The sequence below is a fragment of the Pseudoalteromonas carrageenovora IAM 12662 genome (genome assembly GCF_900239935.1).
Taxonomy (GTDB): Bacteria; Pseudomonadota; Gammaproteobacteria; order Enterobacterales; family Alteromonadaceae; genus Pseudoalteromonas; species Pseudoalteromonas carrageenovora.
In genome coordinates, this window is sequence record NZ_LT965928.1 from 1,798,925 (window position 1) to 2,029,610 (window position 230,686).

Annotated in this window: 197 protein-coding genes, 2 tRNA genes and 5 pseudogenes (2 of these 204 cut by a window edge); 77 read left to right on the plus strand and 127 right to left on the minus strand. The window is 38.4% G+C overall.

Annotated elements, in window-relative coordinates; all coding sequences use genetic code 11:
• Positions 1-26 carry the 3' end of a DUF305 domain-containing protein gene (locus ALFOR1_RS08175; RefSeq protein ID WP_024032683.1) on the plus strand. Its footprint begins 484 nt before the window's first position, so only the last 26 of its 510 coding nucleotides appear in the window; its start codon lies off the left edge, out of view; its stop codon occupies positions 24-26.
• Positions 27-59: 33 nt separating this feature from the next.
• Positions 60-791, plus strand: a complete 732-nt coding sequence (locus ALFOR1_RS08180; protein ID WP_024032682.1) for a MauE/DoxX family redox-associated membrane protein — start codon at positions 60-62, stop codon at positions 789-791.
• 315 nt (positions 792-1,106) lie between these two features.
• Here ALFOR1_RS08180 and ALFOR1_RS20655 read toward each other — a convergent pair whose 3' ends face one another.
• From ALFOR1_RS20655 to cadR, 3 genes are all read right to left on the minus strand, one after another.
• On the minus strand, positions 1,107-1,349 hold the full coding sequence (locus tag ALFOR1_RS20655) for a MerC family mercury resistance protein (RefSeq protein ID WP_327077832.1): 243 nt from the start codon (positions 1,347-1,349) through the stop codon (positions 1,107-1,109).
• 102 nt (positions 1,350-1,451) lie between these two features.
• Positions 1,452-1,820: a MerR family transcriptional regulator gene (locus ALFOR1_RS08185; protein WP_028834999.1), complete on the minus strand. Its 369-nt coding sequence runs from the start codon at positions 1,818-1,820 to the stop codon at positions 1,452-1,454.
• 51 nt (positions 1,821-1,871) lie between these two features.
• Positions 1,872-2,261 carry a Cd(II)/Pb(II)-responsive transcriptional regulator gene (gene cadR, locus ALFOR1_RS08190; protein ID WP_002962247.1) on the minus strand — a complete coding sequence of 130 codons (390 nt, stop codon included), beginning with the start codon at positions 2,259-2,261 and terminating at the stop codon, positions 1,872-1,874.
• 78 nt (positions 2,262-2,339) lie between these two features.
• On the opposite strand from cadR, the pseudogene ALFOR1_RS08195 reads away from it, so the two are divergent.
• Together ALFOR1_RS08195 and ALFOR1_RS08200 are read left to right on the plus strand one after the other, a co-directional pair.
• Positions 2,340-3,070, plus strand: a pseudogene (locus tag ALFOR1_RS08195) (transglutaminase-like domain-containing protein).
• Positions 3,057-3,944: a cation diffusion facilitator family transporter gene (locus tag ALFOR1_RS08200; RefSeq protein ID WP_002962252.1), complete on the plus strand. Its 888-nt coding sequence runs from the start codon at positions 3,057-3,059 to the stop codon at positions 3,942-3,944. Before ALFOR1_RS08195 ends, ALFOR1_RS08200 begins: the two are co-directional and overlap by 14 nt.
• Positions 3,945-4,028: 84 nt before the next feature.
• Here ALFOR1_RS08200 and ALFOR1_RS08205 read toward each other — a convergent pair whose 3' ends face one another.
• The 5 genes from ALFOR1_RS08205 to ALFOR1_RS08225 all read right to left on the minus strand — a co-directional run bounded on the left by ALFOR1_RS08205 (position 4,029) and on the right by ALFOR1_RS08225 (position 10,782).
• On the minus strand, positions 4,029-7,157 hold the full coding sequence (locus ALFOR1_RS08205; protein WP_002962253.1) for an efflux RND transporter permease subunit: 3,129 nt from the start codon (positions 7,155-7,157) through the stop codon (positions 4,029-4,031).
• Positions 7,158-7,167: 10 nt separating this feature from the next.
• Positions 7,168-8,064: an efflux RND transporter periplasmic adaptor subunit gene (locus tag ALFOR1_RS08210; protein WP_104642650.1), complete on the minus strand. Its 897-nt coding sequence runs from the start codon at positions 8,062-8,064 to the stop codon at positions 7,168-7,170.
• 70 nt (positions 8,065-8,134) lie between these two features.
• Positions 8,135-9,427 (minus strand): TolC family protein, encoded by a 1,293-nt coding sequence (locus ALFOR1_RS08215; RefSeq protein ID WP_002962255.1) that lies wholly within the window; start codon positions 9,425-9,427, stop codon positions 8,135-8,137.
• Positions 9,428-9,500: 73 nt separating this feature from the next.
• A complete protein-coding gene (locus tag ALFOR1_RS08220; RefSeq protein WP_232007049.1) occupies positions 9,501-9,797 on the minus strand; it encodes a hypothetical protein in 297 nt (98 codons plus the stop codon).
• Between the two features lie 85 nt (positions 9,798-9,882).
• Entirely contained in the window at positions 9,883-10,782 is a 900-nt protein-coding gene (locus tag ALFOR1_RS08225) for a cation transporter (protein ID WP_002962256.1), read from the minus strand.
• Between the two features lie 156 nt (positions 10,783-10,938).
• Between ALFOR1_RS08225 and ALFOR1_RS08230 the strand changes: the two genes are divergently transcribed.
• The 4 genes from ALFOR1_RS08230 to ALFOR1_RS08245 all read left to right on the plus strand — a co-directional run bounded on the left by ALFOR1_RS08230 (position 10,939) and on the right by ALFOR1_RS08245 (position 17,130).
• The gene (locus ALFOR1_RS08230; protein WP_227006932.1) at positions 10,939-11,298 is read left to right on the plus strand and encodes a hypothetical protein; all 360 of its coding nucleotides are present in this window, start codon (positions 10,939-10,941) and stop codon (positions 11,296-11,298) included.
• Positions 11,299-11,379: 81 nt separating this feature from the next.
• A complete protein-coding gene (locus ALFOR1_RS08235) occupies positions 11,380-12,597 on the plus strand; it encodes a TolC family protein (RefSeq protein WP_104642651.1) in 1,218 nt (405 codons plus the stop codon).
• A 64-nt stretch (positions 12,598-12,661) separates the two neighbouring features.
• Positions 12,662-13,918 (plus strand): efflux RND transporter periplasmic adaptor subunit, encoded by a 1,257-nt coding sequence (locus ALFOR1_RS08240; RefSeq protein WP_104642652.1) that lies wholly within the window; start codon positions 12,662-12,664, stop codon positions 13,916-13,918.
• An 11-nt stretch (positions 13,919-13,929) separates the two neighbouring features.
• The gene (locus ALFOR1_RS08245) at positions 13,930-17,130 is read left to right on the plus strand and encodes an efflux RND transporter permease subunit (protein WP_004588883.1); all 3,201 of its coding nucleotides are present in this window, start codon (positions 13,930-13,932) and stop codon (positions 17,128-17,130) included.
• A 355-nt stretch (positions 17,131-17,485) separates the two neighbouring features.
• On the opposite strand, the gene ALFOR1_RS08250 is transcribed toward ALFOR1_RS08245, so the two are convergent.
• Positions 17,486-18,874 carry a DEAD/DEAH box helicase gene (locus tag ALFOR1_RS08250; RefSeq protein WP_104642653.1) on the minus strand — a complete coding sequence of 463 codons (1,389 nt, stop codon included), beginning with the start codon at positions 18,872-18,874 and terminating at the stop codon, positions 17,486-17,488.
• The gene (locus ALFOR1_RS08255) at positions 18,868-19,452 is read right to left on the minus strand and encodes a hypothetical protein (RefSeq protein WP_104642654.1); all 585 of its coding nucleotides are present in this window, start codon (positions 19,450-19,452) and stop codon (positions 18,868-18,870) included. The genes ALFOR1_RS08250 and ALFOR1_RS08255 overlap by 7 nt, the downstream gene beginning before the upstream one ends.
• 156 nt (positions 19,453-19,608) lie before the next feature.
• Here ALFOR1_RS08255 and ALFOR1_RS08260 point away from each other — a divergent pair, with 156 nt between their 5' ends.
• The gene (locus ALFOR1_RS08260; protein WP_055254548.1) at positions 19,609-19,863 is read left to right on the plus strand and encodes a helix-turn-helix domain-containing protein; all 255 of its coding nucleotides are present in this window, start codon (positions 19,609-19,611) and stop codon (positions 19,861-19,863) included.
• A 75-nt stretch (positions 19,864-19,938) separates the two neighbouring features.
• On the opposite strand, the gene ALFOR1_RS08265 is transcribed toward ALFOR1_RS08260, so the two are convergent.
• Complete coding sequence (locus ALFOR1_RS08265) at positions 19,939-21,228, minus strand: pentapeptide repeat-containing protein (protein ID WP_104642655.1); 1,290 nt, start codon at positions 21,226-21,228, stop codon at positions 19,939-19,941.
• Between the two features lie 257 nt (positions 21,229-21,485).
• On the opposite strand from ALFOR1_RS08265, the gene ALFOR1_RS08270 reads away from it, so the two are divergent.
• The 6 genes and pseudogenes from ALFOR1_RS08270 (at position 21,486) to ALFOR1_RS08295 (ending at position 32,139) form a co-directional block, all read left to right on the plus strand.
• Positions 21,486-23,141, plus strand: a complete 1,656-nt coding sequence (locus tag ALFOR1_RS08270; RefSeq protein ID WP_104642656.1) for a type I restriction-modification system subunit M — start codon at positions 21,486-21,488, stop codon at positions 23,139-23,141.
• Positions 23,142-23,229: 88 nt separating this feature from the next.
• Positions 23,230-24,708, plus strand: coding sequence for a restriction endonuclease subunit S (locus ALFOR1_RS08275; protein WP_197709259.1), 1,479 nt, complete (start codon positions 23,230-23,232; stop codon positions 24,706-24,708).
• Positions 24,709-24,756: 48 nt separating this feature from the next.
• Positions 24,757-28,077: a type I restriction endonuclease subunit R gene (locus tag ALFOR1_RS08280; protein WP_104642657.1), complete on the plus strand. Its 3,321-nt coding sequence runs from the start codon at positions 24,757-24,759 to the stop codon at positions 28,075-28,077.
• A gap of 46 nt (positions 28,078-28,123) precedes the next feature.
• Positions 28,124-30,079: an AbiJ-related protein gene (locus ALFOR1_RS08285; protein ID WP_104642658.1), complete on the plus strand. Its 1,956-nt coding sequence runs from the start codon at positions 28,124-28,126 to the stop codon at positions 30,077-30,079.
• Positions 30,066-30,908, plus strand: coding sequence for a hypothetical protein (locus ALFOR1_RS08290; RefSeq protein ID WP_104642659.1), 843 nt, complete (start codon positions 30,066-30,068; stop codon positions 30,906-30,908). Before ALFOR1_RS08285 ends, ALFOR1_RS08290 begins: the two co-directional genes overlap by 14 nt.
• A 280-nt stretch (positions 30,909-31,188) precedes the next feature.
• A pseudogene (locus ALFOR1_RS08295) lies at positions 31,189-32,139 on the plus strand (IS3 family transposase).
• Between the two features lie 802 nt (positions 32,140-32,941).
• On the opposite strand, the pseudogene ALFOR1_RS08300 reads toward ALFOR1_RS08295, so the two are convergent.
• The 15 genes and pseudogenes from ALFOR1_RS08300 to ALFOR1_RS08370 all read right to left on the minus strand — a co-directional run.
• Positions 32,942-33,463: pseudogene (locus ALFOR1_RS08300) on the minus strand (DNA/RNA non-specific endonuclease); the annotation flags it as partial.
• A 206-nt stretch (positions 33,464-33,669) separates the two neighbouring features.
• Positions 33,670-33,978 carry a DNA/RNA non-specific endonuclease gene (locus tag ALFOR1_RS08305; protein ID WP_227006934.1) on the minus strand — a complete coding sequence of 103 codons (309 nt, stop codon included), beginning with the start codon at positions 33,976-33,978 and terminating at the stop codon, positions 33,670-33,672.
• A 460-nt stretch (positions 33,979-34,438) separates the two neighbouring features.
• Positions 34,439-35,263, minus strand: coding sequence for an alpha/beta fold hydrolase (locus ALFOR1_RS08310; RefSeq protein WP_104642660.1), 825 nt, complete (start codon positions 35,261-35,263; stop codon positions 34,439-34,441).
• A 257-nt stretch (positions 35,264-35,520) separates the two neighbouring features.
• Positions 35,521-38,376: a response regulator gene (locus ALFOR1_RS08315; RefSeq protein ID WP_165491316.1), complete on the minus strand. Its 2,856-nt coding sequence runs from the start codon at positions 38,374-38,376 to the stop codon at positions 35,521-35,523.
• Positions 38,373-39,533: a hypothetical protein gene (locus ALFOR1_RS08320; RefSeq protein WP_104642661.1), complete on the minus strand. Its 1,161-nt coding sequence runs from the start codon at positions 39,531-39,533 to the stop codon at positions 38,373-38,375. The genes ALFOR1_RS08315 and ALFOR1_RS08320 overlap by 4 nt, the downstream gene beginning before the upstream one ends.
• 9 nt (positions 39,534-39,542) lie before the next feature.
• Complete coding sequence (locus ALFOR1_RS08325) at positions 39,543-40,358, minus strand: type II secretion system F family protein (RefSeq protein WP_104642662.1); 816 nt, start codon at positions 40,356-40,358, stop codon at positions 39,543-39,545.
• Positions 40,355-41,230 (minus strand): type II secretion system F family protein, encoded by an 876-nt coding sequence (locus tag ALFOR1_RS08330; protein ID WP_104642663.1) that lies wholly within the window; start codon positions 41,228-41,230, stop codon positions 40,355-40,357. The genes ALFOR1_RS08325 and ALFOR1_RS08330 overlap by 4 nt, the downstream gene beginning before the upstream one ends.
• The gene (locus ALFOR1_RS08335) at positions 41,223-42,521 is read right to left on the minus strand and encodes a CpaF family protein (RefSeq protein ID WP_104642664.1); all 1,299 of its coding nucleotides are present in this window, start codon (positions 42,519-42,521) and stop codon (positions 41,223-41,225) included. The genes ALFOR1_RS08330 and ALFOR1_RS08335 overlap by 8 nt, the downstream gene beginning before the upstream one ends.
• A gap of 6 nt (positions 42,522-42,527) precedes the next feature.
• Positions 42,528-43,292, minus strand: a complete 765-nt coding sequence (locus ALFOR1_RS08340) for a hypothetical protein (RefSeq protein WP_104642665.1) — start codon at positions 43,290-43,292, stop codon at positions 42,528-42,530.
• 67 nt (positions 43,293-43,359) lie between these two features.
• Positions 43,360-43,749, minus strand: coding sequence for a hypothetical protein (locus ALFOR1_RS08345; RefSeq protein WP_227006935.1), 390 nt, complete (start codon positions 43,747-43,749; stop codon positions 43,360-43,362).
• A 607-nt stretch (positions 43,750-44,356) separates the two neighbouring features.
• Positions 44,357-45,034: a tetratricopeptide repeat protein gene (locus tag ALFOR1_RS08350; protein WP_104642666.1), complete on the minus strand. Its 678-nt coding sequence runs from the start codon at positions 45,032-45,034 to the stop codon at positions 44,357-44,359.
• On the minus strand, positions 45,031-46,950 hold the full coding sequence (locus tag ALFOR1_RS08355) for a pilus assembly protein N-terminal domain-containing protein (RefSeq protein WP_104642667.1): 1,920 nt from the start codon (positions 46,948-46,950) through the stop codon (positions 45,031-45,033). Before ALFOR1_RS08355 ends, ALFOR1_RS08350 begins: the two co-directional genes overlap by 4 nt.
• Positions 46,951-47,164: 214 nt before the next feature.
• A complete protein-coding gene (gene miaE, locus ALFOR1_RS08360; protein ID WP_058550049.1) occupies positions 47,165-47,737 on the minus strand; it encodes a tRNA-(ms[2]io[6]A)-hydroxylase in 573 nt (190 codons plus the stop codon).
• Positions 47,738-47,812: 75 nt separating this feature from the next.
• Entirely contained in the window at positions 47,813-48,442 is a 630-nt protein-coding gene (locus tag ALFOR1_RS08365; RefSeq protein ID WP_104642668.1) for a sulfotransferase, read from the minus strand.
• Positions 48,443-48,817: an MAPEG family protein gene (locus ALFOR1_RS08370; RefSeq protein WP_104642669.1), complete on the minus strand. Its 375-nt coding sequence runs from the start codon at positions 48,815-48,817 to the stop codon at positions 48,443-48,445.
• 160 nt (positions 48,818-48,977) lie between these two features.
• On the opposite strand from ALFOR1_RS08370, the gene ALFOR1_RS08375 reads away from it, so the two are divergent.
• Positions 48,978-50,330, plus strand: coding sequence for a DUF2254 domain-containing protein (locus ALFOR1_RS08375; RefSeq protein ID WP_104642670.1), 1,353 nt, complete (start codon positions 48,978-48,980; stop codon positions 50,328-50,330).
• Between the two features lie 27 nt (positions 50,331-50,357).
• On the opposite strand, the gene ALFOR1_RS08380 is transcribed toward ALFOR1_RS08375, so the two are convergent.
• The 3 genes from ALFOR1_RS08380 to ggt form a co-directional block, all read right to left on the minus strand.
• Positions 50,358-51,086, minus strand: coding sequence for an SIMPL domain-containing protein (locus ALFOR1_RS08380; protein ID WP_104642671.1), 729 nt, complete (start codon positions 51,084-51,086; stop codon positions 50,358-50,360).
• 153 nt (positions 51,087-51,239) lie between these two features.
• On the minus strand, positions 51,240-52,934 hold the full coding sequence (locus ALFOR1_RS08385; protein WP_058550054.1) for an NAD-dependent malic enzyme: 1,695 nt from the start codon (positions 52,932-52,934) through the stop codon (positions 51,240-51,242).
• A 141-nt stretch (positions 52,935-53,075) separates the two neighbouring features.
• Positions 53,076-54,851 (minus strand): gamma-glutamyltransferase, encoded by a 1,776-nt coding sequence (gene ggt / locus ALFOR1_RS08390; protein WP_104642672.1) that lies wholly within the window; start codon positions 54,849-54,851, stop codon positions 53,076-53,078.
• Between the two features lie 97 nt (positions 54,852-54,948).
• On the opposite strand from ggt, the gene rrtA reads away from it, so the two are divergent.
• Positions 54,949-55,533, plus strand: coding sequence for a rhombosortase (rrtA, locus tag ALFOR1_RS08395; RefSeq protein ID WP_104642673.1), 585 nt, complete (start codon positions 54,949-54,951; stop codon positions 55,531-55,533).
• Between the two features lie 78 nt (positions 55,534-55,611).
• Here the strand turns inward: rrtA and ALFOR1_RS08400 are convergent, their stop codons facing one another.
• The 5 genes from ALFOR1_RS08400 to ALFOR1_RS08420 all read right to left on the minus strand — a co-directional run bounded on the left by ALFOR1_RS08400 (position 55,612) and on the right by ALFOR1_RS08420 (position 62,889).
• Complete coding sequence (locus ALFOR1_RS08400) at positions 55,612-58,116, minus strand: S9 family peptidase (protein WP_104642674.1); 2,505 nt, start codon at positions 58,114-58,116, stop codon at positions 55,612-55,614.
• Between the two features lie 104 nt (positions 58,117-58,220).
• The gene (locus tag ALFOR1_RS08405) at positions 58,221-59,384 is read right to left on the minus strand and encodes an endonuclease/exonuclease/phosphatase family protein (protein ID WP_104642675.1); all 1,164 of its coding nucleotides are present in this window, start codon (positions 59,382-59,384) and stop codon (positions 58,221-58,223) included.
• Between the two features lie 121 nt (positions 59,385-59,505).
• Positions 59,506-60,654, minus strand: a complete 1,149-nt coding sequence (locus ALFOR1_RS08410) for a 5-(carboxyamino)imidazole ribonucleotide synthase (protein ID WP_104642676.1) — start codon at positions 60,652-60,654, stop codon at positions 59,506-59,508.
• 2 nt (positions 60,655-60,656) lie between these two features.
• Complete coding sequence (purE, locus tag ALFOR1_RS08415; protein WP_058550060.1) at positions 60,657-61,139, minus strand: 5-(carboxyamino)imidazole ribonucleotide mutase; 483 nt, start codon at positions 61,137-61,139, stop codon at positions 60,657-60,659.
• 160 nt (positions 61,140-61,299) lie between these two features.
• A complete protein-coding gene (locus ALFOR1_RS08420) occupies positions 61,300-62,889 on the minus strand; it encodes an ABC-F family ATPase (RefSeq protein WP_104643645.1) in 1,590 nt (529 codons plus the stop codon).
• A gap of 570 nt (positions 62,890-63,459) precedes the next feature.
• Here ALFOR1_RS08420 and ALFOR1_RS08425 point away from each other — a divergent pair.
• Complete coding sequence (locus ALFOR1_RS08425; protein ID WP_104642677.1) at positions 63,460-64,668, plus strand: porin; 1,209 nt, start codon at positions 63,460-63,462, stop codon at positions 64,666-64,668.
• A gap of 62 nt (positions 64,669-64,730) precedes the next feature.
• Here ALFOR1_RS08425 and ALFOR1_RS08430 read toward each other — a convergent pair whose 3' ends face one another.
• Positions 64,731-65,639 (minus strand): LysR family transcriptional regulator, encoded by a 909-nt coding sequence (locus tag ALFOR1_RS08430; protein WP_104642678.1) that lies wholly within the window; start codon positions 65,637-65,639, stop codon positions 64,731-64,733.
• A 107-nt stretch (positions 65,640-65,746) separates the two neighbouring features.
• Between ALFOR1_RS08430 and ALFOR1_RS08435 the strand changes: the two genes are divergently transcribed.
• Together ALFOR1_RS08435 and ALFOR1_RS08440 are read left to right on the plus strand one after the other, a co-directional pair.
• On the plus strand, positions 65,747-66,922 hold the full coding sequence (locus ALFOR1_RS08435) for an MFS transporter (RefSeq protein ID WP_104642679.1): 1,176 nt from the start codon (positions 65,747-65,749) through the stop codon (positions 66,920-66,922).
• A 23-nt stretch (positions 66,923-66,945) separates the two neighbouring features.
• The gene (locus tag ALFOR1_RS08440; protein ID WP_104642680.1) at positions 66,946-68,103 is read left to right on the plus strand and encodes an MFS transporter; all 1,158 of its coding nucleotides are present in this window, start codon (positions 66,946-66,948) and stop codon (positions 68,101-68,103) included.
• 429 nt (positions 68,104-68,532) lie between these two features.
• On the opposite strand, the gene ALFOR1_RS08445 is transcribed toward ALFOR1_RS08440, so the two are convergent.
• The 3 genes from ALFOR1_RS08445 to ALFOR1_RS08455 form a co-directional block, all read right to left on the minus strand.
• Positions 68,533-69,423 (minus strand): alpha/beta hydrolase, encoded by an 891-nt coding sequence (locus ALFOR1_RS08445; RefSeq protein ID WP_104643646.1) that lies wholly within the window; start codon positions 69,421-69,423, stop codon positions 68,533-68,535.
• A gap of 20 nt (positions 69,424-69,443) precedes the next feature.
• Entirely contained in the window at positions 69,444-70,055 is a 612-nt protein-coding gene (locus tag ALFOR1_RS08450) for a MarC family protein (RefSeq protein WP_104642681.1), read from the minus strand.
• 137 nt (positions 70,056-70,192) lie between these two features.
• Complete coding sequence (locus ALFOR1_RS08455) at positions 70,193-70,675, minus strand: GNAT family N-acetyltransferase (protein WP_058550067.1); 483 nt, start codon at positions 70,673-70,675, stop codon at positions 70,193-70,195.
• Positions 70,676-70,779: 104 nt separating this feature from the next.
• Between ALFOR1_RS08455 and ALFOR1_RS08460 the strand changes: the two genes are divergently transcribed.
• Entirely contained in the window at positions 70,780-70,980 is a 201-nt protein-coding gene (locus tag ALFOR1_RS08460; protein WP_002962626.1) for a hypothetical protein, read from the plus strand.
• Positions 70,981-71,034: 54 nt separating this feature from the next.
• On the opposite strand, the gene ALFOR1_RS08465 is transcribed toward ALFOR1_RS08460, so the two are convergent.
• Positions 71,035-71,229 (minus strand): CPXCG motif-containing cysteine-rich protein, encoded by a 195-nt coding sequence (locus ALFOR1_RS08465; RefSeq protein WP_058428886.1) that lies wholly within the window; start codon positions 71,227-71,229, stop codon positions 71,035-71,037.
• Between the two features lie 236 nt (positions 71,230-71,465).
• On the opposite strand from ALFOR1_RS08465, the gene msrA reads away from it, so the two are divergent.
• On the plus strand, positions 71,466-72,065 hold the full coding sequence (msrA, locus tag ALFOR1_RS08470; RefSeq protein ID WP_104642682.1) for a peptide-methionine (S)-S-oxide reductase MsrA: 600 nt from the start codon (positions 71,466-71,468) through the stop codon (positions 72,063-72,065).
• A gap of 48 nt (positions 72,066-72,113) precedes the next feature.
• Here msrA and ALFOR1_RS08475 read toward each other — a convergent pair whose 3' ends face one another.
• Entirely contained in the window at positions 72,114-72,518 is a 405-nt protein-coding gene (locus tag ALFOR1_RS08475; RefSeq protein ID WP_104642683.1) for a hypothetical protein, read from the minus strand.
• A gap of 106 nt (positions 72,519-72,624) precedes the next feature.
• Between ALFOR1_RS08475 and ALFOR1_RS08480 the strand changes: the two genes are divergently transcribed.
• Both ALFOR1_RS08480 and ALFOR1_RS08485 read left to right on the plus strand, forming a co-directional pair.
• Positions 72,625-73,539: a 2OG-Fe(II) oxygenase family protein gene (locus ALFOR1_RS08480; RefSeq protein ID WP_104642684.1), complete on the plus strand. Its 915-nt coding sequence runs from the start codon at positions 72,625-72,627 to the stop codon at positions 73,537-73,539.
• 133 nt (positions 73,540-73,672) lie between these two features.
• On the plus strand, positions 73,673-74,416 hold the full coding sequence (locus ALFOR1_RS08485) for a substrate-binding periplasmic protein (protein ID WP_104642685.1): 744 nt from the start codon (positions 73,673-73,675) through the stop codon (positions 74,414-74,416).
• A gap of 77 nt (positions 74,417-74,493) precedes the next feature.
• On the opposite strand, the gene ALFOR1_RS08490 is transcribed toward ALFOR1_RS08485, so the two are convergent.
• The 4 genes from ALFOR1_RS08490 to ALFOR1_RS08505 all read right to left on the minus strand — a co-directional run bounded on the left by ALFOR1_RS08490 (position 74,494) and on the right by ALFOR1_RS08505 (position 80,170).
• A complete protein-coding gene (locus ALFOR1_RS08490; RefSeq protein WP_104642686.1) occupies positions 74,494-76,605 on the minus strand; it encodes a TonB-dependent siderophore receptor in 2,112 nt (703 codons plus the stop codon).
• 84 nt (positions 76,606-76,689) lie between these two features.
• Positions 76,690-77,961 carry a DUF3526 domain-containing protein gene (locus ALFOR1_RS08495; RefSeq protein WP_104642687.1) on the minus strand — a complete coding sequence of 424 codons (1,272 nt, stop codon included), beginning with the start codon at positions 77,959-77,961 and terminating at the stop codon, positions 76,690-76,692.
• Positions 77,958-79,406: an ABC transporter permease gene (locus ALFOR1_RS08500; protein ID WP_104642688.1), complete on the minus strand. Its 1,449-nt coding sequence runs from the start codon at positions 79,404-79,406 to the stop codon at positions 77,958-77,960. Before ALFOR1_RS08500 ends, ALFOR1_RS08495 begins: the two co-directional genes overlap by 4 nt.
• The gene (locus ALFOR1_RS08505; protein WP_104643647.1) at positions 79,406-80,170 is read right to left on the minus strand and encodes an ABC transporter ATP-binding protein; all 765 of its coding nucleotides are present in this window, start codon (positions 80,168-80,170) and stop codon (positions 79,406-79,408) included. The genes ALFOR1_RS08500 and ALFOR1_RS08505 overlap by 1 nt, the downstream gene beginning before the upstream one ends.
• A gap of 421 nt (positions 80,171-80,591) precedes the next feature.
• Between ALFOR1_RS08505 and ALFOR1_RS08510 the strand changes: the two genes are divergently transcribed.
• The 5 genes from ALFOR1_RS08510 to ALFOR1_RS08530 all read left to right on the plus strand — a co-directional run bounded on the left by ALFOR1_RS08510 (position 80,592) and on the right by ALFOR1_RS08530 (position 85,666).
• A complete protein-coding gene (locus tag ALFOR1_RS08510) occupies positions 80,592-81,854 on the plus strand; it encodes a hypothetical protein (protein WP_104642689.1) in 1,263 nt (420 codons plus the stop codon).
• A 2-nt stretch (positions 81,855-81,856) separates the two neighbouring features.
• The gene (locus tag ALFOR1_RS08515) at positions 81,857-82,297 is read left to right on the plus strand and encodes a type 2 periplasmic-binding domain-containing protein (protein ID WP_058550077.1); all 441 of its coding nucleotides are present in this window, start codon (positions 81,857-81,859) and stop codon (positions 82,295-82,297) included.
• The gene (locus ALFOR1_RS08520; RefSeq protein WP_104642690.1) at positions 82,290-83,921 is read left to right on the plus strand and encodes a sensor domain-containing diguanylate cyclase; all 1,632 of its coding nucleotides are present in this window, start codon (positions 82,290-82,292) and stop codon (positions 83,919-83,921) included. Before ALFOR1_RS08515 ends, ALFOR1_RS08520 begins: the two co-directional genes overlap by 8 nt.
• 154 nt (positions 83,922-84,075) lie before the next feature.
• Positions 84,076-84,777 (plus strand): metal-dependent hydrolase, encoded by a 702-nt coding sequence (locus tag ALFOR1_RS08525; RefSeq protein WP_104642691.1) that lies wholly within the window; start codon positions 84,076-84,078, stop codon positions 84,775-84,777.
• Positions 84,778-85,063: 286 nt separating this feature from the next.
• Entirely contained in the window at positions 85,064-85,666 is a 603-nt protein-coding gene (locus ALFOR1_RS08530; protein WP_104642692.1) for a thiamine biosynthesis protein ThiC, read from the plus strand.
• 405 nt (positions 85,667-86,071) lie between these two features.
• Here the strand turns inward: ALFOR1_RS08530 and ALFOR1_RS08535 are convergent, their stop codons facing one another.
• From ALFOR1_RS08535 to ALFOR1_RS08560, 6 genes are all read right to left on the minus strand, one after another.
• Positions 86,072-87,763, minus strand: coding sequence for a DUF2326 domain-containing protein (locus tag ALFOR1_RS08535; RefSeq protein WP_104642693.1), 1,692 nt, complete (start codon positions 87,761-87,763; stop codon positions 86,072-86,074).
• Complete coding sequence (locus ALFOR1_RS08540; RefSeq protein ID WP_104642694.1) at positions 87,750-87,977, minus strand: ABC-three component system middle component 6; 228 nt, start codon at positions 87,975-87,977, stop codon at positions 87,750-87,752. The genes ALFOR1_RS08535 and ALFOR1_RS08540 overlap by 14 nt, the downstream gene beginning before the upstream one ends.
• Positions 87,967-88,545: an ABC-three component system protein gene (locus tag ALFOR1_RS08545; protein ID WP_104642695.1), complete on the minus strand. Its 579-nt coding sequence runs from the start codon at positions 88,543-88,545 to the stop codon at positions 87,967-87,969. Before ALFOR1_RS08545 ends, ALFOR1_RS08540 begins: the two co-directional genes overlap by 11 nt.
• A 9-nt stretch (positions 88,546-88,554) precedes the next feature.
• Positions 88,555-88,788: a hypothetical protein gene (locus ALFOR1_RS08550; RefSeq protein ID WP_104642696.1), complete on the minus strand. Its 234-nt coding sequence runs from the start codon at positions 88,786-88,788 to the stop codon at positions 88,555-88,557.
• A 131-nt stretch (positions 88,789-88,919) separates the two neighbouring features.
• Complete coding sequence (locus ALFOR1_RS08555) at positions 88,920-89,609, minus strand: hypothetical protein (protein ID WP_104642697.1); 690 nt, start codon at positions 89,607-89,609, stop codon at positions 88,920-88,922.
• A 272-nt stretch (positions 89,610-89,881) separates the two neighbouring features.
• Entirely contained in the window at positions 89,882-90,490 is a 609-nt protein-coding gene (locus ALFOR1_RS08560; RefSeq protein WP_104642698.1) for a cold shock domain-containing protein, read from the minus strand.
• 415 nt (positions 90,491-90,905) lie between these two features.
• On the opposite strand from ALFOR1_RS08560, the gene ALFOR1_RS08565 reads away from it, so the two are divergent.
• Positions 90,906-91,526 carry a trimeric intracellular cation channel family protein gene (locus ALFOR1_RS08565; RefSeq protein WP_058550084.1) on the plus strand — a complete coding sequence of 207 codons (621 nt, stop codon included), beginning with the start codon at positions 90,906-90,908 and terminating at the stop codon, positions 91,524-91,526.
• Between the two features lie 70 nt (positions 91,527-91,596).
• Here ALFOR1_RS08565 and ALFOR1_RS08570 read toward each other — a convergent pair whose 3' ends face one another.
• On the minus strand, positions 91,597-92,106 hold the full coding sequence (locus ALFOR1_RS08570; RefSeq protein WP_104642699.1) for a DUF421 domain-containing protein: 510 nt from the start codon (positions 92,104-92,106) through the stop codon (positions 91,597-91,599).
• Between the two features lie 41 nt (positions 92,107-92,147).
• Positions 92,148-92,600: a DUF302 domain-containing protein gene (locus ALFOR1_RS08575; protein WP_104642700.1), complete on the minus strand. Its 453-nt coding sequence runs from the start codon at positions 92,598-92,600 to the stop codon at positions 92,148-92,150.
• Between the two features lie 146 nt (positions 92,601-92,746).
• On the opposite strand from ALFOR1_RS08575, the gene ALFOR1_RS08580 reads away from it, so the two are divergent.
• Together ALFOR1_RS08580 and ALFOR1_RS08585 are read left to right on the plus strand one after the other, a co-directional pair.
• Positions 92,747-93,376 (plus strand): response regulator transcription factor, encoded by a 630-nt coding sequence (locus ALFOR1_RS08580; protein WP_104642701.1) that lies wholly within the window; start codon positions 92,747-92,749, stop codon positions 93,374-93,376.
• Positions 93,363-94,952, plus strand: a complete 1,590-nt coding sequence (locus tag ALFOR1_RS08585; protein ID WP_104642702.1) for an MASE1 domain-containing protein — start codon at positions 93,363-93,365, stop codon at positions 94,950-94,952. The genes ALFOR1_RS08580 and ALFOR1_RS08585 overlap by 14 nt, the downstream gene beginning before the upstream one ends.
• 1 nt (position 94,953) lies before the next feature.
• Here the strand turns inward: ALFOR1_RS08585 and ALFOR1_RS08590 are convergent, their stop codons facing one another.
• Positions 94,954-95,487 carry a hypothetical protein gene (locus ALFOR1_RS08590; protein WP_227006936.1) on the minus strand — a complete coding sequence of 178 codons (534 nt, stop codon included), beginning with the start codon at positions 95,485-95,487 and terminating at the stop codon, positions 94,954-94,956.
• A gap of 262 nt (positions 95,488-95,749) precedes the next feature.
• Between ALFOR1_RS08590 and gloA the strand changes: the two genes are divergently transcribed.
• Positions 95,750-96,277: a lactoylglutathione lyase gene (gene gloA / locus ALFOR1_RS08595; RefSeq protein ID WP_104642703.1), complete on the plus strand. Its 528-nt coding sequence runs from the start codon at positions 95,750-95,752 to the stop codon at positions 96,275-96,277.
• 62 nt (positions 96,278-96,339) lie between these two features.
• Here the strand turns inward: gloA and ALFOR1_RS08600 are convergent, their stop codons facing one another.
• The 7 genes from ALFOR1_RS08600 to bioB form a co-directional block, all read right to left on the minus strand.
• Positions 96,340-96,672 (minus strand): hypothetical protein, encoded by a 333-nt coding sequence (locus ALFOR1_RS08600; RefSeq protein WP_104642704.1) that lies wholly within the window; start codon positions 96,670-96,672, stop codon positions 96,340-96,342.
• A gap of 155 nt (positions 96,673-96,827) precedes the next feature.
• Complete coding sequence (gene htpX / locus ALFOR1_RS08605; RefSeq protein ID WP_104642705.1) at positions 96,828-97,691, minus strand: protease HtpX; 864 nt, start codon at positions 97,689-97,691, stop codon at positions 96,828-96,830.
• 270 nt (positions 97,692-97,961) lie between these two features.
• Positions 97,962-99,521, minus strand: coding sequence for an FAD-dependent oxidoreductase (locus ALFOR1_RS08610; protein ID WP_104642706.1), 1,560 nt, complete (start codon positions 99,519-99,521; stop codon positions 97,962-97,964).
• 151 nt (positions 99,522-99,672) lie between these two features.
• Complete coding sequence (bioD, locus tag ALFOR1_RS08615; protein WP_104642707.1) at positions 99,673-100,356, minus strand: dethiobiotin synthase; 684 nt, start codon at positions 100,354-100,356, stop codon at positions 99,673-99,675.
• Between the two features lie 28 nt (positions 100,357-100,384).
• The gene (locus ALFOR1_RS08620) at positions 100,385-101,293 is read right to left on the minus strand and encodes a methyltransferase domain-containing protein (protein ID WP_104642708.1); all 909 of its coding nucleotides are present in this window, start codon (positions 101,291-101,293) and stop codon (positions 100,385-100,387) included.
• Positions 101,290-102,447 carry an aminotransferase class I/II-fold pyridoxal phosphate-dependent enzyme gene (locus tag ALFOR1_RS08625; RefSeq protein ID WP_104642709.1) on the minus strand — a complete coding sequence of 386 codons (1,158 nt, stop codon included), beginning with the start codon at positions 102,445-102,447 and terminating at the stop codon, positions 101,290-101,292. The genes ALFOR1_RS08620 and ALFOR1_RS08625 overlap by 4 nt, the downstream gene beginning before the upstream one ends.
• 10 nt (positions 102,448-102,457) lie before the next feature.
• A complete protein-coding gene (gene bioB, locus ALFOR1_RS08630) occupies positions 102,458-103,498 on the minus strand; it encodes a biotin synthase BioB (RefSeq protein WP_058550095.1) in 1,041 nt (346 codons plus the stop codon).
• Positions 103,499-103,590: 92 nt separating this feature from the next.
• Between bioB and bioA the strand changes: the two genes are divergently transcribed.
• The 5 genes from bioA to ALFOR1_RS08655 all read left to right on the plus strand — a co-directional run bounded on the left by bioA (position 103,591) and on the right by ALFOR1_RS08655 (position 109,433).
• Positions 103,591-104,892 (plus strand): adenosylmethionine--8-amino-7-oxononanoate transaminase, encoded by a 1,302-nt coding sequence (gene bioA, locus ALFOR1_RS08635; protein WP_104642710.1) that lies wholly within the window; start codon positions 103,591-103,593, stop codon positions 104,890-104,892.
• 158 nt (positions 104,893-105,050) lie between these two features.
• Positions 105,051-105,863 carry a hypothetical protein gene (locus ALFOR1_RS08640; RefSeq protein WP_104642711.1) on the plus strand — a complete coding sequence of 271 codons (813 nt, stop codon included), beginning with the start codon at positions 105,051-105,053 and terminating at the stop codon, positions 105,861-105,863.
• Positions 105,864-106,904: an extracellular solute-binding protein gene (locus ALFOR1_RS08645; RefSeq protein ID WP_104642712.1), complete on the plus strand. Its 1,041-nt coding sequence runs from the start codon at positions 105,864-105,866 to the stop codon at positions 106,902-106,904.
• Positions 106,904-108,403 carry an ABC transporter permease gene (locus tag ALFOR1_RS08650; RefSeq protein ID WP_058550099.1) on the plus strand — a complete coding sequence of 500 codons (1,500 nt, stop codon included), beginning with the start codon at positions 106,904-106,906 and terminating at the stop codon, positions 108,401-108,403. The genes ALFOR1_RS08645 and ALFOR1_RS08650 overlap by 1 nt, the downstream gene beginning before the upstream one ends.
• A 13-nt stretch (positions 108,404-108,416) precedes the next feature.
• Positions 108,417-109,433, plus strand: a complete 1,017-nt coding sequence (locus ALFOR1_RS08655; protein WP_104642713.1) for an ABC transporter ATP-binding protein — start codon at positions 108,417-108,419, stop codon at positions 109,431-109,433.
• 63 nt (positions 109,434-109,496) lie between these two features.
• Here ALFOR1_RS08655 and ALFOR1_RS08660 read toward each other — a convergent pair whose 3' ends face one another.
• Entirely contained in the window at positions 109,497-109,931 is a 435-nt protein-coding gene (locus tag ALFOR1_RS08660; RefSeq protein ID WP_058550101.1) for an ATP-binding protein, read from the minus strand.
• Positions 109,932-110,224: 293 nt separating this feature from the next.
• Between ALFOR1_RS08660 and asnS the strand changes: the two genes are divergently transcribed.
• On the plus strand, positions 110,225-111,622 hold the full coding sequence (gene asnS, locus ALFOR1_RS08665) for an asparagine--tRNA ligase (protein ID WP_058550102.1): 1,398 nt from the start codon (positions 110,225-110,227) through the stop codon (positions 111,620-111,622).
• 145 nt (positions 111,623-111,767) lie between these two features.
• Here the strand turns inward: asnS and ALFOR1_RS08670 are convergent, their stop codons facing one another.
• Complete coding sequence (locus ALFOR1_RS08670) at positions 111,768-112,694, minus strand: electron transfer flavoprotein subunit alpha/FixB family protein (protein ID WP_104642714.1); 927 nt, start codon at positions 112,692-112,694, stop codon at positions 111,768-111,770.
• On the minus strand, positions 112,695-113,444 hold the full coding sequence (locus ALFOR1_RS08675; RefSeq protein ID WP_104642715.1) for an electron transfer flavoprotein subunit beta/FixA family protein: 750 nt from the start codon (positions 113,442-113,444) through the stop codon (positions 112,695-112,697). It abuts the gene before it with no gap.
• Between the two features lie 206 nt (positions 113,445-113,650).
• Between ALFOR1_RS08675 and ALFOR1_RS08680 the strand changes: the two genes are divergently transcribed.
• From ALFOR1_RS08680 to ALFOR1_RS08705, 6 genes are all read left to right on the plus strand, one after another.
• Positions 113,651-115,297 (plus strand): electron transfer flavoprotein-ubiquinone oxidoreductase, encoded by a 1,647-nt coding sequence (locus tag ALFOR1_RS08680; RefSeq protein ID WP_104642716.1) that lies wholly within the window; start codon positions 113,651-113,653, stop codon positions 115,295-115,297.
• 133 nt (positions 115,298-115,430) lie between these two features.
• Positions 115,431-115,895 carry an acyl-CoA thioesterase gene (locus ALFOR1_RS08685; protein ID WP_058550106.1) on the plus strand — a complete coding sequence of 155 codons (465 nt, stop codon included), beginning with the start codon at positions 115,431-115,433 and terminating at the stop codon, positions 115,893-115,895.
• Between the two features lie 262 nt (positions 115,896-116,157).
• Positions 116,158-116,727, plus strand: coding sequence for an outer membrane beta-barrel protein (locus tag ALFOR1_RS08690; RefSeq protein ID WP_058550107.1), 570 nt, complete (start codon positions 116,158-116,160; stop codon positions 116,725-116,727).
• Positions 116,728-117,142: 415 nt separating this feature from the next.
• The gene (gene tsaA / locus ALFOR1_RS08695; protein WP_058550108.1) at positions 117,143-117,847 is read left to right on the plus strand and encodes a tRNA (N6-threonylcarbamoyladenosine(37)-N6)-methyltransferase TrmO; all 705 of its coding nucleotides are present in this window, start codon (positions 117,143-117,145) and stop codon (positions 117,845-117,847) included.
• Positions 117,848-117,935: 88 nt separating this feature from the next.
• On the plus strand, positions 117,936-119,660 hold the full coding sequence (locus ALFOR1_RS08700; RefSeq protein ID WP_104642717.1) for a proline--tRNA ligase: 1,725 nt from the start codon (positions 117,936-117,938) through the stop codon (positions 119,658-119,660).
• A gap of 159 nt (positions 119,661-119,819) precedes the next feature.
• Positions 119,820-120,653 (plus strand): UDP-2,3-diacylglucosamine diphosphatase, encoded by an 834-nt coding sequence (locus ALFOR1_RS08705; RefSeq protein WP_058550110.1) that lies wholly within the window; start codon positions 119,820-119,822, stop codon positions 120,651-120,653.
• A 38-nt stretch (positions 120,654-120,691) separates the two neighbouring features.
• On the opposite strand, the gene ALFOR1_RS08710 is transcribed toward ALFOR1_RS08705, so the two are convergent.
• From ALFOR1_RS08710 to ALFOR1_RS08725, 4 genes are all read right to left on the minus strand, one after another.
• On the minus strand, positions 120,692-123,751 hold the full coding sequence (locus tag ALFOR1_RS08710) for an ATP-binding protein (protein WP_058550111.1): 3,060 nt from the start codon (positions 123,749-123,751) through the stop codon (positions 120,692-120,694).
• 268 nt (positions 123,752-124,019) lie between these two features.
• Positions 124,020-125,228 (minus strand): ABC transporter permease, encoded by a 1,209-nt coding sequence (locus ALFOR1_RS08715; RefSeq protein WP_104642718.1) that lies wholly within the window; start codon positions 125,226-125,228, stop codon positions 124,020-124,022.
• A complete protein-coding gene (locus tag ALFOR1_RS08720) occupies positions 125,221-126,009 on the minus strand; it encodes an ABC transporter ATP-binding protein (protein WP_058550113.1) in 789 nt (262 codons plus the stop codon). The genes ALFOR1_RS08715 and ALFOR1_RS08720 overlap by 8 nt, the downstream gene beginning before the upstream one ends.
• Positions 126,006-126,818 carry a DUF3025 domain-containing protein gene (locus ALFOR1_RS08725; protein ID WP_104642719.1) on the minus strand — a complete coding sequence of 271 codons (813 nt, stop codon included), beginning with the start codon at positions 126,816-126,818 and terminating at the stop codon, positions 126,006-126,008. Before ALFOR1_RS08725 ends, ALFOR1_RS08720 begins: the two co-directional genes overlap by 4 nt.
• 113 nt (positions 126,819-126,931) lie before the next feature.
• On the opposite strand from ALFOR1_RS08725, the gene ALFOR1_RS08730 reads away from it, so the two are divergent.
• Both ALFOR1_RS08730 and ALFOR1_RS08735 read left to right on the plus strand, forming a co-directional pair.
• On the plus strand, positions 126,932-128,557 hold the full coding sequence (locus ALFOR1_RS08730; protein WP_104642720.1) for a M28 family metallopeptidase: 1,626 nt from the start codon (positions 126,932-126,934) through the stop codon (positions 128,555-128,557).
• Positions 128,558-128,678: 121 nt separating this feature from the next.
• Positions 128,679-129,848: a putative manganese transporter gene (locus ALFOR1_RS08735; protein ID WP_104642721.1), complete on the plus strand. Its 1,170-nt coding sequence runs from the start codon at positions 128,679-128,681 to the stop codon at positions 129,846-129,848.
• A gap of 57 nt (positions 129,849-129,905) precedes the next feature.
• On the opposite strand, the gene ALFOR1_RS08740 is transcribed toward ALFOR1_RS08735, so the two are convergent.
• The 7 genes from ALFOR1_RS08740 to seqA all read right to left on the minus strand — a co-directional run bounded on the left by ALFOR1_RS08740 (position 129,906) and on the right by seqA (position 137,855).
• Positions 129,906-130,271 carry a DUF805 domain-containing protein gene (locus ALFOR1_RS08740; protein ID WP_104642722.1) on the minus strand — a complete coding sequence of 122 codons (366 nt, stop codon included), beginning with the start codon at positions 130,269-130,271 and terminating at the stop codon, positions 129,906-129,908.
• A gap of 150 nt (positions 130,272-130,421) precedes the next feature.
• Positions 130,422-132,008, minus strand: a complete 1,587-nt coding sequence (locus ALFOR1_RS08745; RefSeq protein ID WP_104642723.1) for a dihydrolipoyllysine-residue acetyltransferase — start codon at positions 132,006-132,008, stop codon at positions 130,422-130,424.
• A gap of 8 nt (positions 132,009-132,016) precedes the next feature.
• Positions 132,017-132,994: an alpha-ketoacid dehydrogenase subunit beta gene (locus ALFOR1_RS08750; protein WP_058550119.1), complete on the minus strand. Its 978-nt coding sequence runs from the start codon at positions 132,992-132,994 to the stop codon at positions 132,017-132,019.
• Positions 132,994-134,208 (minus strand): thiamine pyrophosphate-dependent dehydrogenase E1 component subunit alpha, encoded by a 1,215-nt coding sequence (locus tag ALFOR1_RS08755; RefSeq protein ID WP_058550120.1) that lies wholly within the window; start codon positions 134,206-134,208, stop codon positions 132,994-132,996. The genes ALFOR1_RS08750 and ALFOR1_RS08755 overlap by 1 nt, the downstream gene beginning before the upstream one ends.
• Before the next feature lie 264 nt (positions 134,209-134,472).
• Positions 134,473-135,525, minus strand: a complete 1,053-nt coding sequence (gene astE / locus ALFOR1_RS08760; protein ID WP_104642724.1) for a succinylglutamate desuccinylase — start codon at positions 135,523-135,525, stop codon at positions 134,473-134,475.
• A gap of 80 nt (positions 135,526-135,605) precedes the next feature.
• Entirely contained in the window at positions 135,606-137,243 is a 1,638-nt protein-coding gene (gene pgm / locus ALFOR1_RS08765; protein ID WP_104642725.1) for a phosphoglucomutase (alpha-D-glucose-1,6-bisphosphate-dependent), read from the minus strand.
• Between the two features lie 9 nt (positions 137,244-137,252).
• Positions 137,253-137,855, minus strand: coding sequence for a replication initiation negative regulator SeqA (gene seqA / locus ALFOR1_RS08770; RefSeq protein ID WP_104642726.1), 603 nt, complete (start codon positions 137,853-137,855; stop codon positions 137,253-137,255).
• 240 nt (positions 137,856-138,095) lie between these two features.
• On the opposite strand from seqA, the gene ALFOR1_RS08775 reads away from it, so the two are divergent.
• The 5 genes from ALFOR1_RS08775 to fur all read left to right on the plus strand — a co-directional run bounded on the left by ALFOR1_RS08775 (position 138,096) and on the right by fur (position 140,634).
• Positions 138,096-138,863 carry an alpha/beta fold hydrolase gene (locus tag ALFOR1_RS08775; RefSeq protein ID WP_104642727.1) on the plus strand — a complete coding sequence of 256 codons (768 nt, stop codon included), beginning with the start codon at positions 138,096-138,098 and terminating at the stop codon, positions 138,861-138,863.
• 95 nt (positions 138,864-138,958) lie between these two features.
• Positions 138,959-139,180 (plus strand): DUF2788 domain-containing protein, encoded by a 222-nt coding sequence (locus tag ALFOR1_RS08780; RefSeq protein WP_104642728.1) that lies wholly within the window; start codon positions 138,959-138,961, stop codon positions 139,178-139,180.
• 2 nt (positions 139,181-139,182) lie between these two features.
• Positions 139,183-139,461, plus strand: a complete 279-nt coding sequence (gene ybfE / locus ALFOR1_RS08785; protein WP_002962928.1) for a LexA regulated protein — start codon at positions 139,183-139,185, stop codon at positions 139,459-139,461.
• Between the two features lie 14 nt (positions 139,462-139,475).
• The gene (fldA, locus tag ALFOR1_RS08790; protein WP_058550125.1) at positions 139,476-140,003 is read left to right on the plus strand and encodes a flavodoxin FldA; all 528 of its coding nucleotides are present in this window, start codon (positions 139,476-139,478) and stop codon (positions 140,001-140,003) included.
• A gap of 187 nt (positions 140,004-140,190) precedes the next feature.
• A complete protein-coding gene (fur, locus tag ALFOR1_RS08795) occupies positions 140,191-140,634 on the plus strand; it encodes a ferric iron uptake transcriptional regulator (RefSeq protein ID WP_058550126.1) in 444 nt (147 codons plus the stop codon).
• A 258-nt stretch (positions 140,635-140,892) separates the two neighbouring features.
• On the opposite strand, the gene glnS is transcribed toward fur, so the two are convergent.
• A complete protein-coding gene (glnS, locus tag ALFOR1_RS08800; protein ID WP_058550127.1) occupies positions 140,893-142,551 on the minus strand; it encodes a glutamine--tRNA ligase in 1,659 nt (552 codons plus the stop codon).
• Positions 142,552-142,767: 216 nt separating this feature from the next.
• Between glnS and ALFOR1_RS08805 the strand changes: the two genes are divergently transcribed.
• Positions 142,768-143,838 carry a DUF3083 family protein gene (locus tag ALFOR1_RS08805; protein WP_104642729.1) on the plus strand — a complete coding sequence of 357 codons (1,071 nt, stop codon included), beginning with the start codon at positions 142,768-142,770 and terminating at the stop codon, positions 143,836-143,838.
• A 62-nt stretch (positions 143,839-143,900) separates the two neighbouring features.
• On the opposite strand, the gene sucD is transcribed toward ALFOR1_RS08805, so the two are convergent.
• The 8 genes from sucD to sdhC all read right to left on the minus strand — a co-directional run bounded on the left by sucD (position 143,901) and on the right by sdhC (position 153,760).
• A complete protein-coding gene (sucD, locus tag ALFOR1_RS08810; RefSeq protein ID WP_008127375.1) occupies positions 143,901-144,773 on the minus strand; it encodes a succinate--CoA ligase subunit alpha in 873 nt (290 codons plus the stop codon).
• Positions 144,773-145,939 carry an ADP-forming succinate--CoA ligase subunit beta gene (gene sucC, locus ALFOR1_RS08815; RefSeq protein WP_006794719.1) on the minus strand — a complete coding sequence of 389 codons (1,167 nt, stop codon included), beginning with the start codon at positions 145,937-145,939 and terminating at the stop codon, positions 144,773-144,775. Before sucC ends, sucD begins: the two co-directional genes overlap by 1 nt.
• A 176-nt stretch (positions 145,940-146,115) precedes the next feature.
• Positions 146,116-147,630, minus strand: a complete 1,515-nt coding sequence (gene odhB / locus ALFOR1_RS08820) for a 2-oxoglutarate dehydrogenase complex dihydrolipoyllysine-residue succinyltransferase (protein ID WP_104642730.1) — start codon at positions 147,628-147,630, stop codon at positions 146,116-146,118.
• Between the two features lie 3 nt (positions 147,631-147,633).
• Positions 147,634-150,453: a 2-oxoglutarate dehydrogenase E1 component gene (sucA, locus tag ALFOR1_RS08825; RefSeq protein ID WP_104642731.1), complete on the minus strand. Its 2,820-nt coding sequence runs from the start codon at positions 150,451-150,453 to the stop codon at positions 147,634-147,636.
• Between the two features lie 91 nt (positions 150,454-150,544).
• The gene (locus ALFOR1_RS08830) at positions 150,545-151,261 is read right to left on the minus strand and encodes a succinate dehydrogenase iron-sulfur subunit (RefSeq protein ID WP_058550131.1); all 717 of its coding nucleotides are present in this window, start codon (positions 151,259-151,261) and stop codon (positions 150,545-150,547) included.
• A 10-nt stretch (positions 151,262-151,271) separates the two neighbouring features.
• Complete coding sequence (gene sdhA, locus ALFOR1_RS08835; RefSeq protein WP_058550132.1) at positions 151,272-153,044, minus strand: succinate dehydrogenase flavoprotein subunit; 1,773 nt, start codon at positions 153,042-153,044, stop codon at positions 151,272-151,274.
• Positions 153,045-153,392 (minus strand): succinate dehydrogenase, hydrophobic membrane anchor protein, encoded by a 348-nt coding sequence (gene sdhD / locus ALFOR1_RS08840; protein WP_058550133.1) that lies wholly within the window; start codon positions 153,390-153,392, stop codon positions 153,045-153,047.
• A complete protein-coding gene (gene sdhC / locus ALFOR1_RS08845) occupies positions 153,383-153,760 on the minus strand; it encodes a succinate dehydrogenase, cytochrome b556 subunit (RefSeq protein WP_084554498.1) in 378 nt (125 codons plus the stop codon). Before sdhC ends, sdhD begins: the two co-directional genes overlap by 10 nt.
• A gap of 417 nt (positions 153,761-154,177) precedes the next feature.
• Here sdhC and ALFOR1_RS08850 point away from each other — a divergent pair, with 417 nt between their 5' ends.
• The 3 genes from ALFOR1_RS08850 to ALFOR1_RS08860 all read left to right on the plus strand — a co-directional run bounded on the left by ALFOR1_RS08850 (position 154,178) and on the right by ALFOR1_RS08860 (position 157,254).
• Positions 154,178-155,464 carry a citrate synthase gene (locus tag ALFOR1_RS08850; protein ID WP_104642732.1) on the plus strand — a complete coding sequence of 429 codons (1,287 nt, stop codon included), beginning with the start codon at positions 154,178-154,180 and terminating at the stop codon, positions 155,462-155,464.
• A 113-nt stretch (positions 155,465-155,577) separates the two neighbouring features.
• Positions 155,578-156,804, plus strand: a complete 1,227-nt coding sequence (locus ALFOR1_RS08855) for a SufS family cysteine desulfurase (RefSeq protein WP_104642733.1) — start codon at positions 155,578-155,580, stop codon at positions 156,802-156,804.
• Positions 156,805-156,837: 33 nt separating this feature from the next.
• A complete protein-coding gene (locus ALFOR1_RS08860; protein ID WP_104642734.1) occupies positions 156,838-157,254 on the plus strand; it encodes a SufE family protein in 417 nt (138 codons plus the stop codon).
• Positions 157,255-157,468: 214 nt separating this feature from the next.
• On the opposite strand, the gene tcdA is transcribed toward ALFOR1_RS08860, so the two are convergent.
• Genes tcdA through ALFOR1_RS08895 form a run of 7 tightly spaced genes read right to left on the minus strand, consistent with a single transcriptional unit; the run spans position 157,469 to position 164,930 of the window.
• Positions 157,469-158,266 (minus strand): tRNA cyclic N6-threonylcarbamoyladenosine(37) synthase TcdA, encoded by a 798-nt coding sequence (gene tcdA, locus ALFOR1_RS08865; protein ID WP_104642735.1) that lies wholly within the window; start codon positions 158,264-158,266, stop codon positions 157,469-157,471.
• Positions 158,267-158,947, minus strand: coding sequence for a TIGR01621 family pseudouridine synthase (locus tag ALFOR1_RS08870; protein ID WP_058550139.1), 681 nt, complete (start codon positions 158,945-158,947; stop codon positions 158,267-158,269).
• Positions 158,944-159,705, minus strand: a complete 762-nt coding sequence (gene kdsB / locus ALFOR1_RS08875) for a 3-deoxy-manno-octulosonate cytidylyltransferase (RefSeq protein WP_058550140.1) — start codon at positions 159,703-159,705, stop codon at positions 158,944-158,946. Before kdsB ends, ALFOR1_RS08870 begins: the two co-directional genes overlap by 4 nt.
• A complete protein-coding gene (locus tag ALFOR1_RS08880) occupies positions 159,693-159,890 on the minus strand; it encodes a Trm112 family protein (protein WP_058550141.1) in 198 nt (65 codons plus the stop codon). The genes kdsB and ALFOR1_RS08880 overlap by 13 nt, the downstream gene beginning before the upstream one ends.
• Complete coding sequence (gene lpxK, locus ALFOR1_RS08885) at positions 159,880-160,860, minus strand: tetraacyldisaccharide 4'-kinase (RefSeq protein WP_104642736.1); 981 nt, start codon at positions 160,858-160,860, stop codon at positions 159,880-159,882. Before lpxK ends, ALFOR1_RS08880 begins: the two co-directional genes overlap by 11 nt.
• The gene (gene msbA, locus ALFOR1_RS08890) at positions 160,857-162,602 is read right to left on the minus strand and encodes a lipid A export permease/ATP-binding protein MsbA (protein ID WP_104642737.1); all 1,746 of its coding nucleotides are present in this window, start codon (positions 162,600-162,602) and stop codon (positions 160,857-160,859) included. Before msbA ends, lpxK begins: the two co-directional genes overlap by 4 nt.
• 60 nt (positions 162,603-162,662) lie before the next feature.
• Complete coding sequence (locus ALFOR1_RS08895) at positions 162,663-164,930, minus strand: DNA internalization-related competence protein ComEC/Rec2 (protein WP_104642738.1); 2,268 nt, start codon at positions 164,928-164,930, stop codon at positions 162,663-162,665.
• Here ALFOR1_RS08895 and ALFOR1_RS08900 point away from each other — a divergent pair.
• The gene (locus ALFOR1_RS08900) at positions 164,910-165,419 is read left to right on the plus strand and encodes a DUF2062 domain-containing protein (RefSeq protein ID WP_058550145.1); all 510 of its coding nucleotides are present in this window, start codon (positions 164,910-164,912) and stop codon (positions 165,417-165,419) included. The genes ALFOR1_RS08895 and ALFOR1_RS08900 overlap by 21 nt on opposite strands.
• Positions 165,420-165,486: 67 nt before the next feature.
• Here the strand turns inward: ALFOR1_RS08900 and ALFOR1_RS08905 are convergent, their stop codons facing one another.
• The 21 genes from ALFOR1_RS08905 to ALFOR1_RS09005 form a co-directional block, all read right to left on the minus strand.
• Positions 165,487-167,241: a DUF3466 family protein gene (locus ALFOR1_RS08905; RefSeq protein WP_104642739.1), complete on the minus strand. Its 1,755-nt coding sequence runs from the start codon at positions 167,239-167,241 to the stop codon at positions 165,487-165,489.
• Positions 167,242-167,252: 11 nt separating this feature from the next.
• Complete coding sequence (gene uup, locus ALFOR1_RS08910; protein ID WP_058550147.1) at positions 167,253-169,169, minus strand: ATP-binding cassette ATPase Uup; 1,917 nt, start codon at positions 169,167-169,169, stop codon at positions 167,253-167,255.
• A 15-nt stretch (positions 169,170-169,184) separates the two neighbouring features.
• A complete protein-coding gene (locus ALFOR1_RS08915; RefSeq protein ID WP_058550148.1) occupies positions 169,185-169,424 on the minus strand; it encodes a glutaredoxin family protein in 240 nt (79 codons plus the stop codon).
• Complete coding sequence (gene rlmKL / locus ALFOR1_RS08920) at positions 169,417-171,534, minus strand: bifunctional 23S rRNA (guanine(2069)-N(7))-methyltransferase RlmK/23S rRNA (guanine(2445)-N(2))-methyltransferase RlmL (RefSeq protein ID WP_104642740.1); 2,118 nt, start codon at positions 171,532-171,534, stop codon at positions 169,417-169,419. The genes ALFOR1_RS08915 and rlmKL overlap by 8 nt, the downstream gene beginning before the upstream one ends.
• A 91-nt stretch (positions 171,535-171,625) precedes the next feature.
• Positions 171,626-172,156, minus strand: coding sequence for a cell division protein ZapC domain-containing protein (locus tag ALFOR1_RS08925; protein WP_058550150.1), 531 nt, complete (start codon positions 172,154-172,156; stop codon positions 171,626-171,628).
• A 127-nt stretch (positions 172,157-172,283) separates the two neighbouring features.
• Positions 172,284-173,294, minus strand: coding sequence for a quinone-dependent dihydroorotate dehydrogenase (gene pyrD / locus ALFOR1_RS08930; RefSeq protein ID WP_104642741.1), 1,011 nt, complete (start codon positions 173,292-173,294; stop codon positions 172,284-172,286).
• A 118-nt stretch (positions 173,295-173,412) separates the two neighbouring features.
• Positions 173,413-178,254, minus strand: coding sequence for an NAD-glutamate dehydrogenase (locus ALFOR1_RS08935; RefSeq protein WP_104642742.1), 4,842 nt, complete (start codon positions 178,252-178,254; stop codon positions 173,413-173,415).
• A gap of 209 nt (positions 178,255-178,463) precedes the next feature.
• On the minus strand, positions 178,464-180,785 hold the full coding sequence (locus ALFOR1_RS08940; RefSeq protein ID WP_104642743.1) for an efflux RND transporter permease subunit: 2,322 nt from the start codon (positions 180,783-180,785) through the stop codon (positions 178,464-178,466).
• Positions 180,785-181,780 (minus strand): WD40/YVTN/BNR-like repeat-containing protein, encoded by a 996-nt coding sequence (locus ALFOR1_RS08945; protein WP_058550154.1) that lies wholly within the window; start codon positions 181,778-181,780, stop codon positions 180,785-180,787. The genes ALFOR1_RS08940 and ALFOR1_RS08945 overlap by 1 nt, the downstream gene beginning before the upstream one ends.
• Before the next feature lie 132 nt (positions 181,781-181,912).
• Entirely contained in the window at positions 181,913-183,277 is a 1,365-nt protein-coding gene (locus ALFOR1_RS08950) for a DUF1329 domain-containing protein (RefSeq protein ID WP_104642744.1), read from the minus strand.
• Between the two features lie 13 nt (positions 183,278-183,290).
• Positions 183,291-185,390, minus strand: a complete 2,100-nt coding sequence (locus ALFOR1_RS08955) for a DUF1302 domain-containing protein (protein ID WP_104642745.1) — start codon at positions 185,388-185,390, stop codon at positions 183,291-183,293.
• Between the two features lie 250 nt (positions 185,391-185,640).
• Positions 185,641-185,862 carry a DUF2835 family protein gene (locus ALFOR1_RS08960; RefSeq protein ID WP_104642746.1) on the minus strand — a complete coding sequence of 74 codons (222 nt, stop codon included), beginning with the start codon at positions 185,860-185,862 and terminating at the stop codon, positions 185,641-185,643.
• Positions 185,863-188,457 carry an aminopeptidase N gene (gene pepN / locus ALFOR1_RS08965; RefSeq protein ID WP_104642747.1) on the minus strand — a complete coding sequence of 865 codons (2,595 nt, stop codon included), beginning with the start codon at positions 188,455-188,457 and terminating at the stop codon, positions 185,863-185,865.
• Between the two features lie 44 nt (positions 188,458-188,501).
• Positions 188,502-189,965, minus strand: coding sequence for a Na+/H+ antiporter NhaC (gene nhaC, locus ALFOR1_RS08970; RefSeq protein WP_171038409.1), 1,464 nt, complete (start codon positions 189,963-189,965; stop codon positions 188,502-188,504).
• Between the two features lie 179 nt (positions 189,966-190,144).
• Positions 190,145-192,169, minus strand: coding sequence for a carboxy terminal-processing peptidase (prc, locus tag ALFOR1_RS08975; protein WP_104642748.1), 2,025 nt, complete (start codon positions 192,167-192,169; stop codon positions 190,145-190,147).
• Between the two features lie 26 nt (positions 192,170-192,195).
• The gene (proQ, locus tag ALFOR1_RS08980) at positions 192,196-192,843 is read right to left on the minus strand and encodes an RNA chaperone ProQ (RefSeq protein WP_104642749.1); all 648 of its coding nucleotides are present in this window, start codon (positions 192,841-192,843) and stop codon (positions 192,196-192,198) included.
• 15 nt (positions 192,844-192,858) lie between these two features.
• Complete coding sequence (locus ALFOR1_RS08985; RefSeq protein WP_058550161.1) at positions 192,859-193,137, minus strand: hypothetical protein; 279 nt, start codon at positions 193,135-193,137, stop codon at positions 192,859-192,861.
• On the minus strand, positions 193,137-193,595 hold the full coding sequence (locus tag ALFOR1_RS08990) for a GAF domain-containing protein (RefSeq protein ID WP_058550162.1): 459 nt from the start codon (positions 193,593-193,595) through the stop codon (positions 193,137-193,139). Before ALFOR1_RS08990 ends, ALFOR1_RS08985 begins: the two co-directional genes overlap by 1 nt.
• Positions 193,596-193,723: 128 nt before the next feature.
• Complete coding sequence (locus ALFOR1_RS08995; RefSeq protein WP_058550163.1) at positions 193,724-194,104, minus strand: hypothetical protein; 381 nt, start codon at positions 194,102-194,104, stop codon at positions 193,724-193,726.
• 613 nt (positions 194,105-194,717) lie between these two features.
• Positions 194,718-194,808, minus strand: a tRNA-Ser gene (locus ALFOR1_RS09000).
• A gap of 87 nt (positions 194,809-194,895) precedes the next feature.
• Positions 194,896-194,986 (minus strand) — tRNA-Ser (locus tag ALFOR1_RS09005).
• Between the two features lie 251 nt (positions 194,987-195,237).
• Here ALFOR1_RS09005 and ALFOR1_RS09010 point away from each other — a divergent pair.
• Genes ALFOR1_RS09010 through ALFOR1_RS09040 form a run of 7 tightly spaced genes read left to right on the plus strand, consistent with a single transcriptional unit; the run spans position 195,238 to position 198,377 of the window.
• A complete protein-coding gene (locus ALFOR1_RS09010) occupies positions 195,238-195,903 on the plus strand; it encodes a Bax inhibitor-1/YccA family protein (RefSeq protein WP_104642750.1) in 666 nt (221 codons plus the stop codon).
• 55 nt (positions 195,904-195,958) lie between these two features.
• On the plus strand, positions 195,959-196,312 hold the full coding sequence (tusD, locus tag ALFOR1_RS09015; RefSeq protein ID WP_104642751.1) for a sulfurtransferase complex subunit TusD: 354 nt from the start codon (positions 195,959-195,961) through the stop codon (positions 196,310-196,312).
• A complete protein-coding gene (tusC, locus tag ALFOR1_RS09020; RefSeq protein WP_058550166.1) occupies positions 196,309-196,665 on the plus strand; it encodes a sulfurtransferase complex subunit TusC in 357 nt (118 codons plus the stop codon). The genes tusD and tusC overlap by 4 nt, the downstream gene beginning before the upstream one ends.
• On the plus strand, positions 196,662-196,928 hold the full coding sequence (locus tag ALFOR1_RS09025; protein WP_058550167.1) for a DsrH/TusB family sulfur metabolism protein: 267 nt from the start codon (positions 196,662-196,664) through the stop codon (positions 196,926-196,928). The genes tusC and ALFOR1_RS09025 overlap by 4 nt, the downstream gene beginning before the upstream one ends.
• Before the next feature lie 3 nt (positions 196,929-196,931).
• A complete protein-coding gene (locus ALFOR1_RS09030; RefSeq protein WP_058550168.1) occupies positions 196,932-197,261 on the plus strand; it encodes a TusE/DsrC/DsvC family sulfur relay protein in 330 nt (109 codons plus the stop codon).
• Positions 197,261-197,944: a pseudouridine synthase gene (locus ALFOR1_RS09035; RefSeq protein ID WP_104642752.1), complete on the plus strand. Its 684-nt coding sequence runs from the start codon at positions 197,261-197,263 to the stop codon at positions 197,942-197,944. The genes ALFOR1_RS09030 and ALFOR1_RS09035 overlap by 1 nt, the downstream gene beginning before the upstream one ends.
• Positions 197,937-198,377 carry an NUDIX domain-containing protein gene (locus ALFOR1_RS09040; RefSeq protein ID WP_058550170.1) on the plus strand — a complete coding sequence of 147 codons (441 nt, stop codon included), beginning with the start codon at positions 197,937-197,939 and terminating at the stop codon, positions 198,375-198,377. Before ALFOR1_RS09035 ends, ALFOR1_RS09040 begins: the two co-directional genes overlap by 8 nt.
• Here the strand turns inward: ALFOR1_RS09040 and ALFOR1_RS09045 are convergent.
• Positions 198,374-199,657 carry a sensor domain-containing diguanylate cyclase gene (locus tag ALFOR1_RS09045; protein ID WP_058550171.1) on the minus strand — a complete coding sequence of 428 codons (1,284 nt, stop codon included), beginning with the start codon at positions 199,655-199,657 and terminating at the stop codon, positions 198,374-198,376. The genes ALFOR1_RS09040 and ALFOR1_RS09045 overlap by 4 nt on opposite strands.
• 345 nt (positions 199,658-200,002) lie before the next feature.
• Between ALFOR1_RS09045 and mnmA the strand changes: the two genes are divergently transcribed.
• The 5 genes from mnmA (at position 200,003) to ALFOR1_RS09070 (ending at position 204,797) form a co-directional block, all read left to right on the plus strand.
• Positions 200,003-201,103, plus strand: coding sequence for a tRNA 2-thiouridine(34) synthase MnmA (mnmA, locus tag ALFOR1_RS09050; RefSeq protein WP_058550172.1), 1,101 nt, complete (start codon positions 200,003-200,005; stop codon positions 201,101-201,103).
• Complete coding sequence (gene hflD / locus ALFOR1_RS09055; protein WP_104642753.1) at positions 201,103-201,705, plus strand: high frequency lysogenization protein HflD; 603 nt, start codon at positions 201,103-201,105, stop codon at positions 201,703-201,705. Before mnmA ends, hflD begins: the two co-directional genes overlap by 1 nt.
• 31 nt (positions 201,706-201,736) lie before the next feature.
• Complete coding sequence (gene purB / locus ALFOR1_RS09060; RefSeq protein WP_104642754.1) at positions 201,737-203,107, plus strand: adenylosuccinate lyase; 1,371 nt, start codon at positions 201,737-201,739, stop codon at positions 203,105-203,107.
• 76 nt (positions 203,108-203,183) lie between these two features.
• On the plus strand, positions 203,184-204,329 hold the full coding sequence (locus tag ALFOR1_RS09065; protein WP_104642755.1) for a ribosomal protein uL16 3-hydroxylase: 1,146 nt from the start codon (positions 203,184-203,186) through the stop codon (positions 204,327-204,329).
• A 9-nt stretch (positions 204,330-204,338) separates the two neighbouring features.
• The gene (locus ALFOR1_RS09070; protein WP_104642756.1) at positions 204,339-204,797 is read left to right on the plus strand and encodes a GNAT family N-acetyltransferase; all 459 of its coding nucleotides are present in this window, start codon (positions 204,339-204,341) and stop codon (positions 204,795-204,797) included.
• 52 nt (positions 204,798-204,849) lie between these two features.
• Here ALFOR1_RS09070 and ALFOR1_RS09075 read toward each other — a convergent pair whose 3' ends face one another.
• Together ALFOR1_RS09075 and ALFOR1_RS09080 are read right to left on the minus strand one after the other, a co-directional pair.
• Positions 204,850-205,296, minus strand: a complete 447-nt coding sequence (locus ALFOR1_RS09075) for a DUF4826 family protein (protein WP_104642757.1) — start codon at positions 205,294-205,296, stop codon at positions 204,850-204,852.
• A 114-nt stretch (positions 205,297-205,410) separates the two neighbouring features.
• On the minus strand, positions 205,411-206,814 hold the full coding sequence (locus ALFOR1_RS09080; RefSeq protein ID WP_104642758.1) for a M28 family metallopeptidase: 1,404 nt from the start codon (positions 206,812-206,814) through the stop codon (positions 205,411-205,413).
• A 196-nt stretch (positions 206,815-207,010) separates the two neighbouring features.
• Between ALFOR1_RS09080 and ALFOR1_RS09085 the strand changes: the two genes are divergently transcribed.
• Positions 207,011-207,781 carry a class I SAM-dependent methyltransferase gene (locus ALFOR1_RS09085; protein WP_232007031.1) on the plus strand — a complete coding sequence of 257 codons (771 nt, stop codon included), beginning with the start codon at positions 207,011-207,013 and terminating at the stop codon, positions 207,779-207,781.
• A gap of 34 nt (positions 207,782-207,815) precedes the next feature.
• Here the strand turns inward: ALFOR1_RS09085 and ALFOR1_RS09090 are convergent, their stop codons facing one another.
• Positions 207,816-208,220: a GFA family protein gene (locus tag ALFOR1_RS09090; protein WP_058550180.1), complete on the minus strand. Its 405-nt coding sequence runs from the start codon at positions 208,218-208,220 to the stop codon at positions 207,816-207,818.
• 212 nt (positions 208,221-208,432) lie between these two features.
• On the opposite strand from ALFOR1_RS09090, the gene ALFOR1_RS09095 reads away from it, so the two are divergent.
• Positions 208,433-209,269 carry a hypothetical protein gene (locus tag ALFOR1_RS09095; protein ID WP_104642759.1) on the plus strand — a complete coding sequence of 279 codons (837 nt, stop codon included), beginning with the start codon at positions 208,433-208,435 and terminating at the stop codon, positions 209,267-209,269.
• Between the two features lie 86 nt (positions 209,270-209,355).
• On the plus strand, positions 209,356-211,203 hold the full coding sequence (locus tag ALFOR1_RS09100; RefSeq protein ID WP_104642760.1) for an ABC transporter ATP-binding protein: 1,848 nt from the start codon (positions 209,356-209,358) through the stop codon (positions 211,201-211,203).
• A gap of 106 nt (positions 211,204-211,309) precedes the next feature.
• On the opposite strand, the gene ALFOR1_RS09105 is transcribed toward ALFOR1_RS09100, so the two are convergent.
• The 3 genes from ALFOR1_RS09105 to ALFOR1_RS09115 form a co-directional block, all read right to left on the minus strand.
• Positions 211,310-211,729 carry an MAPEG family protein gene (locus ALFOR1_RS09105; RefSeq protein WP_104642761.1) on the minus strand — a complete coding sequence of 140 codons (420 nt, stop codon included), beginning with the start codon at positions 211,727-211,729 and terminating at the stop codon, positions 211,310-211,312.
• 174 nt (positions 211,730-211,903) lie between these two features.
• Entirely contained in the window at positions 211,904-214,198 is a 2,295-nt protein-coding gene (locus ALFOR1_RS09110; RefSeq protein ID WP_232007032.1) for a tetratricopeptide repeat-containing diguanylate cyclase, read from the minus strand.
• Between the two features lie 267 nt (positions 214,199-214,465).
• Entirely contained in the window at positions 214,466-215,545 is a 1,080-nt protein-coding gene (locus ALFOR1_RS09115) for an endonuclease/exonuclease/phosphatase family protein (protein WP_104643648.1), read from the minus strand.
• A 284-nt stretch (positions 215,546-215,829) separates the two neighbouring features.
• On the opposite strand from ALFOR1_RS09115, the gene ALFOR1_RS09120 reads away from it, so the two are divergent.
• The 4 genes from ALFOR1_RS09120 (at position 215,830) to ALFOR1_RS09135 (ending at position 221,607) form a co-directional block, all read left to right on the plus strand.
• Positions 215,830-218,121, plus strand: coding sequence for a peptidase U32 family protein (locus tag ALFOR1_RS09120; protein ID WP_104643649.1), 2,292 nt, complete (start codon positions 215,830-215,832; stop codon positions 218,119-218,121).
• 9 nt (positions 218,122-218,130) lie between these two features.
• Positions 218,131-218,790, plus strand: a complete 660-nt coding sequence (locus ALFOR1_RS09125; protein WP_104642763.1) for a glutathione S-transferase — start codon at positions 218,131-218,133, stop codon at positions 218,788-218,790.
• Between the two features lie 79 nt (positions 218,791-218,869).
• Positions 218,870-220,132, plus strand: coding sequence for a valine--pyruvate transaminase (locus ALFOR1_RS09130; protein ID WP_104642764.1), 1,263 nt, complete (start codon positions 218,870-218,872; stop codon positions 220,130-220,132).
• A gap of 272 nt (positions 220,133-220,404) precedes the next feature.
• On the plus strand, positions 220,405-221,607 hold the full coding sequence (locus ALFOR1_RS09135) for an Nramp family divalent metal transporter (RefSeq protein WP_104642765.1): 1,203 nt from the start codon (positions 220,405-220,407) through the stop codon (positions 221,605-221,607).
• A gap of 90 nt (positions 221,608-221,697) precedes the next feature.
• Here the strand turns inward: ALFOR1_RS09135 and ALFOR1_RS09140 are convergent, their stop codons facing one another.
• A complete protein-coding gene (locus tag ALFOR1_RS09140; protein WP_104642766.1) occupies positions 221,698-222,156 on the minus strand; it encodes a hypothetical protein in 459 nt (152 codons plus the stop codon).
• Between ALFOR1_RS09140 and ALFOR1_RS09145 the strand changes: the two genes are divergently transcribed.
• The gene (locus tag ALFOR1_RS09145) at positions 222,141-223,328 is read left to right on the plus strand and encodes a PQQ-dependent sugar dehydrogenase (RefSeq protein ID WP_104642767.1); all 1,188 of its coding nucleotides are present in this window, start codon (positions 222,141-222,143) and stop codon (positions 223,326-223,328) included. The two genes, ALFOR1_RS09140 and ALFOR1_RS09145, sit on opposite strands and share 16 nt — an antisense overlap.
• A gap of 334 nt (positions 223,329-223,662) precedes the next feature.
• On the opposite strand, the gene ALFOR1_RS09150 is transcribed toward ALFOR1_RS09145, so the two are convergent.
• The 8 genes and pseudogenes from ALFOR1_RS09150 to serS (ALFOR1_RS09185) form a co-directional block, all read right to left on the minus strand.
• The gene (locus tag ALFOR1_RS09150; RefSeq protein WP_104642768.1) at positions 223,663-224,346 is read right to left on the minus strand and encodes an SMI1/KNR4 family protein; all 684 of its coding nucleotides are present in this window, start codon (positions 224,344-224,346) and stop codon (positions 223,663-223,665) included.
• 107 nt (positions 224,347-224,453) lie between these two features.
• Positions 224,454-225,603: pseudogene (locus ALFOR1_RS09155) on the minus strand (IS3 family transposase).
• A gap of 51 nt (positions 225,604-225,654) precedes the next feature.
• Positions 225,655-226,473, minus strand: a complete 819-nt coding sequence (locus ALFOR1_RS09160; RefSeq protein ID WP_104642769.1) for an alpha/beta fold hydrolase — start codon at positions 226,471-226,473, stop codon at positions 225,655-225,657.
• Between the two features lie 121 nt (positions 226,474-226,594).
• On the minus strand, positions 226,595-227,119 hold the full coding sequence (locus tag ALFOR1_RS09165) for a GNAT family N-acetyltransferase (RefSeq protein ID WP_104642770.1): 525 nt from the start codon (positions 227,117-227,119) through the stop codon (positions 226,595-226,597).
• A gap of 299 nt (positions 227,120-227,418) precedes the next feature.
• Positions 227,419-228,201, minus strand: a pseudogene (gene serS / locus ALFOR1_RS09170) (serine--tRNA ligase); the annotation flags it as partial.
• Between the two features lie 186 nt (positions 228,202-228,387).
• Positions 228,388-228,759: a hypothetical protein gene (locus tag ALFOR1_RS09175; protein WP_058548754.1), complete on the minus strand. Its 372-nt coding sequence runs from the start codon at positions 228,757-228,759 to the stop codon at positions 228,388-228,390.
• On the minus strand, positions 228,747-229,556 hold the full coding sequence (locus ALFOR1_RS09180; RefSeq protein WP_104642771.1) for a hypothetical protein: 810 nt from the start codon (positions 229,554-229,556) through the stop codon (positions 228,747-228,749). The genes ALFOR1_RS09175 and ALFOR1_RS09180 overlap by 13 nt, the downstream gene beginning before the upstream one ends.
• A 204-nt stretch (positions 229,557-229,760) precedes the next feature.
• Positions 229,761-230,686: the 3' portion of a serine--tRNA ligase gene (serS, locus tag ALFOR1_RS09185; RefSeq protein ID WP_104642772.1), read on the minus strand. It continues 379 nt past the right edge of the window; the window shows 926 of its 1,305 coding nt (coding positions 380-1,305); its start codon lies beyond the right edge, outside the window; it ends in the stop codon at positions 229,761-229,763.

Sequence of the window (230,686 nt, forward strand, 5' to 3'; positions counted from 1 at the left end):
CCGTACCGGATTTTAATGCTAAGTAAAATTTTATACCAATACATAAAAGGGAGCTAAACATGAGTAAATCAGCCCAACTTTTTAGAATGGCCACAGATGAGCATATTTGTCCGTTTGGTTTAAAATCAAAAGACCTACTAGAGCGAGAGGGATATACAGTTGATGATCAGCTATTAACTTCTCGAGAGCAAACAGATGAATTTAAAAAACAACACAGTGTAGAAACTACACCTCAAACATTTATTGATAATAAACGTATAGGTGGCTATGACGACTTACTCGATTACTTTGATAAGCCAAAAGCTGGGCAAGAAGGTACAACTTACACGCCCGTGATTGCGATTTTTTCGGTTAGTTTTTTGCTTAGTGTGGCATTTAGTTTTGCAGCGAATAATAGCTTATTATCAATGCAAACCGCTGAACTGTTTGTAGCCCTAACAATGGCAGTGTTAGCAATACAAAAGCTTCAAGACTTATTTAGCTTTACTAATTCATTTATAACCTATGACTTAGTCGCTATGAAAGTAGTCAGGTACGCCTATGTTTACCCATTTTTAGAAGCATTTGTTGGCATTGGAATGATAGCCGGATTACCAGCCTATATTATTGCCCCTATTTCATTGTTCATAGGTGGGGTTGGTGCTGTTTCAGTGATAAAAGCAGTCTATATAGATAAACGAGAGTTAAAATGTGCGTGTGTAGGCGGTGACAGTAACGTACCACTAGGGTTTATCTCCCTAACAGAAAACCTGTTTATGATCGCTGCCGGTATTTGGATGTTTGTTAAGTAAACAACAGCTTTAATTTAAAAACATGATGATGTACTAGTGTGATTACCAAGGGATTATGTCGCTCTAATTACCGAGCGACTTTGTCGTAAATAGCATATCAGCTGTACTAGCTCATATCAGATCTCACAGTTTAAGTGAATAAGTTTAGACTTCATCAGGCAGACTGCTATGAGCGAAAAGCAGACATTGACCGTTAATCGTTTCAACGACGGCAATTAGCCATACGTTGCATGTTTGCTCCCTTACTGGTTTTACGATATCCAAAACCGACATAACGACCATTAAGCAAATACCAAAGTAAAATAGGTATGTGCTTCAATCATATAGCCAAAGAGGATAAAGCGTTAATAGCACTGCTACAGGCCCTAGAATGCTGAAGACAGCTCTGGTATGGTTTTTATTTTTGTGCCAGTTGTATAAGTTTACCAATAGTTCCAAAGATGCAAAAATAGGTAAAAGCGTATTTACAGCTATTCCTTCGAAGTGAGAGAAGAAGCCTAGTCCTAATGCCGATGCAAGTGACCTTAATGCAGGGAAGCAGGCCGTGCCGCTAGCCAAACGCCACTAGAGCCTACTCTGTCTAATATTTTATTTATCATTTGAAAGTCTATTGGTTGATATTACCATCATTCTAAACTCCGTATATAAGTACGGAGTCAATCATTTTAATGAATCAATTATGGGGCAATGTGTTGGATCTTCGTTTTGCATACAGGTATTTGTCATATCCACAATTACTTTCTCTAAACGTTGAAGGTCATTAATTTTGTCTCGAATGATTGCTAACTTTTGTCGGCTTAATAGCTCAACTTGAGTGCAGTTGCTGTCCATAGACATTAGCGATTTTATTTCTCTTAACGTAAAGCCGAGCGCTTTGGCTTTTGTGATAAACCTAAGTTGTCCTGCTATTGTTTCGTCATATTGTCTATAACCAGATATTGGTTTTTCAGGTTGTGTAATCAGCCCTTCTCGTTCATAAAAACGAATGGTTTCTACATTTAAATTTAATGATTGTGCTAATTTGCCAATGGTTTACATTATTGCCTTTGTGAATACTACTAATCTAAAGTTATATTTAGTTTAGCTATCCAATGATTTGATGATGCCGCACGCTTCAATTGTATTGTCTGAACCACAAGCACTTGCCATCTGTTGTAATTCAGCTTTAAGCGCCCTTAATTCTTTCATACGTTTATTCACTAGTGCAAGTTGCTGATCAATTAATGCATTAACGCTAGAGCAGCTTTCTTCTGGCTTATTTTTTAATTCGATAAGACGTTTAATATCATTGAGTGATATATCTAGGCTGCGACAATGCTTTACGAATTCCAATTGTTTAAGTGCTTTACTATCATACAGCCTGAAATTACCTTCTGAACGGTTTGGATTTAACAGTAATCCTTCTCTTTCATAATATCTAATCGTTTGTATTGAACAGCCCGATTTTTTTGACAATTCGCCTATTTTCATCAATTTCCCCCAGACATTTGACTCTATAGTTACTATAGGATCTATAGTATAGGTATGCAACGAAAGGGATATATAAAAATGACTGAGAAATATTTAAACAATACGAATATCGTTAATTTTGAACACAAAGATATCCAATCCCTGATCGATCAACGAGGGTGGAAAAATTTGGATAATTTCAACAAAATTGGTGCCGCTTATCAGTTTGTAAAAGATGAAATAATGTTTGGCTATAACAAGAGTGATGATATTTCAGCAAGCGATGTGCTAGCAGATGGTTATGGACAATGTAATACTAAGGGTAATCTGTTAATGGCACTATTGCGTGGACTAGGTATCCAGTGTCGTTTCCAAGGTTTTACCATTGATCAGCAACTATAAAAAGGTGCTATCCTAAGCTTGTATTTTGGTTAGCACCTAAATACATCATTCATAGTTGGGTAGAAGTTTACTTTGAAGGGCGTTGGATAAACTTAGAGGGCTTTATATTGGATGAGCAATACTTAAGCTCACTACAGCAGAAATTTAGCCAAGCAAAAGATGAGTTTTGTGGTTATGGTGTTGCAACAAAGTGCTTATCTTCACCCGGTACGGATTGGCGTGGAGAGGATACCTATATTCAAAAAGAAGGTATTCATGACGACTTTGGGCTTTATGATTCACCAGATAAGTTCTATCTCGAAAAAGGTACTAATCTATCAGGTGTAAAACGTTGGTTGTATCAACGAGTGATCCGACATTTGATTAATATGAATGTATCAAAAATAAGAAATAAAAAAGTACTGGAGGTACAAAATGCACAACCATAGTCACAGTCATCAGCATGGTAAAGACGACCGGATTGGTTGGGCATTTTTCCTTAATGTGATATTTACCATTATCGAATTTATAGGTGGTTGGCTCACAAACAGTACGGCGATAATGGCGGATGCCGTTCACGATCTTGGTGATAGTCTTTCAATAGGTTTTGCGTGGATTTTAAGTCGTTTTTCAGATAAAGAAGCATCAGACAAATTCAGCTATGGTTATCGCCGACTTACACTTTTTGGTGCATTGGTAAATAGTATTGTTTTGATTATCGGCTCTATTTGGGTTTTATTTGAAGCAATACCTAAGCTGTCCAATCCTGAAATGCCTGTAGTTGAGGGGATGTTAGGGCTAGCCATACTCGGTGTTGCCGTAAATGGTTATGCGGTATTCAAATTAAAAGCGGGTGAAACACTAAATGAAAAAGTGCTGACATGGCACCTACTTGAAGATGTACTCGGTTGGGTTGCCGTTCTTATAGTCTCTATTGTATTGTTGTTCGTTGAACTGCCGATATTAGATCCTCTATTATCAATAGGGTTTACGCTGTTTATCTTATTTAACGTTTTCAAAAATCTTAAATCAACATTGGTGCTTTTTCTTCAAGCTGCACCCGATAAAGAGACCCAAGAGCGTATTAAGCAGTCATTAATTGAATTTCCTGAAGTAAATGGTATACACCATATGCATTTTTGGTCACTGGATGGTGAAAGTCACGTTTTAACAGCGCACCTTGAGCTGAGTGACAACTTTGACGTTAAAGAATTAATTAAGCTTAAACAAGAGGTTGCAGCTAAATTATCTTCCTATCATTTATCGCATACGACGATAGAGTTTGAGTTTTTAAATGAAAATTGTAGGGATGAAGCAGAGTAAGTTTTATCAATAAAATTTTGGAGCATACAATATAAAAAGCAGCTTAATTAGGCATAACTTAGTAATTAAGCTGCTTTTTTGCTTTTAGATTTCGTCGGATTGCTGTTTGTTACTCTCAGCGCCATGCGCCCATTGATATAAAATAGGCAATACAAACAAAGTTAAAATGGTAGAAGATACAATACCGCCGATAACAACTGTTGCTAGTGGTCGTTGTACTTCTGCACCAATTCCAGTGTTTAACGCCATTGGAATAAAACCTAAACTTGCGACCAGTGCCGTCATTAAAATAGGTCTTAAACGAATGATGGCACCTTCAATGATCGCTACGTATAGGTCGCCTTTTTCATGCCAAAGATCTCGAATAAAAGCCAACATAACCAAGCCATTTAATACTGCGACACCTGACAATGCAATGAAGCCGACACCTGCCGAAATTGATAAGGGCATGTCTCTTAAATAAAGTGAAAATACGCCCCCTGTTAATGCTAAAGGCACGCCACTGAAAATGATTAATGCATCTTTTAATGAACCAAATGCTATAATCAAAATACCTAGGATAACAACCAATGTTATCGGTACAACTAGGCTTAATCGCTTACTTGCTGATTCTAGTTGTTCAAACGTTCCACCATAATCAAGCCAGTATCCTGCTGGAATTTCTCCTTCCTGATTAATTTTAGCTTTAACTTCTTTTACAAAACCGCCTAAATCTCTACCACGAACATTGACGGTAACCACAACTCTTCTTTTTCCGTTCTCTCGGCTAATCTGCGCGGGTAAAGACTCTGATTTAAGCTCTGCAACTTCTTCAATTGGCACATAGTTACCATTCTCAAGTGGAAGCGGCAGGTGCTTCAAGCTATCGATATCCGTTCTTATTTGCTCTGGTAGGCGAACAACTAACTCAAACCGTCTGTCACCTTCATAAATGATCCCCGCAGATTCACCGCCAATCGCAGTGGCAACCCAGTCTTGCAATTCGGTAACGTTCAATCCATACCTACCAAGCGCTTCTCGTTTAGGAATTACTGATAAAGATGGAACACCTGTGACCTGTTCTATTCGAGCATCAGCGGCACCATCCACGGTTTTCACAATATTTAGAATATCTTTTGCGGTAAGTAATAACCGATCCAAATCATCACCAAATATTTTGATGCCGACATCAGCTCTAACGCCAGAAATCAATTCATTGAAACGCATTTGAATAGGCTGAGTGAATTCATAGTTGTTGCCTGGAATGTTTTTCAGTACTTTTTCCATTTCTTCAACTAATTCACTTTTTGGTTTTGAAGGTTCGGCCCATTCTTTACGTGGTTTTAAAATAACAAAGATATCAGCAATACTCGGTGGCATTGGGTCGGTTGCTACTTCTGGTGTGCCAATGCGCGAGAATACTTTATCAACTTCAGGAAACGCTTTAATACGTTGCTCAAGTACTTCTTGCATTTCTACTGATTGCTCTAGGCCAGTCGATGGAATTCTTAATGCCTGTAGTGCAATATCACCTTCATTTAATTGAGGAACAAATTCTGTCCCAAGCGTAGTTGCTAACCAAAGGCTATACCCCATTAACAGCGTTGAGAATGAAACAATAATCCAACGAAATTTCATCGCCATTTTTAACAATGGTTCATAAATAGACTTGGTTGAACGAATAACTACACTTTCTTTTTCGCTGATTTTACCTTTCATAAACACAGCTACAGCAGCAGGAACCAGTGTAACTGAAAGGATCATTGCGGAAATTAACGCCATAACGACAGTTGCCGCCATAGGGTGGAACATTTTCCCTTCAACGCCAGTTAGCGTGAAAATGGGGATGTAAACAACAGTGATAATTGCCACACCAAACAAGCTTGGACGTATCACTTCTGAAGTGGCTTCAAAAACGGTATTTAGGCGTTCTCTTAAGTCTTGCCTATGACCGTTGTGTTGGGCCTGTGCTAACCTACGGACAGAGTTTTCAACGATGATTACAGCCCCGTCCACTATCAAGCCAAAGTCCAATGCGCCGAGACTCATTAAATTGGCAGATACTCCTGCTTGCACCATACCTGTGATTGTCATTAACATGGAAATAGGGATAACAGCAGCGGTAATGAGAGCTGCACGTAAATTTCCAAGTAGAATAAATAACACAACAATAACTAAAAGCGCACCTTCAACGAGGTTTTTGGTAACGGTTGCAATCGCTTTATCTACTAACGTTGTTCTGTCGTAAACAGGCTCTGCGGTAATGCCCTTTGGCAGAGATTTTTGTATTTCGCTGAGCTTATGTTCCACTTCTAAAGCAACGGTGCGAGAATTCTCACCAATCAGCATCATGGTTGTACCAAGCACTGTCTCAATGCCATTACGAGTAGCAGCCCCTGTTCTAAGTTCTTTGCCTATAGCAACATTGGCAACATCACTTATTTTTACAGGAATACCATCGTTCTTTTTGATGATGACATTGAGGATTTCATCCATTGTCGCAAGTTGCCCGATGGAGCGCACTAACACTTGTTGTCCGTTTTGCTCAATATAACCCGCGCCACGGTTATCATTATTTTTACGTAATGCATCAGAAACGTCTTCAAAGCTTACCTGATGAAAAAGTAATTTTTCGGGTTTCGGCGTTATATGATACTGCTTGTTATAGCCGCCGATGCTGTTGACCTCAATGACGCCTTTAACTTGAGCCAATTGCGGTTTAATGATCCAGTCTTGTATTTCTCTTAAGGCAATAGCGGTATAAGGCTCTCCATTAGGCATTTTAGCGTCAGGAGAAGCTTGTACGGTATACATAAATATTTCACCAAGCCCTGTGGAAATAGGACCCATCTCTGGCTCTAAGCCAGAGGGAATAACGCCTTTTATCGCAGCTAATCTTGCATTGATTAAGTTGCGTGCGAAATAAATATCGGTTCCCTCTTCAAAGATAACGGTCACCTGGGATAAACCATATCTTGAAAGAGAGCGGGTGTGAGACAGCTTTGGTAGTCCAGCTAATGCGTTTTCTACTGGAAAAGTTACCCTTTGCTCCGCTTCTAAAGGTGAATAACCGGGGGCAGAGGTATTTATTTGTACCTGTACGTTTGTTATATCTGGAACAGCATCAATGGGAAGTTTTTGATAACTCCACATACCAACGCCGATGATTACCATCAGCAAGCTTAATACTAAATAGCGCCTATTTATTGCAAGACGCAAAATTGATTCAATCATATTGCGTCTCCTAATCGTCGTCTTCTACTTCAGATTTCAAGATATCTGCTTTAATCAGATAACTGTTTTTGTTTACATATTCAGCGTCTTTACTGAGGCCATCAATGACCTCGATATAGTTTTTGTCTGAACGACCAAGGACAAGTGGTGCAAACTCGTACTCTTCATTTTCTTTTACAAAGACACCTAATTGTCCATCTAGCTCTTGTATGGCAACTTTCTCGACCGCTAAATCCACCTCAAATTGGTTTATCTTTACGTTGCCTTTTAATAATTGACCTGACGTTAGCTTTAACTCAGTGTTGTTTAATCGTACCCGTGCTAAAACATAAGGCTGATCTTTAGCTGGAATAATATTAGTGATGACTGAACTGAATGCGTGTTCACCTTGCTCAATATCAACATGCTGACCGACTTTGATTTGATTATATTGGCTGGTAAACACCTTAAATTCAGCCCACAAGGTGTCAAATTTGACGATTTCAAACAAGCTAGTGTTTTGCGTGATACCGCCAATATTTCCATTTCGCTGTAAAACAGTCCCAGAAACAGGCGATGTTATTTTATAAGTATTTAAGCTCTCATTAGATTCAATAACGGCTAATAGATCGCCTTTTTTTACCGTATCACCAACAGTGAAGTTTATTGTCTTTATAACGCCGTTATATCTAGCGCTAACTTGAAATAATTGTTCAGCGCCTATCGTCGTAGAGCCGTATACAGGGATAGTTTGGTTCAACGTTTTTGAAGCTAAATAGGCTGTTTCAACACCAACCTTTTTTGCCATGTTATTGTCGATTTTGCTTATGCCTTCTTCGCCTTCATGTTCATCTTCACTAGCGAAAACACTTTGAATGGGTGATAGATACCCAATAAAAATCAATAGTGCGAGTAAATAGTTTTTCATTTTGAATTCCTAAACGATTCAGTTAATCACTGAATCAATAAATTGTTATTAAACTTAAAGTGATGTTTATTTAGAGTGACAGCGCTTCGTTTGTTAGTTTTTCTATCTCTGCGCCATAAATTAGGGCAGCAGATGCCGCGTCAATAAGGGTTCGCCGAGCATTTAACAGCTCTTGTCTAGCCGATACATAATCAAGATATCCATATCGACCTTTTTGATAGGCGTCTTGAGTATCTTCCAGTGCATCTTCAAGCATTGGGATAACCGACTGCTTTAATGAATTAGCTGTTAATATGGCTTGTTTTCTATTGGAGTATGCTCGTAGTAAGTGATTTCTAAATCTTAACTTAGTCGCCTCTTTCTCTATGGCAACTTGGTCACGCTCTGCTAGCGCACTAGCGATTGCGCCAGAATTTCGCTTTTCAGCAAACAAAGGTAAGCTAAAGCCAGCGACCAGTGCCGTATCATTGGCTTCTTGAGAGCGCCTAACACCAACAGACCATTTGATATTGGCCGTTGACTCTGTTTTAGCCAACTGTAACTCGGCCTCTTTTAGTCGCTGCTCACTTGCATAAACTTGAATAGCAGGGTTTTTCTCTAATTTCGCAAAGAGACTACTAAAATCACTATCATTGCCAAACTGAAACAGATCTCCAGTTACTCTAGAGAATGACACTGATGTTTCTCCCCAGTAAGCTGATAAAGAAAGCTTTAGATATTCCAAGCGCTTTTGTTCAGATTGAAGGGTGAGGTTAGCCTGAGCAATAACTGCTTTTGAGCGTTTCACTTCAGCCTCAGGAGTAGCACCTGCGCGGTTACGCTGAGATACAATCTCTAAGGTTTCTTGTGCTAAGCTCAAAGCATTTTCTGCCAATATAACTCTTTGTTGGGCTGCAAGTACTTCCACGTACTTCTCAGTGACTTGAGCCATTAAATTAAGCGCAGAGACTTCTTTTTCAGCAGTGAGTAGTGTTCTTGATTTTGAAACAATTCCAATCCGCGCTGAGCGTTTATCTCCCATTTCGATAACCGAAGATAGAGCGACTGTTAATTCAGCACTGTCGAATGTATTAAATTCACCTGAGCCTGCAAAGTTCTCAGCTTCAAGCTCTAGTTCATAAGCAGGATTTAAACTTGCGATTTGTTCTCGTCCAATTAATGCCGTTTGCTTGAAATCAAATATTTTAAGTTCTGGATTTTGTTTAAGCGTCCACTGAATTGCCTCTTGAAGGTTTAACTGCTTCTCAAAGGCATAAACATTAAATGTAAAAAGTGACAAAGCGAGAAACGCGATATATTTAAGCCGAGGTGTTACACACCTTAAAATTGCTATCTTGCGATGCACACAGGTATTAAGTGCCATGTATACTTTCCTATAAATTTATATGTGATATTTAGGTCATTAACATTTGACCTTTCTTAATTTTCTATAAAATTTAGGCGTATTTAGGTGGGCGGAATGGCACCGAGATATAGCCTTTTAGCTCAGGGGAAACTAAGGCGTAGGTAGGGAAATATTCTATTGCTTGTAAAATATTACAAGAAGAATCTGTATTTAAAAATAACTGACAGCAGCAACAAAAATTACAATTATCAATTAAAGTTTGGCTATTACCCTCCTCAAATAAATTAGAGCTTTCAGGAGCTTTTAGCGGGGTAATAGACTCAGTTAGTGATATATTAAAAGAACTTTCAATTAAGTTTCCTTCAATCTCTTCTTGCGAAAAAAACACAGACTGCACCGCGATTAAAATCATTATCACGTATGATATATATGGTTTAAAATATGACGGGTGCATTCTTTTAACTACTTTCTACTTAAGACTTTAGCTGTAAGATGCGGCGAGCACCGTTTAAAACGACAACAGCAATAATCAAACCAATCACTAAATCTGGATAACGGCTGCTAGTTACTGTAACTAATAAGCCAGCTAAGATTACACCTACGTTTGCGATTACGTCATTTGCGGAAAAAATCCAACTCGCTTTCATATGAGCGCCGTCTTCTTTGTTGCCAAATATTAAAAACAGACAAGCAATGTTAGCGATTAGTGCTATTCCACCAAATATCATCATTAAAGAAGAGATAGGTTCACTACCGTAAATAAAGCGTCTTACGACTTCACTCAAAGCACCTAGCGCTAGAATAATTTGAAGTACACCAGATATATGTGCCGCTCTAAGTTTCATGCTTATGCTTTTACCGACAGCATATATAGCTAAACCATAAACAGCAGCATCAGCAAACATATCTAATGAGTCGGCAATAAGGCCAGCAGATTGCGCAATAATCCCAGCAATTACTTCTATAAAAAACATGACTCCATTAATGGCTAACAACCATTTTAGCGTTGATGCTTCTTTCATCTCATTTTTTTGGGCTAGATCTTTTGCTTTTGCAGCTTCGGTGCTGCAACTTTCTTTAGTTGATGCCAACTCTGCACCGAGATTGAGTTGTTGTAATTTTTTTGTTATCTCATCTAAATTTTCATCATGAAAAACCTTGACTAAACGGCTAGGAATATCAAATTGCAACCCAACTGAAGGCTCAATTGAGTCAAGTGCTAACCTAATCAATCTCTCTTCTGAAGGACAGTCCATTTGAGGTACTTTAAATGTACTGACAAACGCGCCACTATAGTTATCTAATTGTGTATCAATTTTTACATCTTCATTGGTAGAAGATGATTGACACTGACCACTACATTTTTCTGACATATTTAACACTCCGTAATAATATTAAAATAAGTATAAAATCTATAGTGGCTATAGAGTCAAATAAAAAATTATTTAATGTAAAAGCGTGGAAACTGAATTGAAAAGCTAGTTTAAGAAAATAGTTTCTGCTAGTATTTTAAATACTATATTTAACTGGTGATAACTTTGAACCTTAATGTTGTACTAAAAATGCTCTTGGTTATTTCGATTGTTTTACAATCGTTAACTGCTGTAGCATCCTCAACATCTGAGAATCACCAAATAGATATAGAGCACCTTCAAACTCAACATGATCATGCAGATGATCGAAATGTCTCAAATGATAATGTAGGTGATGAGCAGCATAATGAAAAAGATTGTCATCACTGCGGTCATTGCAGTGGCAGCCACTTATCTTGGATTTTAGTCAGTAATTCAAATACCACGGGCAAACTAAACATTATCAATAAAACGCCTTATCAAATTGATCAAACAAATACTTACCTTGAAGCGATACTTCGCCCACCCATTTCTTAATTAGATTGATTTTTAATGACCTATTTGTCCATGAGAAGGATAAAGGGTTCGTGTTTATAAATTAAAAAATTAAGAAGTTTTATGTATATATTTTTAAAAAATACAGGTTTAACCCTGTCTTTATGCATGGCTGTGAGTTTTTCAGTTGCCACTTATGGCAAACAGAAAAGTATTTCATGGCTAGATAGTCAAATAAATAAAGATCCCGAAGTTGTTGCGGCTAAAGAGTTACTTAATGCAAGTAATCATAGAGCCAAAAGCTTAACTCAAGCCGTATATAACCCAGAGCTTGAAGCAAGCTATGAAAAAGAAGGTGATTTTGATAATTACTCTATTGGTATCAGTCAAACGATAGATTTTTGGGATAAGCAATCAACAAATAAAACCATTGGTGAAATTGATGTTTATGCAAACCAGCAACAATTGTTATCTCTACTCGATTCTAAAAAGGCTAATGCCTTAACTGCATTAGTTAATTGGCAAGCAGCAAAAAAAGCTGCTCAGTTACTTTCAGAAAGAGAAGAGCAATTGCAAACGCTCGTTGGAATTGTTGAAGACAAACGAAAAGCTGGACTTCTAGAGCCACTTGACGCTGAGCTAGTCTATTTAAACTTGTCGCAAATTTTTAGTGAAATATCTGAGTCTCAAATTGCTTTGAAAAATGCAGAGGTAAAGGTTCAGGAGTTATTGCCTGATTGGACGCCTAATACTACCAATTTGTTTTCATTTACTTTTGGAGCAACAAGCTACTCATTTAACTCCCAGTGGGTTGAGGAACATCCAAAAGTTAAACTTGCTAGAGCGAAATGGAAGGGACAACAATCTAAAGCTCAACTAACCACTATGGAATCTAAAGCTGATCCAACCATTGGCGTTAGCGCAGGGAAAAGTGGAGATGAAGACTTGGTTGGTGTGACTTTTTCAATGCCTTTAAACATCAGAAATAACTATACAGATAATGTTAAAGCCGCTTATTCAGAAGCCATTGCAGCCGAGGCGAATTTTCAGTCGGTATATCGAAAGCAGTCTTTTGAAGCAAAAGCTAATTATGAATCGCTTAATGTCAGTAGAAAATATTATGAGCAATGGCAAAAACTGACAAAAGGCAGATTAGATAGCAGCGAAAACTTATTAAATAAGCGCTGGCAAGCTGGTGATATTAATACTTCTGACTACTTACTTGCATTAAATCAACGTGCGGAAGGGCTTCATGCAGGAATACGTTTGGAAAATCAATTCAAGCTTGCAGAAATATCCTTCATTTTAAGTATGGGTCAGTTATCCAAATTTGATATTTGAGCGCTTTGTTTTTTCAGTAGCGAAAAACGAAATCTTAAATTTATTAAAAATATAGGTTACAAAAATGAATACAGTAATTAGTAAAAAATTTTTAGCCGTAGTAATTAGCAGCCTGTTAGTTGGGTTTACTACAAATCATGATGCTTTTGCACAGTCGTCAGATGGAACTGGTTCTGTCACAAACGTTTCGAAACAAGAAGAAAAAGAACATCAAGATGAGCATGAACACGAAAAGGGACATGAAGAAGATATAGGTGACCATGACGAGCACGGCCATGAAGGTGGTAATAAAGAGGGAGAAGAAGAACATGAAGAAGGTATCACTATTGATCCAAAGAAGATGTCGCTTGCTAAAATTAAAGTGGAAAGTGTTAAGCCTGAATATCAATTTAGCTCCGTATATGCACCTGGCGAAATAAAAGCTAATGGCTATAAAAGTTATGTGGTATCACCACGTACAGAGTCAGTCATTATCAGTCGCCATGCAGCGCTTGGCGAGTATGTAGAAATAGGTCAGAAGTTAGTTACATTATTTAGTGAAGCAATGGCACAAGCACAAGCTGACTATTTAATCGCTTCAACCGAATGGCAACGTGTAAAAAAGCTGGGTAATAAGACGGTGAGTGAAAGTCGATTATTACAAGCTGAAACAACATACAATGCGAGCTATGGCAAGCTCATTGCTTTAGGGTTAACTGAAAAAGCAATAAATGGTATTTCTAACAAAGACATTAAAGCATTTGGGCAATATGCATTAACGGCGCACCGTGAAGGTGTCGTGCTTCAAGACGACTTTATCCAAGGGCAACGTGTTGATGCTGGGGATTCAGTCATGTTGTTAGCTGATGAAAAACAACTATGGGTTGAAGCAAAAGTTTCTCCAAATAAAAAGCTAAATTTATCAATTGATTCTCCTGCGGTACTTAAATTAGAAGGCCAGAGTTACAATGCCAAAGTTATCCAAGAAGCCCATACAATTGATCCCGTAACTCGTACAAGAATTATTAGATTGGGGGTACAGAATGCTGATGATAACCTTCATTCAGGTATGTTTGTAAAAGTTTACTTTCAGTTTGCCACAAAGCAGAAAGTGATGGCTGTGCCAGAAGAAGCATTGATCCGCAGCGCAGATGGTGATTGGACCGTATTTGTCGAAGACCACCCTGGAGAATTTAAAGCTGTAGAAGTAGAACTAGGCCGAGCCTTAGGTGATTTTAGGGAAATCATTGGCCTTGATAGTGGGACGCGAATTGTAACCAAAGGCGCATTTTTTGTTGCTTCTGAAATCGCTAAAGGCGGATTTGATCCGCATAACCACTAAGGAGCAAGACTATGTTTAATAAAATAATAGATTGGTCTGTTAATAATAGACTCCTGATTTTGATTGCGCTGTTTGCCACAATTGTCGGCGCAATTATGGTTATACCAAAACTAAATTTAGATGCCTTTCCTGATGTTACTAATGTTCAAGTTGCTGTAAATACTGAAGCGCCAGGACTAGCTGCTGAAGAAGTTGAACAACTCATTACGTACCCCATTGAAGCGGTCATGTATGCCTTACCTGATGTAGAACAAGTGCGCTCAATTTCTAAAACAGGCTTGTCTGGCGTCACGGTTGTTTTCAAAGAAGGCACCGACATTTACTTTGCAAGACAACTTGTATTTGAGCGTCTTCAAGCCGCAAAAGAACTGATACCAGAAGGTGTCGGCACACCCGAAATGGGGCCAAACACCTCAGGGCTAGGCCAAGTATTTCAGTACCTTCTTATTTCAGATAAAGATGCAGGCTATGATGCTATGGCACTCAGGAGTCTCAATGATTGGGTAGTAAAATTACTCGTTATGCCTGTCGATGGTGTTACTGATGTACTCTCCTTTGGAGGTATTGTTAGGCAGTACCAAGTAAATGTAGATCCATCTAAGCTTCTTTCTTATAACCTAACGCAAGAAGACGTTGTTGGTGCCCTAGATAACAACAATGCCAATGTTGGCGGATGGTATATGAACCGTGGGCAAGAGCAGCTTGTTATTAGAGGTGCAGGTTGGTTTGAAAGTGGTGACGCTGGTATTAGTAATATCAAACAAGTTCCCGTCAAAACAGTTGATGGGACAGTTGTGACGGTTTCGGATATTGCTAAAGTTGAAATGGGCAGTGAAATTCGTCAAGGTGCTGTCACAATGACGCGCAAAACCGAAGACGGTAAAGTCGAAAATTTAGGTGAAGTTGTCTCTGGCATTGTCTTAAAACGCATGGGGTCTAATACTAAAGCCACCATTGATGGTATCAATGCAAGAATCCCATTAATTAATCAAGCATTGCCTAAAGGTGTTCGCTTTGAACCATTTTATGATCAGGCTGATTTGATTGAAAAAGCCGTTGATACAGTAGTTGATGCACTATTACTAGCATTTATTTTCATCTGTATTGTATTAGCACTATTTTTAATGAATATACGTGCAACCTTCCTTGTCCTAATATCTATTCCAATTTCAATTGGTATCGCGTTAATGATCATGGCTTGGTGGGGCATTTCTGCAAACCTTATGTCATTGGGTGGCATTGCCGTAGCCATTGGTATGCTAGTTGATGGTTCAGTCGTGATGGTTGAAAACATGTTTAAGCATTTAAATAGACCAGACTCTACCCATTTAAAAACTGTAAAAGAAAGAGTGCCTAGTGCTGATACTGATCCACATGATGTAGAACAAGATGAGCATGGTATTAAGTTACGTCTTCAAAATGCGGGTAAAGAAGTGGCTCGTCCCGTATTTTTTGCAGCTTCTATTATTTTAGTCGTATTTACGCCTTTATTTAGCTTTGAAGGTGTTGAGGCAAAGTTATTTCAACCTATGGCAATAAGCATCATTTTAGCTGTTATATCTGCTATTGTGGTTGCGTTGTTTGTTGTACCCGCTTTAGCTACTTATTTATTTAAGTCAGGTGTAAAAGAGAGGGAAAGCTTTGTTCTTAGGCCATTAGACAAACTCTACAGAAAAGGGCTTACATTCGCACTAAAACGCACCAAATTAGTCATTTCAGCCGCACTTATATTAGTTTTCTCTGCCTTTGCATTAGTTCCATTAATTGGTACTGAATTTGTACCTGAGTTAGAAGAAGGGACGATAAACTTAAGAGCAACGCTTGCACCTTCTTCCAGTTTAGATACCGCGCTCACTGTGGCACCAATTCTAGAAGAAAAACTAATGGCTTTCCCTGAAGTAACCTATGCATTAAGCCGAATTGGTCGAGCAGAAATAGGTGGAGACCCAGAGCCTGTGAATAACATCGAAATTTACATAGGGTTGAAGCCTGTTTCTGAGTGGACCAGTGCATCTAATCGATATGAACTTCAAGGAAAAATGGAGAGATCTTTAGAAGAATTCCCTGGGTTGCTACTCAACTTTTCTCAACCTATTGCGACTCGTGTCGATGAGCTACTATCTGGTGTTAAGGCTCAGTTGGCGATAAAGTTGTTTGGGCCTGAACTTGAGGTACTGGCGGCTAAAGGTCAAGAAATAGAAACAGCAATTAAAAACATTGAAGGTGCAAGGGATGTTGCATTGGAGCAAATTGCTGGTGAAGCGCAATTGGTGATAAGTCCTAACAGGCAAGAACTATCGCGCTTTGGATTGTCTGTGAGTGACATAATGGAGGTTGTGCGTGATGGTATTGGTGGTGTTGAAGCCGGACAAATAATCAATGGTAATGAACGTTATGATATTTACGTTCGCATAGAGGAAGAGTACCGAAGTAACAAAGAAGCTATTGCTGATATTCGGCTTCAATCACCTACTGGTGCTTGGGTGCGACTGGGTGACGTAGCCTCAGTCTCATTTGAGTCAGGCCCACCACAAGTTAGACGCGATGATGTACAACGAAGAGTCGTTATCCAAGCAAATGTACAAAATCGAGATATGGGAAGCGTGGTTGCCGATATCAGAACGGTAATTGCTGAAAAGGTTGACTTACCTTCAGGTTATTCTGTTTCGATTGGCGGCCAGTTCGAAAGTCAAAAACGTGCTCAAAATAGGTTAGCTATAGTTGTACCTTTATCGTTAGCACTAATCGCACTACTACTTTACTTTGCCTTTGGTTCTGTTGGTCAAGCTATGCTGATATTGGTCAACGTGCCGCTTGCTGTAATTGGCGGAGTTTTCTCCTTATATTTATCTGGACAATACTTGTCTGTACCAAGCTCCGTTGGCTTTATTACCTTATTTGGTGTAGCGGTATTGAATGGGGTCGTTATGGTAGAAAGTATCAACCAACGTATTAAAGACGGTCTAGAAGCATCTAAAGCCGTTTTTGAAGGCGCTACTTCAAGATTAAGACCTGTACTTATGACTGCTATAACATCAGCTTTAGGTTTGATACCGATGTTAATGTCTAATGGTGTTGGTGCAGAAATACAGCGCCCCTTAGCGAGTGTTATTGTTGGCGGCTTGGTAACTGCAACACTGTTAACATTATTTGTTTTACCTGTTTTATATCGCTGGTTTTCAGAGAAAAAAATAAAAGAGCTATCCAGATAAAATGACTGTGAACTCTAACCCCACGCTAAAGTCACGTTTAGCGTGGGGTTATTGAGTAGATGAATGAAAAGAAAGATTAGATTTAACAATAAACTAATAGTCATGACTGCTTTGTCGGAATATTTGTCGTTAAACAGGCCAAAGCTAACTTCCGCTTTCGTATCTTTGCAGTCTTAATCTTTATGTGTCTCAAGGTCGGCTTATGGCACAGAGCCGTCCTTCGGCTCTAACTCATTTATGTCCAAAAACGAGCTAGAGCGACTATCCGCTGTACGCTGTACGCTTATAGCGATTTGCCAGATGAAACCTAAGCCTAATCATTAAAACTCTATGGAGTGATGTGAATCACTACAAATTACCCTATAACAAAAGCCTCAATAACACGCTCTCTAAACCCACCAAAGGCTTGTAAAAAACTTGCTTCTTTAGGTTCAGTTTTCAGCTGGTTTGATCCATTTAAGCCCCACGAAAATAATAAATCATCAATTTCAGCAATCGGCTGACTATCGGGCCGCGTAGAGCTTGTCTTTTTATGAGTCTCTGTTCCAAAATACTCATTAGCTATGGCGTTATTTCTTATCAATACGCAAGTGTCGGGTAGCTCTTGGTCAATTCTATTTGCAAAAGTGCTTAGTGTTTCTTCGGCGAGGGTAAATAACCAAGCCTCTTGGTTAGGGGAACTATTTACTCTTAATATTCGTCCTAAAACTTGTCTGAAATAAAGTTCGGTTTTAACTCTGCTTAAATGACAGCACACTTGCAGCCTTGGTATGTCAGTACCTTCCGATACCATACCAACGCTTACAATCCATTGTGTGTTGCTAAAGCGAAAAAGACTGATTCTCTCGCCAGCATCGCTTTCTTTATAAGTAACTATGGTTGCTGATTGATGGAAAAGATCGGTGAGTACAGTCACTATTTGCTCTGCATGTTCAACAGAAGAGGCAACAATTAACCCTGCGGCATTGCTATTCTGCTGCCTAATAGAAGCAAGTTTACTTACCCCTTGAGCAACAATGTAATTAATGACAGCTTCGTGCTTAATTAGATCTTGGTAGGAAATCGATGGATCTTTTAGCAAAGACTTTAATGAGTTATAGGTTTTAGTTTCTTGTTTTGTGGTTGTTACCGAAATCTCTTCATTATCAATTAAAACAATTTTGGGGTTACGGCAAACGCCATCATTAACCGCCTGTTGCAGCGAGTAAGTGTAATTACATATTATTTTATTATCAGGGTCGCTATAAGTCGCCAGCGCAATTGGGAGAAGGTCAGAGCGCCAAGGTGTGCCTGTTAAAGCCAGCGTGAAAGCAGCGTGGTGTTGAATGTTTTTAACAATATCTTGCCCCCATACATTGGCATCCTCAATGCTCGAACCAGCACAATGGTGTATTTCATCAAACACCACTAACACACGGTTGTTCTTTAATAGCTTCCAGTAGTCGTCATTAAAAAAGCGCATATTTTGATAAGTATACGAGCAACCAACTGAGCCAATAATACCGTCAAAATTACAGTTTAACCGTTTAGCAAATGTCTTTCTAATACCATTGGCCACCTCACTAGAGGGTGAAAAACAAATCACAAAGTCTATTTGCTTAGTTTCAAATAAATACGCTGCAACTTCTGCTGCCAATACGGTTTTACCGGCCCCTGGTGTAGCTAAACAAAAAAAGTGCTTATTACTTTGGGAGTAATGCTTTTTAACTGCCGATAAGCAGGCTGCTTGCCAACCTCTTAACATGGTTGTTTTTCTGTTATTTTATTACCCAATAAAGTCTGCAAAGCGTTTATTTTGCCAAGTAATTTAATCGACTTTTCCTTTGCTTGAGTGTGATGCAGCTGCAACTGTTCTTGCAGCTTAGGGTAGCGTGCAGAAAGGCGCTGATACTCTTTAGCTTCTTCAAGCAAAGTACTCAAATCAATCTCGTATGTTAATAAATCTTTTTTAAGTTCTTCTTGGTACTCAATAACTTTAACAGTTTCGGTCGAAATATCAGGAGCGCCAATATTTGCAGTATCTATTTGTTTTACTTTACCTCGCCTAGAAGTAGGAACGATTTCTAAACTTGAAAAAAGCTCTGTTGTTGAATATATAACCTCCTTAGCTCCCTTGTTTAATTTATTGGTTCGTCTTAAGAGTCCATTTGCAACATTGCGAGTTAATTGACGATATACAAACTTTCGGGTTTCTACTGCATCGGTAAACTCAGATTTTTCACGCAATAAAGCCTCTTTCGCTTGCGTCACAGTGAAATCATTCATCTGTTTGATTACCAAAAGAAAATGTAAAAATACATTCATATTCGCTTTTTTACTCATTGCTAAACCTTACTACTCACCATAAACTTAGGATTCCTAAGTATACATGCTCATGTAAAAACTAGACAATCATTTAAATGTGAGAGTTACCAAGATGAAGCAACGGTGCAGGTTAAATCCTTTTTTACAGAGCGTCTTAAAGAGGCTCGAAAACGAATGAAAATAAGCCAAAAAGAGTTAGGTATTAAAATGGGGATGGATCCAAGTTCAGCCAGTGGCAGAATGAACCATTACGAAACGGGTCGCCATATGCCCGACTTAACTACTTTAAAAAAGCTAGCAACCGAGCTAAATGTTCCCGTAAATTACTTTTTTTGTGAATCAGAGGAAAGCGCAACTTTGGCATGTTTAATCGAAAAGCTTGATGATGAAGGTAAGCGTAAGCTAATTCAACTACTTGAATCACAATAGTATTTTCTAATCTGGTTTAATCAAGGTTATAAAATTTAAAAGTAGCCATATGGGGGCTTCATTCCTATAAGTTTTTTAAATTCTAAAGCGGTTACGCAGACCAAGCCCAACTAAGAATAGAAATAAAAATGACGAGCTGGCGTAAGCATAGCTATAAAGATAAAAGTTCTCAGGTAATTGCTTTTCAAATAGCACTTGCGCACTGTGCCCTCTAGCTTCCTTTGATATCGATAAAAAAGGAGTTATTGTAGCGATAGATAAAGTTGCAGCCGGCTTGTAAGCACTTTTTATCTCAATATCTGACTTTGAAATTATATATGAATTAAAAAGAAGAAAAGATATAACTAGGAGCAGCAGGGGGCGCATTATACTTTGCCCATAGTTACTGGTAACAGAATAAATTATATCCATAACTGACTGTACAATATTGAGCCTACCCCATCTTTTAGCTCTAAGTTCATCCGCATGAAAAGCCAAAGCCATATCATGACTCTTATTTTGTTCTGCAAGCTCTTTAAGTCTACATAGGCGTCCAATATCGAGTGTGTCAGTAACTTTTTTTATTGGAGTAAAAAATACCTTTTTACGGTTTAGGGTGTATATCATAGAGGTTAAGTCAGTATGATGGTTGAGCTTCGTACTTCTCAAATCTGGAACACACTTAAAGTGTCCACTAATATTAAAATCTTTTTCAAATACACTTCCTTTGAAAGACAGAGTTATTACTTTCTTTGCATCAAGTTCATCAAAGTCGAAGGTGTCTGTACAGTTTATATACTCAAAATAAACCTCTTTGCATAAGAATTTAGTATTTTTAAAGTGCGTACCGCCAGCAAAAGTTGAATGATCAAAACCTACAACTTCGTGAAATGTAGTACTTGGGAAGTAAGCCAGCATTTCAAAATGCGAAAAAGTGAATAGTGTATTTCCTTTGAAATTACAATCACTAAAAACTATTGAGTTTTGAAACTCAGCGTTGTAAAAAGACGCAATACAATTGAACGTAATACCATTGAAGGAGGCATTTTGGGAAAATATAGCTTTTGAAAAATCAGCTGTTCCATTAAAAGTACCATTGTCGAATATTGCAGGAATATTAAATTCAGTATTTGAAAAATCAGCTAAATGAGGGAACGTGTAGTTAACGAATGTTAGAGCTGAAAAATCACCTTCTGCATTTGCTTTTAATAAAACTTTATTATTGGGAGCGATTTGTAGCAAGTCGGGTATTGCGAATCTCACGCCACTAAAGTCAACACCTATGTCCGGATTTTTCTTTGCCCACACATTCCAAGCATCTTTCCCCTGAAGCCATAGAGCTACACTAGCTTCTTTGCTTAATAAGTTTGGTTTTTTAAATTCCATTTTTAACAATACCCGTTAAAGTAAACCCAGCCCTATGTTTTATCATAAGTAAAAAGCTATTTCATTTTTTAGTGTTTAGCAGAGGCGGAGTTAATCCAAAACACCTTAATAATCCTCTTCGTAATTATCGTTGCTTAGTTAGTGCTTTAAACCTAATTTTAATACCAATTTATTACTAAATAACACTCAAAAAACCACGTCCTTTGCGGTATGATAAGCTAATAATTTATATTGATATTCTTGCAAAGAGAGACCACATGGACGCTGCATCAAAAAAGCCTGCAACTAAAAAAGCCACAAAAAAAACACAAGTCGGGTTTGAAGAGTCCCTTTGGGATGCCGCCAATAAACTGCGTGGCAGTGTTGAATCAGCCGAATATAAGCACATTGTTTTAAGTTTAATCTTTCTTAAATTTATTAGTGACAAGTTTGAAGGGCGTAAAAAAGCCATTATTGCCGAGTACGGTGATGAATACATCGACATGGTTGACTTTTACGCGATGGATAACGTGTTTTACCTACCAGAAGACGCACGCTGGTCATATATTCAAGCCAACGCCAAGCAAGGCGATATTGCCGTTAAAATAGATACCGCACTGAACGCGGTCGAAAAAAACAATAAATCACTCGCGGGCGCATTGCCCGATAACTACTTTTCACGCTTAGGGCTTGATTCCAGTAAGCTCTCAGCGCTTATCGATACCATTAATAATATCGACACCATTGCCAACCAAAACGAAAAAACAGAAGAAGACTTAGTTGGCCGTGTGTACGAATACTTTTTAGGTAAATTTGCTGCATCTGAAGGCAAAGGCGGGGGCGAGTTCTATACGCCTAAGTCAATTGTTACCCTTATTGCCGATATGATAGAGCCATTCGAAGGTAAAATTTACGACCCATGTTGTGGCTCGGGCGGTATGTTTGTGCAATCCCTCAAGTTTATTAATAGCCATAATGGCAACCAAAAAAACATATCTATTTACGGGCAAGAGTACACCAACACCACTTATAAACTGGCAAAAATGAACTTAGCTGTGCGTGGTATTTCGGGCAACTTAGGCGATGTAGCAGGCGACACCTTTTTTAAAGACCAACACCCCGACCTAAAAGCCGATTACATTATGGCAAACCCACCGTTTAACCAAAAACAGTGGCGCGCCGATAACGAGCTAGTCGACGATGCCCGCTGGGCAGGTTACCCAACACCGCCTACCGGTAATGCCAACTATGCGTGGATCATGCATATGATCTCAAAATTGAGCGAGCATGGCACCGCAGGCTTTGTACTGGCTAATGGCTCAATGAGTTCTAACACCAGTGGCGAGGGCGATATTCGCCAAAAAATAATCGAAAACGATTTAGTCGATTGTATGATAGCCCTACCAGGGCAGTTGTTTTACACCACACAAATTCCGGTGTGTTTATGGTTTATAAGTAAAGATAAACGCGGTAATAACGAAAAAGGCCTACTAAAGCGCCGCGACCGCCAAGGCGAAACCCTATTTATAGACGCTCGCGAAATGGGCTCTATGGTTAACCGTACTCTAAAAGAACTCACCAACGACGACATAGCCAAAATAACCGAAACCTACCATATATGGCGAGGTGAAGAGCTTGTCACTGAAGGTGCGAAGCCAGAAAGCGCACAAAAAGAGCAAAGCGCCAATAAAGAGCAAGAGTACCAAGATATCGCCGGTTACTGTAAATCAGCCACCCTTGCCGATATTAAAGCAAACGACTACGTACTAACCCCCGGGCGCTACGTCGGCGCTGCTGACATTGCAGACGATGGTATCCCGTTCGAAACTAAAATGACTGAACTTAGCAAAACGCTTTACAGCCAAATGAGTCAAGCGGAAGAGCTTGATAAAGCCATCCGTAAAAACTTGGAGGCGCTGGGTTATGGGGAGTAAGTGGAAGAAAGAAAGCTTAACAGAGCATTACGATATACGTTCTGGTTTATCCAAACCGGCTAAAGATTTTGGTTCTGGCTTCCCGTTTTTGTCATTTAAAAATGTTTTTTATAACTACTTCACCCCAACAGAATTAACTGAGTTAGTTCAATCCTCAGATAAAGAGAGGTTAGGTTGTTCAGTTAAACGTGGAGATGTTTTTTTAACTCGTACAAGTGAAACCATGAATGAGCTTGGCATGAGTTGTGTCGCGTTAAAAGATTACGAAAACGCAACATTCAATGGTTTTTGTAAAAGGCTAAGGCCAAAAAAAGATACTGAATTAGTCCCTGAGTATGTTGGTTATTACTTAAGAAGCCCTAAATTCAGAAACGAAATGTTGGCGTTTTCTACAATGTCTACGAGAGCAAGCTTGAACAATGAAATGATAAGCCGGCTGGAAATATCTTTTCCCGAGCCAAAAGTTCAAGAAAAAATTGCACATATTCTCAGAACGTTAGACAAAAAAATTGAGCTCAACCAAAAAACCAACCAAACCTTAGAGCAAATGGCGCAAGCGTTGTTTAAAAGCTGGTTTGTTGATTTTGATCCTGTGTTCGACAACCTACTTGCGAGTGTTGATTTTAAGTTAGAAAACCTTGAAAACCACCTGCCAGACGAGTTAAAACAAAAAGCACAGCGCCGCTTATTGGCACTGAACAGTTTAGAAAATGCAGCCGAAATAAAAGCATCACTCATTGCACTCGATCACGAGTTACAAGCACTCTCACAAACAAAAGAAGCAACACAAGCAGCAGTGCAAGTATCAGAAAAAGCCGCTGAAACACCCGTTAAACCAAACTTTAGCGCCAATCCTAAAATATTAGCCCAACACGCCAACACCCACGCCCACTTCCCCAATGAGTTCGAACACAACGAACAACTAGGTTGGATACCAAAGGGCTGGGAAAACGGTACTTTTAAAGACATTGCTGATGGGCTAAGTGGTTATGCTTTTAAAGGAAAAGATTTTTCAGAGACAGGTTTTGCTGTTCTTAAGATTAAAAACATAACTACAGATCGCTCTGTAGTTATTAAGGATGTTAATAGGGTTTCACCCGAAGTAATCGATAAACTTCAGCGGTTTTTGCTCAATGATGGCGATATTATAATGGCTATGACTGGAGCAACTGTTGGTAAATTTGGAGTTCTAGTTAGCGAGGATGATGAAGCTTATTATTTAAACCAACGTGTTTGTAAACTTACACCAAAGATGGAAAAAGGAGACCCTTTTTTATTTAGCGCGTTAAATCAGCCTGGAGTAGAGGAAGGTATCTTAAGTGCCGCTCAAGGAAGTGCACAGCCAAATATTAGTGCAAATGGAATATTATCTACAAACCTTTTAGTACCAAGCAAAAAAACTATAGAGATATTCAATCGTTTACTAGAAGATATATATGAGCGAAAAATTACTCTAAGAAAAGAGTGTTACAAACTAACAAAACTCCGCGATACTTTATTACCCAAGCTCATCTCTGGTGAACTACAAGTACCTGATGTAGCCATTGATGAGGAATTAGTAGATTAGACTTAACTGAGTGTTTGAAGTCCAAAATAAAAAGAATAAGGATGTTTGATGAAATTTACTGAAGCCAAATTAGAACAAGCGGTGGTTGAGTTATTGGGCGAGCAAGGATATCCGCATTTACTAGGCGGTGAGCTGAGCCGCAATAATAGTGATGTATTAATTAAAGAAGACTTACGTGTTTTTTTAACTAAGCGTTACGGTAAAAATAATATCACCACCGGTGAAGTAGACTCAATAATTGCAAAGCTTGAAAAGCTGCCAGCCAGTGATTTATACGAGAGTAATAAAACCTTTTGTAAATGGCTGAGTGATGGCTTTTTACATACACGCGAGAGAGGTAAAGTAGCAGGTAGTGCGGCGCAAAAAGATTTATATATTCAGCTGCTTGATTACGATAACGTTGAACAAGGTATTAAAAGTAGCCTAATAGTAGGGAATGCTATGGCTGCTTTGGATAATATGGCTCTCGATAATGTGAATGAAGCCAGCGTTACTTACCTACAAGACGATAACATTTACCGTTTTGTTACTCAGTTAGAAATAGAAAGCCCCACAAGTTACGACAACATTGAACTGCGTATTCCCGATGGCATTTTATATGTAAATGGCTTGCCATTGGTGGTGTTTGAATTTAAAAGCGCAATACGCGAACAAGCCCCTATTTTTGAAGCGTATGAGCAGTTAACGGTGCGGTACAGGCGCGCTATTCCGCAGTTATTTGTGTTTAATACCTTGTGCGTTATAAGCGATGGCGTAAACAATAAAATGGGTAACTTATTTGCGCCATATCAGTTTTTTTACTCGTGGGGAAAAGTAACGGGGCAAGAGCTAACCGCGCAAGAGGGGATTAATTCGTTACATACCTTATTGCAGGGCTTGTTTGACAAAGCGCGTTTGCGCGATGTAATGCGCAACTTTGTGTTTTTCCCCGATTCTGATAATAAAAACGCTGGCAAAAAAGAGATAAAAATTGTGCCGCGTTACCCGCAATATTATGCGGCTAATAAACTGTTCGAAAATATAAAACTGCATTTAAAACCACAAGGTGATGGTAAAGGCGGTACGTACTTTGGCGCAACGGGTTGTGGCAAAAGTTACACCATGCAATTTTTAACGCGCTTGTTGATGAAAAGCGTTGAACTTAAAAGCCCCACCATTATTTTAATTACCGACCGAACCGATTTAGACGATCAACTTTCGCAGCAATTTGGTAATGCTAAAACTTATATTGGCGACGACACAGTAAAAACAGTCACCAGCCGTACTCACTTACGTGAATTACTCGAAGGGCGTAACAGTGGCGGTGTATTTTTAACGACTATTCATAAATTTACTGAAGACACCCAGCTTTTAACTGATCGCACTAACGTTATTTGTATTTCTGATGAGGCGCATCGTAGCCAAGTTAATCTTGATCAAAAAATTACTATTACCGAAAAAGGTGTAAAAAAGACCTTTGGTTTTGCAAAATACCTGCACGACTCACTACCCAATGCCACTTACGTTGGTTTTACTGGCACGCCAGTGGATGCGACTTTAGATGTGTTTGGTGAAGTGGTTGACTCGTACACTATGACCGAATCGGTGAAAGATGAAATAACCGTACGCATTGTGTACGAAGGCCGCGCCGCCAAAGTGTGTTTAAACAACAGCAAGCTGGCAGAAATTGAAACCTATTACAAAGAATGTGCCGATGCAGGCAGTAACGAGCTGCAAATAGAAGACAGTAAAAAAGCCACGGCGAACATGAATAGCATTTTAGGCGACCCTGACCGCATACGTGTATTAGCAAGAGACTTTGTTGAACATTACGAAAAACGCGTTGAGGAAGGCTCTACCATTGCAGGAAAGGCGATGTTTGTGTGTAGCTCGCGCGGCATTGCCTATCAGCTGTATCAAGAGCTAGAAGAACTGCGCCCACAGTGGTTTGATGTAGTTGATACCGACGACGCCCAAAAGCTATCAGATACCGAGCGAAAGCGCGCTATTAGCGAAGGCCGTATTGCCGCCCCCTCTGAAAAAGTAAAAATGGTGATGACCCGTGGTAAAGACGACGTTGAACGCTTATATAATTTACTTGGCAGTAAAGACGAACGTAAAGAGCTTGATAAACAATTTAAAAACAAAAACTCAAACTTTAAAATAGCCATAGTGGTCGATATGTGGCTAACCGGTTTTGATGTGCCATTTTTAGATACCATGTACATAGATAAGCCACTGCAAAAGCACAGCTTAATACAAACTATTTCGCGGGTTAACCGCCAGTTTGAAGGCAAAGACAAAGGCTTAGTGGTAGATTATATTGGTATTAAATCTGAAATGAACAAAGCCCTAGCGCAGTACTCAAAAACAGACGAAACCAACTTTGAAGACATTACTGCCTCGGTTATTGAAGTCAAAAACCACTTAGCGTTACTTGCCGAGTTATTTCATAAATTTGACAGCAGCCCGTATTTTACCGGTGAAGCCGTTGCCCAACTAAACTGTTTAAACCACGCCGCTGAGTTTGCACTTATTACCGAAAAACGCCAAAAGCGTTTTATGGATTTAGTTAAGCGTTTAAAAGCCGCTTACGATGTATGTTGTGGCAGTGAAAAAATTAACGAGAGTGAGCGTAACCATATTCACTTTTACCTTGCCATTCGCTCTATTATTTACAAACTAACCAAAGGTGAAGCGCCCGATACCGCGCAAATGAACGCCAAAGTTCGTGAAATGATAAGCGAAGCCCTGCAAAGTGACGGCGTAGAAGAAGTATTTAAACTCGGCAATGAAGACGGTGGCGAAATCGACATTTTTAATGACGACTACATCGCCAAAATAGAAAAAATAAAACTCCCCAATACCAAAATAAAAATACTGCAACAAATGCTAGCTAAAGCCATTGGCGAGCTTAAAAAAGTAAACCAAACCCAAGGTATCGATTTTACTAAACGCTTTGAATCGCTAGTACAGCGCTACAACGAACGAAAAGAAGATGACGTATTGGTAAGTAGTGTACTTGATGACTTTTCAGAAAGCATGGTTGATATGATTTACAGCGTACGCGACGAAATGAACGCCGGCGACGAGCTAGGCATTGATATTGAAGAAAAAGGCTTTTACGACGCATTAAAAGCACTCGCGGTTAAGTACGACTTTGACTACCCCGAAGATAAGCTAATTGAGCTCGCTCAAGCGGTAAAAGTAATCGTAGACGACAAAGTGAAATTTGTTGATTGGAATCACCGCGACGATATTAAATCATCACTTAAAGTAGAGCTAATTTTAATACTCGCTAAATTTAAATACCCACCAATTAGCCGCGATGAAGTTTATAAAGAAATATTTGAACAAGCGCAGAGTTTTAAAATAAACCAAGGAATATAACTTGTTATGGTTATAAGTATCTTAAGTTAAAGGGATCAGCAAGGTAATGAATTCATCAATTAGAAAAATAATACTAGATTTAATTATTGCTACAGAAGGGTCTTTTGATTTTGCCAATAACAGAGATGAAGGGTTTATTCCATTCTTAAATGAGATATGGGACCTAAAGTCTATGCCGTCTGAGGACAGCAGGTTTAAAAATGCTGAGGGTGATATAATTCAGCATACAATCAATAATGATGATTGGGATTATAATGAATTATTTGAGCAACGTTTAAAGCTTCTTGATGGCGAAACTAAGTTTATAAAATTCTTAGAAGTTTTTTTACTACCAAAGTATCAAACCTCTCCCGAGCAGACTTACTATTATATTGAGAAAATTAACGGTATTTTAGAAAGTGAAGATCTAACCCTTGCTACTATAAGTTATGAAGGTGATTACCCTGTTCTCGAGTTAATGAATAAAGATACTCTAGATAGACCAAGTGATGTTCCAATTAATAAAATCCCTTTTTATGTAGTCGCATATCCAAACATGAGAGTAGGTCGTTATGTCAATACTTTAGAAGTTGATAATGAAAAGCCAAGTAAATATTTTCTCCTAATAGCAGATAATTGGGATGACTATTCACATGAAACTTCGTTTGTATTAGTTCTTTTTAATAACAACCAAAAAGTAGACTTGGGCCTTGTTAAAATAGCCAGTAATAAAAATAATTATACAATACAAGCTCTACCGTCTGAGTTTTTTTCTTTAGGTGAAGAGTTCGTTTCACTTGGACAAGATGAAGATTATTATAAGAACTTAAATAAAATTTTTGAGAAATCACTTTCATCAGTGCTTTACTCATTAAGAGATGCGGCTTTTTTTACCGAAATTTCAGAAGAGTTTGAAAACACAAATGTGTTTAAACAGTCTCTAACTAGAGATGATGAAGCTGAAAGAATACATAGAACAGCAAAGCCAATGATTTATGGTTCTGATTTAAATAACTTATATTCCTTTACATATAAATTTTGTCCTAAATATGCCGATTCATGTATTGATGTCCCTTTTAACTTTTCGACAGACAGTCTTTTACCAAAAAGAATGATTGCCTTGATAGGAAAAAATGGTGCTGGAAAAACACAATTACTTACCACTTTACCTTTAGAAATAGCAAAGGAAAAAAGCGAACTTTTAAGTCCTCATAAACCGATTTATAGTAAAATTATAGCCGTTTCTTATAGCACATTTGATAATTTTGAATTACCAAAAAAGACATCAAATTTTAATTATATTTATTGTGGTTTAAGGGATGAAAAAGGGGATCTTAGAAGTAAGAAAGGTCAGTTGCAAAAATTCCATCATACGTGGAAAAGAATAACTACTCTTGGCCGATTAGAAAAGTGGAAAAAAGTTATATCTAATTTTTTAGAACCTGAGTTGATAGATCTATTTATTAAACTTGATCCTGTAGATAGTGACAAACTTTACTTTGATGCGCATGGGTTTAGTAAAGCTAGAGAGTCACTAAGTTCAGGTCAATCTATTGTTCTTTATGTAGTTTCTGAAATCGTAGCGAATATTAGACTTGATAGTTTACTGTTATTTGATGAGCCTGAAACTCATCTTCACCCAAATGCTATTAGTCAACTAATGAACGGCATAGCAGAGCTTATTAATGAATTTGAATCTTACTGCGTTATTGCTACCCACTCTCCAATAATTATCCAAGAGATGTTTTCTCGAGATGTTTTAGTTCTTTCCCGAGATGAAAGTGTCCCCTCGGTGAAAAAAATTGGCGTTGAATCGTTTGGGGAAAACCTCTCCGTAATTACGGAGGAAGTTTTTGGTAATAGATCAATCCCTAAATTTTATGAAACAACGATGAAAAAGCTAGTAAGGCTTTATAAAACATACGATAAAGTTCTGGAAATATTAAAAGAAGATAATTTACCGCTGAGTTTAAACGTACGATTGTACCTTCAGGTTTTGGTTGAAAATAATGCTAAAAATTAGAGCTTATGAAGAAGACTCTTTCTCTTTCTACAAAGGTATTGTTAAGTCTAAAAGGAATACAGAGTCAAAACCAGATCTTAAAGAAGAGCTTGCTGTAATTTCTGATACTCAATCACAATACTTTAAAGATTACGATGATGCATTTGATATGGACTCGCTAGCTTTAATGCAGAGCATGCCATACAGTGAGAATGATAAAGTTAATTTAAAGTCTTTATATAATTATAGAAATAAAAGAATTCAAGCCTTAAAAAATACACTTACTACACACCCTCATCATAGAGATCATATTTTTAGTACTTGTCAAAACTGCACTATAAATGATGTTGACTCAATGGATCATGTACTAGGTCAGACGGAATTCCCAGAGTATTCTATTCACCCTAAAAACTTATTTCCATGTTGTAGTGATTGTAATAGAAAAAAATCAGATAAATTTGTTGATGATAAAGGCTCACAGTTATTTTTAAATTTGTTTATAGATGACTTACCCAAATCACATTATCTTAAAGTAAGATTTGAAGCCAATTGGATGCCAAGGTTTTATTTAGAGCAGCCTGACGATGTGACTGATGATGTGTTTAATCTAATTAACAACCATTATGAGCATCTAGATCTATTGGAAAGGTTTAGAGGTAAAGGCGGTGAAATTATTAATAACTTAAAAGCTATTATTAAGGGGTACAAAGGACTAGAAGTTAATATAGGGGATAAAATTAATGATCAATGTAAGGATCTAGAAACCTATTTAGGATACAACCATCGACAGGTAGTTATATACCGTGAACTAGCTGCTTCACAGGATTTCATTCAACGCTGTATGACTTAATCGGAACGGGAAAACATTTAGATTTAGAATAGGGGAGAGCATTCAGCTTTTATTTTTTAAATTGTATTGCTTAAGACTAGATTGGACACATCAATTTGAAAAATTGAGAGTTAACAGTCTTGATAATGGATGTACCCGCCGGGATATATTTATCGCTATGAAGAGTTATTCGAAGACAGTTGGAGATGACTCGCTCATAAATAAATCTCGTAAGGGTGGACTTTCCACAGTTTGTTAGACACCCCATGAGTTACATTGTAACTTCTAATTAGAGTTTTTTATGAGTAAAGGGAAACGGTATACCCAAGAATTTAAAATAGAAGCAGTTAAACAAATAACTGAACGTGGTTATTCTGATGCTGAAGTATCAGAACGATTAGATATTTGTACCAAAACGTTATATCACTGGCGAAGCCAGTTATTACGGAAACCCAAACAAACCAAATCATCAGATGAACAGCTGAGGGTCGCCAAACTTAAGGCCCAGTTAAAACATGTCACGGAGGAACGCGACATTCTAAAAAAGCCCATGAGCAATCGAACGCTTGAAGATAATCGCTTGTTGAAGCTCATTAATGCGTTTTATGTAGCCCGTGGCGGTACGTATGGTAGCCCTTGGATACATGTAGACTTGCGTGAAGCCGGTGAGCAATGTAGTGTAAATCGTGTAGCTAAGGTCATGCGATAACATAAGCTTAAAGCGCAAATAGGGTATAAGCGTCGCCATATTAAAGGTGGTAAGACATCGCGGATTGCAGATAACTTATTAGCGAGTCAATTTAATCCACCTGCGCCGAATCAATCGTGGGTGAGCAACATAACTTACATAAGAACTTATGAAGGGTTTTATATGTGGCAACAGTAATGGACTTATTCTCTAGGCATATGTGGGTTGATCGAGGGATAAAAATATGGACAAGCAACTTGTTATAAATGCATTGTTGATGGCTGTATATCAACGTCAACCGAAAGCTGAGGTAATGGTTCATAGCGATCAAGTTAATCAATATCGTAGTGCTGACTATCTCGCATTTATGAAAAAACATAATCTTGTGCCTTCGATGAGCCGTGCTGGAAACTGTCATGATAATGCGGTTGCTGAAACTTTTTTGCGACGCTTGCTGAGATATCCAATTTTATAGAAATGTTCTACAACCCAAAAAAACGCCATTCACACACAGGCGTTGTTTCACCTGCTGAAGCGTATTATTCTGAATTAAAAACTGTCTAGTGAAAGCTGGGAAGTCCAAATAACACTTTTAGTGATGAGCTAAACCGTTATCTAAATCGTTTTATAGGTTAGCATCAGTGGCCCAGGAGCTATATATATGAGTAATAAATTACATTCCATTATAAACACCTAACATTACAGCTAGTGTTAGGTGTTTTACTTGAAAAAGTTCATGAGCCTTACTAAAGCTATAACAAACGACTTTAATAAATAGCACTCTTATAAAACACTAAGTCCGATACCGTCTAGTATTGGACTTAGTGAAGGAAGATTATACATGGTATGTATATTTAACAATGAATTTAAATGCATATTAATCAGAGAGTTAATTTAGCTTTATTACTTATATACATATTTTAACTATATACTCCCTCTAGTATTGGACATTAAAGGGGTGTTATTAACACTCCTTTTTAAATAACCATTAACTACCTATAATTTATATTATGTTAAATACAGTAATTTATTATATTAGTAAGATAAAGTGCTTCATTAATTTAAGTATATAACCCCTATTTTCATCTGTTTTAAACAGATTTAGCTTATATGTGTAATCGCTCTTTAATTATCATTAGTTGCCAGTTTTAAATTACAGGTTATATAATTTCATCTCTCTAGTTAACCAATACCTAAGTTAAAAAATGCATAAGGATAAAATTAAACATTATCACTTAATGGTTTTTGCGTTCTTGGTTTCCCTGGTTAAAAAGCTCTATTTTAGTTAAAGCCTGTAACTACTAGTTTTAAAAGCCTTAAATAAATACAGTTCAATTCAAGGCTTATGTTTTTATAATTTAAGTTTCTAGTTACAGCCCAACTCACTTCTTAAACCAAACACTGTTGATTCAATTGCTTGCGAATTGTTGTAGGATAAATTTGGCATAACGTTAATACCAGCACGTGATTCAACTTCATCAATACTTACTTCAGTATTACAAAAATTATCGCTGCGGCTTGCTGATTGTTCCATAATAAACGCCGATGCTTTAATTGTGCTACCAGATTGCTCCATTTCAATTTTAAAATAACCACTTGGAATTGTATGTACCTCATTAGCTTGCGGTAATTCTGCAAAGTAATATTCGTACAACGGCCCGGTTACTACGTATAAATCGTTGCCATTACTAACATGATTTCTCACTGCAGTTTCAAGCCTAACCCATGGTCCCTGGTTTAATGCAGATGATTGCGGTGTAATATTAGAAAGCAAGTTTGTTAGTTTCCAATCAGCCGTATTACTAAAAGATGCTAATGGGACTTGATGACCTCTATCTGTATTTATTGTTGCGTATGCATCGGTATAATCATCGGGTTTAAGGGCGTGCCTGTGATTCGAGATTGAATTTGCAACAGTGTGTTTGGTTTTTAGGCAAGGCAGAGCCTATGTAGTGTGGTTATTCCCCATAAATTGGCGATAACGCCGCATAAATACCAAACACGCGTTGCCTGGTAAGGTTCTTTCTAGGGGCGATTTACTCTTTGTTACTCGATTTTTACTTAGCCCACTAGGTTACAAAACTCGTGCCGCGATTAAATAGCCCCTAGTTCGAACAAATTTAATCCTGAAAGACAGGCACGCCCTTTGTGGGAATATAAATCTGGATCAGCTTTCCAACTTCTACTTCTCGATGGTCCACTCATGGTATTGGTAGTTACATGGTATGCAACCCAATCAGCAAACTTTGTATATCTATTATTTTTTAAAGTATAAATACTTCGCTCAATTGTATTGCCATTATTTAAGCCCGTTGGGCAACCTTGTAAGCAATTAGCTGCATTTGCACTATGAGTAAAACATAAACCTGTAAGTACTATTGATGCCTTTATTATTGTCTTCATTGTTATATCCTCAATTTAAAGAGGATAAAAATTAACAGCTTCTTATTACAATAATATTTAAGTAACTAATTGTTTTTAAATATAAAAGTAAAAATTAGTAAAACGATAATATTGGCCTAGGTTATTGGTATTAATCAAGCACAAGTAAAAAAATCGTACAAGCGCCCTACCAATCAATTGAGTTTTAATCGCCTTGAGCAGCGCTAGCTTCTGAATACAAAGTTTAAATTATACAGAATTTCATTATGTTAAATTGACTGCTAATCGATTTCACTAAGGTACTACATCACCAAAAACATACATTTTTTGGCTTAATATTGAGCAAATTTTGATGTCAGATACATTTTAGGTAGTATTTTTACTGTAAATATAGTGTTTTTAACTCAGTTAAGTATAGAACGCCTAGTCATCTAACAAGGCATAACTGCCTCATTAGATTGCTAATATACAACTTTAAGATTTAAAACGTTTTACCCTTTAAAAAGTTACTCATTAAAAGTAATATTTTTTCAGGCTGTTCGTCTAAACACCAATGCCCTGCTTTTTCTACCCAGATAAGCGATGAGTTTGGAATGGTTTGCTCTAACATGGGTGCGTATTTAGGTTTTTGAAAGTTATCTTCTTCACCCCATAAAATTAGGGTCTCATGCGGTAAGCTTTTAAGTTCACCTGCGATTGCTTGCGTGTACTCTTTATTTAAACGACGCATATTTGTAAACAATGCAGCTTTACCTTGCTCGTTACTCCATTGTGCTAAATAAACTTTTTTTAGTTCATCAGTCATTATGCTTTTGTCATATACGCCTTTAGGCATAAAATCCTGTAGTGTATCAACAAATTCATCAACCGTTGTTTTTTCTTCAACTCCTGGCTCAAGTAACGGCTCAAACTCTGGTATTGGCCATGAGTCAAAACACACACTGTCAATTAAAATTAGTCCGTTCACTTTTTCAGGGTAATTTACTGCCATTAACTGTGCAATGCCGCCACCAATATCGTGCGCTGCTATATTGGCTTTAGGAATACCAATTGCATCCATAAACTTAATAAGTATTCTGCACTGCGCATTAATAGATACGTCAGTGTCTTTAGGCATATTTGATTCACCATAATTCAGTAAATCGGGTGCAATAACGTTATGTGACTTAGCAAGCTCGGGCATAACATTACGCCAAAGTGATTTATTAGTTGGAATTCCGTGTATTAATAATAGCGGTGTGCCTTCTCCCATTTCTTGATAAGCAATTTGGTGGCCTTCAATGCTAACGTATTGTGTTTTACTCATACTAATTTTCCTTTTAAATTAAAATTTATGTATGAGTAGTTAAGAGCAATTATCGTCCCACGTTTGATTTAAGGCTAAAAATTTTTATGCTAAGTGAAATCGCTAAAACAAAAACACCGCTGCGCCCTGCTTTGTAGCGATTTAAAATCGTATTAGTGTATTAAATAAGTAAGCTATACATCACTTATAATTCAGCATTACTTTTTTACAATGTGAAATAAAGTGGTAGATGCATGAAATAATTACTGCTTATTTAGCTAATCCTGCGTCTGGATTATTTTTCTAATCTTATTTATTAAAATGTCTTGTTTAACTGGTTTTTCAAGCATGTCATCAAAACCTAACTCAACATACTTGGCACTACTATTACTTTGCTCGTCAGAAGTGTGTGCAATTATTTTGGTATGTTTATCGTTGCTATGTTTTTTTATTTTTAACATTGCATCAGTACCAGAAAGTTCTGGCATTACTATATCCATTAAAATTATGTCATAGTCATTTTGTGAAACCATTAACATTGCTTCTATTGCACTACTTGCATAATCAACATTTAAGTTTTCATTTTTGAGCATAGCTCTAATTACCATCTCAACAAGCGGTTCATCATCAACGAGTAACAACGATTTAGACTTAAACTTGTTAGACATAATTGGTTCAACATTATTTTTTATTGGAGTTATATCACTTACTTCATTAATACTCGTTACGTTAACCAATAACGATAAACAAATACTGGTTGTTTTACCCCTTTCGTTAAAACTGATAGCCTTTCCTCCAAGCATTTTAAATATTGATATAAAAAATTTAATATCAAGTGTGGCATCTATATCATCATTAAAGTTTATTGCTGACTGCTGCGATATTAACTTTAATTGCGCTAAAAAATTATTGCTCGTTGTTAAGTTGCTAATTGAAAAGTTTAGATTTAAATAACTTCTTTGATCTTCTTTTACAATATCACTATCAATAGTAAGTTGTGACTTGTAACTACTTTCTAATAGCTCTGTTGATAGCTGAATAACCAACTGAGAAATTAGCTTTTCATCACTTATTACGGCAACTGCTTTTTCACTGCTGTTGGCAATCACGTTTTTAATATTTGAATCTTTATTCAAAATAGACGCGCTATTACTTAGCATTTTATTTAAGTTAATTTTATTAGCTTTTAATTTCAGTTTTCCTGTTTTTGACTTATTAACATTAACGAGTTGTTGAATAACACATTCTAGTTGTTCGCTAGCAGTATTTATATTTCCAATATGACCTTTGAAGTCTGATGCACTCATTGGTTTTTGGGCAATTTCTATAATAGATTTTAAAGAACTCAAAGGCGCTTTTAGTTGCTGACTCAAGCGAGTTACAAATTTTTCTTTTAATTGATTAGACTGTTTTGATTTTTCTAATACGTCGGCAAGTAAAAGCTCTTTTTGATGAGCTGATGTTTCATCCCTGAAGTAACAAACAAAGCCACCAAAATCCGTATGCCTTTGCACTACAGTTATCCATCGGCCATCGGTAAAGCCAATATCAATCAGCTGGTTGTGATCATTTTCTAATTTATTATGCTCTTTATAATGGTTAATAATATTGTGTTGCTGCGCAATACTTATTAACTGACTATACGAAAGCTGATTATTTTGTTTATTAACCTGGGAAAATAACTTATTAAATACATCATTTGTAATAACTGGGAACTCATGACTATTAAAAATAGCAAAGCCATGAGGAAGCGCATCTAAAGAACTTGAAAATAGCTTTTCTCTATTTAAAATTAATTGGTTTTTATCTTTAATTTCATTATGTAAACGTCTAGGTAAGCGTAAAAAATAGTAAACAAATGCAAATACAGCTAAAGCAATTAGTCCTAATCTAAATAGACTATATTTAGTGATTGTAGGCGTTAATATTTTATTAATTGGCTGTACATGTAAACGCCAAGTTGGAGGGAAACGGCTACTAACAGCGCTAATACTATTTGTAATAACACGAGAATTTACTTCCCCTTGCTTACTAAGTGTAAATTGTGGCGTAACTATAAATATATTGTAGTTTTGGGTGTTGAGTTTTCCTATTATAGCTTTTAAAAACTTACTTAAATCAAATGCAGTAAGAGTATAAATGGAGTTATTTTTTAGTTTAATTTCAGATATTAAAAAAGCAGTATCAGCAACTGTAAACACTTCTACTGACTTTTTGTTTGCTCTTAAATCAAATTTAGTTAACCAGCCTTTAAAACCATAAGCCGCTAAATCAAAGTTATTTTTAGACCAAAGCGCTAATTGGTTATATTGATAATCAAATACTACATACCCTTTATAGTTCAAATTTTCGGATGCTTGATTTTGTACTAAATTATTAAGCTGCTCTTTTGTATACTCTTTTTGGCTTTGAATAAACCCAGCTACCACTAAGTCTTTTTGTGAAATATATAACCCTTGATTATCAAAGCGTTCTAATGCATTAAACAGGGTTTTTCTAAGCTCCTGAGTTTTTAAATTATAGTTACTTTTCAGCTCTTTTTTCTCGATTGTATAAAGTAATAAAGCAGTAAAAGCACACAGTACTAAAGCAATTAAAAAGGCGACAGGAGCTAAACTAAATACATGAATATATTTAGTCTCTTTATTAGATTTTTCGCTTGATTTTTTATTAATTGAATTAGCTGGGTCATTGTCTCTATTTAATTGTGTTTGTAGTAGCTGAGCAAATGATATGAACTGATCTTTTTGCGAGCCTATTAGTGTTTTAGGCGCTAAATCGGCCATAACTAATAGGCCAATAACAGTATTGTTATTACTGTATATAGGATACTGAGCATAAAAACGAATACGATGTTCAGTGTTGCTAGATACACTTTCAAAAAATGTATCTTCAAATATATATAACTTTTCTTCTTTACAACGCTGTTGATATTTTAAAAGCTCTTCTCTTATATTGGCATCGTCATTTGTAATTATATGTTCAGAGTACACTTCTCTAAAGTCTATATACTTAACAATAGGCACATCATAAAATTGCTTTAATAACGATAAAGTTTCTTTTACATCATGGCTTATTTCTTTTCTTCCACTGCATATTTCATTGGGTAAAGTAAATATATTAGATGCGTTCATTTGCGTTCTCCTGTTGGTGGAGTATGTATCCATGTAGTGCTATTTTGTCCGCTGTGGGCCGGTAATTTAACTCTAAATGGAGGTGCTAAACTGCTAAGTGCGGGCTCACCAGTAGTCACATTAATAACTTGCTCAGCACTAACAAGGTTTATCGAGGTTTGGCAATAAGTTACGCCAGGCTCAATACCTATAAGACTTAATGTTTCTGTAATAAGTAAATTATTAATTAAATCTATTCCGGCTAATTCAAAAGTGGTTTTTAAAATAGTAAACACTAATGTTTCTACTATGTTTTCATCATCTTCTAAGCGAGTTCCCTCTGGGCAGCAAATAGTCCCCAGCTCTACATCTACATTGGCACTTAGCCCTACTAAAGAGAGTGCATTTAACGCCGTATTTAAAAGCGGCTCTACTTGCGGCAAATATAAATCTAAAATATCACCTTGAGATTCGTATCCGCTTTGACAGCTATCGCATGATTGCGACAAACTCTGATCGCTCACCCCAAGTAGCGGGTTCCCCAAAGCAGTTACGCCTACCAAACAGCTACTATCGGCAGGTTGTTTATCAATTTCAAAGCTTTCACACGGTGAGCCAGTCACGACTTTTTGTGACACGTAACGCGATAAAATTTGTCCGCTATTTGCAGGGCACGCCTGTGCTGTGCTTCTTAATAGTTGGCCAATAACAGAATTACCAAACTGCCCTATTGCATAATTTGGCCCCTGCTGAAGCGCATTTATATAGCTTACATTGCCTGTGTTATTTATATTGCTTATACCTTGGCTATCACTTGCTTCATCGCTCAAGCCTTTTAAACATGGGTTGCCTTGGCAATTAGGAGCATCGTAATAAACGGCCTCACGTGAGGTAAATCTATCATCGCGAATACCTATTAATGCACGGTAAGTTGCATTTACTTGGCGATCCGTATAAAAAATAAGAGGTGCTTGGTGCTCGTCAAAGCTAACCGCAATACCTAGCGGTTTATTGTTAGCGTCAATAACTGTAATTTGATTATCTACCTTAGTTTGATGACGCTTAATTAAGGCGTCTCTTACTAAAACAACACCACCAATTGAGCCAATAATTAAAATAGTAATTATCAGTATTAGTTCAATCGTTAAAATGTAGCCTTGTTGGTAATGTTTTTTCATATCAGGCTCCTATAGCACTTCAACAAGCATTTTAAGTACATTCATTACCTGCAGTGCGGCAGGGAAAAACACCAAAACCAAAAACATCGGAAAACAGATTAGTAATATTGGAAACGTGGTGTGCATGGCTTTTTTGTTTACCTTTTTGGCAAGCAAAATATTCTTTTTTAACGCAAGTCCATCAAGTTGAGCTTGAACTGCATCAATTAATGGCGTGCCTAGCTTCGAGCCTATTAGCATTAGATTGGCTAATTTTTTTATGCCCATAACCCCCGTACGCTCAAAGAGTGAGTTAAATGCAAATTCACGGTCTTTGCCTGCACTTAGTTCAAACAAAAAGAGCTTAAGCTCTTTGTATAAAGGATGCTTTTTGCTTAAGCCATGATCAACAGCCAATGCAAACGAACGCTCTAGAGAAAAGCCAGCGCGCATATATACCAAAAGTACTCTTAAAAAAAACTCTAAACTATTGTTGATTAGCGTTTTTCGCTGATTTTTACGTATCAAAAACCAGCCTTCGGGTGCAAAAAAACAGATGAAACACAACATTAAAGTAATGGTTGAACTTAACTGATACTCGCTTAACTCTATTAAAGTAAATGCGCTAAAAGTGGCCGCTACTTTGAAACAATATAAGCTCAATAATATTTTATTAATTTGTATACCGGCTTGCCTTAGCTGGTGTTTAGAAATAACAATGAGCGGATACCAATTAGTATTTCTAGTATCGCTTTTATCTAACTCAACCTTTAAAGATTGTCTGTGTATATGGATAAATGACCCCATACTTACCAGTAAACCTACAAGTAAAAGTATATCAATCATAATGTTATCCTTAAGCTAAGACGTAGCCATAAAAAACCAAATAGCTGGCAAAGCAATGCAACTGTTAAATATGCAATACCGTTGGGGTCGTTTAATAAAGGTTCAAACCAGGTAGGATCGGTATAATTGAATAGAGGCACTAACGCATAAGGTAATACACCACTAAACACAGCCGCATATTTAGTACCTGAGAGCTTGGCTTTTAATTGTTGGCGATCAAGTGTTCTTAGCGCCATCATATTGCAAACACTTTTAAGCATATCGGTTAAGTCGCACTGACTTTGTGTATGCGTGATAATGCTATGAGCAAATAATCTTACTGTTTCACAATTGTATCTTTGAATTAATGGTGCGAACGATGTTTCGGCATCACTACCCATACTCATTCTTTGCAGTAATAGTGAACTTTGTAATTTTAGATATGGATCTGCGTGTTTGTCTGAAAACTTCATTGATTGTTGAAGTGATAAACCTGTACTCAAGCATGACTGTACAGTTTCGATATACTCTAAAAAATGATGTTCAAACTTGGCTAACCTATAATGGGCTAAATCAATAACAACAATAAAGCAGGTTACAAATACAACTATTGCAATAATAAATGCACTGGTTAAGGCCTCAGGGTAATAAAGCTTTACTAAAAACCACGCACTACTTGAGAGTGAACTTGCCATACTAATAAATACAAAATTACTTATATTTAAACCAAGCACTCTTAGTGACAAGGTTAAAACATCTTTTTCTTCTAAAATATCGAGCTTTTGTACAGCTTCATTGCTTTTGTTTTTAACATATAAGGTAATAAGTACACTACTTGCTAAGGTAAATGTAATAATGGCTGCAACGGCGAGTAAGTAATCTAACTTAGTCATAATCTGCCTCCGCTTTACTTTTAAGTAATGCTTGAAGTGTTTGTGCGTTTTCACCTTGGCTTTGCATAAATGAAATAACACTAGAATCTTGCACAAAATTATTTTCAATGGGTTCAAAACCGGGCTTACTATACAAAGGACAAAAATGAGCAGCTCCATTTACACGCTTTATCTCACCGATACTTTTTAAAGTACGTACTCCATCTGTAGAGCGAGAAACATGAACAATAAGCTGAATACTTGATGCTATTAATGCGTTTGTATGGGCGTCGCTTAACTGTGCATTATGAAGCTGAACGAGCGTTGATAATCTGGTTACTGCATCACTTGCACTATTAGCATGTATGGTTGTCATAGAGCCCTGATGGCCGCAGTTCATAGCTTGAAGCATATCTATAACTTCACCAGAGCGAACTTCGCCTACTAATATTCTGTCGGCGCGCATTCTAAGCGCTGCTTTTACTAAATCTCTTAAACTTACAGCCCCTTTTCCATCGCTATTTGTATCGTGAGCTTCTAGTTGTACAACATGGTTATGATGTAAGTTAAGTTCGGCACTTTCTTCAATAGTAACAACACGTTCGTTTTTATTTATAGAGTTGGCAAGCACATTTAATAAAGAGGTTTTACCCGCGCCAGCATTGCCGCATACTAATATATTAACCCCTGATTTAACTGCAGTTTGTAAAAACGTTAAAACATTTTTATCTAAAAACTGATTAGCGACTAAAAATTCATCATTGATTTTTTTGTGATTAAACTTTCTTATTGATACAATAGCGGCACTAGTACATGCCGGTGGCACAATAATATGAACACGGCTGCCATCTTTTAGTTTACCGTCAACTATTGGCATAAGTGCGTTAACCTGGCGCCCACACCCATCAAGTAACCTATCAACAAAGCGACGTAAATGGCGCTCGTCATCAAACTTACTAGCTGTACATAGAAGCTTACCTTGCTTATCAATCCAAATGTCTTGCGTGTCGTTTATTAAAATATCACTCACTTGGTCATCAAGCATAAACTGCGCTATTGGCCCTAACCCTTGAATTTCATCATAAACGGCTTGTACTACTTGAGCTTGTTGGTGCTGATTAAAAGATGAGTTTGAAAACTGCGGGATCTCAACGCACAACGCTGAGATTTTTTCTAAAATATTGTCAGAGAGTAATGCTGTAGGCTCTTGTTCGTATTCTTCAATTACAGCATCGTGTAATAGCTTTTTAAGTTCTTCAAAGGTACTTAAATTTGTTTGAACTTCTTCATGTTTGCTTGATAAATTAAACATAAGGACTCACTTAGCAACATATACAGCTTCGTTTTTTACGCCTTTTACCACTTCAATAGTTCGACTGGTTTGTAAGCGAGAAAAGTTTTGCAAACGACCTTGCTCAATGTCGTAAGCACTGTGAACAATAATTGATACTTTGTCGGCATTGTCTATTCCTGCTAACGAATAAACATCTTTCGGCAATACAGCCAATACCAACGATACACCTGCAGAATTTGTTGTCTCTTTTGCTAAATTATCCATTACACCACTATTAGCCGCTTGTGTTTTTGGCCCTTTTGAAACACCAATAAGTTGTACATCGCGGGCAACTGTTCTTACTAAGCGATTAGTTTTAGCAACAATATCTAAACGATCGCCTTTATGAACTCGTGACAGAGGAATATCCAACGTTGTTAATTTTAATGTGTACAACACACGTCCAGCAGGAATAGCCTCAGATAAGTTTTGGCTTTTAGCTCTTACAAAATCAGTATCAAAAAGTGGTTGTTCAATCATTTTGTTTGTTGCTAATTTTTTACCAATTAGCGCACGAGGGTTTTGAATACTCAAAGACATGTTGGCATAGTTAGTTGGATCTATATCTTTTTGAGCAACATCGTGAACAGTGATAGTTTGCCCTGCAGACATATTTTTATTTACAACCCAAGCTGTAACATTGTTTTCATCGTTTACTTGCCTAATACCAAGTGCAGATGCAAGCATGCCAGAGGTAATGAGTAATGTGAGAGCGGCTGTAGTGGCGCCTTTGTTACTTTTACTTTTCATAATGTTACCTCTTAAAAAATCATCACTGCCACACGGTTGTGGCAGTGAGCCACTTATTACTATTCACTTAGTTACCTTGCGAACCACCTGCTGCTGTACGTGTTGCAGCATCGCCACTTGGCGTTGCACTAATAAGTGCTGCATTTTCACTAAAGTCTGATGCAACAAAAGTAAATGAGCTTTCATCACCGGCATATACATCAACCGAATCAACAAAACCAGAACCTGAGATTTCAGCAGTACCTTCGGCGTTAATCATGCCGTCAAATACATAACTTTGATCAAGCGAGCCGATTGCTTCAGCTACATCTTCAAGTTCGCTTGTTACCGAATCTCGTAGTGTAGACAAACCAATTACCAGTGCAGCTACCATAGAAGTAGATAGAATGATCAGCTCTGAAGTCAGTACAAAACCTTTTTGTTTTTTGCTGTTTAAGTTATTAATAGTTCTCATCATGGTCACCTTTAAATTAGAAGAGCTCATGCTCAATATTAATATTGCGAGGACCGTGCCACTAAGCTAAACTCTTATAAATCAAACCCTTAAGATTGAATTTAATCATATCCCTATCTGAATAGCTCTTTTGCGTTGCAAAATGCGAATCATATAGTTAGTAGCAAAAAGTGACTTTAAAAGCTCTTTTATTTATTAGAGTTAGCTGGTCATTAAGCTACTTAACTTAGGCGTGGTATTTATGTTCTGTACAATGAATTTGAATGTATTAAAGCGCTAGGGCGTGTTGATCTTTGGTGGGTGAATTTGCAGCAGTATGTTTGGTTTTTAGGCAAGGCGGAGCCTATTTAGTGTGGTTATTCCCCATGAATAGGCGATAACGCAGCATAAATACCAAATATGCGCTGCCCTTTGGGTTCTTTCTAGGGACGATTAACTCTTCGTTACTCGGTTTTTACTTAGCCCACTAGGTTACAAACCTCGCGCCGCGATTTAATCACCCCTAGATTGAACAAATTTCAACCCACAAAGATCAACACGCCCTAAATGAAGTTTAAAAAGAAGGGGCAATAATGATAGGGAGATAGAGTATAAAAAAGGCCTTTCGGCCTTAAGATAAACAGTTACCTAAAATAGAGAGTTTAGTGTATTTTGCTTCTGCCTTTTTGTGATTTGGGTTTGCTTTAAGTGCTTGCTGGTAATAATTACAAGCATGAATATTGTTAGCGTTGGCCTCTTCTATTAACCCTTTATGATAATAATAAGTGGTGTTATCTAAGCCAAACTTAGCCGAGAGCTGTAAATAGTTAGATGCAATGGTATAACTACCCTGAGCATAATGAATCGATGCCATTTGTAAATACGGTGAAGCCTCGGTGCCAAATACATCCACACCATATTGTGCAATGCTTTTAGCTTTAGCTAAATTACCCTGATCAATCGCAAGTGTTACACCCAGTGTAATAACATTTAACGGTGGATTAGCTTTATTTAGCAATGTGTTTATAACCTGCTGTGCTTGAGTGCTACGGCCACTTTTATAAAATGTATACGCTGCAACTGAAAGTATGGCTGTATTGTCTGGATGAGCTAGCATTAGCTGATTTATATCGTGAACAAACGCTAAACAGTCACTTGCATTTACACCTTTACACGTTAAAGCTTGTGCATTTAAATTATATTTTTTCACTAAATCACTTAAAGCATTATAAGGGTTTACTGTAGGCTTATAATCAATGTGAGCACACCCTGAGAGTGCTAAAACTAAAGTTATATATATGTATTTCATAGTCCTTGCTCCTTAATGTAGCTAAGTAACTGAGTGTCTATATCAGCTTGTTGCCATAATCGTAATGTATTAACCGGATCTCTTACTAAGTTAGGGGTAACAACAATAATTAACTCTCTGTTGTTTTCGCTTTTGCTGGTTGTTTCGCTTAGCTTTCCTAGCATGCTGTTTCCGTTACCATCAGGTACAAAATCGTGGCTTGAATTACTATCAGTGCTAATCAATCCCCCTATAATTAAAGGTTGGCCATCTTGTAATCGAGTTGAAGTTTGCATACTGCGGGTATTAAACGCACTGCTGTTTAAACTGCTGCCTGTGCTGTCGGCAATTTCTGCGGTAAGTGTTGTATCAGGCAATGATATAACAGGGTTTAGATCTAGGGTAATGCGGTCTTTGTCATCTACTAGGGCGCGCACATTTAACTCAACACCAAACGATTTAAACTCGGTGCCACTAAATACAGAGCCGCTACTACCTTGTTGCCCATTTGCTATACCTGATGGGCTGTAACTGGTTGGTACAGGTACTTCTCCGCCCACTTTAAATACAGCACTCTCACCGGCTAATACCGTAATAGTAGGACGTGAAAGCGTACGCGAAATACCTTCTTGCTCTAATAACGAGAACAACATATCAATGGCAAATTGTGAGGTAGAAAGCTGTAAGTTATTAGTTAATTGACCACCAATTAATTGCAGGGCATTTTCTATTGTTGAAGAACCTGACGCTCTGCTTGCCATGCCATCACGGCCAAATAAGCCTTCTTGCTTTTCGTACCCATTAGATAGAACACTTATATCAGGTCGCCATTGTTTTAAACGACGTTGATTAACTTCATATAACTGCACAGATACACGAACTTGCGGTAAATCCTCAACTTCAATACTTGAAAGTACTTTACCTCCAGCTACGCTAAGAAGCGTTGCCCTAGCAATGTTAGAGCTTACGTTACTTAGCGTAACACCAGAGGCCGCATCATTTAAAAGCCCGCCAGACTCATTAGCTAATACTTCAATACTTGCGCTTTCATTTAGGCTTGCACCATTCATTAAGTTATTAGGATCAAGCGGTGAGCCTTGAGTTTGCATTGCTTGCTCAGGTTCAAACAGCTTATTAATTGTATTAAGTAATCGCACTAGCTCTATTTGGTTTTTAACCGAGCCCGAAAGTAAAAAAACATCACTTTCGTCATTTGAAAGTTCGCCTACCGATATGCGCTTAACAGTAACTTTATCAGCCCCCATTGATTTAATAACGTCGCTAATACGCTCCTCTTTAGGTTTTGGGGCTTGCGAAACTTTAATTAAATTTATGATAGCGACTTTGCTAGAGCTTTGTGATGCACCGCCATTTAAATTGCTCATTCCTTGCAGTCGCTGTGCTAAAGAATTAAACATGCCTTGGTTAGGGTTTGAGGTAATAACAGGTTGCGATGCTTGAGAGCTACTAGCGTATAAGTAATTTTTAGCTGCTTCATAAGCCGCATGGCGATAATTAATTGTGGGTACTTCTCCACGAAGTACTACGGCGTGCCTATCTGGGGCTATGGTTAATTTTACTGCGGGGTGAATGTCGTTAAGGGCGTTTTCAAGTACGCTGTAATCTTCAGTTACGCCAAGTAAAAACGTTTCTGAGCTTTTATCGTCATACCACACCATCATAGATGTACGGCCAAGTTTTTTGGCTAAAATTAAAAGCTCGCGGCCATCTACTACGTTCACATCAAGGGTTGTTTCATGCCCTAATGCAATGCGCGCAATATCACGTTTAAATACAAATCGTGTATGAGTCCACTTAACTAAATGAGAAACTTTTTTTACGCGTTCACCATTAGCATTTTCTATGTAAGCTAAATGGCTTTCATTACCATGCGCTGTAAATGGTATCAGTAGCAATATAAAAATAAATTTAAACATAAGCCTTTCCCTCAATTTGCCTAACTAACTAATTAGCAAGTATGAGTCCAAGGAAATAATTTATATTTTTAAACAGGTTAGATAAAAACTAAGGATAGGTTTTGATTTTGATTCGCAAATTGCAAATCAACAATAATAGGTAAATAAATAGCGGTTATAATAAAACAAAAAGCGCAGTAAAATACTGCGCTCATTTAATTAACTACAGTGTTAGTTAATGAAGTGCTGCTGTAAACGGTATACTTGCACAAATTTTAGCTTCAGCGACTAATAACTCTTCTAGCCTTACATCAACTTCTTCTTTATCAAAGTATTCGTAAGCAAGCTCAACAAATAAGTTTTTGTGTTTTTCTTCTGACTTAGCAATAGCAACATAAAAGTCTTTTTCTTTACCCTCAGGTAGTGCTTGAGCTACAAGCGAAAAACGTTCATGCCCGCGGGCTTCAATAACACCGCCTACTAAAAGTCGGTCCATTAAAAAGCCATCGCGTCCGTGTCTAAACAAAGCACGAATTTGTTTGATGTACGGATCTTTTTTATCGTCGCCTAAGTTAGTATCGCGTTCAATAAGTAACTTAAGTACTTGTTTAAAATGTATTAACTCTTCAAGCGCTAAGTCGGTCATGGCTTTTACAAGTTTGCGTTTGTCTGGATAATGCGAAAGCATAGACATAGCCATACCCGATGCTTTTTTTTCAGCAGCAGCATGGTCTTGCAAAAAAGTATTAAAGTCGGCTAAAACAACTTCGGTCCATTCAAATGGGGTTTGGTATTTTAATTCAAACATTTTCTGTACTACTTAAAAAATAATGCGGGGATTTTAGCGTATTTTGTATTAAAAATCTTGGTGCAGTTGGTAAAATTAAATCTGATAAGGCAAATGTTTATCTATACGTCCTTTCGCCGTCGACTCTACTTTTAAGACGTGCTTTATATCATTCCAAGCAGTTACTTTTCCGCCCATATTCATTTTTTCAAAATCTGTTTTATCGCTTGTTAATTCTAAAAAATCACACATTGCTTTGTAGCTTGCAGGTTTAGCTATATCAATGGATAAAAAATCTTGTGGGCGGTTTTTAAAGTAGCGTTGTGCTGATTCAAAATGGCTGTTGTAGCAATTTTCTAAATAACTATCATCATTAATATTTTTAAGCGACAATTCATTAAAGGTATTTAAATAACAGCGCTTTATATGAATATTAAAACCACCATCGGCGCGCGTTAAATTAGTATGCATACGCGTTAAAAGCTGTTTAATAGAAGGCAACCACGCACTTAGCTCGCGCTCTAGGTAAATAAATTTAGAACCTGGGTAGTGCTTATCAAGTACCTGGTAGTCGTTAAATATGGGGGTGTCGGCAATCGCCGTAGCATTTTTAAAACAAGCTTGTGTGTAGGCAGTATGCGCCGTTGCAATACTGAGTTCTAAAAACGCATGGCACACACTTGTCGTGCCAGTACGCGGAAGGCCAATTATAAATAGTTTATTCATTTAACTATTACGTGTAACAAGCAGTAAAAATGCGCTAATAACCATTACTAAAAATGTGACTACAGTACCTATTTGACGATACTTTAATCTTGCCTCTACTATACCTAAATTATGAAACACGCGCCCAATTAGTAACGCGGCTCCCAATATGTTGCAGTAATGGCTAGCAAGGCCTTGATATTCTGCTAAAAAAAGCAAAATGATAGTAAAGGGTACATATTCCATAAAATTTGCATGGGCACGCACGGCACGTTGTAATTTAAGATTACCGTTATCACCAAGTGATATTTGCTCTTTTCTACGCACTTTAATTACATTAAAGCTCAAATAAACGTAGTAAAACGCAAGTAAAGCAGCATAAGTTGAAATGATCACAGTGTATTCCTGTTATTTATTATTTGAATTTTTCTCAAGCTGTTAGGCTCGCAATTTTAAGCGCTGATAATACCATATAATTTGATAAGCATTATCAGAAGTTTAGTTAGCAAATATGCTAATGTAGAGAAATAAATTTTTAAGCCCGCATAAGGATTATATGTTTGTACCACGCAAAGTAGCCGATAGTTATCGTGAAATGATAAACAGTATTGGTTTTTATCCCTCGTTATTTTCTATTGGTTTTTTACTGTTTGCCATTATTACTATGTCGCTTGAGTACGTAGAACCTGTAGAGCAATTGAAGTCATTTATATCAGTGGTTTTAGTTGATAGCGCTGAAAATGCGCGCACCATTTTAAGTACTCTTGCGGGCAGTATTATATCGCTTACCGTATTTAGTTTTTCAATGGTTATGGTGGTTTTAAACTCCGCTAGTGCAAGTTTATCGCCACGTGTTGTGCCTGGACTTATTACCCGTAAATCTCACCAAATGGTGCTTGGCTTTTATTTAGGTAGCATAATTTACTCAATTATTATGCTTATCAATATCAATAAGCTTGAAGGTGGCGATACAGCAATACCCTCTTTAGGGGTTTTATTTGCGCTGGTGTTTGGTTTGATATCGCTGGGGTTGTTTGTATTTTTTATCCACTCTATTTCTAAAGCAATACAGGTTGATAACGTATTAAATGGCCTGTTTAGACAAACTAAAACAGAGATAAAAAGCATACAAGCTAGGCAAGCAGAGTGTCCTTTTAATGACTTTCCAGATTTTACGCAGTGGCATTCAATTAAAAGTACCACTGAGGGTTATTACAAAGGCGTTCACACCGACAAACTTTGTGCGCTTTTAGAGCAAGAAAACATCCGTATTTATATCTCTGTAAATCAAGGTTACTTTACAGTTAAAGGGTATCCGTTTTTAAAATGCGATAAAGACATATCAGCCGATGAAGAGCTAATAGCTAAAATTTTAGACTGCTTTATTTTTTATATAGAAGAGTATATTAGCGATCATTATCGTTATGGCTTAACGCAAATTTCTGAAATAGCGGTTAAAGCAATGAGCCCAGGGATAAACGATCCTGGTACTGCGGTTAAATCTATTGATATGCTAAGTATTTTACTTATTAAGCGCCTTGAAATAAGCGACACAAATTACTCGTTTAAGCACACCGACAATGATCCGCTGTTATTTATACACGAAACAAGTTTTGATGAGCTATTACACGATAATTTTACGCCACTGCGTAATTACGCTAAAAGCGATGCTTATGTAATGACTAACGTGCTTGAAGCGTTTAAAAACATTTTGTTTGTGGCTCATAACGATGAAGATGCGCGCAATAGTTTGTTTAACTATTTAAACGCCATAGTAGATGACATTAATGAGCAAGTGACGAATGATTACGACAGGCGTGAAATTAAAAATATGCTTAATTCAATTGCCCGAATAAGTGAGCAACAAGGTGAGGAATTAGTGGCGCGTTTTGAGCGCCACCAATATTAATCACAGTTTTAGTGATAATTCAGATAGTTATTCTATAAAGTAAACTGCATAGCTTGAAGCAGTCACTTTTATTTCACCAGCATGGTAGGCATCAGGCACAAAGTTACCTGGTGTACTATCTGCTTTCATCATTGTTTGCTCGGCGCGCATATATGGTTGAGATGGCACATTCATTGGGCTAAGCGAAGCCGTATAAAGCCCTTTAAGCTCCACGCCATAATCTTCACTAAACTCTTTTGCTGCAGCGCGGGCATCTTTAATAGCAAGCTTTTGCGCTTTTTTATGAAGCTCGTTGTAATTACTTGCTAAAAATTGTGTTTGATTAATTTCGTTAATTCCGTTGTTTACTAAGCTTTGTAATAGCTCTGGGTATTTTTTTATATCACTTAGTTTTAAAGTAAGTGTGCGCGATACTCTAAAGCCTTTAAAATCTTGTGTACCCGATGTGCGGTTATATTGGCTTTCACGATTTATTGAGATATGGCCAGCATTAATATCCCCTTCTTTTACTCCAACCTCTTTAACTAACTTAATTGCTTTAGCCATTGCAGTATCTGTTTCGTTTTTAGCTGCAATTAGGTCTTTATCAATTTCAGTAATACCAACACTTAGTTGAACATAGTCAGGCATTGTCGTTAAGGTAGCTTCACCTTTGACATAAATATGAGGTGCGTCTGGTGTTGAGGCCGCAAGCGTATTAAAGCTAAAGGTTGTTAAAGCTAATGCACTGCCCAAAAATAGTGTGAGTGATTTCATAGCGTTATCCATTGTATTTAATTAACTCTATTAAAGAGCCTACGTGGTTAACAATAAATGAACAAGCACAAAAAAACAGGCAATTGCCTGTTTTTTGTTATTGGCTGTAACTTAACGTACAGCCTTATTTACTTTAAATTACGAGTACCGTAATTAAACACTACAGCGTTTGTAATTACGGTATTTAGGTAACCAGTAATTTCTATCAATAGCAGCCCATAGCGCATCGTCAGATAACTCAAGTGCTACGCCCTCTTCTATCGCTTTTTTAGCAACAGCAAATGCAATACGTTTGCTTAGCGTTTCAATTTCTGTAAGTGCTGGTAGTAAGCTACCTTTACCTGTATTTGCACGAGGAGATGACTCCGCTAACATTTCACTAGATACACTTAGCATTGCATCAGTAATGCGCGTCGCTTTTACCGCTATTACACCTAAACCAATGCCAGGGAAAATATAACTATTGTTACACTGTGGAATTGGGAATTTTTCGCCATTGTATTCAACAGGATCAAATGGGCTACCCGTTGCTACAAGTGCTTTACCGTCTGTCCACTCAATTACATCGGCTGGGTGCGCTTCTACCTGCTTAGATGGATTACTTAGTGGGAAAATAATCGGCTGTTCACAACTAGCATGCATTGCACGAATTACTTGCTCAGTAAATAAACCAGGTTGGCCAGATACACCAATTAAAATATCAGGTGCTGCACAGTGCATAACATCTAATAGTGATGCGTATTCACCGCTGTAAGTCCATTCACTTAAGCTTGCTGTAGGCTGAGCTAGAGCTTGTTGAAAATCGCGTAGACCTTCCATACCCTCAGATACAAGACCAAAGCGGTCAACCATAAATACTTGGCTACGTGCTTGTGCTTCGCTAATGCCTTCAAATACCATTTGGCTAATAATTTGCTCAGCAATACCACAACCTGCAGAGCCCGCGCCAACAAAAACAACTTTTTGCTGACTAAGCGTAGACCCTTTAACACGACACGCTGCTAATAAAGAACCAACAGTTACTGCTGCGGTACCTTGAATATCATCGTTAAAGCTACAAATTTCATCACGGTAGCGCTTAAGTAACGGCATTGCATTTGGTTGTGCAAAATCTTCAAACTGAAGTAATACACTTGGCCAACGGCGTTTAACCGCTTTAATAAATAAATCTAAAAACTCATCGTACTCGTCTTGAGCAATACGCTTATGGCGTGCGCCCATGTACATTGGGTCGTTAAGTAGTTTTTCGTTATTGGTACCTACATCTAGCATTACAGGTAACGTGTAAGCTGGGCTAATACCGCCACACGCTGTATACAGCGATAGTTTACCAATAGGAATACCCATGCCACCAATACCCTGATCGCCTAAGCCTAAAATACGCTCACCATCAGTTACCACTATTACTTTTACTTTACCTTTCGTCGCATTACGTAAAATGTCGTCAATTTGAAAGCGGTCTTCGTACGAAATAAACAAACCACGCGCACTACGATAAATATCTGAGAATTTTTCACATGCATCGCCAACGGTTGGCGTGTAAATAATAGGCATCATTTCTTCAAGATGATCGCGTACTAATCGGTAGTACAGTGTTTCGTTGTTATCTTGAATGGCACGTAAATAAATATGCTTATTTAAGTTTTCGGTAAAGCTAGAATACTGCTGATAACAACGCTCAACTTGCTCTTCAATAGTTTCAAAGCGTGGAGGAAGTAAACCAGCAAGATTGAAATTTTCGCGTTCTTTTTTGCTAAAGGCACTGCCTTTATTTAATAGCGGCGTTTCAATTAGGCCAGGGCCAGAGTGATGAATATATAAGTAATTAGGATCAGTATTAGTTGTCATATTTCCAGGCTTTAACGGAGTCTTAAGTTATGATCTGTCATTATCATTGTTAAAGGTTTAATTGCAATGACAATTCAGCTTGTCAGACCATTGAGAGAAACACATGCAGGCCTTACCGCCTGCATGTGTATTATACATAAATTAAAATTTGATAGTGGCGTTTTTGTCTGTTAAATCAGATAACGCAACACCTTCTCGGCGTGGGTCGGCACCGCCAAATAACGTATTATTTTTAACTTCAACCGCATGCAAACCTGAGTTTAAATCAAGTACGCGTACATTATGACCACGTTTTGTAAGTGCAGGTGCAATGGTTTCAAGGGCTGTGCCTTTTTCAAGGCTGGTGTAATCGTTACGATTAGTGGTGCGCGGCAAGTTTATAGCCTCTTGCGCGGTTAAATCCCAATCAATAACACCTACTACCACTTGAGCAACGTAATCAATAATACGGCTACCACCAGGTGAGCCTACAACCAAACGTAAGCTGCCGTCTTTATTAAATACCATTACCGGCGACATAGAGCTGCGCGGGCGTTTACCAGCTTCTACACGGTTTGCTACCAGCTTGCCATTCTTACGTGGAGAAAGTGAAAAGTCGGTAAGTTGGTTATTTAAAATAAAACCATTGACCATAACGGTAGAGCCAAATGCCATTTCAATTGAACTGGTCATTGAAACAGCATTACCTTGTGCATCAACTATAGATACATGCGAAGTAGACGGAAGCTCATACGAGTCATCCATTGCGTAACTTAAATAACTAACCGGATTACCTGCTACTGCTTTTGTATCTTGCTCGGTTATTAGTTTGGCACGTGATGATATGTAATCTTTGTTTAAAAGCTCTTTGGTAGGCACTTGAGTAAAATCAGGGTCGCCCATGTACATATCACGATCGGCAAAAGCAATACGTGATGCCTGGCTAAAGTAATGAATCGCTTTTTCGCCGTTTGGTTTAAGCGCGCTCATGTCTTTGTGCTCTAAAAGCCCAAGCATTTGTAGCACAGCTACACCACCGCTACTTGGTGGTGCCATCGAACATACGTTATATGCGCGGTATTGAATACACACGGCATCGCGTTCTTTACTTTTATATTCAGCTAGGTCTTGTACGCTAAGCTTACCAGGTGCAATTTTAGAGTGCTGAACAGCATTTACCATTTGCTTGGCGTTATCGCCTTTATAAAATGCGTCAATCCCTTGTTTGGCAATGTCTTTGTATAAATTAGCAAGTGGCTGATTTTTTTTAATAGTGCCTGCTTCAATCAATTTACCATTTGGGTAAAAGTATTCGTTTATAACTGGCATGCTAAGTACACCCGGGTTTAGCTGACGCGCTAATAAGCCATGTAAACGGGGTGATACTTCAAAGCCTTGTTCTGCAAGCTCTATGGCGGGTTTAAAAAGCTCCTGCCAAGGTAATGTGCCATATTGCTTATGCGCATTAGCAAATGCATGCAAAATACCCGGTACACCAACAGAGCGACCACCTACAACGGCTTCAATCCATTTTACCGCTTTTCCGTGCTTATCTAAAAACAGTGTTTCATCTGCATTTGCGGGTGCAGTTTCACGGCCATCAAAGCTGGTCAGTTTATTGTTTGCTTTGTTGTAGTACATCATAAATGTACCGCCACCAATCCCCGACGACTGTGGTTCAACAAGTGTAAGTACAAGTTGAGTAGCAATAGCGGCATCGACTGCGCTACCACCTTTGGCTAAAATTTGTTGACCCGCTTTAGACGCATATGGATTTGCTGCCGCAACCATATACTTTTCACCAGTTACTAATTGCTTTTGCACAATTGAAGTGGTGGCTTCTGGTTCGCGTGTTTCGACTTGAGTTGGTTTGGCAATAGTTGGCAGTGTTACTGCACACAAGCCAATGGCAAATAATGAGTTAAGTTTAAAATGCATAAAAATACTAAAAACACTTAATTACGTAGTTGTATTTGGCATCTTAAAGTTAAACGGGCACAATATGCAAAAATTTTGACTAAAAAAATACAATAAAATGCTTAATTTACCTTTTCAACCTCGTTATTTATTACCGCCATTATTCTTGATGCTTTTTAGTACCATTTTTGCTGCATTTGATTTAAATAATTTACTTGAATTTAACCGAAACCTTGTCGAACAAGGTGAGATATGGCGAGTGTTCACCAGCCAATTTGTGCATGCTAATTGGGCACATTTAGGCTTAAATTGCAGTGGTATATTCCTAATTTGGCTACTACACGGCGAATACACCACGCCTTTACGGTATACCGCTAATATCTGTTTACTGGCTCTTTGGTGTGGACTCGGTGTTTATTGGTTTTGCCCAAGTATACATATCTATACAGGGCTCAGCGCCCTACTTCATGGTGTAATTATTTGGGGAACAGTTAAAGATGTCACGTTAGGACTTAAGTCGGGTTATTTGTTGTTTACAGGTGTATGGATAAAAATAGCGTTTGAGCAATTTAGCGGCCCAAATGCCGACATAGGCAAGTTAATAAATTCAACTGTTGCAATAGATGCACATTTAATTGGTGCTGTAGGCGGCACATTGCTTGGAATACCTTTGGCGATAAAATACTTAAAAAATAGCGATTAAGCTTTCAAATATTAATAAAAACGCCGCGTTAGCTAACGCGGCGTTTTTGTTTTTATACTTTAATTTAAAAATTTAAGATTAAAGTGTTTCTTTAAATAACTTATGGATACGGCGGTATTCGTCTAACCAGCTTGAAGGCTGAACAAAACCATGTGGTTCCACTGGGAAAATAGCCGTTTCAAAGTTTTGTTTTTTAAGCTCAATTAAACGTTGTACTAAACGCACTGAGTCTTGAAAAAACACGTTATCATCAATCATAGGGGCGTTAATCAACAAGCGTTTGTTTAATCCCTCTGCGTAGTAAATTGGTGAGCTTCGCTCATAAGCAATAGGGTCTACATCCGGATGGTTTAAAATATTCGCTGTGTAACCGGTGTTGTAATGTGCCCAATCGGTAACTGGGCGAAGCGCCGCACCCGATTGAAACAACTCAGGTGCTGTAAACAATGCCATAAAGGTCATAAAGCCGCCGTATGACCCGCCATATGTACCTACCGCTTTAGTATCAACGTTCGCATTTTGCGCCATCCACTTAACACCATCGGCTAAATCTTGTGTTTCAGGTGTGCCCATTTGACGATAAATAGCAGTACGCCAATCGCGTCCATATCCTTTTGATGCACGGTAATCCATGTCCATTACTATGTAGCCTTCATCAGCCAGTAATGAATGAAACATAAACTCACGGAAATACACTGAAAAACCCATATGAGAATTTTGTAAATAACCAGCACCATGATTAAAAATGACCGCTTTACGAGTTTTACCTGTCTCCCCTTCTACGTAATCACTTGGGTAATATACTTTTGCATAAATAGGTTGATCAGTATGGCTAGATGGCACAGCAACAATTTTAGGTGCGGTTAGCTTTTTAGCTAAAAACTCATCAGAAACTGTATGTGTTAACTGCTTAGCAGTAGTATTTGCCTTAGCATCTGCAACGTACAATTCTGTTGGTTTCATAATGGTAGAGTGATTTAGAAGTAACTTACTTTCATCTGGGCTTAGCGTGTAATCAGTCATGCCGTTTAAATCGGTAACTTGCTCATTATTACCCGTTTGCGGATCAACACGATAAATTTCATAAAGACCTGGGTGTTCAACATTTGCTTTATAGTAAATTGCGCTGTTGTCACTTGTAAGCGTTAAGTTTGATACTTCAAATTTACCTTGTGTTAGCGCCGTTGCTTTACCATTTAATGGCTTTTTATAAAGCTGGCTGTAGCCAGATTCTTCCGAAAGGTAATAAAGCGTATTTGAATTATGTAACCAGCCAAAGTTATTAAATGCGTAAGCAATCCACGCGTCATCATGCAAGCGGTGTTGCGATACAAGTTTATTACTTTCAAAGTCTACCGTTGCTATCCAGCGATCTTTGTTATCCCATGCTTCAAGCATAATAGCGACTTGCGAGCCATCATCGTTCCACACTATTGGGCTTTGCTCAAAACCCCAGTCCATAATTAAATTAATACCACGTGGTGTTTTTTCAGATTTATACGTTTTGCCATCACGTGCATAGTTTTCTTTTTTAACTTTTGCTAAAACGTCTTCGTCAAAACCCGGTAACGTATCAAAGCTAAGTGTTTTTTGTGTTTTATCAGCTAAGTTAATGTAAACAAGCTCTGATGTTTGCTCTTTTGCATCGGCTACACGACGGCGTGCTTTTTTAGGCTCTATTGTCGCGTCATTTGTAATGTAGTTAGGCATAATATCGCCTTCACCACGCCACGACTGCTGCTTTTGAACAACAACTATTAACGCATCGCCATTTGGCGAAAGCTGAACTTCTTTAACTGTATTACCATCGCCAAGGTAGTAACTTGTATTTGCAATAGAGCTATTTTGCTCGTTAATTTGCTTGTTGCGAGTTTGCTTATCTTGCTTATTTTTTTGCTGTAATGCGACAAATTCAATAAGCTTGTGCTGCTCTTTAGCTATGTAACTACTTGGTTCTTGCAGCCCTTTAGGCTCATCGGCTAATTTTAAATTAGCAAGCTCAGTTGTAAGCCCTGTTTTTAAATCAACCTTAAAAAACACATTGCCTTGGCGATAAACTAAATCACCATTATTTAAAAACTGTGGTTTAGATTCGCTAGCTGACGTGGCGGTAATTTGTTTAAGTTCACCCGTTTTTAGGTTTTTAACAAATACATTGCCTTTAAAAGTGTAAGCAGCAAGCATTTTATTTTTTGAATAAACAGTTTTTGAAGACCCAACCGTGTGCAACTTATTAAGCGCTACTTGCTGTGCTGTTTGACTTGTAACTGGTTGGCTATATACATCGCGAAGCGTACTACCTTGCTGTTTTTGAGCATAGATAATAGTAGAAGAATCAGCTGCCCAATAGGCGTTTTCAGGCTTGTTACCCATCCAATCAGGATCGGCCATTGCTTGCTCTAGCGTTATATTTTGCGAGCCTACATTGGCAGGTGTGTTTACAACCGCAGCAACTTTAGTTGCTGGTAAAGCGCTTTGCTGTGAGGAGGTAGTATTAGCGGTTGCACTACAGCCGGCAAGCATAACACTTGAGGCGACGGCCAATGCCACTAACGTTTTAGATGAAGAAATATTAAAAATCATAGTGCTTCTATACGGTTATTATAATTAATCCATATTTAAGCAGAAGCACATAAGTTATTGCAATTTTTTAAGATAAATAGCTATTTAATAGGGTAAAGTTCAGTTTACTCTACAATTAAGTCTAGCCAAACCAAACGATGATCGCTTGATGCGTTTCTATCTTTAATTAAACGATACTCGTTGCTTGATTTTGTTGGCCAAAATACACCACCGTTCTTAATTTTTAAGCCATAGTTTGACGGTAAAACGTAATCAACACGTGCTTGCCAGTTCGCCGTATAATTTTGCGCTTCATTTGTGTCGTATTGCTCTTTTGCGCCTGCACTTTGCGGCACAAAGCTTGCGTTGATAAGTGCGTTTTTAAGTATTTGATCTGTTGTATTTGTACGGGCTTTATCGCCCTCAGGGGATGCGTTTAAATCACCTAAAATAATAAAACGAGAGTCCGCTTTTAACCCGCCTTTTTGACCTTTATCATCGTAAATGTAAGCTTTGTTGCTCACGTAATCGGCAATTAGCCTTACTTCATCGTGATTACGCTTACCATTTCTATCCTCGTCACCATCAAATACAGGTGGTGTTGGGTGTGAGGCCAGTACGTGCAGCGTTTTATTATTGACTTTAACGGGTAAATCCCAAAACGATTTAGAGCTTAGCCTAAGTGCTTGCCACTCGTTTTTGTTATACCAGTTCTCACCTGTTTTAGGATCTGTTGGCATTTGAGCATTTGGCATATCTTTGTATTTAAATTTTTGCAGCGTTCTTACTTTATCAAAATCGATAGGATATTTAGACAACACAGCCATGCCATAATGACCTTCAAAAAAGCCAAAACCTTGTGCATCAGCCATTATGCCTGTACTTTTACCATCGTTATCTAAGTCAAAATGAGTGGCTAAGCCTGTATTTACAGGAGCAATAAAGCTATAAGGGAAATCAATAACTTGCTGATTGTTTTGGCTAACGTTTAAGTAATGTTTTTTAAAATACTCAATGCCCTGCTCTTTAGGTATGTAATCAAATTCGTTGAGTAAAATAATGTCTGGTCGTACACGCTGAATAATTTCAGCAATGTTTTTAATTTGCTGGTGGTTGGCTTTAAGCGCGTTAGCTAAAGCATCACTTTTAATTTGCTCACCTTTTGGCGTGTGATTAGTTGCATCCATACTTACATTAAAGGTAGCAATGCGTAAGCTCTCACTTGCTAATGCGTTAAAGCTAAATGAAGCGGCGATAACAAGCGCGCCATAAATTGTTTTTAGTTTCATTATTTTACTTCACAAATTTGAAAAATAGACTTTAACAGTATTACATATTTAAAGCCTATTTTTATGACAAAAAAATACCGGCTAAAGCCGGTATTTATATAATTAATTTAGGCAAGTTATGCTAGCTAAGCACTAAATTGGCAGCTGCTTTTAAAATACCTGGATAGTCTTGCTCAGGTAGGTACTCTGTCAGTTCACCAAGTTTGTCTGCAAGCTCACTCATATTAACCGCCGATACATTAATATGACCCATTTTGCGACCCGGCTTAGCTGTTTTACCATACCAGTGGCTCGTTACATCAACCGTTTTAAGTACATCACTTGGAATACTTGGTTGACCTAACACATTGATCATCGCCGTAATGTGTTTAAGCTCTGTATTACCTAGAGGCAGCCCTGCAACAGCACGCATATGGTTTTCAAACTGCGAACAGTGACAACCTTGCTGTGTCCAATGCCCTGAGTTATGAACTCGCGGCGCAATTTCATTAACTAACAATGTGCCTTGCACATCAAAAAACTCAATGGCCAACACACCTACATAATTTAGCTCATTCGCTATTTTAGTAAATGCGTCTACAGCTTGCTGCTCAACTTGATGATTGTTTTTACCCGCAATAGAAAGCGTTAACACACCATTGGTGTGCTCGTTTTCAGTTAGCGGATAAATAGCTACATTACCGTGTTTATCACGCGCACCAATAATAGAAACTTCACGATCAAACGGGATCATTTTTTCAGCAATAATAGTATGCGGCGCTTCTTCAGTGCCCGATGCTATAAAATCAGCCATTTGTGACCAAATTTCGTCTATTTGATCATCTGATTTTAATCGCCATTGCCCTTTACCGTCATAGCCTGCTTGGCATGTTTTAATAACAAGTGGCTTACCTAAGTTTTTAACGGCAAGTTCTAAATGCGCTTTTTCAGTAATTAGCTGGTACGGCGCACAGGTTACGTTAGTTTTATCTAGTAATGCTTTTTCAAGAGCACGGTCACCACCGGTTTTAATAGCGGCTTTTCCTGGGAAAAACTTATTACTGTTACAGCAAATCGTTAATACATCATCTGGAATGTGCTCAAATTCAGCGGTAATTGCATCAGCTGATTCAATAGCTTGTTCAAGCGTGGTTGAATACACTTCGCCTGTTAGCGGGTGAACAATTTTTTGGCTGCCAACATCGTAAGCAACCACATTTAAATTAAGTGGTGCACCGGCTAAGCTCATCATACGTGCTAGCTGGCCTGCACCTAAAATTAAAATAGTCATTATTACTCTGCAGGGTTTGGATTAGCTAAAATAGTGTCGGTTTGCTCTTTACGAAACGCTTCAATTTTTGCAAAAATCTCTGGGTTTTGGCACCCTAAAATTTGAGCCGCTAATAAACCAGCATTTGCAGCACCCGGCTCACCAATAGCCAATGTACCTACTGCTACGCCTTTTGGCATTTGGCAAATAGATAAAAGTGAATCAACACCATTTAAGGCTTTTGACTTCACTGGCACGCCCAATACAGGAAGCGATGTAAAAGCAGCAGCCATACCAGGTAAATGTGCTGCACCGCCAGCACCGGCAATAATTACTTTAATGCCTCTATCGGCTGCTGAGCTTGCATAATCTGCAAGTAATTGAGGAGTTCTGTGGGCTGATACCACTTTGGTTTCGTACTCAATGCCAAATTTTTCTAGCATAAGTGCTGCGTGTTCCATGGTTGGCCAATCTGATTTAGAACCCATAATAATGCCAACAGTCATAAATACTCCTCAGTAATGTATTTTCAAAATAGCGGACTTATGTCCGGTTTTAGGCGGGTATTATACCCAAAGCCACATTAATTGCGACTAATACAAAGTGCCAAAAACAAAAAAGCCATGTTTTAGACATGGCTTTTTAAAGTTTAGGAGTTAAAAGAGCTTACGCTTCTTTACTCGCTAGGTATTCTGCGTAATTGCCTCTAAAGTCAATAATTTTACCATCTTTAACTTCCCATATACGGGTCGCTACCGATGATACAAATTGACGATCGTGAGATACAAACAATAACGTACCTTCGTAAGCTTCAAGGGCTAAGTTAAGCGCCTCGATAGATTCCATATCCATGTGGTTAGTTGGCTCATCCATTAATAATATGTTTGGTTTATGCATCATAATTTTACCAAACAACATACGGCCTTGCTCACCACCTGATATTACTTTAACTGACTTTTTAATATCGTTTTGTGAAAACAACATACGTCCTAAGAAACTACGAACAACTTGCTCGTCGTCGCCTTCTTGCTGCCATTGCTCCATCCACTCAAACAGATTCATGTCGGTTGCAAATTCGTCAGCATGATCTTGTGCGTAGTATCCAATGTTAGCGTTTTCAGACCACTTATACTCACCACCTTTAGGTGCTAAGCGTCCTGAAAGAGTATTAAGTAAGGTTGTTTTACCTACGCCGTTTTCACCAATTATGGCAATGCGCTCACCTACTTCCACTAAACCTTCAAGGCCTGAGAATAACGTGTTGTCTTCAAAACCTTGGCTAAGGCTTGTCATTTCTAGCGCGTTACGGAATAACTGCTTTTCTTGTTCAAAACGAATAAACGGTGTTTGACGAGAAGATGCTTTTACTTCATCTAACTGAATTTTGTCGATACGCTTAGCACGCGATGTTGCTTGCTTAGCTTTAGACGCGTTAGCCGAGAAACGCGATACAAACTGCTGAAGCTCTGCAATTTGGCTTTTCTTTTTGGCATTTTCACTCAATAGGCGCTCACGTGCTTGCGTTGCTGCAAACATGTATTCGTCGTAGTTACCTGGGTAAATACGCAGTTCACCGTAATCTATATCGGCCATATGCGTACACACTGAGTTTAAAAAGTGACGGTCATGCGAGATGATGATCATAGTACAGTCGCGCTGATTAAGAACATCTTCTAACCACTTGATAGTATAAATATCCAAGTTATTGGTCGGCTCATCAAGTAGCATGATATCTGGATCAGAAAACAGCACCTGTGCCAGTAACACACGTAGTTTAAAGCCTGGTGCAATTTCAGACATTGGGCCATAATGCTGCTCAGTAGCAATACCAACACCTAATAAAAGCTCACCCGCTTTAGACTCAGCAGAGTAACCGTCCATTTCAGCAAATTCAGTTTCAAGGTCAGCGACCTTCATACCATCCTCTTCACTCATTTCTGGTAATGAATAAATACGATCGCGCTCTTGTTTAATATCCCATAACTCTTTGTGACCCATGATCACAGTATCGATTACAGAGTATTCTTCGTAAGCAAACTGGTCTTGGTTTAGTTTAGCAACACGCTCATTTGGATCAGTGCTTACGTTACCCGAAGATGGCTCAAGTTCACCACTGAGTATTTTCATAAATGTTGATTTACCACAACCATTTGCGCCAATTAAACCATAACGGTTACCTTCGCCAAATTTTGCTGAGATATTTTCAAATAACGGTTTAGCACCAAATTGCATGGTGATGTTAGCTGTACTAATAATAGCGCTACCCTCCAAGGGAGACAGGATATATTTAAATTGCGCGCAGTTTAAACCAAAATGGCCTATTTTTCTATGAAAGTTTAAAGGCACACGCACTTAACGGCTCACAATTTAAACCCGCTTTAGATTACTAATTATTATTCAATTTGAGTACATTAAAATTCATCGATAAACAATTTTACAATTCGCACTAAAATTTAGAGTAATTACTTTTAACGTGTTTGCGTGTTTATTTAACTCATTTATGTATATGCGATCATATAAAAAGGCTATATTTATGAAAATAAAGCACTTTAGAGCTTTTGCACTAGTCGTTGTTTTTAAACAACATGAAAATAATTCAAATTAAAAAACTTCCCCTCCGCTTTTTTCTAATCCTTTTTACTTATTACTTAACTGTAAAAACAAACTTCAGCAACACATAAAAAACAACGTTAACCTTAAGTGAATATTCATTAATTTTTACGCTCAAATTTATTGAGTATTTTTCACTTTTGAGCTGTTTATTGCTTTGCTAGTCTTCGAGCCTGAATTTTTACCTACGCACTATTTACACAGGGCACACACAAGATGAGCAAAAAATTAGCAACACTTATCAGCGCAAGTATTGTATTTGCACCGACAGTTTCTGCGGTTGAATTATACAAAGATGATAAAAACACAGTAAAAGTGGGCGGATATCTTGATGTACGTGTAATCAACACACAAAACGAAACCGAAGTAGTAAATGGCACGTCGCGTATTAACTTTGGGTTTACCCGCAAACTCAAAAATGACTTCTCTGCCCTTGCACTTGTGGAATGGGGCGTAAACCCAGTGGGTAGCAGCGACATTATTTATAATAATCGCTTTGAATCAATTCAAGATGAGTTTTTGTACAACCGTTTAGGTTATGCCGGCCTTTCACATGAAAAATACGGCCAGCTTACGATTGGTAAGCAATGGGGCGCATGGTACGACGTGGTATACGGCACGAATAACAGCTTTGTATGGGATGGTAATGCCGCTGGTGTTTACACGTACAACAAAGATGACGGCGCAGTAAACGGTACAGGCCGTGGCGATAAATTAGTACAATACCGTAATAGTTTTAACGACTTTAGCTTTGCAGTACAAGCGCAACTTAAAAACAGTGAATTTTATACCTGTGACGTGAGTGACATTACAGAAGAAGAATGTGAAACGCTTTGGAATGCAGGCGATACAGCTGCCCAAGAAGTAGAATTTAATTACACATTTGGTGCATCTGTTACCTACACTCCTACCGATATGCTAACCCTTACAGCAGGCGTTAACCGTGGCGAGTTTGATTTAACCTTTGGTGATGGCTCTACTCGTAACGTTGAAGATTTAATTTATGGCGCTGGTATTATGTGGGGCAGCATTGATAAGCAAGGCCTTTATGTTGCTGCAAATGTTAATAAGAACAAAAACCACGATACAGACAATATTGGTCGTTTAATAAAAGACGCCATTGGTATAGAAACGTTTGCATCGTATCGCTTTGATAATGATTTTCGCCCTTTCATTGCCTACAACGTATTTGATGCAGGTGATGATTACGTAATTCAACCAAACTTTAACGCTGATCCGAACGATGAATTTAAACGACAGTTTGCCGTTATCGGGCTCCATTACTTAATTGATGAAGACACCATTGCTTACGTTGAAGCACGTAAAGATTTTAGTGACTTTGAAAGCGATGATAAAGATCAGCAAGCACAAATGGAGCAGTCAGAAGATGACGGCATCGCATTTGGATTTAGATATAAGTTTTAAAACGAGCACTCCTCCCTAAACACAACCCTTTTAGCCCTTTTAACTTTTTAACTGGGCTTTTTTTACGCCATGCTTTTTTGTATTTGTTGCCTTGCATTAAGCGCTATATCAACAAATGCATTTACAGCTGCATTAGTCGCTGCTTTTTTAAATTGAATTTCTACCGGTATTTGCGTAGTTACATTATTAAGCTTAATAAAGTGGCACCCATCACTGTATAACTTACGCACGCAATAAGGCGCAATAGCAACGCCAAGCCCAGCGGCCACCTCGGTCACTAACGTTTGCATATGTCGAGGTTGGCTAATAATGTTCGGTGAAAAATGAGCTTGTTTGCATTGCAAAATGGTTTCATCAAAAAGCCCTAACGCTTCTTCGCGATTAAAAATAATAAATTGCTCATCTTTAAGACGCTCTAAATCAATGCTTTTACTAGTAGCAAGAAAATGGTTTTGATTAACAATAGCCACTAACGAGTCAATATAAATACAGTGGCTTAAAAACTCATCGGCAATTGAACTTGGTAACGCTCGAGAAAACGAAATATCAATACGCTCATTTTTAAGTGCCTCTATTTGCTCTGTAGCTGTCATTTCGATAAGTGTAACGTGAACTTGTGGGTACTTTTCTTTATAGCTACGAACGAGCGACGCCATAAACGATAAACACGCAGAGCTTAAATGGGCAATCGTTAGCGACCCAATTTGACCATTTTGAGCGCGCTTAACTTTTGTTTTGGCCTGTTGAGTTAACTCAACAATTGCATTTGCATCTTTTAATAACTGTTCACCCGCTTCAGTAATAGCGACATCGCGTGAATTTCGTAAAAACAATACAACATCAAGCTCGCTTTCAAGCTGTGCAATATGCCTACTAATTGCAGGTTGCACGGTATGTAGCTCTTTTGCAGCTTCTGAAAAGCTCTGATACTTAGCCACGCTCACAAAGCTTTTTAATGTTTTAATATCCATAACACACCTTAAATACAATATTTGTATAGATTCTATAAAATAATATCATTTTTGTTATAGGTAAAGAACTCATACCATAGCCCTACAGTTAACAAAGCAAGATAGCTATGACCAAGCCTGAACAAAACCAGCAGTTAAGTCGATTTATTTTATTACTAATGACCGCTGCAATTGCAGCAACCGCTGCAAACCTATATTACAACCAACCCATACTGCCTTTAATGAAAGTCGCGTTTAATTTAACCGACGCTCAATTAGGGAGTATTCCTGCACTAACCCAATTTGGTTATGCCTTTGCGCTTTTATTTATATCGCCCCTTGGTGATTCACTGCCAAGGCGAAAACTAATCACTATTTTGTCTGGTTTGTTAGTTGCAGCATCGCTCATTGCGGCATTAGCGCCCAACTTAACCGTATTACTTATAAGCGTATTTTTAATTGGCGTAGGCGCCAATATTACTCAGCAACTCATTCCCTTTGCGGCTTCAATGGTGAGCGCTCAAAACAAAGGCGCCACACTTGGTACGTTAATGATGGGGTTAACACTTGGAATATTACTTTCACGTACGTTGAGTGGTTTTGTTGGTGATCACTTTGGCTGGCAAAGTGTTTTTTATATGTCGGCGCTATTAGCCACATTGTTTGGCACCCTACTTTATGTATTTTTACCCGTTAATAAACCACATGCTAATTTAAGCTACTTAGCGCTTATAAAAAGTAGTTTAAATTTATTTAAACAATACAAGCAACTGCGTATGTTTACGTTTTCAGGCGCATTTTGGTTTGCATCGTTCAATGTGCTTTGGGCAACGCTTGCAATCTATGTAAACAATGAGCCATTTAATTACAGTGCTCAACAAGCAGGATTATTTGGTGTTATAGCCCTTGCAGGTGTTATTGGCGCAAAATTAGCGGGTAACTTTGTAAGTAAGCTTGGTTCTAAAAACGTTATTGCCATATCGCTTAGCTTAATTGCAATAGGTTTTTTAATTACCGGACTATTTGGTAGCAGTTTAGTGGCGTTAATAGTTGGCATTATACTCATAGACTTTGGGGTATTTTGCGCTCAGGTATCAAACCAAGTACGGGTATTTAGTATAGATCCAAGTGCACAAAGCCGAATAAACGGCATTTATATGCTCGGTTATTACATTGGTGGTGCTGTTGGGTCTGCTGCAGGTGTAAAAGCATTTGATTTATACAAATGGGATGGCGTAATTGGCATAAGTATTACTTTTATAGTTATTAGCGGAGTTTTTAATGCCCTTGCTAAAAAAGCTTAATTTTTACATTAATTGGAGAAACGATGAATTCACTCAAAGCGGCCGGTAGCTTTACGTTATTATGTATTGCCAGCTTAACCATAATGGTTGGCACTCTTTTAGCGCCAGGCTTAGTTAGTATTTCAAACGGTTTAGGTATAACTAATAACTCTGTACTTTTAATTACATTACCTTCTTTAGGTGCTGTTGTATTTGCGCCAATTGCCGGGCGGTTAATAGATAAATATGGCGCGTATAAACTTTTAATAATTGGATTATTTTTATATGGCTTTGTAGGGGCTAGCTGCTATTTTTTATATGGTCCAACACTTGTATTTATTAACCGATTTATTCTTGGTGGTGTAACGGCCATAGTGATGGCTGGCTGTACTGTATTAATTTCTACTTGGTACAAAGGTGAAGCTCGCTTAGGCATGATAGCTAAACAAGGCATGGCAATAGAACTTGGCGGAGTAATATTTTTATTTTTAGGTGGTTATTTAGCTTCACAGTTTTGGGGTTTACCGCTAGCGCTTTATTTAATTGCCTGGGTATTTTTAGCCATGCTTTTGTTTTTTGTTCCAAGCAAACATAAAGCAAGCAACCAAGTTGAAGAACACATAACTGATAATACAAAAGCCGTTATTGGCGCCTTTTCATTAAAAGGGGTTTATATAGTTTCTACCCTCGCGATGACTATATTTTTTACCTCCACCGTTTTATTACCTATTACTATGAGTGCACTTGACTATAACGAATCTCAAATAGGTGAATTACTCGCATTTATATCGTTAGTAGCTGTATTTACAGCGGGCGTAATGCCAAAAGCAACTAAGCTAATTGGTGAAACAAACGTACTGGCACTGGCGTTTTTAGGTTTTGGATTATCGTATGTATGTTTTACCCAACCAAGTACCCTAGTTTTAATTTTAGGTGCAATATTAATAGGTATAGGTTTTGGCTTTAGTATCCCGCTTTTAAACCACATGACGGTAGAACTCAGCGCAGAAAACGTACGTGGTCGTAACTTATCGTACTTTACTATGGCGGTATTCTCTGGGCAGTTTTTTACCTCGTTTATGGAATATATACCTGGGGGAATTCATGACGTATTTATTATTTGCTCCATTTTAAGTGCTGTTGTTGCTGTTACCTTATTTGTTAAAAATAAAAAGCAAGCAGCTGAGCAGAACCTTAGTTAAGGCTAGTTAAAGCTAAACCCATGAGAGCTGAACGGTAACCCCGCAGCTCTCTGATTTTCTACTTAAAAATATAACCCTATTGCATAGATAGATACTAAACCAAACTTAGTATGATGTGTTCTTGCAATAATCCACCAGCGGTTACTTTTAAATAAGCCTAACTTTGCTTAACTTCATTTTGTTTATTCAAAATAAGGTCTCTAACAGTAATCATGTTTAAGCGTTAAGCAATTAGGTTTAACATAATAACCAATAAAGCCATTACTGTATATAAGTACAGCGGTGGCTTTTTGAAACTCAATACGCCTTACCCTTAAAAATAAAGAGTAAAACTACTTAAATAACAGACAATTAGATGAATAGTAAACGAGTGCATGTTAGCTTAATAATATAGTAAATAGCATTAACTGTATAAATATACAGTTAATGCTATTTAGTTAAGCTTTGTACAAACTCTTTATAATCAACAAGAGCTTTAGCCACACTTTGCTTAGGGTTGTCATTATGTTCTGCGTTTGGGTTAACTGTGCTATGCCACATTAAATTAACGTTAGGATTTGCGTTAAGCGTTGCTTCTAAATTTTGGAAAGCCTCCAACATTAGCGGATGCTCTGCCCCGCCAACCGTTAAATATAAAAATGTAGGCGCTTTAATTTTTGGGTTATTTGTTTTTAAAAAGTCACTAAAGCGTTTAACAACACTCATATCGTCGTACCAAGCTGCAGGGCTAAATGCGAAATACCCATTAAATAGCTCAGGTTTAGTATGCAGTGTATAAAGTACAAAGCTTCCCCCTGCCGAAAATCCACTTAATATACGCTGATCATTCAATTTATAATGGGTTTGCAAATAAGGGAGTAATTCGGCTTCTATAAACTTTAAAAACTTATGAGCCTCTCCATTAGGTTCTAAAAGCGTTTGAAACTCGGGGCGAGGCTCAGTATTTACCTCTTGGCGAGCATAAGGCGGCACTAAGTCACGGTTACGTGTAGTTTTCCAAAACTTATTAGGGATAGATACTAATATAGCACCATCCCATTCACCGGCTTTTCTTTGCGCGGTTAAAGTTCGATCCCAATTATCTAAATTAAAATTACCGTCTGTTTTAATAATTAATGGGTAAGCTTTACTCTTATCGTAATTGGCAGGCAACCTAATAAATACCTTACGCGATTCGTTAAGCACTTTAGACTCAATGGTTATGTCAGTAAACGCCGATACATAATGGTTATAATATCTAATAGCCGTTACAGCCAAAGCTACCATCACAATGGCCAAACACACATTTACTAAATGGTACTTTGATATTTTTATTGCCATTAGCGAATCCTCTTTTGCATTTAATCTATTTTTACCCATTGCTCTATTTCAAGCGCCGTCATAATTAGTTCTACCGAAAAAGCCGCTAAAATCATGCCCATTACGCGAGTTAAAATAGATGCGCCGCCCGTACCAATTAGTTTAATAATTTTACCCGAAAGTAATAACAGTATTAATGTGACTCCTAATACACCAAGCGTAACAAGCGCAGTGCCGATTTGAGTGGTAATGGGGTGTATATGGTTATCTGTAAGGAGTATTACAGCCAAAATAGCGCCTGGCGTAGCCGTTGCAGGTATAGCCAGTGGAAAAACAGCTATATCGTGCCCTGGATCTTGCTTTGCTTTATTAGAGTCGCTGCCAAAAATCATTTGCAGGCCAAACAAAAACAATATAATTCCGCCCCCTAACTGAAACGAAACCAACCTAATACCCATCGCATTAAGTATTAGCTGCCCTATTAATATAGATCCCAGTAAAACAGCCCCGGCATAGAGCACCGTTTTAAATGCAGTTTTACGACGTTGTTGATCATTTAAATGAGAAGTAAGCGCCGCAAATAGTGCCATGGTGCCTATTGGGTCTATCGTAGCCCAAATAACGAGGGCATCTTGAGATAGTTTTTCTAGCATATAAAATCCTTGTTAAGCGAACACGTTTTAAAAACTCGGGTAACAAATTCATTTGCTTACACTTCACTATAAGTCAAAGAGGTTAAATTTTATATTTTATTTGTTCCTGTAATGATAAGTTTTTTAACGAGTATTCACTATAACTGCTTATGCCATATAGAATGCTCGCGCAAACTAAACCCCAATTTTAAAAGTAAATTATGAGAACGCGCATTATGCGCGCTTACCTCAGCGCTTAAATGTTTAAGGCCAATATGCTGTTTAAGTGTTTTTATGAAGCCAGTTATTACCTCAAACATAACGCCTTTATCCCAAAAGTTTGGGTGAAGCTCAAAACCAATAAACGCACTACTTTTACACGCCGATAAATTGTAAAGCCCACAGGTCCCCATTAACTCGCCGGTAATATTATGTTCAATTGCGACTCTAATCACTTCGCCTTCGTAATAGGCGGTAATATCATCTTGAATTAGTTGTTTAATTTGGCTTTTACTCAGCGGCGTATTGTAATCGTTAAACTCGCTCACTTGCGGGTGATTCAAAATAGTAAATAATTGCGGGGCATGTTTGTGGGTAATTAAACGCAAAGTAACGCGTTCGAGCTCAATTGTTTTAAACATTTTATTTAGTGAATTAAAATAGCGCTTTATGGGCAAGCATTATTAACTTACCATACCCTATTAACAAGCATTATATTTAAAGTAATAACAGTACAGAGGCTCAAATGAGTGATGATTTTAAAGTAATACAACCTACCACAACTGTGTATTGTCCTAAGCGCGGCGAGGGCTGGACCCTAACCGGCATTACTAATATAAATGAGTTTACCTCAGTCATGTTTGATGGCACACGTTACACGCTTCCCGCTCGCGAAATAGTAGAAGAGCTACTCCCTAACCAGCTAGCTCGAGAACAAAATAGCTAACGCCCCAATAAAAAAGGCTGCAGTTATGCAGCCTTTTTTATAATTTACGCCAATTTAAAATGTATCGTCTTCACTGTATACATTTACTTTGAGCTCATCGTCGTCTTCAAATACAACAAACGAAATAGGCTTACAGCATACTTGGCAGTCTTCTATGTATTGCTCATCAATGTCAGCTGCATCAAGTAATACTTCAATGCTTTCGCCGCAATACGGGCAACTTATCGATTTTTCGGTTAACTGGTTCATTTAACACCTGCTACTTTTATCTCAATGCTTTCACTTTAATAAACACACTCTAATAATACAACATTGTGCTACAGAGGTTAGCTAATGTACGTATGGCCTTAATTAAAAACCATTACGTATATTACTTTTTCCGCTATTCACGTTAGCCTACTAAAAATAATGAAATAGGTTTTACAGTTAAAGGGTCTAACTATTAAGAATATGTATTTAAACCCACACTAGAGGTAGATTATTATATGAAAAACTCACTTACGCTTGCATTAACATCTGCCGCAATTTTGTTTAGCACTTTTTCTCATGCTGCAAAAACCGAAAAAGCAGTGTTAGCCGGTGGTTGTTTTTGGTGTATGGAAAGCGACTTTGAAAAACTCGAAGGCGTAAAAGATGTAATATCTGGTTTTACAGGCGGTAAGCTTAAAAACCCGACCTACAATGGCAATCATCAAGGTCATTACGAGGCTGTGCAAATTACTTACGATCCGGATGTGGTGAGCTACAAAGATATACTTGATCACTATTGGGTAAATATTGATCCCTTTGATGCCAAAGGCCAATTTTGTGATAAAGGGCCAAGTTATTTAAGCGCAATTTTTGTAGCTAACGAGCAAGAACGAAAAATAGCAGAGCAAACCAAGCAAGCCGTTGTAGACGAGTTCCCTAATCAAACAGTGGTAACGCCAATATTAAGTACCAGCACCTTTTACCCTATTAAAGGTAAAGAGAGCTTTCATCAAGATTATTATAAAAATAACCCTATTCGTTACAACACATACCGCTGGCGCTGCGGCCGGGATAGTCGCCTAGAAGATATTTGGGGCGATAGAGCAACTCACTAACAAGTTAATAATTATAAATTTGATGGGTTAGGTGTTAACTCATCAAATTTAATCGTTATTTTTAATCTCTTCTTTAAAATTATCATGATCTGAGAGTATGTGTTGTTTAGGTATAAAAACCATCACTGTTACAGCAATAGCTAACACTATTACAAACCTCAGGATTGATATAGTGACAAAGGGCTCTAACAAATTCACTAAAAATAACAGTGGAATTACAGCAATAATACCAATTAGTTTATGCCTTTGGGTAAACTCATGCAGTGCCCCGCATTCAGTACACCTATACTTTGTAGACATACGGGCAACAACAAACCAAGCTAGAGATATACTCTCTTGGCAATTCAGACATTTTGGCAACATAGAAAATCCATTTAAAACTTTTAACGTACAAGTAACCGCTAACCATAAATTAAACTCTAGATTATACAATTCGCCCCCAATTATAAACATTATTTTGATACTGTTTCCTAAAACAGCTTATTTATCTAAGTTTATAAATATAATAAATTGCACTCCTTAATTGATAAACCTAATTCAACAACTGGAGTTACACATTATGTCTGCCACCCAATTACAACTTGCTCGTGCTCTAGCGTTACCTTCAAGAGAGGCCATGTTAAACCGTGAGCACTCTGTACAGCATTTCTGGTACAACAACGACCAACTACTTACACAAGCCTGGAAAGAGTGGGAAGAAACCGAAGTAGATACAACCACCTTTACCCTTGACGATTCGTTACTAGATAAAAACTTACGTGAAGCCGTTAATGCTGCATGGCAAGATCCATCAAAAGAGCATTTAGTAAAATCACTACTAGAAGAAGTTGCTCCTGATGTGTTTCAGTTCCAATTTTTTGACCCTGAGCGCCTAGCCATTTTACGTGGCTACCTTGAACAAGTATGGAACTCTAACATTCCTATGCGTCCACCGTACGGTATTGTATTAAACCGCCGTGGTGCCATGCTCGACAAACGATCTGAGGGCTATTTAGCAGCGCCAAGTTTTCAAGCATTTTATAACGAAATGCTAAACACTTATATGCGCCCTATTTCGCGCTTATTGTTTCCTGAAATAATTGGCTACGATACGCAAACATTTGGATTTTCTATTTACTACGATCCAAATACAGATGCATCGATTCGCCCACATACCGATGCATCAGCGGTAACGTTAAATATTAATTTAAATTTACCGGGTGAGGAATTTACAGGTTCTGAGCTTGATTTTTACGACCAAGTAAATGGTAACGTTGTACAACTTGGCTTTAAACCAGGCACCGCAATGATACACCGAGGCAATGTACCTCACGCAGCAAAACCTATTACCAGTGGCGATAGAACAAACTTTGTATTATGGCTGTTTGGTGATCGCGGCCGTTTACCAGCGCAAGGCGCACAACGCCCTGGGGTAGAGGCTAAAGAGCGTTGGAGTACACCGGTTACAACACCTGATGGTTACGCGCCATTTTAATATTGTTTAAAAAAACAGATAACTATCAGCCCATTAAAGCTAACTAATAGTTAGTTTAATGGGCTTTTTACTTGTTGCATAACGAGTTAGTTACTATCTTTTTAATATTAATAATTAATTTATTGCAGAAAAAATGACGTTAAACACCATTATAATAGCCACATTACTAATGTCGCCTTTTGTTAGTGCCACCACCACACAACAAAAGCTCGTTGTAGGCTTTGGTGAAAAACTCCCCCCTTTTGTATTTCCTCAGTCAAATAGTGGCTTAACAGTAGATATTATTACAGCGGCTTTAACACCACTGGGCTACAAAATTGAGGCACTTTATTACCCGTATACAAGGCGTGCTAAAGACTACAAAAAAGATAAAATTGATGTAGTAGCAGATATCAATTTAAATACTGCCAACGGAAACCTCCTAAAAGGCTATTTATCAAGCGAGTCTTATGTTTACGAAAATGTAGCTGTCGCTTTAAGTAAAAATAACTTTAACCTTAGTAAAATAGCCGATTTAAAAAATTATAGTTTATTGTCTTGGCCAAGTGCAGCCATTCACCTAGGAGATGAGTATGCAAATATGGTTAAAGCTAACCCGCGTTATAACGAAATCCACGACCAATCGCTTCAAGTTAAGTTTTTGTACTTAAATAAGGTTGATGTAATACAAATGGATAAACAAAGCTTTAACTACTTTCGCGCAAATATAAAAGATATTGATACAACACAAAAAATTGATAGGTTTGCTTTGTTTGGTAAAAGTCCTAATGGGTATTTATTTAAGTCCAAAAAAGTGCGCGATGACTTTAATGTACAACTTAAAAAGCTCAAAGAATCCGGCGAGTACAAACAAATATTTGATAAATACCTAGAATAATTAATTCAAATAAACAAAAGGCTACCTAATTAAAGCAGCCTTTTTTAGTTTTGAATTTATAGTTTAAAATTAAAAGTTTAAAACTTATATGATGCAGAAAACTTAACGTTTCTTGGTGTACCAGGTTGTACCCACGCATCGGCAAACGAGTTTGTGTAATACGTTTCATCAAACAGGTTATTTACCTCAGCCGTAATTCCAATCGCGTCTGTTACATCGTAATTTACAAAAGCACGGGCTGTTGTGTAGCTTGGTAACTCAAAGTCGGTACCAAAAAAGCCGTTACGCTTGCCCACATGTAATAAACCACCACCAAACTTAATGGCTTTACCGTATAGAACTGTTGATTGTACTAATTGTAAGCTAAGCTGTTGCTCTGGCACGTTTAATAGTGACGCGCCCGCTTCTACTGTGTAACCAAAGTTGGCATCAAAAAATGAGTTTTCGATTGTTGCATCAACGAACGCATACGACGCCCAAACTTCAAGCGTATCGGTAAGCTCACCCGTTAGGTCTATTTCTATCCCTTTACTTTGTGCTTCACCAATGGCTGCGTAAGTAAACGCTGTTGCATCGTCTACTACTAGCATGTTGTCTTGCTCTACTTTAAACACAGCAACAGTACCAAATAATGCGCCATCGTTTAATGTAAATTTAACACCCAGCTCAGCAGATGTAGATTGGTTTGGCTCAAAACCATCGCCATTAGCATCGGCACCCGAAAGCGGACGGAAGTTCTCACCGTAAGCACCATAAACAGATACATAATCGCTTGCTTCATAAACTACACCAAACTGCGGGCTCACGCGTGACTCAGTTTGTTTAGTGTTAGTGTTAGCTAAGCGGTTATTTAAGCGCTGCTCGTAATCATCAAAACGTGCACCAATACGTATATCTAACTTATCGGTTAGGCTTATTTGATCTTGAATGAATACCCCTACCGACTCTTGAATCTCTACGCGGTCAGTATTTGATGTTGGCGTTGGTAATTCATACGCGCCATAAACAGGGTTAAATACATTAATGTATTGATCGCCACGTACACGTAAAATGACTTGGTCGTTTTCAAATTTATCGGCATCAACACCCATAATTAAACGGTGCTCAAACCCGCCAAGCTCAAGATTACCACTTAACTCAGTTCTAAATACTTGGTATTTCGCATCAAAGTCGCGGTAGCGTCTAAAGCGATTTACTTCGCCATCAATTACGCCACCAAAACCAGTTTCGGTTGCAAAGCCTTCCATAGAGGTATCACGGTAGTTTGCACCAAATAAAATGCTCCAGTTATCATCAAAGTCATGAATATACTCTAACTGGTGCCCTAGTACATCGGCTTCAATTGGGCCATCGCCCGGCTCACCTAAAAAGCGGCTTTCAGGTATAAGGCCAAGTTCGCCATCTATGGCTAATACACCTCTATCAAACGGTACTTCTTGGTCGCTATATTCAAGCTCGTATATTAGTTGGCTGTTATTATTAATATTCCACACGATTGACGGGCTAAAGCCTTGCTTAGTGGTTTCTATGGTATCTCTAAAGCTTTCGGCGTCTTCATAAAAACCAACCAGTCTAATTGCTACGTCGTCGTTAAGCGCTGTGGTGTAATCAACATCGGCGCGGTAAGTATCAAAACTACCTACAGAGAGCTTAATTTCACCTGCGGTGTCAAACGTTGGGCGTTTAGTAACTAGGTTTACGGTGCCACCTGGTTCACCACGGCCAAATAAAGCCGCGCGCGGACCTTTTAAAACCTCTACCGACTCAATACCCGACAAATCACGTGAGCCACCAAAGCCACGTCCTGCATTAAAGCCATTTACTAAGTAATTACTTGGCAGGTTTTCATCGCCTACAAAGCCTCGCAACGAAAAGCTATTCCACAGCCCACCAAAGTTGTTTTGGCGCGCAACCGAGGCTGATAAATCAAGCGCTTGATCAAGACTTACTGCGCCTGCGTTTTCAAGGGCTTCTAAATCAATTTTAAGCTCTGACTGAGGTGTTTCTAAAGGGCTAAAGTTACCTTGATAAGCCTGGCGAGATGCAACAACGGTTACTTTTTCAATTGCGTCATCCTTTACGCTTTTACTTTGCTGGTTTTGCTCAGCGGCCATAACGTGGCTGCTAAATAAGCCTAATAAGCAAGTACTTAAATAGGTGAGCTTAAGCCCTTTTGTATTGGTTTTCATTGTGAACCTTGTGAGTAATGTAAGTATTTTATAGTTATGTAGTAATTTTAATCGCGCTAAACAGGTACGTTTAGCGCTGTATTCTTAGTTGCTGCTTTGCGTGGTGTTTTCAAAGAGTGGCATGTTTTCAAGGGCTGCTTTAGTTGGGTCGTCTTTGTAAAATAACCACGGGTAATAAAACTCGCGTAATTGTTGATGATAATCTCTAATTTGCTGCTCATAAGCATACGCGGCAATTGAATCGGTATTGGCTGCACGGGTTAAGCTGCGCTGCAATAACAGCGGTGGCGAAACCCAAGATACAAAACCGGCTAACTCGTATTTTTTAGCGGCTGCGTCGCGATAGGCCTTTGAAAGCTCTGCCGCTTTTAAATCGCCCATTTGTTGAAATGCGTAATACCACTTCCATTCAAATTCGCTTTTCATATCAATATATGGTGCAAGCGCTGGGTACTCTTTAATAAAAGGCTGCATAGTGGAAGCTTTTGGTAAATCCCACGCATCATTTACGGCCTCGCGTTGAGTAAGCATAATGTCGCCACCTTTAGGCGAATGCACTGACTTGTTTATAGCAAGGTCGCCTAAAATAGGAATAATAAAAGCAAACAACACCCACAAACCAATTAAGCTAGAGGCAACACGTGGCGCACTGGTTGCGTTTTTGCCCCACCACACACTCAGCGCAGTCCAAAATGCAAGGTAGGCAATACACAACAGCGATACATACGCCACTTCATACGCGCTTGCCCCAGCTATAAATCCGCCTACAAAAAATGGCAGCATTAAACACACTATTATTGCTACAAACCTTACGGTTAAACGAGCGCCCCACAAAGCAAAGTAAGACTTAGCTGTAGTGACTAATAAATCGTGCCTACCGCTGGTACGCTCGCTTGCAAATAAATCATGAAACAACAAAATAATAACCAGTGGCGCTAGCGCACTAATTACAAACACAAAATCTATTTTACCGGCTTGAGCCAGCTCAGCATTTTGTGCATCGCTTTCGTAAATTTGCCCCTCAAGCGCTAATAAATTAATGCGGTGTTTCCACGGGAATATATCGCGCTCGCCTAAAGCAGCAAATGCCAGGTTAGATGGCTGCGAGTACGTTAAATGAAAGCTGTAATAAGCCAACATGCCTGCATCGCTTTGCTTTTTCTGTACTTTAGCGCGGTCGCTTTGATCTGCTGCTTTTAAGCGCTCTATTGTTTGCTGCTGTGCGCTTACTTCGCTTAACCCGCTGTAAATAGCAAAACCCGATAAAACAACGCTACACAGTAGTAATACAACTACGTATTTTTGGCGCAATAAAAAGCCCCATTCACGCATAAGTTGTGTAATTAAATAGCTCATAACAAACGTTTTCCTACCAATTTAATACCGCCCACAAGTACTACAATCCACAGAAATAACTGTAAAAACGCAGGTACACTTCTTTGTGCTCGAACATCTGCACTGTCTACATTAAAATTAAAGTCTTGTAGTATTTGCCAGTTTTGGGCGCTTACACGTGCTTTTTTAGTGGCTGAGGCATCAGCATTGCGGTTCATATCATCTATGTAATCAAGCTCTTCAATATGAATTTTGTTAAGCCCTTGCACAAAATCAAAACGCAGCTGTTCGCTTTCACGTAAAAAACGATGATGGGTTTCTATGCTGGTGCCCACTACAATCATAGAGAGCGAGCGAATAGCCACCATAGGGGATACCCAACCAAAATAACGCGATACCTGCGTTTGCTTAAGTTCATTTTGCATACGTTGCTCAGCAAATTGGTTTAGTACTTTGGCTTGTTTAGCCTCTGATTCACTGGCTACTAAACCTCTAAAGTTTACCGGCAGCTCATCAATGCTATTTACGTTGTACTTTTTAAGGAGTGATTGTTTAAATTGCTTAAATGCAGGGTCGTTCGTGTTATGGCCATCGCCTAGTTTTCTAAGCTCGGCTTTAACAGCAAAATCGGTTTCTATTTTACCGGCAGATGGCACAGCCGTTGAGGCCGTAGTACTTGCTACGCGCGGCATAACAATACACAGTAAAATCCATACAAACGCAAGCGCCGTAAAACTACCACTGTTTTTACTAAACACGCTCGATGCGAGTAAAATCAGTAATACCCACACAGTTAAATATAAAGCGTAACCTACAACAAAACTGGCAACTGCTAATAAACTTTCACCCGCAGATACCGTAAACAAAGCCGATACAGCCAGTGGCGCAATAACCAAGCCCACTACCGAAAGCAGTGCTAAACCTTTACCGGCAATAAGCGTAATACCCGACGTGCCTTGCGCTAATAAGTACGACAGCGTTTGCGATTCACGCTCACGACTAATAGAGCTGTAGCCAATTAATATAAGCAGTAACGGCGCTAATGTTTGCACTATAAAAGCAGGCGTTAAGCTACCTAATTTAGTAAGCGCTGTACCTTGGCGTTGATCGGCAAACATTGCACTATTTTGCCTATGTCCTTCTAAAAATATTGAGTTACCTGTGTATGCGTCAATACCTGGGTCGAGGGTGCTCAGTGGTGAAGGCGTTCTAAAGGCATAGTGCCCATAGTGCACCATTCTATGTGGGTGACGATCGGGCTGATCAACAAAACTTTGCTCGGCATTTGATTGAAGTTCATGGCGATCATGGCTAAGTTCAAGCATAGTAATTGCGGTCACCACAACCGATGAAAGCGTAAGCAATAAGCCAATGGCTAAAACGGTCATTGCTAGTTTTGAGCGAAGCCAATAGCGCCATTCATCTTTGGCAACTATAACCATTTTTGAAAAATTATTTATACTCATTACGCGCCTCTTTGCGCAAAGGCTGCGTGCACTTGTTCAGTATCAATACGGCCGTTTTCTGGCGCGTCAAATTCGCCCACCAGCTCACCAGCTCTTAGTAACCCAATACGGTTAGCTACTTGGCAGGCGCCGTATACATCATGCGTAACCATTAAAATAGAAGCACCCGCTAATGCAAGCTCGCGCACTAACTGGTTAAACTCATCTATGGCAACAGGGTCAAGGCCCGAGGTAGGTTCATCAAGTAAAAATATCGGGGCTTCACGTAAAATAGCCAGTGCAATCGCGGTTTTTTGCCTCATGCCTTTAGAATATGTTTGCATAGGGCGCTCCCACGCCCCTTCTTGCAAAGCAACACGATTAAACGCGGCATTAATCTGCTCGTCTGTTTTATTAATATCAGCAAGTGATAAAAAATACTCTACGTTTTCGCGTGCTGTTAAATGCGGGTATAACGTTGCAGACTCAGGTAAGTACGCCGTTTTAGTACGAACAAAGTCAAGTGCTTTGCTCACCTCTTTACCCGCTACTTTTACTGAGCCTTGCGTTGGTTTATTAAAACCCAGTAACGTTTTTAAGGTGGTTGATTTACCCGCACCGTTACCGCCAAGTAGTGCATAAATTTCGCCTGAGCCCACATTAAAGTTTAAGTTTTTTAAAATAGCGTTATTTTTAATGCTAAAACTAAGCGAGTCCACTTCAATAATGGCTTTCTGAGTCGCACTATTATTGTCATTTTTTTGAGCGTTTGATTGTTTTGCAATTGTAGAATCATTATTAGATGTGTTGTTAACCGGTACGTGTGTTGTCACATTCAAGCTCTTTCATAAATTAGAATTCGGCGAATGTTATACTATACCAACAATTAAATGCAACAATATAACGTTATAATCATTAACAAATGAGACAAAGTAAATATGAGAGTTACAATAGATATTGCAAATAGCCTTATTGCGGATTTTTATATATGCAGCTAACTAATCTTTATGGACTTAACTACCGGTATAAATTACGTTTTATAAAGTTATTTAACATTAAAAAATAAAATTTATGCTAGTCCTAAATAATGTCATTTTCTTAAATGCATCATTCTTATGCATTTAAAAAAGTACATGTTAATGAAGTTGGTAATTTAATAAATTGTGCTATCTTTTTATTATCTACATTATAAAAATACGGGCTAACATGTTGTTCCGAGGTACTATTGCCATAGCAATATTGGCAACCTTTGCTGCAAATAAAACCTATGCAAACGACATTGACGTGCAATTTAGTGGTTTTGCATCCTTAACCCTTAGTTACACTGACGATTCAGATATTGGTTTTGCATCTAGTTATTCAAATGTGAACGAATCTGGTTTTTCAGCAACGCGTGATTCAATTTTAGGTGGTCAGGCTAATATATCACTGGCCAAAAATTGGGACTCTGTAGTTCAACTAGTAATACAAGATCATGCCTTTAAAAGCTTTGATAATTTTTTAGAGCTCGCCTTTGTACGTTATCGCCCATCACGTAACTGGGCCATCCGCGCAGGTAGGTTAAACAGCGACCTTTACTTACTGTCTGAGTACCCTTACGTTGGATACGCTTACTTATGGGTGCGCCCGCCTCATTCGTATTACTCATTTGCAAACATTGCAGGTAATTTTGATGGAATAGACGTTGAATACAGTAAAGCCATTAACGATGGCTTCTTACGCTTAAAACTTGCTTATGGTAGCTCCACAGCAAAGATACAAGCCTATAATGACGACTTTTTTATTGATTTTGATAACTTAACAACCCTTAGTGCAACATACTCTTTAGATGCATGGACAATGCGTTTTTCGTTATCAAGGTCAAACTTTGGCGATTATAAACTAACCGCGTTGGACGAATTTATAACCGCACTCGATTTAGTACCACAAAGTATATGGCCGCAAGCACAAAGTATATCTAACAAATTTAACACCAAAGGCAACAGCATAGAATACGCAGCCTTTGGCGTTACTTACGATAATAATAATTGGCTTATTCAATCTGAGTTAGGTATTTCAGAATCCGATTGGATAATAGCTCCATCTGTATTTAGCACTTATATTAGTGCGGGTTACAGAGTAGATGATGCAATATTTTACACAGGCTTTACGGCAGCTAAAAATCGCCATGATGTAGTTGAAGTAAACAGCCCTATTTTTCCACCAGGTACTCCTGAGCAATTTTCTGTACCTATACAACAACTCGCGGTTGCCACTCAATCTTCAGTTCAAATTACGAATGTTCACCAGCACTCTGTTAACGTAGGCGTAAAATGGCATTTTTCGGATCGCTTAGTATTTAAAGCGCAGTTAGACCGCTTTGATATAAAGCCTCAAGGTGCGGGGCTATGGAGCCTTAGTAATCCTGCTGATGCAAATAAAAGCAACAAAGTACATATACTCAGTTTAAATGCTAGTATGGTGTTTTAGTTATGATAAGCGCTCGTAATCTAGGTCTTAATGTAATGCTCCCCTTATGCCTGCTTTTTGTGAGCTTTTATGCTAAATCTACAGAGTTTGTTGTAGTGGTAAATAAAAGCAACGCAATTAACGCATTATCAAAACGGGAAATAATTGATATTTACATGGGTAGGTATTTAACTTTTCCTGATGGTGAAACGTCAAAGCCACTCGATTTGCCCGCCCAATCAGCATTAAAAAACGATTTTTACTTAAAACTGGTCAATAAAGACGAGCAAAAAATAAATGCGTATTGGGCCAGGTTGTTATTTTCTGGCCGTGCAAAGCCCCCTACACCTTCCGCATCCGTTGAAGATGCAATAAATAAAATTGCAGCATCACAATTTGCTATTGGCTACATTCCGCTATCGCAAGTTACAGATGCAGTAAAAGTGGTATACACATTTGATTAAAATTATTAGCCAAAAGCTCTACATACGCGTTGCTATAGCAATTGCGTTAGTTGCTATTGTTGTATCTTTAGTATCGTCAATGCTGTCGTATTATTCAGGCTTTAAAGAAAAGAAAAACACCAACTACTTACTCGTACAACAGTTAGCGCAAACAATGGGAAAAACAGCCGCCATAGCTGCTTATTTAAACGATAAAGAGTTAAGCCAAGAAATAATTAATGGCTTGCTAAGTAACGATTTAGTGCAAGGCGCAAGCCTAGAAGGAGAAGCAAACGCAAAAGGCGAAATGGAGCTATTTATTGCAAATGGCACTATTAACAAACAAAAAGAAGCCGTGTTAGTTAAGCTAGTTCATCCTTTTTTAGATGACACTTTTATAGGTGTTTTATCAATATACCCCGACGATAATTTTATACAGCAACAGGCACAGGCTGCACTTAAAAAAGAATTTATTTTAATGCTAATACAATCTATCGTTATCGCATTTTTTGTATCGCTTGTAGTGCAGCGTTGGCTTACTCAACCTATTCAAAACCTTACCGACAGCTTTGCTAAAATTAACCCATCAGAACCAGAAACCCTTAATATGCTAACCTTTAAGCGAGGTAAGCGAGACGAAATAAGCCGTTTAACGCACGGTATAAATGCTCTAATGCACGAATTGCATTTAACTATTAGCAACGAACAAACACTTCGTAAAAAAACCCAAGAACTAGAAGCCAAATTTAGACTTATTTTTGAGCAAGCCAGCGCTGGTATTTGTTTACTCGATAGCAAAAATAGTATCACCACCTTTAACCCCGCTTTTAAACATTACTTTACCGTACCCGGTGAAAAAGAGTTATCAACCCTGCACTTCCCTGAATTATTAAACAACGTTGATGAATTACAAAGCCTACTGGAAGAAATTCGCTTTGCTCATAACCCACCACAAACTACGTTAGATGTAGAGTGTAAAGTTGGTTATAAAACGATCTGGTTTCATTGTTTATTTGTTAGATTAACAGACCAAAGAGATACCAACCGAGGCCCACAACAAGAGCAACTAGTAGAAGTAATTTTACACGATGTAACCGAGCGCGCAGAACGCGAACTTCAAACCCGCTTTGAAGCCGATCACGATCCGCTAACCGGCCTATTAAACCGCCGCGCCGGTGAAAAACGCCTTCAAAAAGCGCTACGCGAATGCATAAAAAATAATAAGCACTTGGTACTTATGATGATCGATTTAGACAAATTTAAACCTATTAACGACACCTATGGTCACGAAGCTGGTGACAAAGTGCTCATAGAAACAGCGCACAGATTTAAAACCCTATTTCATGAAAAAAACGACATGTGTATTCGTCTAGGCGGTGACGAATTTATTATTGCAAGACAGGTAAACACCTACAACAAAGCAGCAACCCTTGAGCAAGCAACCACCTTACTAAATGAGCTACAACAACAAGTTAGTATTTCAAACACTAAAACATGCGCAGTGGGTGCAAGCATAGGTATTGCAATAGCCCCTACTGATGGCACTGAACTTCATGAATTAATGCACAACGGTGATAAAACCCTTTATCACGTAAAAGAAACAGGCCGAGGAAAAGTCGCCTTTTACGACGATATAAAAAATTAGATGGTGAATACTATAACGTTTTCACGGCTTTCAAATAGTCTTTATTATAAAAATACGCCGCTAAACCAAATTTACATCCAAACCTTTAAAGTACATTGAACAATTAAGTTTTCAATTGATAGAATGCCAACCTACTTTTCTACCAAGAGATACAATGGCAAATTTCAATACTCATCTTAATACTGCAGTCATCATCACAGGTTTAGGCTCGGCCACTTTATTATCTGCAGGCCATACTGATTTAAACGGCGCACTCTGGCTATGGTTTTTAGGCTCAATTGGCGGCTTATTACCCGATATAGATTCAGATAACTCAACATCACTCGACACTATTTTTAACTTATTTGCATTGAGCGCTGTATTACTGGTGCTGCATTACATAACCACCGAGCTTATTATTACAATTAGTTTTATTGAGTTAATAGTAGTGCCGTTATTTGTGTACGGATTTATGAAATACATTATTAGGCCCATTTTTGAATGGATCACAGTACACAGAGGCAGTTGCCACTCTTTACTATTTTTACTGTTATGCGCGCTGTTAACAACGCAAGTAACGTGGCAACTTAACGAGCAAACAACTACACAAGCAGCCACCTTTGCCTGGTTAACGGGAGGGTTTATTTTACTCGGCGGGTTAATCCATTTATTGCTCGATGAACTTTACAGTGTAGATTTAAATAATGTCACCATTAAACGCTCCTTTGGCACCGCGTTAAAAATAGCTGACTTCGACAATAAATTAATTACCTTGGCATCGGTTATTGCCATTACAGGTTTATTCTATGTAGCCCCGCCTACAGAGCAAACTATTACCGCATTAAGTGATTGGTCTCATTTTAAGCTTTTATCATAACAAGGTATGTAATTAAGCCATTAAAATTATAAGCTGTTGATTTAGCTAGCGTAAATTACTTGAATAAAAGCAATTTTGCTAATTTAAATTTCATAAAAAACCAAAATCTGAGTCTAATTGTAATTAATTATTATTTTTATTGGTTTTAGTGAAATTTTTAAATCGCTTTACCTGTCTTATAGCTGCAAGTGAAAGCGCTATTTATATAAAAGTTTCAACTGGTTGATGTATTAAAGGCTACTGCATCTTTTTAAAGCGTTAAATATAAAATTATAAGAGGTCCATAATGGAATTTACACATAAACGCACCACCCTAATTACAGCATTGTTATTATTGGTATTAGCTATATCACAGGGTATTTATTCAGCCCTTTACAGTGCTGAAATTAGTTTTTCAAGACAGGTAGCTTGGGGGCTAGAAGCATTAGTATTTACTTTGCTCGTTGCCTTTGCGGGTGCGTCTATGGTGCAGGCAAAAAACGCCCAACTAGGTTGGTCGGCTATCGCGTTTAGCGCAGCACTTAACATAGTACAAGTGAGCATTGGCCTTACGTTGTTTTCTACATTTGGTAAAGTTGCAGGCACAGTAGAAGGCGCACAACCTTTAATTGGTGGCGTGGTTTCGTTGTCTTTCATGATTTACTACGCAGCTAAATTATTATTAGGATTAGCAGCTGTTGTTTTTGGCCTGTCTTACTTAGCTAAAGGTGGCAAAGCCATTGGCGGCCTTACAGCCTTAGCAGGCGCAGTTGCAATGCTTGCCAATGGTATTTTAATCACCTTTGGCCGTGATGGATTCCTTCCATCAGCTGTTGCTGGTGCATCAGGCATGATTGCAACGTTACTTTTAGCAATATGTTTAATTAGCCTTAACCGTAAAGCGGACTAAGGTTTAATGCCTTTTTAGTAAGGCAGTTACTTAAATAAGTAATAAACATCGGCGTGTATTAGAGTGCTAATTCGCCGATGTTTTACGTTTAGAGTGATGAAATTTAAAGAGACAGCCACCTTAAATAGTTATAGTTAGTTCACAAAGAGGCTATGAGGCGCTTCGCTTTTAGAGGTTATAAATAGCTCATATCAAAAACCTTTTAACCGATTTATGTTTTGATGTATTAAGTCAAGATTTTAACCTATTCGCCCTAAATACAAAAAGGCAAAAAGAAAGACCTGACCCCATTTACCTTTGCTAAGTAACTTTGCTAAGCGGCAATAAAATAGCTGGCTAGAATTAACGAGGAACGAGCAAAAGCCAGCTGATTTTTGTCCGTTTAAGCAACTTGTTAGTTTTCGTTTATACACAGAAGAATCTTTCATCTTCATCGAGTGTAAGAATTATGCTTTCAGATAACTCTTCATAAAGATCTCCTGATATTTTATCTGAGAGCATTGATAGTACTTGTTGACCAGGAAGTTTATTTGCTTCTTTGAATATATCTTCAATTTGCTTCTTATCTATATCTTCAATACTGTCATGAAACACAAACCTTGGGCGCTTTAAATTTAACTCATTTGCCGCATATATATATGAAAAATCAAAAGCTATAACTTCTGCTTTCTTTTTTCCACCCTCTGGATTTGTTACGGAGTTCAAAAGCTCGATAGAACAGGAACCGTTATCTTTGTTAAAATTTAAATCAATTTGATATTCATCGTCATGTAAACTTTGTGTTAGATTTTTTAAATACACATTGAATTTTTTCTCAAAAAGATAAACGTTATCAATTTCTTTTGAAATCAATTCTAGAACTTTTTGTAATTGATTTTTTGCTTCGGTCAAATCTGAACTTGCTTTTGATTGCTGTTCAATTAACCCTTCTAATTTTCCAAGTTCTACCTTAATTTCACCAAGCTTCTTTATTTTTGTCGTTATACTATCCAAACTTTCCTTTGATCTCATCTCAGAGAAAATTTGTAGCTTCTCTTTATTTAATGAATTAATTTCGGCTTGAAGCCCGTCAGACTCTTCTAACAACCTTGGCACATCAACAGAAAGAAAATGTTTCTTTTTCTCCACAAGGTTTTTATGGAACAAAATTACATCTTCTAATTCACGTAAAGCCCCATCAATAGCAACACCAGAAAAACTATATATTGCCCTAAGTTGGTTAATTAAATACCCACCTTTGTCTTTAGACAATAGCTCTACAGTATGATTAATATTATCAATCTTTCGTTGTGTAGAAAGGAGCTCTTCAGTGTATCTGTCTTCATTTTTTTGTATAGCAGAAAGGCTTTCTATTGGGTTGAAGTGCTTTGATGATTTCTCAAATATTAAAAGGTTATTCTCTAGCTCTTTCGCATCAGCTTTGAGTTTTTTTATTTCAATTGCAGGCTTCTGCTCTTTAACCATTGCATTAATAGACGTAGAGTTTCTCTTGCGCCGACTGACTAAATTTGTAGCATCCCTTTTTTCTGTAAGGAGGGTCGTATTATTGAAACCAAACAAGTACAAAAACAGCTCGCTATAATCTTTTGCACCCGAACGTTTATCAAGAAATTTGGTTGTACTTAACATACGGTGGCTATCATTTCTAATAAACTTAGGAGCTAAAGAACGAACTGAAGGCCTTTTAGTAGATATATTAAATATATTTTTTTGAATAAAGCTCTCATACTCTTTTTCTTCAATAGAGTTTCCATTAACCCAAAACTCTGAATTAGAATCTTTACCTATGCATAAGCTACGTGAAATTTGATTTATTTCATTTGAATAATCAAAAAAGCTTAACGAAGCAATTACCGAATTGTTTTTAAATAATGCCTCTATCTCTAGGTTTGGTTTTTTGAACTCTTCATCAATATAAATATTATCTATACTACCAAGCATAAGAAAGTCTACCACCCTTGAAAGGGTTGACTTACCTACACTATTACCTGTACGACCTGAATCTGGTTTATTGGTTATAAGATTTAAGCCAGAATGAAAATTCACAATTCTTTTAACTTCGCCATTAATTTGTATTTCAAGGCTATGTAGCATCATTTATAATTACCTCTTCTCCATTAAAATCAATAGCCTTAATTGAGAACAACCAATCTAATGACAATATTATATGGTCAACAGACACTTTTAATTCAAACGCACAATCAATCATGAGCTCATCCAAAGAAGTACTTCCTTTGACTATTTTTTCTAAAATTTTTGCTCCAATACTCACGACGTTAATCTCGGGATCACAACCTCTTCTAGGAATCATGGGTAGGATTCTCCATAATTATGCACTCAATAAAAGCATGAGCGACAACAACATTAACACCTAGCTCAATATGCTCCTTATAAGAAGGTGTATTTTTGGATTCGAAAACTGTGTTTTTTAACTTTTGAATTATAAAATCCAGAATGTACTCGGAGTTTTCTCTAATTTTGATTATGTCTACTTCACAAGTTAGATATTCAACTTCAATCGAATCCAAAGCTAAGTAATATAAATCATTAAGGTTTTGTAGAATGGTATCTTTTCCAAAAGCTATCAAAGAGTCTATGTCCGCATATGCTTCTTCCACTTTCGATGAATGGTCTAAGTATTGCTTTATAATATGGCTTTTAGACTTTAGATTATTGTGCTTAATTTTTACGACTGTCTCAGACGATGGTCGCCTTTTAGTTTTTTTGAAAGAAAATGGCTGATTAGCCAAAGACTTTAATAACTCATTAATGGCTGAACTAATTTCATATTCAGGTGAATCACCAATTATTATATTGCCAGCATTTCTCTCTACGTTAATAGTTTTAGATGGGGTGTTTTCTTCGTTTGCAATGGTCAATGTGTCGTCCTACATATCTATTTTCATGCCGCCAGAATTATTCTTTGTATAAACATTCTTCTGACCATGCTGATTAACGCTGTCTTTGCTGTTATCCGTATTATTTGTTATTTGTTGTATTTTTATCTTTAATTCTTTGTTTTTCTTACTAGAAAATATTGCATAGATCGTGCTTCCCACTGAACATAGCCAAGCTAAGCTAACGCCTATATCTGATTTTACAAATTCAATTAAATGTTCCATTTTATTCCTTGTAGATGAATCCTGAGATTGATAAGAAAACTAACGCCGAGTTAAGCGGACTAAAACTGTGAGTTAAAATGTGTAGCGAAGCGAAACGTAACCCACTGTTTTAGTTACGTTTAAACGCCTTGTTAAATGTTTTTTTCAACTTTACAGTCAACTCCTAAGAATGACATTCTTAATGACCATCGTTTTTGATAATCGATCCATTCGGGGTCTATAGAATAGTAACTATTAGACTCAACTGACACTTCACTTGTATTCAGTAATAAATGCAAAGTTTCTTGATCAGAAAAATTACATTTCTCTCGGAACAGGTAATCAAGAAATGCCATGACAGATCGTAAGACAATGAATGGATCATCTCCTTTCCATTCATCTATTGAGAATGGAATTTTTAATAGTTTAGTGTCACCAAAGTCTGCTTCTCTCATTGACTCATTCACATTAACCCATTCGGTTTTTTTTGCTTTCGGGTGAACCATGGAATTTCTAATACTTTGTAATTCCATTATAAGTTGGACTTCTTGGCGTCCCTTTTCTGTAGATGAGCCATTATGCGACCATAAAAAATAATCAATTTTACTAAGAGGGTTAAATTTATCAATTTCTTTAAAAATAGACTTTGGAAGGTTTAACTTTTCTATAAGGCAATTAGCAATTACTTCGGGAATAATAGATAAATTTAGGATAGCCGTTCTCGCATAGCGACCCTCTTTATAATGATCATCTAAGGAGTTATGAGCCAGTTCAGTAAAAAATAGAGCATCACGAAATATTGTTTCAAACTTACGATCTACTAGGTATTTTTCATTATTCATAAATTGGGACTATTCCACTTGAAAACATTTAACAGTTTATTGCTCCCCACTTTGGGGAGTTATAACGCCCCAAAACGGGTATATTACTTTGTTCGATAATTACACCAAACAACCCCTTTATAATCAGACAATTGCCATTCAGTAGCCTTTGTTATTTAACCCTATAACCCATTTTAATAATGTTATGGGACAAATTGCGTTCCACTGTATTTTTATACAGAACACGCTAAAACCTATCTAAAATTTAACTTTTAACTAATCGATTTCTAAAATTACCACTCATTTTGAAACCTTGTATCCCTCTCACAGGGATCACCATCTCTATCGCCATCCATTTTTGTATTCGGGCAGTTATTTATGAAAAATACCGCCTCTGCACGTGAAGTCATTTGGCTACAGTGCTGCCTGCCATCGCAGGTAAAATTATGTGTGTTTTTTGGTATAACGATTTTTGGGTATTGCTCATCAAACGTAGCTAAATCGGCGTTGGTAATAACGGGGGTTTGGTTATTAAATTGCTCGCTACTTTGATAATGGTTGTATTTATTTAACGCGATAAAGCCAAGTACGGCGATAATGCTAATTGAGGCAACTTTGCCTAAAAAGCTGTCGGTAAAATTAGATTTAGCAACACGATGATGGTTTGATTTTTTAGGTGTTACTTTAAGTGCAGCTACGCCTTCAATTCGGCAGTTAACGGCTTTTGATTTACCATCGGGCTGTGTAGCGACTTCAAAATAAATGGTGTCGCCCACTTTAGGCTTGCGACTCATGTGTTTGAGCGCTGAAATGTGTATAAAGGTGTCGTGCGCTAGGGTGTCTGATTTAATAAAACCAAAGCCCTTTTCGTCATTCCACGCTTTTAACAATCCTTTGTTCATGTATTTACCTGTGCTGATTAAGCTGCGATTACGCAAATTCCATTTAAGTTAAGAGTCGTTAGTATACGTTCCTAAATTGCTACCACGCAACCAAATATTCATATTAGGTTAATTTAAATATTCTAATTAGTTGGCAAAACACTTAACCGTATAGGGAAAATATCGAGCTTTGATGTTTAAAAATAAGGAAAAAATAGCGTGTTTTATTTTATAAATTACGGCCATTTGTCCTTTATTCTACTACTGCTGACTTTTGCGAAGCGATTAGCTTAACAGCTTGTTTACACTCGGTTTTGTTATTAGTTATTTCTATCTGAATTAAGCGTTTTTAGTGTGATTTTTCATTCGTTATTTACTTAATTTATCTATACAATCCACACCTTATTTTTACGCACAGATTTCAAGTGATTATCGCATGCTACTAACCGTTGTTTATATTATTGGTATTACCGCAGAAGCCATGACCGGCGCACTTAGCGCTGGGCGAATGAAAATGGATTGGTTTGGCGTTGTATTGGTTGCTAGTGCAACAGCAATTGGTGGTGGCAGCGTGCGAGATATTTTACTTGGCAATTACCCACTTACCTGGGTACAACACCCAGAGTATTTATTAATTACTTGCATAGCAGGCATTGTCACAACCTGGCTTGCTAAATGGGTAGTTAAATTTAAGGGCATATTTATGCGCTTAGATGCGCTAGGGCTTGCGGCGTTTAGTATTATTGGCTGCCAAGTGGGGCTAAATATGGGCCTGCATTATGGTATTTGCGTAGTGGCTGCGGTTGTAACCGGTGTATTTGGTGGCTTACTGCGAGATTTAATATGTCGTCAAGCGCCGCTTGTATTACATAACGAGCTATACGCGAGTGTATCGTTACTTGTTGCCTGCTTATTCTTGGCACTGCACCATTACAATATAGATGACAACATCAGCATTATTGTAAGCCTTGTTGCAGGCTACTTAATACGTATGGCGTCAATACGCTTTAAATGGCGCCTACCTACCTTTAGTTTATTAGAGCAGCACGCTAAATAACTTAGGCTTTAATACAAATTAAGGCAGGTATTAAACCTGCCTTAATTAATATAAGTTCTAGCGCCTTACTTTATTGCTCGCTTACATCACTTAACGCGGTTTTTAATCCACTGTTATTTTGCTTAAGTACGCTAAAACTGCCATCGGTTTCTAGTACTACTGCGGCTACATCTTCTATGGCTAATATACCCGCACCACGAATGGCAGCGCGAATTTCTGATTTAGTTACCCGCTGCGATTTAAGTGCCGCCGTGCAGTATTCACCATTACTCAGCAATAGCGTAGGCTCTGCTTTTATAAGCGAAGCAAATTTAGATGAGCGCACACTTAGCCAAGTAATAAAATATTGCAGCCCTATTAACACAATAAACGCGAGCATGCCCTCAAGCAGCGCCACACTTTTTGTAATGATAACCGAGGCTAAAATAGAGCCCAGCGCAATGGTGACTATAAAGTCGAACACGTTCCATTTAGAAAGCGTACGCTTACCCGATACGCGTAGCCAAAACACCAGTGCGATATAACCCAGTACACCAATAATAAGTACGCGTATTAAGCCCTGCACATCATCAAAAAACATAGTTACTCCTTTATATTCATTATTTACTTACACTTTTTAATTTATTGCGTAACAGTAGTTGTTACGAGTGTGTGTAATACTTTGCTTATTTTTTTAGCAGCTGGGCAATTTGCTGCATTATGGCGCGTAGCTATATAAACAGGATCGTTGTAACTTAACCACACCTGCGATTGTGCGTCTTTCCATACAAGTGCTTTTAGCGGTAAATCGATACCTATTGTTTGAGCGCACTGCATTAAAGGTGTTCCGCCTTTTGGGTTTCCAAAAATAAGTACTTCTGTTGGGTTAAGCTCTTTATTTACTTTTTTAGCGCCTGCAGCATGGTCGATGCGTGCAAATATAGTAAGGTCTTTGCTTTTGGCTAGCTGTTCAAACTTATCCATTGTGGCTTTAGCGCTTAACGGGCTTTTTACAGATATTACTCCATCAGCAGCATTGGCATTTGAAATAACAAAGAGTATTGCGAGTCCAAAAATACTGTTTAGTGCTTTCATAGTGTCTCCGTTTAAATATATAAATACTGAGCGTTATTGCCCTTTTATTTTTGCAGTGTACATATTTACTAGGTAGTTAAATTTAATAAATATTTTGGCTGATGGTTATGTATTTCAATGTATAATAAATTTAAAGGGAGAAATACATGCACATTGGAATAATTGAAGATCATCAATTAGTACGCGACAGTTTTAAAAAACTATTAGAACTACAAGCCGACTGGGAAGTAATAATAGAAGCCTGCAATGTTGACCAAGCAATACTTGCCGTTGCACTTGAGCAACCCGATGTATTTATTGTAGATATATCACTTAATGAATCTCAAAATGGCCTTACTTTTTTAACCTACCTTAACGAAAATTTCCCTGAAATAAAAACAATTGTTGCCTCCATGCACGATTACGAACCTTATGTGAGTAATGCTCTACGGCTAGGCGCTCTTGGTTATGTGTCTAAACGCTCTGCGTCGGAAGAGCTAATTGATTCAGTTAAATCGGTTGCATTGGGTAAACGCTATATAAGTGAAGACGTAAATTTTGCATTAAACACACAAAGCTCAGCTTTAACTATTTTAACTAACCGAGAACTGGAAGCTTTGCCACTATTAGCAAAAGGGTTAAATGCTAAGCAAATAGCGCAACAATTAGAAATTATGCCTAAAACAGCGCACGTGCATAAGGCAAATATTTACAGCAAGCTTAATGTAACCACTTCGTTTGAGCTGTTAAAAATAGCCATTGATGCGGGAGTAATAAAGCTAGATGAACTTACCTAGTGTAACCCCCGCTTTTACCTTTTCTGCTATCGCAGGTATCAAAGAAATTACAAAGCACCTTTTACTAGGTGGAATATATTTTGTTGCCTGTATTGCTGCTTTTTGGGTTGGGGCTAATTTAGAAACCGTTCCTGAAAGTAGTGCTATATTTATTCCCGCAGGGATAAAAATAGCTTTTTATTTGCTTTCGCCAACACGCTATTGGGTTACTTTATGGTTATCGTCTCGTGCTTTGGCAGCGCACTTTGGGTATTTAGGTTCTGGTGTTTGGGAGTTTAATTTACTGCATGGCTTTTGGCAGGAGCTTTGTTTTTATGCGCTTGTGTATGTGTTTAAACACAGTCGTTGGCCGCCAAGCATTAATAATAGCTTAGGTATACTTTCGTTAATTTTGTTATGTGTAGCAAGCACTTCAATAAAGTGGTTTTTGTTTTCAAGTGCATTCGAATTTACAAACATTCAGGTTGCTAAAGAGCTATTGCAGTATCAGTTAAATATGTGCCTGGGCGATATAACTGGCTCGTTGCTTATTGCGCCGTTTATTATGCTGGTTTACTCTTTAAAGCTTCCGTTAAGGCGCCCTGCATTACTTAAAGTGACTAATTTAGCTTTAACATTAGCTATAGTTATATTTGTACTTATATTTGCATACTTACTTCGCCCCGATACCTACCCGTTACTTCGCCTTGCATCTTTATTACCTATTATTTGGTTTTCGTATCGGTTTGGTATTTTAGGCGCAATTACTAGCGCAACACTTATTAACGCTTTAATAATAGTTGAAGCAAGTATTACTCACGAACCTAGTAATACTTATATAAGCCAGCTATTTATTTTAGCCAATGCCATTACCAGTATGGTGTTAGGCGCGGCTATTACTGAGCTTAAACGTAAAAATGTAGAGTTAAAAAAAATTAACCGCGCACTCACTAAGCAGCTTGATCAAAACTCACGCCTTGCAGCTAAAATGGTTACCGTACAAGAAAACGAACGTAAACACCTTTCACAAGAGTTACACGATGAACTTGGCCAAAACTTAACAGCTTTAAAAACAGATTTAGCTATTTTGTCTCGTATTAGTAATGAAAAAACACAAACCTTTGTTACAACATTAAAAAATAATGCAAATGCCATGTATGACTCTGTTTATCAGTTAATGCATTATCTTCGCCCACGAGAGCTTGACGAGTTAGGGCTTAAAAAAGCAATGATTCAGGGACGCTTAAAAAGCTTACTTAATCAGGCTAATATAAGTTACGAAGTAAGTTTTACACTACAACAAGCGCTTTCTAAAGAGCATGAAATTGCTGTTTATAGAATTTGCCAAGAGGCAGTAACCAATTGCATTAAACATAGTAATGCTAACTCACTCACTATAACTATTAAATCGAGCGAGCATTTTATTGAGTTAGAAATTAGTGATAACGGCGATGGTGTAAAGTTAACCGATAACACCGGACACTATGGCTTAGCTTTTATGCAAGAGCGCTCTATTGCGTTAGGGGGTAGTTTTGAAGTTATTAATAATGGCGGTTTTACTATTAAAGTAAAACTGCCAATAAAAGCAGCTGACTAATTTAGCAAATTGACACTTGCTTAGTATAAAATTTTTGCCTTGGTTGATCATCGTATGAGTCGTCGGGGTTTACTTGTATTTCAACTTGGTTACCCACCAGCTGAAGTAATAATCCGGTTGCGATGTTGTTATTGCCTAATGTTGATTTTACCATCACCTTTTTGCCAATCGCTTCTTGCAGCCTAGGTTTTGGTAAATTAAGGTTGGTTATAGGCCTTAACCCTTCAGCTTTTACAAATAAGTTTATACAGTGATATTTTGCTGCAGCGATTCTTTGTTCGTTAATTTTTGCTATATCAACATTATTTAAAAAGTGAATAATTGCCTGATTAGCATGAGTAAACTCACTTGATACATCGTCGAGTTCGCGCCCTGTAGCCCACTTTCTGGTAACTTGATACTGCCGAGAGGCTTTGCGGGTAAGTATTACTGTAGCGCCAGTCATTTTGCTAAACCACTGTATACAGTAGCTTGTGTCACTTTGGGTATTAAGCAATACACTCATGTTGCCAAATTCAGTTATATTTTCATCCATACAAATCATACTTAGTACCCTACGTCCTTGTTTAGGTATAGTTTATGAGTATTTAGGTAATTAAAAATCATCCATTTTCCTAACCCATCTAGGAAAATGGCTTAGAAAATAATGCGGTATATTTACTAACTTCTGCTTTATGGACGTAATCCGTTATAAATAGTGATGTATGCGAGGGATTTTTTATTTAGCTTAGAGTTGATTATGATGGTTTAAGCATTATATCTATGTTTTCGCTTCTTAATTTATACAAAGGATTACCATGTCTAGCTATAACGAATCTTCAGAGCAAATTGAACAAGCCACTAAAGGCTATGTTATGCAGCAAACTATGTTGCGTATTAAAGATCCCAAGCCGTCGCTCGAATTTTATCAAAATGTATTAGGTATGAAGCTATTAGGGAAGTATGACTTTCCTGAAATGAAGTTTACGTTGTACTTTTTAGGCTACGAGCCAGAGCAGCCGCAAGGTGATGATAAAACAAAAGCTAAATGGGTATTTGGTCGCCCTGCGCTAATTGAGCTTACCCATAACTGGGGCACAGAAGACGACGATAGCTTTGAGGGTTACCACAGCGGTAACCAAGAGCCTAAAGGCTTTGGCCACATTGGTATTAGCGTACCGGATGTTTACGCAGCGAGTGAGCGCTTTGCAAAGTACGATGTTGAGTTTGTTAAAAAGCCAGATGATGGCTCAATGAAGGGCTTAGCATTTATAAAAGACCCAGACGGCTACTGGATTGAAATACTCTCACCAGAAGGAATTACTGATATTATTTTTGGTAAATAACCCGTTTACTAAATATTAAAAAGCCAGCAAATAAGCTGGCTTTTGTGTTTTTTAAATAAGAGTTACTTATAAGTAAAAGTAACTTCATCCATTTTAGCTAAAACACCTGAATCAGACTTAGAAAAAGTAACTTTATCAGTTACTGCGGTAATGTTATTAAAGGTTATGACTACTTCACCTTCCATTACTGTATCGCCATTATTAAAGCTTACATTGTTTGATGTGGTCTGAAATTTATTTTTATCGTCAAATGAAAGGTGTACATCACCTAAATATGTTTGCGTTTTACTATCCGAAGAGAAAACTTGTTTGTTTGCTGTAATTACATGCTGATTAGCTAAAACAACACTTGGTAAAGCAATTGCAACAACGGCTAATACTTTAAGTAACTTCATATGTATTTCCTTATATTAGAGAACTTATAACAAATAAAAAATTAATGAGTATTTTTCATACTCCACATTAAGCTTGCATAAAAGGTACTAAATTACAAGTATAAACAAAAAAGCCAGCGGTCAAGCTGGCTTTGTATATGTACTAATTTGCGTAATTACTTACGTAGTGCGTCTATTCGCGCATCAAGCGGCGGGTGAGATGAAAACAGCTCAGCCATACCTTTACCACTTGCAATACCAAAGGCCATCATTGAGCCTTGTAGTTGCGACGGATGATTTTGCTTTAATCGCTCAAGTGCTGAGCGCATTTTGTCTGCACCTACTAATTTAGCTGCGCCGCTGTCGGCTGCAAATTCACGCTTACGGCTGTAACTAGCAACCACTATGCTTGCAAGTACACCAAATAATACTTGGAATAGCATGTCGAATAAAAAGTAAGACCAGCTACCGCCGCCCTCTTCTTCATCGCCATTTAAAAAGTTATCTACTATGCCTGCTAGTACTTTTGCAGCAAATATTACAAAGGTATTTACCACGCCTTGTATTAGCGTAAGCGTTACCATGTCGCCGTTAGCTACGTGCGATACTTCGTGGGCAAGTACCGCTTCCGCTTGGTCTTGGCTCATGTTATGTAATAAGCCTGAGCTTACCGCCACCAGCGAGTTGTTTTTACTTGGGCCGGTTGCAAAGGCGTTCATTTCTGGGCTGTCGTAAATTGCCACTTCTGGCATTTTTATACCTGCTTTTTGAGCTTGTGCAGATACTGTTTGTACAAGCCAGTGCTCGGTTTCGTTGCGTGGTTGAGTAATTACCTGTGCGCCCGTTGATTTTTTAGCAATCCACTTAGACATAAATAACGAAATAAACGAGCCACCAAAGCCAAATACAGAGGCTATAAGTAATATTCCGCCAAGGCTACGATGGCTTAAGCCCAGCACACTCATTATTATTGAAAGCACTACACCTAATACCAACATAACCGCTAGGTTAGTTAATAAAAACAAAAATATACGTTTCATATTGTCCTCACAAAAAGGGGTTTGATCACTAAGCCATTTACGAATTTAGAATTAAATCAGCTAAAAGCAATTACTGCGCCATGACACACTATGTCATAGCGTTAGCGCTATTCTGTGACAAACTATGTCATAACGCAAGGGTTATTTCTGCGTTTATAAATAAATATTTTTGGGATGTTTAGAGGCATAAAATTTTATAGGCTTGCTGTTAGTTAAGAATAACAGCAAACCTTAAATCACTTTTTAAACAGATGGTTAGGAGGTTTAACTTTAGGTGGTTTTGTTTATGCCATTATTAATATTTGCCATAGCCACAGGGAACCCACGCTCTTTTGCAAGCACTTGTGCAATTTTGCTTATGTCTTCATTGCAGTTTTGCTCAAGATACGCCCATTGATGGTTATTACGGTGGTTATTAATATTGGGCTCGCCACTTACAAAGCCTAACTTTGTAAATTCAGCCACTATTTCGTCGGCAGCAATAAGCGTAGATGACGCTTTTACGTTTTCGGCGCGCGCATAGCTAATATGCGAATATAAGCTAACATCGGCAACGCGTAATGTGTCGTCTTCTCCTGGGATTTGTTGCCCACCAAATAACGCATTGTTTTGTGTATTTGCATTATTAAATGCCGGTACAAACTCAGCAACAAAATCTATTGCTTTTTGGCTGCGTGCTTTAAGTGCCGTTTCATCCCAACCTTCGCTTATGTACTCTAAATATTTGCTAGGTAATTGAGGTTGCGCGCTATTGCCGCTTGTTTCAACAAGGCCATCGTTAAATAGGGTAATTGCGTTGGTCATACCATGTATTTGAAAATACCCATCTGGGTAAGGCGTTAACTGCGCCATACCTTCGGGCGTACCGCGATTACCATAAATAATAATTTCGGGTATTTGCCCACCCGCTCCCTGCCAATGAGTAATATACGAGGCTTTAAATTCGACCATACGTTTGGTATCAATGCCTACCATGTCATCAACAATACCGGTTTGAAACCCGCAGGCATTAATAAGGTAATCAACCTCTGTTGTTTGTGTGGCGTTGCTTTGTGCGTTTTGGTATTCAATTTGCCAGGTTGGTGATTGGGTTTTGTCATTACTGCTATTAACTTGGCTAACCTGTTTAACCTCTGTACTGGTAAGTACGTTAGCGTGTTCATACTGCGCAAGTGCAAGCTGTGCGCTGGCCGACAATCTAAATATGTTCCAACCATATTCTTGAGCAACAATAAGCGGGTATTTTATTTTGTTTAAATTTAGATGCTTGGCAACGGGGATCATCCACTCATCAAGTGTTTTAGGCTCTGCTATTTGATCTTTATGTGAAAGGGCGATCATTTGCTCATAGCTATAAAGCTGGTAGTAATTAGCAGGCTCGCCAAGCACTTGGTTGTTAGGGTCTTGCTCAACTAACTCTTTATACGCATTGGTTATTTTATTTAACCTTGGTAGTAAATCATCTGGTGAGTCGTCATCGCGCTTTGGTACAGCAAACACGGTTGGACGTACGTCTATGGTGTAAGGGTACAGCCTTAAAATATCAATGCATTGTTTAAGAAGGTCTATGCAGTCTTCGTCGGGTATCTCTCGGTATAAATTACCCCCTGCGTGCAAGTGGCACATAGGTGGGCCATCTATTAATGACTTTTTTTTCTCAAAAACAGTAGTGTGAATACCTAATGCTGCTAAGCGAATTGCTATTGTTGCCCCTGCTGTGCCCCCGCCTAAAATACCCACACGGGTTTTAGGCAAAGCACTTTTTAGTACGTCTGGCTCGGCCTTTACGTGCGTATTTTGAGCGTAATTTTCAATAAATGGGTGGGTCATGGTGGTTGTTATTTCCTTAGTAACAATAGCAACTTAGTTATAAATGTAATATGCGTACTAAGGAAGATTATTTCAAGGCTGAAACGAAATATTAAGCTTATGTATTTTATACAAAAGCTGCTTTGTATTTAACAAAGCAGTTTTTTAACTTTTAAGAATTTAAATCGAGAGTATTGAGTAAGCTTTTGTATATTTGTAGTTTTGGTGTTTGCTCGCTGTAAGGGCTTATTGCAAGAATAGGAAATGGCAAACGTGATTTAAGCGAATCAAGGTTAGCTTGGTATTCGTCCATGTTTGGGTCTACTTGGTTTGCAACCCACCCTACACAGTTAATGCCTAAACTTTGCATATGGGCGGCTGTAAGTAAGGCATGGTTTAAGCAGCCTAATTTCATGCCTACTACTAAAATTACGGGAAGTTGCTCTGCTTTAACCCAATCGTATAAATAATCGGTGTTATTAATAGGTAATGCCCAGCCACCAGCGCCTTCGGTTAGGTGATAATCAGCACCTTGCTGTTTAAGTGTAGAGTACGCTGCGCTTAATTTATCAAGCGTGATGGTTACACCTACTTGTTTTGCTGCTATATGCGGTGCAATTGGCGGTGCAAAAGCAAATGGGTTTATTACATCGTACTTGGCGCTTACCGTTGCGCTTTCCATAAGCATAAGCGCATCGGCGTTTACTAGCTGATCAAATGCCATTTCGGAGCCTGCAGCAAGCGGCTTAAAGCCAATAGCTGGTTTTTTATGTTGGGCAAGTAGCTTTAATAGTAAACTGGTAACGTGGGTTTTTCCGGCGTCGGTGTCGGTACCGGTTATAAAAAATTCTCTCATTGCTTAGCCTTGGTATTTTAATCGTGCGCTATTTAAATTTTGTGATTGATTTTTGTAATGATAACAATACCACATGGTACGACACACACGCTTGATTGTTTATAAGCGGATACGCATTACACACCTTTTGCAGAGCCGATTTAGTTAATAACCCTTGGCGTGTATTAGTATGGTTTTGTGTAGTAGCGCCAATGGCTTTAATTGATTTTATGGCTTTTAAAGGCGTTCGGTAGCAATCGGTATAAACCCATTTTTGCGAGCTATTGATTGCAAACCCGGCCTTTTGGACTGATTGGTTTATATAGGTATGTGTATTAAATGAGTTTATATGGCTGCTGTTATCAAGCGCAGTAAAGGCTGTTTTTATTTCATTAAGTGACCCCGCAACCACAGTGCTTATATAAGCCTTCCCGCCTGGTTTTAAAACACGATAAAGTGATTGTATTAACAATTCAAAATTAGCAGACCACTGCACAGCAAAGTTACTAAATATGGCATCTACACTGTTTGCTTGTAGCGGTAGGTTATCCATATCGGCGCAAATACGAGGTGATTTTAACGTGCTACTTTTTAGCATGTTTAAGCTTAAATCTATGGCCAATACCTGCCCAAACTCATTTTGCAGCGTGTGTGTATTTACAAGCGGGCCAGCCCCTAAATCTACACACAGTTTGTTTTTATTTTGTGATTTTGCCTTTATTAATTTAAATAAGTCACTTGCAGCCTGTTTTTGTACATTAGCATGGCTATTGTATTGCTCTGCCGCTTTTGAAAACTTAGTTTGCGCTGCTTTTTTTAGTGACTTATTGGCAGGATGTTTAGTTATACCGATAGCCGTATTTGCAATTGGTTTTATGTTTTGATGTGCTTTAAGCTCAACTATCTCAGTTTTACACTCAGCTTGCTTTTGTATGTTACTTAATGCGTGTGCAATCATGCTATTGCACCTTTTAAATGTTTAATTAGCGTTATTATATCGGCTTGTGTATGTGCAGCCGTTAACGTAATTCTTAAGCGAGCGGTATTATGTGCAACCGTTGGTGGGCGAATAGCCGAAAGCCAAACACCGTGCTTTTTTAATTTCTCAGCGGCTTTTAGAGTTTGCTCAGCGCAGCCAAGTACAATCGGTTGAATTGCCGTGTTTGACTCCATTACCGCAAGGCTATGCGTTTTAGCAAGCTGTTTAAATAAAGCAATATTGCTATTAAGTTGCTCGCGTTTGTTGGTTGCTGTTTTAATTGTTTTTAAACGAGAAAGCGTAAGGCTTGCCATAAGCGGCGACATAGCAGTTGAATACGTGTAATCGCGGTTAAATTGCAGCATGTAATTTATGAGCTCTTTACTTGCTAATACACACGCACCGCTACTTGCTACGGCTTTTCCAAAAGTAATAACCAGTACTTCGGGAAGCGCTAACCCCTCATCTAATAATACTTCGCAGCTACCTAAGCCCGTTTTACCCAAAGCGCCAAAGCCGTGTGCGTCGTCTATCATAAGCCATGCATTATGTGCTTTAGCCAAGGCGAGTAACTCTTTTAATGGCGCGGTATCGCCATCCATCGAAAACACCCCTTCGCTTATAATAAGCTTGTTTTTCGCTTTTGACTTTTCGAGCCGAGAACGTAAATGGTTTAAATCGTTATGATTAAAGCGCACTAATGCGGCGTTAGAGTGCATTGCACCGTCAATTAAGCTGGCATGATTTAGCTTATCTTGAAAAATAGCACTATTTTGCGCGGCGGTTTTATCTTGAAACAGCGCTTTAATTACACTGCTGTTTGCACTAAACCCCGAGCTAAACAACATACCTGCACCATAGCCAAATTGCTCACAAAGGTAGTGCTCAAGCTGTTGCTGCTGCGCTTGATACCCTGTAACTAACGGCGAGCTGTGACTACCCAGTATTTGGCTTTGCTCAAGGTTTAATGCGCAATCGCCAAAGCCTAAGTAATCATTACTCGCAAAGTTGAGGTAGGTTACGTCATTTATTGTAATGGTGCGGGCTGTAGCGCTTTGCACAGTATGGCGATTACGTAATAACGCATCTTGCTTTCGCGCTTGCAGATGCGTATTTATAAATTCAAATGGCATACGTTTAAACTTAAGCTTCGTAAAATAGTTCTGACGTTGCTTTATCAGCCACTTGCGATGAAAGCGACGCTGCTACTGCTTCGTCTGAGTAATCTTCGCGAGTTTCTGGGTTCATGCCTAATTTTTTAATGAGGTTCATGTCGGCATCGGCTTCTGGGTTTTCGGTTGTTAGAAGCTTATCACCATAAAAGATTGAGTTAGCGCCTGCAAAAAAGCACATTGATTGCATTTGCTCGTTCATGGCGTTGCGCCCTGCCGATAAACGTACATAGCTGTGTGGCATCATAATGCGGGCTGTGGCTATGGTGCGTATAAATTCAAAGTGATCTAAATCGTCAACGTTTTCAAGGGGTGTGCCTTTTACTTTAACCAGCATATTAATGGGTACGCTTTCGGGTTGTTGTGGCAAGTTAGCTAATTGCATTAACAAACCAAAACGGTCGCTTGCTTGCTCGCCCATACCCACTATACCGCCTGAGCACACTTTCATGCCTGCATCACGTACGTGATCTATGGTGTTTAATCTGTCTTGAAAAGTGCGAGTTGATATAATTTGCTCGTAGTATTCTGGTGAGGTATCAAGGTTATGGTTGTAGTAATCAAGCCCTGCACTGCTTAGTTCATGGGCTTTTTCGTTACTAAGTTTACCAAGCGTCATACAGGTTTCTAGGCCAAGCTCTTTTACTTCTTTAACCATTTGCGAAATGTACGGCATGTCTCTGTCTTTTGGATCTGACCAAGCGGCACCCATACAAAAACGTGTAGCGCCTTTTTGTTTAGCAAGGCGTGCTTGCTCTACTACTTTTTCTACTTCTATTAGGCGTTCGCGTTCTAGGTCGGTTTTATAATGCCCTGATTGAGGGCAATATTTACAGTCTTCTGGGCAAGCGCCTGTTTTAATTGATAACAAAGTAGATATTTGTACTTCGTTAGGATTAAAATTAGCACGGTGAACCGACGCCGCTTTAAAGAGTAAATCATTAAACGGCATTTCAAATAATGCTTTAACTTGTGCGTGGGTCCAATCGTGGCGAACAGGTGCAAATTCCATAGTAGTCTCATATTTTTCTCAGTGGTGATGTTGGCTTAGTCTACGTCTTGAAGTACCATTGTCAACGAAGCCCACCAAGTTAAAGTTTACATATGAACAAAAAACAAACGATTGACCTTGATTTTGATCGTGAGCACATTTGGCACCCATATACGTCTATGACTCAGCCAATTCCGGTTTACCCTGTTACCCATGCAAATCATAATTTAATTCACCTAGAAACCGGCGAGCAACTTATAGATGGCATGGCCTCATGGTGGAGCGCCATTCATGGCTATAATCACCCTACTTTAAACGCTGCCATGGTTGAGCAAATAAATAGCATGAGCCACATAATGTTTGGTGGCATTACCCATAACAGCGCGGTTGAGCTATGTAAAAAGCTTGTTGCTATTACCCCTGAAAGTTTAACTAAAGTGTTTTTAGCCGATAGCGGCTCGGTAAGTGTAGAAGTGGCCATAAAAATGGCCCTGCAATATTGGCTTAGCCAAGGCATTACCACTAAACAAAAACTAATGACGCCTTATAAGGGTTACCATGGCGACACGTTTGCTGCCATGAGCGTATGCGACCCCGTTAACTCCATGCACAGTTTATACAGCGGCTTTTTACCCGAGCATATATTTGTACCTGCGCCAGTGAGTCAATTTGGTAGCAAATTTAACCAAGCAGAAGCTCAAACGCTTGAGCAATACTTTAAAGCACACCACAACCAAGTAGCCGCTTTTATTATTGAGCCCATAGTGCAAAACGCGGGTGGTATGAACTTTTATCACCCCGATTACTTAGCCTGCGTACGTAAACTTTGTAGCCGTTATAATATACTGCTGATTTGCGACGAAATTGCCACAGGATTTGGCCGCACGGGTAAATTATTTGCTGTTGAGCACGCTGACATTGAGCCCGACATTTTATGTATTGGTAAAGCTCTTACCGGTGGCTCAATGACACTTTCAGCAACTCTTACCAGCGAAAAAATAGCAACGGGTATTAGTGAAGGCGAAGCCGGCGTTTTGATGCACGGACCTACATTTATGGGTAACCCACTCGCCTGTGCAGTGGCGTGCGCGAGTATAGATTTACTACTAAATCAAAACTGGCAACAACGTATTAGCGATATAAACAGACAATTACAACAACTTAATAAGTGCCGTGAACTTGATGATGTAGCTGATGTGCGTACATTAGGCGCAATAGGTGTAGTAGAGCTAACCGAAGCTGCGGGCAGCGTTGATATAGCTAAAATTCAAGCCTACTTTGTTGAGCAAGGCGTATGGATTCGCCCCTTTGGTAAACTTATTTACCTTATGCCTGCGTATATAAGTGATGACACCAGTATAAAAACACTGTGTGATGCTATTTATAATGCAATTAAAGGTAAACATTACGCTTAATTACTGCGCTTGTTAAACTTTAAACTGTGTTTACTCGTAACTTAGCGCTGTATTTAGTGTTTTTATCTATTTAGCCAGTTTGTGGTTATTGATCTCGCTGATCAATACGGATATGATAATGTCTATCATTTACAATTACCTTTATGGACTCTTCTGCAATGAATTTATTATTTAAACCAGCTAAAACCTTAGGTGCAAGCCTTTTACTTGCTTCAGCTTTTATGGCACAGCCAGTACTTGCTAATGGCCCAATTGGTGAGCATGTAAATCACCTTCAAGCTAACCTAAAAAGTTACGCTGAAGAAGTTGAATGGATGGTAGGTAAAGTGGATACCATGGTAAGCGACTACGATAAAAAAGGCGCTAAAGCGGTTAAAACTGATGATTTAATTGAATACTGGGAGTCTGTTAAGTTCCACAGCGCAATTGAAACAAACTACGCACCTGTTTACGCATCTATTTGGCAAGGTATATATGGCGTAAAAATGGCCATCGAAAATGGTAAACCAGCTGCAGAAGTACGCAAAGAGCAAGAAGCAATGAACATAGCCTTGTGGCAAGGCCTTGGTGCTGTTAAGCTTGCCGCAAAATTCCAGCAAAAAGGCTTGTTAGAAAGCGTTAAAGCAACGGCTACAGAAGAAATGACACAAAGCGCAACAATTGATGAAATTAAGCACAAGCTAGACCGAGTAGTCGCTAAATTTGCTGAACGTCTACAAGACGAAGCCACCGACATTGTTCACGATACTTACCTACACCTATTTGAAGGCGTAGAAGGTACGCTTATCGAACAAGATGCCAACTTAGTTGAAGTGCTGGAAAAAGACTTTAACGTAACACTGCCACAAGCAATTAAAAATGGTAAAAGCGTAGATGACGTACGCAATGTGGTAAGTGGTATGCAAACCAAATTAGACCGCGCTAAAACGCTTATAGAAAAAGCAGAGAAGTCGCGTAAGGATGTATTTTAAGTGAAGCGTAGGACCTTTATACAAGGCCTAGCTGCGTTAGGGGTTGTTGGCTCATTGCCACTTCCTCTTTCTCGCGCACTAGCTGCCAATATAGCAAACCCTGTTTCTGTTGATGATTTACCAAAGCTTAAAGGTGAGCTCACCTTATATTTAGGCCGTGGTGAAGGCGGTTTATACGAAAACGTATTACAAGCTATTCAAAAAAGAAATCCAGACTTTAAGTTAGGCATACGCCGAGGTCCAACTGCTGCACTCGCTAATACCATTGTTGCCGAAGCTAAAGCCGGCGTTAAACGCGCTGATATATTTTGGGCTGTAGATTCTGGTGCTATTGGTTTAGTAACCGACGCTGGGCTTGCTCAAAAAATTCCTACTGATTTATCTGAGCAGTTACAGCCGCAATTTAGATACAAAGAATGGGCTCCTGTAACTGGGCGCATTAGAACATTGCCTTACAACACCTCTCGCTTAACGAAAGATCAAATTCCTACAAGTATTATGGAAATTGCCGATAGCGATTTAAGCATTGGCTGGGCGCCGGCTTATGCGTCTTTTCAATCGTTTGTGACCGCAATGAGAATTTTAGAAGGCGATCACAAAACCGCTAAATGGCTTAAAAAAGTTCAAAAGCGCTCTAAAACCTACGCCGGTGAACTGGGTGTAGTTATGGGTGTTGAACGCGGTGAAGTAGATATTGGCTTTGCTAATCACTATTACACCCTTCGCCTTAAATCAGGCAAACCGAATGCAAAACTCGATTTAGCCTTTACTCAAAATGATGCAGGATGTTTAGTTAATGCATCGGGCGTACTTGCACTAAACGACGACCCACTTGCTACTAACTTTATGCGTTATTTACTTAGTAAAGAAGTACAAGGTTATTTAGCAACTGAAGCGTACGAAATTCCGCTTATAAATAACATTAGTCAACCCGATGGATTACCATCGCTCGCTAATATTTCACCGCCGAAGATAGATTTAACCCAATTGGCAGATTTACGACCTACCATCGATTTGATGAGAAATAACGGCGTTTTATAATGCGACTACCCGCTTCTTACCCAATGGCGCTGCTTGCAGCGCTCATTACGCTTACCCCTGTTTTTATATTAATGGTACTTGCAAGCGATGCTAGTACCGTTTTTGATAGCCATAATTTAAAAATTTTAGGAAACACCCTATCGTTAATGGGCTTAACTGTTTTAGGTTCTATTTTAATTGGTGTGCCTTTAGCTTTTATTAGTGCCTATGTGCACTTGCCCTTTAAAAAATTATGGCTGGTATTTTTTGCAGCGCCACTTGCTGTACCCAGCTATATAGGTGCATTTACCCTGTATGCGGCCTTTGGCCCTGGCGGCGAAATTAATACAGTGACTGGCATAGAAACCCCTTCTATGTATGGCTTAACTGGCGCTGCCATTGTAATGACTTTGTATACCTTCCCTTTTGTAATGATGACCACCCGCTCATCGCTTTTAAGCTTAGATGCCAGCATGGTCAACGCAGCGCGTACTTTAGGTATGTCGATGACACAAAGCGTGTTTAAAGTAATATTACCGCGTGTAGTTAATGGTATTGCGGCAGGTTCTTTATTAGTTGCGCTTTACACCCTCTCTGATTTTGGTACTCCGGCGATGATGCGCCTAGATACCTTTACCCGCGTTATATACGTAGAATACAACGCCTTTGCGTTAGGCCGAGCAGCAATGCTTTCGCTGCAGCTAATGGTTATTGTTGGCTTTTTATTATTAATAGAATCACAAATAAAAACAGCCAGTGAAAAACAAGGTCGTCCGCTAATTTTATTTCCTAACAAGTGGCAGTTAAGCGCTATGTTTGTTGCCTTTGCGCCGGTGTTATTGTTAGCCATTGGTTTGCCTCTAGCCATTTTTACACTGTGGTTAGGGCGTGATGGTTTTAGCTCGTTCGATTTTAATATTGCTTGGAACTCAGCTTATGCATCAGCAATTGCCGCTGTGGTTGCCGTAATTGTAGCCGTGCCAGTTGCTCATGCTGCCCTTAGTGGCAAAGCCGGTAAAGTAATGGAGCGCGTGACTTATTTTGGTTTTGGTATTCCTGGTATAGTAATGGGTACTGCTTTGGTTTATGGCGGCTTACAACTACCGTTTTTATATCAAACGTTAGGGCTTTTAATTATTGCATATATGCTGCGTTTTTTACCGCTTGCGGTAGGCTCTGTTCGTACTAGCACAGAACACTTAGATCCTAGTTTAATTAAATCTGCCAGAGTACTAGGCGCAAGCCCACGTGAAGCCTTTACGCGTATTACATTACCGCTGACTATGCGCGGAATAATAGCAGGTGCAGCACTTGTGTTTTTAGAGTCTATGCGTGAACTTGAAGCCACTCTTTTACTTGGCCCTACAGGCTTTGAAACACTTTCAACCTACTTATGGCGTGTTTACGAAGCTGGTTATTTTGGCCGCGCTGCAATACCTGGTTTATTGTTAGTAGTGATTTCTGCGTGCGCGTTAGCTATTATGCTCACTGGCGAAAAACGCAATCAGTTAGAACATTAAGGATTTAATAACAATGCTATCTGTAAGTCAGTTGTCTATAGATTATGGCAGTAACCGTGTAGTCAGCGATTTAAATCTATCGCTTGAACAAAGTGAAATCCTTATGCTTGTCGGCCCTACAGGCTGTGGTAAGAGCACAATTTTACAAGCACTTGCTGGGCTTTTACCTATCAGCGAAGGCGAAATAAACGTCGGTAAATGGCGTGCTACGCCTAAATTAACGGTACCACCTGAGAAACGCAGTGTTGGTATGGTGTTTCAAGACTTTGCATTATTCCCGCATTTAACAGTTGAGCAAAACATTTGCTTTAGATTAAAAAATACAGCGCCTGCAGAGCGCTGGATAAAACTATTGGGTCTTGACGAATTTAGAAATAAAAAACCTGCTACGCTTTCAGGCGGTCAAAAGCAGCGTGTTGCCCTAGCCCGAACTCTTGCACACGAGCCAGACTTTGTTTTACTTGATGAGCCATTGTCTAACCTAGATGCTGCACTAAAAGATATGCTGCGCTGGGATATTAGAAACGCACTTAAAGATGCCGGTGTTCCTGCCATTTGGGTAACGCACGATCAAGAAGAAGCGCTTTCTGTTGGTGATCGTGTTGGTGTTTTAAAAGCGGGTAAAATTCAGCAAATAGATACACCAGAGCGCTGCTTTAGTATTCCTAACAATCGTTTTGTTGCTCGTTTTTTAGGTGAAGCTAGCTTTATTGCCGGTAAATTTGAAAACGGACAAGCTACTACTGCTATAGGTAACGCACCAGCTCAAGGCGTTGACTGTGAAAGCGGCGATGTTGATGTACTGCTTCGCCCTGATGACGTATTACTTGTCCAAAGTAGTGTTGGTAATAATGGTGAAGTTGTATGGGTACGCTTTGAAGGTGGCAGCCGCTTGTGCGCTGTAAAACTTGCGTGCTTTACTGTTGTAACCAGCCGTGTTAGCCATGAGGTTGTAGTAAACCCAGGCGATGAAGTACATGTATCACTAAGTACATCACACCCACTTGCGGTTTATACAAAAGCTAACTAGTAGCGCTTAATAACTAAAAAAGCCCATATGTATGGGCTTTTTAAATTAAAACGTTAACGCAAATCACCACTCAAACATGTACGCCATTTTACTTATGGTTTTAAGCGGCACATTATGTGAGTTACGCTTAGCGTATAAATGCTGCATAGATTTGTCTTTTACTTCACCTACAATCACTTCTTTTACTTGATATCCTAAAGCAACAGCAGCTTGTGAATACGCGATAAATTCCCACTTTTTAATATTAGTGTTATCAACTATGACTAATGGAATATTTTGTGCGAGTGCATTAATAAAACGAGCCAAGTTTAAATTATGGTATTGCGAGAGCCTAAATTTATCGAAGTGGTATTCGCCTTGCTCATTTATGAAGTAGTCGTCGGTTGAACAAATTAGATATTGGCTTTCGTCAACACCACCTAGTTCGTCTGCAAGGTTTTGCGCGTAATAAGACTTACCGCTTCCTGGTAGTCCTCGTAAAATAAAAACTTGTTTCATGGCATCCGTTTCTAAGTAAAAGGCAACGTTAAAGAGTTTAAAAACTTATAATGCCACAAAATCGTTAAATTTCAGAGCATCAAATTACAAACTTGATCATTTTTGCTTTAAAAATGGCTAAAAATAAAGCGCATTGATAAAAACTTTTAAAGAGTTGCCCACAATAGTTTTTTTATTTGAGTTAACTAGGTAAGATACAGAGTTCAAGTGCAGCAACGTTTATGCAATTAATGCCAATGTGCTGCGCACAGTTAAATAAATAAAGTTAGGCAACTTATATCATTGGAGTGAAGATGAGCCATTTAGCGATTTCAGAGCTATTAAAAGGCAACGTTGCGGTAGACAGCCAAGTTACAATTAAAGGCTGGATCCGTACTCGCCGCGATTCAAAAGCAGGAATATCATTTTTAGCCGTCCATGACGGTTCGTGTTTTGATCCTATTCAAGCGGTAGTTCCTAATTCACTGAATAATTATGATGAAGTTACTAGCTTAACAGCCGGTTGTTCTGTATCGGTTACTGGTGTTTTAGTTCAATCTGCTGGCCAAGGTCAATCATTTGAAATTCAAGCTAATTCTGTAACAGTTTTAGGTTGGGTAGAAAACCCAGATTCTTACCCAATGTCGGCAAAACGCCACAGCATTGAGTACTTACGTGAGCACGCTCACCTTCGCCCACGTACAAACATGATTGGCGCGGTAACACGTGTACGTAACTGTTTAGCACAAGCTATTCACCGTTTTTATCACGAACAAGGTTTTTACTGGATCAGCACACCTATTATCACAGCAAGTGACTGTGAAGGCGCTGGTGAAATGTTCCGTGTATCTACACTTGATATGCAAAACTTACCGCGTACAGATAAAGGCGATGTTGATTACAGCGAAGATTTCTTTGGTAAAGAAGCATTCCTGACTGTATCTGGCCAGTTAAACGGCGAAACCTACGCATCAGCAATGTCAAAAATTTATACATTTGGCCCAACTTTCCGTGCTGAGAATTCAAATACTTCTCGTCACTTAGCTGAGTTTTGGATGGTTGAACCTGAAGTGGCATTTGCTGATTTAGAAGATATCGCAAAACTTGCAGAAAACATGCTTAAGTATGTATTTAAAGCCGTACTTGAAGAGCGCCGTGACGACATGGAATTTTTTGCACAACGTGTAGAAAAAACTGCAATCACTCGCCTTGAAGAGTTTGTAGATAAAGACTTTGCACAAGTTGATTACACTGACGCTGTTGAAATCCTTAAAACATGTGGCAAAAAGTTTGAGTACGCTGTTGAATGGGGTGTTGATTTACAGTCTGAGCACGAGCGTTACTTAGCAGAAGAGCACTTTAAAGCGCCTGTAGTTATTAAAAACTACCCGCGTGATATTAAAGCGTTTTACATGCGCCAAAACGAAGACGGCAAAACAGTTGCAGCAATGGATGTTGTAGCACCTGGCATTGGTGAGATCATTGGTGGTTCGCAACGTGAAGAACGCCTTGACGTACTTGATGCTCGCTTAGACGAAATGGGCTTAAACAAAGAAGATTACAGCTGGTACCGCGATTTACGTAAATACGGTAGCGTGCCACATTCTGGCTTTGGTTTAGGCTTTGAACGTTTAGTTGCATACGTAACAGGTATGGGTAACGTACGTGATGTTATTGCCTTCCCTCGTACTAAAGGCAGCGCAACTTACTAAACCCTTATTTAATAAGTTGTTTAGAAACATTAAAAACCAGCCAATTGGCTGGTTTTTTTGTGACTATATTTTACCGTATAAAAAAGCCGCAGCACTCAAAGAGCACCACGGCTTTCAACCAGAATATATTTTGCTTAATTAAGCGCTATAAAGCACCTTCAAGCTGAGGTAGCACTTCAAATAAGTCAGCTACTAGGCCGTAATCTGCTACTTGGAATATTGGCGCATCAGGATCTTTGTTAATTGCGACAATCACTTTTGAGTCTTTCATACCTGCTAAGTGCTGAATAGCACCGCTAATACCTACTGCAATATATAAGTTAGGCGCCACAATTTTACCTGTTTGCCCTACTTGCATATCGTTAGGTACAAAGCCTGCATCAACGGCTGCGCGCGATGCACCAATAGCGGCACCTAGTTTATCGGCAATGCCATTTAATAACGCAAAATTTTCGCCATTTTGCATACCACGACCGCCAGATATAACCACCTCTGCAGCAGTAAGCTCTGGGCGCTCTGATTCAGTTTGCTCAACGCTTACAAACATACTTAACTGTGAGTCCGATACCGTATCTAAAGTATTAATGCTTACCGCGGCTTGCTCGCCTTGTAAATCAAAGCTACTTGCGCGTACGGTAATAACCTTTTTAGCATCAAGTGATTTAACTGTCGCAATAGCGTTACCTGCATAAATTGGGCGTTTAAACGTATCGGCATCTATTACATCAATTATTTCTGAAATTTGAGCCACATCTAAAAGCGCTGCAACGCGTGGCATAAAGTTTTTGCCCGTGGTAGTGGCGCTTGCCACAATATGACTGTAGTTATCAGCAAGGCTCAATACCAAGTCTGTCATGCTTTCAGCTAGTTGATGCTCATAAACAGCGTTGTCTGCTGTAAGTACCGCATTAACACCCGCAATACTCGCTAGCTTTTCGCTCATAGTGCTTATATTTAAACCTGCAACAAGTACATCTACCTCTAAGCCTAATTTAACAGCGGCATTAATTGTTTTTGAGGTTTCTGGTTTTAAGGCACCGTTATCGTGCTCTGCAATTACAAGTGTTTTCATTTAAATCACCTTTGCCTCTGTTTTAAGTTTTTCTACAAGCTGTGCTACATCTTCTACAATAATGCCACCGCTGCGTTTAGCTGGCTCTTCTACGCTTACAAGTTGTATGCGCGGCGCTAAATCAACGCCTAACGAGTCAGCTGCAATAACTTCAAGCGGCTTACGTTTTGCTTTCATTATATTTGGCAGTGATGCATAGCGAGGCTCATTTAAGCGTAAGTCAGTAGTAACAATAGCTGGTAAGCTAAGTGCTACCGTTTGCAGGCCGCCATCAACTTCACGCGTTACGTTTACTTTGTTATTTTCAATAACAACTTTTGATGCAAACGTACCTTGCCCACGATTTGTTAAGGCAGCAAGCATTTGCCCCGTTTGGTTATTATCGGAATCGATAGACTGTTTACCTAAAATAACCAGCTCGGGTGCTTCTTGTTCAACAATTTTTGCAAGGAGCTTAGCAATATGAAGTGACTCTAATTTTTCATCGGTTTCGATGTGAATTGCTTTGTCGGCACCTAATGCAAGTGCGGTACGTAACTGCTCTTGTGAGGCTTTAGCGCCAATAGTTATGGCAATTACTTCTGTTGCTGTGCCCGCTTCTTTTAAGCGTATAGCTTCTTCAATTGCAATTTCGCAAAATGGGTTGATTGCCATTTTTACGTTAGCTAAATCAACATCGCTATTATCGCTTTTAACGCGAGCTTTTACGTTGTAGTCGATAACTCTTTTTATTGGTACGAGAACTTTCATAGGAACTCCATAATTATTTAAACCTACAAGGTAACGCGCACGTCAACCTATTTATTTTATGAAATCAGACTACTTCCTGTTGACGTAAACGTCAACCTAAAATAACCTTAAACTATTCACAGCCTGTAACGTTTAATGTGCAAGTATTAAAAAGGCTGCATTGCTTATCTAATTTAGCTAAGCCCGTCATTGATTGAGAGGTTATTATGGTCGAACGTGAAACCATGGAATTTGATGTAGTAATTGTAGGAGCAGGCCCAGCTGGTCTAGCTAGTGCAATTAAACTCGCGCAATTAGCACAAGAAAAACAACAAGAGTGCATGATTTGCGTAGTAGAAAAAGGCTCTGAAGTGGGTGCACATGTACTCTCAGGAGCCGTATTTGAAACAAAAGCACTTGATGAGCTACTGCCAAATTGGCAAGAATTGGGTGCGCCTGTTTCAACTAAAGTAACTAACGATGAAATCTACTGGTTTAATAACGAGCAAAAAGCGACATCAATCCCCCACTTCGCTACACCTAAAACATTTCATAATGATGGTAACTACATTGTTTCTATGGGTAATGTATGTCGATGGCTTGCAGAGCAGGCTGAAGGTTTAGGCGTTGAAATATTCCCAGGCTTTAGCGCGCATTCGTTAATTATTGAAGATGAAGCCGTTAAAGGCATTATTACTGGCGATATGGGAGTCGATAAAGACGGTAACGAGAAAGACGGTTACATGCCAGGTATGGAACTGCGTGCTAAATACACTATTTTTGCTGAAGGCTGTCGAGGCCATTTAGGTAAACAGCTTATAAACCAGTTTGCACTGGATGCCGATGCATCTCCTCAGCATTACGGTTTGGGCTTTAAAGAAATTTGGCAAATTGATGAAAGCAAACATGAGCTTGGTAAAGTTATTCATGGCACAGGTTGGCCACTTGCTGGCGACACCAACGGTGGTGCATTTATGTATCACAGTGAAAATAACCAAGTTGTGGTTGGCCTAATAGTTGACCTAAATTATTCAAACCCGCATTTAAGCCCGTTTGATGAGTTTCAACGAATGAAACATCACCCTGTATTTAAAAATGTACTCGAAGGCGGTGATCGTATTGCTTATGGCGCACGTGCAATTGCAAAAGGTGGCTTACATTCGCTACCTAAAATGAACTTTGCGGGTGGCTTATTAGTAGGATGTAATGCAGGCACACTCAATTTTGCTAAAATTAAGGGCAACCATACCGCTATGAAATCGGGAATGGTAGCTGCACAAGTCATTTTTGATGCACTACAAAATAATATGGCCAATACTGATTTAACCGAGTTTAAAACGGTATTTGAAAATTCGTGGGCATATAAAGAGCTATATCAATCACGCAACTTCGGCCCAGCAATGCACAAACTCGGCAAATTTGTAGGCGGTGCTTATAATACGCTTGATCAAAACATTTTTAATGGCGGTTTGCCGTTTACTTTTAAAGATAATACACCCGATCATGCTACTCTTGTTGACACTAAAGCGGCTGCAAAAATTAACTACCCCAAACCAGATGCAAAGCTGAGCTTTGATAAACTCTCCAGTGTATTTTTATCAAACACAAACCACGAAGAATCCCAGCCATGTCATTTAAAATTAAAAGATGCAGCCATCCCTATTTCTGTGAACTTAGTTAAATTTGATGAACCCGCACAGCGCTACTGCCCAGCTGGTGTATACGAAGTGCAAGAAATTGAAGGTGCAAACCAGTTTGTGATCAATGCGCAAAACTGTGTGCACTGCAAAACCTGCGATATTAAAGATCCGAGCCAAAATATTACTTGGGTTACACCAGAAGGCGCTGGTGGCCCTAACTACCCTAATATGTAACTATTTTATGCACAAAGGTGCATTAAAAACGTATCTTTTACATATAAATTATAAACCTATCCTAAATTGCAGGGGCTTCGGCCCCTTTTTTACGGTATGCTCATAGATAAGTTTAATAAAGTGAGTATTTAATATGCCGTCGTCAAAAGTTGTTTTTCGTTTTTTAGCCGAGCCTACCGATGTAAACTTTGGTGGTAAAGTCCACGGAGGAGCTGTAATGAAGTGGATTGACCAAGCTGGATATGCCTGTGCTGCTGGTTGGAGTGGCCATTATTGTGTAACCGTATCGGTTGCTGGTGTTAAATTTAGACGACCTATTTTAGTAGGCCAAATTGTAGAAGTAGAAGCTAAAATTGCCCATACAGGCAGAAGTAGCATGCAAATATTTATACAAGTTCGCTGTGGCGATCCTAAAACACAAAATATGGTTGAAACAAACCACTGTGTTATTAGCTTTATTGCTATGGACGAAACCGGTTACCCAATAGAAGTGCCATCATTTAAAGCCGTTACTGAAGAAGATATTAAATTAGAAAACTACGCTATAAAAATGAAAGAGATTGCGATAGAAACTGAAAACCTACTTCATAAAGTATAAATAAGCTTTATTAAGTATGTACCCAATAGGTATGTAAAAAACTCATAATGTTTTGTAAAACATACAACTAGGTTTAGAAAACAAAAACATCTAAAAGTTCAATGTGATTACAAAACACCCTAAACGTCATATTTATTAATACTTAAGTACTTGGTATGGCGTTTTTTTATGCTCTTTTAAACTTGGCACGCTCGCTGCAACTAAGTAATTGTCGTTTGATGAGTTTAATCAAACATTTATATTATTTTAAAGGAGCTATTCAATGATTAAAACACTTTCTCTTTCTGCACTTGCTTTAGCAACAATGGGTTTTAACTCTGCAGCACACGCTGATATTGCCGATTTCGATTCTCCTCGTATTTACACCGGTATTGGTTACGGACAATATTCTTTTGAGTTTGAAGATAGCGACAACGACACTGACTTCGATGACGATGCGCAAATGCTTAAAGGTTACATTGGTACACAATTTAACGAATATTTAAGCTTAGAACTTGCTTATCAAAACTTTGATGAAGTAAGCGATATTGACAGTAAAGCTGAAATTGATGGTGTATCACTAGCTGCACGTTTAGGTTTACCGATTAGCGAAAGCTTCTCTGTATACGCTAAAGGTGGTTGGTTTGAATGGGACGCAGACTACGAACAAGAACTACCTGTAGGCAGCATTTCAACTTCTCAAGATGGCGGTGATGTATTTTATGGTGCAGGTATTGAATACGCACTTACAACAAATGTTCAATTTCGTTTAGAGTACGAGCGTTACAAACTTGATGATGATATTGACCCAGATATGGATGTTGCATCTGTTTCAGTTCAGTACATGTTTTAATAATATTTAACGTGTATATAAGAGGTAAGCTTAGGCTTACCTTTTTTTGTTTTAGACTCTTTTTTTAAATACAGCAATATAAACTGTTCAGTCTAATAAATAACTTTAAACCGTATGGTCTATAATACCAATTGCATTAAATAAGTGTTCTATTATAGCGCTAAGAAAATAGCGCAATAACAAGGCAAAAATTATAATATATAGATGTTCTCGGCAATTGCTCTCTGCATTGCTCTACCTCCTGCATCCATGCAGTCGACTATGAATAATTTTTAACGAAGTAAGTGCGCTATTTAATGCGGTAGAATAATCATATTTTTAATAAATTGGTATACGCAATAAACTTACTTACATTAATGTCATAGCCACTAAATAAAGGTAGAATAGCGCTTTATTTTATTTTCACCTGAGTACTATGAGCGATTACAGCATTTCGGCAATAGGCCATATTCAATCTCCATACAAACAAAAATTTGCCATTCCTAGGCAACCTCGATTAGTACCAGAGGCTAAAGCGAAACTTGTGTTTACTGCTGATTTTAATCGTGAAGAGTTTGTACGTGGTATTGATGAATTCACTCATATTTGGCTTCTATTTAGGTTTCATGAAACCGCAGATAAGGGCTACTCAGCAATGGTACGCCCTCCTCGATTAGGCGGTAATGAGCGAAAAGGCGTGTTTGCTACCCGCGCTACATTTAGACCTAACGCTATAGGTATGAGCGCTGTAAAGCTAGAAGGGATTGAATATAAAAATGGACAGCTTAGTTTATTACTTGCAGGCATTGATTTACTCGATGGCACGCCAATAATAGATATAAAACCCTACCTACCCTATTCAGATGCGATGCATGACGCCAGTGCAGGCTTTGCAGATACACGCCCAGAAACACAAATGAGTGTGGAGTTTACGCCTGAAGTTACCTCTTTTATTGAGCAGCAAACGCAATACCCAGATTTGCACAACTTTATTAGTAATGTTTTAAAACAAGATCCGCGCCCTGCCTATAAAAAACAAAAAGATGGCGAGCAGAGCTATGGAATGACTTTGTATAATTATAATATTCGCTGGCAAGTCAATGGCGAACATAACGTAGTAACAAGTATAGAAAAAAGCTAAATAACTCACTTAGCGCTTTAGTGTAAAAGCATCCGCTGGTAAACTTAAGCTCTATTAAAAGAACATATTACTCTATTTCGGAAAAATAATGCGTACCAGTCAATATATACTCGCAACACTTAAAGAAACGCCATCTGATGCTGAAATTGTATCGCATCAGTTAATGCTTAGAGCCGGTATGATCCGTCGCGTCGCTTCGGGTTTATACACTTGGTTACCCTCTGGTTTACGTGTACTTCGTAAAGTAGAAAACATTGTACGTGAAGAAATGGACAAAGCAGGCGCGATAGAAATGCTAATGCCTGTTATTCAACCTGCAGATTTATGGGAAGAGTCAGGTCGTTGGAATGAATTTGGTCCTGAGCTTATGCGTTTTACAGACCGTCACAACCGTACATTTGCACTTGGTCCAACGCACGAAGAAGTAATAACTGATTTTGTTCGCAAAGAAATAAGCAGCTACAAGCAGTTACCTATAACATTATACCAAGTACAAACTAAAGTACGCGACGAGCGACGCCCTCGTTTTGGTGTTATGCGTGCCCGTGAATTTACAATGAAAGATGCATACTCTTTTCACTTAAGTGAAGAGTGTTTAGATGCAACTTATCAAGCAATGCACAAAGCATATTGTAATATTTTTGAGCGTTTAGGCCTTGACTACCGTCCTGTTATCGCGGATACAGGTTCAATTGGTGGCAGTGTTTCTCACGAGTTTCACGTACTTGCTGAGTCAGGCGAAGATGCAATTGCATTTAGTGATGGCAGCGATTATGCCGCTAACATTGAAAAAGCAGAAGCACTTGCTCCCACTGTTCCTCGCCCAGAAGCAAGCAAAGAGCTAAAAGCATTCCCTACTCCAGATGCTAAAACTATTAATGAGCTTAAAAAACATTACGGTGTAAAACCTCATCGTGGCGTTAAAACGTTAATTGTTTATGGTACGCCTGATGAAAACGAAGTACGTGGTTTAGTAGCACTTGTACTTCGTGGCGATCATGATTTAAATGAACTAAAAGCTGAAAAGCACCCACTTGTTGACTCGCCTCTTGAAATGGCAACAGAAGCAGACATCGTTGACGCTATTGGTGCAAAGCCAGGCTCATTAGGCCCTGTTGGTTTATCAATGCCTATTATTGTTGATAGAACAGCAAATGTAATGGCTGATTTTGTAGCCGGCGCTAATAAAGATGACGAACACTTTAGCGGTATTAACTGGGATCGTGATGTAACTAACTACGAAGTTGCAGATATCCGTAATATTGTTGAAGGTGATGCAAGCCCATGTGGTCAAGGTAACCTTCAAATCAAACGTGGTATTGAAGTAGGCCATATTTTCCAGCTAGGGACTAAATACTCAGAAGCGATGAAAGCCGGCGTGTTAAACGAAGGTGGTAAAAACCAAGTAATGACTATGGGTTGTTACGGTATTGGTGTATCTCGAATTGTTGCTGCTGCTATTGAGCAAAACAATGATGATTACGGTATTAAATGGCCGCAACCTATTGCACCATTTGATTTAGCAATCGTACCAATGAATATGCATAAGTCACATCGTATCCCTGATATTGCTAATAATCTTTACCAAGGTTTAAAAGATGCAGGTTTAGACGTGTTATTTGACGATCGTAAAGAGCGCCCTGGTGTTATGTTTAATGACATGGAGTTAATTGGTGTGCCTTATACACTGGTTATTGGCGAGCGTAACCTTGACGAAAATAAAGTCGAGCTTAAAAACCGTCATACCGGCGAAAAACTTATGGTTGATATAGACACAGCAGTTGAAGTTATTAAGGTTACCGTAAAAGGTTAATTAATAGTTTAACGAGCCTATAAACAGATAGCCGCTTTAATTAGCGGCTTTTTTATTTTAATTTTTTGCGTGTAATGTCATGTAGGCTTAGCCAAAGTGTCTTATAAATGTCACGCGCCTTATCTAAAGTGGATAATTATTCCACTATGGGGAAAGGACATGACAGAGCAATTAAACGCAAACAAGCAGCACTATCCTGCGGTATGGATCTCCGACGTACACCTAGGTTTTAAAGATTGTAAAGCAGAATACCTGCTAGATTTTTTAAACTCAATTGAATGCGATACGCTTTATTTAGTCGGTGATATTGTTGATTTATGGTCGATGAAACGCCAGTTTTATTGGCATCCTTCCCACTACCAAGTACTTAACTGTATACAACAAAAAGCACTGGATGGAACGCGTGTAATTTACATCCCTGGTAACCACGACGAAACGTTTAGACACTATGTGGACCAAACAATTTTTGGTGTAGAAGTCCATCAGCAATATATTCATACCACTAAAGCAAATAAGCGTTTTTTACTGGTTCATGGTGATGATTTTGATATTGCTACCCGCTATAACAAACTCATTAGTATTGCTGGAGATGCAGGCTATGACTTTTTATTATTTTTAAATCGCTGGACTAATCGAATTCGTAAAGTATTTGGTGGTAATTACTATTCACTCGCAGCCTATATAAAAGCGCGTGTACATAAAGCCCGCGAGGCAATTGCAGCCTTTGAAGATGCGGCTATTCACGAAGCTAAAAAGCAAAAGGTGGATGGTATTATTTGTGGTCATATCCATCACCCTAAAATTAAGGTTGAAGATGACATAGTGTATTGCAACGATGGCGATTGGATAGAAAGCTGTACAGCCCTAGTAGAGCAGCAAAACGGTAAAATAGAGTTGCTGCATTGGTCAGACACGCAAAAAGTATTAGAGAGTGCAGATGTAACGAGCATAGTTACACCTACAGCAGTTAAACCGAATAAGTCAGCGGCTTAACCGATGACTTATTAAAAATAAATTGCCTATCGAAAATACTAATTCAACCAGGTTATTAACCTCTCTTTTAGTGTTTTTGGTTTTATAGGCTTGGTAATATAGTCGTTCATACCTGCTGCAATACAGCGCTCTCTATCACCTTCCATAGCACTTGCTGTCATCGCTATTATTGGCACATGAATGTAATTAATGCCGGCTTTAGCGTTACGTATTTCACTTGTTGCATCGTAGCCATTTAAGTTAGGCATTTGACAGTCCATTAATACTAAATCTATGTGTTGGCCTTCATTAAATTTAAGCGCGTCAATGGCTTCAAGGCCGTCAGATGCACATGTAATATTAATTTTAGTACGCTTTAAAATGGCTTTGGCCACTTCAATGTTTATCATGTTGTCATCAACAAGCAGTACATGATAAGCCGATAAATCAGGCTCAGATAATTCTTCCTCGAGAGTTTTAGGTGGGGTTAAAACAAACTCTTTACTGGCACCAAATAAACTTGCCAATTTATAGGTAAATTGATCTTGAGTAAGCGGCTTATTAAGAATATGGCTATGCTCTGGGAATACCTTTTTAGATTGCTTATTCATGACCATATCACGCAAAATCAGTACATAGCGTTTATCGTGTTGCTTACAAAAGTTTATTAATGCATCTACTTGTGGGTGTTCATCATCAATAATTAATAAATCAGCGTCAAAGGCTTCATGCTCGCTAAAGTAATCGAGCCTTATTATTTTATCTTCATCAACCTTACAGGTTTGTAATAATAGGTCAGTAACGTTATTAAACACGTTATCGCGCGCAATTAACGCAGCTACATTAATACTTGTTGAAAGCTCAATGCCTGTGTTTAATTTTTTCTGGGCGGCTACATGAAGTTCTACTGTAGCTGTAAATGTACTCCCCGCACCTTTCTCACTCGTGACAGTAATATTGCCGCCCATTAACTGTGCTAATTTTTTACAAATAGATAAACCTAAGCCGGTTCCACCAAAATGCCTCGTGGTACTAGAGTCTTCTTGGGTAAATACTTCAAATAACTTATTGAGATTTTCTGGCGCAATACCTATACCAGTATCTTTAATTGTAAAACTCATTAGCAGCTTTGAATCAGTAATATACTTAGACGATAAGGTTAAACTTACCTCCCCTTTATGCGTAAATTTAAACGCGTTATTTACTAAGTTTATCAAAATTTGCTTTAGGCGATGGCTATCACCAATAACCATTCTATCAACCACATTTTTAGTATCTAAAAATACTTCAAGACCTTTACGTTGCCCTTGCAGCGCAAGCGATGTGATCATGTCACTACAAACCGTGACCACATCAAATGTGTGATTATCTATATCCAGCTTACCGGCTTCTATTTTAGAAAAATCTAAAATATCATTTATTAAATTCATTAAAGAATTAGCACTACTATTAGCTAGTTTTAAGTAATGATGTTGCTGGTCGGTAAGACTATCTTCTTTAAGCATTTCTAACATGCCTAGTACGCCGTTCATCGGAGTGCGTATTTCGTGCGATATATTAGCAACAAAATCGCTTTTAGCTTGGCTTGCAGCAAGCGCCTGATCAATTGCTCGCTCAAGCTCTACTGTGCGCTGTGATACCTTTAACTCTAGGGTATTATTTAAACCTTCAAGCTCAGATTGAATATTTTTTAACGAACTTATATTTCTTAAAATGGCCGCCACTTGGTAACGATTATTAAATACATCAAAAATACTACTAAGGGTAATAGAGTAAAATTGTTTACTACCAAACCCATCGGTGTAGGTTGCTTCAAAAGGCATTTTAACGCCGTCGGTAATTGTATCTTGTATGCAATTTTTATCTGTATCGCTTAACTCAAAGAGTGACGTAAAACTAACGTTCTCCCCTTTTAAATTAGTACCAAAAACATCGCGCGCTGTATTATTAAAATTAACAATTACGCCAGTCTGCTCGATTGTAAAAATGGCATCGAGCGAATTTTCAATCACTTTATTATTTTGCTCTTTTAAAGAGTGAATAAGTAATTTTCGGTTAATAAAGCGCTGGTATAAAATGGTGATTACTAAAAATATGCTAAAAAATACCACCAGCATAGTTATAAAGTTATCTCGTCTTTTACTCACTTTAGCTAGTAGGTGCTCAGTATTAACACTCACAGCCAGTTCTAGCGGAAGCATAGCTATATTGCCGCTAAATGTGATGCGTTTTTTTAAAGTGTAAAATGCAGGGTACTCGTTAAAAGGCAGTGTGCCATCTGCATCCATGGTACCTGAGGCTGTAAATTCTTCATCCCATGTTTTTGCTTTATTAAACTCAAAACCAAATCTTAAATCGGGATTTGGATGATACAAAAATTCACCCTCGTTATTCATCAAGTAAATTTGTGTCCCTTGTGGGGATTCAACCGTTAAACTTTTTATTAAGTTTTCGGCAAAATAGTTTGTTACTAAAATAGCAAATACTTGTTTTTGTTCGTCAAATACTGGTTTAGCAACTCGAAAAGTACTTACATAAGGCTTTTGAATTTGCCCATTTTCGCGGTTGTAATTAATTGGTGAAATGTAAACGCTTTTGTCATCCAACATGCTTGTTTTAATTATATATTCACGCTCGCCTTTTTTTTGTAACTGCGAGCCCTGTAACCTTATAATTTCACCTAATTGATTACGGTCCACCCTTACTATTTCTTGCCCGCCATCCGCGAGCATAATATAACGAGCCTGCAGTATGCTTTCATCAGTCCGCATAAAGCCGCTAAAAATACTGGCTAAACGAGTTTGCCAAACATCAATAGGCGTGCCCAATAATGGATCGATATATTTATTTTCAGAAGCACGCGAAATGCCTTGAATAGGAGGTGTTGCATCTAAAAACCTAATTGCATTAACGCTATCTTGTAGATGCTTTTTTAAAGAGAGGCTTTTAAGTTCAAGCTCGCGCTTAAGTTCAGTTTGCGCTGTATGGTAAATATCACTTCTAACGTTTTTTTCAAATATATACAAAGCAGGTAACGCAATCAGCAAAAACAACCCTGCTGCAACCACAATTAATTTATTACTTTTTGCAACATTCAAAAAAACATTCCTTTTTAACATTTACCTTCGCCACCAGATTCTACTCGCTACAGTATAGTGTATTAAAAGTTAAAAAGGACCCCAAAACTAATTAGTTATTGTTATTAATTTTAATGTTTTTACCTATTAAAGTACTAAAGGATGAGTTTAATTTTTAGAGCACAAAGAGTATGAATTTTAAGTGAATATTTGGGTTGGTTAGCGCTTGAATACATGCGTTAATTTTAGTGACTAATTAAAAAATGAGGTAGCCTTGGCTACCTCATTTACATTTTATAATATTGGCTTTCTATCTAAAAAGAACGTCTTCTCTATTAAACCATTTTACACAAAATGCTAGCAGCGCACCGGCTATCAACGCCGTAGCCAAAAATATTAAGCCTACAAAAGTGTAATCAACGGTGCCTTTAATTATATCTTTAATTGCTAAAGCAACATTAGTAACAGGAATAAACGCAGTTTTAGCGGTTAGCTCCATATTAGGTAATATTGAAATTATAATAGGAAAGAATACACCCATACTTAGCGGAGCCATATAATTTTGAGCTTCTTTAAACGTACGTGCATAGATAGATATAGCTAATGCTAATGATGAAAAAATTGCAGCCAAAGGTAGCAGCAATACAAATATCATTAGTAAATCGGTTACTGCTAAAGAACTAAAAGCCGTTTTAATCACATCTAAATCAGCAAACGCTAATGCTAACGCAACCCAACAGCCCATACTGAGTACTGTTATTGTTGTGGACGCTATAGAAGTCGTTAACAGCGTTAAAAATTTACCAAGTACTAACTCAGTACGAGTAATAGGGGTAAGCAGAAGAGTTTCTAGTGTGCCACGCTCTTTTTCACCAGCGCCTAGATCTATAGCTGGATAAGTCGCCCCCATTAATACAAGAGGGATAAGTAAGTAAGGTAAAAAGCCACCCATTTTCTCGCCTAAGTTTTCACGCTTATCTGCGGTATCAACTTTTATTACATCAACTGGATTTAACAGCGCTGCGTGGGCTGACATATCAATACCAAAGCTAATTAATTGTTCTTTTTGTAAATTGTCGCTGCATTCCTTAGCCAGCTCTTTTACACGTTCAAACAAAAAGTTAATAGATTTTGAATCGTTAAATACCACTTGCCATTTACTTTGCTTTTCGTCATTTAACGTTTGTTTGGCATCACTGGGTAAATAGATACCCATATCGATATCACCAGCAGTAACACCCGCTTTAAGCTCTTCAATAGTATTAAATGTTTTGCTGCCTTTATATAACTCAAAACTTTTGTGGTAAAACACTTTATCTGTAAATTCTTGTGCATACTCACCATTAATAATTACGTATGTATTTACTTTTTGATCAGCATCAAGCGCAGCTTGTGAGCTTATAAATGCCATTACTGCAAATAGTAGTGGAAATATAACAACGGGCAACGCTACAACAAACAATAAGGTTTTTTTGTCACGAAGGAGTTCTTTTAATTCCTTTTTAAATACTTCAAACATCTTGTTTCTCCGTTAATATATTTATAAATGCTTGATTAAGCTCTTCACTATTACCTGCTTTTTTAAATTCATCTACTGTGCCATCAAAACAACTAACGCCTTCATTTATAACCGCTACTCGGTCACATAAAAGTGCAACTTCATCTAAATGGTGAGTTGAGAAAATAACAGGTGTGCCCTGCTCTTTTAAGCCTTTAATAAAATTTATAACCGTTTGTGTAGTCATTATATCAAGGCCAGTTGTTGGTTCATCAAGCACTACCACATCGGGATGATGAACTACCGCACGAGCTATATTTGCTTTTTGCTTCATACCTGTTGAGAGGTTTTCTGCGCGTTTATCAATAAATTTGTGCATATCGAGCATGGTAAACAGCTCTTCACAACGCGATGCTATGTCTTTTTTACTCATCCCATGGAGTTTTGCAAAGTACTCTATGTTTTCTTTTACGGTTAAGCGGCCGTACAACCCTGTAGATCCTGATAAAAAGCCGATTGATTTGCGCCCTAGCAATGGTTTTTTTACTATGTCGTTTCCCGCTATAGTAATAGAGCCTTCATCTGGTTTCAGTGCGGTTGATAACATGCGTAGTGTTGTTGTTTTACCCGCACCATTTGGACCTAATAAACCAAGCACTTCACCTTTAGCACAACTAAAGCTTACATTACGAACAGAGTGAAAATAGTCTTTGTCTTCACGTGGGTCGATATCGTCGACTTTGTTTTTTTTATGATCTTTGGTTAACTTAAATTTCTTTTTAAGCCCAGCGATTTCTATCATGTTCGTATCCTTCGTTTCGCTCTAAAATAGTCTGTATTGTCGTAAAATGACGCGTCTTGATTTTCATCATGCCAACCTGGCACACCTAATAAAGGCAAAGGTGAAAGCTGTTTGTTATCAGCTAAACAGTTGTCAGTATTAATCATCTCATAAAGGGCTTGGTCTAGGTACTGATATTGAGTAACTAAATCTTTACAAAATATTTCATCGGGCATACTTACAAACAACGCTTTACCCGTTAATCCTATATAAGGCTTGGTAAGCATTTCGTAATTTGCATGACCAAACATGAACGGCTTTATTGTTTTACCCCACTCGTTTTTATTATCAACAAAAGCTGCCTTCCATTGGTGCTCGCGAAGTAGCTCAATCCACTTTGTGTCGCTAATGGCTAATACAACGCCGCATTCATCAAATAAAGTGAGTGCATTTCTGTGTTTGGTTCGTTTTTGTAGCCCATATTGCGCTATATCTTGCACGTGACGTTGGTTGATCAGTGCCTTAGTTTTTGGGAATAAACACCAAATAAAACCACCAAATAAGTCATGCCAATTTTCTGCACGAGTTGGCACTACACCCGTTTCAAAGATAACCTGCTCGTAATACCTATCGCCAAAATCTACTTTTGCGTCGTCTTCAAAACTAATAGCAATATTATTAGCATTAATCGCTTTTAAAAAAGGAGAAAACCACTGAGGTGCAGGCCAATTAGTTAGTTCGTCTACTTTAAATAGCTCACGTAAGTGCGAAAATGCGCCTGTTTGTAAACTACTCACTTGCCATTGCTCTGGAGGAGTAAAGCGTTTCATTTGTACCTTTAACAATTTATACCTTTAATTTACGGGAAGTTTACCGCAAAAACTGGTTCTACTTAATAGAACTTAATATACTTATTAAATCTTAAAACAAGAAAAGAGCTGACATGAAACGTTATTTTTCTCTCACATTACTTGCAGGTGCTGTTTTAGCAGGCTGTGCAACAACAAGTATTACATCTACCGATGTAACTAAAGGCTATAACAGCATTAAAGCTAATGAACTGGCTAAACATGTAAAAGTACTCGCATCTGATGAATTTGGCGGACGCGCCCCTTCATCGCCTGGCGAAAAGCTAACGCTTGATTATTTAACATCGCAATTTAAAGCCCTAGGTTTAGAGCCAGGCAATGGCGACAGCTACTTACAAGAAGTTCCTCTTGTGTCGCTTGAGGCTGATGCAAACATGGTATTAAGTATTGGTGGGAAAGATTACCAATATAAAAAAGATATGGTTATGGGTAGTAGCCGTATTAGTGCACAAGAAGGCATTGAGAATTCTGAACTTGTATTTGTTGGCTACGGTGTAAATGCGCCAGAGTACAACTGGAATGATTACGAAGGGCTAGACGTTAAAGGCAAAACAGTGGTTATGCTTGTTAACGATCCGGGTTTTGCTACAAAAGATCCTGCGTTATTTACAGGCGATGCAATGACCTACTACGGACGCTGGACTTACAAGTACGAAGAAGCAAGCCGTCAAGGTGCAGCTGGAGCCATTATTATTCATGAAACAGCACCTGCATCTTACCCGTGGTCGGTTGTAGAAAACTCTTGGAGTGGTGAGCAATTTGGGTTTCAAAAAGAAAATAACAACATGGACCGTGTTGCCGTTGAAGGTTGGGTAACTAGTGATGTAGCAAAAGAGCTTTTTACTAAAGCTGGCCTTGATTTTGAGACTGTAAAAGCAAATGCAGCAAAAGGTGCTTATAACGTTGATATGGGCGATTTAACCGCATCAGTAAGTGTTAAAAATACAATTAAAAAATCGGTGTCGTACAACTTTATTGCAACCCTACCTGGTAGTGAAAAACCCGAAGAACATGTTATTTACTCTGCACATTGGGATCACTTAGGTACAGATAAGACCCGTAAAGGCGATCAAATTTATAATGGTGCACACGACAACGCAACGGGGACAGCTGGTCTTATTGAAGTAGCCGAAGCATTTACTCAATTACCTAAACACCCTAGCCGCTCAATGACCTTTTTAGCCGTTACTGCAGAAGAACAAGGTTTACTTGGTTCTAAATATTACGCAGCAAACCCTGTTATTGCAGCGAATAAAACCGTTGCTAACATAAATATGGATAGCTTAAACCTACTAGGTAAAGTTAAAGATATGAATGTAGTGGGTATTGGTAAATCGCAAATGGACGAATTTTTGACTACCGCAGCAAAAGAGCAAGGTAGAACAATATCTGGTGATCCAAAACCATCATCGGGTGGCTATTACCGCTCTGATCACTTTGCATTTGCAAATATGGGTATTCCTGCAATGTATGCAGGCGGTGGTACAGTAGCAGCCGATGAAGATACAGCAAATTATCGTAAACGTATGAGTTTAGTGCTTCGTGGTTGTTATCATCAGCCTTGTGATAGGTACCGCGATGAGTGGGATTTATCAGGCGCTGTTCAAGACTTACAATTATTTTATAAAGTAGGTTTTAATATATCTGAGCAAGAGCAATGGCCTACTTGGAATGCAAACTCAGAGTTTCAACGTAAATAACATAGGTTTTAACATCGAAAAACTCAAAGTGAGTAATCGATTTAAATAGACGCAAATGATATTGATTATCATTTAATTAAAATATACAGTGTTACCACGTTTATTTAATTGGTAACACTGTATGATTTTACTCTCTCAAATAGGATTTATTACGCCCGCTTCTAAACGCTTTGTTAGTCAAAATAAACGTTTATTATTACCACTGTTTTTGTTGGTATGCTTAGCTGTGCCATCACTTCGTGAAATTACAATAACAGCACTAAGCGATGCTTTTTTTCAAGTTAGCGTATTTGTAGCTGCTACATTATTAATTTATTACTACGCTATAGAGCACTTACCTCAGTTAGAGCTTAGTTATTTAAGTGCTAAATCGCCGGTATTAGAAATATTTTTTGCGGCCGTATTAGGTGCCCTTCCTGGATGTGGTGGTGCAATAATAGTAGTTACCCAATTTACAAAAGGCCAAGCAAGTTTTGGGGCTATAGTCGCCGTGCTTACTGCCACAATGGGCGATGCTGCATTTTTACTCCTTGCCACTCGCCCTACTGAAGGTTTGATGATAATGGCGATTGGTTTAGTTGTCGGTACGCTTTGTGGTGTTATAGTAAATGCCCTTCATGCAAAAGACTTTTTACGCCCAATTAAGCAAGAACAAAAACACCAAGTAAAAGTATTGCCTACTCGAATAATTAAAATAAGCAAACCCGTTTGGATGTTCGCTATTATTCCAAGCCTCATTATTGCTTTTTTAATTGCATTTAATGTCGACTTTGATCAATTTGGAAAATACACAGGCACAAGTATTAGTATTTTTGGTGCTGCAATGGCGTTATTTACTGTAACTATATGGGCGTACTCTTCTAAAGGCGAAAGCTATAAAGAAGTAACCTCTGAAGACGATGAATGTAATCCACCTTCTAAAATTATTAAAGTACTTCAAGACACACACTTTGTTACTGCATGGGTTGTGGCATCGTTTATGTTGTTTGAAATTTTAGTAAATATTGCAGGGCTTGATTTAAAAACCTGGTTTGCACATTACGCTTATTTAGCGCCGCTTATCGCTGTAGTGATTGGTTTTTTACCGGGTTGTGGCCCGCAAATAATTGTTACAACGTTATATATTCAGGGGATCATTCCATTTAGCGCATTAACTGCTAATGCTATATCTAACGATGGTGATGCATTATTCCCTGCAATTGCCATGGCACCTAAAGCGGCTATAATTGCGACTTTGTATACGTCTATCCCTGCATTAGCTGTTGGCTATGGCCTTTACTTTTTAAGCTAAAATTGCCAAACACAAAAAAGCTCAGCAATTGCTGAGCTTTTTATATTAAGTTATTTTTTATACAGTAGCTGGCTCTGCAGCTAGCTCTTTTGGATTTGGGCCAAAATCATTCTCGCCTTCATGTGAGTCTTGTGCAAGGAACACAATTAAAACAATCCAACCAATAATTGGTACTAACCAAAGTAGCTGCCACCAGCCAGAGCGGCCTGTGTCGTGAAGACGGCGAGCACCCGCACTTAATTGTGGTATTAATAGTGCTAAACTATAAATTGTTCCAACCACAGCTACCCCCATCAGCTCATCAACCACACCCAGTACTAAAGCAATTAAAAAGTTGATTAGGTAAAACATCCAAAATGCTTTACGACGATTACGCCCTGAAAAATCTGCGTAGCTACGCAGCGCATTCATATAATGTTCCATAATATTTCCTTAGTGTTATTTTTTATATTCCCTAACGGGGTTAATTTTATTACTTTTTAGCAACACTTGTATCTTAAATAAAAACAGACTCATTTAAAACAAAAAACCAGCAAATTGCTGGTTTTTTATTAGGTTTAAACAATTATATTATTAACTCATAGCCATCATCATTGCCGATGGGTTTTCTAAATACGATTTCCACAAGTTATTAAAGCGTGCAATTGTTCCGCCTTCAATAACGCGATGATCGCCAGACCAACTAACTTGCATAATTGCTTTACTCACAACTTGCCCGCTTTCATCAAAACGCGGTAAATGTTGCAATTTACCTAATGCAACAATCGCTACCTCTGGTTTATTAATAATAGGCGTCGCAATAGTGCCACCAATTGCACCAATATTCGAAATGCTAATTGTGCCACCTTTTAAGTCATCAGGTGCAACACGCCCTTCGCGTGCTGAATGAGTTAAACGAGTTAAATCGTTTGCTACATCTACAATGCTCTTACTCTGACACGATTTAATATTAGGCACTAACAAACCAATTTTAGAGTCAACTGCAATACCAATATTATGATCATCAAAGTAGGTAAGCTCTGAACATTCATCATTTACTTTTGAGTTAAGCACTGGGTATTCTTTCATAGCCAGTGACAGTGCTTTAACAAAAAACGGCATCATGGTGAGCTTTACACCTTGCGCCTTATACTGCTCTTTTAATGCACTTCTGAGCGTAATTAACTGTGTTAAGTCAATTTCATCACTAAAGGTAAAGTGCGGAATAGTAGACACAGAAGCCATCATTTGCTTAGCCATAGCCGCTTTAATGCCTTTAATAGGCTCTACTCGTACGCCACCACTTTGATTTTGCGTTTGGTTTTGTACTGTACTTTGAGAGGCATTGTTATTAAGAGGTGAAGTATCAATAGTATTTGGCACTTCAACTTTTACAAACTCTTCAATATCTTGCTTATAAATACGGCCATTTTTACCACTACCGGGTACGCAAGTTAAATCCACATCAAGCTCGCGTGCTTTGCGGCGAACCGCAGGCGATGCCACTGCTTTTTGGTTGATAACTTTAGCAGCTTGCTGCGTTTTAACTGGTGCTGTTTTTTCAACAACAGCATTAGTTTGCGCCTTTACGACCGCTTGGTTTATATCAATATTTGGCTTAGCTGCACTGCCTGTAATTGTCATTTGAAATAACGGGCTGTGTACTTTAGCAATTTCACCTTTTTGATAATAAAGCTTTTGCACAGTACCCGTATATTTAGCCGGAATTTGTACTAATGCTTTATCCGTCATTACGTCGCAAACAGCTTGGTCTTCTTCTATTTCGTCGCCTTCTGCAACTAACCAATCAACAATTTCACACTCAACAATACCCTCGCCGATATCGGGTAGTATAAAGTCTTCTAGCAAATCAGTTGAGCTAGTGTTTGCTTGTAGTTCAGTTGTAACGTCTTCTTGAACAGCTTCATTATTTGCACTGTCACCGTCTACATCCATAGCAAATAATGGGGCATGTACTTTAGCTATTTCACCTTTTTGATAATAAAGCTTAGTAATTACACCATCATGTACAGCCGGAATTTGCACTAATGCTTTATCTGTCATTACATCACAAATAGGCTGATCTTCAGATACGCTATCGCCCTCTTTGATTAACCATTCAACAACTTCGCATTCAACAATGCCTTCACCAATATCGGGTAATATAAAATCTTTAGCCATGGTAACCCCTAAAAATCCATTGATTGTTTAATTGCAGCCAGTACTTTTAACGCATCCGGTACATATTCTTTTTCAAGCGCTAGCGGGTATGGAGTATCTAAACCACACACTCGCATAATAGGAGATTCTAAATGTAGGAAGCACTCATGTTGAATAGTTGCCGCTATTTCAGCGCCAAAGCCATTTGTAATAGGCGCTTCATGGCTAACAACTAACCGACCCGTTTTGGTTACCGACTTAGCAATGGTGTCTACATCCCACGGTAATATACTTCTAAGATCTATTACTTCACAGCTTATACCTTGCTCACTGGCTTGTTTAGCAGCGTCTTCTACAATCTCCATTTGCGCGCCCCAAGCAAGTACGGTTATATCAGACCCTTCTTGTACTACTTCGGCTTTTCCGAGCTCAATAGTGTAATCTTCTTCAGGTACTTCACCAATTGATGCACGGTACAAACGCTTTGGTTCAAAGAATAAAACAGGGTTATCGTCTTTAATACACGCACGTAACAAACCTTTTGCTTGATAAGGGTTGCGTGGTACAACTATTTTTAAGCCCGGCGTATGTGCAAAATATGCCTCAGGTGATTGCGAATGATATAAACCACCGGCAATACCACCACCATAAGGTGTACGTATGGTTAAATTCCCTACGTTGAACTCGTTACCACTGCGGTATCTAAATTTTGCTGATTCATTAACTATTTGGTCAAATGCCGGAAAAATATAATCAGCAAATTGTATTTCAGCTAAAGCAGGTGCACCAAATGCCGCTAAACCATTAGCAAAACCTAAAATACCTTGCTCAGTTAAAGGTGTATTAAAAACACGATGCTTACCGTATTTTTCTTGTAAGCCCGATGTTGCTCTAAATACGCCACCAAAGTAACCAACATCTTCACCAAAAATACAGGCTTGAGGATGTTCATTCATTGTAATGTCGAGCGCAGAGTTTATTGCGTGTAGCATGTTCATTTTAGCCATTACTTGATTCTCCCTGCTGTGATCGGATACGCATCTGGGTGCTTTTTAATATGCTCTTTTAATTCGTTATATTGACGAACAAGAGAAGGAATAGGCGTATCGTATACATCAGAAATTAGTTCTTCTAATGCAGGTTTTTGAACTATTTCTGCACGCTTAAGGGCTGCTAAAATTTCTTCGCGAATAGACTCTTTTGCTTTTACGTCTTGCTCTTCGTTTAACCAGTTTTGCTTAACAAGCCATTTTCTAAATTTATCAATTGGACACGTTTGATTGTTTGCCTCTTCATCTTTTGAGCGATAGCCACTAGGATCGTCAGATGTAGAGTGCGCACCTAATCGATACGCTATAGATTCAATTAAAACAGGTTCACCTTGGGTAGTTGCAATTTCGCGCGCTTTTTTTGTTGCAGCGTAAACAGCTAATGCATCAGCCCCATCCACCCTAATCGTTTTAATGCCGTAGCCAACACCACGAGAGGCAATACCATCACCTTTAAATTGCTCATCTGCCGGAGTAGATATTGCATAGCCATTATTACGGGCAAAAAATATAACGGGTGCTTTGTGTACAGCAGCCATATTTAAACCAGCATGAAAATCACCTTCCGATGCCGCACCCTCACCAAAATAACAAATCGTCACGTTATCGATAGTACTTGCAAGCTCACCTGTTTTTGCATCTATATGCTTTACTTTTTGTCCATAGGCATAACCGGTAGCTTGAGGAATTTGAGTACCTAATGGCGATGAGATAGTCATGTAATTCAATTCTTTAGAACCATAATGAATCGGCATTTGGCGGCCTTTGCCTAAATCCAATTCGTTTGAAAACATTTGGTTCATAAACTGATCAAGTGTAAAGCCACGATAATGAAGTGCGGCTTGCTCACGGTATTGCGCCATTATCATATCGTCTTGATCTAGTGCTGCAGCAGATGCGGTTACAGCGGCCTCTTCACCTAAGCATTGCATATAAAAGCTAACACGGCCTTGGCGCTGTGCGCCTTGCATACGCTCATCAAGCAGGCGAATAAAACGCATCGTTTCGTATAATTTAAGTGCGGTATGTTTTGAAATATCAGGTGCAGTTGCACTAGGATGAATGTCGCCGTCCTCAGTTAAAATACTAAGGGTTGGAATATTAAGCGCATTACCATCGATAAACTCTAGGTCATGGTTAATATTCAGCGATACGTTATTGGGATTACTCATAACCTACCTTCTTTTGTTGTCGGAAAAACAATGCCCCTGTGGATTATTATTATGGGTAACAGCTGCGAATAAACTTTGCAGCATCTGCACTGTCTTTAATTAAAGCTGCCAACACTTTACGTTAACGTAAAGTGTTATTCAACAAATCTGTGACGAAAGAAAAATAAATACTGATTAAAAAACTGGCAAGTTAACTATACGGCCAATTAAATTTATACCAATCATATAGTTAACTTAAATACAGGTGTGGTCTGACGAGTTCTATTAGACGAAATTACTATCAATTTGCATAGGAATAACAGTAAGTAATGCTCGCTGCCCTAAAGCAACGTGTGCATTTGGGAAAATGATAGCTTCACCCTCAACGTCGGCATAGTAAGACGTATCACCGTCTGTAGCAAGCAGCTCCCCCTTTGCAAACCCAGTAAAGTTCTCAGCATCATCTGAAAATGGAAAACTAAACTCATCTTCTGTTCTGTTAATTGTACGATGCACTGCAAAAAGCTCAAAGTCACTTGCATTAAATTGTGGATATTCAACTTCATTTTGACTAATTAATGCAGCCAATGTTTTCTTGGTTTTTTCAAATCGAGTCATGTCGTTTTGACCAAAAGGTTTAACTTGACCCAGTTCAACAGTAAACGAGTCAGCACCGTGTACATACGACGAATAATAACTAAACGTTGTAGCTTCAGATTTCATCATCAATACGGTATTTACACCACAGCTTAATAAAAACTGTAATTGTGATTTTTTCCATGGTTTACCATGTAAGTATGGGTAGACGGCAAACTTCTCATTTTTTGAGCCTCGAATTGCAGTATGTAAATCATAATGACTACGTGCACTGCCGTGCTCACCGCGCTCAAAAAAATCACTCACGTATTGTTCAAGCTTTGCAGCACGAACACGTTCATCATTCATAGCTATCCCTTCTACAGTATGATGACCGTTAAATAACCTATTAAGGTTTTCTTCAACAAAACGTAAACCAATATTTATAGATTTAGGGTTACCGTAAATAAATAGCACTCGTTGAGCTAGCTTAAGTTCGCCACTTATAATTTGCTTTATGAGCGAGTCACAAATTTCTATTGGCGCAGTCTCGTTACCGTGCACTGCGCTTGAAAGCACAACATCTTTTGTTGTTGTAACACGTGGTTTAAACTCAATAACGCCCGTATCATGAACAGTTACACGTGTGCCATTTTCTAAAGCAAATTCACTTGCCTCTAAATGCCATTCATTATTACGACTGAGCGTTAAAAAATCGCCTGTATTTTTTAATTCATTTAAATAACTTGGTTTGGCTAACATGATAAGCCCTTTTAATAATGTGAGAGGTACAAACGAAAACGGCTGAATAAATCAGCCGTTTTTAAATAGTTTAAGCAGTGTTAGCTGATCACAGTGTCAACTAACTTTTTAGCTTCTTTTTCTAGAAGAGCTAAATGCTCTTCACCTTTGAAAGACTCAAGATAGATTTTATAAATATCTTCAGTACCTGATGGACGTGCAGCAAACCAACCATTTTCAGTCACTACTTTTAATCCACCTATTGCAGCGTTGTTACCTGGAGCATGAGTTAGCTTTTGTAAAATAGGCTCTCCAGCTAAGGTATCCGCTTTTACATCATCAGCACTTAGTGCTTTTAAACGTGATTTTTGAGCGCTGCTTGCTGGTGCATCTAGGCGTTTGTAAAGTGGTGAGCCAAACTCTTGCTCAAGCTCTTTGTAAAGTACTGAAGGTGTTTTACCTGTAACAGCTATAATTTCTGCTGCAAGTAGCCCCATAATAAAGCCGTCTTTATCTGTACACCACACGGTGCCATCAAAACGTAAAAATGCAGCACCGGCACTTTCTTCGCCGCCAAAAGCAAGTTTTCCTTTATTTAAGCCCTCAACAAACCATTTAAAGCCTACAGGTACTTCTTTTACTTTGCGCTCATTTCTTGCTGCAACTTTGTCTATCATTGAGCTTGAAACCAGTGTTTTACCAATTTCTACGCTTGAATCCCAATCTCGGTGTTTTAATAAGTAATCAATCGCCACAGCTAAAAAGTGATTTGGGTTCATTAAACCATCAGGAGTAACAATGCCATGACGGTCATAGTCAGGATCGTTACCTATTGAAATATCAAAGTCATCTTTAAGCTTAATTAAATTAGCCATAGAGTAAGGAGACGAGCAATCCATACGTATTTTGCCATCTTTATCAAGAGGCATAAATGCAAAACGTGGATCAACACTGTCGTTTACTACGGTTAAATCTAAATTATATTTTTGCGCTATTATTGGCCAAAAGTTAATACCTGAACCACCTAGTGGGTCTATACCTACTTTGATACCGGCCTCACTAATCGCTTTTAAATTAACGATATTTTCTAAATCGTTAATGTATGGCGTCATTAAGTCTTCATATTTAATAAAACCAGAACGAGATGCTTTAGCAAACGGGAACAATTCAACTTCTACTAAATCTTCTAACAAAAGTTGATTGGCTCTATCTTCAATCCACTTCGTCACATCCGTATCTGCTGGACCGCCATTAGGTGGGTTATATTTAAAACCACCATCTTCTGGAGGGTTATGCGAAGGCGTTACAACAATACCGTCTGCCAATTCATTAGGGTTAATTTTATTATGACAAACAATGGCATGGCTAATAACTGGAGTAGGTGTAAAGTCGCCATTTTCTTGGGTGATTACTTGCACTTCATTTGCAACAAGTACTTCGATTGCTGAGTTAAACGCAGCTTCACTCAAGGCATGAGTATCTTTGCCCAAAAATAGTGGACCAAAAATGTCATTTTGCTTTCGGTAGTCACATATAGCTTGTGTAATTGCTAAAATATGAGACTCGTTAAATTTTACATCGTAAGAACAACCACGGTGTCCTGATGTACCAAAAGCAACACAATGCTCTGGGTTTTGCTCAAGGTCGGGCTCATTTAAATAATAAGCAGAAACTAACTTAGGAACATTAACCAATATTGATTGTGGAGCAGCTTTGCCTGCGCCTGAGTGAATAGCCATTATATTTCCTTACAAGTAATCGCGAATTTTTTCAGCTTGCTCTGCACTGTATCCTAGGCAAAGCGCAACTTCGTGAAGCATCATCTTTTTGCGCGTTGTATTAGAGTTAGTCATTACCCAATATTCACTATCAGTAATATTTTTAGGGTTCATGCTACTACCACTATTAACTAAGTCCTCTTTGCTTGTTGCAAAGTAAACTCTATCGCGGCCTTTTATCTCTAAAACAGCACTAAAATCCGTTTTATGGGTTCTATAAAACGCACTTAAAATAAACAAAAACCGACCAACAACGCCTTTTTGCATTGCTAACTCTTCTTTATTTAATATATTAAAAACATTAGCGCTTTTTTGCTTCACGGGTGTGACAGCATCAGGCGCTTTTACCTTTGTTGGCTCAGCAACTTGCTCAGCAACTTGCTCAGCACTTGGTAAAGTATTGGTTGTTATCGCAGTTTGATTATTTTGATTAAGTTCTACGTTAGCGGTTTGAATTTTTTCGCCGCTGAGGTTTAATAAACGACGTAAAATAGTGGATGCACTCTCACCAATACTTTGCGTATTGCTGGCAATATATTGATATAACTCGTCGTCTATGTCGATTTGTTTCATGTTCTTCCTGTCATTACGGGTCACATTTTTTTCTCCCGTGTGATTATACCCAAACCAATCAGAAATGCGAGTTACAACAAGCACTCCCATAAACATAACCTGTAAACAGCAATTACAGAATAAACTTTACTCAATGTCGTTGATTTAATACCCAATAGTCCAATGTAATAAATAGTGGCTGCATTTTTTTGCTTTTTAAAGCAATGCTCGTCAAACTATGCAAAATTTTAGGAGACTGGTATGCAGCTAAATTACAAACAACAAGGGCAAGGCCCAGATGTTATTTTAATTCATGGCCTTTTTGGATCACTTGAAAACTTAAATGTGATCGCAAAACCGCTCGGTGAACATTTTAATGTAATAAATGTGGATTTACGCAACCATGGCCTTTCACCCCATAGTAACGAAATGAACTACCCTGCTATGTCGCAAGATATTTTAGAGCTAATGGATAGTCTAAATATTAATAAAGCACATGTAATCGGCCACTCAATGGGCGGTAAAGTTGCAATGCAATTAGCACTAACACAACCTGAACGTGTTAATAAGCTTGTAGTACTAGATATTGCGCCCGTAAGATACCCGGCTCGTCACACACAAATTTTAAAGGCGCTCAACGCCGTGGCTAATGAGAACATAAGTGATAGAAAGCAAGCAGATTCAATAATGGCACCTTATATTGATGAACAAGGCGTTCGCCAATTTTTACTTAAAAGCTTAGCTAAAAATGAAAGTGGCCAGTTTACTTGGCGATTTAACTTAAAGGTGCTTGACGAAAAATATTCGACAATTACCGCCAATGTTAATGAAAATAATTCTTGTTTGTGTGATACTCTTTTTATTAAAGGTAATGATTCTGACTATATTTTACCCGAGCATCGTAGTGCAATAATGGCACTATTTAAAAATACCAAAGCAAAAATCATTCATGGTGCAGGTCATTGGCTTCATGCACAAAAGCCACTTGCTGTTAATAAAGCAATAAGCGATTTTTTAACTGCGGTTTAAAGTGATTTTTATCGCGTGTTTTTGATGCAGCGTACTAAATAATTGTAGATTTATATGCTATAGTACGCGCCGTTTAATTTAAAGGTTATACGTTGATGGTCAGTCAGTTAATTAACGAATTTGATACCCTAGGGTTGTATTTTGGCTTAGCCGGTATTTTCATATTCATCGGCATGGCAATTAAAGACGTACTAAAAAGTGGTAATGTGCCTAAGTTTGGACAATATATTGTTTGGGCTGTGCTCTTTTTAGGGTGTTCTGGCTTTATTGCAAAAGGCCTTATTCAAGTATTTTGGCAAGGCGCAGGTGTAGGTTAAGCATGGCGAAGTCAGAAACAGATAGAACAACACTCGATTTATTTGAATACGAAAAACGCCCAGGCAGACCTAAAACTAATCCCCTTTCTAGGGATATGCAGTTAAAGGTTAATAAACGTAATCAAATAAAAAGAGATAAAGCACGTGGTTTAAAGCGTGTTGAATTTAAAGTTTCATCACAGTTATATCAGGCACTTAGTGATATGGCAGATGCACAAAATATTAGCCGCAGTGCGTTGATCGAAACGATTTTACAAGAAAGATTGGCTATTGATACATAAAAGGTTGTAAATCCATGGCAAGTGTAGGCATTTTTTTCGGAAGTGATACAGGTAACACAGAACACGTAGCAAAAATGATCCAAAAAGAATTGGGTAAAAAACTTGTTGCTGTTCACGATATTGCAAAAAGCTCTAAAGAAGAGATTGCTGAATTCGATTTGATCTTATTCGGTATTCCTACTTGGTACTACGGCGAAGCACAATGTGATTGGGATGATTTTTTCCCAGAGCTTGAAGAAGTTGATTTTGAAGGCAAGCTAGTTGCTATTTTTGGTTGTGGTGATCAAGAAGATTACGCAGAGTACTTTTTAGATGCAATGGGCATGATCAACGATATCGTTACTGAACGTGGCGCAATTGTTGTAGGTCATTGGCCAACTAAAGGCTATGACTTTGAAGCATCTAAAGGAATGGCGGATGACAATCACTTTGTAGGTTTGGGCATTGATGAAGATCGCCAACCTGAACTAACTGAAGAACGTGTTAAAGCCTGGTCTGCGCAAGTCTTTGAAGAAATGTGTTTAAGCGAATTAGCTGACTAGTTTCTCCCCTCTTTACGCTAGCTGTTTAAATAATTATCAAACAGTTAGCGTTTTAAGACTAAATTACAATTATGATCAATTGTTCTTTGCACTTAACTCCTAGGCACGTTATTCTTACTGTTGCTAATGTGTCGTGTACATCTTTGCAAGATGTCTAGTATAACCAAATAAAATTGAGACAGATTTAATGACTGATCACAACTTGGAACTTAAAAAAGCCGGTTTAAAAGTAACTTTACCGCGTATTAAAATTTTAGAGATTTTACAATCTCCAGATAACCAACACATCAGCGCTGAAGATGTTTACAAAATTCTATTAGACCTTGGTGAAGAAATTGGCCTAGCGACAGTTTACCGTGTACTTAACCAATTTGATGACGCTGGCATTGTAAGCCGTCATCACTTTGAAGGTGGTAAATCAGTATTTGAACTTTCAGGCAGTACTCACCACGACCACTTAGTATGTTTAAAGTGTGGCAAGGTTGTTGAGTTTGAAGATGACATGATTGAACGTCGTCAGCTTGAGATTGCTGAAGAAAATGGTATTACACTTACTAATCATTCTTTATATTTATACGGCGAGTGTAACGATAAAGCAGCATGTAAAGCATTTAGTGATGCCAACAGTTAATACCGCTTTTTAAAGTAAAAAACCTGCTAATTGCAGGTTTTTTTGTGTCTAAATATTGTGGCTCAATAAACGATTAACTAAGTTAACTATTCTGAGAGTAGGAAGCCATATCAATAACAAAGCAAAAAATTCGTTATTCACTTGTTTTATAACAGAACTTTAAACACAGTTAGCGTCAGGTTTGACCCCTCAAATTTTTTAATTTATTGCAAATTAGTATTATGCCCAATATGTTATTGGGCATAATAACACTAGTTATTACTGAGTTTTAGACCATGAGTCACGAAGACCCACAGTTTGATTAAATACAACATTATCTGATTTTGAATCGCGAGAAAAATACCCTGTTCGCTCAAATTGAAAGCCCTGCTCTGCTTGTGAATTAGCAAGTGAAGGCTCAAGTTTAGCATTGTGTAAAACAACTAATGATTCAGGGTTTAATGTAGTTTCAAACTCATCAGCGGCAGCTGGGTTTGGTACATTAAATAAACGGTCATACAAGCGTACTTCAGCGGTAATAGACTCTGGTGCAGAAACCCAATGAATAACACCTTTCACTTTACGACCATCACTAGGGTTTTTGCCTAGTGTTTCGTTATCGTAGGTACAGTAAATAGTGGTTATTTCACCGTTTTCATCTTTTTCTACACGCTCTGCTTTAATAACATAAGCGCCACGTAAACGTACCTCTTTATCAAGCACTAAGCGTTTAAACTTGTTATTTGCTTGCTCTTTAAAGTCTTCTCGTTCGATGTAAATTTCGCGCGTGAATGGTACATCACGTCGACCCATTTCTTCTTTATTAGGGTGATTAGCCACTGATAAAGTTTCAATTGTATTTTCATCGTAGTTTTCGATAACCACTTTAACGGGATCTAATACTGCCATTGCACGAGGTGCATTTTCGTTTAGGTCTTCACGAATACAGGCTTCAAGCATACCCATTTCAACCATGTTTTCTTGTTTTGTTACACCAATACGTAAACAAAACTCACGAATAGAACCAGGCGTATAACCACGGCGACGTAAACCCGCTATGGTAGGCATGCGAGGATCGTCCCAGCCTTCAACAAACTTATTAACAACTAAGTCATTTAGCTTACGCTTAGACATAATTGTATATTCTAGATTTAAACGAGAAAACTCAATTTGCTGTGGATGACATTCAAGGCTAATATTATCAAGCACCCAATCGTATAAACGACGGTTATCTTGAAATTCTAGTGTACAAAGTGAATGTGTAATACCTTCAAGCGCATCAGATATACAATGTGTAAAATCGTACATAGGGTAAATGCACCACTTATCGCCCGTTTGGTGATGATGCGCAAAGCGTACACGGTAAATAATTGGATCGCGCAGCACCATAAATGAGCTGGCCATATCAATTTTAGCTCGCAGAACACATTCACCTTCTTTGAATTCACCAGCGCGCATTTTTTCAAATAGTGCTAGGTTTTCTTCAATTGAAGTATCTCGGTACGGGCTATTTTTACCAGGCTCTTTTAACGTACCACGGTATTCACGTGCTTGATCTGCTGTTAAAAAACAAACGTACGCTAAACCTTTTTCAATAAGTTCTACAGCATAACCATATAAAGTATCAAAGTAATTCGATGAATACTTTATGTCGCCACTCCAGTTAAAACCTAACCATTTAACATCTTCTTTTATAGAGTTAACATAGTTAATATCTTCTTTTTCTGGGTTTGTATCGTCAAAACGTAGATTACATAAACCGTCGTAATCTTTTGCGATACCAAAATTTAAACAAATTGATTTTGCATGGCCAATGTGTAAAAAGCCATTTGGTTCAGGTGGAAAACGAGTATGCGTTGTCGCATGCTTTCCACTTGCTAAATCTTCATCAATTCGGGTTCTAATAAAGTTACTTGGGCGATTCTCAATTTCCGCCATAGGAGTGCAATCCTCTGAATATTCGTGATAACAAAACTAATGCATTATTACAAAAACAAACACTAACATACAGCACTAGATGCGGGTTTATTCTAGAAATTGCTCAACTTTAATTCTTATTAAGTCTTGTTTATAGATAAAATTTGTTTTAGCGCAATATTTAAGTCATCAAATGATTTTATAGTACGCGTAACCCCGAATAAAAAGGACTCTAAGATGGCAAACTCTACACAACACCGTGTTTATATCCCTACAAATGCTCGTGCAAATCATTATTTATTAGCAGAGCTAACACCCAATGAAGATTTCTATAAAAGCTTTAGCAATATTGATTGCTGTTATGAGCGCATAGCACGCCAGCTTTTTGCTTGTTGTGATGAATATGAATTACACAATGTGCATTTATTAGCTAACGATAAACTTCCTGTTGCACGCTTTCATGATGAGTCTTATCAATTAGAAACACAAAAGCAAATGCTGTTTTTTTATAACCCACTCTATCACGAAGCGCATAAGGTCTATTACGCTAAAGGCGTGAAAAGTAAAAAAATACGATTATTATTTTTAGCAACCGGCGATGATTTAAGAGCAAACTCAGCTCATTTTCATAATAAGGTGCTTAAAGTTCTAAATCATTTGCAAGGACATTTATTTTTAAACCAACCTCAATTTAAATTACGCGATCACCAACATTTAACATACGACTTATTTGCTAAAGAAAAAGGTAATAAAGAAAGTTACGGATACAAATTAAGAAGTCTTTACCCTCGCTACCAGTCTAGGCATTGTAATATTCCAGATACTCACGCTGAAATGACCTACGTAACATTTTCTATTCCCGTTTCACGCGCTATTAAAACCCAGTTTCAAGCGTTAATAAATAATAATGACTATGCTAAATTTTATGATTATTTTGAAGATTCATTTAAGAAAGCGTGTATTACAAATAAATTGAGTCACGGCGCTATGGTGGCCAATGGTGCACTGCCCATAGTTCGTAATAGCAAAATAGATAAAAATGAGAGCAATTGTGAAATACAAAAACTAAGCTTTAATACACAAGACAATCAATTGGATTTGAAAAGCTTTTACCAAAGCGATAAGTTAGTCGAAACACTACATTTTGTTATTGTTGCAACAGATAAAGATAAACATGAGATAGGCTATGGGCGTTTTATGAATCAAGTAGAAAAAACAATACACACAATGTCCTCTGAGCTATCTATAAATAAAGAGCGACAAGATTTATCTGTGCGGTTTTTTCAGCATATTAGTTACCCTTACTAATTTTTAGTCAATAACAAAAAGGCTCGCAAATGCGAGCCTTTTTAAAGATTAAACTAACTGAATTACCAGCCTGTTTTTTCTTTAAGTGCTTTACCGATATCAGCAAGTGAACGTACAGTTTGTACGCCAGCAGCTTCTAGTGCAGCAAATTTCTCATCAGCAGTACCTTTACCACCTGCAATGATTGCGCCAGCGTGACCCATGCGCTTACCTTCTGGTGCAGTAACACCAGCAATGTAAGATACAACAGGTTTAGTTACGTTAGCTTTGATGTACTCTGCAGCTTCTTCTTCTGCAGTACCACCAATTTCACCAATCATTACGATTGCTTCAGTTTGTGGATCTTTTTCGAACATTTCTAGAACGTCGATAAAGTTAGTACCTGGGATTGGATCACCACCAATACCAACACACGTAGACTGACCAAAACCAGCATCTGTAGTTTGCTTAACAGCTTCGTACGTTAAAGTACCAGAGCGAGAAACAATACCTACTTTACCAGGCTTGTGGATGTGACCAGGCATGATACCAATCTTAGTCTCACCAGGAGTGATAACACCTGGACAGTTAGGACCGATCATACGAGTACCTGTTTGATCTAGTTTAACTTTAACGTCAACCATATCAAGTGTAGGGATACCTTCAGTGATACAAACAATTAGCTCGATGCCAGCATCGATAGCTTCTAAGATTGCATCTTTACAGAAAGGTGCTGGTACGTAAATAACTGAAGCAGTTGCGCCAGTTTCTTGTACTGCATCACGTACTGTGTTGAATACAGGAAGACCAAGGTGCGTTTGACCGCCTTTACCTGGGCTAACACCACCAACCATTTGTGTACCGTACTCAAGCGCTTGCTCTGAGTGGAAAGTACCTTGGCCACCAGTGAAACCCTGACAGATAACTTTTGTATCTTTATTGATTAATACAGACATTATTTGCCCTCCGCAGCAGCAACAACTTTTTCAGCAGCGTCTGTTAATGATTCAGCAGCGATGATGTCTAAGTCAGAGCTCTTAAGAACTTCACGACCTAATTCAGCATTAGTACCTTCTAAACGTACAACTACAGGTACATTTACGCCAACTTCTTTAACTGCGCCAATGATACCTTCAGCAATCATGTCACAACGTACGATACCGCCAAAGATGTTAACTAAAACAGCTTTAACATTGTCGTCAGAAAGGATGATTTTGAATGCTTCAGAAACACGTTCTTTAGTCGCGCCGCCACCAACATCTAGGAAGTTAGCTGGCTTGCCGCCGTGTAGGTTTACGATGTCCATAGTACCCATCGCTAAGCCTGCACCGTTAACCATACAACCTACGTTACCATCTAATGCTACGTAGTTAAGCTCAAAGCTTGCTGCATGTGCTTCACGTGCATCTTCTTGAGATGGATCGTGGAACTCACGGATTTTTGGTTGACGGTAAAGTGCATTACCATCGATACCGATTTTGCCGTCAAGACAGTGAAGGTTACCTTCGTCTGTGATTACTAACGGGTTGATTTCAAGAAGTGCGAAATCGAAATCGTTAAACATTTTACCAAGACCCATGAAGATCTTAACGAACTGTTTCATTTGTGTTGGGTTAAGACCCAATTTGAAACCAAGTTCACGTGCTTGGTAAGCTTGAGGACCAACTAATGGATCGATCTCAGCTTTGTGGATAAGTTCTGGTGTTTCTTCAGCAACAGTCTCAATTTCAACACCGCCTTCAGTAGACGCCATGAAAACAACTTTGCGAGAAGCACGGTCAACTACTGCACCTAGGTACAGTTCGTTTGCGATATCTGTACAGCTTTCAACTAAAATTTTAGCTACTGGCTGACCATTTTCGTCTGTTTGGTAAGTAACTAGGTTTTTACCTAACCAGTTAGCTGCAAACGCTTTTACTTCGTCGATAGTTTTAACTAGCTTTACACCGCCAGCTTTACCACGTCCACCTGCGTGAACCTGAGTTTTAACAACCCACATATCACCGCCGATTTTCTCAGCAGCTGCAGCAGCTTCTTCAGGTGTATCGCAAGCGAAACCTTGAGAAACTGGTAAACCATATTCGGCAAAAAGTTGTTTTGCCTGATACTCATGCAAATTCATGATGCTTTATCCAATTTTTTATACTAAAAGAGCTGAATATTTATTCAATAAACAACTATCCCAAATTGCGCACCTAGTATAGATCCCAAGGCTTAACATGAAAACCCCAGTAAGACCAAAGGCGCAAAAAAAAAGCTGTGAATTGTGGTTCACAGCTTACATTTCATACTACTTGATTAAACATCCAGTAATAAGCGAGTTGGATCTTCAAGTAACTCTTTAATAGTTACTAAGAAACCAACAGATTCTTTACCATCTATTTGGCGATGATCGTAAGAAAGTGCCAAATACATCATAGGAAGAATTTCAACTTTACCATTTACTGCCATTGGACGGTCTTGGATTTTGTGCATTCCCAAAATTGAAGACTGTGGCAAGTTAATGATAGGCGTAGATAGTAACGAACCGAATACACCACCGTTTGTAATAGTGAAGTTACCACCCGTCATATCGTCAAGCGTTAGCTTACCGTCACGACCTTTAAGTGCTAGTTCACGAATACCTTTTTCAATTTCAGCAACTGATAGCTTATCGCAATCTTTAAGTACTGGTGTTACTAAACCACGAGGCGTAGAAACAGCAATGCTGATGTCAAAGTAGTTATGGTAGACGATATCGTCGCCATCAATTGATGCATTTACATCAGGGAAACGTTTAAGTGCTTCTGTTACTGCTTTCACGTAGAAAGACATGAAGCCTAAGCGAATACCGTGACGCTTTTCGAATACTTCTTGGTACTGCTTACGAAGATCCATAATTGGCTTCATATTAACTTCGTTAAACGTAGTTAACATTGCAGTAGAGTTTTTAGCTTCAAGAAGACGGTTAGCAATCGTTTTACGTAAACGTGTCATAGGTACACGTTTTTGAGTACGATCGCCCATTGGTGCAGCTGGAGCCGCAGCCTCAGCTTTCTTAGCTGATGGTGCAGGTGCTTTTAAGAAAGTATCAACATCTTCTTTCGTTACACGACCATTTTTGCCAGTACCTTTGATTTTAGAAGCATCTAGGCCTTTTTCAGCAATTAAACGACGAACTGATGGAGTTAATACATCAGAGCTGTCACCAGAGTCAGCAGCAGGAGCCGCTTCTTCTTTAGCAGCAGGAGCAGCCGGTGCGCCGCCCGCTTTAACAGAACCGATTACTTGCTCACCAAGGACAGTATCGCCTTCAGCGTTGATGATCTCGCCCATAATGCCGTCTTCTTGAGCTACTACTTCAAGAACAACTTTATCAGTTTCAATATCTACTAAGTTTTGGTCGCGTGTAACTGCGTCACCTGGTTGTACATGCCATGTAGCAACTGTTGCGTCTGCAACTGATTCTGGAAGTACAGGTACTTTAATATCCACTTCTTTACCTTCTGATGCTGGTGCTGATTGCGCCGCTGGCGCGTCTTCTGATTTAGCTGGTGCAGATTCTTTGTCAGAGTCATCACTTGCTGGTGCTGCATCAGCATCACCAAGTAAACCGATAACTTGATCGCCAAGTACCGTTGCACCTTCCTCTTGTGAAATTTCAGTGATCACACCGTCATTTGGTGCAACTACTTCTAAAACCACTTTATCTGTTTCAATGTCTACTAAGTTTTGGTCACGGCTTACTTTGTCGCCAACACTTACATGCCATGTAGCAACGGTAGCATCTGCAACCGACTCAGGAAGAACAGGAACTTTAATTTCTGTGCTCATTGCTTATCCTTTATTTTCTATAGTAAGCGCGTCTGCAACGAGCGCTTGTTGTTCTTTAGTATGTACTGACATGTAACCACACGCTGGTGATGCTGAGGCTTTACGCCCTGCATATTTTAATTTAGCACCTTGTGGGATTGCATCAATAAAGTGATGTTGCGAACAATACCATGCACCTTGGTTTTGCGGCTCTTCTTGACACCAAACAAAATCAGTTACGTGTTGGTAACGCTCCATAATCGTTTGCATTTCGTCATGTGGGAACGGGTATAACTGTTCAACACGAACAATAGCAACATTGTCTTGCTCAAGTTTACGGCGTTCTTGTAAGAGCTCGTAATAAACTTTACCACTACAAAATACAACGCGTTCTACTTTTTCAGGGTTAATATCATCGATTTCGTCGATCATATTATGAAAAACACCCTGCGAAAGCTCTTCAAGCGATGAAGTCGCAAGAGGATGACGAAGCAATGACTTAGGTGTCATAACAATCAGTGGACGGCGAAGCGGTCTAACTGATTGACGACGTAACATCGCGTAAACTTGTGCTGGTGTAGAAGGAACACATACTTGCATATTATGATCCGCACATAGTTGTAAAAAGCGTTCAAGACGCGCAGAGCTATGCTCTGGGCCTTGGCCTTCGTAGCCATGTGGTAACAAAATTGTAAGACCACATAAACGGCCCCACTTTTGCTCACCAGAACTTAAGAATTGGTCAAATACAACCTGTGCACCGTTTGCGAAGTCACCAAATTGTGCTTCCCAAAGTACTAATGAAGTAGGCTCTGCTGTAGCATAACCGTATTCAAAAGCAACCACGGCTTCTTCAGAAAGTACTGAATCAAATACTTGGAAAGTACCTTGATCTTCACTCAAATGTTGAAGAGGTGTGTAAGTTGCGCCATCAGATTGACTGTGTACAACAGCATGACGGTGGAAGAACGTACCACGACCTGAATCCTGCCCTGTTAAACGAATATCAGTGCCTTCAGTTGCAATTGTTGCATAAGCAAGTGTTTCTGCCATACCCCAATCAAGTGGTTTCTCACCGTTTGCCATTAATTTACGATCATCGTAAATCTTTTTAACGCGAGATTGAGCTTTATATTGCTCTGGGTAAGAAGCTATTTTCTCACCCAGTGCTTTAAGCTCTTCTACTGGTACGCTAGCGTCATAATCAACATTCCATTCATGGCCTACATATTTAGCCCAATCAGAAGAATGTGATGTCTCTGGCTGAATTTCTTCAACTACACAGTTACCATCATCTAAACCATTACGGTAATCATCAGCCAGTGCTTTAATTTCACTTTCTGTGAATGAGCCTTCAGACATAAGCTGATCAGCATAGATTAAACGAGGCACTGGGTGTTTTTTGATTTTTTGATACATAAGAGGCTGTGTAGCATTTGGCTCATCAGCTTCGTTATGACCATGGCGACGGTAACAAACTAGATCAATTACTACGTCACGTTTAAACTGATTTCTGAAATCAAGTGCAATTTGTGTAACAAATGCAACTGCTTCAGGGTCATCAGAGTTCACGTGAAAAATAGGAGACTGAACCATTTTTGCAATGTCAGTACAGTAGTCTGTAGAGCGTACGTCATCTTGTTTTGATGTTGTAAAACCAACTTGGTTATTTACAACTATACGTATACTACCACCACAGCTAAATGCGTTTGTTTGAGACAGGTTAAATGTTTCTTGTACAACACCTTGACCCGTTACCGCAGAATCACCATGAATTGTGATTGGTAGTGCTTTAATACCTGAACTATCGCCTAAGCGGTCAAGACGTGCACGTACAGAGCCCATAACAACGGGGTTAACAATCTCAAGGTGAGATGGGTTAAATGCAAGCGCCATATGAACGTTGCCACCTTTGGTCGCAAAATCTGACGAGTAACCCATGTGGTATTTAACATCACCAGAGCTTAATGTATCTTTGTGTTTACCGGCAAATTCATCAAACAACTCTGATGGATTTTTACCAAGTACATTAACAAGTACATTTAGACGACCACGGTGAGCCATACCTATAACAGCTTCTTGCTGGCCGCTTTCACCTGCCCGGTGAATAAGCTCTTTGAGCATAGGAACTAACGCATCACCACCTTCCAGTGAAAAGCGCTTAGCACCCGGGAACTTAGCCCCTAAATATTTTTCAAGACCGTCAGCTGCTGTTAGTCCTTTAAGGATACGTAGCTTTTCATCTTTTTCGAATTTAGGCCTAGACTGAACAGATTCTAAACGCTGTTGTAACCAACGCTTTTCTTCTGTCGATGTGATGTGCATATACTCAGCACCAATAGAACCACAATATGTAGTTTTAAGCGCTTGGTATAGTTCACCTAAAGGCATAGTATCGCGGCCTACGGCAAACGAACCTACGTTAAACTCGCGGTCAAAATCACTTGAAGATAAGTCGTGGTACTCTAGCTCTAAATCTCGTACACGCTCTCGCTGCCAAATACCTAATGGATCTAGGTTTGCATTTTGGTGACCACGAAAACGGAAAGCATTAATAAGTTGAAGTACTTTAACCTGTTTAAGGTCAGAGCTACTTCCCTCTGCTACCACCACTTCTCTATGCTTGTTTTTAGCAAGCTGTGCAAATTGTGAGCGAACTTCTGAATGTTTTACTTCAACATCCACACCATCTACTTTAGGTAATTGTTCGAACACTTCTCGCCACTCTTCTGGCACAGAAGTCGCATCGTCTAAATACGCTTCATAAAGCTCTTCTACATAAGCAACGTTACCGCCGTTTAAATGTGAAGATTCTAGCCATGCCTTCATCACACCTTCGTGCATTTATAAGCCCTTTTCTTTAGCGCAGAAATTAATAGTTATCATAACAAGATGGCTAATAAAAATTATTAGCCATCTTACGTTTACTAAGTAATCAAACCGCTCGGTTTAATAACATAGATTTGATTTGTCCAATTGCTTTGGTCGGATTTAGACCCTTAGGACAAACGCTAACACAGTTCATGATACTGTGGCAACGGAACACACTGAACGCATCGTCTAAGTCAGCTAAACGTTCTTCAGTTGCCGTATCGCGGCTATCAGCCAAGAAGCGGTATGCGTGAAGAAGGCCTGCTGGACCGATGAACTTGTCTGGATTCCACCAGAACGAAGGACACGATGTTGAACAACATGCACATAATATACACTCATAAAGCCCATCTAATTTATCACGTTCTTCAATTGATTGAAGACGTTCGCCTGCAGCAGGCTCGTCATTAATTAGGTATGGTTTAACTTTTTCGTATTGAGTGTAGAACTGACTCATGTCAATAACAAGGTCACGAACCACTGGTAAGCCAGGAAGTGGACGTACTACTATTTTACCTTTACCGCCTTTTTGCAGTGTAGATAAAGGAGTGATACATGCAAGACCATTTTTACCATTCATGTTAACACCGTCAGATCCACACACACCTTCACGGCATGAGCGACGGAAAGATAATGTTGGATCTTGCTCTTTTAAAAGTAAAAGTGCATCCAAAACCATCATGTCCTGACCTTCCTCGGTTTGCAAGGTGTATTCTTGCATACGAGGTGCGTTATCAACATCTGGATTATAACGATAAACTGAAAACTGTACTTGTGCCATCGTCTATCTCCTAGTAAACACGTGCTTTAGGTGGGAAAGCTTCACGCGTTTTAGGCGCATAGTTTACATCACGTTTACTCATTTCATCCGTTACCGGATTAAATACTGAGTGACATAACCAGTTTTCGTCATCACGATCTGGGAAGTCAAAGCGCGAATGTGCACCACGGCTTTCTGTACGGAAGTTTGCAGCTACTGCAGTTGAGTAAGCTGTTTCCATTAAGTTGTCTAGTTCAAGACATTCGATACGTTGCGTGTTGAAGTCTGATGATTTGTCATCAAGACGAGCATGCTTAAGACGTTCACGAATTTCTTTAAGCTCAGTAAGACCTGTAGCCATTGAATCACCTTCACGGAATACCGAGAAGTTAAGCTGCATACATTGCTGTAAGTCTTTTTTGATTTGAACCGGATCTTCACCTTGGCCAGCCGTTGAACTTTCCCAACGGTTGAAACGAGCAAGAGATGCTTCTAAGTCAGACTCAGATGCTGCTTTAGTTATTTCAACATCATTTAAGTATTTACCTAGGAAGTTACCTGCAGCACGACCAAATACCACTAAATCAAGTAGTGAGTTACCACCTAAGCGGTTTGCACCGTGTACCGATACACATGCAATCTCACCAACAGCAAATAAACCTTCAACTACTTTTTCGTTGCCGTTAGCATCGATTTGTAGCGCTTGGCCATTTACGTTAGTAGGTACACCACCCATCATGTAGTGACATGTTGGTATAACTGGAATTGGTTCTTTAGCTGGGTCAACGTGAGCAAATGTTTTAGCAAGATCACATACACCAGGTAGACGCAGATTAAGCGTTTCTTCACCTAAGTGGTCAAGTTTAAGCTTAAGGTGTGGACCCCAAGGACCATCACAACCACGACCTTCACGGATTTCTGTCATCATTGAACGTGCTACAACATCGCGAGACGCTAAGTCTTTTGCGTTAGGAGCATAACGTTCCATGAAGCGTTCGCCATCTTTATTTAAAAGATAACCACCTTCGCCACGACAACCTTCAGTTACTAGCGTACCAGCCCCCGCAATACCCGTTGGGTGGAACTGCCACATTTCCATGTCTTGCATAGAAATACCAGCACGTGTTGCCATACCAACACCATCACCGGTGTTAATGTGAGCATTAGTCGTTGATGCAAATATACGACCTGCACCACCTGTTGCTAATACTACTGCTTTTGATTTGAAAAAAGTGATCTCACCTGTTTCAATCTCGATTGCAGTACAACCTACTACATCACCGTTATCGTTTTTAACTAAATCAAGTGCATACCATTCAGAGAATACATTTGTTTTATTTTTAACGTTTTGTTGATAAAGAAGGTGTAATAATGCGTGACCAGTACGGTCAGCTGCTGCTGCAGTACGAGCGGCTTGCTCGCCACCAAAGTTTTTCGATTGACCACCGAAAGGACGTTGGTAAACACGGCCATTTTCAAAACGAGAAAATGGTAAGCCCATGTTCTCTAATTCTGTAATAGCTTCTGGGCCAGTTTGACACATATATTCAATAGCGTCTTGGTCACCGATAAAATCGGAGCCCTTAACGGTATCGTACATATGCCATTCCCAGTTGTCTTCGTGTGAATTACCAAGCGCCACTGTAATACCGCCTTGGGCAGATACAGTATGTGAACGCGTTGGAAATACTTTAGAGATTAATGCACACGTTTTGCCAGATTCTGTAATTGCTAAAGCAGCGCGCATACCTGCACCACCGGCACCAATTACTACGGCGTCAAATTCACGAACAGAATATTTCACTTAAACACCCCATAAAACGATTAGACCAATAGCTACGTAAGCAAGTGACATAAGGTTTAAAACAAACCCTAATGCAGCACGAAGCTTTGCGCACTTAACATAGTCTGTAAGAACTTGCCAAAGGCCAATGTGGGTATGAACCATAATGCAAATAAGGGTAATTAACGTAAACCCTTTCATTGCTAGGTTAGAGAATAGGCCTGTCCAGGCTTCGAATGTGACTTCTGGCGTCGCTAAAAAATAGCCAATAATAAAAATCGCGTACGCAGTTATTATTAGTGCCGTGGTACGTAAAGATACGAAATCTTGTACACCATCACGTTTAAGAGTTGCTTGATTTAAGACCATATCCACACCCCTGCCAATACGGCAAATACAACGCCAAGTGCCATTGCAATTTTAGCGCTAAGGTTACCTGATTCAAGTTCTTCCCAATGACCCATATCCATAATGATGTGACGGATACCACCAATTAAGTGATAACCCAATACAGAAAGGGTGCCCCAAGCTATGAATTTGGCAATGAATCCGCTAAACAGACCCTTGACGAATTCAAAACCTTCAGCTGAAGAAAGAGACTCAGACCAAGCCCAAATGACAAACGTTAAAGCAAAAAATAATGCAACACCGGTGACGCGGTGAAAAATTGAAGCTTTAGCCGTTGCCGGCATAGATATAGTTGTTAGATCTAGATTTACAGGTCTTTGCTTTTTCACAGTTACTTGCCCATCTTTGCTCACAGTGGAGCTCATCTACTTGTTTTTCTAAAAACCCACCAAATATTACTGGTGGAACTATCAAAATAAACGCATCAAAACAGTTAAAGTTCACAAAGCTGTAAAAAATTAGCTGTAAAAATTTGTTTACCCAAAGTCAATACGGTTTAAAACCACCGTTAGTATATATACCCACAGGGCTTTTTACAATTCTTGTTTATTTATAGATGTTTGCGAATTAGCCAATAGTATTATATTTAATTAATACCGAATATTTATTATACATATATGCATAATGTTTATAAAAATTGACTTTAACCCCCTCTTTCACGTTAAAATGCGAAGATGTGCTTAAAACAGATTTCAGAACTTTAAAATCTAAAAATCAGAATAGATATCTTAATAGGAGATACATAGATGGCAGATAAAAAAGCCACAGTCCAGATTGATGGGCTAGATCCAATCGAACTTCCAATTTATCAAGGCACTGCTGGCCAAGATGTAATCGACGTACGTACACTCGGTTCACATGGTCACTTTACTTATGACCCAGGTTTCATGTCGACTGGTTCTTGTGAATCTGCAATCACCTACATCGATGGTGGTAAAGGTGTACTACTACACCGTGGTTACCCAATTGAGCAATTAGCTGAAGATTCAAACTACATTGAGCTTTGTTACTTACTATTAAATGGTGAGTTACCAACGCAAGAGCAATACGACGCTTTTGCTAAGCAAATTACTCGCAGCACAATGCTAGATGAGAAAATTGCTAACTTCTTCCAAGGTTTCCGCTTTGATGCTCACCCAATGGCAATGCTATGTGGTGTAGTTGGCGCACTATCTTCTTTTTATCATGAAGACCTTGATATTACTGACGCTGAACAACGTAAAACAAGCGCAATTAAGTTAGTAGCTAAGTTACCTACTATTGCAGCTATGGCTTATAAAACAAATATCGGCCAACCGTTTGTATACCCACGTAATGATTTAAGCTACGCAGAAAACTTCTTGCATATGATGTTCTCTGTACCTGCAGAAGAATATAAAGTTAACCCAGTAACTGCAAAAGCTATGGATAAAATCTTTATGCTTCATGCAGATCATGAACAAAATGCATCAACGTCTACAGTACGTCTTGCAGGTTCATCAGGTGCTAACCCATACGCATGTATTGCTGCTGGTATTGCTTCACTTTGGGGCCCTGCACACGGCGGCGCTAATGAAGCATGTTTAAACATGTTAGAAGAAATTGGCTCTGTTGATCGTATTGATGAGTACGTAGCAAAAGCTAAAGACAAAGCTGACCCGTTCCGCCTTATGGGCTTTGGTCACCGTGTTTACAAAAACTTTGATCCACGTGCTACAGTAATGCGCCAAACGTGTCATGAAGTTTTAGCTGAGCTTAACATTCAAGATCCACTTCTTGATATTGCAATGAAGCTTGAGCAAATAGCACTTGAAGACCCATACTTTGTTGAGAAAAAACTATACCCTAACGTAGATTTCTACTCAGGTATTATCTTAAAAGCGATTGGCATTCCAACAAGCATGTTCACTGTAATCTTTGCAATGGCACGTACTGTTGGTTGGATCACTCACTGGGATGAGATGTTATCTCAGCCTGGTCACAAGATCAGCCGCCCTCGTCAAATGTACACGGGTTACACTCAACGTGACTTCGTACCTACTGATAAGCGCTAATTAGCGTGCATTAGCATAAAAGGCCGCTTTTGCGGCCTTTTTTATTATCAATACTTGAGTATTATAATAAACCCATTACAATTCCTGCCTTAAAATGACCATGTTGAAGAGCTATGCCTGCTTTAGAATTTAATATTAATAAGATTAGAAATGATTTCCCTACTTTAAAGCAGTCAATAAATGATAATCAGCTTGTTTATTTAGACTCTGCAGCAACCACGCAGAAGCCCCAATCAGTCATAGACGTAATAAACGAGTTTTATACCAGTCAAAATGCAAACGTACATCGTGGACGCCATACATTAAGCGAACACGCAACAACTTTATACGAACAAGCTCGTGATAAAACAGCAAAGTATTTCAATGTATTAAGTAAAGAAATCGTTTGGACTAAGGGAGCCACTGAAGCAATAAATTTGGTTAGTAATGGTCTGCGAAACCGTCTTAGTAAAAACGATACTATTATCATCTCTGCCCTTGAACACCACGCCAATATTGTGCCGTGGCAAGTTCTTAGTGAGCAAACAGGGGCTAAATTAATAGCCCTTCCAGTTAATCATGATGGTACATTAAATATTAAGCAATGCTGTGATTTTATTAAACAGTCTAAACCTAGCTTACTAACGATCACACAAGCATCTAACACGCTTGGTAATATCACCAATTTAGAGCCTCTTATTACGGCTGCAAAGAACGTTGATTCACTTGTTTTAATAGACGGTGCCCAAGGTGCAATGCATCTAAAGCCTGATTTGCGTAAATTAAATTGTGATTTTTACGTTTGCTCAAGCCATAAAATGCTTGGCCCTACAGGTTTAGGTGTACTTTATGGGCAGTATGAAGCGCTAAACTCATTAGATGTATATCAAACTGGTGGGGAGATGATAGATAAAGTATACCTTACCCATAGTACTTATCGCCCGGCACCTGCAAAATTTGAGACTGGTACTCCTAATATTTCTGGCGTAATGGGTTTTTCTGCCGCTTTGGATTATTTAAACGCTATACAAAGCTCTGAGTTACACAGGTATGAACAAGAATTATTTAAGTATGCGGCTGAACAACTGGTAACCATTGAAGGTATTACAATTTACAGCAACCTATCTGACAATATTGGTACGCTATCTTTTAATTTTAAAGATGAACATCCTTACGATTTGGCAACATTACTTGACGGTTATGGGGTTGCAGTGAGAGCTGGACACCATTGCACTCAGCCACTTATGGCTCATTTAGGACTTAATGGAACGCTAAGAGCCAGTTTTTGTTTTTATAATACCTATGAAGATGTTGATATATTCATCAATTCGCTTAAAGAATGTATCGCTTTATTAGATTAAACGTCACTTTTATAGAATTAATTAGGATAACTCATGACAAATACGTTTAAAAAAGTCACCGAATCTATAGAAAAAGCCTCTGCCTGGCAGCAAAAGTACCGTGAAATAATGCTATTAGGTAAAACTTTACCCGCATTACCTGATGTATTGAAAACAGAGGATGCATTAGTACCCGGCTGTGAAAGCAAGGTGTGGATGTTCGTTGAGTTTGATTTAAAAGAAAATACGTTAGTTGTTATTGGCGACTCAGATACACGCATTGTAAAAGGCTTATTAGCGATTATTCTAGCGTTATATAATGGACTCACACCTGAGCAAGTAGTGAATATAAATGCGTACGAAGAATTTGATAAATTAGGTCTTATTAGCCACTTAAGTGCATCGCGTGGTAATGGGATAAAAGCCATGGTTGATAAAATTCAAACCATGGCGCAAAAAAAAATAAGCTAAGTAAGTTTATATCAATCCGCAATAACACTTAATCATTTTACCAGGCTAAACGTGTCACTGCCTGCGTTAAAAAACTCTCATATACGACTGCATAGATGCAGAAGGTAGAGCAATGCAGGAGCGATTGCCGAGAACAACCAAATAGCGAATTTTTTCCCAGCTATCAACACGTTTTTTAACCTCAAAATAGCTCACTTAACTAAGCGGATTGGTATTAAGCCTGCAAACGCTGCTTTTTATCTAAGTATTTTCGGATAGCTTTAGCTGCTACAAAAAAACCAAAACTCCCTGTAATCATAGTTACAGAGCCAAAACCATTATTACAATCCATATTCATACTGCCATCTGCACTTTGCTTTGCATGGCAAACACTACCATCGCTTCCAGGATAGACTAGCTGCTCTGTAGAATAAACACAATCAACATTGAATTTGCGTTTTGGGTTGGTACTAAAGTTATATTGCTTACGTAATATGTAACGTACTTTAGCTAATAGTGGGTCTTGCGTAGTTTTTGCTACATCACCAAAAGTAATTTGGCTAGGATCTGTTTGCCCGCCTGCCCCACCCGTTGTAATAATAGGTAGTTTATTACGCTTACAGTGAGCAATTAAAGCGGCTTTTTCTTTCACTGCATCTATACAGTCAATCACATAGTCAAAACCTTGAATGTGCTCTTGAATATTATCAAGAGTAATGAAGTCATCAATTACGTTAATTTCACACTCAGGATTAATCAGTTCGCAGCGAGTTTTCATCGCATCTACTTTAGCTTGACCTACAGTCCCGCTAAGTGCGTGAATTTGTCTGTTTATATTAGTTGCGCAAATATCATCTAAATCGATAAGTGTGATTTTAGCGATACCTGTACGCGCTAAAGCTTCAGCGGTCCAACTTCCTACTCCACCTATGCCAATAACGCAAAAGTGGGCCTCTTGTAACCAATCAAATTGCTGGTTACCATATAAACGTTTAATACCGCCAAAACGGATATCAGTTACTTTTTCACTCATTTACCAATCCAATTGCCATGGCGACTGCCAAGCCTTAAAATCTTGATGTTTATTTAATATTTTGTATTCATCCCCTTCGTCGGGGAATAAAGTAAATTGCATACACTCACTTTTCCATTCAAAACTCAATGCAAATGCGTGTAAATAAGTACGCGGAGCAGTTGAACCCGCATAAAGTGTGTCTCCTAATATGGGAGCACTTAAACTTTTCAATGCCACTCTAAGCTGGTGTGTTTTACCTGTATATGGCTTTAAAATATAAGCTCTATAACCAGCTTTATAGCTTAAAGAATAAAAACGTGTAATGGCAGGGTTTACTTTACTAGTAAGAAGTTTAAACATACCACGACGAGATTTAGCCATATCTCCTTTTATCCAACCTTGCTTTTTTTTAGGCTTAGCATCGCTAACAGCAAGATAATATTTATCAACAGCGTGGTTTGTAAACAAAGCTGTAAACTTAGCCGCAGATGTTTTATTTCGCGCTAAAATAATGAGTCCAGATGTGACTTTATCAAGGCGATGAACAGCAAATAACTTTTCGCCCGTTTGCTGCTCAGCGAGTACAACGAGGCCAGGGCCATCTTCAGAATGAAAATTTAGCCCTGCTGGCTTTTCGAATATATAAAAGTCGCTATGTGTAAAAATAATATTCAAGGGTGTGTACAAAAGGTCATTCACGCATTGCTACTTTTTAAATAGGCTATTACTTTTTCTAAATCCTCAGGCGTATCGACGCCTGCATGTGGCGTAACATGAGCTTGCTCTATTTTTATATTAAAACCATGGTATAAAACACGTAACTGCTCAAGTGACTCTAAAACCTCTAAAGGAGAGGTGCTCAATTCAATATATTGCTTAATAAACCCAGCCCTGTAAGCGTAAATACCCACATGGCGCTGAAAAGGGGCTAAATGAAGCTCACTACCTTTTGTCATCATTGCATTTCTATCAAACGGAATGCTCGCTCGTGAAAAGTACAATGCATTTTTATTTATGTCACTGACCACTTTAACCGCATTTGGGTTAAACACTTCATCTTGCTCTTCAATAGCAACACTAAGCGTGGCCATTGGTGCTCTTGAATCATTTAAAAGTGAAGCCACTTGAGATACATTTTCTGGCGCTAGCAATGGTTCATCACCTTGAACATTAACTACAATCGTATCGCTATTAAGTTTTAATGAATCAACAACTTCAGCTAAACGCTCAGTACCCGATTGATGATCTTCACGAGTCATTACAACATCACGCGTAAAACGACTGACTTCATCAAATACTTTTTGATGATCGGTTGCTATAACAACTTTGCTCGCACCCGATAAGCAGGCTTTTTCATATACATGTTGCACCATAGGCTTACCGCATATGTCAGCAAGAGGCTTACCTGGTAAGCGTGTAGATGCATAACGAGCAGGTATTATAACTACGAATTCCACTTTTCAATCTCTTCTAAAGATAACTCACGGGCTTCATTTTCAAGTAATACTGGAATATCGTCTTGTACAGGATAAGCAAGTTTAGCTGCTGTGCTAATTAACTCATTATTATCTTTATCAAAACGTAATTTTCCCTTACATACTGGGCAAGCAATTATTTCAAGTAACTTTGTATCAAAGGCCATTTAGTATTCCTTTTTCTTTTAATAATAAATTTAATTTGTCTATAACAATATCTGTAGGCTTTGCATCGACTGGTAAATAATACCAGTTAGCTTTAGCAAAAGAGCGGCACTTTACCGCATCCTTTTCAGTCATTACTATGCTCTGCTCACCAAATTGCTCAAAATCATCAGCACTGTAAGCATAATGGTCTCTAAAGTGATGGGTTGATAATAACTTTATACCCAGTGCTTTAAGAGAGTTTTCAAATCGTTGTGGATTACCAATTGCACTGACTGCATGTGCTTGGGTTATTTTAGTTTTAGTTTCACCACCCGAATTAACTGAGCAAAGAGCACTCGTTTGCAATTGATAGCTATTGTTTGCATCACCCCCGTTTTCAATAACAATATCTACGCTATTTAAACGCTTTGTTGTTTCACGTAGCGGCCCCGCTGGCATCAATAAGCCATTACCAAAGCGGCGCTGACTATCAACAATGCAACATTCAATAGTACGCGGCATTTTGTAATGCTGCATTCCATCATCTGAGATGATGACATCGAGCTTATACTTTTCTTCTAATAGGGCAATGTTTTGCTGACGATCTGGTCCTACAGAAATCGGACATTTTAAACGATGATATAAAAGTATGGGCTCATCGCCAGCTTGAAGCGTAGTTATGTTATCAGTTACTAGTAACGGGTAACTATCAGATTGCCCTCCATAACCTCTGCTTATAATACCAACCGATAAACCTTGCTTAGTTAAATGCTCATACAGCCATAACACAAATGGGGTTTTACCATTCCCACCTACGCTAATATTCCCAACAACAATAATGGGGGTTTTACATGCAAAACCACTTAATAAATTATAACTGTATAAAATTGTGCGAATTGACGAAATGAGCCAAAACAAAGCACTTAATGGTAATAACAAAAACGTGATTAGACCAAATGGTTTAAACCAACTTTGTTCTATTTTACTCACGCCTGATCACCAAACTGCATTTTACATAATGCTGAGTAAGTGCCGTCATTAGCAAGTAAGGTATTATGGTCACCACTTTCGATAACACGACCATTATCAATTACATAAATACGGTCACTGTTTTCAATAGTAGAAAGCCTGTGTGCTATTACAATAGACGTTTTATCTTTCATTAATGTATCAAGCGCATGCTGAATTAATTTTTCAGATTCTGTATCTAGTGCAGATGTAGCTTCATCTAAAATTAAAATTGGCGCATCTTTTAAAATTGCGCGAGCTATAGCTATTCGCTGGCGTTGACCACCAGAAAGCATTACACCGTTTTCACCCACCATTGTATTAAGCTGCTCTGGTAAATCTTTTACAAACTCCCAAACATGGGCTTGTTTAACTACTTGATCTAATTCTTTATCAGATACATTTCGTTGAATACCGTAACAAATGTTATTTGCAATCGTGTCGTTAAACAGCACCACCTGCTGTGATACTAAAGCAAATTGGCGGCGTAAATCTGTTAATTTATAATCTTGTAGAGGAATACCATCAAGCAAAATTTCACTTGGTAGCTGTAAATCATAATAGCGGGGTAACAAGTTTGAAATAGTTGATTTACCAGACCCTGAGCGACCAACTAACGCTATATTTTCACCAGCTTTAATTGTTAAAGATAAATCGTTTAAAACGGCTTCATCTTTAGTTGGGTACTTGAAAGTTACACTCTTAACTTCAATTAAACCTTTAACTTTATCGACTGAAACGGTGCCGGTATCTTTTTCAATGTCTTCATCTAACACTAAAAAAATACTTTGCGCGGCAGAAATACCACGCTGCATATCACTATTAACGTTAGCAAGTTGTTTAAGTGGGCGAAGTAACATCATCATAGATGCAATAAGCGCCATAAAATCACCAGACGTAATAGTATCAATCATTGATGGTAGCGATACGGCCCATAAAATAACGGCCATAGCACTTGCTGCTAAAATTTGAATAATTGATACGCTTAACGCTTTTGTCGCATCCATTTTAATTCGCTGCTGGCGGTTATGGTTATTGATCTTTGAAAAGTGCTTTACTTCTTGGTCTTGCCCGCCAAATCCATGAATCACTTTATGGCCGCTAAGCATTTGCTCAGAACTACGGGTAACCTGCCCCATAGCGGATTGAATATTTTTAGATATGTGGCGAAAGCGTTTAGATACTACAGCAACTATTACCGCTACAAGTGGAATGATGACTAAAAATATTAGTGAAAGCTTCCAACTGGTATAAAACATTACACCCAGTAAAAAGACTACAAAAGCCCCTTCGCGTACAACTATAAGTAACGCTTTAGTAATTGCTTGCTGAACTTGTTCTGTGTCAAAAGTGATTTTTGAAATTAAATCACCGGTTGAGTTTTTATCGTGAAAGGACACAGGTAAATGGAGTATGTGCTCAAATAACTGTTGGCGCAAAGAGCGAACTACTTGTGAACCTACATAGCTTAAACAATAAGAAGACATAAAGTTGAAAATACCACGCCCTAATACTAACGCTATTACTACAAAAGGTGCGTACTTTAAAACTTCTGTATTACGTTGATTTAAGCCTTGATCAATAAACGGCTTCATTAATTGAATAAATAAAGCGTCCATTGCTGAATATCCAATCATGCCTATAATTGCGACGATAGCGACAGTCTTGTAATCGCCAACGTAAGAAATCAAACGTTTATATATTTGTGTAGTACTTTGATCCATAACACTCTCTAAATACAGTAACAACCTGTATTGTATCCTCCGATGAGAGAAAACTAAACGTCAATCTTTGATAAACCAATAACTTTCCTGCTCTCTTGCTGTTTCTATAACCAAATCATGTGAATAAAATTTAACAGTTATTTGTCCAAGTTTACCTGTTGTAAATTGTTTGGAGCCAGCCTCTTTATAGCGCGTTACTACAGAAGGCTTTGGAAATTCCCACTGACCTTTGTAAGCACTTGAATGAATAACAAATTGAGGTTTTACCGCATTAATAAATTCACTGCTCGATGATGTATCGCTCCCATGGTGTGGGCTCAACATTACAGTACTTTGCAAGTGATTTTTTGAAGCAACTAGTAGAGCCTCTCGAGATTTAGATATATCACCCGTAAGTAATACACTGTGGTTATGATTAAATACCCTAACTACACATGAATCATCATTTTCGTTATTAAACTTACTACTGCTAAAAGTTTGTACTGTTAACCCTCGAAAATTTATACTTTTTTCATCACATGCATCACTTATACTTTTAGAGTGAAACTGCATAAGCGTTGTTTTATATCCTGCATCTATAAAATGCTTTAACCCGCCAGCATGGTCATTATCTTCGTGACTCAAAATGGCAGTGTCCACGTTTAATTTATTAGCTTTTATATAAGGTAATAAAATACTCCTTGTACGACTGTATCGATTAAAATAGCTGGGTCCAAAATCATAAACGAATGCGTGTTTATCTTTTTCAATTAAAACCATTAACCCGTGGCCTACATCAAAAACATGTAATTGCCACAAAGGCTTATTTTTTACAAAATAATTAAACGTAATTGCAGCAATAGGTAATAGAGCCAACCACTTATAAGGTAATAAATACAATAGCAGCATTGTAGCGTACGAAAATACAACAAAAGTTAAACTCACTTGCCCAGTACTAAGCCATCTAAGTACTTCAGGTATCTGATTAAGTAGATTAAATAAATGATGTACCCCATGGTCAAAAAATTGAATTATTAAGCTTATATCTATAAAACTACTTAAGAGAGTAAACACGATTAATAAGGGTAAAATAACTATTGAAAGCACTGGAATTGCCACTAAATTGATAACCAAACCCGCTATGCTCACTCCATTAAAAAAATATAAAGATAGTGGCAGTAACCCACAAAACAAGCCAAATTGAATGACAATTAAAGCCAGTACTTTACTTTTTAAACGCGTATTTGTTATTGATAATTTGCTGATAACAATAAAAATAATAGCGACGGCTAAAAAAGAAAAATAGAGTCCAGGATTCAATAAATAAAATGGGTTTATTGCAAGAACAATCACAAGCGCGAATAAAACACTTCGCCATCGAAGAGGCTGTTTGGCGATAAAGTACAGTAATAAATAACACGCTAACATAACTAACGCACGTGTCGCTGACACTAAAAAGTTGCTTAAATAAACATATATAAAAGCGGCTAAAAAGCCTGAAAGACTGTAATAAATAGATAAATTTTTTGATTGATCAAATAACAGGTTTATTTTTATAAACACAAAGCGCGTAAATATATAAGCCAAGCCAAAAATCAAACTTATATGCAATCCAGATATAGCTAATAAATGACTTAGCCCAAGTGATTGCATAAGTTGTTTGTCTTCAAAACTCATTAAAGACTTATCTCCACTAAGAAGAGCATAATAAAGCCACAGCAACTTTGTATGCTTATAGGTGTTTTTTAAAAAATTTTGATAGCTTAAAATTAAGCTTTTATTATTGTTATGTTTTATTTCTAACTTTTTATTAAGAACTTTACCTTTAAATAAAATTCTATTTATAAATGCATAGCGCTCACTATCAAATACATAAAAGTTCTTATTACTTCTAAAATACTTCAAATTTAGTGAAGCAGAAAACTCATCACCTACGTATAAAACATCTTGTGTATTTACACTCAGCAAAGCTTTTGGAGCTCTAAAACGCGAGAATGTATTTGTCTCTAAAGATAAGATTTTAACTTTTATATATTGAGGTGCTTTAGAAGAAATTATCTCTTCAATTTTGACAGTAGAACTAAGCGCATACTTTTCATCCTGTTTTGGTATTTCAAAGCTATAAAAAGCATAAAAATTGATACCTACACAGCAAATTGCGCAAATAAAGCCTAACAATACGTTTGAAAACGGCTTAAAATAAGCGCTTACAATAACAATGGAAATTGTGAATATTGTGAATTCGAGAGTTTGGTAATAAAATACGGTTGTTACACAACCAATTACAAACCCAAGACATATCCACACAGATGTAAATGGTTGCTTTAAATGGCTAAAAAAACGATCCAAAGATTTTTACCTGATCCAAATACAATTAGGCATCATAAAATGCTAAAAATATTTGGACGCCTATTGCAAGATGCAAATCTTTGGCATTTAAATAGACGCTCCGCACGAGGCGCGTTTGCAGTCGGGTTATTTTTTGCCTTCATCCCTGTCCCTTTTCAAATGGTTTTAGCCGCAGCTGGCGCTATATTATTTAGAGTTAATATGCCTATTTCTGTTGCTTTAGTGTGGCTAACCAACCCTTTGACTATGCCGCCTATTTTTTATGGTTCGTATTTAGTGGGTACTTTAATTCTAAACCAACCTGAGCAACACTTCGTATTTGAAGCGAGTTGGGAGTGGTTTTTACAAAGTATTGAAACTATTGGCCCGGCATTCTTATTAGGCTCTTTAGTATGTGCTTCCATAGCTTCTATCATCGCGTATTTTGGTATTGATATAATTTGGCGCCGCTCTGTTAAAAAGGCATGGCTCGCTCGTAAAAATAATTAATATTTATTATAGACGAAAAAAAACCAACTTTATTAAGTTGGTTTTTTTGTAACTAATATTTTAGTGCTTAGAATCGAAATACACGTCTTAAGCCAACTAATGGTAATAGTAATAATGTATACCAAGGGAAACTTGCAGAGCTACGCTCGTACTCTTCAGCCTCAGGTGCAGCGCAATTTTCTACTTCACCATTAGCAATAGGCGTAAGTTTTACCGCGATTGCAACACTTTCGTATTCAATTTCACCGTTAACATCGGTTTCAATACCACCTAAAGTATCGCGTTTTTCAACCGTTTTAGTCGCTGTACCAAAAATTTCATTATTTTCATTAATTGATGTTGCTTCTACCATAGTGTAACCGTAGTCAGTTTCACCATCAGTATCATAACAAGGCAATAAATCATTTAAATTAGTGATGGTATCTTCACCAATTTTGTAAATAAAGGCTTCTTTTCGGCGTGTATTATCAGAAACACCTACTTCACCTTCACCAACAATATAACCTTGGTTGTTTATATCATTACCGTATGAGCTTGAACTTGAGAAATAATCTGTTGGAAACACAGTATTACCCGTTTCAATATCATGATAGAAAAATTTACTTCTTCTTGTACCCTCAATAAATTTAACTGCGTTACCAGTTATAACGTCGTTATCGTTGATGGCAACTGCACTACCAGAAATCCAATCATCTTCCTGATCTATAAAATCAGTTACTGCCCCATCTTTAAAATATACAGGCATAGTAATAATTGTATCGTCATCTTTGTAATAACGTGTATTTGAAGAACCTACAATTACACCATTTTCATTTATTGCTAAAGCAGTACTTGTAAATGCATCGTCTTCAGTTTCATCTTCATCAGGAGCAAGCGCTAAGCCTAGCTCTTCAAATGAAGTGATATTTAAAGACTCATCAAGCTCCCACTTAACTGCGCGTTTATTAAATAAACCTCGAGAAATATTAGAGTTTAATAAGTTAATACAAACGGATGTTGGCTCATCTTCATTATCACAGTTATCTTCGATATCTTCTTCTCTTTCAAGTGGAATATCGATAGATGCATTACCTACAACTGTGTAGCCACTGTTCGTTTTAATAATATCATTTGCGCGACTCGTACCGCCATATTCATTAAATTCTGGCTCTAGAGGTACTTGTACGCCACTTGAACTTATCACGACACCACGTTCAATAAACTCATGGGTGAACCATGTTTCAGCATCGTCTTCGTCATCAGGTGTAAAAGATACTTTGTCATAAGGCGCACTGCCCCAACCAACCATTACACCATCTTCACTAACTGCATTAAAAATATTTGTTGTTGAGCGTGTTAGGCCGTCATAATCGACAGATGCTATATCAAATAACGGTTGCTCTGTTACTTGCTCATCTGAAAATACAACCCCAATTAAAGAGCTTAGTTTTTGGTATTCAAAGTTAGTTGAAATACCTAAAGAAGAACTCGATAAAAAGCTAACCATAAAGCTATGGGCATCTGGGTTTGTACTTACAGCATCATTATTATCAATATCATCAAGTGTAAATGTAATTTCTTTATCACTTAGTTCGTATGCCGCTTCTTCGCTGTCGTATGCACTTTCAACTACACTTTCACCGAAGTCTATGTAGCTGGTATCGATTGGTAAGTTATATAAGCCGTTTGCAAAGCCTATAATATGCCCGCTTTCGCTTACATCTGATACGTAAGAATATTTAGCGTCTTCAAGAGTCCCTAATTCACTTAACTGGTAAGTAGCACTTGTTGCAGATGTGCTTAATGTCGCTAAAATACTGGCAGCGAGTAATTTATATTTCATTTTAGTCCTTACTACTGATTCTTTAATTCTTCAAGTTCTTCCCAGCGCTCAAAGGCAGCTTCAAGGTCAGACTCAAGTTGTGCTAAATGGTTCAATGCTTTAGTGGTAACGTCACTGTCTTGTTTAAAAAAGTCAGGGTCACTCACAATTATTTGCTGAGCTTCTACTTCAGCCTCAAGTTGTTCCATTTTATTTGGTAGTTGCTCTAATTCAAGTTTTAATTTGTAAGAGAGTTTATTGCTTTTACTTTCTGCTTTAGCTACAGGTTCAGGCGCTGTTTTTTCAATTTTTTTTACAGGCTGCTGTTGTGCTGTTTTAGCTTGTTCAGCAAGATAATTAACATAGGCTTCATAATCACTGTAACCACCAACGATATCCGTTACTTTACCGTTACCTTCAAATGCCCAAACACTTGAACATGTATTATCAATAAACTCGCGGTCATGGCTAACGATTAAGACCGTACCTTGATATTGATTAATAATATCTTCAAGTAATTCTAGCGTTTCAATATCTAAATCATTGGTTGGTTCATCGAGTACCAAAATATTAGATGGCTTTAAGAAAAGTTTTGCCAGTAGCAATCTGTTTTTTTCGCCACCAGAGAGCGCTTTAACAGGCGTGCGAGCTCGAGCTGGCGGGAATAAAAAGTCCTGTAAGTAACCAAGTACATGACGAGAACGCCCGCCCATCATTACTTCTTGCTTACCTTCTGCCACATTATCTTGAACAGTCGCTTCTTCATCTAATTTTTGTCTGTATTGGTCAAAATAAGCAAACTCTAGATTTACACCTTGCTTAATTACACCGCTATCGGCTTCTAAATCCCCAAACAAAAGCTTTAAGAGTGTTGTTTTACCTATACCATTTGGACCCACTAAACCTATACGATCACCACGCATAACCAAAGTAGAAAAATCATCAGCAATTACTTTGTCTTTAAATGCATGATTCAAATGTTTGGCTTCAAAAACTAACTTACCTGAGCGATCAGCTGTTTCAATATTAAAATCTGTTTTACCAACTTGATCTACACGTTGTTTACGCTCGTTTCTAAGTTGCTTAAGTTCACGTACACGTCCTTCGTTACGTGTTCTTCTTGCTTTAACACCTTGACGGATCCAGGCTTCTTCTTCGGCAAGTCGCTTATCAAACAACGCATTTTGACTCTCTTCAACTTTCAAATCATGGGCTTTTTGTTCAAGGTACGTAGCGTAATCACCAGGGTAAGATATAAGTTTCCCGCGATCCAAGTCCAAAATACGAGTGGCAACAGCACGAATAAACGCACGGTCATGCGATATAAATACAATGCCGCCCTTAAACTCTTTTAAAAATTGCTCAAGCCACATTACACTTGCCATATCTAAATGGTTCGTTGGCTCATCAAGTAATAATAAATCAGGCTCACTTACAAGTGCGCGAGCAAGTGCAACTTTACGCAACCACCCACCCGATAAAGACTCAAGCTTTGCTTCAGGTGTTAATTCTAATTGCGTTAATACTAATTGAATACGGCTATCAAAACGCCATCCATCAGCCGCCTCTAACTGATTTGATAAACGTTCAAGTTTATTGAGTAATTTATCTGTACATTCAGTTTGTAGTTGCGTGCTAACATGATGAAAATCAATGAGCAAATTAGCAATCTCAGGCATACCTTGGGCTACGTAATCAAATACTGTACCACTGGCGCCTTTTGGTGGATCTTGCTCTAGGCGAGATATTTTTAATCCACCTAATTGGTTAATTTCACCATCATCAAGAATAACTTGGCCATCGAGTATTTTTAAAAGTGTTGATTTACCAGCACCATTACGGCCAACAATACACACTCGCTCACCGCTTTCAATTACAGCATCCGCATTATTAAGTAACGCATGAGTGCCAAAGGCAAGTTGTGCTTTTAAAATTCTAATTAAATCCATAGTTCTTATTTGCTCTTAATCTGCTTGCGTCATAAATTCACGTGCACTGTGTGCACTAAAAGGCCAATATAGTTGCAGGCCTTGTTCACTTTTTAATACAGGAATACGTGTTTGATACTTGTTAATAAGCTGCTCATCAGTAATTATATCAACCAATTCTAATGAGCTTGAGGTATCAAGCAAATTAGTAACTAGTTGCTCAGCTTGCTCGCACAAGTGGCATCCATCTGTATGATACAAAACCCATTTAGCCATGCGTAATTAACCAGCTATTGTGAATTTTTTTGTTGCGCTTAAAATCTGGCGATAATGTATTTTCAGAAATATTAACTGCTTTTAAACCTAAACCAATTAAGCCTACTTCATCCATAACAAACCCACGCTTGTTATTAGAAAAAATTAAGGTACCTGAAGGGCTTAAAATCTTTTTAACCCAAGTTAGTAACTTAATATGATCACTTTGCACATCGAATGCATCTTTCATACGTTTAGAATTAGAGAACGTAGGCGGATCTAAAAATATTAAATCGTATTGTGCTGTTGCGTGCTCAAGCCATTTTAAGCAATCGGCTTGCTCAAAACGATAACGTGTATTACTTATATTATTTAAATCAAAGTTATCTTGGCCCCACTTTAAGTAGGTTTTAGATAAATCAACTGTAGTAATAGCCTTTGCGCCGCCAAGCGCTGCATGCACTGATGCGCTTCCTGTGTACGCAAATAAATTTAAAAAGCGTTTATCTTTAGCATTTTCTTGAATATAACGACGTACTAAACGGTGATCTAAAAACAGGCCTGTATCTAAATAATCAAACAAATTAACTTTGAATTTTGCGCCAAATTCTTCAACTACCATTGTACGATTTTGCTTTGCCATAGGTGTATATTGCTCTTCACCCTTTTGCTTTTTACGTACTTTTACAGCAATGTTTTCTGGTGAAATTTTTAACTGCTGTGCTGTTAAGCTAATCACATCTTGAAGACGTTTATCTGATGTTTTTTCATCGATTTCTTTTGGTGCTGCATACTCAAAAATAACAGCCGAATCGCCATATACATCTACGGCTACGTTGTATTCTGGAATATCAGCATCATATACACGATACGCTTGAACCTCATTTTGCTTCAGCCAGTTTTTTAACCCTTGCTTGTTCTTTTTCAAACGATTAGCAAACGACATAGAGCCTTCAAAGTTAAGTGCTGGCTTATCTTCCGTCGTTAAACTAACTTGCTTATCATCTAATTGATACAAATTAAGCTCAACATCAAGCGGTCCATTTTTAAACTTATAACGTTTAAGCCTAACTAGTTTTAACAGTTTAAATAAGCTCTCATCCATGCCCAGTAAAGCAAGTTTCCAGTGGTTAAAGTGCTTTTTAAAACCAACACCCATACTACGGTGTAAATTTACGAGTTCGGCCATAGAGCCAATCCGTTCGCCATAAGGTAAGTTTGAAATAACGACCCCAGGTAATTTAGCAACGGGTGTTAATTTAGTCGCATCGCTTTGTTTAAATTTAATAACAGTATCAAGCTCAGCGCGCTCAGCATTTGCTATGGCTTTATCGAGTACCTGCGAATCGTAATCGTGACCAATTAACCATAATTTAGGATCGGTAATTTGCGCTAATAGCTCTTCACGAAGTTGTTTAAATTTAGCAGCTCTAAAGCTTGGCAAACGCTCAAAAGCAAACCCTTCTCTAAATAAACCTGGGGCTTCATTGCGTGCCATGCCCGCAGCTTCTATTAAAATAGTGCCTGCACCACAACATGGGTCAAATAAAGGTTGATTTACATTATCAAGCCAACCACTTCGTTTAATAAGTGCAGCGGCTAAATGTTCTTTAATTGGCGCTTTACCTTGACCTTGACGGTAACCACGCTCAGATAAACGCGGGCCAGAATAGTCAATATACATTGAAACGCCATGGCGATTAAGACGCGCAACAACGCGCACGTTTGCATCTTGTTTATCTACATTTGGGCGCTGCTCATATAAATCATTGAAATAATCTACAATGGCGTCTTTAATCACTAGTCCTGAAAACTGAGTGTTTTTAAGTGAGTCATTTGTACCATTAAAATCAACGGCAAATGTTTGTGTAGGACCAAACCACTCTTGCCATGGTTGTAAGCGAGCAAACTTGTATAGGCTATCTTTGTCGTTAACGCCTTCTTTTTCTTCGATAAGCATAAGCACACGCGTAGCAAAACGGCTTGATAAACACACCTTTTGCGCCAGTAATGAGTCAGCCTCAAAACGAACAGAACCCACATTTTGCTTAGAGACAACTGCGCCAAGCTCTGTTAGTTCATCAACCAATAAATTTTCGATTCCGATAGAAGTAAGTGCGATAAATTGCAAAGTAATAACCCTTAATAGCTAATTGCGCAGGATTATAACATAGGTTGGGGAACAAACGCGCCATAAACACACGTATAAACGTTAAAATTGGTTATGCTGTTTGGCTTTGATATTGCTGGTTTAAAAGTGGGTGAACGCGATTATTAAGAACACGGATCACTTCAAACTGCTCAAGTGATAAATTATCATCAAGTTTAAAGTTTTCGTTCAAATTAATGCAAATAGAAGCATCAGGGCAATGCTCTACAATTAAGAATTCACCAATTTGGGCTTTAGAGGCAAGCTTAATGATTGCTTCAACACTTGGCTCATTACCGGTATATTCTTGAAAAAACCAACTTTTAGCAAGTACAGGTTTTAAGTGAAATTTTACAGCTGTTGCATTTAACGCTATTTGGCATATTTGAGCAGGCTTATATAAATTAAAACCGTCTAAGTAATTATAAACTTGTTCGTAAAATGCAGCATCTTCAAGGCTAAAGCGAGGATTACTAAATACGCAGTCGGTAAGTTGTCTTAATTTATAAGGTGTGCGTAATTGCATATCATCGTCTAAATCGAGTAATAAACGATTTTGTTTAGGACAAGCAATCCACTGCCATTGCTTTGATGCTTGTAACATGTGCTCCTCCTTGGATAACGTAGTAGATAAATAATGCAATAAGCTTAAAGTATAACCGCTTTTGACCATTTTATAAATGCCTGCTTAGAACATTTATTGAACGATCAAAAGCTTAGATAACTGATCCTTATAAGCCGTTAACGATCGACTTGACCAATTGTGGACCTTTGTAGATGAACCCAGTATAAACCTGAACCAAATTTGCACCGGCATTTAACTTTTCTTTTGCTGATTGGGCATCATCAATACCCCCTACCCCAATTATTGGTAAGTTACCTTTGGTTAAGCGTTTTAATTCGCTAACTACATGCGTAGAGCGCTCTCTCACAGGCAATCCAGATAATCCACCCGCTTCATCAGCGTATTGTAGCCCCATTACTGCACTGCGTTCTAACGTGGTATTAGTTGCAATTACACCATCAATTTTATTACTTAATAATGATTCGCTTACTTGTGCTATTTGGATCTCATCAAGATCTGGCGCAATTTTTACAAGCATTGGCACTTGTTTATTGTGCTTTGCAATTAAATCAAGCTGCTCATTTTTTAAACTTTGCAATAAGTCATCCAGTGCTGCGCCGTATTGTAAGTCACGAAGTCCTGGTGTATTTGGTGATGAAATATTTACGGTAATATAAGAAGCATGTTCGAAAACCCTACGCATACAATGAATATAATCATCTTTACCTTGCTCATTAGGCGTATCTTTATTTTTACCAATATTAATGCCTAAAATGCCTGTATACTTAGCAGCTTTAACATTATTAACTAAATTATCCACGCCTTTATTATTAAAACCCATGCGGTTAATAATCGCATTTGACTGAGGAAGTCTAAATATACGTGGCTTATCGTTGCCAGCTTGTGGACGAGGTGTAACCGTACCCACTTCTACAAAGCCAAACCCCATTTGGCTAAAAGCATCAATACATTCAGCGTTTTTATCAAGGCCAGCTGCAAGTCCAACAGGGTTTTTAAACTCTAGTCCTAAAAAATTTACCGGTTTATCTGCAATACTTTGAGACCAAGCTGCATTAAGCGGTGTATTAGAAAAACGGCGAAGATTATTAAGTGCAAACTCATGCGCCCACTCCGCATCACGGGTAAACATAAAACGGCGAGCTAAATCATAAAACATCAACATAATCCTCTTTAAATTGCAGACAAAAAAATACCTCAGACAAGGCTGAGGTATTATATAGCAATTTTAAAAATTAACTGATTATTTACTAAATAAATAACCGTTAAAAATTAGATTATTTGCATGGAGTATCACAGTTATGGCTTAACAGCATCAATTCACGCAGTGCTACTGAGAACTTAGCAAAGTCATGGCTTTGCGATGTTTTAAACTCAGCAAGCATTTGCTTCCAGCGCTGAAGCAATAAATCTTGGCTGTCCATCCATTGATCAATTTGTTTATCAACATCGTTGTCATCGCCTTCAAAGCTATTAAGAACAACTTCTGACAATGTACGTTGCTGCCAATCAAGTTCTTCACGATATGAAGAACGAGCCAGAGCTTGCCAGTGATTAGCAACAGGCTGATGCGTTATTTGATCTAAGAACCAATGCAGGCCCATACGCGCACCTAGTTTAAAGTAGGTGTTTGATACCATAGAAATATTTTTACTTGAGCTATTAGCTATTTCTGCTAAATCCATTACAGAGAATAAACTAGATAAAGACACAATACGCTTAGCGATATCTTTAGGTACACCGCTTTGAACTAGCTTATCTGACTCAACAACTATACGTTCATTCTCTTTTTCGACCATGTAAGAATTTAAGTTTTCACTCAAGTCTTTAAATACTGGTGCAAAGTATTCGATTGATTGTTCAATAGTGAGTGCTTTATTACGATGACGTAAGAACCAACGTGTTGCGCGACGTACCGTACGACGTAGTTGATAAAGCATTTCTGTTTGAACTGATGCTGGAATTTTATTATCAAGCGCACTGATAGAAGACCAAGTATCGCGCATTTCAAATATTTCACTGGCAATTGAATAACACAATGCTATTTCAGCTTCGTTAGCGCCTGTTTCTTCATGCATACGTACCATGAAGTTTAAGCCCATGTCATTAACGATATTATTAGCAAGTTTAGTCGCTATAATTTCTTTACGCAGTGGATGATTATTCATCGCATCGTTAAATTTCTCACGTAGAGGACGTGGGAACGATTTAACAAGTAATTGGCGGTAATAAGGGTTTTCAGTAATTTCTTCTGTTACTAATGACTCTTTTAATACCATTTTTGCGTAAGATACAAGTACAGAGAGCTCAGGGCGAGTTAAGTCTTTACCCGCTGCTGCACGTTCTGCTAATTCTTCATCGCTTGGAATAAACTCTATAGCGCGGTTTAACTTGCCTTCTTTTTCAAGAGCATGAATAAAGCGAATTTTTTCTTTAAGGGTGGAAGCCCCTTTAGACTGCGTGATAGAAATTGTATGCGTTTGACGGTAACAATCTTTAAGTACTAATTCAGACACTTCATCAGTCATCGAATAAAGCAGCTCATCACGCTGTTTACGCGTTAAATCACCTTCAGCTACTAAACCATTTAATAAAATCTTGATGTTAACTTCGTTATCTGAACACGCTACACCACCAACGTTATCAATAAAGTCTGTATTTACACGTCCGCCTTTAGCAGCAAACTCAATACGACCTAATTGAGTGGCGCCTAAGTTACCACCTTCACCAATTATTTTAGCGCCTAACTCTTTACCGTTGATACGTAGTGCATCGTTTGCACGGTCCCCTACATCAGCATCGGTTTCTTTAGAGTGTTTAATGTATGTTCCAATTCCGCCATTCCATAATAAATCAAAGTTCATCATTAATGAGGCTTTCATTAGCTCATTAGGCGTCATGCTTGCTTTTTTAGTGCCCAACATTTTTTTCATTTCTGGGCTAAGCGTAATTGATTTAGCAGCACGAGAGAAAACACCACCACCAGCAGAAATTAATTCTTTATTGTAATCTTCCCACGATGAACGCGGTAAATTAAATAAACGCTCACGTTCTGGGTAAGACGTAGCTGCATCAGGATTCGGATCAATAAATATGTGCATGTGGTTAAATGCTACTTGTAAACGAATATGCTTAGATAACAACATACCATTACCAAATACATCCCCTGCCATGTCACCAATTGCCACTACAGTAAAATCGGTAGTTTGACAGTCAATATCCATTTCACGGAAATGACGTTTAACAGACTCCCACGCGCCTTTGGCGGTAATACCCATTTTCTTATGGTCGTAACCTACAGAGCCGCCTGATGCAAATGCATCACCTAACCAGAAGTTATATTCATTGGCTATGCCATTTGCGATATCAGAGAACGTAGCGGTTCCTTTATCGGCTGCAACAACTAAATAAGCATCGTCTTCATCGTGGCGAACAACATCTCTAGCAGGCACAATTTCGCCGCGCTCAATGTTATCAGTTATATCTAAAAGCCCACGAATGAATATTTTATAACACTCTTGGCCTTCTTTAATAAACGCCTCGCGTTCACTTGGTAGCTGTTTACATACAAAACCACCTTTAGAGCCTACAGGTACAATTACTGTATTTTTAACTTGTTGCGCTTTAACTAAGCCTAGTACTTCAGTACGGAAATCTTCACGACGGTCTGACCAACGAAGTCCACCACGAGCAACTTTACCATAGCGTAAATGCACACCTTCAACGCGCGGAGAATATACAAAAATCTCAAACGCAGGAAGTGGAAGTGGTACATCTGGAATTAGGCTTGGCTGTATTTTAAACGACACATACGATTTAAACTGGCCTGCATCATCTTTTTGGAAATAGTTAGTACGTAACGTAGCAACAATCATATCTACGTATAAACGTATAATACGGTCATCATCAAGGTTTGCTACGTTTTCAAGCTCTAGGTATATTTGAGAACTTAATTTTTCGAGAGTTTTAGCACTCGCAGGGCTTTTAACTGAGAACTTTTTAGCAAATAAATTTACAATTTGCGCTGCAATATTAGGGTAATTTGCAAACGTACTTTCAATGTAGCTTTGCGAGAAAGTAACACCGATTTGGCGCATGTACTTAGCGTAAGCGCGTAAAATGGAGGCTTCACGACCTGTTAAGCCGCCCATTAACACCAAACGGTTAAAGCCGTCATTCTCTAAGCGGTTTCCCCAAACGTTAGTTAACGCAGCACGAAAACGTGCTGAAATTTTATCAAAGTCAGCCATCCCTTTGCTATCGATTAGCATCGAGAAGTCCATGATCCAATTAATACGCCCATCGCTTGTTTTAACTGAATACGGCGTTTCGCCAACAACGCGTAAGCCAAAGTTTTCAAGCATTGGCATAACATCAGATAAATGAATTGGCTCATCTTTATGAAATAAGCTCAAACGTACAATATTGCTGTTAGCTTCTTCTTGTGGACGGTAAAACAGCATTTCTAACTTGTTTTCGTCACTAAGTAATTCTAACTTTTCAATATCTACAACCGCAGCACTTGGCAATACTTCATCTTTATATGAGCGTGCAAATGCATTGCAGTATTTACGGTTTAAATCGTTACCGCGTGCTTCGCCTGCAGATTCTAATAGTGCAGATTGTAGTTTGTCTTCCCACGTTCGCGCAGCTTCTACTAAATTGTTTTCGATGTCTTTCACGTTATATTCGATATTGTTGTCGGTCACACGAACGGTGTAATGAGTACGCGCAAGTGTTGACTCAGAGAAATAAGTAGTAAATTCGACTTTATCGTCAGAATTAAATGCATTAGCTAAAATATCTTGGGTTTCACGACGCAGAGCGGTGTTATAACGCTCACGCGGAACGTAAACCATACAAGATAAGAAACGGCCATATGCATCTTTACGTACAAATAAGCGACACATGTCACGCTCTTGTACTTGTAAAACGCCCATAGCAACTTCTAAAAGTTCGCTTTCGCGTGCTTGAACTAGTTCGTCCCGTGGGTAGGTTTCTAAAATATTTAATACCGCTTTATAAGCATGAGTGCCTTTAGCAAAGTCACACATATCCATAATACGATTAATTTTACTTTTTAATACAGGTACATCAGCTGCACTGTTATTGTAAAAACTTGAAGAGAACAAACCAATAAAGCGGTCTTCGCCAATAACATTCCCTTCATCGTCAAAACGTTTAATACCTACGTAGTCGATGTAAGCCGGGCGATGCACGCGAGAAACGGAGTTAGTTTTTGTTAGAATAAGTAAATTGCTACTACGAGCTTCTTGACGAGCGACTTCAGGTAACTCTGATAATAAACGTGAATGCTCTTCTGTAGAGTTTTTCATCAAGCCTAGGCTTGTGTCCATTTTACCTTTTAATTGGTAATCACCTTGAACTGGGCATAATTCATATTCACGGTAGCCCATTAGCGTAAAGTTATCTTTAGCTAACCAGTCTAAAAACTCTGTTGTTTCTGATATTTCGTGTTTGCTTTTTTTGTGATGACGTTTAGGTAACTCTTTAATTACCGAAACTAACTTTTTACGAATTGGCTGCCAATCATCTACAGCAATAGAGACATCAACTAATACAGACTCAAGTTCTTTTTTGAAAGACTCAATCACAGATGTATCTGTTTGACGGTCAATTTCAATGAAGAAAACAGTTTTGGTTGATGTTGATTCTTGTTCTGCTTTTAAATTTGATAAGCCAGAGATTTTTGCATCACTATCGCGTTGAATTTTTAATGGGCAGTGAAGTAATAAGTGAGAGGCAATATTTTCGCGCGTCATGGCCATACGCACTGAGTCTACTAAAAATGGCATGTCTTTCGTAATTATCTCTACGATAGTGTGTGACGACTGCCAGCCGTCTTTTGCCACTTCAGGATTAAAAACGCGAATAAAAGCGTCATCAGTGGTATTTTTTTCTAGCGAATTCCAAAGGCTTAGTGCTGCGCCATAAAGGTCACTATCGTTGCGGTGTGCCAAATCCTCTTTAGACATATTGCTGTACAAGGCTTTGGCGAATTTTTCAACGAGTAACACATTATCAGCGTGAACTTTTTTCTGGATAAGCTTACAGACATTATCTAAGATAACCGAGGCTTGGCCTTCATTTCGTGTCATTGTATGTTCCTTAATCTATTGCTGCTAAAAAGCAGAATATTTGTACAGCGATTTATTAGTGTGGAGTCAGTTAAATTCTAACCCTTTTACAGCTAATAAACAGCCTTTTCGATGAAAACATTTTAAGCATTTCAGCTATTTGGTCATCTATTCACAAATTATAGATATAAATGGCCTATACAGGCCATTTAGGAGCAAAATTATTCACATTATTTTTTCTGGTCAGTCCAGAGCAAGCTACCAATTGCAGGTAATAACAGCACTGCACCTAACATATTCACTAAAAACATGAAGGTTAACAGTATGCCCATATCAACTTGGAATTTAAGATCTGAGAAAATCCAAGTACTCACACCAATAGCAAGTGTGATCCCCGTAAAGAGTACTGCACTGCCTCGCTCTACAAGTGCATTTCGATAAGCGACACTAAGCGGTACATTTTGCTTAAGCTGCCCCATCATCGACGACAATATATAAATACCGTAATCAACACCAATACCAACGCCTAGTGCAATTACTGGCAATGTAGATACTGTTAAACCAATTTCTAACTGCACCATTAAAGCTTGTGCAAGGGTTGATACAATATAAAGTGGCAGAACAACTGCTATCGTTGCTTTTACACTTTTAAAACTCAGTAAACACAAAATGATTACAGCGCCATACACATAAAGCATCATAGGGATTTGCGCCGCTGATACTGACTCATTTGTTGCCGCCATAACACCTACAGGGCCTGAAGCTAATCTAAAGGCTAATTTGTCTGTACCCTCTTCTTGTGCAAATTGCTTAACGCTTTGAATTACCGTATCGATTGTTTGTGCTTTGTGATCATCTAAAAATATAATCACTGGCATAACAGAGCAATCACCATTTAAAAGCCCGGTACTGGTTTCTACACGCGCTGTTGATTGAACTAAGCTTGCAGAATTACGTGGTAGGCTTTGCCATTTTAAATTCCCTTCGTTATAACCTGCGTTAACAGATTGCGCTACAGAGCTTAAGCTCACAGCAGATTGCACCCCAGTTACATTTTCAACTTTATATTGAAAACGACTAATACGCTGCATAACATCGTGTTCAGTACATGCAGCAGGATATGCTTCTACAATTACCTTTAAGATATCAGACGAGATAGTATATTTATCAGATATTAAGAATGTATCTTGATTATAGCGCGCATCTTGATGCAGAGATGGCGCCCCTGCGTGTAAATCACCAATACGCATCTTATCTGCCTGCCAATAACCCAAAGCAAACAATACAAGCGTAAATCCAATAATCATTTTAGCTATTTTAGGATCGGTTGCTTTAACTAAAACGTCTCTAATTTTATCTAGCATATTTGGTTTTTCGGCATCGCCCGATTGAATATGGACGCTGTTTTCAAAATTCATATATGAAGCCCATACAGGCAGCAAGATTAAATTAGTAAAAATAATTACAGCAACACCTAAGCTTGCTGTTATCGCCAGCTCGCGAATAATACCAATATCAATGGTAAGTAACGTTAAAAAGCCAACTGTGTCTGAAAGTAGTGCGATACCACCCGGTACTAGTAAAGCTCTAAAGCTTGATTGACAGCAAATACGTGTAGTTTTTCCTTCACCCACTTTTTTGCCAATCGCATTTATCATCTGCACGCCATGGCTCACACCTATGGCAAATACTAAAAACGGGACCAAAATAGACATTGGGTCTAGTCCAAACCCTAAGCTAGAAAGCAATCCTAACTGCCACACTACGGCAATAATTGAACACGCTATAGGTAAAATAGTCAGCTTTAAGCTACCGCAAAATAACCAAACCATAATAAAGGTAAAAGCAATCGCAATTGCAAAAAATAAGACAACCCCTTTTGCACCCTCAGCAATATCGCCGGCCATTTTTGCAAAACCAATAATATGAATACTCACTTTATCAGTGCTTAACGGCTCTCGTAAGTCGGTTTCAAGTTTTTGAGCAAACGCTAAGGTATCAAGTTTTTGCTGAGTCTGCGGATCAGTTTCGAGTAATTGAGCGCTCACCATGGCACAAGAGTAGTCACTTGCAATCATGCGTCCTACTACTTTAGCTTTTTCGATGTTCTCTTTAACAACACCTAAACCACGTGCATCAGCTTTAAAGTTTGCAGGAATAATTGGGCCGCCAGCAAAACCATCCTCTACCACTTCAACAAAACGAGCACTTGGAGAAAATATAGAGTTTACTAATGGACGGTTAACACCAGGAATGAAATAAAGTTGATCGTGTACTGCTTTTAATTGAGTAAAAAACTCAGGGTTAAAAATATTACCGCTGTCGTCACATACCGAAATTAAAATACTATTAGCGCCGCCAAACTGTTTTTCGTGTTTGGTATACACTTTCATATAATCGTGATTTAACGGGATGTTTTTATTAAATGACGCATCAAGTTGAATCTGAGTTGCTTTAAATGCAAGCAAACACGTTATAAGTGCAAAACTTATAAGCATAATTAAGCGATGTCTAAAAATCGCCTTTTCAATAAAATCGAGTAACTTATGCATTAAGGGGTTAACTCCTTCACTTTAATGCCGTCTTCAGTCGCCATAATTAGTTTATTATTTAAAATTGTGCCATCAAGAATGGCTTTACCGTCGGCGAGTTGTTCATGCGTTAATAATCCATCCTGTAGATGAAAAATAACACCACTGTTAGCTAGCATCAGCCATTGTTTATTATTGTAATTAATAATGCTGTTGATGGTGGCTGTTTTAATATTTTCGAAATGCTGCCATTGCTGTTCATTATTTTGCTTAACAAAAACATTACCACGAAGTCCTGCTACAATTTCTTGTTCGCTATCAGAGGCAAGCGCAAAAAATGAACCTGGGTATATTTCTTCAAGTCGAACCCAGGTTTGCCCATTATCGGTGCTTGTAGCCATTAAACCCATTTCACCAACGAGCATTAAACCATTATCTGTTTTTTCTATACGGTTAAAATGAGGTAAAATAGAGGCAGTTTCAGCTTCATAGCCTTCAGGGTCAGTTTCTTTTAAATCGTTGAGATAGTCTCTATCTTCACTAAATAATAGCGAGTCTAAAAAGCGTTTTTGCCAATGCTTTCCACCATCACTAGTATGATAAAACATGCCGTATGCGCCGACTGCAAAACCGTTTAAATCATCTTCAAATAAAATATCGAGGCAAGGTTTGTCTAATTCAGGTTTAACTTGTTGTAACTGCCAGTTATTACCGCCATCAGTCGTATTAATAATTGTAGCGTCGTGCCCACAAGCCCAACCCTTTTTTTCACTGCTAAAATCAACAGCTGTTAATAGCACTTGAGTTGGTACAAGTTCAGCTTGTTGCCACTTATCGCCTGATAGGCTCTTTATTACTGTGCCATGTTTACCAACTGCAATTAAGCCATTACCTGTATCTGTAATATCAGTTAATAGCGTCTTATCTGCATTAATTGCACTGATTGCATTTTGAGGAGCTTCTTGTGCAACACTCGCACCGCTTATAATCAGGCTGGCATATACCAAATACTTCATAAATTTTAATCGCCTTGAACGAGATAATTGTTTGTCTTTATATACTGAGGAAAACGTTGCGCGATTTGATATTAGACAAACGCGATGTGAAAGGAAAAGGCACTTAACTAAAGTTAAGTGCCTAATTTATTACTATCTTCCAGCGCGACGTAGAGCGCTTGATGTAAATTCGTTATCATTAAACGACTGTGAAAAATCGTACATTTTTTCTTGGTTATCTAAACCAATCGCTAAATAACGACGAGAATTCAAATCGTGATAAACTTCAAGCGTACTCCACTGTGTAGGTACTTCGTAATAGTTAAGACCATAAGCCATAGCTACACGATAAAGTTGGTCGCGGTTATCATAAATATCCGTAACCTGTACTTGCCAGCTATCTTCATCAATATAAAATACACGTTTTTTGTATATATGGCGCGTATCATCTTTTAAGTTTGCTTCTACAACCCATACACGATGTTTTTCGTAACGTGTATGTTCTGGGTTGATATGACCTGGTTTTAAGATGTCATCATACTCAAGCTTGTCGCTGTGAAGTTTATAGCTGTTATACGGAATATATAACTCTTGCTTACCTTTTAACGTCCAGTTGTAACGATTTGGAGAACCGTTAAACATATCAAAGTCATCAGTTGTACGTAAGCTATCAGCCGCTGTACCTGGTGCATCATAAGCTACGTTAGGTGCACGGCGCACGCGACGCTGGCCTGAGTTATAAGTCCATGCTTGACGAGGTGTTAAAATTTGGTCCATTGTTTCATGAACTAATAATGCGGTACCCGCTAAACGCGCAGGCTCTGTAACGCTTTGTTTAAATTTAAACAAAATGTTTGAGTCTTGAAGCTCTGCAGGTGTTGCACTTGGATCAGAGTATTTAACTAATAACTGCTCATCAAAACCTACATAGTTGTAAGAGCCTGATGCTGTTGGCGCCGCTTGACCGCCAAAGCGTTCAATTGACTGCCCACGATAACGCAATAAATGATTCCAAATTGCTTCTAAACCCGTTTTAGGAATTGGAAAAGGAATACCTATTGCAGTATTTTTAATCCCATTCCCACCTTCAACTAATTCAGCAGTAGCAGCAAACTTTTTAGTTGCATCATATACAAATTGAGGGTATGACGCAGAACGGCGAGTTTCATACACAGGCATTTTAAATGTATCTGGGTATGCTTCAACTAATGCAATTTGACCTGGGCTCAAGTTAGCTTTGTACTTATCGATATTTGTTTTATCAATAGTAAAAAGTACTTTGTCTGCAGTATATGGGTCTAGATGATGCATGCCAGGCTCATAGCCTTTTGGTGCAGTTGTAATTCCGTTGTTCCAAGCTGGAATAGAGCCATCTGCATTAGCTGCTTTTTCAGCACCCAATGGGGTTAAGTCTTGTCCTAAACGAGCAACTTCGTCAGCGCTCATTTTTGCCAATGCGGCACTGCTTGCAAATAAGCTACAAAATGCAGTAGCGATGAGGGTAGGTTTTTTAATCATAGTAATGTTACCCCTAGATTGAATATTTTAAGTTAAAAGAAACGTAATCGCGGTCTGAGAAGGTATTAATACCACCGCCACCCCAAAATGAGTTATAGCTTACATCTAATGACCAAGCATTTTGGTAGTTAAAGTTCATAGTAGCGCCTAAAGATTTACGATCTTCGATAAATAAGAACATAGGATCTGGCGTATTACCATTTACGTCATGAGAAAATACAAAACGTGGAGAGAAGTTAATACCGTTGTAAAGGTTAAAATAATCACCTTTAGCAATAAGTCGGTAACCCCAAGATGATGCTGTTGCAAATGACTTTTGCTCTGCACCGTTTGAAAGGCCCAGTTGTAACGTAGAGTAATCAGTTGTTCCTGGGCCTGTAATAACACCACTTCGACCGGTACCTGACACATTTAGACGCATTTCGTCGTAGCCTGGCATATCGTGAATTTTAACTGCACCCACTTCACCAACTACAGCCCAGCTATCAGCACCTAGTGAAGGGCCAAATAAATGTGTTGCCGTAAACTGAATTTGCGATGTATCGCGTTCAATATAACCTTTAGCAACTTCGCCTGCAGCAACAGAACTTACCGCATCGCCTATACTCATTTGCGAAATACCCGCAAAATCAGGACGAATACCAGCAACAGCCAATTGCTCAGGCATAGCAGTGTAAAGAAGCTCTACGTCATCAATTTGTAGAGGTTCATCTTGCCTAAATGCAAACTCACCTGCAAAAGCTGTTTCACCAATTGTCGTATTAAAGCTTAAACCATAAAGCTTGATGTCTTCTGGGTATTCATTTTCAGCTTTAGAAAACGCAGTTAAATCAGCTACATTATCTGAGGTGATTTCTGTAGTCATGATCATCGCTAAATCTTGCGCAATAGATGCATTGGAAAAGTTTGATACACGACCTGAAATCAGAGGACGACGACTGTGGTAATTTACATGATAAAGTGCAATTTCTGTATCGTTCCACTCAGGTAAAAACATACCTAAACGTAAACCATATTGACCACCATCATCAGGCTCAGATTTACCATTATCGCCTTTACCTTTAAGCGCAACTTTCGTTGGGTACGATAGGTACATGCTTGCAAGTAATGCTTGGCCTTGTGCACTTGCAGGATCAATACCCTGCGCCGCAGCTGCCATTGCAAAATCAGACGTTAAGTTATTTAAGCTATCCGTTAAAAAAGCAACGTCAATATCTGGGTTTGAAGTAAAACCAAGTTGAACATTTTGTTGATAACCATTTTCTGCTGCAAAGTCATTTGTAGAAAAGTACGTACCCGCTGCAGGGAGGCGAGTTTCATGCCACTGGTACTGGTAAAAACCTTCAAGTGTAATATTTTCGGTAATACCAAGTGAGGCCCAAAGCATGCCTACCGGAATAAATGCTTCTTTAAGCTCAGCACCTGGGGCTTTTAAACGATCTATATCAACAGGGTTTACGTTAATACCATGAGATATAAGTGTGCTTTCACCCCAGTTAACTACTTGTTGACCTAAGCGAATTGATAATGGGTTATTCCCGTCGTTTAAATCAAAATTAGCCCAAACGTATGCATCTAGTAAACGGATATCTGCACAGCTTTGCTCTTTTGTATCTTTATCGTCACACGGGTCAACACCTTCACCAGAAGTTGGGTTTGAATAAGCGCGATCACCATCCATCAACTCAAAATCATAAAAGTACATAAAACGTGTGAACAAACCGTAATTATCTTTAGTTATTGAAAGGTCGTGTGTTCCTTTTAATAATTTTGAGAATGAATCACCGCTATCAAAGTTTAAGTTACCAGCATCACCGTTGTTAGAATAAGAGCCTGGTTGGGCCCAAACGTCTTGTGATGAATATATAGTGTTATTTAGTGCTGGGTTGTAACCTGACCAGTCAAATGCTGGATTGTTACTTTTACCAATAAGACTGAAGTCTCTATCTTCAACACGGATACTTTGGCCATATGAAAAGGTTGAATCGAAGGTGATATCAAAACCTCCAGCTTCAAACGTTGCAGCGTGTGAACTTGCTGCTGATAAACCTAAGCTAGCGGCTGCTAAACCTATAGCGATTTTGTTTTTAACAAAAAGCGATCTTCTTATCATTGTGGTTCCCCCCTGTCGCGGGTCATTTTGTGTGATCAAGTTATTGTTTTTAGTGTAATCGTAACGATAGAAGCGAATTAAACAAATTACAAATGGTCGCATTCAATCAGTTATTTATATTTCTTAGCTGACGTTTACGTATTGGTAAGACGTCATACCAGATAATTTATACACGTAAATTAACAATAGAACAAATTGAAATTAACAAAAAGATAATATTTTTATTGTTTTATAACATAAAAACCGAGTGTTAGGCCACTCGTTCAAGGCGGATAAATTTATTCTCAGGGGTGAGCAAAAGTCTAAAACGGCCTCGTATACCTATGCTTGATATAAAGGGCCTTAAATGAGTAGCAGCAAAACGAATTGTCTTGCCGCTATCTTCAACTACCTGTAACGAGCTAAAACGACCATGGTAGTAATCCATACATTCGTTATAGCTCAATCTAATACTAAAATAATACTCAATCATTTATGCGAGCGCTTTTTCTACCTTTTCATAAAGATCGTCACTCAACCCGTCAAGGTCAGCTAAGCGTTGTAACTGCTGTTTCATAGCTTGAGAGCGTGCATCATCATAGCGCTTCCATGACATAAATGGTGTTAGCATTCGCGATGCATTCTGCGGATTTATAGCGTTAAGCTTTATCAGTAAATCGCCTAATAGTTCATACCCTTTACCATCTGCACGATGAAATTGTGCAGTATTAAAATGGCTAAAGCTGCCTACAAGGGCACGTACGCGGTTTGGGTTTGAAAAATCAAAACATGGGTGTTCATACAACGCTTTAATGTTATCTATGGCATCATTGCCCGACTGCATTGCTTGAAGCGCAAACCATTTATCCATAACTAATACATCATGGCGCCATTGGCTATCAAAATGACTCAAAAGAGTGTGTTGAATTGGATTTAATGCTTTTACAGCAGCACTTAAGGCGCTTAGCACATTGGTCATGTTGTTTGAGTTTGCAGCTTCATTAATAAACGTAATAGCTTCCGTTTTTTGTGTTTTAGCAAGGTAATGCAAACATAATTGTTTTAAAGCACGGTTTGCAACAGCACTTGCGCTTACACTGCCATCATCTTGAAGCGAATTATAGCAATTAACAAACTCATCACTTAGCTCATCAGCAATTTGCTGCTCAAATGTATGGGTTACTTTTATTATTTCATCAACAGGAATTACATCAAATTCAGCAGCTAATGTGTCAAAGCTTGGTATTTTAAGTAATTCAGCAATTAACGCTAAATCACCCTCTTTAGTACTAATAAGTACACGAAGTGCATTTATTATATCAGCACTTAATGCGCTATTACTTGCATCACTAATTTGTGATTTTACAGCTTTAATAAACAGTTGTTGTTGCGCATCCCAGCGAGAAAAGTCACTACGAGCAAAGCGCATTATATGCAGCAGCTCGGTTTGCGTAGTTTGTTGAGTCAAAATACAAGGCGCAGAAAAATCCTCAAGTAAAACGGCAACAGGCTTAGTGGCTATATTATCAAAACTGAACGTTTGTATTTTGCTTGTAACATTAAGTACGTGATCTTGCTTTTCCCCTTTGTACTCAAGCTCAATACTTTGTCCATTGGCATCTAAAAGCTCAATGGCAAAAGGAATATGTAGAGGCTTATTTTCAGGCTGATTGCTAGGTGCACACTGCTTTATTATTAACGAGTATGTATTTGTGTCGTTATCAAAGCTTTGTTCTACATTTAATCGAGGAGTTCCTGATTGGCTATACCAACGCTTAAATTGCTGCAAATCGACACCTGACGCATCACTCATGGCACTTACAAAATCATCACAGGTGACAGCTTGCCCATCATGTCTTTCAAAATACAGATCCATCCCTTTTTGAAAGCTTTCTTCCCCTAATAAGGTATGCATCATGCGTATTACTTCAGCACCTTTATCGTAAACGGTAACGGTGTAAAAGTTATTCATTTCTATTACTTTTTCAGGGCGTATTGGATGTGCCATTGGGCCTGCGTCTTCACTAAACTGGTGAGTACGCATTACTTTTACTGCATCAATACGGTTGAGGGCACGAGAGCCTATATCACTGCTAAATTCTTGATCCCTAAAAACCGTTAAACCTTCTTTTAACGATAACTGAAACCAGTCTCTGCAAGTAACACGGTTACCCGTCCAGTTGTGAAAGTATTCGTGACCCACGATTGACTCAATCGTATGGTAATCTTTATCTGTGGCTGTTTCTTGATTTGCTAATACACACTTGCTGTTAAATACGTTTAGCCCTTTATTTTCCATTGCACCCATATTGAAAAAATCTACGGCTACAATCATGTAAATATCTAAATCATATTCTAAGTTAAATCGCTCCTCATCCCACTGCATTGCTTTTTTAAGTGACGCGATAGCATGTGGTGTTTTAGATAAATTACCTTTATCAACAAATAATGCAAGCTCAACATCTCTACCACTTTTAGTTGTGTAGGTATCTTTAAGTACATCAAAATCACCCGCTACAAGAGCAAACAAGTAACTTGGCTTTTTAAATGGGTCTTGCCACTTAACAAAGTGGCGGCCATCTTGTGTTTCTCCACTGTCTACTTGGTTACCATTGGATAGTAGTTGCGGGTATTTTTTATCTGCAATAATGGTTACATCAAATGTAGCAAGCACATCTGGTCTATCCATGTAGTAGGTTATTTTTCTGAAGCCTTGCGCTTCACACTGGGTACAATAAGCACCACCAGATAAATACAACCCCTCTAGTGAGGTATTAGTTTGCGGAGATATTTCAGTCACAATGCTTAATTGGCACTGCTCTGGCAGATTATTAATAATAAGTTGCTCACCCACTATTTGGTAATCCGTTATAGCAGCTCCCCCTACAGATAAAGACACTAAGCGTAAATCTATACCATCAAGCACTAGCGGCGTATTGTTATTATCGGCACGCTGAAGAGTAAGTAAAGCCGTCACTCTAGTTGTGAGTGGTTGCAAGTCGAAAGTGAGCTCAGTGTGCTCAATTAAAAAATTTGGGGCTTTATAGTCTTTTAAATATTGCGCTTGAGGCTTAGTAGGTGCAGTCATAAATACTCCAAAAAAAGCTCCTTTAAATAAAGGAGCTGTTTAGTTTAAGCTGATTGCTTAGGTTTAATACGTAAAATTTTAATACCTAAATAGGCATAAACAATAGCTAAGAATGGGTTAATCAAATTAAAGAAAGCATACAATGCATAGTCAAATGGGTTTATTAGTAAAACACTTTGCATATAAGCACCACATGTATTCCACGGGATCAGCGGGCTTGTAATTGTGCCACCATCTTCAAGCGTACGAGATAAATTTACGGGCTTTAGGCCACGTTTTTCGTACTCGTCTTTAAACATTCGTCCAGGTACAACTATAGCTATATATTGATCAGCTGCAATAATATTTGTACCCACACACGTAGCAATAGTAGAGGCAATTAAAGACCCTGTACTTTTAGCAACTTTTAATATGCTCTTAACAAAAATGTCTAACAATCCTGTTTTTTCCATAATAGCGCCAAACATAAGCGCAGTCATTATAAGCCATGTGGTTGTAAGCATTCCTGCCATACCACCACCACTTAATAATGAGTCCATTTTGTCATCACCAGTATCTACACTAAAACCATCAAAAAAGGTTGTCCATATTAGTTTAAAGTAACCCACTAATTGTCCTTGAGATACATCAATTTGACTCGCAATTAAGTCTGATTGAAACAACATTGCCCATACTGCACCAACAACAGCTCCAATGGAAATAGCAGGAAAAGCTGGCATTTTTTTAATTGCTAATACTAATAGGACAATAAGTGGAATGAGCATTTCAAAACCAATATTAAAGTTTTGTTGTAAAATTACTGTTATTTCTTCTATTCGCCCTGCTTCACTCGAAGCAGTGGCATTAAAGCCCATAAATATAAATATAATCAGTGCAATTACAAAGCTAGGAACGGTTGTCCATAGCATGTGCTGTATGTGCTCAAATAAATCAGCGCCTACAACTGCTGGTGCTAAGTTTGTTGTCTCGGATAGTGGGCTTAATTTGTCGCCAAAATAAGCACCCGATATAACTGCACCTGCGGTAACTGTTTGCTCAAGCCCGAGGCCAGTTGCTACACCTAACAAGGCAACACCTATAGTAGCTGCTGTCGTCCACGAACTACCAATACTCATAGCTACAATGCCACAAATTAAACAGCTCGCTGCATAAAACCAACTAGGGTTAATAACCTGTAGGCCATAATAAATTAAAGTGGGTACAGTACCCGAGAGTAACCAAGTACCAATTAAAGCACCCACCATCAATAATATTAAAATTGCACCAAGTGAAAGTGTAATTCCCTCAATCATTGCTTGCTCAAGTTTTTTCCAGGTATAACCATTTTTTAGGCCAATTAAAGCGGCTGCAAAAGTAGCAAATAAAAGTGCAATTTGGTTAGGGCCTGATGATGAGTTATCACCAAATAAATATACAGCGGCACCGAGTAAGCAGATTAATACAGAGATGGGAATTAGTGCATCAAAAAACGAGGCGGGCTTAATTGGTTTATCTTCCAATGGCTTCAAAATAGAGACTCCTACACACATTCGCTGCGTGTTTAATTATTATTTTTGAACGGTTAACGCATAAATTGAGCACAATAAGGTAACCCAACTTAAAGTAATAGGCGATTATAACAATTTACTAAATTATGGGTAGTAAAAAAGGCGCTAAAGCGCCTTTTTTATAGAGGTAAAACCAGTGGTTACTTTTTAGCGATACGCCCATATTTAATATAATCTTGAGTGATCAACGCCGCTTCTTCTAAAAACGGGTCTAACTCTTCGATTATTTCAGGTGCGTCGTCTAGATTTTCAATTGGGTCTTTCCCTAAACGTTTAAGACGCTCATTTGTACGCACAAGTGCACGTGCTTCGCCTTCGTCTTTCTCTTCGATGCGCTTAGCTTCAACTAGAGAAATAGTTTTACGATCTTTTTCTTCGTTATAACGGGCTATATCATCAAATACATAATTAAACTCAGGCTCTGCTTTAATGCGTTGCTCATGGTTTTTTTCTAAATAAGTAATGATAGGCGTTAAATTACCTAATTTTTTGTATTTCGCTTTTACGATACTATCCCAAGGTAAAGCATTATCTTGTTTACTTTCGCCCCACTCTGCTGGGTCAATTGCTGATGGAAACGAAATATCAGGAATAACGCCTTTGTGCTGCGTGCTACCACCATTTATACGGTAAAATTTAGCAATTGTATATTGCACACTGCCAAGCGCATTATCGTACAAATCGTAAGCACGGCCTAAGCCTTTGTGTTGCTGTACAGTACCTTTACCAAAGGTTTGCTCGCCAATAATAACTGCACGACCATAGTCTTGCATAGCGGCTGCAAATATTTCAGACGCAGATGCACTATAGCGATCGACTAATACAGTTAATGGGCCGTCGTAATAAGTAATGCCATCACGGTCTTTTTGCTCTTCAATACGGTTATTTAAAGTATGAATTTGAACAACAGGGCCTTGGTCAAAAAACAAGCCTGACAGCTGTGTTGCTTCATATAAAGAACCACCACCATTTTGGCGTAAGTCGATGATAATGCCATCCACTTTTTCTTCTTTAAGCTTTGCTAATTCAACTTTGACGTCTTTTGATAGGTTGTTGTAAAAACCTGGGATTTCAATCACCCCTATTTTACTTGTTAAATCAGAATATTTTGCCTCAAATACTTCTGACTTAGCTGCTCTATCTTCTAAGCGGATTTTATCACGCGTGATTTCAACTACTTTAGGTGCGCCATGAGCGTCAACACCTTTTAAATACTGCAAGCGTACTTTAGTGCCTTTAGGGCCTTTAATTAAATCAACTACGTCATCTAAACGCCAGCCAATTACATCTACAAATTCTTCGCCATCTTGGGCAACACCAATAATACGGTCATCAGCTTTAATTTGATCTGTTTTATCAGCAGGGCCACCCGGCACTAAGCTGCGAATAACAGTGTAATCTTCATCTGGACTTAATACTGCACCTATACCTTCAAGCTCTAGGTCCATGTCCATTTTGAATTGCTCTGCACGACGTGGCGATAAATAAGACGTATGCGCCTCAATACTACGTGCGAGTGAATTCATTACAATTTGAAATGCATCTTCTGAATTTGATTGCACCAAACGTTTTTGCGCATTTTTATAACGCTTGGTCAGTACTTCTTTAATACCGTCCCAATCTTTACCGGTCATTTTTAAACGTAAAGCATCGTATTTAACACGCTCACGCCAAATTTCATCAAGCTCAGCTTGAGATGTTGGCCACGCTGCATCTTCTCGATCAAAAAAGTATTCGTCTTCTTTATCAAACGTCATTTCTTTTTCAAGCAATGTAAGTGAATATTCATAACGTTCAAAACGACGCTTAAGGCTTAAGTTGAAAATATCAAACGTGAAACCTAATTTGCCGGTAGTCAAAGCGTTATCAAAGTCGTCACGGTATTGATCAAAAGACGCAACATCGCTTGCTAAAAAAACGCTTTTATTAAAATCAAGGGATTCAATATAACGATCGTAGACTTTACTAGAAAGCTCATCGTTAAATCGAACCGGTGTGTAATGTGAACGAGTAAATAAGCTAGCCACTCGTTTGCTGGCAGTTCCATGTTGACTTTCTTGCTTGAGCTGAGGTAAATCGTCGATTGTAACGGCTTCTACAGCAGCAAATAATGAACCTGAAAACAGGGCAGCAACTAACGGAATGAGCGTAAACTTTTTACTCATACACAACTCCTTAATTTATTTACAGCTTAAATGATGTATAAGCTGTCAGCTTTAGTTTTAACTTGCATACCTGTCACTAATTCAACGTGAACGTCATCTTTGTTCACTTCTGTAATTACTGCATTTACAAGTGCTTGGCCAAGTTTAACCTTAACCTTGTTATTAACCTTGACCTCGTCTGCTGGTAAAGGTTCAATTTTTCCTGAACGTTTAGCCGGTGCAGCTTTAGCTGGTTTGTTAGCTGAAGCACTACGCTCGCCCGCTTTATTTGCGTGAGATGGTTTCTTTTTGAAAGATTTTGAATCTGAGTCTTGGCGTGGACGCTGTTGTTTTTTACGTTTAGCCATTTTAGCGCGGCTTTCTTCCAATGCTTTTTGTGCATGGTCGATGTGCTCTTGCTCAACTTTTTCACCTTGATTACCATCAAGGTCAATACGAAACTCTGACTTAGTCACAGCTTCTAAATAACGCCAGTTTGACGTGTATTTTCTAAGGGCTTGACGTACTTGAGTCTTACTTACTTTTTCAGACCCTTCAATACGCTCAGCGATATCTTTAAAAATACCTACTTTAAGCGGTTTGATCCCGTCTTTTTGTTTAAAACACTGAGGAAATTCTTGATATAAGAATTCCAGTACTTCATTAATATCTTTTAGCTTGTTTGTGGTTTCCATTTTAGAACCTATTTTTCACATCTTTTCATCAAGGGACGAATCGACGTAGTGTATTACCCAGTCGACCAACTCTTCGAAGTCAGCTTCAATTACAGCCATATCACCTCGAAGGTGTTCCCAAATACCATTAATTGTTTCATCAATAAATTCACACTCGGAGTCGTCTGGTAGACGGTCCCACGCTATGTGAATCAAATCATTGAGCGTTTCCGCTACATGTTCTTCATCGCCTTCCCAATCGCCAACATCTTGTATAGCAAATAGGTAGTCTTGAACATTTAGCAAATCTTTCATTACAAGCTAGCCTCAAAACACTTAATTAATGCCTCTAAGCCTGCTTTGTCATCAGTATCAAATCGAGAGATACTAGGGCTATCAATATCTAGCACTGCAAATATTTTACCATGTTTCATGATAGGTACAACAATCTCAGAGTTTGACGCCGCATCACAGGCAATATGCCCATCAAATGCGTGCACATCTTCAATTAATTGTGTTTGCAATGTAGCTGCAGCCGTTCCACATACACCTTTTCCTACTGGAATACGAATACATGCAGGATTACCCTGAAACGGGCCTAATACCAATTCTGACGGTGAATCCATAAAGTAAAAACCCGCCCAATTTACATCTTCTAAAGAGGTAAATAACAGCGCGCTTATATTTGCCATATTAGCAATTACATTCGATTCACCGGCAATCAGCGATTCAGTTTGCTTAACTAATGACTGGTAAAAATCGTGCTTTTGCATACCAAACTACTTCTTATTAAACATACAGTAGCTAAAGGTACTCTTTGTGGTGAAAAATTGGAACCTTTTGCGGGTAAAAAAAAGGAATTTACGCCGTTTATCAGCGCCCTTGATTAATAAAGCTGCAATTATGATTTTGCTGATTTACGAAGACCAAATAAAAATAGCCCCGCAGCGAATGCCGACATAACACTATTAATTAAAAATATTTCGCCTGTGGTGGCACTCAAGAGGTAACTAAAAATAGCCCCACCTAACAAACCTAGCGTTAGTACACCAGAGTAATTAACCTTTGAATACTTAAACATAAGTAAATACCCGGGAACCACGAAAGCCGCCATTGTTAAGCCTACAATGTGTGCATTTGATATAGCAGTCATTAACAAGTTTAAAAATATTGAGACAAACTCGCCTTCCAGCGTAAGTGAATAATAAACACCAAGTAAACTGCCTACAATAACAGGCGATAATAACGAAAGCCCTACGCTTTTTGCTAGTTGATGTTTCATTTAAAATCCTTAATACACAAGCCTAAATACTATGTATTAAGCATGCACCAAGATCTTAAGGTTAGAAACAGAGACTATGGTCGTAATTTATGATGATTTTACATACAGATTTACGCAAGCTTTGTAAGTTATTGCAGATGATGGACACTAGGGCGTGTTGATCTTTGATGCTTGAATTTGCAGCAGTATGTTTGGTTTTTAGGCAAGGCAGAGCCTATGAAGTGTGGTTACTCCCCATAAATAGGCGATAACGTAGCATAAATGCCAAACATGCGCTGCCCTTCGGGTTCTGCCTAGGGGCGATAAACTCTTTGTTGCCTACATGGATGTAGGTAAGGGGCGTGAGCAGGACGCGGAAGCTTTACTCGGTTTTTACTTATTCTTACATGGATGTAAGCCAATAGGGTAACGCAGGAGCAGTTACCGAGCCCACTAGGTTACAAACCTCGCGCCGCGATTTAATCGCCCCTAGGTTGAACAAATTTCAAACCACAAAGATCAACACGCCCTAGTAAGAAGCCATGCTCATCTAAAGGCTTAAAAAAGATGAAAAATAAAACAGCTTTAATTCGCAGGCACAAAAAAGCCCGCTAAATAGCGGGCTTTATTATAATGGTGGAGAGATAGGGATTTGAACCCTAGATGGGCTATAAACCCATGCCGGTTTTCAAGACCGGTGCATTCGACCACTCTGCCATCTCTCCAAAACTATTATAAATATTAGTAAGAGTGTACTAATATTTATTTTAAATGAATGATATATAATTAATACCACACACTTATTAAATAAGTGGTGGAGAGATAGGGATTTGAACCCTAGATGGGCTATAAACCCATGCCGGTTTTCAAGACCGGTGCATTCGACCACTCTGCCATCTCTCCGCACGGCCTGCATAATAGGGAAACCCATTGCCTTTGTGAAGCTTTTTTTTAAATTAATTGTTTAAGTGCTTAAAAAACAATTAATTTGTTTAAACTTAAAGCAAATTATAACTATTTATAAGATTCAGGAACTTAAATTTAAAAATAACACTCTATTGATCTACAAAGGTTTGCCCAAACATATAAGAGTTGGTAATCTAATTTTAGTTAAATTATCGAAACAGACTTGTTTCACTTTAAGGAGCTCTACAATGGCGTTTAATCAATCGTACAATACCGCTAAACCGATAATGTCGACCATTGAAACAAATAAGGTACTTAAAAACACCTATTTTTTACTTGCTATGACACTTGCATTTAGTGCAGTAACAGCTGGTATTTCAATGGCACTACAATTACCTTACTTTATGGGACTTGTGTTTACACTAGTTTCTTTCGGTTTATTATTTGTTGTAAATAAAAAAGCAGAGTCTGCATCTGGTGTGTTTTGGGTGTTTGCGTTTACAGGCTTAATGGGAGCAGGCCTTGGCCCATTATTAAATCATTACGCTGCAATGCCTAATGGCCCAATGCTTATTATGCAAGCATTAGGTTCTACAGCACTTATTTTCTTTGGTTTATCTGCTTATGCACTTAACACTAAAAAAGACTTCTCATTTATGGGTGGCTTCTTAACTGTTGGCTTAATTGTTGTAATCGTTGCAAGCATTGTTAATATTTTCGTTGGCAGCTCGCTAATGTTTATGGTGCTTAACGCAGCTGTCGTTCTAATTATGTCTGGTTTGATTTTGTTTGATACAAGCAGAATCATCAACGGCGGCGAAACAAACTACATTCGCGCTACAGTGTCTTTATACTTAAATGTATATAACTTATTTACGTCTTTACTTGCTCTACTTGGCGCAAGTGATGACTAATTAAAAAGTTCTGTTAAAATAGCCCCTTAATTGGGGCTTTTTTATTGGAATTGTTTTGCCGCGTTTCGTACTCTCATTGCATACACCACCATCTGATCACGACACAACACAACGATTGGTTAGCTTTGCTCAAGCTTGTTTAGCACAAGGCCATACTATAGATGCGATATTTTTATATCAGCAAGGCATATATCACGCTTCAAATAATTTTGATTTACCCTCAGACGAACTTCAAATAACAGACCTTTGGCAACAATTAGCAGATCAAAATATAAACCTGATGCTATGTGTAACCGCTGCAGAAAAGCGCGGGTTAGCTATAAAAAACACCAGTGTATTTGCAGTTGCGGGATTAGCCGAATTTGCAATGCTCGCAAGCGACGCTGATAAGTGGATACAATTTAAATGATTAACGTTTTAGTGATAAGCCAAAGCAGCCCATTTGATGATTTAAATATTCGTGATGCGCTCGACATGACATTAATATTTGCCGCTGTAGATCAAAACGTTAGCTGGTTGTTTAGCGGCCCGGCAGTTCTTGCTTTAAAGAAACACCAACAACCAAACTCTATTGGTATAAAAGATTTCTTTAAAAATATTAAAACCCTAGAAATCTATGATGTTGAAAATATCTATGTGTGTGAAAAGTCACTTTTTGATTACGGTTTAAATAAACATGATTTACTCATCGCAGCTCAAACACTTAATTTTAGCGAGCAGCAAACCTTAATTAAAAACCAAAAACATGTGGTGAACATATGAGTACCCTACATATTTTTTCTAAAACGCTAAATAATTACTGCGCAAATCAACTTGAAAACTTAATTCAGCCCACAGATAAAGTACTTTTGTTAGGCGATGCCTGTTTTGCTAAAAAACAATTTAGACAATTTTCAGATTCACTTTTATTACTAGCTCAAGACATTCAAGTGCGTGCAATAACTTTATCAGACAACGATACAGCAATAAGCTATGAAGAATTTGTAGCGCTTACCTTATCAACCAATCAATCTATTACTTGGTAACCCATGCTTGAATTTAATAATCTACACATTGACACCGACAAACAAGGTTATTTACTTGATCACACACTGTGGACTAAAGAGTTAGCCCCTGTTATTGCCGCGCAAGAAAATATAACCCTGAGTGAGCAACACTGGGAAGTTATAAACTTCGTTCGCAATTTTTACCTTGAGTACAATACAAGCCCTGCTATTCGTATGCTTGTAAAAGCCATGGCTAAAGCGCTTGGAGAAGATAAAGGTAATAGTATTTACTTATACAAATTATTTCCTAAAGGCCCTGCTAAACAAGCAACTAAAATTGCCGGACTACCAAAGCCAGCTAGGTGTATTTAATGAAAAACAAATCGAGCAATAAAAACACACCTGATTCGACAGCTAAACGTAATACCGGGCGCACTTACTCGCGAAGTGCGCTTAAAAAGCCTGCAGGGAGACGAGAGATAAAGCCGCAAATTGCCTCTAAAGATAGAAAAATTGTCCTTTTTAATAAACCGTTTGATGTTCTTTGCCAATTTACCGACGATGACAACAGGCAAACACTCGCACAGTTTATCCCTATAAAAGAAGTATATGCTGCAGGAAGGTTAGACCGTGACAGTGAAGGTTTATTACTTTTAACAAACTGCGGAAAATTACAAAATACCTTAACCTCCCCTAATAAAAAAACAAATAAAACATATTGGGTGCAAGTAGAAGGTGAGCCCACTCACGAATCCATCAACGCATTATGCAAAGGGGTTGAGCTAAAAGACGGCCTAACACTTCCGGCTAATGTTAAAATTATTGACGAACCTGATATATGGCCACGTAACCCACCCGTTCGTGAACGTAAGTCAATCCCAACTACATGGCTTAGTATTACAATTAATGAGGGAAAAAATAGGCAAGTACGCAGAATGACTGCTCATATTGGCCACCCTACATTACGCCTAATTCGCTACAGTATTGGTAATTACACCTTAGATGATATTAATTCAGGCGATTACAACGTCATTAAAGGTGCTCTAGATGCATAAACCACATGTAACTGTTGCTGCAATAGTAAAAAATAAGCAGCAGTTTTTACTCGTTAAAGAGCGAGATAAATTTACTAAGCGAATTTGTTATAATCAACCTGCAGGTCATCTCGAAGAAAAAGAAACGCTGGCTCAAGCAGCCTCTAGAGAGCTTTTAGAAGAAACGGGTTTAAGTTTAAAGCCTAGCGGCTTTTTAGGTGTTTATAATTTGCATGCAGCTAACGGCGTACATTATTTAAGGTTTTGTTTTTTATTTGAAACAACAAGTGAAACCGCAGTGCTTGAGCCAAAAGACAGCGATATAATATCGGCTAATTGGCACAGCTATGAGCAAATTAAAGACCTTCCCCTTAGAAGCCACCTTGTTTTGAAATGTATACAAGATAGTTTAAACAAAGCGCCTTTAAGCCTAGATACAATTTATGACGATTAACTAGTTTCACTTTTTGCAAGTGCAATACAATTACGCCCTTGACGTTTAGCATAATAAAGAGCGTTATCCGCCCCCTTAACAAAGCTAAATCGGTCCTCTGTATCGTTATCGTCAATAGTATTTATTCCCATACTTAGTGATAATAAACCACTGTAGCTATCCTCGTGGACTATCGCTAAACTTTCAATTGCTTTTTCAATTTGTTCGGCAATAAACAAAGCGCCTTGCCTGTCTGTTTGCGGCAATAAAACAACAAACTCTTCGCCGCCATAGCGTGCAACAAAATCTTCAGGGCGACTAACGGTGGAAGCTATTTCTTGAGCTACATCGTATAAACAGGTATCTCCTGCCATATGCCCGTACCGATCGTTAAATTGCTTAAAGTAGTCTATGTCTATTAAAATAATAGAAAGCGCACCATTTCTGTCACGAGCACAGTCAAATTCTTGTACAAGTTTCTCGTCAAATCGGCGCCTATTTGCTATTCGCGTTAGCGAATCAAGAAATGCCATATCTCTAAGAATATCTTCTGCCTCCATTCGCTCCGTTGCGTCATTAAAAACGGCAATAAACTCTTCACCAATATTTATACCAGAGACTTCCATCAATATTTGCGAGCCATCGCTGCAACTTACTTTATAATTATTAGCAGGAATATCATTATTGTTTTCTTGTGCAACATCTAAAGACTCCTGCCAAAGTTTTTTTACAAACTCTCGGTATTGAGGATCTGGATATGCTTTTTTCCACCAGGCTTTTAAATTTGGTACCTCTTTGACAGAATAACCAAATACATCTACAAACCTCTGATTTACTTTAAGTATGTCACCTGTGTTTGCGCATACATTACATATAGGCATGGGTAGTTTAGTAAATAACTTAGCGTAATGGCTCAACTCATGCTTTCGCATAGGATTTAAAATATTTTGTGATAAGTAGCTTGATGGCATGTCACCTTTATCACTGTTGATTTTTTGTTCCATAATTAAAGCAAAATACCACTCGAGCCACCACCCCTCAACGGTTTGTAACACAAGGCTCTGGGTTTGATCAGACAGATAAAGTGACTTTCTTATTAAGCCAAAAAGTTCATTAACAGGATTTGGCTCTTGATATACATGCACTTTTTTTAATTTAATTAACTCGTAGAATAAATGATACGCTGACTGCTTAAATTCATGTTTTGGGTTTGCTAAAACATCGCTAATTTGAAAGTCAGGTTTTGCTATGTAATGTACGACAAACGATTCTATTTTACTTACCTGATAGGCATAATTCATATATTCATTCCATTGACTATATTTTTAATGACGTTATAAATGCCAAGTTTGCTTCTAATACTTTTACCTAAGTGTATATTTACTTTAATAGTTTTCAAACAAAATACTAGTAAATAAGTATAAAAAACTAAAGTATTTGTTTTTTATCTAAAATGATAATTATTTAGTACATTTAATGCCAAAGGCTTATTTATTCTTATTGAGCCCTGTTTGCTATTTATTATAAAAATAAAATCAGCATAAAATAGGCTCTTTACACACCCTCTCCCTTTAAGCACAAACAAAATACATGCTATAATCGCGGCCTTTCCAAGTTAACAGCAATCTGTATAAGCGAAATTATTCATGAGCGAAAATAGTCACATTAAAGTCATTGTTGGTATGTCCGGCGGTGTTGATTCTTCTGTATCTGCATATTTATTACAACAACAGGGCTACCAAGTAGAAGGCCTGTTTATGAAGAACTGGGAAGAAGACGACAATGACGAATACTGTGCAGCAGCCGATGATTTAAAAGACGCACAAGCAGTATGCGACAAGTTAGGCATAGAATTACACACTGTTAATTTTGCAGCAGAATACTGGGATAACGTATTTGAGTACTTTTTAGAAGAGTACAAGGCAGGCCGTACGCCTAACCCAGATATAATGTGTAATAAAGAAATTAAATTTAAAGCATTTTTAGAGTTTGCTGCACAAGCACTTGGCGCAGACTTTATAGCAACGGGTCATTACGTTCGCCGTGAACTACGAGACGACAAATACGTAATGTGCCGTGGTCTAGATAACAATAAAGACCAAAGCTACTTTTTATACACATTAAGCCACGAGCATATCGCGCAAACTTTATTCCCTGTTGGTGATATAGAAAAGCCAGAAGTACGTCGCATTGCCGAAGAGCAAGATTTAATCACTCACGATAAAAAAGACAGTACAGGAATTTGTTTTATCGGTGAGCGTAAGTTTAAAGATTTTTTACAGAAGTTTTTACCTGCGCAACCAGGTGTTATCGAAGACACGGACGGTAATAACGTAGGTGAGCATGAAGGCTTAATGTACCATACACTTGGTCAACGCAAAGGTTTGCTAATTGGTGGCATGAAAGAAGGCTCTGGTGAGCCATGGTACGTAGTTGATAAAGACTTAGAGCGTAACGTACTCGTTGTTGGCCAAGGTAAAGACCACCCTCGCCTTTATAGCAATGGTCTTAATGCAAACCAATTACATTGGGTTGACCGCATTGGTCCAAAAGGGTCAACGCGTTGTACAGTTAAAACACGTTACCGCCAAGAAGACTTAAGCTGTACCCTGCTTGTAGGCGAAGACGGCATGGCTCGTGTATTATTTGACGAGCCACAAAAAGCAGTTACACCAGGTCAATCTGCTGTATTTTATGCAGACGATGTATGTTTAGGCGGTGGTATTATTGATTCGGTGATCAAGTAATGAATGAACACCAAGTCATGGCGCTTGCTGCCATGTGTCAAGTAGCTAAACAAGTTCAAAAAATTGCGCAATACGGTTCTAATAACGAACACGACCTAGAAGTATTATTCGCAAGTATTGTACAAATATCACCTGCGTCACCGGTTGATGTGTATCAAGGTACGCATAACTTACGTGATGGCTATAAAACATTATTAGCTCAGCTAACAGCTGGTGCTCAAAAGGATGTTGAAATAGTAAAATACGTAGGTGGTTTAATGCAGCTTGAGCGCGCGCTGAGTGCAAACGACAAAAGCTTAAACGAATTAGGTAAACGAATTGATGATATCCATCGTCGTTTAGACCACTTTGCTATTACCGACGAAAGCGTTGTTGCCGGTTTAGCAGATATATACTCGTCGGTGCTGAGCCCCCTTGGGCACCGAATTCAGGTTTATGGTAAACCCGAGTTATTAAAACAGCAACTCACTCAAAATAAAATCCGTGCATTATTACTTGCCGGTATTAGAAGTGCAGTATTATGGCGACAAATGGGCGGTAAACGCCGTCATTTTTTCTTTGCAAAAAGAAAAATTATCGCCATAGCTAAAGCAAAAATTTAATTATCGTTCAAACTAAAATTTAGGAGTTATTATGGAGCTTTCAGCGTTAACGGCTATCTCTCCAGTGGATGGTCGCTACGGCAGCAAAACCACTGAACTACGTAGTATTTTCAGCGAATTTGGCTTAATCAAATACCGCGTAATTGTTGAAGTGCGTTGGTTGCAAGCGTTAGCTGCAGCAAGCGAAATTAAAGAAGTACCTGCATTTAGCGAACAAGCAAATGCACTTTTAAACGCCATTGTAGATAACTTTAGCGAAGCAGATGCACAACGTGTTAAAGATATTGAACGTACAACTAATCACGATGTTAAAGCGGTTGAATACCTACTAAAAGAAAAAGTAGCCGACAACGCAGAGCTTCATGCAATTAACGAATTTATCCACTTCGCATGTACCTCTGAAGACATCAATAACCTATCTCATGGTTTAATGCTAACTGAAGCTCGTAACAAGGTTTTACTACCTTACTGTGATGATTTACTTAGCGCTATTAAAGAAAAAGCTGTTGAGTATAAAGCAATCCCAATGATGACACGTACGCACGGACAACCTGCTACACCATCTACAATGGGTAAAGAGTTTGCAAACGTATACATGCGTTTAAAGCGTCAGCGTGACCAAATTGCTCAAGTTGAAATGCTAGGTAAAGTAAACGGTGCTGTTGGTAACTATAATGCTCACCTAAGCGCTTATCCAGATTACGACTGGCATACACATGCAGACAAGTTTGTATCAAGCTTAGGTTTAACACTGAACCCATTTACTACTCAAATTGAACCGCATGACTACATAGCTGAGTTATTTGATGCTATCGCTCGATTTAACACTATATTGCTCGACTTTGATCGTGATATGTGGGGTTATATTGCACTTAATCACTTTAAGCAAAAAACAATTGCAGGTGAAATAGGTTCATCAACTATGCCGCACAAAGTTAACCCTATTGATTTTGAAAACTCAGAAGGTAACTTAGGCTTAGCAAATGCTATTTTTGCTCACCTTGCACAAAAATTACCAGTATCTCGCTGGCAGCGTGACCTTACCGACTCAACGGTTTTACGTAACCTTGGTGTGGGTATGGGTTATGCCCTTATTGCGTATCAGTCAACACTTAAAGGTGTTAGCAAACTTGAAGTTAACGAGCAACGTTTGCTTGAAGAGCTTGACCAAAACTGGGAATTACTAGCAGAGCCAATTCAAACGGTAATGCGTAAATACGGTATCGAAAAGCCATACGAAAAACTTAAAGATTTAACCCGTGGTAAGCGCGTAAATCAAGAAATTATGGCTGACTTTATCGATGGTTTAAACCTTCCAGAGCACGCTAAAGTAGAAATGAAAAAACTAACACCTGCCAACTACATTGGCCGCGCTGTTGAGTTTATTGACGATTTAGTTTAAATACTAAATTGCGCATATAAAAAGCGAAAGGATAATCCCTTTCGCTTTTTTTGTCTTAAATTTATAGGCCAACTCTATGTACCAACTAAAAATAAACAACCTCTCTGAGCAAGAGTTTTTAACCCATTTTTGGCAAAAAAAACCACTGCTAATAAAGCAAGGCTTTAGTAATTTTAACGATCCAATTGAAGCTGAAGAATTAGCAGGCCTAGCTATAGAACAAAGCATAGAGTCGCGTATTGTCACTAACCACAATAACGACTGGCAAGCACACCAAGGTCCATTTGAAAACTTTGAATTATTAACCGAAGAACATTCAACATTACTTGTTCAAGCAGTCGATCATTGGCATTGTGAGGCAGCCCAATTACTGGAGCCATTTAGATTTATTCCAAATTGGCGAATTGATGATTTAATGGTTAGCTACTCAACGCCTAATGGTGGTGTTGGCCCACATTTAGACCAATACGACGTATTTATTATTCAAGGCGAAGGTAAACGTCATTGGCGCGTAGGCCTGCCTGATCCAACACTTAAGCAATTTGCGCAAAACAAAAAACTACTTCAGGTTGAAGCATTTGACGCCGTAATTGATTGTATTTTAGAGCCTGGCGATATCTTATATATTCCGCCTGGTTGCCCACATGAAGGTTATGCCGTTGAAAATGCACTAAACTATTCAGTCGGTTTTAGAGCGCCTAACCAACAAGATTTACTATCAAGTTTTGCCGATCATATTATTGATACCGAAAGCGGTCAAAAGCGCTATACCGATCATAACCTTACTCTTAGAGAGTCAAAAGGTGAACTAACTAATCTTGAAGTTGATAAAGTTAAAACCTTAATGGCCACCCTTTTAGAGAATAACGAACTCTTTAAACAATGGCTTGGAAACACGCTAAGCCAAGCCAAACACGAAATGGATTTAGCACCTTTAGAAGATGAACTTTCAAGCGATGATACAACCCAATTACTAAACGATGAAAACAATGTGTTTGAGCGTTTAGGGGGTGTTAGAGCTATTTACCAAATACTTGAGAGTGCAGTATTATTAAGTGTTAATGGTGAAAATTATGAACTGCCAATGAGCGATTTAAATGCAGTTAAATTATTAACCGATACCAGCTATTTTAGTAGCGAAGATTTAATGGCTCACCAACCCAGTCTAGAATTTATTAAAACCTTTACTACACTAGTTAATGAAGGGATATGGTATAACTAGAGGTGAGCTATGGGCTATCGAGTTAACGAAGTAGATTGGAACAGACAAAAAAATTTGTTACAGCAAATACGAGAACGCGTTTTTGTATACGAGTTACATATACCCAAAAGAGTAGAGTTCGATAGCCTAGATGCAATATGCCAACATGTACTCGTTACCGATGAGTCTGAGCAAGCCGTAGCGACGGGCAGATTATGCAGTGACGGCTTAATTGGCCGTATTGCAGTGCTACCAGAGCACCGTAACCGCCTTGTATATCAATCACTTTTAAACTTTATTGTTAAGCTTGCAGCACGCCAAGGTATTAATACCATTTGTATTAACTGTATTTTAAACGAAGTTCAACTTTTCAATCAAAATGGTTTTATAAAACAAGGGTGTGTGTTTATGGAAGCCGGTATACCCAGGCAAAGAATGCAGTGTGAAGTAGCCGACTTTGTTACTAAGCCATTTACACTCGTACATTAAAAAAGGGCAATTCATAATTTGCCCTTTTTATTTTACTTAACTTAAATGCTGATTACTTAGGCTCATTAGCCCATAACTGTTCGTTTTCATGCATTTCGTACAAACCATGTGCACGATTTATAAGTAAATTTGCAAAGTTAACTTGTGTTTGGTCTCGTGCGCCAACACTCATTATTTGATCAGCCTTTAACTGCCACTGCAATGAAAAGTAACGCATAGCATCACGTGCATCTTTTGCTGCACTTACCTCTGCATGATCCGTAGGTAAACGCCCAGTAACAACCCAGTACGTTTTGCCATTTTGCGCTTTAAACTTCCACATAGCGCAAAGAGGAGCCAAAAAGCGACTATCTTTATCTACTACAGACTTTGGCATAATGCCTTTTTCTGCTAAATATTTTTGTGCATTTTGAAAACACTCACGTTGCCATGCAATTCGCTGCTCTGGTGTTATAACTTGCTCTTTTTCTGTTAACGGTTTTTTTTCTTGTTGCTGCATTTTTTATTAACCTTATTACTTCTTTTTTAACACTCTAAGGGCATAACAAATAAGGTGCAAGCATAAAACACCTGCTTTGCACCTAATAAGATTTGTTTGCTGGGTTTTTAAGCGTTATTTAATATTATGATCAAAAGAGCCTACATCGCCTGGAAATACAACAGGTGATTCAACCCCTTCTTTGCTTACAGAGGCCACGCCAAAGTAATAGTTATCAATCACAACATTTTTAAGCGTATAGTTTGTTACATTCCCTACGTATCTACTAAACTGCCACTGTGGCTCGCTTGTGTAACGCCAATAAATTTTATAGCCGGCAATATTATTATCATCACTGCTTGCCCACGAAAAAGACGTATCGGCTGTAACCGCTCCAGATATTTTAACTTGTTTAGGAGGTGCTGGTGCCCACGCCATAGAGGCCATAGTTACTGCATTAAGTGAAGTGAGCTTTGCTGTGTAATCAAAATCAACACCTTCGATAGTATCGCCATACTCAATGCCCTCTTCTGTTCGTAAATCTTGGTGCTGACGATCGTAATGTTCATTAGTTTCCATAATGCGGACCGCTGCAAAACCAGCATCGTTAAACGGGCGATGATGCCCGCCTCGACCAAATCGGTCCAACCTGTAAACTAACATTGTATCTAAATTTTCAATGTACCTGTCGGCAACTGTATCAATATAACGCGCTAAATTACGACTAGCTGAGTCTACTTCGCCACCGGTAAATCGGCGTGTTCTTGCTTGTTCTTTAGTTTCAACAACACGAGTACCTTCAGAAAATATACGTGCGGTTGTATTATCGGTAACGCCGTTAATACCTGTAATATTGCCTATCATGTCGTTATTTAACACGCCATGTACTTGCCAATCATGCTTTTGTGCATAGGCTGTGAGTATTTTACCGCCAAACAAACCTTGTTCTTCACCTGACAAAGCAGCATAAACAACTGACCCATTAAACTTATATTTACTCAGTACGCGAGCCGCTTCAATAACCCCAGCAACGCCCGATGCATTATCATTAGCACCGGGGGAATCACTCGTAAAATCCATAACATCGCTCACACGTGAGTCAATATCACCCGACATTATCACCATTCTATTAGGCTCAGTAGCGCCGCGTTGTATAGCAACAATATTTACTACTTCAACAGGATCAGGTATACGTTTTTCGCCAGATATAGTGTCTTTTACTTCAATTATTTCAAGACAACCACCACATTGCGCTGATATTTTTTCAAACTCTTTTTTGATCCAGCGCCTAGCAGCGCCAATACCACGAATATTCGACTTGGTATCAGAAAGTGTATGACGAGTTCCAAAATCCACCAGCGTTTGAATATCACTGCCAATACGTACAGCTGATACTTGAGCTGCTATGTCATGTAACTTTTGTTGGTCGGTATATTGTAATTGTGTTTGCCCATATGCTGACATAGCAACGCTACATGCACCGGCAAGTACGCTAAGTTTAAGTAATCTTGTTGATATTTTAAAAGGTGTTTTAAGCATTTAATCGCTCCTAGTTATTATAAGGTAACCATTACTTAACTTAGGTTTGATGGCAATATATTTGAGGTAGATACTAAAACGAGCGCGCCCAAGTGCAATTAACAGGCTAAATTACAAACCTTGTTACATAATTAGTGTATGTAGATAGGTGTTTTTCGTGGCACACTATCGTTGTGTTTTTATAAATAGTTAATATATGCGCCAGCTTAAAGAAGATACCGTAAAAATGAACCAAATTGAGTTTAAACCTACCCAATTTGGCCCGGTATGTGTTTATCAAAACACTCTGTATAGATGGCTTACTCTTGCCCAAAATACCAACGAGGATGTGGTGATCCAAGGGGTGATGAACCTCAAACACAACGAGCAAGTGTTAGTACCTATCAACCAATGCATGTTTTTATTCTTATTGAGCCTTAAAACAACGAATTTAAATATTTTAAATTTAGGTTTAGGTACCGCAGGCTTTGAGCGAGTCATGTACTATCTTAACGACTGTACTGCTTACATAGATTCAATCAGTACATTCAATACTGTAGAAATTAACCCAACAATCAACACCATAGCTAAGCAACACTTTAATTTACCAAGTCACCATAATGTGTACATTCAATCCGCTGAACACTATATAAAACAATGTACAAATACTTTTGATGTAATTGCGATTGATATATTTAGCGGAGAGCATCATCAACCTTTTTTAACATGCAATGACTTTTGGCAAAACATTACTCGTTGTAGTGCAAAGCACAGTCAAATTTTAGTCAATTTAAATCCACATACAGGACAAGAGCTACAAGCATTATTAGTTTTACTGAGGCAGCACTTTAACTGCATTGCAATTATTGAGTTTAACGAATACAAAAACATAGTCGTTATTTTGAGCCAGCAAACACTTATTCACATTAACGTTGAGGAAATACAAAACTCACCCGTTTTTAAGCAGATGGCCCCCCCTACTGTATAAAGAAATAAACAGTATTTATCATATAGAGTAACTTCTATCTTCCTGGCTCGTGTTGCTCATAACATGGCAGGCTTGTTTCTAATTGCTCCCAGTTTGCTTTAGATGTAACAAAGTTATGTGACACCACTTGCTCGGTAATCTCTGAATCAATTAGGCCTAAACGAATTCTTACCCGGCTTTTATCATCGCTGTTAGCACTGTAAATTGGTGAACCACAGCACTTACAAAAAAATCGTGCTCGCCCTGGTTTAAAATTAAATTCACTAAGTTTATTTGCGCCCTTAGTAACACTAAATTCAGACGTATTTACAAAGCCATTAGTAGCAAATGCAGTACCGCTGTTTTTTCGACAAAGCGAACAATGACAATGGATAATACTGCAAATACTTCCTGATATTTCAACCCTTACTTCGCCACATAAACAAGTACCAGTGTACATAAAATCCCTTAATTATATTTATTTGTCTATTTTAAAATAATAATACCGACTTAAAAATAAAACGTAAGTGTTAAGTTTCATTATGGGTACTCATTAAATACTTGTTGACTAACAAAATACAAATTGGTTATATGGGCAGCTAAGTTTAAAAATAAAAAACCGATAAATTGGTTAACCAATTTACGCTAATCAAAATCTTATAAAGAGCGCTTATGTGTATTAGACACACCCTATTACTACCTGTTCTCGCTTCGTTAGTTGCATGTAATCAAAATCATCACAATGCATCTTCATCGCAGTGGTTACTCATAGATAACTTTGAGAATAATCTTAGTGACTGGCAAAAAGCCGATACCGACAATCAAACCAAGCCACATCAACCCAACCCGCAAATAACAATAATTGAGCAGGGACAAAGCAGCGATCACGCTAATCACTATTTATTAAAAAAACCAGCAGCTGAAGGCGTAATTGGGAACCGTAAAGCACTTACTTATAAAAAATTGCCTAAACCAGTGCCTGTTGGCGAAACTTATACTTTTTATACACGTATTAATGTTGCCGCCTTTCCTAATAATCATGCCTTTGGGCTTAGTAATTTACAGCCAGACGAAATAAACAAACATGGCTATGACGCATTTGAACCCACGCTTAGAGTGACCGATAAAGCTGAGTCGAACGGCCATATAAACGATGGCGCGCTTATGGTTAAAACTGATACTGGCTACAGCAACATTCAAAATTATAAAACAGCGCAATCAGCACAGCCTTTAAATACAAATACGTGGTACAACGTTTGGTATGTTGTAAATAACGCATCAGTAAAAATGCAGGGACAACAATACAATGTGTATGTACAAGGCGGAGAGTTTAAAACGCAAACGTTAGTCTATAAAAATGCTAAATTTAGAATGAAACGTGAGCTACCTCTAATTTATTTTTTGGCTAACTGTAATACGGGCCCGTTAAAAAAACCATACGGTAACGGCGGCCTCAAATACGATGATTTATACATGAGCCGCGGTATCAACCTTTCAAGCCCGCTTTAATAGATAATTAAAGCCTACAAACATAAACACGCGGTAAAACCAAAATGGTATGATACCCAACATTATTTGCTATTTAAGTTTTTAAAATGTATCGATTATTTGAAAAAATGACCAACGCATTTCCTGAGGAAAAACCAACTCAGCCGCCCTCTACTCTATTTGCGTTTTGCCGCCATTACACCAAAGGCATGGAGCTATCGTTAGTGCTTATGTCTATCAGTGCAGCTCTTTTAGCTATATTAGAGGTATCACTATTTAGTTACATGGGCCAGCTAGTTGATTGGTTAGGCACATATACCCCGCAAACACTATTTGTAGAACAAAAGTCTGAGCTGATAAAAATGGCTGTTATGCTTTTAGTTGTACTGCCAATTGTTGTGTTTTTTCACTCTGCTATTTTGCACCAAGCATTATTGGGTAATTACCCAATGTCGATTCGCTGGTCGGCGCATCGTTATTTACTGCGTCAAAGTGTTAGCTTTTATCAAAATGAATTTGCAGGTCGCATTGCAACAAAAGTAATGCAAACTTCTTTAGCTGTTCGCGAAGCCGTCATGAAACTGCTTGATGTACTCATGTACATAGTGGTTTATTTTGGCGCTATGGTGTTTTTAGTTGCTGAAGCCGATTGGCGCTTAATGCTACCGTTACTTGCATGGCTTGTACTATATGCTTCTATACAGATTTATTTTGTACCAAAACTTAAAAAAATTGCTAGCTCTCAAGCCGACGCTCGATCAGAAATGACAGGGCGAATTGTCGATAGCTATACAAATATATCAACCATTAAGCTTTTTTCGTACACCCGACGCGAAGAGCAATATGCCAAACAAAGTATGGATGTATTTTTACAGCCCGTATATAAACAAATGCGCTTGGTAACCAGCCTTAACTTTGCAATAAATACCCTTAATTATTTATTAGTATTTAGTGTTGCCGCTTTATCACTTTATTTATGGTCACTTAGTGCAATTAGTGCCGGCGCTATTGCCGTAGCGGTTAGTTTGTCACTTAGATTAAACGGCATGGCGCAGTGGATAATGTGGGAAATAAGCAGCCTGTTCGAAAACATAGGCACCGCAACCGACGGCATGAAAACCCTTTCAAACCCAATTAAAGTAGACGACAAACCAAACGCCACTACACTTGAAATAACTCAAGGTGGCATTGAGTTTGAAAACGTGCACTTTAACTACGGAAAAGCCGCTAACGAGACAAACCGCGGCCCGGTAATGAACGGATTAAATCTCAACATAAAACCGGGTGAAAAAATAGGTTTAGTTGGGCGTTCTGGTGCTGGTAAATCTACGCTTGTTAACTTGCTACTGCGCTTTTACGATACCGACTCAGGCAGCATTAAAATTGATGGTCAAAAAATAACAGATGTAAGCCAAGAAAGCCTACGCCGTTATATAGCTATGGTAACGCAAGACACTTCCTTGCTGCATCGCTCGGTAAAAGACAACATTTTGTATGGGCGCCCTAACGCAACCCACGAGGAAATGTTAAATGCAGCCAAGCAAGCTAAAGCACTTGAATTTATAAACGATTTAGTAGATAGCAAAGGTAATAAAGGGTTTGACGCTCAGGTGGGCGAACGCGGTGTAACACTTTCGGGCGGTCAGCGCCAACGTATTGCCATAGCTCGCGTATTACTTAAAAACGCACCAATATTAATACTCGATGAGGCCACCAGCGCACTCGATTCAGAAGTAGAAGCAGCAATTCAAGCAAGCCTTGATGACTTAATGACGGGCAAAACGGTTATCGCAATTGCACATAGGCTTTCAACCATTGCACAAATGGATAGGTTGATTGTACTCGATAATGGTGGCGTAGTTGAGCAAGGCTCTCACGATGAATTAATTGCCCAAGGTGGAATCTATGCGGGCCTATGGGCACATCAAACAGGCGGATTTATTGGGGTGGAGTAACTTAACATCCATAAAGCCGTGACTTTACATTTCACTACTATGTAATACAAAAAAGCGAAGTAGCTATTAGCCTCTTCGCTTTTTTATTTATGTGATTTAAATTTTTTTATGCAATTAATCTTAAACCAATCATGACTAGCATAACCACGTTTGCCAGCACACCTATCAAAAAGAAGTAAGAACGCGGGCTTGGGTTTTTCTCAGTTGCTATAACGTAATAAAGCGCCATGTGAATTAAGCGTGCTATTACATATACCCAAACACACATAGCAAATATAGGGCTTTGGTAATTAATCACAAACGCAAATAACACAGTACCTATAAATAACGCACTGTTTTCAAGTGTATTATGAAATGTACGATGCGCTCTAAAAATAAAGCTGTCGTGAGATAAATCATCGCTTATTTTACCTGGTACCGCATTGGGCTCTTTAGCTTTGCTAAATGTAGCCACCGCCCATTGCACAAGCAACATAATTAAGTATAGGTAAAAAGCCGAATAGGCCGAAAGTGCAACTTCAGTCATTATTAATCCCTTGTTTAGTGTTTAACTAAATGCTCGTTGCAATTTTGAGACCAAAAATAAATCATTGATATTTCGGTAGTAAATTTAATAACAGTAGTTACATATGTAAGTAACTCTCAATTTTGTATAAAATTTACTTATAATGAAGTATAAAAGATAGCATGAAAAAAGGCTTTACTCAGATCTGAAAAGCTTAAAATCTTCAAAAGACGAATCCCATAAAATTACTTGATTTCGTCCTAATGATTTTGCTTCATAAAGCGCCAAGTCAGCTTGTTCAATCAATTCAGAAGGTGTTCTTGCGCTGAACTTAATAGACGTAACACCAAAACTGCAGGTAACAGGAATTTCATCAAACATCGCTTTTTCTACTTTAATACGAAGGGCTTCTGCAATACGTATTGCTTGCTCTTTAGTGGTATTAGGTAAAATAATACAAAACTCTTCCCCACCAAAACGAGCCACACTATCACCAGCACGAACATTTGCTTGTAAAAGCTTTGCAACGCCAATGAGGACTGTGTCACCAATGCTGTGGCCATAGGTGTCATTAACTGCTTTAAAATGATCAATATCAACCATTAAAATACAGTATTCATCAATCTGAGGTAAATCTAAAAAATCCCGATTCATAACTTCAAATAAAATACGACGATTATAACAATTAGTTAAAGGGTCTCTCGCTGCCAAATAGTCCAGCTCTTCATTACGCTTTTTAGACGCAATAAAACTTCGATAAACCAATAAAACAATTGTTAAGCAAGCGGCTAATAAAAAAGCAAGCGCAATACTTGCATATTTGTTTTTCGAAAGCTCTAACTCAGATATAACTCTTGCTTGGCCAGAAATTTCAATTTCATTGTTTTTCTTAGCAAGCTCTAATTGATATAGCTTTTCTTTTTCTCTTAGCATCTCCAGTTCCATTTCCATTTTGTAAGAATGCAAATGGGCTTTTTCAAGCGCTAGTTTATCTTCGTCTCTTTCGTTTTGAATAATTTCGGTTAGCGCTATTTCTTCTTCTGCGTAACGCAGCGATTCACTTATATGCCCACGCAGTTTTTCAGCTATACGGATCTCACGGTAAGCGTATAGCATATGTAATTTATCATCTATTTGGGTTGATAAAGCGAGTGATCTTTTTAGCAATGTAATAGCTTCATTTGTATCAATACCTACTAAAGTCGCAGCAAGCGCTGTTAGCGACTTTATTTCATAAAGCTTACTACCCGTTTTTTTAGCAAACGATAATGACTCTCTGTAATACTCTAATGCCTGGTCTTTGTTACCTTGCGCGCGATAAATATTAGCTATAATCCGCGCTGTTGTAGAAATGTACGACGTTAGGTTTTTTGTTTTATAAGTTGCGTACGCCCTTTTTGCAAATTGCATCGCTGCTTTTAAATCATCAGATTCTAACTTTATAACAGCCATTTCTCTTAAGGCTGATGCCAGTGTTTTTTCTTCGACCATTCTTTTGGGCAAATCGATGGTTATTTGATAAAAAATTTCTGCCTGATCAAATTGCCTTAAACGAGTGTATATCAACCCCATTTGGTTAGCTGCTTTAGCAATACCAAGCGCATTATCGATTTTTTTATAATATATATATGCCTCATTAATATGCTCAAGCGATTTTTCATAAAGATTAATATGCCGATAAATAATACCTGCCCCAAGCAATGCTTTGGCTAAACCATCAGGGTCATCAATTTTTCTATGTATTTCTATCGCCTGATTAGAATAGCCAAGAGCTACAACGAGGTTGTCTAAATATCGCTGCGCTTCTGCTAACGTATTTAGAGTGCGAGCCATTAACTTTAAATCACCTAAACTAGTGTAAACATCTAACGCTTTTTTATAAAAATGAGCCGTTTGCTCTCTATTTTTTAGGCGCTTATGCGATTGGGCTAACTTTTTGTATGTTTCTCCAAGCTGCTTTTGTATTTCTACGTTTTTGTTAGTTAGATACTTTAGTACTGATGTGTAGTGAGTATTGGCAACGTTGTATTGCTTTTGTTTATAAAAAGAATCAGCTTTAATAATAAGCACCTGCGCAATTAAAAACGCATCATCATATACAAGAGTTGTCGGGAGTAGAGTTTCAATACTGCTGGCAAGTTCATCGTAGCGTTTATCGTCGAGTAATATCTTTACATAATTAATTGATGCCTTTATTTGGTTACGCGCATCATTTAGTGTTCGGTAGTTTTGAGAAGATTGTAAATAGTGATGGAGTGATTTTTTAGCATTGTTATTCTTTTTATACGCTTTGCCTAATAAGTTATGCAGTTTTGCTGCTAACAACACATCATTAGCGCTTTGAGCTTTTGACAGTAATTTTTTACTGAGTTCGATACTTGTTATTACATCAGTATCTAAAAGTAACTCCGCTCTTTTTAGCAACCCACTATTAGATTCGTTACTTGAGCTATATGGGGTAATTTCTTGTGCCCCAACACCACTTAACATAATAAAAAGAGTAAAAAGTAAGGCTTTAATTAAAAATTTAGAATTGTAAATTCGATTGGCAACAAAGGCTCGCACCTGAGAAGTGAGGTCCATCTTTCGAGTATTATTGCAGTAGGTATAAAATTCCATATTTACCATTTAAGTAATTTATTATTGTTTAAACTCTAAATTGTGGCGATAAAATATACAAACTAGTGCGCTTGGTCAAGTTTATAGCCTGTATGCATACTTATAACGTGCACTTTATGTATTAGCGCCTAGAACAACTTAACTTCTTAGTTTAAGCGTTACAAGTACTACACCATGGTCGGTAGTTAAATCATCACGCTCATACTCGGGATTTATTAAATGCCTATCGTAGGTATGGTAGCCGCTTAACTCAAAAAAACTGTCATCGTAGCCGGTATCAAACTCACACGAGAGCAAAATGTAATCAAGTACCGAACTACTCGCACCATAGTAATGGGTTGGTTTCCTAATTAGCTGAGCTTCAACATTTACATTTTCAGTGCTTTTAACTATGCAATCAGAGTGGTCATTGTCGGGTGTATCAGTGCTATTTAAGTTTACTGCGTTAATTCGGTTAAGCTCTGCTTTTTTATATAAATCCCACGAGTCATTCAAGCAGTATTTCACAAGGTAGGTTTTTGCATCAAATGCGGGGGCAAAACGCAGCGTACTTGTAAGTAAGTGGCTAAGTACACCATCAGATAGCTCGTTGTTAAAATCTCCCATTAATACCATGGGTTGCTTCGTAGCTTCACGACGGGCAATCATTTGTATCATTAATAGTGTGGCTTCGCTGCCACGCTGAATAGTTGAGCCCCACCCGCCCGCTACATTCGCTTTTAATATTTCGATTATATTTTTCTCGGGCGTTAGCTCTTTATTATGTTCATCAACTTCAATGGATGGGCGCTTAGATTTAAAATGCACCACATAACAATCGGTATTGCCTATATGCGGAAGCGTTAGGGTTGCTCTTAGTACTTTGCGACTAAATGTAAAATCACTACTAAGACCAAGCTCAATTGCAAGGTCGCTATCGTGCTCAACCGCAGCCACTTCAATAATTGGGTATTTAGAGGCAATAGCCACCACAGGGCGTTTATAAATAAAGTCATCAATCACTTCTGGCGTATCAACTACTGCAAAGTAATTATAACCTTGCCCGCCGACTAACTCTTTTAAAGAATCAATGCTAAAGACTTCCTGAAAGCCAATTATATCGGGCTGGTGATGTGTTAAGTAATCAATAATCCAACGCTGTTTCCTAGCCCATTGCTGCGCGGTATAAATTTTTTCGAAATCATAATACGCATTAGGCGGTGCAAGATAATTAAACAAGTTAAAGGTGGCTATTTTTAGCTCTGTATTAGTTACTATATCGTCTTGCACGCATATACCTGCAGTTAGTTGTTTTGAATCGAATGTACTGATGGATGTCGCCTAAAGTGATCGTTAAATTAGTAGATTATCATTGTATTACATGTACACGTAATAAAGCAGTTCGCTTTTAAGTTTTATAAAAACGTTATTGTTTGTCGTTATTATATTTTTCAATAAATAGCATTAAGGTGGCTAAACATATAATATTCGCGGCAATTAAATATGAGCAAAGTGAAGTTGTAATGAGCAGAAAGATCGAACTATTAGCCCCAGGCGGTGATGTAAACGCGGTTAAAGCCGCCATTGTAGCCGGTGCTAATGCGGTTTATTGCGGGTTAGATACCTTTAATGCACGTAACCGCGCATCTAATCTTTCGTTTGATGAGCTTAACGGCGCACTTCGCTTAGCCCATGAATATGGCTGTGAAATATTTTTAACGCTAAATGTTGTTATATTAGAGCACGAAATGGGTGCCCTATTTAAACTACTAAACCAGCTAGTAAATACAACCCTCGATGGCATTATTGTGCAAGATTTAGGGCTGTTTAATATTGTTAAAAAGCACTTTCCTACTTTGCATATCCATGCATCAACTCAGTTAACGACACATAACGAATCGCAAATTGAATTTTTAGCGCGCATTGGCGCTACACGTGTAAATTTATCGCGCGAGCTTAACTTAAATGAAATTAAAATACTGACCGATGTAGCACACAAGTGCGATGTATTAACCGAAGTATTTGTACACGGCGCATTATGTATTGCGTTTTCGGGGCAATGTTATTCAAGCTCTGTAAGTGTAGGCAACTCAGGTAATCGTGGGCGCTGCTCGCAGGCATGTCGCGATGAATACGAGCCAACAGCCATGGGTAACAAACACCCACTTAACTTAAAAGACAACTCAGCCTATTTTGATTTACCACAGCTTGTAGCTGCAGGTGTTGACTCGTTAAAAGTAGAGGGCCGTATTAAAGGCGCTAACTACGTACATACCGTAGTTGATAGCTGGCGTAAACAAATAGACACCTTTGTACAAACCGGTAATTTAATTGAAGACGATTCAAGCTTATACAAAGTATTTAACCGTAACTTTACTAATAAGTTTTTACAAGGTGACATGACCAAAAACATGTTTACCGATAATCCGCGCGATCACAGTTTTGATCACGCAAACGAAAAAAGTAACGCTATTTCTGTTGTACAAATTTACGATGCGCAACAAGAGCTCGCAGCTGAAAAAAACGATATAGACTTACTTGTTAAAAACAAAACTGCCTGTTTAGATATTTCTAAACGTGAGCTACGTTTTGAGTTTAGCGGACAATTAAATCAGCCATTTACAGTAACACTCATAATAAACGATAAGCACGACAACACCCTAGCAGAGCAAAGCACTTTGCAACCTCAACGCTTTGAAGTGAAATCGCAAATGATGATGCAAGCCGCTGATAAATCAATTGTTGATATTGCTGCCATTGATAAGCGCTTTAAAACCTTTAGTAATGCCAATTTTGAAATTATGAATATGGATTACTCAAAGCTTGGTAGCAACTTAAGTATTCCGTTTAAAGAGCTTGCCCGTATTAAAAAGCAAGTAGCGTTTTTATTAAACGAAGGTAAGTACGTAATAGCACCAGTAGAATTACCAAAACTCGTTAACCACCCTAAAGCCAATAACGACATAACGCTGTCTGTTTTAATATCGGACATAAAAGACGTTCATTTATGCGATTTAACAAAGGGCGATGTTTACTTTAAATTACCTGAAAGCTTTAGGACCGATAACGATAAATACATAAATGTATTTTTAGAGCACCCACAGTTAATTCCGTGGTTTCCGGCTGTGCTAATTGGTAAAGATTTTGACGAAGCTGTGCGTTTACTAGAAGTGGCAAAACCTAAACTTATAATTAGTAACAACACAGGCGTGGCGTATAAAGCTGTGCAAGTGGGTATTGAGTGGATAGCAGGTCCACTTCTTAATACAACAAACTCTTATGCGTTACTTACGCTACAAGAAGATTTAAACGCCAAAGGCGCCTTTATTTCCAACGAAATAAACAAACCACAAATGCGTAACATTAAACGCCCTAATAACTTTAAAATGTTGTACAGCATTTATCACCCAATACTTATGATGACCAGCCGCCAGTGCTTTTTCCAGCAAACCGTTGGCTGTAAAAAACCACGTATTGACGCAAGTTGTATGCTCAGTTGTAAAAAAGAAACCACCGTTACTAATGTAAAAGGCATTAGCTTTGCCATTGATAAACAAAAAGGCGGCTATCCGAGTATATATAATCACGAGCAATTTTTAAATATGGATATTGTGAGCGACTTTGCCGATAAGTTTGACGAGTTTATGATTGATTTAACCGATATAGGCTCAGGCTCAAAAGAAAAACTCGATAAAGCCGAGTTACTCGCGTACTTTCAAAACTTAATTAGCGGGCAAACACACGCGGTTGAACACTTAAATAGCATGGTTAAAGTACAAACCCGCCAGCAATATGTTGAAGGCCTAAATAGCTAAGGTAACTTAATGACACTGCCATTATTATACTCATTACAACACTGTCCTTATGCTATGCGTGCGCGAATGGGTATTTTAATGGCAGAGCAACATGTTTTACTGCGCGCTATAAAAACCAAAAACAAACCACCGCATCTTTTGCACATATCGCCTAAAGGTACGGTGCCAGTTTTGTTATTACCTAATCACCAGGTAATAGATGAAAGCCTAGATATAATGCTTTGGGCGCTTAAAGAGCACGATCCGCATAATTTATTACATACTCATGAGCCGTTAGCGCTTAGGCGTATGCTTGAGTTAATTAAATTAAACGACACACAATTTAAGCCCGTCCTTGAAAAATATAAATTTTACGCACGCACAAAAGACATGGCGCAGTTATATTTCCGCCAAGCATGTGAAGAATTTATAAAGCAATTTGAAGCTAAACTTACTGCGCACAAATACCTAATAAGCGACAATAAAAGTTTAGCCGATTACGCATTACTGCCATTTATTAGGCAATTTGCCCGCGTAGATAAACACTGGTTTGCTCAAAGCGAATATACCAGGGTGCACGCATGGTTAAACCACTTTTTGCAAGCGCCTATGTTTACCAAAGTAATGACAAAATACGACCTATATATGGACACAGGTAATGAGCATTTGTATGGCCCTAAAAATCGCTAATGAATTATTCTCATCATGCAATTTAGGCTCATTATTTACGCTATACTGCCTGCCCCGTTATTAACGTAATACAGGTATTATGAACTACTCAAATTTTGGCACTAAATTTACACAACCCAATGGTATAACGCAGCTTATGGAAGATTTAGGCAGCGCCAACAGCAGCAATAACCCAAATATTGTTATGCTTGGCGGTGGTAACCCCGCACAAGTACCAGAGGTTAATGCCGTATTTTTAGATGAATTACAAAAATTAGTAGCCAGTAATAAAGTAACGCAAGTGTTTGGCTTATACGATGGCCCAACCGGTAACGATGAATTTAGAGCAGCCCTTGCCAAACAACTTAATAGCGAGTTTGCATGGGGGTTAACCGCCGATAATGTAGCGCTGGGGAATGGCAGCCAAGCTAACTTTTTTGTATTGTTTAATATGTTAGCAGGTAAAATGAGTGATGGCAGTACCAAGCGTATATTGTTCCCTCTAGCGCCTGAGTACGTCGGCTATGCCGACCAAGGTTTAGCAGATGATATGTTTGTGGCTATAAAGCCCGACATCGAAATTTTAAATACCTCTAATGGCTCAAAGCAATTTAAATATGTAATTGATTTTGACGCGGTTGAAAAAGTACTTGCTGAAGATAGCAGCATAAGCTCGCTGTGCGTATCGCGCCCTACCAACCCAACCGGTAATGTAATTACCGATGAAGAAGTACGCCACCTAGACGCCCTTGCACACAAATACAATATTCCCCTAATTATTGATAACGCCTATGGCGACCCATTCCCAGGTTGTATTTACACCGATGCAAACCTCACGTGGAACTCAAACATTATATTATGTATGTCGCTTTCAAAACTAGGCTTGCCAGGCCTGCGCACCGGTATTGTGGTTGCGAATAACGAGATTATTAAAGCCATTGGACGAGTTAATGGCTCTATGGTGTTATCACCTAATGCTATTGGCCCAAGCTTGGTAACGCGCTTAATTAACGATGGCGAACTACTGCCTCTGTGTAAAAATACTGTGCTCCCTTTTTATAAAAATAAAGCCCAAACAGCAATTAATTTGTTTGATGAAATTTTTGCAGATCTTCCTGTGTATTTACATAAACTCGAAGGCGCATTTTTTATGTGGCTATGGTTTAAAGATTCAAAAACAACCAGCGAAATGCTCTACCAAAAACTTAAAGAGCAAGACGTGTATATAATTCCTGGTCATAACTTTTTTATAGGTATTGAAGATAGCTGGGAGCACAAACACCAGTGCGTACGTATTAACTATGCCAACGATGAAGTAACACTTAAAAAAGGGCTTGAGGCAATTAAAGCGCTTGTAATGTAAATATGCTTATTAGCATTAGGTGGGCTTATATATTCGTTTAAAATTTATGCAAACGCATTCTATCCCCTTTAAATTTATATATAAATTGGTATCCTACGCGACCTTTTTTAGCATATGCTTATAAAAAAGAACCAGTCAAGGAGCGACTATCGCTACAGGGCACTTATTTTAAGTGGCAGCAATAACACAAAGGCATCGCGTATAATTATTGGTTTTAAACGTTAGATGTAACTTTAAATAGCAACATGCAATAGCACTATTAAGGTCAATTTATGCGATTAGGACCAGGACTACTAGTCACCGCTGCCTTCATTGGGCCAGGAACCATTACTACGGCAAGTGTGGCAGGTGCAAACTTTGGTTTTGCACTCATATGGACATTACTGTTTTCAGTGGTTGCCACCATATTATTACAATCTATGGCGGCGCGCCTTGGCGTTGCAACAGGGCAAGACTTAGCTCAAGCGCTCAGAGCAAATATTCAAACACCTTTATTTAAATCTTTGGCTATATTTTTAGTTATTAGCGCCATTGGTGTGGGCAGTGCCGCCTATGAAGCGGGAAATTTAAGTGGCGCTAGTATGGGCTTAATTGAAATATTCCCGCAGGTGAACGCTCAAATATGGACCCCTCTTATCGCATTTTTAAGTGCAGCATTACTGTATAGCGGTAAACATAAAGTGGTTGAAAATGCGCTAATTTTACTCGTTATTTTAATGAGCTTAGTGTTTATTTCCACACTTGTAATGGCATCGCCTTCACTGGGCGATGTATTTGCTGGTTTTATTCCTAGTATGCCTGAGGGCTCCATTACAACCATACTTGCTTTAATTGGCACTACCATTGTCCCATATAACTTGTTTTTACATTCAGGTGTGCTCGCCACAAGGCATAATAGCAATAGCGATCTGAACAAAGTAATTAAGCAAACTAATGTAGATACCGGCCTCTCTATTACCTTAGGAGGCGTGATCACATTAGCTATTTTATCTACCGCATCGGTCGCCTTTTATGGCACAGATGCGGGGCAAATTAGTGCGGCTAACATGGCCGTGCAGCTAGAGCCCTTACTTGGTGATGCAGCTCATTACTTTTTCGCTATTGGTTTATTTGCTGCAGGGTTAACAAGCGCCATTACAGCGCCGCTTGCCGGTGCTTATGCTGTGTGCGGCATGTTAGGCTGGTCTAACAATATGAGTAACGCACGCTTTAAAGGCGTTGCTATTGTTATCTTATTGTTTGGCGCAGGCGTAGCATCTCTCGGTTTAGACCCTGTTGCGGTAATTATATTCGCTCAGGCGGCTAACGGGTTATTACTTCCAATTGTAAGCACCTACCTTGTATGGCTGGTTAATCAAAAAGGAGTTATGGGAAACTACACAAACTCTTTGCTTTTAAACCTAGTAACTCTACCCGTTTTAATCCTAATTTTTGGGCTAAGTAGCTACAAACTCATTAGTTTGATTTTTAGTTAGATTCTAAAATCATATTTAAAGGCCGCTGTTTACAATAGACAGCGGCCTTCATTTATTAATCAGTAAATAACGTATGAGCCGTATTTATATTCACACACCTAACTTTTTCGGGTTGCGAGCTGTCTTAATTAAGTGGGAGAACGTATAACCCCCAACCGCACCTGCAAGTAGCTGCATATAAAAGCCCCAACCTCGAGCGCCAGCTATAATATGAATATTCATAATCGATTCAATGGCAATGAGCACCACAGCAAGAGCAGTAATACCCGCTACAATAAATAACGCCATATTGTATTGTTTAATATTTTTAGTAAGCTTTGCAGACACTAAAAAAGCAATGGCAAGCGCTATGGCAATAATAGCGCCATAGGTAGGTAATAAACCTAACCAATCATCTAATGATAAATTAATGCGGTCACTTAAGCTGACTACTACGCCTACATTAACTAATTGATTGACAACGTATTGGCTATGAAACAAGCTAGCAAGGGTAAAGGTAAGTAACCAAGAAACTAAAAATATAGGGAGTATACGTGTTAAAAATGGCATGGTTATCTCAACTTAAAATAAAGCTTTTTTCTTACAGTAGCAAAGGCTTGCAATGTAAACAACGACTCTCTCAATTAGCACTATTTTTGTTTGTAGGGCTTTTTGCGTCTACCGCCAGTGCCTCTACATTACCTAAAGAGCAGTACAGTACTCACACTCTAGCAACACAATTAAATTCGCCGTGGAGCATGGTTAAACTGCCAAATGACACATGGCTAATTACAGAGCGCGACGGCCACGTTGTTATTGTAAAAAACAATGCGCAATCAAGAGTAAATTTAAACCTTGAGGGCTTATACGTTGCAGGCCAAGGCGGCTTACTTGATATTGTGCTGTCGCCTAATTTTAACACTACTAAAGAAGTCATATTTACCTACGCACAAGGCAGAGCTGAGTCTAATCGCCTAGTAATTGCAAAAGCTACCTTTAATGGCACCGGCTTTTCAACACCTGTTATTATTTACACAGTAGCGACTGATAAAAATACTCCACAACACTACGCTGGCCGCGCCCTCTTTTTACCCGACAACACTCTACTGTTTTCAACTGGTGATGGCTTTGACTTTAGAGAGCAAGCGCAAGTAATAACCAGCCAACTTGGCAAACTATTACGTATAAACCTAGATGGCACTATCCCAAAAGATAACCCATTTATTAATCACAATAACCCCAATGCACACGCTGTTTACTCGCTCGGTCACCGTAACCCACAGGGCTTAGTGAATGATTACGATACCGAGCAAATTATTAGCCACGAGCACGGCCCCGCAGGTGGCGACGAGCTAAACTATTTAACCCCTGGCACTAATTATGGGTGGCCTGTGATCACCTACGGCAAAGATTACTCGCAAGCGCGTATTTCACCCTTCACCGAATATAAAGGTATGCAAAAGCCTAGCGTAGATTGGACGCCATCAATCGCCCCATCCGGCATGGCGTATTACGGCTCTAAACATGCCGCTTTTCCTTCATTACAACAACATGTACTAATCACAACGCTCGTCGATAAAAAGCTGTACAGCGTTAATCTGGCCAATGGTGAATTTACGCAGTCTCACGTATTCCCAGAGGCGACAGGTAGATTACGGGATGTGTTTGTAACAGCTGAAGGTAATGTTGCGGTATTAACCGATGGTAAAGAGGCAAAGCTAATGTTGGTAATGCCGAATTAATCCCCAAAACAATATGAGGCTCTGTGCCTTGAGAGGGAATTAGCGGCTTAAAATAAGCCGCTTTGGTTAATTTTTCTGATATATTAAGTCAAGATATGACATATTTGGTTTTTCATAAAGTAAACATAAAATCCATTTTTAATAATACGAAATGACACAGATTTAACTTTTAATTATTTTATTACTTGATGTGTGGACTTACTTTTAATTAAATCCATTTGCACCATGGAATGTCCACCTAGTGTATTATTCACTATTTTAAGAGCCATGCGAGACTTTCATACTCACTCGCTATCATCTGTGTAAATTTAGTAATAATTTTTATCTTTGTTACCTAGATATTTTTATTTTTGGTAATCTCATCAAGATACTCAATAATATTCAAACGCTTATTTTGGACAGCTAACTCCTTTACCCCATTTAAACTAATACCTTTATCAATTAGAAATTTAAGTGAATCTAATGCCCCCATAGCTCCTGCTAATTCAGAGAAGCTAAAGCCATATCGATCTCTCCAACCTATTCCATTTTTATCGATTAAGCGTTGAATTTCTGCCAAGTCATTTTGGGCAATCGCTTTGTTAGTTTCTTCTGGGATCTCTGGGATTTCCATTCTAAGCATATTTAAATAACCTTCGAATGAATCGCTGATTTTATAATATTTACCTGAGTCATCTAAATATATAACTGAAGGTACTTCTATATCAAAGTTTAACCCATGAATCATAACTCCTTCATCGGCAATTATAACTAAGCGATTTATTAAAACTTGATCATCACTATCATCTAATGAGACAACTGCTAATTCCGCTACAGAGTTATAAAAAGGCAATCCATGTCTTCTCCCGTTTAATTCAAGTTCTAACTGAGAAATACCACCATCAGCTACCAATAACAGTTTCCTATAAAGTTCAGGCAACTTTATCTTATTTTTGTCCTCAAAAGCCTTAATATTCTCGATTGAGGCTCCGTTTTCTTTTTCTAAGGTCACGTCTGACCAAAACTCTTCTAAATGCATTTTTATATCTCCACATTTTCATTAAATTGACCATCAGGAGATAAAATAAGCTTAGAGTCATAATTAAACAATGACCCATTATGAAATATTGGACTTCCCAGCTTTCACTAGACAGTTTTTAACTCAGAATAGTACGCTTCTTCAAACTTAGCAGGTGAAACACCGCCTGTGTGTGAATGACGCTTTTTTGGATTGTAAAACATTTCTATAAAATTAAATATCTCAGCTTTCGCATCTTCGCGTGTCGAGTATATCTTACGCTTAATTATTCGCTTTTTAATTGTCGCAAAAAAGCTTTCAGCAACCGCATTATCATGACAGTTTCCAGCACGGCTCATCGAAGGCACAAGATTATGTTCTTTCATAAATGCGAGAGATAGTCAGCGCTACCATATTGACTACCTTGATCGCTATGCACCATTACCTCAGCCTGCGGTTGACGTTGATATACAGCCATCAACAATGCGTTTATAACAAGGTGCTTGTCCATATTTTTATCCATCGACCAACCCACAATACGCCTAGAGAATAAGTCCATTACTGTTGCCACATATAAAAAACCTTCATAAGTTCTTATGTAAGTTATGTCGCTCACCCACGATTGATTCGGCGCAGGTGGGTTAAATTGACGCGCTAATAAGTTATCTGCAATCCGCGATGTCTTACCACCTTTGATATGGCGACGCTTATACCCTATTTGTGCTTTAAGCTTATGTTGTCGCATGATCTTAGCTACACGATTTACGCTACATTGCTCACCGGCTTCACGCAAGTCTGCATGTATCCAAGGGCTACCATACGTACCGCCACTGGCTACATAAAACGCTTTAATGAGCTTCAACAAGCGATTATCTTCAAGCGTTCGATTGCTTATGGGCTTTTTTAACCATGCATAAAAACCACTTCGGTGCAGCTTAAAAAGGCGGCACATCGTAGTGATAGAAAATTCATTTTGGTGATCACGAATGAAGCCGTACTTTACTCGGGGTTGCTGGCAAAGTACCTTGCGGCCTTTTTTAAAATGTCTCGTTCCTCCGTGACACGTTTTAACTCAGCCTCTAATTTGGCGATCTTCAGTTTTTCATCGGATGATTGAACGGATTTAGGTTTATCTGATAATTGGCTTCGCCAGTGATATAACGTTTTGGTACAAATATCTAATCGTTCAGCGACTTCAGCAACTGAATATCCACGCTCAGTCATTTGTTTAACAGCCGCTTCTTTAAACTCTTGGGTATAACGCTTGCCTTTGCTCATAAAACACCTCTTATTAGAAGTTACAATGTAACTCATTAGGTGTCTAGCAAACTATGGGAAGTCCACACCTTCCACCAATTCCAAGACAGACTTAATTGCTTTAAAAGTGAATTCGGGGTCTTGAATTGGCAAATTATGACCTACTTTGTCTGTGACAATATGAGTTGATATTGAGTTATTTGAAATAAGTTCTTGGTGTAGTGCTCTCCAAGCAATTTTTCCTTTCTCACTGTGTCCAATCCACCAATCCGATTCCCCTATTTGAGACGAGGTGACTATTACGGTTGGAACGTTATGAGTAGGTTGTGAAGGGAAAAGTACGTTATTAGTGTAGATATCCTGTAGAATTTGCCATTCAGGTTGATTTTTTAATATCGAATTAAGTCTGGCATTGTCATTTTTGGCCTTTTCTGGGTCAATTGCTTCGAGCTCTTTTTGAAAAAGCTCATGACTAGGATCTAGTAAGACCAAACCGGAAACTCTATCCACAAAATTGTGAGCAAAGTTTCTTGCATGAAAACCACCAAATGAGTGACCAACAAGTATTAAATTATCTTGTGCATTTAGCTGAAACAGAAGTTTTTCTAAGCGCAATAAAGAGCGTTCTAAACTGACTTTAGATGAATCACTAGATGAGCCATTTCCAGCGCGTGAGTAAATGATTACTCTAGAATTTAGTCTATCAGCAAATGGTAAAAAAGAGTCCCAATAGTTGACGCCCATGCCAACACCCGACTCAAAAACAAAAGTGTACTTTCCCTTCCCAAAGTCCAAATATTCAATTGAAACATCGTCCACCTGAATTTGTTTGGTTTGTCCAAGAGCAGAAAATGAAATTGAAAAAATCAGAGCTAAAATATATCGAAACAACCGCTTAATTCTCCGTGGTGTATAACTTTTCAATAACGGGCGCAGGCACGTAGGGTATAATGGCGAAGCCGCCCTGCGTGTAGGCGTCCCAGCGAACGCAGTGAGTGAGTTAATTGAGTTGTTATGCCACTGCGCGTAGATATTTAAAACCATGAAATGATTTTCCCTGATGCTTAAAACCATTTGGTATACATAAATCTAAATGAAAACCATTGTTTAACAAAACTTTTTCTGAAGCTGGATTGTTGTTGATTACAAAAGCGGAAAGACAATTTAGGCCGAGTTCTTTGGCAACGCTGACAAGATGTTTGACGCATGCAGTACCAATACCTTTGCCTGTTGCGCGTTTTCCAACGCGATAACCGATTTCTGCGTTTCCTTTGGACTGAATGCTCTTAATGTTGGCCCGGGCAAGGACAACGCCATTTGCGAGAAGAACGAATGATTCTCCCGAAAGGTTCTGAAGATCTACTATGTGTTTTTGAACACCAGAAAGAGAGTAAAAGCTTTCACTCCTTGGTTCGATAAAAGATTCAAAGTGCTTTCGGTTTTCTAACTCGAACGCCAGCAATTTACTTACGTGAGATTCATTTAATGGTTCGAAGAGCATAGATATCCAAGGGCATAACAACTTTGTATCCGACATTTGTCGCTTTACAAACCGACAAATGTCCAAATATTACGAAGCATCTAATTTAACCAGCTAATAAGCGCTTGTAAACAATTAGTTAGCTCTCATATAAATTTGCTGGATGTAGAAAAATACGAAAGTGGTAGAGGTCAGTAATATTGGACATAAGAGTATACATTAATAAATAACAAAACTTAGACTTTTTTGTTTGACCTTTAACCTCGAACCTTTCACCTTCTTCTTACAACAAAAAAGCCGCTGTTCGTTTAGAACAGCGGCTTTTCTACTTAAAGCTAAAAACTAATAGCTCGTTTTTAAGTTTTACCAATTACTTCAAGTCCACCCATATATGGGCGTAATACTTCAGGTACTATTACTGAACCATCGGCTTGTTGTTAGTTTTCTAGTATGGCTACGAGTGTATGGCCAACGGCTAAACCTGAGCCATTTAGTGTATGTAATAACTCTGGCTTTTTAGCACCTTCACGGCGAAAACGAGCTTGCATACGGCGTGCTTGGAAATCGACCATATTTGAATAAGACGAAATTTCGCGGTAGGTATCTTGCGCCGGTAACCATACTTCTAAGTCGTATGTTTTAGCTGCGCCAAAGCCCATGTCGCCCATACATAAAATTACTTTGCGGTACGGAAGTTCTAGTGCTTGTAGTATTTGCTCTGCGTGGCCTGTTAGCTCTTCAAGTGCTTGCATAGAATCTTCTGGTTTTACTAGTTGTACTAGTTCAACTTTATCAAACTGGTGCTGGCGAATTAAACCACGTGTATCGCGCCCGTAGCTGCCTGCTTCACTTCTAAAACATGGCGTGTGTGCAGTTAAGCGAATTGGTAAATCACTTTCTTCGTAAATTTCGTCACGTGCGCTGTTTGTAAGCGGTACTTCTGCTGTAGGGATTAAGCTAAAGCCAGCTTGTTGTTCACCGTCGTCGTTTACTAGGCCTAATGTGTGGAACAAGTCGCCTGCAAACTTAGGCAATTGGCTTGTGCCGTAAAGGCTTGCGCTGTTTACTAAGTACGGTACATACATTTCTGTATAACCGTTTGTGTCTGTGTGGGTGCCTAGTATGTTTTGCGTTAGAAATTTAAGGATGTTAATTAATTGCTTCTAGTTTCATTTATAGTGTCTACTAAGTATTTTACTTAGTAGAAGCAACCTGATTTAAAATTTTGTCTGTCATTGTATCGGCCATAACAACACCCGTTTTCTCTATAAAAAATGATTATAGGTCTGTAGTAATAATGAAGAGCAAGTGCTGTAGTAAACCTCTTAATCCACGCATGCTCTATTTAAATCATTTGAAAGTATCTCAATTTGCCGGATTGTATCTTCTACCTTTTTTCTAATCTCTTCTTTAGTAAAAACTATATGGCAGCCACTTTTACTAATTATTTCCAATGAAGTTAAATTTTTATCCATTGTTTTTGCTTCGGTAGATGACTGCTGATATTGCCATACATTTACTTCACCTGATTTTAAAGGCATTTCCATCACTTGAGTTCCGTACTCGCTTTTAAAAACCGCTTTTAATAATAAGTGTTCATCAGTCGAATTTTTAACACTTGCCCAGTAAGTACTTGAACATGCAGTAAGAACAAATATTGATAAAAACACTAGCGCTGAGTTTTTTATTTTTTCCATACAATTTCAGAACTCCAGATTAACCTTTTAATATCAATTTCAAAAGCAATACTGTTTGTGATACGTTGTTTCATATCAGCATTATTTTTAGTTTCATTATAGTATCTCATTAAATCAATTTTACCTTTTTTCGGATAGCCTGGAGTAGATGATTTAACACTCTGTAAAAGGGTATTACTGCTACCTTTATGGCCCCAAGATAAACTAATCCCTCCAACATACATTAAAATTGAATGTCCGAATTCATGAGCAGAAACCAATTTAAATTCTTCATTAATCATTTCTTCGGGTATACCAGCTTTTCTAGATCCTTTTTGGTATTTAAAACTTGCATCTATGCCTAAAATTGAAGGGTTTGATGAACGGCCATAATCTGGGGTCTCTTCAATTTCTAGATCTACAGGAATCGCATCTGCGCTGTTTTTATGCAATGGGTTTACTATTACGTTAAACCGAACACCTGCAACTGTAATACTATTTGACCAATATTTCTTGATTCCATCTACAGCAAGTCCTTTTAACTTTTTATAGTCACCGTCCCTTAAATTATTTTTTTTGAAATTGAGGAAAACATTTATACTAATAGTTCTTAAACTACTATTAATAATACTTTTTGCCCAAGTGGCTCCATGGGCACCGTTATGGACTTTTATTTTTCTTATTGGTCCTTGTCTCGAGGGACCAACAGTCCTCATCCTAAAATTAACTGTCGGTTTATCGATATCTTTATGTAAGTATTCTTCGAAGATTTTTAACGTAAGGTTGTTATTCTTATCTTTAGCAACTGCGGCTTCCATTTATGTACTCCATGACAATCTATATGATTGAAAACTTTGGTTAAGTTTACAATTCCTTTCCCCTATTATAGAAACACTATAATACCTAAAATATTTGAAAGTCAAACATAGGTTATATTTTTACAAGACATTTAAAACAAAAAAGCCGCTGTTTATTTAAAACAGCGGCTTTTCTACTTAAAGCTTAAAACTGGCAGCTCGTTTTTAAGTTTTACCAATCACTTCAAGTCCACCCATGTATGGGCGTAATACTTCTGGTACTACAACTGAGCCGTCCGCTTGTTGGTAGTTTTCTAGTATGGCAACTAGTGTACGACCAACCGCTAAACCTGAACCGTTTAGTGTATGTAGTAACTCTGGTTTTTTAGCACCTTCACGGCGAAAACGTGCTTGCATACGGCGTGCTTGGAAATCGTGCATATTTGAACAAGACGAAATTTCGCGGTAGGTATCTTGCGCCGGTAACCATACTTCTAAGTCGTATGTTTTAGCTGNGCCAAAGCCCATGTCGCCCATACATAAAATTACTTTGCGGTACGGAAGTTCTAGTGCTTGTAGTATTTGCTCTGCGTGGCCTGTTAGCTCTTCAAGTGCTTGCATAGAATCTTCTGGTTTTACTAGTTGTACTAGTTCAACTTTATCAAACTGGTGCTGGCGAATTAAACCACGTGTATCGCGCCCGTAGCTGCCTGCTTCACTTCTAAAACATGGCGTGTGTGCAGTTAAGCGAATTGGTAAATCACTTTCTTCGTAAATTTCGTCACGTGCGCTGTTTGTAAGCGGTACTTCTGCTGTAGGGATTAAGCTAAAGCCAGCTTGTTGTTCACCGTCGTCGTTTACTAGGCCTAATGTGTGGAATAAGTCGCCTGCAAACTTAGGCAATTGGCTTGTGCCGTAAAGGCTTGCGCTGTTTACTAAGTACGGTACATACATTTCTGTATAACCGTTTGTGTCTGTGTGGGTGTCTAGCATGTATTGCGTTAATGCACGGTGCATACGTGCTACTTGGCCGCGCATTACTGTAAAGCGTGCGCCACTAATTTTAACGCCCATTTCAAAATCTAGGCCGTTTAGGTCTTGCCCTACATCTACGTGATCTTTTACTTCAAAGTCGTACTTTTTAGGCGTGC

Excerpts from the sequence above, each read along its gene's own strand:
- ALFOR1_RS08830 (WP_058550131.1), bottom strand. The coding sequence starts at position 151,261 with ATGGCACAAGTACAGTTTTCAGTTTATCGTTATAATCCAGATGTTGAT.
- ALFOR1_RS08535 (WP_104642693.1), bottom strand. The coding sequence starts at position 87,763 with ATGATGCTACATAGCCTTGAAATACAAATTAATGGCGAAGTTAAAAGA.
- ALFOR1_RS08530 (WP_104642692.1), top strand. The coding sequence starts at position 85,064 with ATGGAATTTACACATAAACGCACCACCCTAATTACAGCATTGTTATTA.
- ALFOR1_RS08350 (WP_104642666.1), bottom strand. The coding sequence starts at position 45,034 with ATGAAATACATATATATAACTTTAGTTTTAGCACTCTCAGGGTGTGCT.
- ALFOR1_RS08935 (WP_104642742.1), bottom strand. The coding sequence starts at position 178,254 with ATGACACGAAATGAAGGCCAAGCCTCGGTTATCTTAGATAATGTCTGT.
- purB (WP_104642754.1), top strand. The coding sequence starts at position 201,737 with ATGGAGCTTTCAGCGTTAACGGCTATCTCTCCAGTGGATGGTCGCTAC.
- purE (WP_058550060.1), bottom strand. The coding sequence starts at position 61,139 with ATGACTGTTGGCATTATTATGGGTTCTAAATCAGATTGGCCAACCATG.
- tusC (WP_058550166.1), top strand. The coding sequence starts at position 196,309 with ATGATTAACGTTTTAGTGATAAGCCAAAGCAGCCCATTTGATGATTTA.
- fur (WP_058550126.1), top strand. The coding sequence starts at position 140,191 with ATGACTGATCACAACTTGGAACTTAAAAAAGCCGGTTTAAAAGTAACT.
- ALFOR1_RS09040 (WP_058550170.1), top strand. The coding sequence starts at position 197,937 with ATGCATAAACCACATGTAACTGTTGCTGCAATAGTAAAAAATAAGCAG.
- pgm (WP_104642725.1), bottom strand. The coding sequence starts at position 137,243 with ATGGCTATTCACTCAGGCGCAGGCAAAGCTGCTCCACAATCAATATTG.
- ALFOR1_RS08590 (WP_227006936.1), bottom strand. The coding sequence starts at position 95,487 with ATGGATGAAAATATAACTGAATTTGGCAACATGAGTGTATTGCTTAAT.
- ALFOR1_RS09030 (WP_058550168.1), top strand. The coding sequence starts at position 196,932 with ATGCTTGAATTTAATAATCTACACATTGACACCGACAAACAAGGTTAT.
- ALFOR1_RS08525 (WP_104642691.1), top strand. The coding sequence starts at position 84,076 with ATGGCAAATTTCAATACTCATCTTAATACTGCAGTCATCATCACAGGT.
- ALFOR1_RS08650 (WP_058550099.1), top strand. The coding sequence starts at position 106,904 with ATGCGACTACCCGCTTCTTACCCAATGGCGCTGCTTGCAGCGCTCATT.
- ALFOR1_RS08355 (WP_104642667.1), bottom strand. The coding sequence starts at position 46,950 with ATGTTTAAATTTATTTTTATATTGCTACTGATACCATTTACAGCGCAT.
- ALFOR1_RS08850 (WP_104642732.1), top strand. The coding sequence starts at position 154,178 with ATGGCAGATAAAAAAGCCACAGTCCAGATTGATGGGCTAGATCCAATC.
- ALFOR1_RS09125 (WP_104642763.1), top strand. The coding sequence starts at position 218,131 with ATGACACTGCCATTATTATACTCATTACAACACTGTCCTTATGCTATG.
- ALFOR1_RS08550 (WP_104642696.1), bottom strand. The coding sequence starts at position 88,788 with ATGGAACATTTAATTGAATTTGTAAAATCAGATATAGGCGTTAGCTTA.
- ALFOR1_RS08240 (WP_104642652.1), top strand. The coding sequence starts at position 12,662 with ATGAATACAGTAATTAGTAAAAAATTTTTAGCCGTAGTAATTAGCAGC.
- ALFOR1_RS08400 (WP_104642674.1), bottom strand. The coding sequence starts at position 58,116 with ATGATTTTTAATATTTCTTCATCTAAAACGTTAGTGGCATTGGCCGTC.
- ALFOR1_RS08565 (WP_058550084.1), top strand. The coding sequence starts at position 90,906 with ATGCTACTAACCGTTGTTTATATTATTGGTATTACCGCAGAAGCCATG.
- ALFOR1_RS08375 (WP_104642670.1), top strand. The coding sequence starts at position 48,978 with ATGTTTGTACCACGCAAAGTAGCCGATAGTTATCGTGAAATGATAAAC.
- ALFOR1_RS08250 (WP_104642653.1), bottom strand. The coding sequence starts at position 18,874 with ATGTTAAGAGGTTGGCAAGCAGCCTGCTTATCGGCAGTTAAAAAGCAT.
- ALFOR1_RS08455 (WP_058550067.1), bottom strand. The coding sequence starts at position 70,675 with ATGTTTAAAACAATTGAGCTCGAACGCGTTACTTTGCGTTTAATTACC.
- ALFOR1_RS09100 (WP_104642760.1), top strand. The coding sequence starts at position 209,356 with ATGTATCGATTATTTGAAAAAATGACCAACGCATTTCCTGAGGAAAAA.
- ybfE (WP_002962928.1), top strand. The coding sequence starts at position 139,183 with ATGGCGAAGTCAGAAACAGATAGAACAACACTCGATTTATTTGAATAC.
- ALFOR1_RS08580 (WP_104642701.1), top strand. The coding sequence starts at position 92,747 with ATGCACATTGGAATAATTGAAGATCATCAATTAGTACGCGACAGTTTT.
- ALFOR1_RS08445 (WP_104643646.1), bottom strand. The coding sequence starts at position 69,423 with ATGGCAATAAAAATATCAAAGTACCATTTAGTAAATGTGTGTTTGGCC.
- ALFOR1_RS08775 (WP_104642727.1), top strand. The coding sequence starts at position 138,096 with ATGCAGCTAAATTACAAACAACAAGGGCAAGGCCCAGATGTTATTTTA.
- tcdA (WP_104642735.1), bottom strand. The coding sequence starts at position 158,266 with ATGAGTGAAAAAGTAACTGATATCCGTTTTGGCGGTATTAAACGTTTA.
- msrA (WP_104642682.1), top strand. The coding sequence starts at position 71,466 with ATGAAAAACTCACTTACGCTTGCATTAACATCTGCCGCAATTTTGTTT.
- ALFOR1_RS08750 (WP_058550119.1), bottom strand. The coding sequence starts at position 132,994 with ATGGCTAAAATGAACATGCTACACGCAATAAACTCTGCGCTCGACATT.
- asnS (WP_058550102.1), top strand. The coding sequence starts at position 110,225 with ATGAGCCATTTAGCGATTTCAGAGCTATTAAAAGGCAACGTTGCGGTA.
- ALFOR1_RS08265 (WP_104642655.1), bottom strand. The coding sequence starts at position 21,228 with ATGGAATTTAAAAAACCAAACTTATTAAGCAAAGAAGCTAGTGTAGCT.
- ALFOR1_RS08575 (WP_104642700.1), bottom strand. The coding sequence starts at position 92,600 with ATGAAAGCACTAAACAGTATTTTTGGACTCGCAATACTCTTTGTTATT.
- ALFOR1_RS08215 (WP_002962255.1), bottom strand. The coding sequence starts at position 9,427 with ATGGCACTTAATACCTGTGTGCATCGCAAGATAGCAATTTTAAGGTGT.
- miaE (WP_058550049.1), bottom strand. The coding sequence starts at position 47,737 with ATGTTTGAATTAAAATACCAAACCCCATTTGAATGGACCGAAGTTGTT.
- ALFOR1_RS08330 (WP_104642663.1), bottom strand. The coding sequence starts at position 41,230 with ATGACTAAGTTAGATTACTTACTCGCCGTTGCAGCCATTATTACATTT.
- bioA (WP_104642710.1), top strand. The coding sequence starts at position 103,591 with ATGAACAAAAAACAAACGATTGACCTTGATTTTGATCGTGAGCACATT.
- ALFOR1_RS08235 (WP_104642651.1), top strand. The coding sequence starts at position 11,380 with ATGTATATATTTTTAAAAAATACAGGTTTAACCCTGTCTTTATGCATG.
- ALFOR1_RS08950 (WP_104642744.1), bottom strand. The coding sequence starts at position 183,277 with ATGATTAAAAAACCTACCCTCATCGCTACTGCATTTTGTAGCTTATTT.
- ALFOR1_RS09035 (WP_104642752.1), top strand. The coding sequence starts at position 197,261 with ATGAAAAACAAATCGAGCAATAAAAACACACCTGATTCGACAGCTAAA.
- ALFOR1_RS09130 (WP_104642764.1), top strand. The coding sequence starts at position 218,870 with ATGAACTACTCAAATTTTGGCACTAAATTTACACAACCCAATGGTATA.
- ALFOR1_RS08655 (WP_104642713.1), top strand. The coding sequence starts at position 108,417 with ATGCTATCTGTAAGTCAGTTGTCTATAGATTATGGCAGTAACCGTGTA.
- ALFOR1_RS08710 (WP_058550111.1), bottom strand. The coding sequence starts at position 123,751 with ATGTTAAAAAGGAATGTTTTTTTGAATGTTGCAAAAAGTAATAAATTA.
- ALFOR1_RS08310 (WP_104642660.1), bottom strand. The coding sequence starts at position 35,263 with ATGAGTAAAACACAATACGTTAGCATTGAAGGCCACCAAATTGCTTAT.
- ALFOR1_RS08490 (WP_104642686.1), bottom strand. The coding sequence starts at position 76,605 with ATGAAAACCAATACAAAAGGGCTTAAGCTCACCTATTTAAGTACTTGC.
- ALFOR1_RS08255 (WP_104642654.1), bottom strand. The coding sequence starts at position 19,452 with ATGAGTAAAAAAGCGAATATGAATGTATTTTTACATTTTCTTTTGGTA.
- astE (WP_104642724.1), bottom strand. The coding sequence starts at position 135,525 with ATGTTAGCCAAACCAAGTTATTTAAATGAATTAAAAAATACAGGCGAT.
- ALFOR1_RS08405 (WP_104642675.1), bottom strand. The coding sequence starts at position 59,384 with ATGAAACTAAAAACAATTTATGGCGCGCTTGTTATCGCCGCTTCATTT.
- ALFOR1_RS08460 (WP_002962626.1), top strand. The coding sequence starts at position 70,780 with ATGAGTGATGATTTTAAAGTAATACAACCTACCACAACTGTGTATTGT.
- pyrD (WP_104642741.1), bottom strand. The coding sequence starts at position 173,294 with ATGTTTTATGATTTAGCTCGCCGTTTTATGTTTACCCGTGATGCGGAG.
- ALFOR1_RS09045 (WP_058550171.1), bottom strand. The coding sequence starts at position 199,657 with ATGAATTATGCCTATCAGGTAAGTAAAATAGAATCGTTTGTCGTACAT.
- ALFOR1_RS08675 (WP_104642715.1), bottom strand. The coding sequence starts at position 113,444 with ATGAAAGTTCTCGTACCAATAAAAAGAGTTATCGACTACAACGTAAAA.
- bioD (WP_104642707.1), bottom strand. The coding sequence starts at position 100,356 with ATGAGAGAATTTTTTATAACCGGTACCGACACCGACGCCGGAAAAACC.
- ALFOR1_RS08725 (WP_104642719.1), bottom strand. The coding sequence starts at position 126,818 with ATGAAACGCTTTACTCCTCCAGAGCAATGGCAAGTGAGTAGTTTACAA.
- cadR (WP_002962247.1), bottom strand. The coding sequence starts at position 2,261 with ATGAAAATAGGCGAATTGTCAAAAAAATCGGGCTGTTCAATACAAACG.
- hflD (WP_104642753.1), top strand. The coding sequence starts at position 201,103 with ATGAATGAACACCAAGTCATGGCGCTTGCTGCCATGTGTCAAGTAGCT.
- ALFOR1_RS08515 (WP_058550077.1), top strand. The coding sequence starts at position 81,857 with ATGATAAGCGCTCGTAATCTAGGTCTTAATGTAATGCTCCCCTTATGC.
- ALFOR1_RS09140 (WP_104642766.1), bottom strand. The coding sequence starts at position 222,156 with ATGCCATTTTTAACACGTATACTCCCTATATTTTTAGTTTCTTGGTTA.
- ALFOR1_RS08640 (WP_104642711.1), top strand. The coding sequence starts at position 105,051 with ATGAATTTATTATTTAAACCAGCTAAAACCTTAGGTGCAAGCCTTTTA.
- ALFOR1_RS08315 (WP_165491316.1), bottom strand. The coding sequence starts at position 38,376 with ATGAACGCATCTAATATATTTACTTTACCCAATGAAATATGCAGTGGA.
- ALFOR1_RS08805 (WP_104642729.1), top strand. The coding sequence starts at position 142,768 with ATGGCAAACTCTACACAACACCGTGTTTATATCCCTACAAATGCTCGT.
- ALFOR1_RS08385 (WP_058550054.1), bottom strand. The coding sequence starts at position 52,934 with ATGACAACTAATACTGATCCTAATTACTTATATATTCATCACTCTGGC.
- seqA (WP_104642726.1), bottom strand. The coding sequence starts at position 137,855 with ATGAAACAAATCGACATAGACGACGAGTTATATCAATATATTGCCAGC.
- ALFOR1_RS09010 (WP_104642750.1), top strand. The coding sequence starts at position 195,238 with ATGGCGTTTAATCAATCGTACAATACCGCTAAACCGATAATGTCGACC.
- ALFOR1_RS08905 (WP_104642739.1), bottom strand. The coding sequence starts at position 167,241 with ATGAAATATAAATTACTCGCTGCCAGTATTTTAGCGACATTAAGCACA.
- ALFOR1_RS08915 (WP_058550148.1), bottom strand. The coding sequence starts at position 169,424 with ATGGCTAAATGGGTTTTGTATCATACAGATGGATGCCACTTGTGCGAG.
- gloA (WP_104642703.1), top strand. The coding sequence starts at position 95,750 with ATGTCTAGCTATAACGAATCTTCAGAGCAAATTGAACAAGCCACTAAA.
- ALFOR1_RS08555 (WP_104642697.1), bottom strand. The coding sequence starts at position 89,609 with ATGAATAATGAAAAATACCTAGTAGATCGTAAGTTTGAAACAATATTT.
- ALFOR1_RS08290 (WP_104642659.1), top strand. The coding sequence starts at position 30,066 with ATGCTAAAAATTAGAGCTTATGAAGAAGACTCTTTCTCTTTCTACAAA.
- ALFOR1_RS08225 (WP_002962256.1), bottom strand. The coding sequence starts at position 10,782 with ATGTCAGAAAAATGTAGTGGTCAGTGTCAATCATCTTCTACCAATGAA.
- ALFOR1_RS08365 (WP_104642668.1), bottom strand. The coding sequence starts at position 48,442 with ATGAATAAACTATTTATAATTGGCCTTCCGCGTACTGGCACGACAAGT.
- ALFOR1_RS09080 (WP_104642758.1), bottom strand. The coding sequence starts at position 206,814 with ATGCTTAAAACACCTTTTAAAATATCAACAAGATTACTTAAACTTAGC.
- ALFOR1_RS08270 (WP_104642656.1), top strand. The coding sequence starts at position 21,486 with ATGGACGCTGCATCAAAAAAGCCTGCAACTAAAAAAGCCACAAAAAAA.
- ALFOR1_RS08210 (WP_104642650.1), bottom strand. The coding sequence starts at position 8,064 with ATGAAAAACTATTTACTCGCACTATTGATTTTTATTGGGTATCTATCA.
- ALFOR1_RS09165 (WP_104642770.1), bottom strand. The coding sequence starts at position 227,119 with ATGTCGGATACAAAGTTGTTATGCCCTTGGATATCTATGCTCTTCGAA.
- ALFOR1_RS09095 (WP_104642759.1), top strand. The coding sequence starts at position 208,433 with ATGTGTATTAGACACACCCTATTACTACCTGTTCTCGCTTCGTTAGTT.
- ALFOR1_RS08600 (WP_104642704.1), bottom strand. The coding sequence starts at position 96,672 with ATGAAGTTACTTAAAGTATTAGCCGTTGTTGCAATTGCTTTACCAAGT.
- ALFOR1_RS08305 (WP_227006934.1), bottom strand. The coding sequence starts at position 33,978 with ATGAAGACAATAATAAAGGCATCAATAGTACTTACAGGTTTATGTTTT.
- ALFOR1_RS08960 (WP_104642746.1), bottom strand. The coding sequence starts at position 185,862 with ATGATTGAGTATTATTTTAGTATTAGATTGAGCTATAACGAATGTATG.
- ALFOR1_RS08480 (WP_104642684.1), top strand. The coding sequence starts at position 72,625 with ATGTCTGCCACCCAATTACAACTTGCTCGTGCTCTAGCGTTACCTTCA.
- ALFOR1_RS09065 (WP_104642755.1), top strand. The coding sequence starts at position 203,184 with ATGTACCAACTAAAAATAAACAACCTCTCTGAGCAAGAGTTTTTAACC.
- ALFOR1_RS08625 (WP_104642709.1), bottom strand. The coding sequence starts at position 102,447 with ATGCCATTTGAATTTATAAATACGCATCTGCAAGCGCGAAAGCAAGAT.
- ALFOR1_RS08855 (WP_104642733.1), top strand. The coding sequence starts at position 155,578 with ATGCCTGCTTTAGAATTTAATATTAATAAGATTAGAAATGATTTCCCT.
- ALFOR1_RS08860 (WP_104642734.1), top strand. The coding sequence starts at position 156,838 with ATGACAAATACGTTTAAAAAAGTCACCGAATCTATAGAAAAAGCCTCT.
- ALFOR1_RS08380 (WP_104642671.1), bottom strand. The coding sequence starts at position 51,086 with ATGAAATCACTCACACTATTTTTGGGCAGTGCATTAGCTTTAACAACC.
- ALFOR1_RS08940 (WP_104642743.1), bottom strand. The coding sequence starts at position 180,785 with ATGCATAAGTTACTCGATTTTATTGAAAAGGCGATTTTTAGACATCGC.
- ALFOR1_RS08440 (WP_104642680.1), top strand. The coding sequence starts at position 66,946 with ATGAATTCACTCAAAGCGGCCGGTAGCTTTACGTTATTATGTATTGCC.
- ALFOR1_RS08700 (WP_104642717.1), top strand. The coding sequence starts at position 117,936 with ATGCGTACCAGTCAATATATACTCGCAACACTTAAAGAAACGCCATCT.
- ALFOR1_RS08660 (WP_058550101.1), bottom strand. The coding sequence starts at position 109,931 with ATGAAACAAGTTTTTATTTTACGAGGACTACCAGGAAGCGGTAAGTCT.
- ALFOR1_RS08995 (WP_058550163.1), bottom strand. The coding sequence starts at position 194,104 with ATGAAACATCAACTAGCAAAAAGCGTAGGGCTTTCGTTATTATCGCCT.
- ALFOR1_RS08620 (WP_104642708.1), bottom strand. The coding sequence starts at position 101,293 with ATGATTGCACACGCATTAAGTAACATACAAAAGCAAGCTGAGTGTAAA.
- ALFOR1_RS09105 (WP_104642761.1), bottom strand. The coding sequence starts at position 211,729 with ATGACTGAAGTTGCACTTTCGGCCTATTCGGCTTTTTACCTATACTTA.
- sdhD (WP_058550133.1), bottom strand. The coding sequence starts at position 153,392 with ATGGTCTTAAATCAAGCAACTCTTAAACGTGATGGTGTACAAGATTTC.
- ALFOR1_RS08715 (WP_104642718.1), bottom strand. The coding sequence starts at position 125,228 with ATGTTTGAAGTATTTAAAAAGGAATTAAAAGAACTCCTTCGTGACAAA.
- ALFOR1_RS08435 (WP_104642679.1), top strand. The coding sequence starts at position 65,747 with ATGACCAAGCCTGAACAAAACCAGCAGTTAAGTCGATTTATTTTATTA.
- ALFOR1_RS08410 (WP_104642676.1), bottom strand. The coding sequence starts at position 60,654 with ATGACTATTTTAATTTTAGGTGCAGGCCAGCTAGCACGTATGATGAGC.
- ALFOR1_RS08730 (WP_104642720.1), top strand. The coding sequence starts at position 126,932 with ATGAAACGTTATTTTTCTCTCACATTACTTGCAGGTGCTGTTTTAGCA.
- ALFOR1_RS08320 (WP_104642661.1), bottom strand. The coding sequence starts at position 39,533 with ATGAAAAAACATTACCAACAAGGCTACATTTTAACGATTGAACTAATA.
- ALFOR1_RS08345 (WP_227006935.1), bottom strand. The coding sequence starts at position 43,749 with ATGATGAGAACTATTAATAACTTAAACAGCAAAAAACAAAAAGGTTTT.
- ALFOR1_RS08465 (WP_058428886.1), bottom strand. The coding sequence starts at position 71,229 with ATGAACCAGTTAACCGAAAAATCGATAAGTTGCCCGTATTGCGGCGAA.
- ALFOR1_RS08485 (WP_104642685.1), top strand. The coding sequence starts at position 73,673 with ATGACGTTAAACACCATTATAATAGCCACATTACTAATGTCGCCTTTT.
- sucD (WP_008127375.1), bottom strand. The coding sequence starts at position 144,773 with ATGTCTGTATTAATCAATAAAGATACAAAAGTTATCTGTCAGGGTTTC.
- htpX (WP_104642705.1), bottom strand. The coding sequence starts at position 97,691 with ATGAAACGTATATTTTTGTTTTTATTAACTAACCTAGCGGTTATGTTG.
- prc (WP_104642748.1), bottom strand. The coding sequence starts at position 192,169 with ATGAGTAAAAAGTTTACGCTCATTCCGTTAGTTGCTGCCCTGTTTTCA.
- ALFOR1_RS09075 (WP_104642757.1), bottom strand. The coding sequence starts at position 205,296 with ATGCAGCAACAAGAAAAAAAACCGTTAACAGAAAAAGAGCAAGTTATA.
- ALFOR1_RS08880 (WP_058550141.1), bottom strand. The coding sequence starts at position 159,890 with ATGGCCTTTGATACAAAGTTACTTGAAATAATTGCTTGCCCAGTATGT.
- ALFOR1_RS08450 (WP_104642681.1), bottom strand. The coding sequence starts at position 70,055 with ATGCTAGAAAAACTATCTCAAGATGCCCTCGTTATTTGGGCTACGATA.
- rrtA (WP_104642673.1), top strand. The coding sequence starts at position 54,949 with ATGCTTAATTTACCTTTTCAACCTCGTTATTTATTACCGCCATTATTC.
- ALFOR1_RS08585 (WP_104642702.1), top strand. The coding sequence starts at position 93,363 with ATGAACTTACCTAGTGTAACCCCCGCTTTTACCTTTTCTGCTATCGCA.
- ALFOR1_RS08925 (WP_058550150.1), bottom strand. The coding sequence starts at position 172,156 with ATGTTACAAGCATCAAAGCAATGGCAGTGGATTGCTTGTCCTAAACAA.
- ALFOR1_RS08245 (WP_004588883.1), top strand. The coding sequence starts at position 13,930 with ATGTTTAATAAAATAATAGATTGGTCTGTTAATAATAGACTCCTGATT.
- ALFOR1_RS08430 (WP_104642678.1), bottom strand. The coding sequence starts at position 65,639 with ATGGATATTAAAACATTAAAAAGCTTTGTGAGCGTGGCTAAGTATCAG.
- sucA (WP_104642731.1), bottom strand. The coding sequence starts at position 150,453 with ATGCACGAAGGTGTGATGAAGGCATGGCTAGAATCTTCACATTTAAAC.
- ALFOR1_RS09090 (WP_058550180.1), bottom strand. The coding sequence starts at position 208,220 with ATGTACACTGGTACTTGTTTATGTGGCGAAGTAAGGGTTGAAATATCA.
- ALFOR1_RS08340 (WP_104642665.1), bottom strand. The coding sequence starts at position 43,292 with ATGAAAAGTAAAAGTAACAAAGGCGCCACTACAGCCGCTCTCACATTA.
- ALFOR1_RS08325 (WP_104642662.1), bottom strand. The coding sequence starts at position 40,358 with ATGATTGATATACTTTTACTTGTAGGTTTACTGGTAAGTATGGGGTCA.
- ALFOR1_RS08985 (WP_058550161.1), bottom strand. The coding sequence starts at position 193,137 with ATGAAAGATTTGCTAAATGTTCAAGACTACCTATTTGCTATACAAGAT.
- ALFOR1_RS08705 (WP_058550110.1), top strand. The coding sequence starts at position 119,820 with ATGACAGAGCAATTAAACGCAAACAAGCAGCACTATCCTGCGGTATGG.
- ALFOR1_RS08690 (WP_058550107.1), top strand. The coding sequence starts at position 116,158 with ATGATTAAAACACTTTCTCTTTCTGCACTTGCTTTAGCAACAATGGGT.
- proQ (WP_104642749.1), bottom strand. The coding sequence starts at position 192,843 with ATGGAAACCACAAACAAGCTAAAAGATATTAATGAAGTACTGGAATTC.
- ALFOR1_RS08945 (WP_058550154.1), bottom strand. The coding sequence starts at position 181,780 with ATGAAGTATTTGGTATATGCCAGCCTGATTATAAGCGGTGCGAGTGTT.
- ALFOR1_RS09110 (WP_232007032.1), bottom strand. The coding sequence starts at position 214,198 with ATGTTAAGTGGTGTTGGGGCACAAGAAATTACCCCATATAGCTCAAGT.
- ALFOR1_RS08570 (WP_104642699.1), bottom strand. The coding sequence starts at position 92,106 with ATGTTTTTTGATGATGTGCAGGGCTTAATACGCGTACTTATTATTGGT.
- ALFOR1_RS08900 (WP_058550145.1), top strand. The coding sequence starts at position 164,910 with ATGGCTAAAAAAACGATCCAAAGATTTTTACCTGATCCAAATACAATT.
- ALFOR1_RS09135 (WP_104642765.1), top strand. The coding sequence starts at position 220,405 with ATGCGATTAGGACCAGGACTACTAGTCACCGCTGCCTTCATTGGGCCA.
- ALFOR1_RS08740 (WP_104642722.1), bottom strand. The coding sequence starts at position 130,271 with ATGGAACATTATATGAATGCGCTGCGTAGCTACGCAGATTTTTCAGGG.
- ALFOR1_RS08685 (WP_058550106.1), top strand. The coding sequence starts at position 115,431 with ATGCCGTCGTCAAAAGTTGTTTTTCGTTTTTTAGCCGAGCCTACCGAT.
- ALFOR1_RS08200 (WP_002962252.1), top strand. The coding sequence starts at position 3,057 with ATGCACAACCATAGTCACAGTCATCAGCATGGTAAAGACGACCGGATT.
- pepN (WP_104642747.1), bottom strand. The coding sequence starts at position 188,457 with ATGACTGCACCTACTAAGCCTCAAGCGCAATATTTAAAAGACTATAAA.
- msbA (WP_104642737.1), bottom strand. The coding sequence starts at position 162,602 with ATGGATCAAAGTACTACACAAATATATAAACGTTTGATTTCTTACGTT.
- ALFOR1_RS09025 (WP_058550167.1), top strand. The coding sequence starts at position 196,662 with ATGAGTACCCTACATATTTTTTCTAAAACGCTAAATAATTACTGCGCA.
- ALFOR1_RS08680 (WP_104642716.1), top strand. The coding sequence starts at position 113,651 with ATGGTCGAACGTGAAACCATGGAATTTGATGTAGTAATTGTAGGAGCA.
- ALFOR1_RS08780 (WP_104642728.1), top strand. The coding sequence starts at position 138,959 with ATGGTCAGTCAGTTAATTAACGAATTTGATACCCTAGGGTTGTATTTT.
- odhB (WP_104642730.1), bottom strand. The coding sequence starts at position 147,630 with ATGAGCACAGAAATTAAAGTTCCTGTTCTTCCTGAGTCGGTTGCAGAT.
- ALFOR1_RS08735 (WP_104642721.1), top strand. The coding sequence starts at position 128,679 with ATGATTTTACTCTCTCAAATAGGATTTATTACGCCCGCTTCTAAACGC.
- ALFOR1_RS08990 (WP_058550162.1), bottom strand. The coding sequence starts at position 193,595 with ATGCAAAAGCACGATTTTTACCAGTCATTAGTTAAGCAAACTGAATCG.
- sucC (WP_006794719.1), bottom strand. The coding sequence starts at position 145,939 with ATGAATTTGCATGAGTATCAGGCAAAACAACTTTTTGCCGAATATGGT.
- ALFOR1_RS08280 (WP_104642657.1), top strand. The coding sequence starts at position 24,757 with ATGAAATTTACTGAAGCCAAATTAGAACAAGCGGTGGTTGAGTTATTG.
- ALFOR1_RS08755 (WP_058550120.1), bottom strand. The coding sequence starts at position 134,208 with ATGAGTAATCCCAATAACGTATCGCTGAATATTAACCATGACCTAGAG.
- ALFOR1_RS09150 (WP_104642768.1), bottom strand. The coding sequence starts at position 224,346 with ATGCATTTAGAAGAGTTTTGGTCAGACGTGACCTTAGAAAAAGAAAAC.
- ALFOR1_RS08745 (WP_104642723.1), bottom strand. The coding sequence starts at position 132,008 with ATGGCTAAAGATTTTATATTACCCGATATTGGTGAAGGCATTGTTGAA.
- fldA (WP_058550125.1), top strand. The coding sequence starts at position 139,476 with ATGGCAAGTGTAGGCATTTTTTTCGGAAGTGATACAGGTAACACAGAA.
- ALFOR1_RS08955 (WP_104642745.1), bottom strand. The coding sequence starts at position 185,390 with ATGATAAGAAGATCGCTTTTTGTTAAAAACAAAATCGCTATAGGTTTA.
- tsaA (WP_058550108.1), top strand. The coding sequence starts at position 117,143 with ATGAGCGATTACAGCATTTCGGCAATAGGCCATATTCAATCTCCATAC.
- ggt (WP_104642672.1), bottom strand. The coding sequence starts at position 54,851 with ATGCATTTTAAACTTAACTCATTATTTGCCATTGGCTTGTGTGCAGTA.
- ALFOR1_RS08670 (WP_104642714.1), bottom strand. The coding sequence starts at position 112,694 with ATGAAAACACTTGTAATTGCAGAGCACGATAACGGTGCCTTAAAACCA.
- ALFOR1_RS09085 (WP_232007031.1), top strand. The coding sequence starts at position 207,011 with ATGCGCCAGCTTAAAGAAGATACCGTAAAAATGAACCAAATTGAGTTT.
- ALFOR1_RS09175 (WP_058548754.1), bottom strand. The coding sequence starts at position 228,759 with ATGGAAAAAATAAAAAACTCAGCGCTAGTGTTTTTATCAATATTTGTT.
- uup (WP_058550147.1), bottom strand. The coding sequence starts at position 169,169 with ATGGATTTAATTAGAATTTTAAAAGCACAACTTGCCTTTGGCACTCAT.
- ALFOR1_RS08425 (WP_104642677.1), top strand. The coding sequence starts at position 63,460 with ATGAGCAAAAAATTAGCAACACTTATCAGCGCAAGTATTGTATTTGCA.
- ALFOR1_RS08335 (WP_104642664.1), bottom strand. The coding sequence starts at position 42,521 with ATGTTTAATTTATCAAGCAAACATGAAGAAGTTCAAACAAATTTAAGT.
- ALFOR1_RS09180 (WP_104642771.1), bottom strand. The coding sequence starts at position 229,556 with ATGGAAGCCGCAGTTGCTAAAGATAAGAATAACAACCTTACGTTAAAA.
- ALFOR1_RS08260 (WP_055254548.1), top strand. The coding sequence starts at position 19,609 with ATGAAAATAAGCCAAAAAGAGTTAGGTATTAAAATGGGGATGGATCCA.
- ALFOR1_RS08720 (WP_058550113.1), bottom strand. The coding sequence starts at position 126,009 with ATGATAGAAATCGCTGGGCTTAAAAAGAAATTTAAGTTAACCAAAGAT.
- ALFOR1_RS09070 (WP_104642756.1), top strand. The coding sequence starts at position 204,339 with ATGGGCTATCGAGTTAACGAAGTAGATTGGAACAGACAAAAAAATTTG.
- bioB (WP_058550095.1), bottom strand. The coding sequence starts at position 103,498 with ATGGAATTTGCACCTGTTCGCCACGATTGGACCCACGCACAAGTTAAA.
- ALFOR1_RS08560 (WP_104642698.1), bottom strand. The coding sequence starts at position 90,490 with ATGAACAAAGGATTGTTAAAAGCGTGGAATGACGAAAAGGGCTTTGGT.
- ALFOR1_RS08540 (WP_104642694.1), bottom strand. The coding sequence starts at position 87,977 with ATGATTCCTAGAAGAGGTTGTGATCCCGAGATTAACGTCGTGAGTATT.
- ALFOR1_RS08180 (WP_024032682.1), top strand. The coding sequence starts at position 60 with ATGAGTAAATCAGCCCAACTTTTTAGAATGGCCACAGATGAGCATATT.
- mnmA (WP_058550172.1), top strand. The coding sequence starts at position 200,003 with ATGAGCGAAAATAGTCACATTAAAGTCATTGTTGGTATGTCCGGCGGT.
- ALFOR1_RS08285 (WP_104642658.1), top strand. The coding sequence starts at position 28,124 with ATGAATTCATCAATTAGAAAAATAATACTAGATTTAATTATTGCTACA.
- ALFOR1_RS08610 (WP_104642706.1), bottom strand. The coding sequence starts at position 99,521 with ATGACCCACCCATTTATTGAAAATTACGCTCAAAATACGCACGTAAAG.
- glnS (WP_058550127.1), bottom strand. The coding sequence starts at position 142,551 with ATGGCGGAAATTGAGAATCGCCCAAGTAACTTTATTAGAACCCGAATT.
- ALFOR1_RS08495 (WP_104642687.1), bottom strand. The coding sequence starts at position 77,961 with ATGAGCTATTTAATTACACAACTTATGCGTGAATGGGGCTTTTTATTG.
- ALFOR1_RS09120 (WP_104643649.1), top strand. The coding sequence starts at position 215,830 with ATGAGCAGAAAGATCGAACTATTAGCCCCAGGCGGTGATGTAAACGCG.
- ALFOR1_RS08510 (WP_104642689.1), top strand. The coding sequence starts at position 80,592 with ATGTTGTTCCGAGGTACTATTGCCATAGCAATATTGGCAACCTTTGCT.
- ALFOR1_RS08475 (WP_104642683.1), bottom strand. The coding sequence starts at position 72,518 with ATGTTTATAATTGGGGGCGAATTGTATAATCTAGAGTTTAATTTATGG.
- ALFOR1_RS08500 (WP_104642688.1), bottom strand. The coding sequence starts at position 79,406 with ATGAGTATAAATAATTTTTCAAAAATGGTTATAGTTGCCAAAGATGAA.
- ALFOR1_RS08205 (WP_002962253.1), bottom strand. The coding sequence starts at position 7,157 with ATGATTGAATCAATTTTGCGTCTTGCAATAAATAGGCGCTATTTAGTA.